Origin of the sequence: Allomuricauda sp. ANG21, assembly GCF_040705235.1 — a bacterium.
Lineage (GTDB): Bacteria > Bacteroidota > Bacteroidia > Flavobacteriales > Flavobacteriaceae > Flagellimonas > Flagellimonas marina.
Genome location: NZ_JBFCVT010000012.1, coordinates 2501 through 233186, shown reverse-complemented (window position 1 = coordinate 233186; position 230686 = coordinate 2501). Strand labels below are relative to the sequence as shown.

The 230686-nt window shown below is 41.7% G+C and carries 191 protein-coding genes, 4 tRNA genes, 2 rRNA genes and 1 riboswitch (2 of these 198 cut by a window edge); of the genes, 113 read left to right on the top strand and 84 right to left on the bottom strand.

Translation table 11 applies throughout. The features are described from left to right. The 9 genes from AB1A65_RS14730 to ftsY all read left to right on the top strand — a co-directional run. Window positions 1–1134, top strand: the 3' portion of a protein-coding gene (locus AB1A65_RS14730; RefSeq protein WP_366590645.1) for a dihydrolipoamide acetyltransferase family protein. The gene continues 234 nt to the left of window position 1, outside the view; only the last 1134 of its 1368 coding nucleotides appear in the window; its start codon lies off the left edge, out of view; it ends in the stop codon at window positions 1132–1134. 75 nt (window positions 1135–1209) lie between these two features. Further along, window positions 1210–1986 carry a 3'-5' exonuclease gene (locus AB1A65_RS14725; RefSeq protein WP_366590643.1) on the top strand — a complete coding sequence of 259 codons (777 nt, stop codon included), beginning with the start codon at window positions 1210–1212 and terminating at the stop codon, window positions 1984–1986. Window positions 1987–2001: 15 nt separating this feature from the next. After that, window positions 2002–2613 carry a fumarylacetoacetate hydrolase family protein gene (locus AB1A65_RS14720; RefSeq protein ID WP_366590641.1) on the top strand — a complete coding sequence of 204 codons (612 nt, stop codon included), beginning with the start codon at window positions 2002–2004 and terminating at the stop codon, window positions 2611–2613. Beyond that, window positions 2613–2951, top strand: a complete 339-nt coding sequence (locus AB1A65_RS14715; protein WP_366590639.1) for an Hpt domain-containing protein — start codon at window positions 2613–2615, stop codon at window positions 2949–2951. The genes AB1A65_RS14720 and AB1A65_RS14715 overlap by 1 nt, the downstream gene beginning before the upstream one ends. Next, window positions 2952–4199 carry a competence/damage-inducible protein A gene (locus AB1A65_RS14710; protein ID WP_366590637.1) on the top strand — a complete coding sequence of 416 codons (1248 nt, stop codon included), beginning with the start codon at window positions 2952–2954 and terminating at the stop codon, window positions 4197–4199. A gap of 74 nt (window positions 4200–4273) precedes the next feature. Continuing rightward, window positions 4274–4501 (top strand): 50S ribosomal protein L28, encoded by a 228-nt coding sequence (gene rpmB / locus AB1A65_RS14705; RefSeq protein WP_366590634.1) that lies wholly within the window; start codon window positions 4274–4276, stop codon window positions 4499–4501. Window positions 4502–4528: 27 nt separating this feature from the next. Then, window positions 4529–4711 (top strand): 50S ribosomal protein L33, encoded by a 183-nt coding sequence (rpmG, locus tag AB1A65_RS14700; protein ID WP_036383212.1) that lies wholly within the window; start codon window positions 4529–4531, stop codon window positions 4709–4711. A 34-nt stretch (window positions 4712–4745) separates the two neighbouring features. Beyond that, window positions 4746–4898 (top strand): DUF4295 domain-containing protein, encoded by a 153-nt coding sequence (locus AB1A65_RS14695; protein ID WP_072879696.1) that lies wholly within the window; start codon window positions 4746–4748, stop codon window positions 4896–4898. Window positions 4899–5042: 144 nt separating this feature from the next. Next, a complete protein-coding gene (gene ftsY, locus AB1A65_RS14690) occupies window positions 5043–5999 on the top strand; it encodes a signal recognition particle-docking protein FtsY (protein ID WP_366590632.1) in 957 nt (318 codons plus the stop codon). 65 nt (window positions 6000–6064) lie between these two features. Here the strand turns inward: ftsY and AB1A65_RS14685 are convergent, their stop codons facing one another. From AB1A65_RS14685 to AB1A65_RS14675, 3 genes are all read right to left on the bottom strand, one after another. After that, window positions 6065–6436, bottom strand: a complete 372-nt coding sequence (locus AB1A65_RS14685) for a nuclear transport factor 2 family protein (RefSeq protein ID WP_366590630.1) — start codon at window positions 6434–6436, stop codon at window positions 6065–6067. 210 nt (window positions 6437–6646) lie between these two features. After that, on the bottom strand, window positions 6647–7357 hold the full coding sequence (locus AB1A65_RS14680; RefSeq protein ID WP_366590628.1) for a DUF1028 domain-containing protein: 711 nt from the start codon (window positions 7355–7357) through the stop codon (window positions 6647–6649). Between the two features lie 308 nt (window positions 7358–7665). Then, entirely contained in the window at window positions 7666–8154 is a 489-nt protein-coding gene (locus tag AB1A65_RS14675) for a hypothetical protein (protein WP_366590625.1), read from the bottom strand. Between the two features lie 254 nt (window positions 8155–8408). Between AB1A65_RS14675 and rimO the strand changes: the two genes are divergently transcribed. Further along, the gene (rimO, locus tag AB1A65_RS14670; protein ID WP_366590623.1) at window positions 8409–9716 is read left to right on the top strand and encodes a 30S ribosomal protein S12 methylthiotransferase RimO; all 1308 of its coding nucleotides are present in this window, start codon (window positions 8409–8411) and stop codon (window positions 9714–9716) included. A 1-nt stretch (window position 9717) separates the two neighbouring features. Here the strand turns inward: rimO and AB1A65_RS14665 are convergent, their stop codons facing one another. From AB1A65_RS14665 to AB1A65_RS14650, 4 genes are read right to left on the bottom strand one after another with little or no spacing between them, the layout of a single operon-like run. Further along, on the bottom strand, window positions 9718–10227 hold the full coding sequence (locus AB1A65_RS14665) for an SRPBCC domain-containing protein (protein WP_366590622.1): 510 nt from the start codon (window positions 10225–10227) through the stop codon (window positions 9718–9720). Then, window positions 10224–11357: a serine hydrolase gene (locus AB1A65_RS14660; protein ID WP_366590619.1), complete on the bottom strand. Its 1134-nt coding sequence runs from the start codon at window positions 11355–11357 to the stop codon at window positions 10224–10226. Before AB1A65_RS14660 ends, AB1A65_RS14665 begins: the two co-directional genes overlap by 4 nt. 10 nt (window positions 11358–11367) lie before the next feature. Further along, entirely contained in the window at window positions 11368–11625 is a 258-nt protein-coding gene (locus AB1A65_RS14655) for a hypothetical protein (RefSeq protein ID WP_366590617.1), read from the bottom strand. A gap of 4 nt (window positions 11626–11629) precedes the next feature. Then, on the bottom strand, window positions 11630–12082 hold the full coding sequence (locus AB1A65_RS14650; RefSeq protein WP_366590614.1) for an SRPBCC family protein: 453 nt from the start codon (window positions 12080–12082) through the stop codon (window positions 11630–11632). Window positions 12083–12198: 116 nt separating this feature from the next. Between AB1A65_RS14650 and AB1A65_RS14645 the strand changes: the two genes are divergently transcribed. The 6 genes from AB1A65_RS14645 (at window position 12199) to AB1A65_RS14620 (ending at window position 18997) form a co-directional block, all read left to right on the top strand. Beyond that, window positions 12199–13074: a peptidyl-prolyl cis-trans isomerase gene (locus tag AB1A65_RS14645; RefSeq protein ID WP_366590612.1), complete on the top strand. Its 876-nt coding sequence runs from the start codon at window positions 12199–12201 to the stop codon at window positions 13072–13074. Beyond that, a complete protein-coding gene (locus tag AB1A65_RS14640; protein WP_366590610.1) occupies window positions 13064–14467 on the top strand; it encodes a peptidylprolyl isomerase in 1404 nt (467 codons plus the stop codon). The genes AB1A65_RS14645 and AB1A65_RS14640 overlap by 11 nt, the downstream gene beginning before the upstream one ends. 4 nt (window positions 14468–14471) lie before the next feature. Further along, window positions 14472–15425: a MoxR family ATPase gene (locus tag AB1A65_RS14635; RefSeq protein ID WP_366590605.1), complete on the top strand. Its 954-nt coding sequence runs from the start codon at window positions 14472–14474 to the stop codon at window positions 15423–15425. A gap of 99 nt (window positions 15426–15524) precedes the next feature. Further along, the gene (locus AB1A65_RS14630; RefSeq protein WP_366590603.1) at window positions 15525–17792 is read left to right on the top strand and encodes an aconitate hydratase; all 2268 of its coding nucleotides are present in this window, start codon (window positions 15525–15527) and stop codon (window positions 17790–17792) included. An 80-nt stretch (window positions 17793–17872) separates the two neighbouring features. After that, window positions 17873–18433 (top strand): TlpA disulfide reductase family protein, encoded by a 561-nt coding sequence (locus tag AB1A65_RS14625; protein ID WP_366590601.1) that lies wholly within the window; start codon window positions 17873–17875, stop codon window positions 18431–18433. 3 nt (window positions 18434–18436) lie between these two features. Next, complete coding sequence (locus AB1A65_RS14620; protein ID WP_366590600.1) at window positions 18437–18997, top strand: TlpA disulfide reductase family protein; 561 nt, start codon at window positions 18437–18439, stop codon at window positions 18995–18997. A gap of 3 nt (window positions 18998–19000) precedes the next feature. On the opposite strand, the gene AB1A65_RS14615 is transcribed toward AB1A65_RS14620, so the two are convergent. The 6 genes from AB1A65_RS14615 to AB1A65_RS14590 all read right to left on the bottom strand — a co-directional run bounded on the left by AB1A65_RS14615 (window position 19001) and on the right by AB1A65_RS14590 (window position 24093). Next, on the bottom strand, window positions 19001–19450 hold the full coding sequence (locus AB1A65_RS14615) for a beta-carotene hydroxylase (protein WP_366590599.1): 450 nt from the start codon (window positions 19448–19450) through the stop codon (window positions 19001–19003). Further along, window positions 19450–20289, bottom strand: coding sequence for a phytoene/squalene synthase family protein (locus tag AB1A65_RS14610; protein ID WP_366590596.1), 840 nt, complete (start codon window positions 20287–20289; stop codon window positions 19450–19452). Before AB1A65_RS14610 ends, AB1A65_RS14615 begins: the two co-directional genes overlap by 1 nt. Next, window positions 20286–21746, bottom strand: a complete 1461-nt coding sequence (gene crtI / locus AB1A65_RS14605; RefSeq protein ID WP_366590594.1) for a phytoene desaturase family protein — start codon at window positions 21744–21746, stop codon at window positions 20286–20288. The genes AB1A65_RS14610 and crtI overlap by 4 nt, the downstream gene beginning before the upstream one ends. A gap of 12 nt (window positions 21747–21758) precedes the next feature. After that, window positions 21759–22658, bottom strand: coding sequence for a MerR family transcriptional regulator (locus AB1A65_RS14600; RefSeq protein WP_366590592.1), 900 nt, complete (start codon window positions 22656–22658; stop codon window positions 21759–21761). Between the two features lie 172 nt (window positions 22659–22830). Next, a tRNA-Leu gene (locus AB1A65_RS14595) sits at window positions 22831–22914 on the bottom strand. 150 nt (window positions 22915–23064) lie between these two features. After that, window positions 23065–24093: an AI-2E family transporter gene (locus AB1A65_RS14590; protein WP_366590590.1), complete on the bottom strand. Its 1029-nt coding sequence runs from the start codon at window positions 24091–24093 to the stop codon at window positions 23065–23067. A 363-nt stretch (window positions 24094–24456) separates the two neighbouring features. On the opposite strand from AB1A65_RS14590, the gene AB1A65_RS14585 reads away from it, so the two are divergent. The 7 genes from AB1A65_RS14585 (at window position 24457) to AB1A65_RS14555 (ending at window position 36788) form a co-directional block, all read left to right on the top strand. After that, window positions 24457–26139 (top strand): M1 family metallopeptidase, encoded by a 1683-nt coding sequence (locus AB1A65_RS14585; protein WP_366590587.1) that lies wholly within the window; start codon window positions 24457–24459, stop codon window positions 26137–26139. A 618-nt stretch (window positions 26140–26757) separates the two neighbouring features. After that, window positions 26758–28014: a site-specific integrase gene (locus AB1A65_RS14580; RefSeq protein ID WP_366590585.1), complete on the top strand. Its 1257-nt coding sequence runs from the start codon at window positions 26758–26760 to the stop codon at window positions 28012–28014. A 468-nt stretch (window positions 28015–28482) separates the two neighbouring features. Then, complete coding sequence (locus AB1A65_RS14575) at window positions 28483–29028, top strand: BfmA/BtgA family mobilization protein (RefSeq protein WP_366590583.1); 546 nt, start codon at window positions 28483–28485, stop codon at window positions 29026–29028. A 252-nt stretch (window positions 29029–29280) separates the two neighbouring features. Then, window positions 29281–32094, top strand: coding sequence for an IPT/TIG domain-containing protein (locus tag AB1A65_RS14570; RefSeq protein WP_366590581.1), 2814 nt, complete (start codon window positions 29281–29283; stop codon window positions 32092–32094). A gap of 13 nt (window positions 32095–32107) precedes the next feature. Then, window positions 32108–33772, top strand: coding sequence for an IPT/TIG domain-containing protein (locus AB1A65_RS14565; RefSeq protein WP_366590579.1), 1665 nt, complete (start codon window positions 32108–32110; stop codon window positions 33770–33772). Then, entirely contained in the window at window positions 33759–35105 is a 1347-nt protein-coding gene (locus tag AB1A65_RS14560; RefSeq protein ID WP_366590577.1) for a hypothetical protein, read from the top strand. Before AB1A65_RS14565 ends, AB1A65_RS14560 begins: the two co-directional genes overlap by 14 nt. Before the next feature lie 438 nt (window positions 35106–35543). Further along, window positions 35544–36788: a site-specific integrase gene (locus tag AB1A65_RS14555; protein WP_366590575.1), complete on the top strand. Its 1245-nt coding sequence runs from the start codon at window positions 35544–35546 to the stop codon at window positions 36786–36788. A 379-nt stretch (window positions 36789–37167) separates the two neighbouring features. Here the strand turns inward: AB1A65_RS14555 and drt3b are convergent, their stop codons facing one another. From drt3b to AB1A65_RS14540, 3 genes are all read right to left on the bottom strand, one after another. Beyond that, a complete protein-coding gene (drt3b, locus tag AB1A65_RS14550; protein WP_366590688.1) occupies window positions 37168–39441 on the bottom strand; it encodes an antiviral reverse transcriptase Drt3b in 2274 nt (757 codons plus the stop codon). Then, complete coding sequence (gene drt3a / locus AB1A65_RS14545; protein ID WP_366590573.1) at window positions 39438–40877, bottom strand: antiviral reverse transcriptase Drt3a; 1440 nt, start codon at window positions 40875–40877, stop codon at window positions 39438–39440. The genes drt3b and drt3a overlap by 4 nt, the downstream gene beginning before the upstream one ends. A 131-nt stretch (window positions 40878–41008) precedes the next feature. Then, window positions 41009–41794, bottom strand: coding sequence for a hypothetical protein (locus AB1A65_RS14540; protein WP_366590571.1), 786 nt, complete (start codon window positions 41792–41794; stop codon window positions 41009–41011). Between the two features lie 420 nt (window positions 41795–42214). Here AB1A65_RS14540 and AB1A65_RS14535 point away from each other — a divergent pair, with 420 nt between their 5' ends. Both AB1A65_RS14535 and AB1A65_RS14530 read left to right on the top strand, forming a co-directional pair. Further along, a complete protein-coding gene (locus tag AB1A65_RS14535; protein WP_366590569.1) occupies window positions 42215–43333 on the top strand; it encodes an SWIM zinc finger family protein in 1119 nt (372 codons plus the stop codon). A gap of 1 nt (window position 43334) precedes the next feature. Further along, the gene (locus tag AB1A65_RS14530) at window positions 43335–46274 is read left to right on the top strand and encodes a DUF6493 family protein (RefSeq protein ID WP_366590567.1); all 2940 of its coding nucleotides are present in this window, start codon (window positions 43335–43337) and stop codon (window positions 46272–46274) included. A 7-nt stretch (window positions 46275–46281) separates the two neighbouring features. Here AB1A65_RS14530 and AB1A65_RS14525 read toward each other — a convergent pair whose 3' ends face one another. Further along, window positions 46282–47223: a hypothetical protein gene (locus tag AB1A65_RS14525; RefSeq protein WP_366590565.1), complete on the bottom strand. Its 942-nt coding sequence runs from the start codon at window positions 47221–47223 to the stop codon at window positions 46282–46284. A gap of 292 nt (window positions 47224–47515) precedes the next feature. On the opposite strand from AB1A65_RS14525, the gene AB1A65_RS14520 reads away from it, so the two are divergent. From AB1A65_RS14520 to AB1A65_RS14505, 4 genes are all read left to right on the top strand, one after another. After that, complete coding sequence (locus AB1A65_RS14520; RefSeq protein WP_366590563.1) at window positions 47516–48532, top strand: nucleoid-associated protein; 1017 nt, start codon at window positions 47516–47518, stop codon at window positions 48530–48532. After that, window positions 48532–49929 (top strand): hypothetical protein, encoded by a 1398-nt coding sequence (locus tag AB1A65_RS14515; protein WP_366590560.1) that lies wholly within the window; start codon window positions 48532–48534, stop codon window positions 49927–49929. The genes AB1A65_RS14520 and AB1A65_RS14515 overlap by 1 nt, the downstream gene beginning before the upstream one ends. Before the next feature lie 111 nt (window positions 49930–50040). Further along, window positions 50041–50274, top strand: coding sequence for an integrase core domain-containing protein (locus AB1A65_RS14510; RefSeq protein WP_366590558.1), 234 nt, complete (start codon window positions 50041–50043; stop codon window positions 50272–50274). 152 nt (window positions 50275–50426) lie between these two features. Next, window positions 50427–50624, top strand: a complete 198-nt coding sequence (locus AB1A65_RS14505; protein ID WP_366590556.1) for a hypothetical protein — start codon at window positions 50427–50429, stop codon at window positions 50622–50624. 231 nt (window positions 50625–50855) lie between these two features. Here the strand turns inward: AB1A65_RS14505 and AB1A65_RS14500 are convergent, their stop codons facing one another. Next, window positions 50856–51116 (bottom strand): helix-turn-helix transcriptional regulator, encoded by a 261-nt coding sequence (locus AB1A65_RS14500; RefSeq protein ID WP_366590554.1) that lies wholly within the window; start codon window positions 51114–51116, stop codon window positions 50856–50858. A gap of 781 nt (window positions 51117–51897) precedes the next feature. Between AB1A65_RS14500 and AB1A65_RS14495 the strand changes: the two genes are divergently transcribed. From AB1A65_RS14495 to AB1A65_RS14485, 3 genes are all read left to right on the top strand, one after another. After that, window positions 51898–54927 carry a SusC/RagA family TonB-linked outer membrane protein gene (locus AB1A65_RS14495; RefSeq protein ID WP_366590551.1) on the top strand — a complete coding sequence of 1010 codons (3030 nt, stop codon included), beginning with the start codon at window positions 51898–51900 and terminating at the stop codon, window positions 54925–54927. A gap of 17 nt (window positions 54928–54944) precedes the next feature. After that, the gene (locus AB1A65_RS14490) at window positions 54945–56375 is read left to right on the top strand and encodes a RagB/SusD family nutrient uptake outer membrane protein (protein WP_366590549.1); all 1431 of its coding nucleotides are present in this window, start codon (window positions 54945–54947) and stop codon (window positions 56373–56375) included. Window positions 56376–56446: 71 nt separating this feature from the next. Beyond that, entirely contained in the window at window positions 56447–58747 is a 2301-nt protein-coding gene (locus tag AB1A65_RS14485; protein WP_366590546.1) for a zinc-dependent metalloprotease, read from the top strand. Window positions 58748–58914: 167 nt separating this feature from the next. Here the strand turns inward: AB1A65_RS14485 and AB1A65_RS14480 are convergent, their stop codons facing one another. From AB1A65_RS14480 to AB1A65_RS14465, 4 genes are all read right to left on the bottom strand, one after another. Then, entirely contained in the window at window positions 58915–59157 is a 243-nt protein-coding gene (locus tag AB1A65_RS14480; protein ID WP_318310058.1) for a DUF6520 family protein, read from the bottom strand. A gap of 74 nt (window positions 59158–59231) precedes the next feature. Further along, window positions 59232–59675, bottom strand: a complete 444-nt coding sequence (locus AB1A65_RS14475) for a MauE/DoxX family redox-associated membrane protein (RefSeq protein WP_366590543.1) — start codon at window positions 59673–59675, stop codon at window positions 59232–59234. A gap of 56 nt (window positions 59676–59731) precedes the next feature. After that, entirely contained in the window at window positions 59732–60715 is a 984-nt protein-coding gene (locus AB1A65_RS14470; RefSeq protein ID WP_366590541.1) for an AraC family transcriptional regulator, read from the bottom strand. A gap of 51 nt (window positions 60716–60766) precedes the next feature. After that, complete coding sequence (locus tag AB1A65_RS14465; RefSeq protein ID WP_366590538.1) at window positions 60767–61138, bottom strand: hypothetical protein; 372 nt, start codon at window positions 61136–61138, stop codon at window positions 60767–60769. 374 nt (window positions 61139–61512) lie between these two features. Here AB1A65_RS14465 and AB1A65_RS14460 point away from each other — a divergent pair, with 374 nt between their 5' ends. Continuing rightward, window positions 61513–62352, top strand: a complete 840-nt coding sequence (locus tag AB1A65_RS14460) for an RteC domain-containing protein (RefSeq protein WP_366590536.1) — start codon at window positions 61513–61515, stop codon at window positions 62350–62352. Between the two features lie 321 nt (window positions 62353–62673). Here AB1A65_RS14460 and AB1A65_RS14455 read toward each other — a convergent pair whose 3' ends face one another. Genes AB1A65_RS14455 through thiM form a run of 5 tightly spaced genes read right to left on the bottom strand, consistent with a single transcriptional unit; the run spans window position 62674 to window position 66196 of the window. Continuing rightward, entirely contained in the window at window positions 62674–63306 is a 633-nt protein-coding gene (locus AB1A65_RS14455; protein ID WP_366590533.1) for an HAD-IA family hydrolase, read from the bottom strand. Beyond that, complete coding sequence (gene tenA, locus AB1A65_RS14450) at window positions 63297–63947, bottom strand: thiaminase II (protein ID WP_366590530.1); 651 nt, start codon at window positions 63945–63947, stop codon at window positions 63297–63299. The genes AB1A65_RS14455 and tenA overlap by 10 nt, the downstream gene beginning before the upstream one ends. Beyond that, complete coding sequence (gene thiD / locus AB1A65_RS14445; protein WP_366590527.1) at window positions 63910–64767, bottom strand: bifunctional hydroxymethylpyrimidine kinase/phosphomethylpyrimidine kinase; 858 nt, start codon at window positions 64765–64767, stop codon at window positions 63910–63912. Before thiD ends, tenA begins: the two co-directional genes overlap by 38 nt. Further along, window positions 64764–65402, bottom strand: coding sequence for a thiamine phosphate synthase (thiE, locus tag AB1A65_RS14440; protein ID WP_366590525.1), 639 nt, complete (start codon window positions 65400–65402; stop codon window positions 64764–64766). The genes thiD and thiE overlap by 4 nt, the downstream gene beginning before the upstream one ends. After that, window positions 65399–66196 carry a hydroxyethylthiazole kinase gene (thiM, locus tag AB1A65_RS14435; RefSeq protein WP_366590522.1) on the bottom strand — a complete coding sequence of 266 codons (798 nt, stop codon included), beginning with the start codon at window positions 66194–66196 and terminating at the stop codon, window positions 65399–65401. The genes thiE and thiM overlap by 4 nt, the downstream gene beginning before the upstream one ends. Before the next feature lie 72 nt (window positions 66197–66268). Continuing rightward, a riboswitch (TPP riboswitch) is annotated at window positions 66269–66361 on the bottom strand. 624 nt (window positions 66362–66985) lie between these two features. Here thiM and AB1A65_RS14430 point away from each other — a divergent pair. The 4 genes from AB1A65_RS14430 to AB1A65_RS14415 are packed head-to-tail and all read left to right on the top strand — an operon-like array spanning window position 66986 to window position 69742. Beyond that, complete coding sequence (locus tag AB1A65_RS14430) at window positions 66986–67273, top strand: helix-turn-helix domain-containing protein (protein ID WP_366590520.1); 288 nt, start codon at window positions 66986–66988, stop codon at window positions 67271–67273. Further along, the gene (locus AB1A65_RS14425) at window positions 67270–67944 is read left to right on the top strand and encodes a hypothetical protein (RefSeq protein WP_366590517.1); all 675 of its coding nucleotides are present in this window, start codon (window positions 67270–67272) and stop codon (window positions 67942–67944) included. Before AB1A65_RS14430 ends, AB1A65_RS14425 begins: the two co-directional genes overlap by 4 nt. Beyond that, on the top strand, window positions 67928–68605 hold the full coding sequence (locus tag AB1A65_RS14420) for an ATPase (protein WP_366590515.1): 678 nt from the start codon (window positions 67928–67930) through the stop codon (window positions 68603–68605). The genes AB1A65_RS14425 and AB1A65_RS14420 overlap by 17 nt, the downstream gene beginning before the upstream one ends. 18 nt (window positions 68606–68623) lie before the next feature. After that, window positions 68624–69742, top strand: coding sequence for a hypothetical protein (locus tag AB1A65_RS14415; RefSeq protein ID WP_366590511.1), 1119 nt, complete (start codon window positions 68624–68626; stop codon window positions 69740–69742). Between the two features lie 537 nt (window positions 69743–70279). Here the strand turns inward: AB1A65_RS14415 and AB1A65_RS14410 are convergent. Next, entirely contained in the window at window positions 70280–70495 is a 216-nt protein-coding gene (locus AB1A65_RS14410; protein ID WP_366590508.1) for a hypothetical protein, read from the bottom strand. Between the two features lie 10 nt (window positions 70496–70505). After that, entirely contained in the window at window positions 70506–70817 is a 312-nt protein-coding gene (locus AB1A65_RS14405) for a hypothetical protein (protein WP_366590504.1), read from the bottom strand. Window positions 70818–70971: 154 nt separating this feature from the next. Between AB1A65_RS14405 and AB1A65_RS14400 the strand changes: the two genes are divergently transcribed. Genes AB1A65_RS14400 through AB1A65_RS14390 form a run of 3 tightly spaced genes read left to right on the top strand, consistent with a single transcriptional unit; the run spans window position 70972 to window position 72333 of the window. After that, complete coding sequence (locus AB1A65_RS14400) at window positions 70972–71535, top strand: hypothetical protein (RefSeq protein WP_366590501.1); 564 nt, start codon at window positions 70972–70974, stop codon at window positions 71533–71535. Next, a complete protein-coding gene (locus AB1A65_RS14395; protein WP_366590498.1) occupies window positions 71532–72146 on the top strand; it encodes a hypothetical protein in 615 nt (204 codons plus the stop codon). Before AB1A65_RS14400 ends, AB1A65_RS14395 begins: the two co-directional genes overlap by 4 nt. Next, window positions 72124–72333, top strand: a complete 210-nt coding sequence (locus tag AB1A65_RS14390; RefSeq protein ID WP_366590495.1) for a hypothetical protein — start codon at window positions 72124–72126, stop codon at window positions 72331–72333. Before AB1A65_RS14395 ends, AB1A65_RS14390 begins: the two co-directional genes overlap by 23 nt. On the opposite strand, the gene AB1A65_RS14385 is transcribed toward AB1A65_RS14390, so the two are convergent. The 3 genes from AB1A65_RS14385 to AB1A65_RS14375 all read right to left on the bottom strand — a co-directional run bounded on the left by AB1A65_RS14385 (window position 72330) and on the right by AB1A65_RS14375 (window position 74598). Then, on the bottom strand, window positions 72330–72593 hold the full coding sequence (locus AB1A65_RS14385; protein WP_366590492.1) for a hypothetical protein: 264 nt from the start codon (window positions 72591–72593) through the stop codon (window positions 72330–72332). The genes AB1A65_RS14390 and AB1A65_RS14385 overlap by 4 nt on opposite strands. A gap of 448 nt (window positions 72594–73041) precedes the next feature. After that, window positions 73042–73764 (bottom strand): SOS response-associated peptidase, encoded by a 723-nt coding sequence (locus AB1A65_RS14380; RefSeq protein WP_366590489.1) that lies wholly within the window; start codon window positions 73762–73764, stop codon window positions 73042–73044. 213 nt (window positions 73765–73977) lie between these two features. After that, window positions 73978–74598 (bottom strand): N-acetylmuramoyl-L-alanine amidase, encoded by a 621-nt coding sequence (locus AB1A65_RS14375; protein WP_366590486.1) that lies wholly within the window; start codon window positions 74596–74598, stop codon window positions 73978–73980. 243 nt (window positions 74599–74841) lie between these two features. Here AB1A65_RS14375 and AB1A65_RS14370 point away from each other — a divergent pair, with 243 nt between their 5' ends. From AB1A65_RS14370 to AB1A65_RS14335, 8 genes are read left to right on the top strand one after another with little or no spacing between them, the layout of a single operon-like run. Further along, window positions 74842–75135: a hypothetical protein gene (locus tag AB1A65_RS14370; protein ID WP_338193699.1), complete on the top strand. Its 294-nt coding sequence runs from the start codon at window positions 74842–74844 to the stop codon at window positions 75133–75135. Window positions 75136–75168: 33 nt separating this feature from the next. Further along, window positions 75169–75459 (top strand): hypothetical protein, encoded by a 291-nt coding sequence (locus tag AB1A65_RS14365; protein ID WP_366590483.1) that lies wholly within the window; start codon window positions 75169–75171, stop codon window positions 75457–75459. Beyond that, window positions 75434–77860: a TraG family conjugative transposon ATPase gene (locus AB1A65_RS14360; RefSeq protein ID WP_366590481.1), complete on the top strand. Its 2427-nt coding sequence runs from the start codon at window positions 75434–75436 to the stop codon at window positions 77858–77860. The genes AB1A65_RS14365 and AB1A65_RS14360 overlap by 26 nt, the downstream gene beginning before the upstream one ends. Further along, a complete protein-coding gene (locus tag AB1A65_RS14355; RefSeq protein WP_366590478.1) occupies window positions 77847–78452 on the top strand; it encodes a conjugal transfer protein in 606 nt (201 codons plus the stop codon). The genes AB1A65_RS14360 and AB1A65_RS14355 overlap by 14 nt, the downstream gene beginning before the upstream one ends. Before the next feature lie 11 nt (window positions 78453–78463). Continuing rightward, window positions 78464–79288: a hypothetical protein gene (locus AB1A65_RS14350; RefSeq protein ID WP_366590475.1), complete on the top strand. Its 825-nt coding sequence runs from the start codon at window positions 78464–78466 to the stop codon at window positions 79286–79288. A gap of 28 nt (window positions 79289–79316) precedes the next feature. Continuing rightward, entirely contained in the window at window positions 79317–79934 is a 618-nt protein-coding gene (locus AB1A65_RS14345) for a conjugal transfer protein TraK (RefSeq protein ID WP_366590472.1), read from the top strand. A gap of 4 nt (window positions 79935–79938) precedes the next feature. Further along, window positions 79939–80856: a conjugative transposon protein TraM gene (traM, locus tag AB1A65_RS14340; protein WP_366590469.1), complete on the top strand. Its 918-nt coding sequence runs from the start codon at window positions 79939–79941 to the stop codon at window positions 80854–80856. Next, complete coding sequence (locus AB1A65_RS14335; RefSeq protein ID WP_366590466.1) at window positions 80853–81749, top strand: DUF4138 domain-containing protein; 897 nt, start codon at window positions 80853–80855, stop codon at window positions 81747–81749. The genes traM and AB1A65_RS14335 overlap by 4 nt, the downstream gene beginning before the upstream one ends. Before the next feature lie 199 nt (window positions 81750–81948). Here AB1A65_RS14335 and AB1A65_RS14330 read toward each other — a convergent pair whose 3' ends face one another. After that, on the bottom strand, window positions 81949–82713 hold the full coding sequence (locus AB1A65_RS14330) for an MBL fold metallo-hydrolase (RefSeq protein ID WP_366590463.1): 765 nt from the start codon (window positions 82711–82713) through the stop codon (window positions 81949–81951). A gap of 138 nt (window positions 82714–82851) precedes the next feature. Here AB1A65_RS14330 and AB1A65_RS14325 point away from each other — a divergent pair, with 138 nt between their 5' ends. Continuing rightward, window positions 82852–83175, top strand: coding sequence for a helix-turn-helix domain-containing protein (locus AB1A65_RS14325; RefSeq protein WP_366590460.1), 324 nt, complete (start codon window positions 82852–82854; stop codon window positions 83173–83175). A gap of 19 nt (window positions 83176–83194) precedes the next feature. Here AB1A65_RS14325 and AB1A65_RS14320 read toward each other — a convergent pair whose 3' ends face one another. Then, window positions 83195–83557, bottom strand: coding sequence for a cupin domain-containing protein (locus AB1A65_RS14320; RefSeq protein ID WP_366590458.1), 363 nt, complete (start codon window positions 83555–83557; stop codon window positions 83195–83197). A gap of 223 nt (window positions 83558–83780) precedes the next feature. Here AB1A65_RS14320 and AB1A65_RS14315 point away from each other — a divergent pair, with 223 nt between their 5' ends. Further along, on the top strand, window positions 83781–84230 hold the full coding sequence (locus tag AB1A65_RS14315) for a hypothetical protein (protein WP_349351667.1): 450 nt from the start codon (window positions 83781–83783) through the stop codon (window positions 84228–84230). Between the two features lie 168 nt (window positions 84231–84398). Here the strand turns inward: AB1A65_RS14315 and AB1A65_RS14310 are convergent, their stop codons facing one another. The 18 genes from AB1A65_RS14310 to AB1A65_RS14225 all read right to left on the bottom strand — a co-directional run bounded on the left by AB1A65_RS14310 (window position 84399) and on the right by AB1A65_RS14225 (window position 99110). Beyond that, complete coding sequence (locus AB1A65_RS14310) at window positions 84399–84710, bottom strand: hypothetical protein (RefSeq protein ID WP_366590456.1); 312 nt, start codon at window positions 84708–84710, stop codon at window positions 84399–84401. Window positions 84711–84797: 87 nt separating this feature from the next. After that, a complete protein-coding gene (locus AB1A65_RS14305; protein ID WP_349351666.1) occupies window positions 84798–85271 on the bottom strand; it encodes a hypothetical protein in 474 nt (157 codons plus the stop codon). 699 nt (window positions 85272–85970) lie between these two features. Next, window positions 85971–86216, bottom strand: coding sequence for a hypothetical protein (locus AB1A65_RS14300; protein WP_366590453.1), 246 nt, complete (start codon window positions 86214–86216; stop codon window positions 85971–85973). Window positions 86217–86282: 66 nt separating this feature from the next. After that, window positions 86283–86918 carry a hypothetical protein gene (locus AB1A65_RS14295; protein ID WP_366590450.1) on the bottom strand — a complete coding sequence of 212 codons (636 nt, stop codon included), beginning with the start codon at window positions 86916–86918 and terminating at the stop codon, window positions 86283–86285. Window positions 86919–86933: 15 nt separating this feature from the next. Beyond that, the gene (locus AB1A65_RS14290) at window positions 86934–87974 is read right to left on the bottom strand and encodes a serine hydrolase domain-containing protein (RefSeq protein ID WP_366590447.1); all 1041 of its coding nucleotides are present in this window, start codon (window positions 87972–87974) and stop codon (window positions 86934–86936) included. Window positions 87975–88197: 223 nt separating this feature from the next. Then, window positions 88198–89724, bottom strand: coding sequence for a dienelactone hydrolase family protein (locus AB1A65_RS14285; protein WP_366590444.1), 1527 nt, complete (start codon window positions 89722–89724; stop codon window positions 88198–88200). A 120-nt stretch (window positions 89725–89844) separates the two neighbouring features. Further along, window positions 89845–89997, bottom strand: coding sequence for a hypothetical protein (locus AB1A65_RS14280; protein WP_349351662.1), 153 nt, complete (start codon window positions 89995–89997; stop codon window positions 89845–89847). A gap of 258 nt (window positions 89998–90255) precedes the next feature. Continuing rightward, a complete protein-coding gene (locus tag AB1A65_RS14275) occupies window positions 90256–90759 on the bottom strand; it encodes a hypothetical protein (RefSeq protein ID WP_366590442.1) in 504 nt (167 codons plus the stop codon). Between the two features lie 176 nt (window positions 90760–90935). After that, window positions 90936–91568, bottom strand: coding sequence for a LysE family translocator (locus AB1A65_RS14270; RefSeq protein WP_366590439.1), 633 nt, complete (start codon window positions 91566–91568; stop codon window positions 90936–90938). Between the two features lie 147 nt (window positions 91569–91715). Next, the gene (locus tag AB1A65_RS14265) at window positions 91716–92285 is read right to left on the bottom strand and encodes a cupin domain-containing protein (RefSeq protein WP_366590437.1); all 570 of its coding nucleotides are present in this window, start codon (window positions 92283–92285) and stop codon (window positions 91716–91718) included. Between the two features lie 167 nt (window positions 92286–92452). Beyond that, entirely contained in the window at window positions 92453–93295 is an 843-nt protein-coding gene (locus tag AB1A65_RS14260) for a hypothetical protein (RefSeq protein ID WP_366590435.1), read from the bottom strand. Between the two features lie 466 nt (window positions 93296–93761). After that, window positions 93762–95378 (bottom strand): type IV secretion system DNA-binding domain-containing protein, encoded by a 1617-nt coding sequence (locus tag AB1A65_RS14255; protein ID WP_366590432.1) that lies wholly within the window; start codon window positions 95376–95378, stop codon window positions 93762–93764. A 5-nt stretch (window positions 95379–95383) separates the two neighbouring features. Then, a complete protein-coding gene (gene mobB / locus AB1A65_RS14250; RefSeq protein ID WP_366590430.1) occupies window positions 95384–96409 on the bottom strand; it encodes a MobB family relaxase in 1026 nt (341 codons plus the stop codon). A 2-nt stretch (window positions 96410–96411) separates the two neighbouring features. Beyond that, window positions 96412–96999 carry a BfmA/BtgA family mobilization protein gene (locus AB1A65_RS14245; RefSeq protein WP_366590428.1) on the bottom strand — a complete coding sequence of 196 codons (588 nt, stop codon included), beginning with the start codon at window positions 96997–96999 and terminating at the stop codon, window positions 96412–96414. 532 nt (window positions 97000–97531) lie between these two features. Beyond that, window positions 97532–97981, bottom strand: a complete 450-nt coding sequence (locus AB1A65_RS14240) for a JAB domain-containing protein (protein WP_366590426.1) — start codon at window positions 97979–97981, stop codon at window positions 97532–97534. A gap of 83 nt (window positions 97982–98064) precedes the next feature. Further along, entirely contained in the window at window positions 98065–98445 is a 381-nt protein-coding gene (locus tag AB1A65_RS14235) for a DUF6876 family protein (protein ID WP_366590422.1), read from the bottom strand. A 63-nt stretch (window positions 98446–98508) separates the two neighbouring features. Further along, entirely contained in the window at window positions 98509–98919 is a 411-nt protein-coding gene (ssb, locus tag AB1A65_RS14230) for a single-stranded DNA-binding protein (protein WP_366590419.1), read from the bottom strand. Continuing rightward, entirely contained in the window at window positions 98916–99110 is a 195-nt protein-coding gene (locus AB1A65_RS14225; RefSeq protein WP_366590416.1) for a hypothetical protein, read from the bottom strand. The genes ssb and AB1A65_RS14225 overlap by 4 nt, the downstream gene beginning before the upstream one ends. Window positions 99111–99955: 845 nt before the next feature. Between AB1A65_RS14225 and AB1A65_RS14220 the strand changes: the two genes are divergently transcribed. The 9 genes from AB1A65_RS14220 to AB1A65_RS14180 all read left to right on the top strand — a co-directional run bounded on the left by AB1A65_RS14220 (window position 99956) and on the right by AB1A65_RS14180 (window position 108837). Next, the gene (locus tag AB1A65_RS14220; protein ID WP_366590414.1) at window positions 99956–101041 is read left to right on the top strand and encodes a HAMP domain-containing sensor histidine kinase; all 1086 of its coding nucleotides are present in this window, start codon (window positions 99956–99958) and stop codon (window positions 101039–101041) included. A gap of 5 nt (window positions 101042–101046) precedes the next feature. Further along, a complete protein-coding gene (locus AB1A65_RS14215; RefSeq protein WP_366590412.1) occupies window positions 101047–102375 on the top strand; it encodes a sigma-54 dependent transcriptional regulator in 1329 nt (442 codons plus the stop codon). Between the two features lie 215 nt (window positions 102376–102590). Next, window positions 102591–103136 carry a GreA/GreB family elongation factor gene (locus AB1A65_RS14210; protein WP_366590410.1) on the top strand — a complete coding sequence of 182 codons (546 nt, stop codon included), beginning with the start codon at window positions 102591–102593 and terminating at the stop codon, window positions 103134–103136. A 15-nt stretch (window positions 103137–103151) separates the two neighbouring features. After that, window positions 103152–103763, top strand: coding sequence for a hypothetical protein (locus AB1A65_RS14205; protein ID WP_366590407.1), 612 nt, complete (start codon window positions 103152–103154; stop codon window positions 103761–103763). Between the two features lie 223 nt (window positions 103764–103986). After that, window positions 103987–105279 carry a Glu/Leu/Phe/Val dehydrogenase gene (locus AB1A65_RS14200; RefSeq protein WP_366590404.1) on the top strand — a complete coding sequence of 431 codons (1293 nt, stop codon included), beginning with the start codon at window positions 103987–103989 and terminating at the stop codon, window positions 105277–105279. Between the two features lie 68 nt (window positions 105280–105347). Next, a complete protein-coding gene (locus AB1A65_RS14195) occupies window positions 105348–105767 on the top strand; it encodes a GreA/GreB family elongation factor (RefSeq protein WP_179384622.1) in 420 nt (139 codons plus the stop codon). Next, window positions 105764–106156, top strand: coding sequence for a hypothetical protein (locus AB1A65_RS14190; RefSeq protein WP_366590402.1), 393 nt, complete (start codon window positions 105764–105766; stop codon window positions 106154–106156). Before AB1A65_RS14195 ends, AB1A65_RS14190 begins: the two co-directional genes overlap by 4 nt. A 220-nt stretch (window positions 106157–106376) precedes the next feature. Then, on the top strand, window positions 106377–108245 hold the full coding sequence (locus AB1A65_RS14185; RefSeq protein WP_366590400.1) for a SulP family inorganic anion transporter: 1869 nt from the start codon (window positions 106377–106379) through the stop codon (window positions 108243–108245). Window positions 108246–108672: 427 nt separating this feature from the next. After that, window positions 108673–108837, top strand: a complete 165-nt coding sequence (locus AB1A65_RS14180; RefSeq protein ID WP_366590398.1) for a hypothetical protein — start codon at window positions 108673–108675, stop codon at window positions 108835–108837. Between the two features lie 19 nt (window positions 108838–108856). On the opposite strand, the gene AB1A65_RS14175 is transcribed toward AB1A65_RS14180, so the two are convergent. Then, on the bottom strand, window positions 108857–110038 hold the full coding sequence (locus AB1A65_RS14175) for an MFS transporter (RefSeq protein WP_366590396.1): 1182 nt from the start codon (window positions 110036–110038) through the stop codon (window positions 108857–108859). A 491-nt stretch (window positions 110039–110529) separates the two neighbouring features. Between AB1A65_RS14175 and AB1A65_RS14170 the strand changes: the two genes are divergently transcribed. The 3 genes from AB1A65_RS14170 to AB1A65_RS14160 all read left to right on the top strand — a co-directional run bounded on the left by AB1A65_RS14170 (window position 110530) and on the right by AB1A65_RS14160 (window position 116365). After that, window positions 110530–111459, top strand: coding sequence for a dihydrodipicolinate synthase family protein (locus AB1A65_RS14170; protein ID WP_366590394.1), 930 nt, complete (start codon window positions 110530–110532; stop codon window positions 111457–111459). 84 nt (window positions 111460–111543) lie between these two features. Next, window positions 111544–114849, top strand: coding sequence for a TonB-dependent receptor (locus tag AB1A65_RS14165; RefSeq protein WP_366590392.1), 3306 nt, complete (start codon window positions 111544–111546; stop codon window positions 114847–114849). Between the two features lie 10 nt (window positions 114850–114859). Further along, on the top strand, window positions 114860–116365 hold the full coding sequence (locus AB1A65_RS14160; protein WP_366590390.1) for a RagB/SusD family nutrient uptake outer membrane protein: 1506 nt from the start codon (window positions 114860–114862) through the stop codon (window positions 116363–116365). Window positions 116366–116627: 262 nt separating this feature from the next. Here AB1A65_RS14160 and AB1A65_RS14155 read toward each other — a convergent pair whose 3' ends face one another. After that, window positions 116628–117356, bottom strand: coding sequence for an FCD domain-containing protein (locus tag AB1A65_RS14155; protein ID WP_366590387.1), 729 nt, complete (start codon window positions 117354–117356; stop codon window positions 116628–116630). A gap of 125 nt (window positions 117357–117481) precedes the next feature. On the opposite strand from AB1A65_RS14155, the gene AB1A65_RS14150 reads away from it, so the two are divergent. From AB1A65_RS14150 to AB1A65_RS14095, 12 genes are all read left to right on the top strand, one after another. Continuing rightward, window positions 117482–118651, top strand: a complete 1170-nt coding sequence (locus AB1A65_RS14150; protein WP_366590385.1) for an AGE family epimerase/isomerase — start codon at window positions 117482–117484, stop codon at window positions 118649–118651. After that, window positions 118648–120246, top strand: coding sequence for a sialidase family protein (locus AB1A65_RS14145; RefSeq protein WP_366590382.1), 1599 nt, complete (start codon window positions 118648–118650; stop codon window positions 120244–120246). The genes AB1A65_RS14150 and AB1A65_RS14145 overlap by 4 nt, the downstream gene beginning before the upstream one ends. Before the next feature lie 9 nt (window positions 120247–120255). Further along, complete coding sequence (locus tag AB1A65_RS14140; RefSeq protein ID WP_366590379.1) at window positions 120256–122346, top strand: beta-N-acetylhexosaminidase; 2091 nt, start codon at window positions 120256–120258, stop codon at window positions 122344–122346. A gap of 73 nt (window positions 122347–122419) precedes the next feature. After that, window positions 122420–124933, top strand: a complete 2514-nt coding sequence (locus AB1A65_RS14135) for a sodium/solute symporter (protein ID WP_366590377.1) — start codon at window positions 122420–122422, stop codon at window positions 124931–124933. Window positions 124934–125073: 140 nt separating this feature from the next. Beyond that, complete coding sequence (locus AB1A65_RS14130; RefSeq protein WP_366590374.1) at window positions 125074–126609, top strand: sialate O-acetylesterase; 1536 nt, start codon at window positions 125074–125076, stop codon at window positions 126607–126609. 70 nt (window positions 126610–126679) lie between these two features. Then, the gene (locus AB1A65_RS14125) at window positions 126680–127612 is read left to right on the top strand and encodes a TIM barrel protein (protein ID WP_366590686.1); all 933 of its coding nucleotides are present in this window, start codon (window positions 126680–126682) and stop codon (window positions 127610–127612) included. An 8-nt stretch (window positions 127613–127620) separates the two neighbouring features. Continuing rightward, window positions 127621–128589 carry a formylglycine-generating enzyme family protein gene (locus AB1A65_RS14120; protein ID WP_366590371.1) on the top strand — a complete coding sequence of 323 codons (969 nt, stop codon included), beginning with the start codon at window positions 127621–127623 and terminating at the stop codon, window positions 128587–128589. Between the two features lie 29 nt (window positions 128590–128618). Further along, window positions 128619–129941, top strand: a complete 1323-nt coding sequence (locus tag AB1A65_RS14115; protein ID WP_366590368.1) for a Gfo/Idh/MocA family oxidoreductase — start codon at window positions 128619–128621, stop codon at window positions 129939–129941. A 41-nt stretch (window positions 129942–129982) separates the two neighbouring features. After that, window positions 129983–131341, top strand: coding sequence for a Gfo/Idh/MocA family oxidoreductase (locus AB1A65_RS14110; RefSeq protein ID WP_366590366.1), 1359 nt, complete (start codon window positions 129983–129985; stop codon window positions 131339–131341). An 84-nt stretch (window positions 131342–131425) separates the two neighbouring features. Then, window positions 131426–132532: a galactokinase family protein gene (locus AB1A65_RS14105; protein ID WP_366590363.1), complete on the top strand. Its 1107-nt coding sequence runs from the start codon at window positions 131426–131428 to the stop codon at window positions 132530–132532. A gap of 18 nt (window positions 132533–132550) precedes the next feature. Beyond that, on the top strand, window positions 132551–133423 hold the full coding sequence (locus AB1A65_RS14100) for a sugar phosphate nucleotidyltransferase (RefSeq protein ID WP_366590361.1): 873 nt from the start codon (window positions 132551–132553) through the stop codon (window positions 133421–133423). A 237-nt stretch (window positions 133424–133660) separates the two neighbouring features. After that, window positions 133661–134356: a GDSL-type esterase/lipase family protein gene (locus AB1A65_RS14095; protein WP_366590359.1), complete on the top strand. Its 696-nt coding sequence runs from the start codon at window positions 133661–133663 to the stop codon at window positions 134354–134356. Between the two features lie 954 nt (window positions 134357–135310). Here AB1A65_RS14095 and AB1A65_RS14090 read toward each other — a convergent pair. From AB1A65_RS14090 to AB1A65_RS14045, 10 genes are all read right to left on the bottom strand, one after another. Next, complete coding sequence (locus AB1A65_RS14090) at window positions 135311–136720, bottom strand: hypothetical protein (protein WP_366590357.1); 1410 nt, start codon at window positions 136718–136720, stop codon at window positions 135311–135313. 40 nt (window positions 136721–136760) lie between these two features. Then, complete coding sequence (locus tag AB1A65_RS14085) at window positions 136761–137906, bottom strand: alpha-hydroxy acid oxidase (protein ID WP_366590354.1); 1146 nt, start codon at window positions 137904–137906, stop codon at window positions 136761–136763. Between the two features lies 1 nt (window position 137907). Continuing rightward, window positions 137908–139281, bottom strand: a complete 1374-nt coding sequence (locus AB1A65_RS14080) for an FGGY family carbohydrate kinase (protein ID WP_366590352.1) — start codon at window positions 139279–139281, stop codon at window positions 137908–137910. Window positions 139282–139291: 10 nt separating this feature from the next. Further along, entirely contained in the window at window positions 139292–140572 is a 1281-nt protein-coding gene (locus tag AB1A65_RS14075; protein WP_366590350.1) for a TIM barrel protein, read from the bottom strand. A gap of 171 nt (window positions 140573–140743) precedes the next feature. Then, window positions 140744–142837: a bifunctional aldolase/short-chain dehydrogenase gene (locus AB1A65_RS14070; RefSeq protein WP_366590348.1), complete on the bottom strand. Its 2094-nt coding sequence runs from the start codon at window positions 142835–142837 to the stop codon at window positions 140744–140746. A gap of 260 nt (window positions 142838–143097) precedes the next feature. Beyond that, window positions 143098–143481, bottom strand: a complete 384-nt coding sequence (gene rhaM / locus AB1A65_RS14065; RefSeq protein ID WP_366590346.1) for an L-rhamnose mutarotase — start codon at window positions 143479–143481, stop codon at window positions 143098–143100. A gap of 3 nt (window positions 143482–143484) precedes the next feature. Continuing rightward, window positions 143485–146787, bottom strand: a complete 3303-nt coding sequence (locus AB1A65_RS14060) for a glycosyl hydrolase (RefSeq protein WP_366590344.1) — start codon at window positions 146785–146787, stop codon at window positions 143485–143487. Beyond that, window positions 146784–147620, bottom strand: a complete 837-nt coding sequence (locus tag AB1A65_RS14055) for a sugar phosphate isomerase/epimerase (RefSeq protein ID WP_366590341.1) — start codon at window positions 147618–147620, stop codon at window positions 146784–146786. The genes AB1A65_RS14060 and AB1A65_RS14055 overlap by 4 nt, the downstream gene beginning before the upstream one ends. 1 nt (window position 147621) lies before the next feature. Then, window positions 147622–148443, bottom strand: a complete 822-nt coding sequence (locus tag AB1A65_RS14050) for a phytanoyl-CoA dioxygenase family protein (RefSeq protein WP_366590339.1) — start codon at window positions 148441–148443, stop codon at window positions 147622–147624. Window positions 148444–148595: 152 nt separating this feature from the next. Next, on the bottom strand, window positions 148596–149474 hold the full coding sequence (locus AB1A65_RS14045; protein ID WP_366590336.1) for an AraC family transcriptional regulator: 879 nt from the start codon (window positions 149472–149474) through the stop codon (window positions 148596–148598). Window positions 149475–149752: 278 nt separating this feature from the next. On the opposite strand from AB1A65_RS14045, the gene AB1A65_RS14040 reads away from it, so the two are divergent. After that, window positions 149753–150799 (top strand): GntR family transcriptional regulator, encoded by a 1047-nt coding sequence (locus tag AB1A65_RS14040; RefSeq protein WP_366590334.1) that lies wholly within the window; start codon window positions 149753–149755, stop codon window positions 150797–150799. Between the two features lie 147 nt (window positions 150800–150946). Here AB1A65_RS14040 and AB1A65_RS14035 read toward each other — a convergent pair whose 3' ends face one another. The 3 genes from AB1A65_RS14035 to AB1A65_RS14025 are packed head-to-tail and all read right to left on the bottom strand — an operon-like array spanning window position 150947 to window position 155358. Further along, window positions 150947–152884 carry a glycosyl hydrolase gene (locus AB1A65_RS14035; RefSeq protein ID WP_366590331.1) on the bottom strand — a complete coding sequence of 646 codons (1938 nt, stop codon included), beginning with the start codon at window positions 152882–152884 and terminating at the stop codon, window positions 150947–150949. A 2-nt stretch (window positions 152885–152886) separates the two neighbouring features. Continuing rightward, complete coding sequence (locus tag AB1A65_RS14030) at window positions 152887–153918, bottom strand: L-rhamnose/proton symporter RhaT (RefSeq protein WP_366590329.1); 1032 nt, start codon at window positions 153916–153918, stop codon at window positions 152887–152889. Window positions 153919–153927: 9 nt separating this feature from the next. After that, complete coding sequence (locus tag AB1A65_RS14025) at window positions 153928–155358, bottom strand: hypothetical protein (protein WP_366590327.1); 1431 nt, start codon at window positions 155356–155358, stop codon at window positions 153928–153930. A gap of 182 nt (window positions 155359–155540) precedes the next feature. Between AB1A65_RS14025 and AB1A65_RS14020 the strand changes: the two genes are divergently transcribed. The 4 genes from AB1A65_RS14020 (at window position 155541) to AB1A65_RS14005 (ending at window position 166047) form a co-directional block, all read left to right on the top strand. Continuing rightward, complete coding sequence (locus tag AB1A65_RS14020; RefSeq protein ID WP_366590325.1) at window positions 155541–158240, top strand: family 78 glycoside hydrolase catalytic domain; 2700 nt, start codon at window positions 155541–155543, stop codon at window positions 158238–158240. A 55-nt stretch (window positions 158241–158295) separates the two neighbouring features. Further along, window positions 158296–161268: a glycosyl hydrolase gene (locus tag AB1A65_RS14015; protein WP_366590323.1), complete on the top strand. Its 2973-nt coding sequence runs from the start codon at window positions 158296–158298 to the stop codon at window positions 161266–161268. A 163-nt stretch (window positions 161269–161431) separates the two neighbouring features. Then, on the top strand, window positions 161432–164515 hold the full coding sequence (locus AB1A65_RS14010) for a TonB-dependent receptor (protein WP_366590321.1): 3084 nt from the start codon (window positions 161432–161434) through the stop codon (window positions 164513–164515). Window positions 164516–164529: 14 nt separating this feature from the next. Then, the gene (locus tag AB1A65_RS14005) at window positions 164530–166047 is read left to right on the top strand and encodes a RagB/SusD family nutrient uptake outer membrane protein (protein ID WP_366590317.1); all 1518 of its coding nucleotides are present in this window, start codon (window positions 164530–164532) and stop codon (window positions 166045–166047) included. A gap of 568 nt (window positions 166048–166615) precedes the next feature. On the opposite strand, the gene AB1A65_RS14000 is transcribed toward AB1A65_RS14005, so the two are convergent. After that, the gene (locus AB1A65_RS14000) at window positions 166616–166810 is read right to left on the bottom strand and encodes a hypothetical protein (protein ID WP_366590315.1); all 195 of its coding nucleotides are present in this window, start codon (window positions 166808–166810) and stop codon (window positions 166616–166618) included. A 1451-nt stretch (window positions 166811–168261) separates the two neighbouring features. Between AB1A65_RS14000 and AB1A65_RS13995 the strand changes: the two genes are divergently transcribed. From AB1A65_RS13995 to AB1A65_RS13975, 5 genes are all read left to right on the top strand, one after another. Then, window positions 168262–169185: an alpha/beta hydrolase gene (locus AB1A65_RS13995; RefSeq protein WP_366590313.1), complete on the top strand. Its 924-nt coding sequence runs from the start codon at window positions 168262–168264 to the stop codon at window positions 169183–169185. A 462-nt stretch (window positions 169186–169647) separates the two neighbouring features. Beyond that, complete coding sequence (locus AB1A65_RS13990; protein ID WP_366590691.1) at window positions 169648–169881, top strand: hypothetical protein; 234 nt, start codon at window positions 169648–169650, stop codon at window positions 169879–169881. Continuing rightward, window positions 169836–169988 (top strand): hypothetical protein, encoded by a 153-nt coding sequence (locus AB1A65_RS13985; RefSeq protein WP_366590311.1) that lies wholly within the window; start codon window positions 169836–169838, stop codon window positions 169986–169988. Before AB1A65_RS13990 ends, AB1A65_RS13985 begins: the two co-directional genes overlap by 46 nt. Before the next feature lie 282 nt (window positions 169989–170270). Then, window positions 170271–171830 (top strand): sulfatase, encoded by a 1560-nt coding sequence (locus AB1A65_RS13980; protein WP_366590308.1) that lies wholly within the window; start codon window positions 170271–170273, stop codon window positions 171828–171830. 49 nt (window positions 171831–171879) lie between these two features. Then, window positions 171880–172857, top strand: a complete 978-nt coding sequence (locus AB1A65_RS13975; protein WP_366590306.1) for a glycoside hydrolase family 16 protein — start codon at window positions 171880–171882, stop codon at window positions 172855–172857. Window positions 172858–173036: 179 nt separating this feature from the next. Here AB1A65_RS13975 and AB1A65_RS13970 read toward each other — a convergent pair whose 3' ends face one another. Further along, entirely contained in the window at window positions 173037–173969 is a 933-nt protein-coding gene (locus tag AB1A65_RS13970) for a TIM barrel protein (protein ID WP_366590303.1), read from the bottom strand. Between the two features lie 276 nt (window positions 173970–174245). Next, the gene (locus AB1A65_RS13965) at window positions 174246–175244 is read right to left on the bottom strand and encodes a GntR family transcriptional regulator (protein ID WP_366590301.1); all 999 of its coding nucleotides are present in this window, start codon (window positions 175242–175244) and stop codon (window positions 174246–174248) included. 327 nt (window positions 175245–175571) lie between these two features. On the opposite strand from AB1A65_RS13965, the gene AB1A65_RS13960 reads away from it, so the two are divergent. The 17 genes from AB1A65_RS13960 to AB1A65_RS13880 all read left to right on the top strand — a co-directional run bounded on the left by AB1A65_RS13960 (window position 175572) and on the right by AB1A65_RS13880 (window position 206185). Next, window positions 175572–176660 carry an aldose epimerase family protein gene (locus AB1A65_RS13960; RefSeq protein WP_366590299.1) on the top strand — a complete coding sequence of 363 codons (1089 nt, stop codon included), beginning with the start codon at window positions 175572–175574 and terminating at the stop codon, window positions 176658–176660. An 85-nt stretch (window positions 176661–176745) separates the two neighbouring features. Beyond that, the gene (locus AB1A65_RS13955; protein WP_366590684.1) at window positions 176746–178227 is read left to right on the top strand and encodes an arylsulfatase; all 1482 of its coding nucleotides are present in this window, start codon (window positions 176746–176748) and stop codon (window positions 178225–178227) included. Between the two features lie 8 nt (window positions 178228–178235). Then, on the top strand, window positions 178236–179351 hold the full coding sequence (gene galK, locus AB1A65_RS13950) for a galactokinase (protein WP_366590297.1): 1116 nt from the start codon (window positions 178236–178238) through the stop codon (window positions 179349–179351). A 5-nt stretch (window positions 179352–179356) separates the two neighbouring features. Then, entirely contained in the window at window positions 179357–180403 is a 1047-nt protein-coding gene (locus tag AB1A65_RS13945; RefSeq protein WP_366590295.1) for a UDP-glucose--hexose-1-phosphate uridylyltransferase, read from the top strand. A 31-nt stretch (window positions 180404–180434) separates the two neighbouring features. Further along, entirely contained in the window at window positions 180435–181457 is a 1023-nt protein-coding gene (locus AB1A65_RS13940) for a LacI family DNA-binding transcriptional regulator (protein ID WP_366590293.1), read from the top strand. 3 nt (window positions 181458–181460) lie between these two features. Further along, window positions 181461–182594 (top strand): formylglycine-generating enzyme family protein, encoded by a 1134-nt coding sequence (locus tag AB1A65_RS13935; RefSeq protein WP_366590291.1) that lies wholly within the window; start codon window positions 181461–181463, stop codon window positions 182592–182594. 8 nt (window positions 182595–182602) lie between these two features. After that, window positions 182603–183616: a UDP-glucose 4-epimerase GalE gene (gene galE, locus AB1A65_RS13930; RefSeq protein ID WP_366590289.1), complete on the top strand. Its 1014-nt coding sequence runs from the start codon at window positions 182603–182605 to the stop codon at window positions 183614–183616. Between the two features lie 404 nt (window positions 183617–184020). Then, window positions 184021–185391: a sulfatase-like hydrolase/transferase gene (locus tag AB1A65_RS13925; RefSeq protein WP_366590287.1), complete on the top strand. Its 1371-nt coding sequence runs from the start codon at window positions 184021–184023 to the stop codon at window positions 185389–185391. 14 nt (window positions 185392–185405) lie between these two features. Then, window positions 185406–187034 carry a right-handed parallel beta-helix repeat-containing protein gene (locus AB1A65_RS13920; protein WP_366590284.1) on the top strand — a complete coding sequence of 543 codons (1629 nt, stop codon included), beginning with the start codon at window positions 185406–185408 and terminating at the stop codon, window positions 187032–187034. Window positions 187035–187047: 13 nt separating this feature from the next. After that, window positions 187048–190176, top strand: a complete 3129-nt coding sequence (locus tag AB1A65_RS13915) for a glycoside hydrolase family 2 TIM barrel-domain containing protein (protein WP_366590281.1) — start codon at window positions 187048–187050, stop codon at window positions 190174–190176. An 88-nt stretch (window positions 190177–190264) separates the two neighbouring features. Beyond that, complete coding sequence (locus AB1A65_RS13910) at window positions 190265–191767, top strand: arylsulfatase (RefSeq protein ID WP_366590279.1); 1503 nt, start codon at window positions 190265–190267, stop codon at window positions 191765–191767. Window positions 191768–192041: 274 nt separating this feature from the next. Further along, on the top strand, window positions 192042–196070 hold the full coding sequence (locus tag AB1A65_RS13905; protein ID WP_366590277.1) for a two-component regulator propeller domain-containing protein: 4029 nt from the start codon (window positions 192042–192044) through the stop codon (window positions 196068–196070). A 467-nt stretch (window positions 196071–196537) separates the two neighbouring features. After that, window positions 196538–199678 carry a TonB-dependent receptor gene (locus AB1A65_RS13900; RefSeq protein WP_366590275.1) on the top strand — a complete coding sequence of 1047 codons (3141 nt, stop codon included), beginning with the start codon at window positions 196538–196540 and terminating at the stop codon, window positions 199676–199678. 4 nt (window positions 199679–199682) lie between these two features. Then, on the top strand, window positions 199683–201233 hold the full coding sequence (locus tag AB1A65_RS13895) for a RagB/SusD family nutrient uptake outer membrane protein (protein WP_366590273.1): 1551 nt from the start codon (window positions 199683–199685) through the stop codon (window positions 201231–201233). Window positions 201234–201244: 11 nt separating this feature from the next. Next, window positions 201245–202585 carry a glycosyl hydrolase gene (locus tag AB1A65_RS13890; RefSeq protein WP_366590271.1) on the top strand — a complete coding sequence of 447 codons (1341 nt, stop codon included), beginning with the start codon at window positions 201245–201247 and terminating at the stop codon, window positions 202583–202585. 261 nt (window positions 202586–202846) lie between these two features. Then, the gene (locus tag AB1A65_RS13885; protein ID WP_366590269.1) at window positions 202847–204286 is read left to right on the top strand and encodes a sulfatase-like hydrolase/transferase; all 1440 of its coding nucleotides are present in this window, start codon (window positions 202847–202849) and stop codon (window positions 204284–204286) included. A gap of 135 nt (window positions 204287–204421) precedes the next feature. Further along, window positions 204422–206185: a sulfatase gene (locus AB1A65_RS13880; protein WP_366590267.1), complete on the top strand. Its 1764-nt coding sequence runs from the start codon at window positions 204422–204424 to the stop codon at window positions 206183–206185. A gap of 320 nt (window positions 206186–206505) precedes the next feature. Here AB1A65_RS13880 and AB1A65_RS13875 read toward each other — a convergent pair whose 3' ends face one another. The 3 genes from AB1A65_RS13875 to AB1A65_RS13865 form a co-directional block, all read right to left on the bottom strand. Continuing rightward, window positions 206506–208584: a sulfatase-like hydrolase/transferase gene (locus AB1A65_RS13875; RefSeq protein ID WP_366590264.1), complete on the bottom strand. Its 2079-nt coding sequence runs from the start codon at window positions 208582–208584 to the stop codon at window positions 206506–206508. Between the two features lie 331 nt (window positions 208585–208915). Next, a complete protein-coding gene (locus AB1A65_RS13870) occupies window positions 208916–210127 on the bottom strand; it encodes a site-specific integrase (RefSeq protein ID WP_366590261.1) in 1212 nt (403 codons plus the stop codon). Between the two features lie 226 nt (window positions 210128–210353). Further along, a tRNA-Lys gene (locus AB1A65_RS13865) sits at window positions 210354–210426 on the bottom strand. A gap of 117 nt (window positions 210427–210543) precedes the next feature. On the opposite strand from AB1A65_RS13865, the gene AB1A65_RS13860 reads away from it, so the two are divergent. After that, the gene (locus AB1A65_RS13860) at window positions 210544–211059 is read left to right on the top strand and encodes a shikimate kinase (protein WP_366590258.1); all 516 of its coding nucleotides are present in this window, start codon (window positions 210544–210546) and stop codon (window positions 211057–211059) included. Here AB1A65_RS13860 and AB1A65_RS13855 read toward each other — a convergent pair. Together AB1A65_RS13855 and AB1A65_RS13850 are read right to left on the bottom strand one after the other, a co-directional pair. Beyond that, window positions 211051–211548: a phosphoribosyltransferase family protein gene (locus AB1A65_RS13855; protein ID WP_366590256.1), complete on the bottom strand. Its 498-nt coding sequence runs from the start codon at window positions 211546–211548 to the stop codon at window positions 211051–211053. The two genes, AB1A65_RS13860 and AB1A65_RS13855, sit on opposite strands and share 9 nt — an antisense overlap. Window positions 211549–211582: 34 nt before the next feature. Beyond that, on the bottom strand, window positions 211583–211954 hold the full coding sequence (locus AB1A65_RS13850) for a S4 domain-containing protein (RefSeq protein ID WP_366590254.1): 372 nt from the start codon (window positions 211952–211954) through the stop codon (window positions 211583–211585). Window positions 211955–212032: 78 nt separating this feature from the next. Here AB1A65_RS13850 and AB1A65_RS13845 point away from each other — a divergent pair, with 78 nt between their 5' ends. Continuing rightward, window positions 212033–213037, top strand: a complete 1005-nt coding sequence (locus AB1A65_RS13845; RefSeq protein WP_366590251.1) for a hypothetical protein — start codon at window positions 212033–212035, stop codon at window positions 213035–213037. Window positions 213038–213108: 71 nt separating this feature from the next. Here AB1A65_RS13845 and AB1A65_RS13840 read toward each other — a convergent pair whose 3' ends face one another. From AB1A65_RS13840 to AB1A65_RS13830, 3 genes are read right to left on the bottom strand one after another with little or no spacing between them, the layout of a single operon-like run. Then, window positions 213109–213720 carry an outer membrane beta-barrel protein gene (locus AB1A65_RS13840; RefSeq protein WP_366590248.1) on the bottom strand — a complete coding sequence of 204 codons (612 nt, stop codon included), beginning with the start codon at window positions 213718–213720 and terminating at the stop codon, window positions 213109–213111. 53 nt (window positions 213721–213773) lie between these two features. Continuing rightward, window positions 213774–214727, bottom strand: coding sequence for a transketolase C-terminal domain-containing protein (locus AB1A65_RS13835; RefSeq protein WP_366590245.1), 954 nt, complete (start codon window positions 214725–214727; stop codon window positions 213774–213776). An 18-nt stretch (window positions 214728–214745) separates the two neighbouring features. Then, window positions 214746–215591: a transketolase gene (locus tag AB1A65_RS13830; RefSeq protein WP_366590243.1), complete on the bottom strand. Its 846-nt coding sequence runs from the start codon at window positions 215589–215591 to the stop codon at window positions 214746–214748. A 157-nt stretch (window positions 215592–215748) separates the two neighbouring features. On the opposite strand from AB1A65_RS13830, the gene tgt reads away from it, so the two are divergent. The 5 genes from tgt to AB1A65_RS13805 all read left to right on the top strand — a co-directional run bounded on the left by tgt (window position 215749) and on the right by AB1A65_RS13805 (window position 222037). Next, window positions 215749–216879 carry a tRNA guanosine(34) transglycosylase Tgt gene (gene tgt / locus AB1A65_RS13825; protein WP_366590241.1) on the top strand — a complete coding sequence of 377 codons (1131 nt, stop codon included), beginning with the start codon at window positions 215749–215751 and terminating at the stop codon, window positions 216877–216879. Beyond that, the gene (locus AB1A65_RS13820) at window positions 216879–217961 is read left to right on the top strand and encodes an LptF/LptG family permease (protein WP_366590238.1); all 1083 of its coding nucleotides are present in this window, start codon (window positions 216879–216881) and stop codon (window positions 217959–217961) included. The genes tgt and AB1A65_RS13820 overlap by 1 nt, the downstream gene beginning before the upstream one ends. A 113-nt stretch (window positions 217962–218074) precedes the next feature. Next, window positions 218075–219028 carry an acetyl-CoA carboxylase carboxyltransferase subunit alpha gene (locus AB1A65_RS13815; RefSeq protein WP_366590236.1) on the top strand — a complete coding sequence of 318 codons (954 nt, stop codon included), beginning with the start codon at window positions 218075–218077 and terminating at the stop codon, window positions 219026–219028. Window positions 219029–219195: 167 nt separating this feature from the next. After that, entirely contained in the window at window positions 219196–220746 is a 1551-nt protein-coding gene (gene dnaB / locus AB1A65_RS13810; RefSeq protein WP_366590234.1) for a replicative DNA helicase, read from the top strand. Window positions 220747–220849: 103 nt separating this feature from the next. After that, a complete protein-coding gene (locus tag AB1A65_RS13805; protein WP_366590682.1) occupies window positions 220850–222037 on the top strand; it encodes an asparagine synthetase B in 1188 nt (395 codons plus the stop codon). Here AB1A65_RS13805 and AB1A65_RS13800 read toward each other — a convergent pair. Further along, a complete protein-coding gene (locus AB1A65_RS13800) occupies window positions 222034–222921 on the bottom strand; it encodes a dienelactone hydrolase family protein (RefSeq protein ID WP_366590232.1) in 888 nt (295 codons plus the stop codon). The genes AB1A65_RS13805 and AB1A65_RS13800 overlap by 4 nt on opposite strands. A gap of 82 nt (window positions 222922–223003) precedes the next feature. Continuing rightward, window positions 223004–223795 (bottom strand): HAD family hydrolase, encoded by a 792-nt coding sequence (locus AB1A65_RS13795; protein WP_366590229.1) that lies wholly within the window; start codon window positions 223793–223795, stop codon window positions 223004–223006. A 102-nt stretch (window positions 223796–223897) separates the two neighbouring features. On the opposite strand from AB1A65_RS13795, the gene AB1A65_RS13790 reads away from it, so the two are divergent. Beyond that, window positions 223898–224320, top strand: a complete 423-nt coding sequence (locus tag AB1A65_RS13790; RefSeq protein ID WP_366590226.1) for a secondary thiamine-phosphate synthase enzyme YjbQ — start codon at window positions 223898–223900, stop codon at window positions 224318–224320. Between the two features lie 200 nt (window positions 224321–224520). Here the strand turns inward: AB1A65_RS13790 and rplT are convergent, their stop codons facing one another. The 4 genes from rplT to thrS all read right to left on the bottom strand — a co-directional run bounded on the left by rplT (window position 224521) and on the right by thrS (window position 227732). After that, window positions 224521–224865 carry a 50S ribosomal protein L20 gene (gene rplT, locus AB1A65_RS13785; RefSeq protein WP_036383285.1) on the bottom strand — a complete coding sequence of 115 codons (345 nt, stop codon included), beginning with the start codon at window positions 224863–224865 and terminating at the stop codon, window positions 224521–224523. A gap of 90 nt (window positions 224866–224955) precedes the next feature. After that, window positions 224956–225153, bottom strand: a complete 198-nt coding sequence (gene rpmI, locus AB1A65_RS13780) for a 50S ribosomal protein L35 (protein ID WP_015754448.1) — start codon at window positions 225151–225153, stop codon at window positions 224956–224958. A 50-nt stretch (window positions 225154–225203) separates the two neighbouring features. Then, complete coding sequence (gene infC / locus AB1A65_RS13775; RefSeq protein ID WP_366590681.1) at window positions 225204–225755, bottom strand: translation initiation factor IF-3; 552 nt, start codon at window positions 225753–225755, stop codon at window positions 225204–225206. Window positions 225756–225791: 36 nt separating this feature from the next. Then, on the bottom strand, window positions 225792–227732 hold the full coding sequence (gene thrS / locus AB1A65_RS13770) for a threonine--tRNA ligase (RefSeq protein WP_366590223.1): 1941 nt from the start codon (window positions 227730–227732) through the stop codon (window positions 225792–225794). Window positions 227733–228184: 452 nt separating this feature from the next. On the opposite strand from thrS, the gene AB1A65_RS13765 reads away from it, so the two are divergent. From AB1A65_RS13765 to AB1A65_RS13750, 4 genes are all read left to right on the top strand, one after another. After that, window positions 228185–229708: ribosomal RNA gene (locus AB1A65_RS13765) — 16S ribosomal RNA — on the top strand. A gap of 106 nt (window positions 229709–229814) precedes the next feature. Continuing rightward, window positions 229815–229888 (top strand) — tRNA-Ile (locus tag AB1A65_RS13760). Between the two features lie 127 nt (window positions 229889–230015). Beyond that, window positions 230016–230089: transfer RNA gene (locus AB1A65_RS13755), tRNA-Ala, on the top strand. Window positions 230090–230293: 204 nt separating this feature from the next. Further along, window positions 230294–230686, top strand: a 23S ribosomal RNA gene (locus AB1A65_RS13750) (it continues 2425 nt past the right edge of the window). Together the 16S and 23S rRNA genes with 2 tRNA genes alongside form the textbook arrangement of a ribosomal RNA operon.

Below are 230686 nucleotides of genomic sequence, written 5' to 3'. Positions count from 1 at the left end.
ATTGAAGGAGAAGCTGAAAATACCTCAAGCGGTATTGATTCGGAGGGGGAGAGCGAAGTAGAAGATGCTATGGAAGAACCTGTCATGGCCTTAGAAAACCAGATGACCCAAGTAAAGGAATCCGTTTCAGCCCCAGCACATGATTTTTCAAGCTCGGAGCGGTTTTATTCTCCACTGGTGAAAAATATAGCCAAGGAAGAAGGGGTTTCCATGGAGGAATTGGAAGCGATTGTGGGTACTGGTTTGGAAGGTCGTGTTACCAAAAACGACATTATGGCATTTTTGGAGCAACGCTCCACAAATGGCAGCAAACCAGCGGAAACCACTACAACTACCACCGTTGAAGAAAAAGTGACCACAACAGAACCCAAAGCACAAAAAGAAGCCGCGGAGAAACCCAAAACCGCCCCTGTTCAAGTTGGAAAGGATGATGAGGTAATCCCATTGACCCGAATGGGCAAGCTCATTGCCCATCACATGGTAGAAAGTGTGTCCACATCGGCCCATGTACAAAGTTTTGTGGAGGTCGATGTCACCAACGTGGTCAACTGGAGAAACAAGGTGAAAAAGGCTTTTGAGGAGCGTGAAGGCGAAAAACTCACCTTTACCCCAATTTTTATGGAAGCCGTGGCCATGGCCCTGAAAAAATATCCCATGATGAACATTTCATTGGATGGGGACAAGGTCATTAAAAAGAAGCATATCAATCTGGGAATGGCTGCGGCCCTTCCAGATGGCAATCTTATTGTTCCAGTTATTAAAAATGCAGACCAATTAAATTTGGTGGGCATGGCAAATACCGTGAACGATTTGGCCAGCAGGGCCAGAAACAACCAGTTAAAGCCCGATGAAGTCAAAGATGGCACCTACACCGTAACCAACGTTGGGTCGTTTGGCAGTGTTTTTGGTACTCCAATCATTAATCAGCCGCAAGTAGGTATTTTGGCTCTCGGTGCTATTCGTAAAATGCCATCGGTCATCGAAACAGACCAAGGGGAGTACATTGGTATACGTAGTAAAATGTTCCTTTCCCATAGCTATGACCATAGGGTAGTCAATGGCGCTTTGGGCGGAATGTTCGTAAAAGCCGTGGCCGATTATTTGGAAGCATGGGACATAAACCGGGAAATCTAGCAGAAAATAGCATATTCCTATTACAATCCTTAATTTAGACCGATGAAGCCTAGTTTCATCGTTTAAAAGCCCCACATGCAATTACAATTAACAAAACCGATCTGTTTTTTTGATTTGGAAACCACGGGAACCAATGTGGTAAAAGACAGAATCGTAGAGATTTCCATATTAAAGGTATATCCAAACGGGAACAAAGAAAGTCGTACTTGGTTGGTGAATCCAGAAATGCCCATTCCGCCAGAGTCGGAAGCTATTCATGGCATATCCGATGAAAAGGTTGCCAATGAGCCCACCTTCAAACAACTGTCCAAGGAAATTTATAAAATGATTAAGGACAGTGATTTAGCCGGTTTCAATTCCGATAGGTTTGATATTCCCCTTTTGGTAGAGGAAATGCTGCGGGCCGATGTAGATTTCGATATGAAGAACATGGTGTCTGTGGATGTGCAGACCATCTTCCATAAAATGGAAAAGCGCACCTTGGAAGCAGCGTATCAATTTTATTGTAAGAAGAGTTTGGAAGATGCCCACAGTGCAGAAGCTGACACTCTGGCCACCTATGAAGTGTTATTGGCGCAATTGGAGCGTTATCCAGAATTGGAAAATAATATAAAAAAGCTGTCTGAGTTCACCACCCGAAAACAATCGTTGGATTTTGCCGGATTTATTGGGATAGATGAAAACGATCAGCCTATTTTTGCCTTTGGAAAGCATAAAGGGAAGACGGTGGACGAAATCATGGAAACAGAACCCGGTTATTTTGGCTGGATTTTAAATGCGGATTTTCCATTGTACACCAAAAAAGTACTTACCCAAATCAAGTTGAGTAAACTCAACAACAAGTTGTCCTAAATAATTCAGAACCCCATGAAGTTGATATGTATTGGCAGAAACTATGCCGCCCATATTGATGAGTTGAGAAATGAAAGGCCCGAAGAGCCTGTGGTCTTCATCAAACCGGATTCGGCCGTTTTGCCCAAGGAGCAGGATTTTTATATTCCCGAATTTTCCAACGATGTGCACTACGAGGTGGAGGTTTTGGTAAAAATCAAAAAAGTAGGGAAGCATGTTGCCAAGCAATTTGCACATAAATATTATGATGAAATCGGTCTTGGAATAGATTTCACCGCTCGGGACCTTCAATCCAAACTAAAGGAAAAAGGATTGCCATGGGAAAAAGCAAAGGGTTTTGACGGCGCCGCTGTTGTTGGTAAATGGGTTTCCAAAAACAAATTTAAAAACGTTGATGATATAAGCTTTTCATTGCATAAAAATGGAGAAAAGGTGCAAGATGGAAACACATCCTTGATGTTGTGGAAGATAGATGAACTCATTGCGCATGTTTCCACCTATTTTATGCTTAAAAAAGGAGATATACTCTTCACGGGAACGCCAGCAGGTGTTGGTAAAGTAAGCCCAAATGACTACCTTTCAGGTATGCTTGAAGGAGAGCAGCTATTTGAAATTAATGTAAGATAATGATTTACAGCCTCGATAAGATAAATGAAATGGCGGAAGGGGACGAGGATTTCGTAACCTCTGTAGTTTCGGTCTTTCTGGAAGAAGTTCCTGCGGACTTGGATGGTTTGGAAAAAGCCATTGCAGAAAGAGATTATGAAAATGTGTATAAATTGGCACACAAAATAAAACCCAATGTGGATATATTGGGTATGGAACAGACCCGAGCCAGAGCCCTTGAAATTGAGACCATGGGAAAAAACACGGCTAGCATTGAAGAGATTGAGGAGAAATTCCCAATGCTAAAAAAAGATGTGCTGCAGGTGGTGGCCGAATTGAAAAAAGACTTCGATTTATAGATGCAAGCCGAGATCATCACCATTGGGGATGAAATTCTCATTGGGCAGATAGTGGACACCAACTCCGCTTTTATTGCCAAGGAACTGAACAAAATTGGTGTTTCTGTGTATCAAATCACCTCGGTGCAGGATGATAGAGACCATATTTTGCAATCGCTCAAAGAGGCCGGCGAGCGTTCATCGGTGGTCATCGTCACAGGTGGGCTGGGACCAACCAAAGACGATGTCACCAAACATACGCTTTGCGAGTTTTTTGACGATGAATTGGTTCAGGATAAAACGGTTCTGAATCATATTGAGGAGCTTTTCAAAAAATACATCAACACACCCATTTCAGATTTAAACCGGCAACAGGCTTTGGTGCCGACCAAGGCCACAGTATTGCACAATGCCTTTGGTACTGCCCCGGGACTTTGGATGAAAAAGGGCAATACGGCCTATGTTTCGCTTCCGGGGGTGCCGTATGAGATGAAAAATCTTATGACCCGTTTTGTTCTGCCCAAAATTGTGGAAGACTATGAGCGGCCCTACATTCTGCATAAAACCATAATGACCTATGGACTTGGGGAAAGTGCCATTGCCGATAAAATTGAGGATTGGGAAAACAACTTGCCCAGCTTTATCAAATTTGCATATTTGCCCAGTTTGGGAAGGGTGCGGCTTCGACTTTCAGCAAAAGGAACGGATAGAGATTATTTGATGGCCGCTATAACCGATGAGGTGAAGAAATTGTACCCCCTTATTGGAGACATCATTGTTGGGGAAGAGGAGGATGAATCCATAGAATACCAGATAGGCAAGTTGCTTACAGACAAACAGCTCACATTGTCCACTGCGGAGAGCTTTACCGGAGGTAAAATAGCCGAGCACATTACATCCATAGCCGGGGCGTCCAAGTATTTTAAAGGAAGTGTGGTCAGTTACGCCACTGAAATGAAGGTGAAACTGCTGAACGTTCCAGCTGAACTGATTCAAAAGCATTCCGTGGTCAGCGAAGAGGTAGTTATCGCCATGGCCAATAATGTGAAAAAGAGCATGCAAACCGACTTTGCCATTGCCACTACGGGCAATGCAGGGCCCACAAAAGGTGACTCGGATGCCGATGTGGGAACCGTTTTTATAGCCATTAGCACTCCAGAACGTACATTTGCACAGAAATTCAGTATGGGAAACTTACGGGAACGGGTGGTGGAGAAGTCGGTGAACAAGGCATTTGAGCTGCTCTTCAAAGAAATTTTAAAATTCTGAAAAAGAATTTTGTACGTCCCACTAAAATGGTATAAATTTGCAGCCTCAATAAAATCACTCAAATAGTTAGGGAGATGTCTAAAGTTTGTGAAGTTACAGGAAAAAAGGTGATGTTTGGAAACAACGTTTCCTTTTCCATCAATAAGACCAAAAGGAGATTTGATGTAAATGTTTCCAAAAAGAAATTTTACATTCCAGAAGAAGATCGTTGGGTGACCTTGAATGTTTCATCCAGAGGATTGAAGATCATCAACAAAAAAGGAATCTCTGCTGTATTGAAGGAAATCAATTCCAAAAAGTAAGTAGTCTAAGCGTTTAAGAACAATACAATGGCAAAGAAAGGAAATAGGATTCAGGTAATTTTGGAATGCACAGAGCATAAAGAGTCTGGTCAACCAGGTACTTCCAGATATGTTACCACCAAGAATAAAAAGAACACGCCAGATAGGATGGAAATCAAAAAATACAATCCTATCCTTAAGCGTATGACCGTTCATAAAGAAATTAAGTAATCAGGTTTTACAGAAACCGGTAAAAATATAAGCCATGGCAAAGAAAACAGTAGCAACACTTCAATCATCTTCAAAAAGATTGACCAAGGCCATCAAAATGGTAAAATCTCCAAAAACTGGAGCATACACTTTTGTGGAATCCGTTATGGCACCTGAAATGGTCAACGATTGGTTGAACAAGCAATAAGGGTTAATCCTTATCAAAAATATTGAAGGCCACTTTTTAAGTGGCTTTTTTATTTGTAGCTGTGGCAAGTCCTGTGCACCAGCTATTTTATGTTAAAAAACTCCCCTTACTTTCCTATCTTTGAAGATTCACTGACTGTACAAAATGAGTTTATTCAAGAATATATTTTCGAAGGACAAAAAAGAGACCTTGGACAAGGGCTTGGAAAAGTCCAAGACCAGTTTTTTTGGTAAGTTGGGAAAGGCTGTAGCCGGAAAATCCAAAGTTGATGATGAGGTATTGGATAATTTGGAAGAGGTTTTGGTTACTTCGGATGTGGGCGTAAACACCACCCTAAAAATCATAGATCGAATCGAGGAACGGGTCTCCCGTGATAAGTATATGGGAACCGATGAGCTCAACACTATTTTGCGCGAAGAGATTGCCGGGCTCCTTTCCGAAACCCATGTGGGCGAAGAAACCGAATTTACCGTCCCAAAGGATAAAAAGCCCTACGTGATCATGGTGGTCGGTGTAAATGGGGTGGGAAAAACCACGACCATAGGAAAGCTCGCGAGCCAATTCAAGAAAAAGGGATTAAAAGTGGTTTTGGGAGCTGCGGATACATTTCGCGCTGCTGCCATTGACCAATTACAGGTGTGGGCAGATCGGGTAGATGTTCCCATCGTGAAACAAAAAATGGGGAGCGACCCTGCTTCCGTGGCCTTTGATACCTTAAATTCAGCCGTGGCTGAAAATGCCGATGTGGTCTTGGTGGATACCGCAGGTCGATTGCACAATAAGGTCAATCTCATGAACGAACTTTCCAAAGTAAAGCGGGTGATGCAAAAGGTAGTGCCCGATGCACCCCACGACGTACTTTTGGTGTTGGATGGTTCCACCGGACAAAATGCCTTTGAACAAGCCAAACAATTTACCAAAGCCACCGAAGTTACCAGTTTGGCCGTCACCAAATTGGACGGAACTGCCAAAGGTGGGGTAGTGATTGGTATCTCGGACCAATTTCAGATTCCCGTTAAGTATATTGGTGTAGGCGAGGGCATTGACGATCTGCAGGTGTTTAACAAGTATGAGTTTGTGGATTCGTTTTTTAATATTTAAGAGTAGGGAATTTAGTTCAAGACAGGAACAAGCAATTACTTATAGCCATTGTTGGGCACTGTCATTTATTCGTTTCCTCTGCCTAAATACGCTCGGATTGATTTTATTTTTCCGTTAGAATTAATTGAGATAACATCAACTACATAAAGTTCCTCCGTAGAGTCAACGGTTATTTTCAGTTCAGATGCAACTGTATCTTTGTTTTCATAAGTAGAAAGCACTTCAATTTCTATAGAATCTGCATTTTCAAAATTTTTGCGCGTTTCATTTAATGCATTTTCCTTTCCTTCAACACGAATTTTCCAGTCTCGTAATACTATATCTTCGGAAAACATTTCTCCGATGCTATTTAAGTCCTTTTCTTCATACTTTTTTAGATATAAAAGACATATTTCTTTATTGGATTTTCCAGCGGAAGTTTTGTTTCTTTTATCCATTAGTTGAAATTCATTGGTCGTTAGAAATATTATTGAAATCAAAAGTGTTTTTATTTACATTCAATTTTTTTAATTGCGCCTAATCGACTATGAGTAGTTGCGGATTTCTACTCACAAACCTTTCAATTTTGCTCGGACCCCCCATTCTATATTTATACTTAAGTTTTAACATCTAAACTACTATTACTTATACACATAGTTGGTGGTAGGTTACTTTTTGTCTTTTTCCTCTTTCCGCCAAAATTCAAATTCTTCATTTAGTAAAGCTACAGCTGGTTTTCCACCCATTTCTATTCCTTGTATTGCTAGTTTCAAAATAGCACCATCTTCTGGTTTATAAACCATTATAAAGGCTGATCTTGCATACTGGGTTTGACATCTTTTATCTCCTCCTGCTTCTTCTCCTGCTTTTAAAGCCAACATCAAACGTTCAGATAGAGGTTTATCTCTATTTTCGTTATATGCTTTGTATGCATTTAAGACAACTTGTTTTCCAGGAAGAATATTACCCATTACAGCAAAGTCACCGCCCAACTGTTCCCCATTCCAATCCTTAATCTCAGAACCAGAATATACAAGAGGCTTTGTTTTAGAATCCAAAGTGATTAAGCCATATTGTTGTTTCTCAGGGTTGAATTTGTCATTTTTCAATTCCCTGAGTATGTCTTCTATATTAACGTCATTACCCATTAATTCAACGGCTTTCATTCTTGCAAAATAATTACTTCCAGCCTGTACCACGATAGCCCCTTTTCCAGGTACAATTGAAGCGATGCCTGATACATCGAAAGTACACGAAGCACCTACAATTCCAATTTCACCTGTTTTACGATCCACTGCAATTATAGACCACGTGGCATAGCAATGTGTTGAAAAAAGAATAAAGAATAGTATTAACAAAGAGGTAGTTTTCTTCTCCATATTTATTTTATTATAGATATTTATCTAAAGACCAAACGAACTTAATTCTGTTACACTATTATAACATTTTGAATGTGGAATTACTACCAACGGTCTCTTATAACCGTCAGTTACGGGTTAATATGCGTTAATTTTCGGTTTAGCACAGACTTTAGGAATTTCTAGTGGATTGGTTTACCCTGAGCGCAGTCGAATGGCGGTCGAATCCACCGACCCGAGCACGAAGTGCGAACTGGCGGAGCAAATTGCGGTTATATATTATTGTGCATAGTTTTTATTTATCAATTCTTTTGTTTTAATACAGCACATTATTGAATTGTCTTTATAATGAAAATCGAACCAATACATAGACCTAAAAATTCCATAAATCCGACCATGTAGTAGCCAAACCAACCAGTTTGAAATGCAATACCTTGTAATATGCCAACAATGATTAATGGAATTATCCATTCCTTTTTTCGTCGTATGATTACATCTATTAATACACCAATGTATACAGCTATTGATGCGAAATAGTTATGGAGTGAAATATATTCAGTAAAATAAGAGCTAAATGTTGCCAAACATATAAACCCTATTCCAACGAACCATTTGTTATATAGAAGCCAGCATCCTATTATTAGTAAAAAGAAGGTATAGAAATAAACCCTATCTGTATTCATTCCCATTATTGAAGAATAGGATGTTTTACTATGTAAAAGTAAATCAGCAAACCCTGTAATAATAAATCCAAATAATAATAATCCTGTAATCAATTTATTGATTGGATATTTTTTCAAAACCTTGTTATTCTTCATTGAATGGTAACGTTGTTAAATTCAAATGATTTTCAGTTAGTTTCCTTTTAATTTGTGTTTTGCAAATTATGCACAACTTGTTTATTTGAGCGTAAAATACATCTATATACCCCAAAATAGGAACAAAACCTATGTAAAGGATCATCTTTTATCCGTGGTAACCGTTTTATAGCGCTGCAATAGGATAAATATATTCCTATAACTCCATCGAATGCCCTGCCAAATTGTATTTTTGCAGATTATTTAGAACAACTATGCGGACAAAATCGCTAAAGAAGAATAAAATCAACGTGGTGACCTTGGGTTGTAGCAAAAATGTCTACGATTCTGAAGTGTTGATGGGGCAATTGCGTGCCAACAACAAAGAAGTGGTCCATGAGGAGGAGGGCAATGTAGTGGTGATTAACACCTGTGGTTTTATTGCCAATGCCAAGGAGGAGAGTGTCAATACCATTTTGGAATATGTTCAAAAGAAGGAAGCTGGGGAAGTGGACAAGGTTTTTGTGACCGGATGCCTCAGTGAGCGCTACAAACCTGATTTGCAACAAGAAATTCCCAATGTTGATGAATATTTTGGCACAAGCGATTTGCCGAATTTGTTGAAGGCCCTTGGCGCCGATTACAAACATGAATTGTTAGGGGAACGTTTAACGACCACGCCCAAAAACTATGCGTATTTAAAAATTGCCGAAGGTTGTGACCGTCCTTGCTCGTTTTGCGCCATTCCGTTGATGCGCGGCAAGCACAAGAGCAAACCCATTGAGGAATTAGTCTCAGAATCTGAAAAGTTGGCTGCCAAAGGCGTAAAGGAATTGATTTTGATTGCGCAGGACCTTACCTATTATGGTCTGGACCTCTACAAAAAACGAAACTTGGCCGAGTTGCTTCAGGAATTGGTAAAGGTGGAGGGGATAGAATGGATTCGTTTACACTATGCATTCCCTACGGGATTTCCCATGGATGTGTTGAAGGTGATGCGCAACGAACCCAAAGTCTGCAACTACATTGATATCCCGCTTCAACATATAGCTGACCCTATTCTAAAGAGTATGCGAAGAGGTACAACACAGGCCAAGACTACCAAATTATTGCAGGATTTTAGGGCAGTCGTTCCCGAGATGACCATCCGTACCACCTTGATTGTGGGCTATCCTGGTGAGACTGAGGAAGATTTCCAAACCTTAAAAGATTGGGTAAAAGAAATGCGATTTGAACGTTTGGGCTGTTTCACCTACAGTCATGAGGAAAATACCCATGCCTATTCTTTGGAAGATGATGTGCCTGAGGACGTAAAACAACAACGGGCCAATGAGATTATGGAGATTCAGTCGCAGATTTCGTGGGAGCTCAATCAGGAGAAAATAGGGAAGACATTCCGCTGCATCATCGATAGAAAAGAAGGGAATTATTTTGTGGGTCGAACCGAACACGATTCTCCGGATGTGGACAACGAAGTGCTTATCGACGCCTCCAAGCACTACGTGAAAATTGGGGATTTTACCGAAATAGAAATCACGGAAGCTTCCGATTTTGATTTGTACGGGGTTCCAACAACCAAGTAGGCTACATATTCACAAACTCAAACCCGGAGAGAGGAATGTTTCTTAGGTCGAACTCCGTTTCGTTGAGGAGTATCCCATGTTCCAAATATGCCTTTAGATTGGCCAACCAAAACGTCCATCCGTTGCTACAGCCATGGTGTATGTTCAATTTATTCTCCTCATCCGTTGGAATCTCATGTTGCTTTAAAATAAGGAGCACGGCTTTGTCATGGTCCTCCAGCGTTACTGAAACCTTGCTGCTGGTAAAAGTGACTTCCAAAAAATCCGTTCCATTGGCAGCAAGCACCTTTCCTGTTTCCTGTCCGTCCCAATTGTGCCACCTCCAGCTATATTCATCCCCTGCCTGAATTTTTTCATTGGCTTCCCGCGGCTTTCCATTGTTGGTATAAATGGCCTCGCTTAAAAACCAAGAGGTAATTCCTTCCGAAGTGCCCCAACACCAATACAGTTTTTCTTTAGGGGCCTTTATGAAAATTTTTTTGGTAAACTGGTCAAAAGTTAATTGGCTCATCGTTTTCGTTTTAATTCGTGTTCATACAACTCACGGCCTAATTGCGCCAAAAATGGAATGCCCACTTCGTCATAATCATAATCGTCGTCATTGAAAATTCCGTTGCTGTTCACCAAAATAGTGGCATTGATGATAAAATCGATGTTGTTTTTGGTGTCTTGGATATAGGCGCAATCGGTTAGGGTTCCATAGGCGTAGCCCACCTTATTGTAGATTTTGATATGCTCCGGCATGGGGTCATAATTGTCCCCAAACATGAAAAACTTTACATAGCTATCGTAATATTCCTCTGGGTCGTACCCTAATTTGGCGGGAAGAGTGTGCATGGTCTCCAACAAAAAGCTACGCTGCTCATTACTAAGATCAAACCGCTGTTCCCTTGGGAATGCCTCAGGAAAAATGACGCGTTTCAAAAGGGCATTTTGGGATTGGATGGGAAAGTAGTTTTTCAAGGAAAAATCAAAGGGCGCCTGCTGGAGCAAATCGTCTTCATAATACCCTTTTCCTTTTTTTGTTTTGCGTAATTTCAGTGGCTTAGCAGTAGTATTAATGATGGGTTTGCTAAGTACCGTGGTAGAATCGTTCAAATAAATGACCAAGGGTTTGGTGGTGACATCATCCCCATTTGGGGCGGATAATCTATGGGCAATCCGGATGGGTTCCACACCCCTATTGCGCATCCGTTGGTTGAGGTCGTCTTGCCCCAAAAACTCAACCAATCGATTATTAGCGGCATTGTCTGATACGGCAAAGATTTCTGAAATGGCTTTGGCAAAGGTAGTTTCAACCGAATCGCCCTCCACATAAAACAGGGTGTTGATGAAAAGTGAATCAAGTTCATTCAGTTTTTCAAGTGCCGCCACCGCCGCAGGAAATTTCGCCGTACTGGCCGGGTAAAAGTAGTTAGCGGCATCCACCTGAAAATCAAAATCGGTAAAAACGATGCTGTCGTTCCTTCGGTCTATCTGGGTGTATCGAACCTGGAGTTCATGTGCCTTTAGGTTGTCCATTACCCGTGTAATCAACGGATTTTTGGAACTGAGTGCGTTCTCCAAGGGGTCTTTATAATCGACGCTGCTGCAAGAAGCAGTGCTAACGATCAACCCCAATAGTAAAAATCTACCCCACATATTGGATTGTTTATTGCTCTCCCAAATAGATTTCGCCCCTATGCGGCTTTAATAGTTCTCTTACCTCTTTTAATTCAAACTCGGCAACGACCAAAAAAGCACTGCTGTGCGTTGGACTAAAATGTTCAAAACCGGTAATATCGAATTTTAACTCTTCGATTGTTACAAACTCTTCGAGGTGTTTTTGGTAATGTTCTGCAATCTTGGCAGCCCCAGGACCTCTAAAATCCCAGATGATCTTGATTTTCTTATCTAAAACTTTTTCCATAGGATCAGAGATGTTCAACAGAGGTTCCATTCTCGGCAAAAGCCTTAAAATCTTCCATATATTTTTTGGATTGCTTTTTGAACGCACCAGGCATTAAAAGTCCCATCACTTTCATCCCAAAACCTGAAAATTGAAATTCACTTTCAGAGATCCATCGGGTTTTTCCATCTTCTTCCTTAAAATAGTTCTTTTGAATGTTGTGCACCCCCTTGGTATCATAAGTGGTATGCATTTCTTCGGGAAGATTTCGTTTTATGATGGTTTCGATCATATCCATTTTACGGTTGCCCATTTTAAAGCTCAAGGCCATTTGGGCGCCTTCCTGACCTGGGTTTTTTGATAGCTGCTCGTAACCTACAAGTCCCCGCTGCCAGTGTTTCATATTATCTGGATCATCCAGTTTTTGTATGAATTCATCCCGCGGAAGGTCAACAACAATCTCTGTAGTATACTTCATTTTTTGATTGGTTTGGTACTAATGTAACAATTTCTGTGAAGGAATGCTCTACTAAAAATCTGTTAATGAGAATAGAACCTACTTGTAAGGGATTTTGTAATTGTTATTTTTGCGGAATGCTTAAGCTCCAAAAAAATAGTCTTTTCCTACTTGGCGCCCTTGGTGCTCTGTTGGTTTCATCATGTGAAGGCCTCTTTAATAAGGAAGAAGATCGGGAACCACTGGCCAGGGTTGGGGATACGTATTTGTACAAGGAAGATATTGCTTCTCTTATTCAAGATGATATGTCCGCAGCGGACAGCACTTTGTTTGTAACCAATTATATTAACAATTGGGCGTCCAAGCAACTGTTGTTGTCCAAATCAAAAATTAATTTACCTGAGGAAAAATTGGCCGAATTTGACCGTTTGGTCTCCAATTACCGATCCGACTTGTATACGAGAGCCTATATTGAGGCATTGGTGCTTCAAGCGCAAGACACATCTGTGTCCAATTCCCAACTCCAACAATACTATGAACGGGAGAAGGAAAACTTTAAGCTCAACGAAAAACTGGTGCAATTGCGTTTTGTGGGGATGTCCGAACAGTTTTTGGACAAGGATCAGGTCAAGGCAAAAATCAGGGATTGGAAAGAAAGTGACAAGAAATATTTGGACTCCATTGCCGTTCAGTTCAAGAAGATGCATTTTAATGATTCCATTTGGGTAAGTGCTTCCAGGGTTATTGAAGAAATTCCTCCGTTAACACCGGTAAATGAAGAGAAGCACTTAAAAAAATCACAATTTTTTGAGCTACAAGATTCGTTAGAGGTATATTTGGGAATGGTGACCAATGTGTTGGAAGTCAACGACACGGCACCTTTTGAATACATTTCTCCGGATATTCGACAATTGATCTTGAACCGGCGAAGGATGGATTATGTAAAAAAACTTGAAACCGAAATTATAGATGAAGCTATTAAGAAGAATGAATTTGAGGTTTATGATAAATAAAAGCGGAATAACATTGATGGTGGCATTTTTTGTTGCCATAGGCCTACTACAAGCGCAAGAAGCAGATGAATCCATGGCGGTAAATGATACCACCAGAACATCAAAAAAAGTAAAGTTGGATGGAATAGCAGCGGTTATTGGTGACTATGTGATTTTGGAATCTGATATCGATAAAACATTGATCGATTTAAAAACACAAGGTGCATCTACACAAGATATCACCCGTTGCAGTCTTTTGGGAAAATTAATGGAAGACCGTTTGTATGCGCACCAAGCCGTGCAAGACAGTTTGTTGGTTTCAGATGATCAGGTCAATGCCGCCAGTGATGGACAGATACAGCAACTTAGCCAGCAGATTGGAAGCGTTGAAAAAATGCTGAAATACTACAATAAGCCAGATATGGAAAGCTTTAGGCAAGAGCTTTTTGAAATCAATAAACTACGCATGCTTTCTGAAAAAATGCAGGGCAAGATTGTTGAGGAAATTGAAGTGACTCCCGAAGAAGTCCGCCAATTTTTCAATAATATTCCTGAGGATGAAAGACCTGTTTTTGGTGCTGAGTTGGAAATTGCACAGATTGTGAAGCAACCCGAAGCCACCGAAGAGGAAAAGCAGAAAGTCATCAATCAATTAAAGGAAATTAGACAGGATGTTCTGGAAAATGATGCAAGTTTTAATGTAAAAGCCATCTTGTATTCCCAAGACCCGGGGTCCAAGTCAAAGGGAGGGTTTTACAGCATGACCCGGGAAACTCCTTTTGTGAAAGAATTTAAGGATGTGGCTTTTAGTCTTCGCGAAGGTGAGATTTCAGAGCCATTTAAAACTGAGTTCGGATACCATATCATTTATATCGAAAAAATTAGGGGGCAAGAAGTGGACCTTCGCCATATTCTTTTGATTCCTGAGATTCCTAAAAGTGCCATTGAAAAAGCTACGCAGGAACTGGATACTATCCGCCAGCACATTTTGGACGGAAAATATACTTTTGCCGAAGCTGCCTTGAATTTTTCGGATGAGAAGGAAACCAAGTTTGACGGTGGGCTTTTACGGAATCCCATCAATTTTGATTCCCGTTTTGAACTGACCAATATGGATCCTACGCTGTATAATCAAGTAAGGAACATAAAGGATGGTGAAATTTCCAAGCCCATTCGTGAAGATGACCCAAGGGGAGGGGCGCCCAAGTTCAAAATCATGAAAATTTCCAATCGCTATGATGAGCATAAGGCGGATTTTGCCAAGGATTACATAAAAATCCAAGAATTGGCTCTCAGGAAAAAACAGTTGGAGGCCATTAAGGAATGGATGGATGAGCATATAGAGGACACCTATATCCACGTGGACACAGAAAGCAAGGACTGCGATTTTGCAAACAACTGGGTAAAGGAGTAAATACATGTCAGACGTTACAGCGGTTGAAAATCTTGTAAAAAAACATCAAGCTTTAAAAAAGGAAATTGCCAAGGTCATTGTGGGCCAAGAAAAGGTGATTGACCAGATTTTACTTTCCATTTATACCGGTGGACACTCCCTGCTGATCGGTGTTCCCGGATTGGCGAAGACCTTGATGGTCAATACCATTGCACAAACCTTGGGGCTCGATTTTAAAAGAATTCAATTTACTCCAGATTTAATGCCAAGCGATATTCTGGGGAGCGAGGTATTGGACCAAAACCGGAACTTTAAGTTTATCATGGGCCCTGTTTTTGGAAACATCATCCTAGCAGATGAGATCAATAGAACACCCCCAAAGACTCAAGCTGCCCTTTTGGAGGCTATGCAGGAACGCGCTGTGACCATTGCTGGAAAACAATACAAACTCAACAGACCCTATTTTGTATTGGCTACCCAAAACCCCATTGAACAAGAAGGAACCTATCCATTGCCTGAGGCGCAGTTGGACCGATTTATGTTCGCTATTGAGCTGACATACCCATCCATAGAAGAGGAAATACAGGTGGTAAAATCCACCACAACCGATGATGAGGTTAAATTGGACACCCTGTTCAATGCCGATGAGATTATTGAAGTACAGCATTTGGTACGAAGGATTCCGGTCCCAGACAATGTTGTGGATTATACCGTGAGATTGGTCAACAGTACACGGCCCGGTCTTGAGGGTGCATCTAATTTTGTCAACAATTATGTGGATTGGGGAGCAGGACCACGTGCATCACAAAATCTTGTGCTTGCCGCCAAGGCCCATGCTGCTGTTCACGGAAAATTTTCTCCAGACATTGAAGATGTAAAAGCGGTGTCTTTGGGCATACTTCGACATAGAATCCTAAAAAACTACAAAGCGGAGGCCGAAGGAATTTCAGAAGAAAGGATTATCTCCGAATTGTTGTAAATATCAAATCTTCTCTACTATTTAAGGCAATTCTAATTCAGAAATCGTAGGTATTTTAGTAAATTTACCAAATTACTAAATCTTAAACACGATTATAGAATGGCATTTGATATTGACATGATTAAGGGCGTCTACGCTTCCATGGGGGAACGTGTGGACAAGGCCCGGGAGTTGGTAGGAAAACCCCTTACCCTTTCTGAAAAAATATTGTATTCGCATTTATGGGATGGAATGCCCACCAAGGAATTTATTAGAGGAAAGGATTATGTTGATTTTGCCCCAGATAGAATAGCTTGTCAGGATGCAACGGCCCAGATGGCCTTGTTGCAGTTTATGCAAGCTGGTAAAGATAAAGTGGCCGTGCCCACAACTGTGCATTGCGACCACTTGATTCAGGCCAAGGATGGCGCTGCGTCAGATTTAAAACATGCCAACGAGACCAGTAAGGAAGTATTTGATTTCCTTGGGTCCGTATCCAATAAATATGGAATAGGGTTCTGGAAACCCGGAGCAGGTATCATTCACCAAGTGGTATTGGAAAACTATGCGTTCCCAGGCGGAATGATGATCGGTACCGATTCACACACCGTTAATGCTGGTGGATTGGGAATGGTGGCCATTGGTGTGGGTGGAGCCGATGCAGTTGATGTAATGGCCGGAATGGCGTGGGAATTGAAGTTTCCAAAATTGATTGGGGTTAAATTAACGGGTAAATTGTCCGGTTGGACAGCCCCCAAGGATGTAATCTTAAAAGTGGCTGAAATTCTTACCGTAAAAGGGGGAACAGGAGCCATTGTGGAATATTTTGGCCCAGGGGCCACCTCAATGTCCTGTACAGGCAAAGGAACCATCTGTAACATGGGTGCCGAAATTGGTGCGACTACTTCAACCTTTGGGTATGATGAATCCATGGAGCGCTACCTAAGAGCTACCGATAGGGAAGATGTGGCGGATGCAGCCAATAAAGTAAAAGAGCACTTAACGGCGGACCCAGAAGTTTATGCCAACCCAGAAGACTATTTTGACCAAGTTATTGAAATCAACTTGACAGAGTTGAAGCCGTTGTTGAATGGTCCTTTTACGCCAGACTTGGCAACAGAAGTGGGAACCATGACCGACAAGGCCAACGAAAATGGATGGCCATTGGCAGTAGAGTGGGGATTGATAGGATCTTGTACCAACTCTTCCTACGAAGATTTGTCGAGAGCATCTTCCATTGCCCAACAGGCTTTGGACAAAAAATTAAAGACAAAAGCTGAGTTTGGAATCAACCCAGGTTCGGAACAAGTACGATACACAACAGAGCGAGATGGTATCCTTGAGATATTCGAAAAACTGGATGCCACCATCTTTACCAATGCTTGTGGACCTTGCATAGGCCAATGGGCACGGTATAAAGATCCAAAGAATGCACCAAAAAACAGTATTGTGCATTCCTTTAACCGAAACTTCGCCAAACGTGCGGATGGAAATCCCAATACCCATGCGTTTGTTGCCTCCCCAGAAATGACAGCTGCCATTGCCATTGCGGGTCGTTTGGACTTTAATCCATTGACCGACAAATTGATCAATGAAGATGGTGAAGAAGTGATGTTGGATGAGCCAACAGGATGGGAATTGCCTCCAAAGGGATTTGAGGTCAAGGAAAATGGATATGTGGACCCCGTTGAAGATGGTAGCGGAGTGGAAGTAATTGTAGCTCCAGACTCTGAACGTCTACAATTGTTGGAGCCTTTTGAGCCCATGACCCCTGAGAGCCTTCAAGGCATGAAATTGTTGATTAAGGCCTTTGGAAAATGTACTACGGATCACATTTCCATGGCGGGACCTTGGTTGCGTTTTAGAGGACATTTGGACAATATCGCCAACAACACCTTGATTGGTGCGGTGAATGCATTCAACCAAAAGACCAACTTTGTGAAGAATCAGTTGACAGGCCAGTACGAAGGTGTTCCTGATGCGCAACGCGCATACAAAAAAGCAGGCATCAAAACCATTGTTGTGGGAGACCATAATTACGGTGAAGGATCTTCACGTGAGCATGCGGCCATGCAGCCCAGACATTTGGGTGTTGCGGCTGTGTTGGTGAAATCATTTGCAAGAATCCACGAGACCAACTTGAAAAAGCAGGGAATGCTGGCATTGACTTTTGCCAATGAAAACGATTATGACCTAATTCAAGAGGATGATACCTTTAATTTTGTGGATATCGATGCGTTTGCTCCAGACAAACCATTGACCATTGAGATTGTTCATGCCGATGGTAGTAAGGATACCATAAAAGCAAACCATTCGTATAATCTTGCGCAGATAAAATGGTTTAATGAAGGCTCTGCCTTGAATCTTATCAAAAAGGAGAATGCCTAAATTTTATTAAGATTATTCAATAAAACTCCTGATATTGGTAAAATATCAGGAGTTTTTAATTTTTAACCTACCGCCAATACATGAAAATCAGTAAAAAGACCGTACTCAATATTGTATTGATTCTTTTTGTGCTCTCTTTTTTTGTAACACCATTGGGCCATTATGGTAAGCTATTTTTAAATCGCTTGTTCGCTTTTCCACCACCAGTTATTGAGGAATCGCAACGGCAAACCATCACAGATTATGATTGGCGGTTAAAAGACGAAAATTGGGATTTTTTCAACTTTGAGAAATCCAAGGGAAACGTGGTTTTTATCAATTTATGGGCCTCTTGGCGATTACCTTCTGAAGCAGAATTGTCAAGTGTTCAGGACCTTTACGACAAATACAAGGGCAAAGTGGATTTCTATATCATTACCAATGAAGAAAGGCCACCTGTTGAAGCTTTTATGGAAGAGCATGGTTTTACGTTTCCCGTCACCTATCTGATAATTGGTGAAAAGATGCCCATCAACCCAGAAAAAGTACCTTCATCTTATCTTATAGATAAATCTGGGAATATTGTTATCCATAAAGAAGGTATTGCAGATTGGAGCAACCAAAAAATCTATGCGTTGTTGGATGAACTTATTGCCGAATAGAGTTTGAAACTTTCCAAGGAACAAATAAGTAATGGCGTTTGGATTTTGGCCATCATTTTGATTGTCTTTACGCCTGTGGGTTTTCACCTTCGGGTATTGGTGAACAAGCTTGTGGCTGCCAGTGCAGATGTGGTTGAGGTAAACGAACAAGATACTCTTAAGAATTATCATTGGAGTTTAGTGTCCACGGATGGAAAACCAATGAACTTTGAATCCAATAGGGGCAAAGTGGTATTGGTCAATTTTTGGGCCACCTGGTGTCCACCTTGCGTGGCAGAATTACCCAGTTTGGTGGAATTGCATGAAGATTATGGAGATAAGGTAGATTTTGCTTTCGTGGCCAGTGATGAGCGTGATAAAGTATCAGCTTTTCTTGAAAAGAAAGGATATCAACTCCCGGTATTTTTTGAAGCTTCACAAACCCCAGATGAAATGGTGTCCAAAAGTATTCCGGCCACTTATATTATTAGCAAGTCTGGAAAAATTGTAGTGGATGAGAAAGGTGCGGCCAACTGGAATTCAGAAAGTACCAGAGCTTTGCTGGACAGCCTTCTTTTAGAATAATCCTTATTTTTTGAAATATTTAAATGGGACAAAAAGCATCCCGAAGCATTCCCCATCTTCCTTGCCTAAATGCTTATGGTGCATTTTGTGCGCACGACGTACTCCTCGGGCATACCAGTTGTTGGCATTTCTGAACATCTTAAAGCGCTGGTGAATGAAAATATCATGTACCAAAAAATAGGCAATTCCATAAGCTAAAATGCCAAATCCCAAAGGCCACCCATACCAAAATGAGGTGTAATTCCCCAAAAAGAATAGAATCATGCTCACCACGGCATAGAACAGGAAAAAAGCATCGTTCCGTTCAAACCAGGAGTCATGGTCTTTTTTGTGATGATCTTTATGAAGGCTCCATAAAAATCCATGCATCACGTATTTATGGGTAAACCAGGCCATAAATTCCATGAAACAGAAAGTTGCCATAAAAATTACTATCCAAAGTGCTATCTTCATTATACCAGTTGTAGTTTATAATTTACATAGGATTGGGCCAAAAGTCCGAATTTTTGATAGTTGGGCACACGAATACGGGCGTTCTTAATTTCTAGCGGGGGTGTATTCTGAAGTTTGTAGAGCAATTTTTTATAGTAGCGATACGCTGTATAAACCCCAAATTTGGCTTGTTCGGGTAGTTTTATAATACCAGAATAGCCAACGGCGAAATCCGCTTTTATCTCATTTACAATACGTTTTTTTGAAACTTCGTCCAGTTCCATCAAATTGGTATTGGGGAAATAAGTACGGTTAAGGTCCTCATAGTCCGCTTTCAAATCCCTTAAAAAGTTTACTTTCTGAAAAGCAGAGCCCAAAGCCATGGCAGATTCCTTCAATTCCTCATATTTTTCTTTGTTTCCATTCACAAATACACAGAGACACATCAACCCAACCACATCCGCAGAACCATAAATATATTGCCGATACTCATCAAAGGTTTCATATTTCTTTTTGGTCAAATCCATTCGCATACTTTTCATGAAAGATTCTACCAAATGATGGGGAATATCATATCTGTGATAGGTGTGTTGAAACGAATTCAATATTGGGTTCAAGCTGATCTTATCGGCAATAGCCTGTTCCATGTCACTTTCAAAATCATTGAAAAGCTTTTCCTTGTTGTAGTCATGGAAGGTATCCACAATCTCATCCGCAAAACGAACGAATCCATAAATATTATAAATGTCTGCCCTGATGGATGGCGCCAACATTTTTGTGGCCAGGGCGAATGAGGTGCTGTAGGATTTTGTAACGATTTTGCTACAGTGGTACGATACGTCATCAAAAATAGTTTTCATCTTTTCGAGTTTTTGGTTATTAGATCAGAAACCAATTTCCCAGAGATTAGGGCTGGCGGCACCCCTGGGCCGGGAACGGTAAGCTGACCGGTAAAAAACAAGTTCTTTACCTTGCTACTTTTGAGGTTGGGTCGTAAAAAGGCGGTTTGTCGCAATGTATTGGCCAAACCATAGGCATTTCCTTTATAGGAATTGTACTGTTCAACAAAATCGTTTACACAGAAACTTTCTTTAAATATAATGGATTCTTTTACAAGTTGTTGGGTTCTTTTTTCAAACCGGTCCATCACAACATCAAAATATTGTTGGCGCAACTGTGGTGTGTCTTCCAATCCAGGGGCAATGGGAACCAAGAAAAAACCCGTTTCACATGCTTTTGGCGCCATCGAAGCATCGGTAACGGATGGAAAATTGGCATAGAACAAAGGTTCTGAAGGCCACTGAGGGTCATCATAGATTTCTCGGGCATGTTTTTCAAAATCCGTATCAAAAAAGAGGTTGTGGTGCTCTATATTCTCCAATTTCTTGTCAAAACCGACATAAAAAAGGAGAGAGGAGGGTGCATAGGTCTTTTTCTCCCAATATTCTTCTGAGTATTGTCTGTCTTTTTCGTCCAGCAGTGTCTCGGAATGATGGTAATCCGCCCCGCTTACCACATAATCGGCCAAATGGTTTTTGTCTTGGCTGCGAACGCCCAATACTTCTTTGTCTGATACAATAATCTTGGTTACCGGGCTGTCTACATGAATTTTAATCCCTAATTCCTCAGCCAAATTTTTCATGGCCTTGATGATTTCATACATGCCACCTTTGGGATGCCATGTGCCCAAACCAAAATCGGCAAAATTCATGAAGCTGTAGAATGATGGGGTGTTGCTCGGTTTTGCACCCAAAAAAAGTACTGGAAACTCCAACGTTGAAACCAATTTTGGATTTTTAAAACGCTTACGGACTTCCTGACTAATGGTTTTGAAAAATTGATCTACCCGAAGTACAGTTTCTTTGGTCACCAACTCTAAAGGAGATAGACCTGGGCGTAAGACCACTTTGTTGATGGCAATATCATAGTTTTCTTGCGCTTGTGCAATAAACCGTTTTAGATGTATGCCACTACCTTTTTCCAGTCGTTCAAACTCGTCGCAGATTTTATCCATGCAATCACCGACGGTCAGCACATCATCCTCAAAAAATATTTTGTAGGCGGGGTTCAACTTATCCAACTGGTAGTAGTCTGATGTTTTTTTACCAAAATCTGCAAAAAATTTGTCAAAAATATCGGGCATCCAATACCAACTGGGTCCAATATCAAAAGTGAACCCATTCTTGGTCAACTGTCGGGCTCTACCACCAACGGTACCGTTTTTTTCAAAGATTTCAACCTCATAGCCAGCCTTGGCCAAATAACAAGAGGCTGATAACGAAGAAAAACCGGAACCAATGACAATGACTTTTTCCATCGGTAGGGTCAATTAGAGGAATTCCAATAGTTGTTCAATGGAATTAAACGCATTTACAGACTCGGGGAACATATCTGGCGCAGCATGGCGTATTTGGTGGCCGAGAACATAGAGCTTGGAGTCTGGTGCAAGTTCCAAAAGATTGGAGAAACGCTCCAAATAGTCGTTTAGTTCATTGGGAGTAGGAGCCACTGTAAAATAAGAGACAAAATGGATATTGTTGTAGTATTTGAGCAAGTCAGCGAGATTTTCCATGGGCATGGTCTGTCCCAAATAAATGGACTTGTATCCCCGTAATGTAATTTCATAATTGATATACAGTAATCCTATATCGTGAATTTCATTCTCAGGTAAGAAAAGCGCAAAAACCTTATCATGTTTCGTGGGTTCTCCATTCTGTAGCTTTTCTGTTTGAATGTATATCTTTTGTTTGATGAGATTGGAAATAAAATGCTCATGGGCCGGACTAATGGTATCTGTCTGCCAAAGAAGCCCTAGCTCGTTGAGCAAAGGAATGAACACTTCATAAAAAACATCCCTGAACGATCTTTCCGCTAAAAGACTGCTGTATGTTCGCTGAAAAAGGGACTGATCAAAATTGAGCATGGCCAGTTTGAAAGCATTCAGCGCATGGCTCTTTTTACTGTTTTGGGCCACAATTTCCTTCACCATCACTGGAATTTGGGATTCATCCAACTTGGCAATTTTTGAAATTTTGTAGCCATTATTGTAGAGGAGCGTGATGTTCAGTAGTTTCTGCAAACTCCCAATGGAATAGGTTCTAATATTGGTACTCGTTCTTTCCGGGCTGAAGAGATCGTAGCGTTTTTCCCAAATCCGAATAGTATGGGCCTTTATTCCGGAAAGGTTTTCCATGTCTCGGATACTGAATGATTTTTTTACATTGTTCATCTTTTGTAGATAAAGATTAAACAAATTTACGATTTAAACCATACGAACCTATTTTTTTAGCATAAAATTTAGGACGTATTGTTGTAAAAATTAGTGTTTTTAACCGAAAAGATGAACAGTTTTTAAGAAAAAATGCAGAGAAACAAAAAAACCGCAAAAAATTGCGGTTTTGTGCCCACGACTGGATTCGAACCAGCACGTCCTTACGAACACTACCCCCTCAAGGTAGCGTGTCTACCAATTCCACCACGTGGGCCTAATGATTTTTTTGACCTACAGCAGCCAAAAATCTTTGGGGCGACAAATATAGGAGTTTTGTCCAAATATTGCATGGGTAAAATTAGTATTCAGAATGGGTTTCCACTTTGTAGATGTGGACTGGGTTTCCAAGATTTTCTAATTGCTATTACAGCGTACTATCAGATTTTAGTTTATTTCCGTATTCATTTTTATAGATTTTAACAATCAATAGAAAAAGACTTATCAGCAGTGGACCAAATATTAGCCCGATAAATCCAAACAGCGGTATACCTACTAAAATTCCGATAAGGGTGATGAGCGGATGTACGTTATCCAGACGCTGCAATATGTACATACGTATGAGGTTGTCCGTTGCCCCAACAAATACAAAACCATAGATTAAAACCCCCCAAGCGGCAAACGTGTTCCCTTGGGAGAGCATGATCAATAAAACGGGGACGGTACCCAAAGCACTCCCAACAAATGGTATCATGGAACCCACTGCCACGATAACGGCCCAAAAAACAGGGTTGTTCACCCCGAAGATGAAGAAACCAATAAGAGCAACCAAGCCTTGGGCCAAGGCAACCAAGGGTATTCCCAAAGCATTGGACAAAACCATTTCTTTGACCTCACGTCCAATCTGTTTAAGATTTTCATTGGCAATGGGAAGGTATTCATAAAGGGATTCTTTTATTTTATTGCGGTTGGTGAGCATGTAGTAGAGCAAGAAATACATGATTCCAATGGAAATGGCGGTTGCAAAAGTTCCTCCAGCAAAGCCTTCAAGGTTTTTGGAAGCCCATTCTGATACAGCTTGAAAGTCAAACCGTGACTTGAGGTCAAAACCGGTGTAGTTATTTATCTTTTGCAAGTATCCTTTTAGGACATCCATTATTTTGGGAGGACCTTCAATGGCCTTCTTAATTTTTGACCCCAACATGAGAATCACTGCGATTACTGGCAAAAGAATCATTATGAACGATGCGAGCATTAAAACACCTGCTGCCAGCGACGGCTGCCATTTACGGGATATGAGCCATGCCATTGGTTTTTTAAAAATAACATAGAATGTAAGAGCGCCAAGTACTCCGGGTAGATAGATCGCAATCTCTTTGAATATTAAGGCAAATAGCAATACAATGATACTAAGTACAAATACTTGTCTTATAATATTGGGATGTATGGATTTCACTACGGTTTGTTGTTTATTTTGTAGGCCGTTTGAGGGTATCTCAAAACTTCTTTGTGGCTATAATTATGAAAGGAAAGTACATAGTCAGGGCCTATTCCATTACCCCTATCCACATAAAAAAGGATTCATTTGCGAAATATTACTTGGGTTGACCAGTTTGGGAAATAAAAAGAAAAGATTACTTCCAAAAAAACTAAACTCATTAAGAAGAATCGAGGGCTCTGTGGGTTGTATAATGTCTTATCAGCTATAATATTAGCTTTATCTAATACTATTTTCCCTAGTATAATCCTTCTAGTTGTCTCTTACCAACTTTAGTTGGAAATTTGAGAATACTCCTATTTAAAAAAGATACATTTCAAAATGGAAAACCAAAAGAATCTCCTCTTTTTATTGGCAACCTTGTTCATGACGGTTGTCTTACAGGCTCAAAAATCAGATTTTAACCGTCAAGATTCATTGCGGGGAACAATAAATGAAGAAAGATCTTGGTGGGATGTTCTGCACTACGACATTACCGTAAAACCTGATTTCAATAAGAAGACCACAAAAGGAAAGAATATAATTACCTATAAAGTGGTTGAAGATTCGCATGGCGATTATATGCAGATAGATTTGCAAGAACCTCTGCACATTGATAGTATTGTTACGGATGATGCCAAAAAATTGAGGTTTTCAAGAGAGGGTAATGCATGGCATGTGCAGAACAAGATAAGTGCAGGGAAAAAGGAAGGAAAAATCACGGTTTACTTTAATGGAACCCCACGGGAAGCGGTTCGGGCACCATGGGATGGCGGTTGGAGCTTTTCCAAAGATTCTTTGGACCGCCCACTCATGACGGTTACCTGCCAAGGATTGGGAGCATCAATATGGTACCCAAATAAAGATCACCAGAGTGATGAACCAGATAATGGAGCAACATTGACAATGATTGTTCCCAATGAACTGACCGGGGTAGCCAATGGCCGATTGAAGGAAAAGAGGGAGCATAATGACGGCACAACATCATATACTTGGGAGGTTAAAAGCCCAATTAACAATTATAACCTTATTCCATACATAGGCCATTATGTCAATTTCAAAGAAACGTATGCTGGTTTAAAAGGTGATTTGGATCTTGATTATTGGGTGTTGGACTATAACTTGAAAAGGGCAAAATCCTACCTTCCCAATGAAGTACACAACATGCTGGACAGTTTTGAGTACTGGTTTGGACCCTATCCGTTTTATGAAGACGGTTTTAAATTGGTGGATGTGGATCATACCGGTATGGAGCATCAATCCGCGGTGGCCTATGGTAACCACTACAAACCTGGTTACCGAGGCAGAGATGGATCTGGAACAGGAATCGGTCTTTTGTGGGATTTTATAGTGATTCATGAAAGTGGTCATGAGTGGTTTGGAAATAACATCACCACCAAGGATTTGGCCGATATGTACATCCACGAAGGATTCACCAATTACAGTGAAACTTTATTTATTGAAAGCATGTATGGCGCTGATGCGGCCAACGATTACAACTGGGGTATTCGCCGTGGCATACGAAATGATCGGCCTATTATTCCCGAATACGGTGTAAATGCCCAAGGCAGTGGCGACATGTACACCAAGGGTAGTAATATGATTCACACGATTAGACACAGCATCAACAACGATCAGTTGTTCCGAAATATATTAACGGGGCTTAACCGTGTGTTCTATCATCAAACGGTCACTAGCAATCAGGTGCACGATTATATTTCAAAGAAAGCTGGGTTTGATTACAGTGCCGTTTTCCATCAATATTTGAAAACTACACAAATACCCGAAATAGTTCTGTTTGCTGATGCTAAGAACAACCGTATGTACTTTAAGTATGATAATTGTGAGGAGGGTTTTAATCTTCCACTTTCTTTAGTAGGTAAACATACCCATCTCAAGATTTTTCCAACAACGGAATGGCAAAGTGTGGAAGTGAGCAACGATCAATATGTGCTTTTCTCTGCGCCAAGAATCGAAAAGATGTACTATTTGACTCCAAAGGTGCTTAACTCCTTGAAAGAATAAACTTGATTGCCGCTTTATGATTGATTGTACTGAGGCCCATTAATTAGGGCCTCTATTTTTTACATCAAGTCGTCAAAAAGGGAATGGTAAAAAGAAAAACCCTGCAATTTTGCAGGGTTTTTGTGCTAAGAAATGTGACCTGGCTGGGGCTTAAACCTTAATCATAATCACTTGATATTCAAAAAGTTGAAATCATATTTTTTAACCTGTGCACCGAATCGTTCACCAATACACAAATGCCATATAAAATGAACTCAAATGCCATTGTTTGGCACCTAATCTTATTTAAGTTTTAAAGATATAGATTCTATGGTATTAGATGAACTAAAATTGTTAAAAATGTTATTGCAATCCAAGACGAGAGTGTCATTGGGATTAGTAGGGCAGTCATCCCGACCAAAATGATATCAATCGATATCAAAGAACAGCTAACTTAATGTATTTCAACATATTGATTTTTATTGAAATCATTCGGTTGGCTTTTTTTATGGAAAAAAAGTGACCTATTCGGTTACCTGGGGCTTTCCCGGTTTTTCATATCTTTAAGGAAAGCGACCTGCTTTTATTGTGATCTGACTTTCGTTGACAGGATTTTTAGTAACCCAAAACGAAAGCAAGATGAAGACTTTTAAGGTACTGCTCTGGCAGAACAGGGCAAAGACAAAAAATAGACTGGCACCCATCTATGCCAGGATCACCATAGGTGGAAAGAGAGCCGAGATCAGCACGGGGATCAGCTATCCAATCAACAACTGGGATAGCAAGGCCAGCCGGGTGACGGGAAGGTCCGCCGGGGCCAGGTCCCTGAACCACCGACTGGAAAAGATTCGCCAACGGCTCCATGAATGCCACGAGGAACTGGTCAGGGAAGGTGGGTACATCGATCCGCAGACCGTTAAGGCAAGATTCTTGGGCAACGATGACAGAGGAATGACCCTTATGGACGTTGTGTCCTACCATGGGGACAAGATGGAGGGCGTGCTAAAGGAAGGGACGCTCAAGAACTACCGAACCACAAGGACCTACCTTGGGAACTATCTGAAACATTCACTGAAGACGACCGACATCCATCTGGAACAGTTGAGGTATGGTTTCATCATCGATTTTGAGCGGTACCTGCGCAACCCCAAGAACGCCATAAGCAGCAAACCCATCACCAACAACGGGACAATGAAGCATTTGGAGCGGCTCAACAAACTGATGAACCTTGCCGTGAAGCTGGAATGGCTGGAGAAGAACCCGTTTTCCAAGTACTCCCTGAAGTTTACCAAATTCGACCGGAACTACCTGGTGGAAAGTGAGCTATCCGCTTTTGCCGCAATCAAATTAAGAAAACAATCCTTGTCCATCTGCAGGGACATGTTCGTCTTTGCCTGCTACACGGGGCTCTCCTATATTGACATGAAACAGTTGACAAGGGAGCAGATTGTCATGGGCATCGATGGGAAGAAATGGCTTTTCCTCAGAAGGGAGAAGAGCCAGCAGCCGGTAAGGGTGCCCCTGCTCTCAAAGGCACTTGAGATCTTGGAGAGGTACAATGACAAACTTCCATCAAGGAACTGCCTTCCCGTATACTCAAACCAAAAGATGAACAAGTACATCAGGGAAGTGGCCAGACTCTGCAAAATTGACAAGCACATCAGCTTCCATGTGGCACGGCACACCTTTGCCACAACGGTGACCCTGTCCAACGGTGTGCCCATCGAGACGGTCTCCAAGCTTTTGGGCCATACCAAACTTTCGACCACCCAGATCTATGCCAGGGTGTTGGAGAGCAAGATCAGCAATGACATGGGACTATTGGAGGACCGGCTTGTTTCCATTGAAAGGAATGCCGAACAAATGCCAAAAACATCAAGAATCCTTAAAAATTGAGATGCAGCCATGTTAAAGGCCCAATCGGATCTACAGACCTTTTAGAACAGCGATTAGCTTGACAGGGAAAGTCAGATCATAGGAAAGGCCCATTGATGGATTATTATATCCTTTGATGGGCTTTTTTGGATTTAAGGACCAAAAGAACTAGTCCCAACCTTACCCTTAAACTTTGCGCATGGATCCTGTTCCGATTTTATAGTGTTGGGGAACATAAGCGTGAAGTAAAATCGGGATAGGGCGCAAGCTGCTTTTTGAAGGGCCGAAGGTATTGAAATTGTGAAGTGAAGCTGAGCAATTTGAATAGCGAGAGGGTAGCACGGCAAGCCGATGCTACGAAGCCAATTTTGCTCCGCAAAGCCTTATAAACAAAGGGCTTAGGAGTAAAGGGGAAAAACAAGGATGTTGGAGGAGTTTGGCGCAAACCCTTCCAAAACATAGATAAACACTGGAAAAGTTTGATGTAAAATGATAGTAAAGGGAAAATATAGGTACAGCTACAGTACCATCAACCTCAAGACAACTGTGGTCAAAAGGTTCAGGGCCTTCTCCAAGAGAGTGGCACACTCACATTCGGAAACATTGCAAAAGATGATGGATTTTTTCCAATGGCACGGTATTGATCCATCAGATAGGTCCACAAAAGGAATTGTGGAAGAGATACAAAAGAACCGAAAACGAATGGAGGCCGCCATAGCCATCATTCGGGACATTGAGATCACTCAGACCAAGCCGACCAATGCCATCCTCCATGCCCTTCTCGAACAAAAGATCAAGGATGAGCCAGTAAGGAAGGAACAAAGACCATTAAAGAAAGAGCCAGAGATCGAGATAACGGTTCCCAGGATCCGCTATGAACGATTGATGGACAAAATGGGGATGCTCAAAAGGGAAAGCCAATATGTTATCGACCACATCGTTTTGATAAAACCTTCTTTCGGCAAGCCCTATCTGAGATTGGAGATTACGGGAGGGGAACTGGAAAACTATAAACGGACCCTTCAAAACTTATAGATGGTCATCGAACAGCATTTAGCATACTGCCTCACTCAGTAGTATTAGTTTGGCAAGAATTTGGGACGCTTGCAGCGCGAAACTTGGTTTCGCTTGCTCCTTATGATTATTTTCATTTGAATAGATAGTAAGTGAAAGTGTAGTAGTTTCATAACACCATCCCTAAATTTAACCGATATTTGGACTGTTGAGCCATAAATCATGGGAAGCAGAAAAAATAATTTCTATTTTTACATAAATAGCCTACTTTTTATGCGCAAAAAACCCCAGCTACTTTTTTATGTTGTTCTTCTTGTAGTGGCAGCATGCTCAAAGGAAGAGACGAATACAGAAGAGAACTCTAAACTTGATAAGATAGAAATAACCTCATTTAGAATACTTGAAAATTCTTCGGAGGGATTGACAACAGAAACCAAAATAATTTTTGAAAGCTCAACCACTGATGTAATCAATGATCACGGTCTTCATATTTTGAAGGGCAATTTACCCTACGATAAGGTCTCACTGGGTCAATTGAGCGATTTGAGCTTTGTTTCATCGGTAAGTTCGGGCTTGACTAAAGGAGAATCTTATTCAATCTTTCCCTATATCTATGCCAAGAATACCTTCTTCTATGGGGATACACTGGAGTTCATTAGTAATGTTGATATAGATGTTGAAGTTTTTGACTGGTACCCGAAACAAGGCTTTGTGAAGGATACCATAAATATAATAGGAAAGAACTTTTGCAAGTCTTCTGGGATTATAACAAACACATTTACTTTAAACAACATTGAGCAGGAGTTAATATATGAATCGGACAGTCTCATTCGCTCAGTCGTATTGCCTAATATGGATATATCGGTATTAACTGCAGCTTTGGGTACTTGCAATGAAACTTATTTGCTGGAACCTAATTTTGTTATTGACCCTCCTACTCTGGATTCAATTGTTCCCTATGAGGCCTATTTAGGAGAAACTTTTACCATATATGGAAAAAATTTTCATTCAGATATCAGTAAGGTCTGGATTGGTGATTTTGAGGTGGAATTGTTGCCCGACAGACAAAATGATAGTCTGCGTGCAGTAGTGACCAAAGATTTCCCCCCGGGCCTGTTGGACCTAAAAATTCAGGTTCTTGATCGAATCATCGAAAAAGAATCCGGCTTTCAGAGTACAGTCCCTGAAATTTATGAATTGGATAAGGTTCAGACAGGTTTTCTGGATACCTTGACAATTAAAGGGTCCTATTTGATCCAGCCCAATGAGGACTTAGAAGTCCTTGTGGGAGGGCGAAATCAAAAAATATTGGAATCTTCCGTTGAAGAGATTAAAATAGTCATTGATTCATATTTTGAAGAGGAAGATCCAAAACTTGTTGTCAATACGGGTTTTTTTTCCCTCACTGAGGATATTGATATGCTACCGCCCCAAATCATATCCTTTGATAAGGAGGAGTACCATTTGTACGATGACGAAATAACTATTAAGACTAAATATTTTTTAGGTTTTAAATCCAATGTTAGGATTGGGGAAGCGGAGTCCTCTGACTATGGATACGAATTTGACCCTGTTGATTCAGACGGAAACCTTACTATTTCATTGACTCGATGGTTGGAGGCTGTTGGCAATAGATATCCCGATTTTGTGTTCGATGACACCGGGGAATTAAAAGTTGCCCTGACCACTGCTTATGGTACAACGGAGAAGAATTTTAAAGTCTTTGCGCCCTTCATTGAATCTCTGTCCGATGACACTTATTTCCACAACAACTCCATACAATTGAATGGGCTGGATTTTGGATATGATGAAGTAAGCAAAGTATATATAGATGATGTGGAGGTTGTTTTTCTAGGACTATCCACATATGCACTTTACAACAAAACCATATATTTTCCAGTACCCGAAAATTTATTGCCCGGCACACATAATGTCAAAGTGGTTACGGGAGGGCAGGAATCCAATATTCTTCAATTTGAACTGGGCAATATTACGGTGTCGGGATTGACCCCAGACTCTGGGACCAGAAATACAGTATATACCATAACGGGTACCAATCTGGATAATGCTTTGTCTTATGAGTTTAAGCTTAATGGGTTTTTATGTACCGAGCTTAATGCCACTACAAACCAAGTTCAAATTACGCTTCCCTATTTTAATCCTTTGGAACCAAACAATGAGATTATATTCACTTACGGATCGCAAAGTATTTCAGCAGGTTTTATAAACGGAATTGAACCCTATGAAATAATAGAAGACTACCAAAAACCATCTGGTTTATCAAAGTACAGTGGTAGTTTTGAATATAACGGAAGGTTGTATGGACTAACATACGATGGTATTTATGAGTTCGACACTTCCAGTGGAAGCTGGAGTGTTTTCGAATCCAATATGCCTCAGATAACCAATTATTTCATTAACGATTACCCCATCTCAGTTGTCGGTGATGAAGTATACATGTATTACGAAAATGGTTTTTTGGTATATAACATGACAACAAAGGTTTGGAGCCAAATTGACTTGCAGATAGAGGAAGATCTTATTGTTCATAGGGCAGTGGTTTTTGGGAATGATGCCTATTTATTCATGAAAAGGCCTGAAAATGGGTATTACGTGATGATGTACAAGTATGATTTGACAAATGACACGTATGAACTAACCAGTCAACCTGCCTTGAAAAGTCCTTTTGGAACCTTGGGATCCAATAGGGTTTATGGGAAAAATGGTAAAATCTTTTTGGATGTGCTCGATGATTACATAATGATGTACGATATTGTAACCGATACTTGGGAGAATATAGGTTTTCCAAAAGGAGATTACACTTTCCATTACGACAATAGCATCTATTATTACGATAACGTTCTTTACTTCAGCGGGGGCAGGGGAAATGAACCTACTGAAAACACACTCTTTGGCTATGATTTCAGTACCAGGATTTGGTCCGAAAAAACATCCATGCCGCTAAAACTTTACGATCATACCATTTTTGGGGATAATGGATACCTGTATCTCTTACTTGGTGCAGGGGAGTACGGTTATGACAATCAGGAACTGATGCGATATAACATATCATTGGACCCAAACTAAACTTTTTTTGAGAATGAATCGATTTGGAATTTTTGCCCTGTTTCTAATTTCCATACTTGTATTTCAAGGATGCAGCAAAAGTGATTCGGATGAGGATCCATCTCCTTCATTTTCTTCCTTGCCAAGAGCACTTCTAGGGGAGGAGATTGAAATAGATGGGCAAGGATTTGAATTGGGAAAACTTCAGATATTTTTTGACAATGAAGAATCTACAATAAATTATGTCACTGATAAAAAAATAAAGGTGCGTGTGCCCAGAACCTTGGAAAGGTACAATCCAACAGTGCGCATCGTAGATTTGAACACAAACAAGAATATTCTTGAAGAAACCTTTTTTTTGAAAGAACCGGTAATAACCGGATTTGACAAGCCCGAAATTTCTTTTGACGAAGTTTTGGTCATTGAGGGCGAAAACTTTGATTCCAGTGAAAATTATGTAGAAGTAGAAGTCAATGGGGAGCGGGCACAAGTTCGAAATGCGAGCTACAACCAAATTGAAATCATTATTCCTACCAATATTTCAAAAAGCGAGCTCAATGTAATGGTTACCGCGCAATTACAGGAAGTAGGATCTAATGCCCCATTGAAATTGACAGAACCGGAAATCCTTGCCACAACAGATGTATTCTGGACTGGCAGTGAGCTCGTAATAAGTGGAACCAATTTCAATCCTGATAGAAACATTGGAAAAATCTTTGTTGATGGCAAAGAGACCAATATATCCAGTGCTTCAAAAGAAGAGTTGCGGGTATACACCCCGGTTGGGCCCTATCAAGATTTTGTGGCCACAAATGTGGTTTATGAAATGGGAGGATACGAGGTAATTTTTGAAAAAGAGTACGAAATATTGAACAACGCCATTATTGTTGATGACAACCCCAGGGTGAACATGACATTTCCGGCTGTACACAATGGCAAGGCCTATGCCTATTTTCAAGATGAAGAGTTGGGATTTGGATATAGCAATAATCTGTATGAGTTTTCAGTTGAATCACAACAATGGGATAAAATAGAAGGAACCGAGCTTGACGGATATTTGAATAATTTGACCTATAATGAAAATGGAAAGATGTATGTGTACCTGACTGATTCCGAAAATCACAGAATACTTGTTTCAGTAGAACTATCCAATTTTTCAAAGGAAGAAATTTTCTTGCCGTTCAATGATAACAGGTCGGGTGTGCTTGATTTTTATTTTCAAGGCTCCTATTATATGATCAACGGTACAACCTACGATGGTTTTTCCAATAACCTGGTAGAGCAAAGCTATCAATACGATGAGCTTGATGAAATTTGGACAGAACTGTCCTCTGGGCCGATATGGGATTATTTTAAATCTTATGATACCGATATAAGCGATGTCTTTTATTATGACGGGATAATGTATTATAACTACTCCCCGCAATCAGGTATTACAAACGGATATCGTTTAAAGCCTGATGCTACAGTGGAAGAAACATCCTCTAGATTTTATTTCGGATATCAGGACGCTGTCATCAATCAATACTTCTATTATGGAGGCTTTGGCAATTACTTCAATGATGAGCCCGGTATAGAACATTATTTGGGGTCTGCTTGGGAAATTGGCAATTTCTTTGTCCTGGAAGAAAACATTTATTTTCAAAAAGGATCCCAAACCTACAAACTCAAAAAAGAAATACTCGATGCAATTCTATAGAGCCTTTTTTTATATATTCCTGTTGGTTCTTTGCTTGGGTTGCTCGTCAGATGATGAAGATGGTAACATTGAGCCATCTATCACCATCACTTCTTTTGTTGCGGGTAAGAATGAGGTGGAAATTTCATGGGAATTGGCAAGGGACAATAATGTCATTATTGAAGATTTGTTGATTTACAGGGAGACGTTTTCTGATGGTTCAGAAAGACGGTATTTCGAGCTTATTGAAAGTATACCCTCATCCTCCAAAAGTTACATTGATACAAATGTCCCCTACCTTTCCAAAATAAGTTATTATGTCAAGGCAAATTACAGGTACGATGATGATGACCAATACGAAATATTAAGCCTACAAAGTGAAGAAAAGGTATTTGAAAGAGATTTTCCCCAATTTGACCAAGTGCCTTATCAGGTGATGAAAGATCCTGATAGCAATGATATTTACCATATTTTGACCAATTGGAATCCAGCAGAAATAAACCGGTATGACGCAAGGGTAAATGAAATGGTCCAAAGCCGAACATTTTCTGAAAGTCTATTTTATGGAACAAGATTTATTTTCTCTGGAAACGATTTGGTTTTAGGGGATTTAAAGGGGAATTTCTTTTTTGTCGATAAGGAATCTTATGAAATCAATAGGCTTTTTGATGCCGACTTGCAGGAAGATTTAGAGGGTTTTGGGATTATTGGCAATAGATTGTATTATGTGGAGGATTTTTCGTTTGACTACATAAATGTGGACACAGGAGCGATAAAAAAACATGGCACAGGCAAAGGGTTTAAATATTTTCAAGTGTTGAACGAAACCCAATTATTGAGCCTATATTCAGGTACTCATTCTTCAGCAGCATCGGTTTATGAATTTCAAGATGATTTGGACCCTGATATTGGATGGGATTTTTCACTTAGTGAAATAAGAAGGACCTCCCCGGAACTAAATTTGGATGGTAACGATGTCGATACGTTTATTTTTACATGGAGCAATGACAAAACTCAATTTTTAACAGGGATAGAAGGGCGTTTTTTTAATATTAATGATTTAACCCCAGGCATTGTACTGGGAGGTATCACAGGTAAAAGGTATTTACATTTCGCCATTGATTCCAAGGGAGATATTTATGGATCAGTGCAAGAAGAGAAAATAATCCATGTGTTTGATGGTGAAACTTTAGAATTAAAAGAGTCTATCCCTACGAAATTATATCCTGTTTTTCCCATTATAACCACAAATGGATTGGTATGTATTGGAGCATATGAACGAGTAGAATATTGGGGGTATAATTATGGGATTGATTATGGGTTTCATTCTGAAGCAGCCATTGAAACCTTTTAGAATTATTTAGAAAAACCAGCCGTTGGTCTCTAAATATACTAGTGTGAATTGATTTGGAATACTTTAATGGTTCTATCATGATTTTTACTACATTCACCATAATTTAACGCAAGTTAGATCAAATAAAAAGTTACCTGTTCGGTTACCTCCAAAGTAAGATTTCCATGGGGGAACCATAAATAAAGGGATTGGGAGGACAGGGCATCTACCAGTCATCCCGACGAACCACCATATAGGTCGAATCAAAGCACTGTTAATTGTATGATTATCAGTGCTTTTTGTTTTTTACACATTCATCTGATATCATTTAAATCCAAATTTTCGGTGTGCAATAAGGTGTGCACACCTATACACAGATTGTTGTAGTTTTAAGTATGGACAATTGAAGTTTGAGGGCAGTCCGACCACTAACATTTGTTCAACTTAAACGATTACAATATGCGGACAGACAGTACTTTAGGAATCAATTTCTTCGTAAGGAAAAAACGCAATGACCCTAACATGTACGACATCTACCTGCGCATTACGGTAAAAAAAGCGCGTGCAGAGGTCAGTTTAAAAAGGTGCATAAAGGTGTGCAATTGGGACAAAAAACGCGGAAAAGCCTTTCCAAAGAACAAAACCATGGAAGATTTGAACGCCTACCTTGACACGGTATATGGTGAAATCCTCAATGTTCACAGGGAATTGCATATGGAAAGGAAATTGATAACCGCTAAATCTATCAAGGCAAGGTACGTCGGGGAGGATGAAATGAACCATACCATTCTGGAGCTTTTTGATTACCACAACAGAAACATGGTCAACGCACTAAAACCCGGCACCATGAAGAATTACTATTCCACTGAAAAATATTTAAAGAGCTTTATAACGACCAGGCTTAAAACGAATGATGTGTTGCTCGGAGAATTAAAGCACAAGTTCATTCTTGACTTTGAAAGCTACATCAGGACCTTCAAGCCGAAAAAGAACAGAAAGACATGTTCCAACAATGGCACGATGAAACACTTGGAACGCTTGATGAAAGTTGCAAGGTTAGGTGTTCGGTTGGAATGGCTGGACAAGGACCCGTTTCGAAACTTTAAATTACGCTTTGATAAATTCGATAGAAAGTACCTGACCCAAAGGGAAATCGACCTGATTGAAGATACCACCTTTACAAGTCTTGGGCGGGAGCGGGTAAAGGATGTGTTTCTTTTTGGTTGTTACACAGGACTTACCTTTATGGATATCAAGCTATTGACCAGAGACAATATAAGTAGGGGAATTGATGGGAATTATTGGATATATACCAAAAGGATTAAGACCGATGAACCCTTAAAGATACCCATGTTACCGCGGGCAGTTGAAATCATGGAGAAATATAAGAATGCACCACAAGATGGGATTAGCTTGTTGCCCGTGTACAGCAACCAAAAGACCAATGCTTATTTAAAGGAAATAATCAAGGCCTGTGGTATACACAAGTCCATTTCCTTCCATACGGCCAGACATACTTTTGCAACAACAGTGACCTTATCCAATGGTGTTCCGATAGAGACAGTTTCCAAAATGCTAGGCCATACCAAATTATCAACTACACAAATTTATGCCCGGGTATTGGAAAATAAGATAGGGGAGGATATGCAGAGTCTTATTGATCAAATGAAAGGAGTAAAGAGAAACAAAGTAATAGCAGGATAGCAGGATGAAATCTTAATAATAGAACATCTGGGTCGTTAGAAATGGATTTTAAAAACGTTCAAAATTTCATTTTGTTTGGACTGAGAATAAAGTAATCTCAGGTTCGATTCCTGGAGGTACCACTTCAAAAATCCGCAACAATCTATTTATTGGTGAGTTGCGGATTTTTAGTTTTTAATCTTGTACGATTTCCGTATGGCGGCTAACATCAATCACCAAAGAAACATTTGAATTTAGATAAAAAAATAAAGACAGAGTCTCCACCTCTGTCTTTATAAAACTGTAAAAGTTTTAAAAGGGCTTGTGTGTGCTGGTTACCTAATTCAACCAGTAATTCAAGGCTTTTGGAGCTACAGTAAAACTGCTTGCCCTATGTATTTTAATAAACCAAATGCCCTCTTTTGGTATTAAGCTCTATTCCAAGATCATTATCCACCCATCTAAAAAACCAAGTTGGACAGTAATCATAAATATCTTCAATTGTCTGGTTTTTTGCAATTTCACTTTCACCTTGATTAAAGAATTTTATTTCCTCTAAAATCTTTCTTCTAAATTCTATAACCTTATCATCATCCTTATCCAAATATGGACAGGTTAGAACATCAATTAATAGAAAAGTATTTTCTGCACTATTATATTCATAACCAATAAAGTAATTGAAAATTATTTGTCTCAATTTCTCCCTAAGATAATCGTAATCTGAATCCCTTTTTATATAACTTAGAAGAGAAACAATGGTAAAATAATTCAGAGATAGGTTTGATTCTAGATTTTCATCAAGTATATTGAAATGTTCAATTAACAATGACTCTTTCAACTTGTAATATTTTCCTAGTTCACCACTAATTTGTAAAAGGTAAAGTGTTTCTACTTCAGCGTGCTGAGACGCATTGTTCTTTTTAAATATTGTTGAAATGTTATCATATATTGATTTGAAAAGGATGTGCTTTTTATCAAAATCAAAAGCAATATATTCCAACTCTGATTTAGCTTCACCTTCAAGTTTAGAAATATAAGCCTGTTTGGTGCTTTCCTGATTTTTAATAAAATCAATTATTCTGAATATGATATGGGACACCTTGATTGAAAATGTGACTTTGGGTAAAACAGAATAAACGAAAAAGGTCAATTCAATAATTTCCTTGAAATTCTTATATAACTGATTGTGAAGAACCTTTATTTCTTTAGACTTTTCATCTAAAACCTGCTTTAACTCGAACAATTTGGCCTTAGCCTCTTTTCCACCACCACCTTTAACTTCAATTTCTAAGCTATTTTTTTTAAAGATTTTATTTAATAAATTGCCTTGAACCCCTTCATACTTTTTAATTAAATCTTTAAGTTTATTAAAGATAATTGCTAAAAAATAGTTTTGTAAATCTTTATAACTGGTATTGGTTAAAGCAAGGGTTTTCTTGTAGTTTGTAATCAAGTCTTTTGCACTATAATACTTAACGCCAAGCTGTCCCTTTTCCTCAATATCATAAAATCTCAAAAACATTGTCTTTTCAACCAACTCTCTGATTTGCTCCTTAGCCATCGTAATATTTGTGATAATTGGCTTATTTATAACGTCTGTTTTTGAGTCATTGAAGGACATATTATATTCATGCAACTTAAGCTTGTAAAAGTTTAGAATTATATCCTTAACAGAGTCCTTAGAGTAAAAAACAAAATAATCATCTACATACCGATAAATATCAAAATCATGCTTATAACGCAAGCCTTTCTTCTCTAATTCACGTTCAACATTGACATCAATCTTTTGCAAAATTAATTCAGCGAATATTCTTGAAAATTCTGATCCAATTATGATTCCATTGGTTTCATTGTAGTTCATTTTCTGCATCAAGACATCAAATCTGTTACCAAAATTATTTTTGAATTCTTTAGACAAAACATTATCCTTGACAATTTTCTTATTCATTAATGCCCAAGGAAGAGTATGGCTATATATGCTATCAAAACATTTTGATATGTCAAATTTCATTAAATTATCAAATCTTTTTTCTGCTTTTTGATATTCATATGATTCATAAAACTGATTGATGTTACTGTATCTTTGATATGAAAAATAACTCTTTAAACTAGTGTATTCTTTATTACTTGTCTCAATTATTTCTATTTCTTGAGTTTTGGATCTCAATTTTTTGTTAGTAGTATCCTTAAAATATTTTAAAGAAGATATTTTCGTTGGGGTTCTTAAGGAGTACTTACTCTTAGTAGTGAAGTTTATAATGTTGTATTTATACTTGTCATAAAAATCAATTAAGGATAGTTGATTTAAAGGATGAATAACGGTTAACTTTCTAAAGTCGTTTTTTTTATGGGCGACTCTGAATGTAAAAGGGATTGTATGTAATGACTTAAAATTAAAATAGTGGTAGTCCCCATCAGTATTAAGAAGGACACCTTTTTTCACTCCAAACACAATCCTGACTATTTTTGCCAAAACCCCCGTACTTTCTTTAGCAAATCTTAGCTGCACCTTGCGATATGGGGCCTCCTTTTCAACTAAATGAATCTTGTTCTTTATTAGAAATTGATAAAAAGAGCTATTAGAAAAAAAAGGAGGAACCTCATACGGTAAAATATCCGCAAGCACTACTCGTTCCTTCTTATATCCAATATTTTTCTTTTTTAGTCTCCTCACTTTTTCCAAATAGAATTTATTTCCGTTAAGCCATATTGAACAACACCTTTGTTATCCGAATCTCTATCATTACAGTTTTTATATAGTTTTTTCCTAATTGGAAAAGGTTGAAATTTCCTAGAATGAAAATTCGCTACAAAATCAAAGTTTTTCAAATTGCTTAGTTCTTTATCCGTTAAGCCCGCCCTACCTATATACCAGTTCAGGTATTTTTGGAGTACAAGCAATGAATCATCACAATTCAGAAATGAGTTAGAATAATACACCCCGACAAAAACTTTGTCCTTATTGTTTCTTAGTTTGGTATTAGACGTTAAATAGTCGAGTCTTGCTTTGAGCAATTTGAATGACTCTTTTCTGTTATGCCTTTTCTTTTTCTTGAAATCCTCAAATGCAACCTTAATTTTATCCTTGTATTTTTTAGTCTTTTTATCTGACAACAAGGTTTTCAGTTTGTTATCCAAACTACCAATTTTATATCCTAAATAATCAATAATGTAAGGGGTATCATTACTCAAATTGATTGTCTCTAAGCCTTCAAGAAGATTATACTCCTTTGTCTTTTTGGTGTTTAGTTCAAGAAATCCATTTGACTCGTCCTTAACAACATCCATTACATTTGTCTTATATTGAGTTAAATATTGTTCAGAAACACCTTTAGATTTTGGAATAAAAATGATTATAATATCATCAACGTATCTGGCATAATAAACTACATCGGACAATTTTTTGAGCTTATTGTCAATTTTTCTCATGAAAAGTTCGGATAGATAAGAACTAAAACCCACCCCCCTTGGGACCCCCTTTGCTTGATTTAAATCATCTTGATTCGTTAAGTTATTATAGCTATCTAAAACAATATTTATAAATTGTTTAGTCTTTACGTTTAGGAGGTGATCTCCATTAATTTTATCTCTCAACATTTTTTGAGGAATTGACTCATAAAAGGCTCGTAAATCTGTACGAATTACAAATTTTGGGAACCCGTCCTCTAACAAGTTTATAAGCTCACTTAGTAAAGAATATCTATTGGATTGTTTTACGCTGTAACTTTTGAGAATATTCTGCTGAACCTTTTTGGATATAAAGAAGTTCTCAATATTATTTTCTAAACTGAAACTTTGTTTTCCATAAACTTTTCCTTTGATAAGTTTTATTGCTCTAACTTTTGCAACTTTCGTTGCAGTATCCTCTAAAGCCTTCCTAATTAACTTTTCTCTTTCGTTCTTTAATTCCTTTTTTTGCTCATATAAGTCAATCCTTTTTGTAAAATCATCTTCCAGTCTTAATTCGCGGTTGGTTTCTTTTAAAAACTTTAAAGCCTTTAAAGATTCTTCAAAATCAACTTTAAACCTATCTTCAATATTTTTACCTTTCCTATTTTCCTTATCGAAAATTTCCTGAAATGTTTCGGCTGTAAAGGATTGATTATACATTAAAGTCTAGAATTTGTGTATTCAATATGAGATTAGGTTAAATTTATAAATTGTTAAGAAAAGTCTTAATAAAACTGGATTGATTTTATCCCTTTATGTTTTTCACTGAAAATTATACTTCCTTGTTAGTGCTATTTTCTTGTTCTTACTATTTCTTGAAGTAATACATCCAGTTCGTTACTAAAATTGATTTGAGTTCGATTAGGTAAAGATTCATTTTTCCTAATTGGCGTATGTAGATAGGAATCTGCTATTTTTCGACTCATTTTTTCTAGACGTTCCATCTGCTCTTTAAAGGATTTTGTACCATAGCTCCCACAGAATTCTTTAAATGTGTTCTTCCCAAAAACTGGAGGTATATGATCGATTATAGCCCTCACCAATAAAGGTACAGTTAAAAACATATCATTCTCGAAGGCAATTCGCAACTCCCTTAAAAAGGCTATTAATTTAGTGTAGTCAAAATCTTTGTCAGTAATTCCTTCTAGCTCGATAATCCTTGATTCATCAACATACTCAATGCTCTTGGTTTTCACATTAACTTTTTTCTTTGAACCAAAAACTTCTTTAATAAAATTACCAGTTACTCTTTTTCCAACCTTTAATAGAGCTGCTTCTCTAACTATTGGATTAGATAATATTGGGGTAGTTAACCAACCATTTCTTTCAGCCAGTTTATATAACTCTTCCCCATTTATATTGTGTTTTGACTCAAATGTGTATATTTCGATTCCAATAAAATCATCGAATGAGTATGTATGTCCGTCAATGACATATTTTTCTTGCCCCCTTTCGTAGGCTTCGACAACCTTATTTAATTCTTCAAGGCTAATATCCAATAATTGATATGTTGAAATTACAGTTGTTACCGTAACATTATAGCTGCCTTTTATTTCTTTCAGATTTCCTCCAAACATAGCTTCAAATTGTAAATTATAAATTTACAATTATTGGCTTTCATTCAAATTAGGGTTCTTTCTGGTTTGATATAAGGATTAACTAGCAATCAAATCGATAATCATAGTATTGTAATGAATCTTAAAAAAATTACTTATCTAATTTGGCGCAAAAGGCTATATTAACGTACTCAAACCTTTCTGGCTAAAAGTATGTCTGTTGAAACATTGAACTATAAATACAGTTCACCATCTAGCATAATAAGTAAAAAAGGAAAGGAGAACTTACTCCTTTCCAAGTTTAATGAAGTTGAAAAGGGGAGTTCTCCTTGCTTCTTTTGGGGAAAGTTAAACAACCCATATGAATTATCGAGGTGTTTGATCACTTTGTCAAACACAGTCCAATCCAGTTTTAACCTTTCACCTTTTCAATTGGCTCTTTTGAAAGATCCAATAGTTACTGCGGGTAATGAACAAATAAGATTTGAAGGGTTTTCACACTGTGCAGGAGTATATGCAAGAGTCGATGTTCTTGAAGGTGGTCAAAATGGAGAATTCCTAGAGAATGGCACTACCAATGTCGATTTCAACACGTCCCTAATTTCTGAATTGGGGAAAATCAAAAAGAATGATTCCTTGGTTTTATCCGTTGGGCAAAAGGAAGTTGGTTTTCATAAAGATGGAAAAAGCACTATTGAACGCAAAGTGCCCTTACCTAATAAATGGATAAAAGGATTGACCACTGTACAACATTACTTTTCAGAATCCGAGTTTGCACATACCCTAAACAGAATTCAAGCATTACAACTATTCAAGACTATTCCAAATGGGAAAGTAAAGACGGATTACTTTCTAATCAAAAGAGGAAACAAATATCTGTTCAGTCCATTGCAATCAAGCAGTACAGTTTGCATCGGAGGGATACATCGGCTAAGGTTGTTGCAACCTTTAATTCCTATAATCAATGAACTCAAGATATTTCCACATAAGGATATGCAGTCCGTAACCTTTTTATTATGCTTTAATGAACTGAACTTTGTTTTTTCAATTTCTAGAGATTTTTGGCGAGGGTTTTCTGGAGAAGGAGCTGCACTTGAATCTTTGATAGAAGACTTGCCCGACTCGCTTATCCAGTCATTTGACAATTTCTCTTATGCCAATCAAGAATTCAATCCTGCATTAATGTCTTTTGAAGAGGGAATCGATATATCCAAGATTGAAAAATTATCCTCCAAATTGTCAGCAATGGGGCTATTGGGGTATGATTTGACAAAAAACGGATTCTTTTATCGAAGGCTGCCGTTTAAACTGGAAAGAATACTTTCATTGAACCCAAGATTAAAGGGAGCTGAAAAACTGTTAGAAGAAGACAAGGTAAATATTACTTTAAAAAAGGATGATGAAATCGAGGCAAAGGTTGAAGGCAGTGGAGTACAACATTATGTTATTCTGAAAGGGAAAAATGAAAAGTGTACTTGTACATGGTTCAGCAAAAATCAAGGAGAAAGAGGGTCCTGCAAACATATCCTGGCAGTAAAGAAAAAAATAAAGAACATCTAGCATGATGCTAAAGGAAGAACTCGAAGACATAGTTGTAAAGGAAAAGGACGTCATTCCCTTTTTAAAGAAATTGACGGCAACAGAAAAAAAAGAGCTTGTTCCTTTTTTAAAAAAACTCAAAGAAGAATACTATAAAACGAAAGAAGTTAGGAGCAAATCAGGCGGGTTCTTGTCCATGTCTTATGAGCACATAAAGTCTGAGAAGCAAAGAAAGTTGGTAGAAAAGGCTTGTTTTGTCTGTTGTAACAAAAAGGATATAAAAAGATTGTTCTGGGGTATCGGAAATATAGCTGCCAGTGACGAATATATTTCTGAAATAATACCTTGGTATGTGCCCAATTGGTATAGCTCCGTCATTAATGAAGAAATGCCTTGGGAGTTGACGTATGAAAAGATGATGCGGCTGTACAAGGATGGCCTTTTAGATCCCTCACACGAATTAATTTTAAATAAACTACCAAATGCTATTGTAGAGCATCAATGGAAGGATAAAAAGCGCATTAGTTTTTACAAACCTGAAATTCTAAACCTCCATAAAGAAACCTTAGACCAACACATTTGGCTTCTATTCGAAGAGGAATCCTCTATTAACAATTACTACAATTATTTAGGCCTTGAGAACTATTCCGCTGGGAATGATATTTGGATAAATACGATAATTAATCTCACCGAAGAAGACAAACTGGCTAGAAATAAGGTTTTGATAGCAACAATATATACTTCAACAAAAGGGTTCAATAAAACTTTAAGCGGCTGGTTCTTTGATTTACTGGTTAAGTTAAACCCGACAGAAGAAGAAGTATTGGATTTACAAGATGAGCTATTTGCTGCATTGAATTCACCCCATTCAAAAGTTATAAATACAGTTTTAAAATATTTTAAAGCTGTTGCCAATCACAAAAAATTCAAAACCAAAATATTTATTGACAACTCATCCATATTATTAAATTCTGAAACCAAATCAGTAGTAAACTCTACACTGATGATTTTAGATAAAATTGCCAAAAGTCATAAAAGCTCGAAAACTTCAATTTGTTGTAAAGCTGCGGAAACTTTGATCAATGTTGACGAAAAAATACAGTTACGAGCAGCAAAGATTATCGAGAAATATGGTGACCTTAAGAGTCAAGAGCTAAAGGAAGAAGTAAGCTTGTACGCGGATAATCTTTTCCATGGCACCAAAGAGATTCTCAAAGAATATATTACTGTTGAAGAGAACATTGACGACTTTCAAGAAGAAATTAAGCCTGTCTATTTTCTAACCGAAGGCAACAGGTTACCCTCATATGAGACCCTTGATGATTTAATCTTCTTTGTAAGCCAAGCTATTGACAATAACGAGGTATTTCATATTGATTTACTCTTAAGCCATTTACCAAAACTATATGCGCTCTTAAATAGCTCAAATGTTTCCAAACTTGAACCTATTTTCAAACGTTCCCTTGACCTGTCCATGAATTTTGAATGGAGTAGTCAAATCGGAAACCTAGAATCCGAAGCCGCGTTTTATCTCAACGATTTTGCGGAAATTCTAATGAAGAAATATGCAACTGAATTGGAAGGTTTCAGAAAGACCAAAAATCAAAAAATAGAGAAATTAAAACAAGATAGGTTTTATGGTTCGCACTATAAAGAGAATCTGAAAGAGATAGAATATCAAAGCATCCCGGATTACATCTATCAAATACATCATGCACTATTTATAAAATCCAAATCTCTAATCAAGAAAAATTTAACCTTGGAATTACTATCCACTCCAACACATAACCCATGTTGGATTGACCCAATGGTATTAATTGAAAGGATAATCGCATTTGAAAAGAGCGATGAAGAAATGGATCTATACGATTTCCAAATTGCAGTTGGCCGTTTGCCATTAAATCAAATTCCTCCGAATATTTCCAAAAAGATAGAGGGCATCAAAGAAAGAAATATTAGAGATGTTCTGAATTATCACTTAGGCTTTAATGATTTAAACAAAGTGAGCATTCAAAGACCAGAGCTTTGGATTCAAAGTGTTCTATCCAAAGGTATCAAATCAGAGATAACCTATTTTCAGGAGCATTTTTCAAATACGTTGCAAAAAGAAATAGGAGTTTATGATTGGGATTGTGGACTGCATAATCATTTCTACAAAGAGTATGATTACACCACTGGAAAACATGTGCAAAAGAAAATGGTCAGAAAACAACTGGAGTTTCAGAAGTTTAATCCTGAAAAAAAGGAACCGGATTCGTTAGTTAATAATTTAAAAGCTCTTTTCAATAAAAAACCTGTCAAGATTCAAAGTATCTATGAGTACATGTATTTTAAAAAGCAGCAATATTACACAACTATCCGACCAAACGATGAGGTCAAGTTTCTTTTGCTTTCACCCAATAACACAAGCTCGTTTTTAAGCCAAGTAATACATAACAATCTGAAGGAATCAACCTTTTCTGATGAGACGAGTAAAAAGAATATGGTCAACTTATTGAAAGGTCTGCATCAAATCTGGTATCGTCAGGACTATTCGGAAACTACGTATTTATTTTTAGCTACAGGCTTTTTATGTAGTCATAAAATTTCGAGAGAATTGGCGGCGGAAATATGGATTAAAGCAAATTCTGAAAACAACATGGACAATGCTTTTCTAGGAGAAATGCTTGGTAGATTGGAATCGGGCCAATATGCCCCCATGAAACGACTTACAGACTTATTAGTTTCCAACCTGTTGAATGTTTCCCAAAAGCACAACAATTATTTATTTAATTTAATCAATAGCGCTATTGGAAAAATGGACAACTCTCCTATTAGAGGGGTCAAAAAACTGCTTGAGATATTTTTGGAATTAAAACATTCTTTTCCTGATGAACAAATTGGCCAATTAACACAGGAAAAGCTCTCTAAATGGAAAGAGACTTCTTCTCTTAAACCTATAATTTCCATTTTGGTGAAGTAACCTAGCTTTAAAATGAAAATAAGTTATATCCCAAGCTAGCACCAATCCATGGCTTACCTTGGTAATCCCATTCTTTACTATCTTCAGCAAGACCAAAATCAAATCCGCCAGTTAAACCAATAGTGAATTTTTCGTAAGAAAAAAGTATTCCACTTCCCAATGAAAGGAATGCGGTTTTAATAGTTCTCGTAACATCTTCCCCATTTTCATCGACTCCCTCCGTAAAACTGAACTCTACCTTATCTGCACCAACAAAAATTCCAGAAGTAAATTTCGTGTTATATTCTTTGTTACCAATTTTTTTTCTATGGACAAAGTTTGTCTTCCCCCAAGTGTAGCCAAAAAAGCCTCCAAGATTTGCTCCAGTGGAAAACTCTGTATCATCACCAAATCGAATTTTTAAAGGAATTGTCAACACGTTAAAACTCCATTGCCTAAATGGAATTTTAACAGATCTTCTATTATCCAATTCATAAAAAAATACTTTATCCCTGTAAACATATTCTCCTCCAGTTTTTATCAACCATGGATTTATATAAATTTTATCTCCTTCAAATTTCAGATTTGACTTTAACCTGCCTTTTGATGGTTTCCATGTCCACACCCACCATTTATATTTTAAAGGTTCATTTAAAACACTATTGCCATTTGAATCCATCTTGACTAATTGGCTAAGCTTTAATTCCTCAAATAATAACTTACGTGGTATTGTGTCCAACTTTACCTCATTTTTACCATTTCTTGATGTCACATTTCTAACAACAACACTTTTTTCATCTTTCACCATTATGTGTAAAACGTCAGAGTCTTTCGAAGATGTATTTTGCTTTTCAGAAGAGTAGTGGATTTTTTGCCATACATAATACCTTTTTTTATAAGCATCCTGAGCGGATGAACTATAAAAAAAACAGAAGAAGAAAATAAAAACAAAAGTTGGTTTCTTACCCATGGCTTAACTCTTAAAACGAATTACATAATTACGTTCCTATTAAAATTAATAAAGAGTTATCTGATATGGTGGTCTTTCGATTACTTGCATAAATAATCGATATCGTAGTTAAAAACTTATTAAAGCCATTGATTTACTATGGTTTTTCAATCATCAAATTAGGGGTTTCCTCTAGTTTAGAGAGCCTGTATGTGAAATTTAGCCTTCTATCTATTTTCATCAAACATACCATGATAATCAATACGTTAGAAATTCACTATGTTTGATATTATTCACGTCACTAATCAATCAAATGGAAATTAAAAGTATCTTCCTTCACCATGTCGATGTACAAACAAAGAATGTAACTCCAATTGAAATCAACGAAGATTTCGAAAACCTCAACACTTACGTTGAAGGTCTAGTTCAAGACATTTTAGATAACCCCAATAGGCGGTTTTATAATTGGAAAGATGGTGAAACTCAGGTTAAGAACTCGTTGCCGCTGATAAAGGCAAACAGTCATGACATTGAGTCTTATGTTTTGAACAATGCAAAAAGACTGCTAGAGAAAGAGGTTAAAGCCCAAGAAAGTATGAATAGGATGGGGGTTGAGATTCAAAGAGGCAGCTTACTTCATCTTTCCATTGAAAGTGAGGGTACCCATAAAATAATCATTTGTAAAGTTGAACATGACGAAGTAGTAAGTGAGATAAATTTTGAATTAATACGGGGCTTAAATACTCGAAAAAAACTATTTAAGGCTCTATTGGTCTATTATGACCAAAATGGAGAAATAACTCATAATTATGTTCATGATAAAAAGCCTACAAAATACTGGTGGGATGATTTTTTAGAGTTGGATCCAATAACGACTGATGAGGACAATACCGAAAATGCATTAAATGAAATAGACAAGTGTCTTACTAGGTATAGAAAAAAATATTATGTAGACTACCTGATACTAAGAAATTCTTTTCTGGGTCATTTTAGAAATAAGGAAACATTGAATTTTACAGATTTAGTAGATGAAGTCTTTGAAGACTATACCCCGCTTAACAAGGATTTTCCCAAAAAAAAGCTATTAGAATCACTAAAAAAACTACCTGAAAAAAATAATTTCGACACTACTTTTAATATAATTAAAGAGAAAATCAATAAAAGGCAAAAGACAAATATTAGACTTGCCAGCAACCTTTATTTAAGCATAGATGATTTTGTTGAAAACCTCAAAAACATTATTGAGTTGGAACAGGAAGGCGGGAATAAATATGTCCGAATTATGTCGGAAGATGGTTATAATAAACTAGAAGATTTACTCAACAAATAATGATTAAAGAGTTTTGTAAGTTCTTTGAACTTAAAGATAGTGTTCGGGTAATTGACAATTTTACTTTGTATGAAAAAGAATTTTCATCATCAGTAAAACAAAGTTTAAACTCTCAATTTAATTCCGATCAATATGAGTCATTCAAATCAAAAATGAGTGAATACGAGTATGATTGGACATTTGAAATAGATGAATTAAATTATTCTGTTGACCAAAACAGTTTTAAAGAAATTGATTTTCTTGATATTAAAGATGGAGAAGAAATTACTATTTCTTTAAAAATTTTCAAAAAAGGAAAAAAAGTTGTCGTCTTTGATGATGCCAAATTCTATGAATACTTAGATTCTGAAAACTTGAATTCACTTCTTCTTCAATTTAAGGGTAAATCAGATGGAATAATCTTTTATCAACCCAATTGTGCATTCAAAAGTTCAAATCATTTTCTGGGATTCAACCAGGATTTAAAAAACGTAAAGGATGATGATACAATTATAAGTTCACAATGTACTTTCAACAATTTTTCAGATTTTAAATTTACACCAGATGAGTTTTATTTATTGGATAACCCTATCGATAATCCACTATTATTACTCTTTGAAAAGCTGCATTTTATATTCCTCATAATTTATATGTTTGATGGCACTGAGATTATAAAAAACCAGTTTAAAACCAAGTTAAATGGTTATATAACCTTAAAACATGAATTGAATTTCAAAGAGTTAGATATTTCTTCAGTAAAGGTATATCGCAATATATACAGATGGATTTACTCTGAAGCAAACAAAATTGAAGATAAAGTTGGGATAACTAGAAACATCCTATCAATGTATTTAAATCAACAAGATTTAAATATAGAAATGGATGCTTATAGCTCCATATTATCGGCAAATGAAACCTATATTAAAGGTAATATTAACAAGTACATTGAAATTAGAAACAAGGTTCATGGTCAACTAGAACAACTGTCAGATAGAGTTAATAAAACACTAGATGCGTTTTATAACAATTTTCAAAAAAGCATTTTTGTTTTTATCTCATTTTACCTTTCAATTTTCGTTATTCGCACCTATGCTAAAATAGATGTGACCGTCATATTTAGCAAGCAATTAACTTATATGGCCATTGCTTTATTGGGACTCTCCTTGGTGTTTATGATATTTTCTAACTGGATTTTAAATCTAGAAAAAAAAAGGATTGAATCTAAGTATGAAGATGTCAAAGAGCGGGCTAAAGACATATTGGTTAGTCAAGACATTGACAAATTGCTTAATGGAGACAAGGAATTTAATTCTGAAAAAAAATTCCTTAATAAGAGAAGGTGGCTCTATATCGTTTTATGGTTAATTACTATTGCCACATTTTTAACTGTCCTAATTTATACTTCGGAACATATTTAGTTTTCAAAAAATTCTTTTGGGGAAATCTCAAAGTACTTGCAGAGTTTTAATAAAGTTAAGTAGCTTATATCCCTTTTTCCCTGTTCAATTCGCCCAAAATGAACACCAGTCTTGGGTCAGGGAATACGCCTGAGCATGGACGGTAAGGGAAGGGCCACGGACAATGCCTTTATCGAAAGGCTCTGGAGGAATGTAAAGTATGAGAAAATCTATCTGAACCCTCCAAAGGACGGTATGGACCTTTATCTATTGTTGGAGGAATACTTTGATTATTACAACCATGAAAGAAGACATCAGTCCATTGAATACCAAAGACCAAAAGATGTTTATAGAAAAGCAGCTTGATAATTATATTAGCTTTGTAGAAAACCTGTCCTAAAGATCGGGGTATCTACAGCGGTAATGGATTTAAAAAATTAGGCTTTTCAGATGAGACAGCTTATACCAGGTATGAGGAACAACATTCTAAATACCATTTAAACTCCAACAAAATCCGTATGCTTCTAAATCCAAATGAAAAAAGTCATGCGAATTTGATTGAAATCATGGATGCCATTGATAAATTCTATCTTATTGAAAACGTCCAAGATATTAACCAGGAAAAAGTAGAGGCCAAACTTAAAGATATAGTTGAAATCTCTAGGGAGATCATGAAGACAGAATGGGACAAATCAAAGAAAATATTTTCAATTTAATCAAAATCCTTGAGCCTCGGACTGATTTAAAACGGACTCGACAATATATTTAGGTTGTCTTTTTTTATGTGTGGCAACTAGTTTATATACCCGACTTTATTAAGCATATACCGCCTATTTGGTTGGCTATGCATTTAATTGCAAAAATTAAATGCATAGCATAGTTCTCTTAAAATTCAATAAATCTATGGGGAAGTATGAGAAATAAATGTAAGAAATTTCTAAGAAAGATTATTTACGAATATCATCTTTATTCAATTCTATGCAGAAATCAAAGAGTTCTCCCGGTTGAACATTTAAGCCATAGAGTAAGTTGAGAATTGTTTCTAACGTTATATTTTCTGTTCCCTTTTCTATTTTACTTATAAAACTGGAGTCAAGATCACAGTTTTTTGCAATATTTCTAAAGGTTAACTTTTTATCATTCTTTATTTTACCTAGCTGCTTTCCAAATTTAGCTTTGAACTCATCTTTCTTTTTCTCATCAAGCATAATTCAATATTTAAGGGAAAAATGCCTAATTCGATTATAAAAAACGTGGTATTATATTACCACAATAATCTTTTTTTATTATATTGGTCTCGAATTACATATTTTAGCGATTCTTCGGTTAGAACATATTTGAAGCTTTCGCTTAGATTCTCTCATTAGAAAACTGGTAATTTTTGCAGAAGAGATGATAAGCAGATTGGCTCACGACCCGGGCGTGACCTCTCTTATCTCTGCAAGGTATACCAGTACCACTAATGGGTAAGTTGAGTTTTCACGCCCAACTTTTTCTTAGCGTTTGGTTTATTTACTCTTTTTCGATGCGTCGCTAACCTTTTTAGGTCATGGGAAACATTTGGCAACTTTTTTCTGTAGGGTTCACACCTTGTTTTTGTTCCATTTTTGGGGCCTGTCACTCGGTGTTCGATATCCTCTTCAAGAAAAAGCCCAAAAACCCCGTATAACCATCGACTATAGTTGTGGGTATTACGCTACTTAATTTTCGGTTTACGTTACTACTTCAGACCCATAACTGACGCATACATTTTTCGGGCAACCGACCCAATCACGAAATCATAGTCTTGTTCGATTAGGAATCCCATTTCCAAGAGTGCTAAATCCTTGGACAGGATGGCATATGCCCGAACCTAAATGCCCTGTGGTAAGTTACGACATTGTCTGGACTTCGGGGGCAGTGCAAACAAAAAACCTCCGGACAGGGTAGCAATTGTCCAGAGGCACGATTCAATTAACACTAACGGTTAAAATCAAACGACTCAAAATTATGAAGATAATATGGATAAATGCGAACAGATTTACCCTGTTCCTAACGATTAACATACTGTTGGCCCTTTGGCCATCACAAACCTTGGAGGCCGCAATGGCCCCTCCTCCCCAAGCTACCGTCACCGGTACCGTTACGGACACCAATGGAAACCCTCTCGTCGGGGTAAGCATCCAAGTGGAGGCCACCCAACGGGGCACCATCACCGATTTAGATGGCTCCTTTACCATTCAAGCCAATCCTGACGATACCTTGTACTTTTCAATCATTGGCTTCAAGCCCTTGACAGTTGGCATCAAGGGCAGAAGTGAGGTCAACGTCCAAATGGAGGAAGATGTCACCCAATTGGGGGAAGTAGTGCTCAATGCGGGCTATTACTCCGTATCCGAAAAGGAACGCACGGGCAACATTGCCACCATCAAGGCCGAGACCATGGAGAAACAGCCCGTGGGCAACCCCTTGGCCGCTATGCAGGGTCAGCTATCAGGGGTCAACATCGTCCAAAATACGGGTGTCCCCGGTGGAGGATTCGAGGTCGAGGTACGGGGTAGGAACTTCATCAATGGTGTCAGCGACCCGCTCTACATTATCGATGGGGTACCCTTTGGATCCCAGTCACTAGGTTCCGGCAATGTCTCGGGTGGTATTCTCGGTGGCAATATCAGCCCGCTCAATGCCATCGACCCTACGACTATCGAGAGTATCGAAGTATTGAAGGATGCCGATGCCACGGCCATCTATGGGTCGAGGGGCGCCAATGGGGTAGTATTGATTACCACCAAACGGGGAAAAGAGGGCAGGACAACCTTCAGTGCCAACCTCAGTACCACCTTGGGCCAGGTTTCCAATTTTTTGGAACTGATGAATACCCAGCAATACTTGGAAATCCGAAGGGAAGGGATTGTCAATGACGGTTTCGGGGACTTTTTGAACGATTCCAGTTTTGATCTGTTCTTTCCCGATCTCAAAAGCTGGGATAATTCTCGCTATACGGATTGGCAGAAGGTACTCATTGGCGGTACGTCCTATCGCAACAATGCCCAGCTTTCGGTATCAGGCGGCAATGAACGGACCAATTTTTTGATCAGTGGTGGCTACTTAATGGAAACCACGGTATTCCCTGGGGATAGTAACTATAAAAAGGCAACGGTGCAGAGCAAGGTAAACCATCGCTCGGAGAACAATCGTTTCCAGATTGACCTGTCCACCATCTATTCCAATGAACGAAACCAATTGCCGCAGCGTGATTTCACGGGACTGGCCTACACGCTGGAGCCCAATGCCCCCGAAATCTATGACGAGGAAGGACGGTTGAACTGGGAAAACAATACGTGGAACAATCCTTTTGCGGCTCTAGAGGAGGACTATGTCTCCAAGGTGAACACCCTTATCGCCAATGCCTTGGTCTCCTATAAGCTATTGCCCAATCTGGAACTAAGGACCAGTCTGGGGTACAACACCTATCGCTTGGATTCCTACCGGACCCTGCCCAGCAGTGCACGTAACCCGAGCTTGGGACTGACCCCAGAGAACTATTCCTCCATCACTACCAACGTTGCCCAACGGGACTCATGGATCGTGGAGCCCCAGCTCCAGTGGCAACAAAAGTGGGGCAGGACAGCCTTGGATGTATTGGTGGGCACCACCTTCCAACAACAGACCACTGAGGGTTTTGTGCAACGGGGCAGAGGTTTTCCCAATGAGGATCTGATCTTTAACCTATCCGCTGCCGAGACCTTGGAGGTGCTGACGGATACGGAAAGCGAGTACAACTATAATGCGGTCTTCGGTCGGGTGAACCTTAATGTGAAGGGCCGTTATATTCTCAATCTGACCGGCCGTAGGGACGGTTCCTCCCGTTTTGGTCCCGGCCGGCAGTTTGGGAACTTTGGGGCCGTTGGCCTGGCTTGGCTCTTTAGCGAGGAATCCCTTTTTGGGGACAATTCGATATTGAGCTTTGGCAAATTAAGAGGCAGTTATGGAACCACGGGCAGTGACAATATCGGTGATTACCGGTTCTTGGATACCTATAGCGTAACGGGGCTTGATTATGATGGGATTTCCATATTGGAACCCACGGGCATCTTTAATCCACTTTTTGGATGGGAATCCAACCGTAAGCTGGAAGCAGCCTTGGAGCTGGGCTTTTTCAATGACCGCATACTCCTCAACACCTCATGGTACCGCAATCGCAGCTCCGATCAGTTGGTCGGTATCCCCTTGGCGGCCACTACCGGCTTTTCCGAATTGACCGGCAACTTTGATGCGACCGTGGAGAATTCCGGGGTAGAGATGGACCTTCGCACCATCAATCTGAGAAATAGCAAATTAAAGTGGTCCACGAGGGTCAATCTTACGGTGCCAAGGAACAAATTGTTGCGCTTCGACGGCCTGGAATCCTCCCCCTTTGCCAATCGCTATGAAATCGGCAAGCCACTGACCATTGTCAAGCTCTACAATGCCCTTGGCGTGGACCCGGAGACGGGTCTCTACACCTTTGAGGACTACAATGGGGATGGGAACATCAGCAGTTTGGAGGACCGACAGTTCATCGAGGACAGGGCCCCGCGCTTCTATGGTGGGTTGGGCAATACCCTTACCTATGGCAAACTATCCTTGGATGTATTCTTTCAGTTCAAAAAGCAGAAAGCTTTTGACCAATTGGCCTTTGGGGCCACCCCGGGCTTTCGGGGGAACGCTCCGGTCGAACTTTTGGACCGTTGGCAAGAAGTGGGCGATATGGCCCCAATTCAAAGAGCTTCTGGGGGACTCGCCCCGGATGTGGACCTCGGGACCTTCCAGCAATTGAGCAATGCCGCCTTTTCCGATGCCTCCTTTATCCGTTTACGGAACATTTCCCTGAACTATGGGCTGGGCCGGTTGGATAATGGCATGCAGGTAAATGTATACCTACAGGGACAGAACCTATGGACTTGGACCAAGTATCGGGGACCTGACCCTGAACAACCTTCCAATAGTAGATTGCCACAATTGCGACAGATTACCCTTGGACTACAAGTAGACTTTTAACCATAAAAAAATTAGATATGATACAACGAATAAACAAAACCAGGAGCGTAGGGGACCGTGGTCTTCCAGCGCTCCTAAAACATCTCAACCTTCAAATCCTACCATTGCTCATGTGTCTGGGTATGGCAGGCTGCACGGACTTTGTGGAAGTGGAGCCGCCCAAGGACACCCTGGTCGCGGAGACGGTATTCGATGAAGCCTCCACGGTACGCTCCGCCATGGCAAACTTATTTTTCGGGATGCGGGAACAAGGTATGGTATCGGGCCGCTTTGGCCTGACCACGGCTTTGGGCATCTATGCGGACGAACTGGATTATTATGGATTCGAAGTGCAGAATACGGAATTCTACCAACACAACCTCTTGGCCGGTAATGAATTGGTGAGGCAATGGTGGGCCAACGGCTATGAACTGATCTACGGCGCCAACGATATCATTCGAGGTGTGGAAGAATCACAGGCCCTGAGCGAAGATGAAAAGGCCCTGTTTACCGGCCAGGCCCTATTCGTCCGTTCCTTTATCCACAGTCTTTTGGCGCAATTGTTCGGTGATGTCCCGTATATCACCACGGTGGACTATCAGGTGAACAATACCGTATCACGCACCCCGGAGGCCGAAGTTTTTCAAGCCATCATTACCGATTTGGAACGGTCCGTGGCCCTTTTGGAAGGTATGGAAAATCCATCGTCGGAACGCACTCTCCCCGACCAGTATGCAGCCAAGGCCTTATTGGCCCGGATGTACCTGTATGTAGAGGATTGGGCGAATGCTGACGATATGGCCTCCGAACTGATAGGAGTCTTTGATCTGGAAGGCGATTTGGAAAGGGTCTTTCTAAAGGATTCAGGCGAGACCATTTGGCAATTGAAACCGGGCGAGGCCCCTAGGAATACCCAAGAGGCAAACCGATTGATCATACAGGCGGTTCCTGGCCAGACCTATGCACTGACCGAATCATTCATGGACAGTTTTGAGGAGGGCGATCTACGGGAAGCTTCTTGGACAGAAAGCATATCCAATGCCGACAATACACAGACCCTGTTCTACGCCCATAAATACAAGGCCAATTTTTCCGAAACGGAGTCCGTGGAATATTCGATAGTTCTGCGTTTGGCGGAACAGTACCTGATCCGGGCCGAGGCCAGGGCACAATTGGGAAATCTCTCCGATGCAGCAAGTAATTTGAATACCCTCCGCAATCGGGCAGGCCTACCGGATATCCCCATAGGAACACAAGGGGAACTATTGGAAGCGGTATTGCAGGAACGGCGGATGGAACTGTTCACAGAGCGGGGGCATCGTTGGTTCGACCTGAAACGCTTTGGAGAGGCCAGTGTCGTATTGGAAGGTATCAAGCCAGGATGGCAGGATACCGACCTGTTGTTGCCCGTTCCGGAGACCGAAATCGAGATCAACCCCAATCTATTGCCGCAGAACGCTGGCTACTGATAATTATGAACAATATGGGATGTCAGGGCATTTAATTGGAAGCCTTGGTATCCTCAATAAAAATGAAATCAATGAAAAAAATCGTATCGATACTATGGCTGTTTATGGCCGTTGGGGTATTTTCCCAAACACTGAAAACCAACCCTATATATGAGGATGAAGCGGCAGCTTCCTCAATGGGGTCAACGTTTCTGACCTCCTTCATGCAGGAGGGGGAGCTCTATCTCAATATTCCGCGGGAGGTGCTGGAGCGTCCTATGCTCTTTATCCGCTATGACTACAGAAAAGTATATAAATATATGCAGGTGCTTTGGTCACTGGAGGGGGACAAGGTGCTATTAAAACACCCTAGGGTAAGGTCCACGGCAGGAATAATTTTACCTGTAAGGCACCACAAGGCCTTAAAGGATAATGTCTTGGCCATGTTTCCCTTGGAAAAGGATATGGGCGAACAAGGGGAACTGTGCATCAATGTCACTTCCTTGGTAATGGACAATGTCATCGAATGGACCAAGGGCTTTACGGAAACCTTGGTGCCACAGTTGAGCCTCTTACAGGGCTCGAAGGATTTTCACAACGAGGTGGTCATCAAGACCCGACGTGGCTTGATGTTCGAGGGCTCGAAAGTTTCTTTTCCGGTATTCTTTGGATTGGCGGCCCTTCCCGAGAAACTGATGAAAGGTAGGGACTATGATTACCGCATGGGATTCGTTAACGAGGACCGATATGGAATCGATCACGGTGAACCGAAGAACAGTATAGCTAATATTGCCCGCTGGCGATTGGAGAAAAAGGACAAGGACCGAAAACTGAGCGTGCCCGTTAAACCGATCACTTTTGTCATTCCCCCAGATGTTCCCGAACAGTGGAGACCTTATGTGAAGGCAGGTATCGAAGAGTGGCTGCCTGCCTTTGAGGCTGCAGGGTTCAAGAATGCCATAGTGGTAAAGGAAACGGATAGCCTGTCGGAATGGGAGGCCCATAGCATCCATACCTCTTACGTGGACTGGGGCGATTCCAAATACTTGCGCGGCTTTGAAGAGTCTGGAGGGACCGCTCCAGAAATAATCGATGAAAGGACCGGTGAAATCCTCAAATGCGACATTTATCTGGGAGCTTCGGTCGAAAATGTTACGGACCGTTATTTTATCCGTTGCGCCCCCTTGGATAAACGGGCCCAGTCGTTGCCTTTTCCCCAAGAACTCACGGGAAGGCTTTTTCAACGGATTGCCGCCCATGAAGCGGGACATGCCTTTGGGCTGATGGACAGTAATTATGGGGAGTTCGCCTATCCCGTCGAAAAGATGTCCGATATTCAATGGCTGAAGACCATGGGCCACACCCCAAGTATGATGAGCTATTCCCGGGAAAATAATATTGCCCAGCCAGAGGACAGTGTGCCCCCTGAACTGTTAATGCAAAAAGTGGGCCCGATGGACCGTCACCAGATTGAGTGGGGCTACACCGAATTTCCGGAGGAAATGTCAGAGCAGCAGGAGGAGGAAGCTCTAGAGCGTATTATAGGGGTGCAGGATTCCATTCCCTGGTTTAGGTTCAACCAAAGCCAAGTGGAGGTTTTCGGGCCCGCAACGGCAGATGAAGTGGTGGATACCAATGATCCGGTCGAAAGCACCAAGTTGGCACTGAAGAACTTGGAACGTGTTATTCAACTGATGCCGGCCGCCGTTAAGGACCAAAAGGATACTAGAAGATTGGAAAATCTATATGGAAGAGTACTGGAACAATGGAAAGACCATATGCTCCATGTGACCTCTTTGCTAGGTGGGTACGATATTCGGTACAAGCCGATCAACACCCCTGGCAAGATGTTCACGCCAATCCCCTTGGCCATGCAGGAGGAGGCCATGGACTTTTTGCATGCCAATGCCCTGAACCCACCAGAGTGGTTGGTTGCCCCCGAGTTCCTTCCCCAACTGGAATACTCCACCTTTCCGGACAAAATGGTCGAATTCCAACAGCGGTCGGTGGACGAACTATTGCGCCCCCGACGCTTGAAGCGCTTTGAATATATGGAAACGCTGAAAGGCTTTGAAGGTACATTTGAATGGTATCTATCGGAATTGCAAGAGGGATTGTTCAGGGAACTGTACGGAGGTTCCCCCAAAGTAGGACGGATACGGCAAGAAATCCAATCCTATTATATCGACAGGGCCATTATGGCGGTACAACAAAAAGCCCAATATAACTATGCAGAAATGAAAGCTTATGATTATACCGCTTATTCCAAAGGGTTGTTGATGGAGCAGTTGGTAAAATTACGGGAGGATATCAAAAGCAAGTTGAAAAAGGAAAAGGACAGTGATGCCAAAGGGCATTGGGAGCACTGCTTAAGCCGATTGGATTCGTTGTAACTATATCATTGGACAAGTAAGCAAAGGAAATAATAGAAGCGATAACCACAAAAAGGGGATGGTTGTTTTCACCATCTAAAAAGTAATTTTTTGTTTTCATGTATTTTTTGAATTAGTCAAAAAGGTGCCCTGTGAGGGGCACCTTTTCTACTACGAGTGACAAGGAACTATGGGTTCCTGCCCAATGGTGTGGACAGGGAAGGTTCGGCATATAATTGATTGCCGAAGTAGGTACAACTGATATCACCGTTAGGTTCGCAGTCGTCCCCGATGGTCACTTCCATGACCCCGCTTGACGTTTGATAGTACGCCACCTGACTGACCGTATTGCTCTCCGTGGCAAAGGCCAGTCCGACCGCCAATAGAATGGCAAAGGCCGGTAAAACAAGCTTTAAAAATCTAGTTTTCATAGTATTAAGAATTAGATATGAATGCCTACTCTTTCACTAAGGTTTTCGGCTTCCCCTTTCACTGCACAGTGTTTTTATATGTTGATTTTTTTGAGGTTTTCCAATAGTACGATACCGATCAATGCCAAGACGACCCAAAAGGCATTGAACACGAGGTGGGTCTCCCAGCCCATGGAGGATATGACACCCCCGCAGGAGCAGGGTATATGGTCACTAAAACGGAGCATCCAAGCGATATAGCTCGTAAAAAGTGTCATTAGGATAAGGGACCCGTAGAGGGCAACCAGCCGATATACTTTGGTCAGTAGCAGGATGGCCAGTACAATTTCAAGCAGGGGCACCATCCAGGCAATCCACTCCGCGAAAGGACCCAAGATCTCCGAGCGGTCCAATTGGAGCTTAAAGTCAGATAGTCCCATGAGTTTACTGCTTGCGGTATACAGGAAAAGTATGCTATAGAGATAACAAATGGTTTCCACTATGGCTTGACGCTTTTTTATGAATGTGCCCGTATGCATTGTAAGAGTTTGATTTACAATGATAAAATTAATGGGGTCTAGTGATCTCTAAGGGATTATTTAGGCTCCGGGAAGGATTTTTTGGAGCGTTTCCGCAGTTGGGAGGGCGTATAACCATACCTTTTTTTGAATTCCCGGGTAAAGTGGTTCCCCTTTTTGAAACCCACGGTCCTGGCTATGGCAAGGATGGTCTTGTTAGAGTGCTCTATCAGGATATGGGCCTTTCGGAGCCGTTCATGTTTTTGATATTGAAAGGCTGTCATGCCGAAAAGCTCCTTGAATCCCTTTTTGAACTTGTACTCGTTGGTATTGCAAATATGGGCCAGCTCTCGGATTGAAGGCAGTGGCATATCCAGATTGTCCATGATATACCGTTCGGCCTTCCTCAGGTTCTCCATATCCATGGCGTGGAGGATATGGGTCTCCGTTTTTTCCGGACGGGGCAATAGCCCATGGGCCTGTAATTGTTTCTTCAGTTTCTTCTGAAGGAAACCTTGATCCGTTCCATCGTATTTGACCAGTTCAAAACAGGTCACCATAAAAGTTCCATTTTTCTCCCGGTGTTCCGGGAAATAAATCACATGACAATGGGCAGGGAGGAGGAGTCCTGATCGTTCGGAAAATGACAACTCTAGGGTCAGTTCCCATATTTTGTCTTTGGGGGCTGCTTTCAACAATTTTTTCCAACCCCTTTGGGATCTCTTCTCCAAAAATTGTGCAAATGGGCAACCGTTCAAGGTCCCTTCTTTGAAGTTCAACAGCGCCTCTACCTTTGGGTTGGTCCTCAGTATCTGGCCTTTGTTATCCAGTTCAAAGTACAATTGAACAACCATTTCATAGGAATTGTGGAGTTTGATAAAGCCTTGGTGCAGAAAGGCGTCCCTGAGTTCCTCGGTAGTGGAGTTGACCAAAAAGGTCAGGGCCTCCAGTGCATCGTTTTGATCTGTTCGTTCGATTTGGTAAGAGAAGTTCCCATTGGCGATATGCACCAATTGGTTGTAGATATGCTCCAATCGCTTCTTGTTTTCCAGATTGTCCATAATTGTCCCCGTGTTTTAGATTCATAATCCATTGGAAACGGGATACAACACCTATCTTGGGCGCGATAGGTACAAGCGGGCCGTTTCCATGTTGGGGAACATTTTGATGGGCGCCGAACGCATTCGGTTCGAAATGTATTTGAAGAAGACCCGCTCCAAGGGCGTGGCAGCAACCAGTACTAGTTCCTCGACCAGTTCGGCACCTTCTCCAGATAAAAAGTGCCAGGCTTCGTTCTCGATATGCCTGACCCCATTGATGTTGCAAAGGATGCGATAGGGTTTTCCCTGTTGCAGGACCATGCGACGGGCCACCGTCTTTTTGGCTCCCGAAAGGTCAATGGAAATTCCCTCTTTCCAAATAAAAAAGAGGATTTCATCTTCCAACCACATGGTGGCCAATTCGGTTTCCACAATTCTTTTCATCCGTTGTTATTTCAAAAAGGGCGGTTAAAATAAAAAATTTCTGAAAATATTTTTAACAAGAAAAATCTGCTTTTTTAACAAAATGGGCTCTAAAACGTAAAAAAACTTATCTGTAAGGGATTTTTTTGGCTCCAGCATGTCCTTGATGCACAAAACATTATGGATTTTATTTAGTTTGAAATCGTGCGATTTGATAACAATTCGTTCAGCAATTCAAATTTGTACAATTGATTTGGTACAAAAAGGACGGATTCGAAGGAAATCCAGCAGAGAAGTTCCCTGAATACGAATTTGATGTAAAGTGCCTCCCCTTGCTGAGATGGTAGAGGAAGGGTACAGAATACGTTTTTGGAGACTACTAAAGATTACCTATAATGAAATATCAAAAACTGCTATCTGAATTTGAGGGCCAATTGGAAGCCTTGGAGAGTGGGGACGGAGATATCCTTTACAAAGCTGAGAGGGGCATAGCCTTGGTGGAGAAGTGCATACGAAAACTGCAAAAGCAGATCGTAGGCCAGGATTTTGAGACGCAGGCCGACGAAATCTATTTTTTTAAGCACGTAAAGCCCCAAATTTTCAGCAAGCTCATCTATTACATCAGGCTTTTTAGCATTGAGAGCAAACGGCCAAGGGGTAAGGATGTATCCCAGATTAAATACTTACAGCAGCAAATCGATAAACTGCAGACCTTCTTTAACGAAAACCTTGAGTTTTATAATTATTACCGACGTGGGGCGATGTCCATGGACGAGCAGTATTTTGTCAGGGGTAACCGGGACCTGAGGATGCCCTTGGAATCCTTTCACTTTCTTATCGATGACCAGTTCTCCACCTGTCAGGACGGTACGGTGGCCACCATCATGGCCTATGACATGCTCATCGTATACTTGAGAAAGGAAGTGGATGATTTGAACAACAATATGGAACCTACAAAGAACACACCAATGGAAAAACCATCAAAACTTTTTTGGACGGGGAGCAAGACCGATCTCATCGAGCTCCTTTATGCCCTGCATACCAGTAAATCTATCAACGGTGGTACCGTGGACATCAAGGAAATGGCCTCCCATTTCGAATACTTCTACAATGTCGACCTAGGGAATTACTACCACACTTTTATCGATATCCGTTCCCGGAAGAGCAGCAGGACCCGATTCTTGGACCGGCTCATTGAGATGCTCAATCAGCGTATGGAATCCCTTGAAGAATAGACTATACGTTTACAAGTTAGTGGGAACTTTAAAAAATTCCATTTGGGCGAATAGAACTATTTTAATGCAAATATTATGACTTTTTGACATCGATAATCCTTGTGGCAACCTTGTTTCTTGAGAATATAATCAAGTTTGCAAGAGATGGAATAAGGACGCTATTGTGTGTATATCTGTTCAACAAATCACGGCACATGCGTTGTTAACCACGTTAATGAAATTGCCGATATCAACTATCTCAAAAAGCCTTGTGCTTTATGCACTCTGTGCTTCTCTTCATCGTACTATTATCACCATTCACCGTGCATCTATAGGCACAACCTAAAACCCCTCAATTTGGTAATCGGCCCATTGCAGTGAAATAGAATTGTTTCCATTGGTATAGGCAATCACGCTCATGCCAGCCTTCTTTGCAGCTTCCATACCAGTTTCACTATCTTCAATTACGGCACACTCTTTGGGCATGACCTTTAGCTTTTTAGCGGTATTAAGGTAAATGGCAGGATGCGGCTTTCCTTTTTCCTCATAATCGGCGGACGAAACACTATCGAACAGACTTTCGGTACCGGTCTTTTTTAAAACCACAGGAATAATCTTTTCCGGGGCATTGGTTGCAAGGCCGATTTTAAAATTCCGTTCTTTCAGGTTTTTGATGAAAGCGCTTATGCCCAAGGTAGCACAGTCTTTCAATAAGATCAGTTCCATGACCCTGCGTACGACCATTTCCTCCACCTCCGAAAGTGGTGTTTCCTTCCAAGGAAACTTTTGGTGCCAGAACGCGGTTACTTCTTTGGTGGTCATTGATTGGGTATAGCTGCTATTTTCTTCGGTGACCGAGACCCCAAGCGAGGAAAAAACCTCATATTCCGCTTGTTTCCAAATGGCCTCGCTATCCACTAATACCCCATCCATATCAAAGATGACCGCTTTTTTGTCCTTCAAGATCAACTCCATGTCCTTCTGTTGTATGCCGCTTCCCAAAAATGGTATTCCAATAGGGATGCCTGGATAAAGACCTCGCTCATTCTCTCCCGTATTTCCGGTGTGGTATGTATTGCAGCATGGTCACAAATGTCCTTTGCCCGTTGTACACTTTCCGCAAACTCATCACCACCATAGGTATCGATCCAACGTTGGTAGGGGTTGTTGGCGATAGGTTCACTATTGTAAATGTGGTCCCCCACTTTTTTATAGATCCAAAAACAGGGCAATGTAGCTGCCATAGCCACTTCCACGGGCTCCAAGGCGGCAACACTCTTTAGAAAGTGCGTATAGTGGTGGCATGCAGGCTGTATGGTTCCCTTGTCCGTTATGCCAAAATCCTCAAAGTAGGATTCATGCAGGGCGTTTTCCACTACAATGGCCCCTTCCGCAAAACGGATATAGGCAAGGGAATGCTCTACTTGATGGGCTTTGGCAGCTATTTGGGCAAGGGCTTTGCCGAAATGCTCCAGATAAAGGGAGTCCTGTGCCATGTAAAATTGGAATTTGGCCTTGGGTAGGGTTCCATTTGCCAATTCTTTTACGAAGGGCATTTCAAGGATGGCCTTATAATTCTTATCGATTTTTTTCCAGGTCCGTTCGGTCCATTTCATATTTGATCATTTTTTTTGGGTTGAAAAAGTGGTTCAAGGGACCGTTGCCTTTCCCGGTCCGTACATTTTTTCCGTGGTCAATGGCATCATGCACATAGCTTTGACCAAATGCAACGGCATTTATTAGTGTTTCGCCCTGTGCCAGATAGGTAGCAATTGCCGACGAAAGGGAACATCCGGACCCATGGGTGTTATTGGTTCTAATCTTGGTAGATTCGAAAGGAAAACATCCTTCGTTCAGGTCAAAAAATAAGGAGGTAATTCTATCTGTTTCCTGATGCCCACCTTTCATGAGGACGCTGTTACATCCCATACCCAAGATGGATTCCCCCGCAATTCGCATATCCTCCAAGGTCTTTACCTCCATGTTCGCCAATAGGGCAGCTTCATCCATATTGGGGGTAATGATTGTAGCGATGGGCAACAATTGTTTGGACAATGCCGCAATGGTGGCCTCCTCTATCAGCGTGTGACCGCTGGTGGCGACCATGACTGGGTCGAATACCATGGGAATCTTCGGGTATTTTCCCAAGGTCTTGGCAATAGTTGACACCAATTCTGGGGTATGTACCATTCCGATTTTAATAGCTGCTGGCATGATATCGTCCAGAATGGCTTCGATCTGCTCCCCAACTGCCTCTACCGGTATAGGATAAATGTTACGTACCCCCTGTGTGTTTTGTACGGGGAGTGCCGTGAGTACCGTTGTGGCATAGCACCCCAATGCGGATATGGTCTTGATATCGGCCTGTATTCCAGCGCCACCACTTCCATCAAAACCGGCAATGGCCAAAACGGATGGATATGTATATGTTTTCATCTTAGGATTACATTTTTTAGTTCATAAGCTGCTTTCTCAGGGTCTTCCGCACCGCATATGGCGGATACCACGGCAATACAGTCAGCTCCCGCCCGAATAACGGAACCCGCATTTTGTTGATCCAGATTGCCAATGCCGACCAATGGCTTTGTGGTCAATTGCCGGATTTTGGACACGCCCTCCAGTCCCCATTCGGTTACGGTATCCTTTTTTGTATCCGTCCTAAAGACAGGGCTTATTCCAAGGTAATCGGAGGTGGCCGTTTGCTCGTTATCCAGCTGTGACGGATACTCTATGGAGTAACCAATAATTCTTTCTTTGAAATAAGGTTTCTTTCTTAGGACCGTGGGTCGGCTATCCCTATTGCCTACATGAATTCCGGCAGCGTTTACTTGCGACGCCACGTTCGGGTTGTCATTGATGATCAAGGGAACATTATGTTTCTCCGTGAGCTCTCTTAGCTGCTTGGCCCTTTGGAGAAACAATTTTTCAGAAGCCTTCTTTTCACGTAATTGAATGATATCGACTCCTCCCCGAATGGCCTGCAGGGCAACCTTTATCATATCCTTTCCTTTGCAGGCTTCCTGGGAGATGACCAGATATAGGGCATAGGGGAATTGGGGATGGAGTTTCATAATCGGGATAACTTTAGGTAATGGTAATATTCCTTTTCCGAGAGGGTATACAACTTATCGATAAGATGTAATTGTAAGCTCGCAGGGCCTTCAGACTGTTTTTCGGCCAGTTCACCGGCGATGCCCAATAGGGTCATGGCCGCTGCCGCCGCTTCGACTTTATCTTCCACAATTCCTATAAAAGCACCGATCAGCGCAGATGCTGTACATCCCATTCCCGTCACCTTGGTCATCAGCGGTACTCCATTGGCGATATGGACAGTACGGGTAGTATCTGTAACAATATCCTCAGCGCCCGAAATACATATCAAGGCACCATGTGTTTTAGCGAGCGCAATAGCAGCATCAATGGCCTCATTGCTTTCAGCCGTACTGTCCACTCCTTTGGTGGTTTTCTGGTTTGCTTGGGCCAGTGCCATGATCTCTGAGGCATTTCCCTTAATTACAGTTGGATTAAAGTCCAGCAACTTGTGCAGTATTTTGTCCCGGAAAGGGCTGGCCCCTGCGCCGACTGGATCTAATACCCATGGTTTGCCCAATTTTTGGGCCGTTTTCGCTGCCAATAGCATGGCCTCACTCCAATATTCGTCCAAGGTTCCAATATTGATGACCGAGGCATCTGCCAAGCCGACCATATCGCTGACCTCTGATTTTGCATGGGCCATTATGGGAGATGCCCCAACCGCCAAAAGCGCATTGGCGGTATTGTTCATGACCACATAATTGGTGATGTTATGGACCAGTGGTCCCTTTGATTTTACATGTTGAATGTGTTTCCAGAGATGTTCTTCCATTGCCTTTAAAGTTTTAATTGAAAGGCTTTAGGAATACTTTGGAAAACAAAAGGAAAGTCACATCACTTGGTGATGTCAAATTTCGCTTTTCCCTACGTCGGTGTGAGCCGTATCAGGTTCCAAGGGACTCTCTCAATTCTTTTCAGAATACCCCTAAAGCTTTTACGAATATACATAATTATTATACAAAGGCTTTTTGAACTTCCCCGAATAATTCAATCCATAGAATTTTTCCATGCCCATGTAATGTTTTTAAGATAATGGACCATTCCCAAATTGAATGGTTCATCTTTTTCCTTTTAATAGGCCAGGCTGTTGGGGGTCAAAAAGGCATAGCTGCATTCTAGTGAGAACGTTCAGCTATCAATTCCAGCTCTTAGTTGTAGTAACACGCTTTTAGTATTAAGGTCTATGTTAAGTAATACTATTGAAGAGAGTTTATATTTCAGCAAGTAAATTAGAGCAATCATTTTGCAGCTCTGTTTCTAAAGTAAAAACGACGAATTGGTTGTTCCTATTAATCAGCTTTTTTTCCCAAGTTGGTACCAACTTGGGAATTTTGGTTTTCAGGGGTTTTGGAACCCCTTTTTTCGCGATTTTGAAGCTTTTTTGGACCTCCCAAAAATCCAAATAGCTCTAAATCGATATAAATTTTAGGATAAAAAATCTTTCCCAAGTTGGTACCAACTTGGGAATTTTTTCCAAAAAGCTTTTTCAGTTTTGTGATTGAACCCGGATAAAGGCGTATGGCTGAACAGGTCCATTGTCTATCCCTAAAACCACAAGATTATGGCGGCAACGATCATTACCACGGAAGATCTCATGGAATTCAAAGAGGAACTTTTGGAGGAGTTCAAGAAATTGATGGTGGAACACACCCATCCACAACCCAAAAACTGGCTTCGATCAAGCGACATCCGAAGGCGATTTGAAATAAGTCCCAGTACCCTGCACAGTCTGCGCAGCAGGAATATCATTCCCAGCTACAAAGTAGGGGGACTTGTTTTTTACGACGCCGAGGAGATTGACCAGATCATCCTGGACAACAAGGTGGAACCCATGGACGGTACGGTATGAACTACATCAAGCACCTTAATGCCGCTTTGGTGGAAATTTACGGGGACGAGCGTTTGTGTCCCGGGCATATCAGTTTGTACCTGGCCCTGTTCTTCTATTGGAATATGTACCGGTTTCCGGGAGAATTTCCGGTCAATCGTAGGGAACTGATGAAGATGGCCAAGATCGGTTCCAAGTCCACTTATCATCGCCTTTTGAAACAGTTGGATACGATGGGCTATATCGACTATTCCCCTTCGAACAGCCCGGCCCGTTCCAGTAGGGTCGGACTGTCCCAAAATTGGGACAACAGCGGTACGATCATGGAACGGAGCCGTTCCATTTTTGGGACCTATTGTCCCACCAGTGTACCGGATACCTTTTATAAGAAAACAAAACAAACGAACAAACGCTCTTTGGGAGCACAGCCCAGAAGCCAATTGGAAGTCCTCAATTTTTTTAGGGAGAGCGGATATGACAAAGAAGAGGCCCAACGGTTCTTCAACCATTACCAGGCCATTGGATGGAAGGTAGGGGGCAAGATCTCTATTGTGGATTGGAAGGCAGCGGCCCAAAATTGGATGCTCAAGGCCGATGAAATAAAAAAAGCAAATCACTCATCAATGGTACAGTCAAGAAACCGGGACCATTTGATGGTCGAAACACAAAAGGACTATGGGCAACCCCTCTAAGATAACGGAAAGCGGCGTGGTCTATTCCCTGGGAGAATTCGATGGGAAGCAGGTCGAATATGATTTTTCCAAGGTGCTGACCTATATGGATGCCAAGGGAAAACTCCTGTTCGGAAGAAATTTTAGGCTCTATCCCGAGGACCATGAAGTCCTGTTGAAGCTGTGCAATTATATGGTCCGTGATCATACCAGTTGTCAAGAACTGGGCATTGATCCCGATAAGGGGATTTTGCTCTCCGGGCCCGTAGGCTGTGGCAAGACCACATTGATGAAACTGATCAGGCATATCACGCCGCACTATCGCCCCTATGAGGTCATTCCGGCCAGGAACATTGTGTTCGGGTTCAACCATGTCGGCCATCGCATCATCGAAGACTATGGCAACGGCCGGTATTTCTGTTTTGATGACATCGGGGTGGAACAAATGGGGCGACATTTTGGGAAGGATTGCAATGTCATCGGGGAAATCTTGCTTTCCCGCCATGAGCTGTTCTTGGAATCGGGCCTTCGAACCCACGCCACAACAAATCTTAACGCCGAGGAGCTGGAGGAACGCTATGGCAAGCGGGTACGGAGCCGTATGCGGGAACTGTTCAACTTGGTGGCCTTTGATCAAAATGCCCAGGACAAACGGGGAACAAAAAACACAGACAAAAACTAAAATCAAAACTCGACAATCATGAGAATAGCAACGATGAACATCCAGAACCTTTTTCACAGGGACCTTTCCTTTTTACAGCAAAATGCTTCCAAGAACCTTCAAAATTGGATGGAGGAATTTCAGTCCCTTTTGAAAAACCCCAACAAGCAGCACCAAGAATTGGGGCGGATGCGGGAATTGGCCTTTTTGATGGGCTTCAGTCCACAGGCCACCGAACCCTTTTTGACCCTGCGAAGGAAAGGGGGACATCTTTATGTAAAGCCCTTGGGCGGGGAACGTCAGACCAGGGCCACGGAGCGGATCGGTTGGAACGGCTGGGTGGAGCTCAGAAGTTATCCCTTGGATGAGAAACACCGAACTGCCAAAGTGGAGTGCATTGCCAAGGCCGATCCGGATATCTTGGTCTTGCAGGAAGTGGAGGACAGAGCATCTTTGTCAGATTTCAATAGGGATTATTTGGGACCAAAATTGGGCAGCGCCTTTGAGCAGTGGTTGTTCACGGAGGGTAACGACAATAGGGGACTGGGCCATGCCATCTTGACCAGGAACGGCTACCGAATCGTTGGGTTTCAACCACATGCCCATGAACGGGACCAAGAAGATAGGGACCTTTTTGAAATGGACTGCCCGGAATATACCGTAGTGACCCCGACCGGGGATGAGCTGACCATCATTAGTACACGATGCTCGGAGGATAGCAAAGGTGTGGATTACAGTGCGAAACGGAAGGAACAGGCCAAACGGATAAAGTCTTACTGTAATCGATTATTCAATCAGGGTAAGGATAGGATTGTGATATGCGGAACCTTAGGTGAGGTTTCGTATGGAAATAGCTTAAGGCCGTTATTGTCGGACAGAAAGGTCAGGGACATTACAGAGCATTCAGCCTTTGAAGTAACCGGTGATAAGAACTCACATAGAATGTCCAACTATGACCCAAACTCGGGCTGGTTGGCCAAACATGACTATCTACTGAGCTCTGCATTGTTGTATGACAGCTTAAAAAGCTGTGGGGTTCACTTTCCAAGGGTAGCACAGAAGGCCCCTATTTCTATGTTGGCCCCTTTCAAAATCAATGTTATGGATAAACCCATATCAATACCTCCGCTATTATGGGGTGACTATGAAGTGGAATGAACTAAACAGAAATATTTGAAGAGTCAACTTTTTCGCTATGTTTACAATCTTCCTTTAGAATTTAAGCGGGCCACTTAGATATTATAAATGTGTACATGTGTACACGTCATCCCTGAATTGTGAAAGGGTCATATGGCACTATTTTCCATACTAAGGCGAACAATTGATAAATTTGAACGAGGTTTATATGTCCAGTTTTTTAAGTAAAAAACTGGACAAAGACTATCGAAACTTATGTTGTTTTAGATAGTCATAATAGACACCATGTTCTTAAGTTCCCGGCATATGCAATAAAAAGGGTCTAATATCTATCTCCAGAAAATAATATTCACAAATACCCTACCACGTTAAAGGAAATCATAATGATCAAAATGATTAGCATAAGGTGTGGATTCCTTTTGCATTTTAGAATGACTTGTGGCCTATTGTTGTTGAAGATATCAGCTTTCCTTTGCCAATTGTACCATTGTTAAATCTTTATACTGTTCATGGAACAACTTCCTTCTTTTGACCTCATGAGGAAATTTTCTGTTTTGCTCATTTCGCCACTACTTCAATACGCTTTATAATATCTTGGTTTTTTTCATCGCCGATGGTTTTCTCAAACGGTCGATATGGCCATTCTTGATACCTACCATCGGAATAGACCTCATAATACAGTAAAATTTTTTCAAGTTCTTTTAAAACTCCAATCTTAAGGTCTGCAATATTTTTGTCCATGTACTGCTCAAGGTCAATCTCAATTTTTGTCATTATTAATAAATCAATTGATGAATCTTTTCTTAGAAATAATCAAATAGTATCCCAGCTGTGACACATTTATAAAGGTAGCGGAAATATACAGCCATATCATGCTGTTATCCCTTTTAGGGACAAATTGGTGCAGCATGGAGAAGGTCCAATAACCAAGTATTACCTGTACCGCCAAGGTTGCTAGGATGTATATAAGCCATAGTTTGTCCAGCCCAGACCTCACATTGAGGTATAGCAGGAAAACGAACAGGTTTTCCATAAATATGAAGAGGAAAAATTCAGCATAAGCCATTATTATAAGCTGGGCGAAGGTGATTGCCATATAGCCCATTGATTGTAAAAACCGCAGTACCATTGCCTTAAATAAACTGGGGTTTTCCTCCAAATGTTGATAATTCCGTTAAGAACCCCCGCCTGATCGGTCGAATGACAACCAAAATACGGTTTATCTTGTTGGTAGAAAACAGTTTATAGGTATGGATGGACTTGAAAAAGCGAAATTGAAGGATAGGATTTTACAATTTTTGCAGGACAATCCAGATGGGTTTTTTGATGCTGAGGAATTTTATCTAAAATTGGACAAGCCCCTCAATTCAGTCAATCACATGTTAGAAATTGTCAATGAGATTAGGGATGAAGCCCCTAAGTTTGTCACTACCGTACAAACAGATGTATTTGATGTTATCGCCAGCAATGATTTTACAATGGAATTCCTGGATAATGGCGGTTTTGAAGGTGAGTACAACAGGCAGGTAGAGGCAGCTAAAAAGTTGAACGAATCCATTAGACGCGAAGAAACCTTTAAAGAACTACAGGAGATTGAATTGAAGCAAAAGATTAGGTACAATACACCTTCCATAGTGATTTCAGCATTAAGTTTTGCCGTTGCCGTTGCGTCATTTTTATATACAATCCTACAACCCAAACCGGAATCAAACGATAATCGGCTAGAAGTAATAGAGGCACGTTTGGATTCCTTGGAGACATCTACCACCAGGAAGGTTAATTCTGTTACAATTAAGAAGGACACGGTAAAATGAAACAGAACATTTATATAAAGGCCATGGAGATTGGTTTTTCTAAGATTGGGGGAATCAGTTACTTAGATTTAAAAAAGCAGATAGAAATTGAAATGGGAAGTTCCATGGGCAGAAACACCGAGGCAGCCTTTGTTAAATGGATTGTGGACGCTTTTGAACCAGTTGTGGGTTTTCCTAGAGGACTGCCCAATTTTATATTAGGCGTTGCGAATTATGTAATGCATGGTAAATCGGATTCCGCTTCAAGGACTCATTATGATAGATTTTCAAATACAATCTGGGTTATAAAGGGGGCAACAGTAAAACAGTACCTAGATTATCAGGAGCTTGTTGAATCTCGCGAAGCAGCAATAAAGGCCAAAAAGCAGTCCAATGTTTCAATCGGTATAGCCCTATTTGCACTGATTGTAAGCTCTATGTTGGGATTAGCTTCATTATATAGTACACAAGATGTCAATTTAATCGAGGACAAAACCAAAGTGGAACGGTTGGAAAAAGAGAACCAGCAGTTAAATGAAGAACTTTACAAAGCCGAAATGATGCTGAAGGCTCTTGGCTCGGACACAACAACAAATAAAAACAATTTCAATGAAAACAAAGGCACAAATTAATTTTGAGGAGAGAAGAAAAGATTACACTGATGGGGAACTTATGATGGAGCTCCTATATTCCAATTGGAAGGTTCAAAACGCTACTGAAAGAACGAGAGGTAATACATCCACATTAGTTTGGTTCGTAGTCATTGGAATCATACTATCCTTAATTTCAGGCTTGGTAGGTGCTGCGGCCGTGCTTTAAGATTTTATCAATTCCCACCCATTCTTAGGCAACATTTCGAACTGTTCCACTTTCATCAGCTTCAAGATGTAGCCGGATGGATAGCGATGGCACAAAAATATACAGTCCTCGTTGGCCTCAAGGTAGAAACCTTCCATGCTAATGGGCCGCTGTTCCACCTTCATTTGTTCCAAGGCGATTTCATATCGGTACGCCCCGATTTCACGCATCAATATTTTGATGGCCTTTTTGTCCGAATTCCTGTATTTGATATGTTTCATTGGATATAATCCCAAAATTAGGAATAATTCCAATAAATAATCGTTTATTTAAAATCAGTTAATGTGAAAAAACTGTGAGAAAATATTTGGGACAGCCGTAAATTGATGATTTTTCTTTGGAGCCCTTGATTCACGTGTCCTCTGACTGTTTTAATTAGGCCAAAAAATCAAATGTTGATAAAAGTGTTAAGAAGCTAATCGGGTCAAAGAATAGCGATGTAAAAATTGAGATTATCTTTACAATGCAAAACGCCCAATATTACTTGGGCGTGTTATAAAGGGAGAATAACAGCCTGAGACTATCGAAGCGGGAAGATGTAAAATAGCCCGCTTTTTGAAAGGTCTAAGGAACTTGGGTTCTCTCTTTTTTTATTTAAAGCAAATATACGGTTATATCAATATATTTTGATGATTGGGTATGTTTGATATGAACAATTCAATGTTAATATCAAAAAAGGCTTCCCTGCTCATTTAGTTCTGGATAGTCCACCCTGTCAACGGCCATATTGTTATTGGTATCGACTCCCTTTTTGTAAAGGTCACGGCTGACAGGATAAGCCTCGATTTCTTTGGTAGTAAATGCAGATTTCATAAGCTCCTTGATACCTGGTTCGTGAAGGTCTGGTAGGAGCCAATCCTCTTCCCAGTGTTCGTCCAGGATCAAAGGCTGCCTTTTCTTTTCATTGTGGATATGCTCGAACTGTTCATTGGCCGGCATGGTAATGATGGTACAGCTATAGAGGTCGTCATCCAGCTCGGAGTAGAGACCAGCAAAGGCGAAAAGGGAATCATCCTTGTAGTGGCAGAAGTAAGGATAGGATACTTTGTTGACGTGATGCGGTTCATGGAACCCATCGGCTACGATAAGACAACGCTTGTCGTGTATGGAGTGCTTGTAGGCATTGCTGGAAAAAACCGTTTCACTTTTGGCGTTAAGGGTATTGTACCTTTTATGGAATGCGTCGGGGTCATCCATCCCAAAAGGAGGGACATAGCCCCACATCGCAGGAAGCAGTTCATCAGGATATTCCATGGGCACTATATACAGGTTGCCATGGGTAAAACCGTTCATATGATAGTAAGGGGTATACTCCAGTTCAATTTGCAGTCTCGCCCTGAACCTTTCTTCGACTTCTTCCTTGGTCTTCCGTAATGTGGTGGAGTAACACATGACATAAAGATAAATTATTTGGGGTCATGTAGTTTTTTAAGGGCGGCGAAATTTAAACTGAAAAGAGACCTTGCTAAAAATCGGCTCATCCCAAAGCATGTAGTATCCTTTGGATTTTATCCTTTGTTTCGAAATTTGTTCACTTCATTTATAATGAAGTTTATCCATGCGGACAAAAGCAGTCTCAATATTTTGGTCATGGCCAATAATAGTTCAGTCATAATAGAAGGATTTAATAAGCGATTGTAATAGAGCCAGAGCAATAGCGGACTGACTTTCCGTTCGTTTTGTATAATTAGCTTCCACATTATTTGAGATAAATCCGGTTTCCAAGAGGAGGGAGGGGCAGTGCCCATGGGTGTCCCGTAGCACTTGGAAGTTGGCATATTTGATACCCCTGTCATAAATTCCCAATCGCTGCTGTAACTGGTCGGCCAGATTACAGGCAATAGCGTTGGATTCTTTATCGACTTCTCCATGGAACAAAAAGATTTCAAAGCCTTGGGCTTTCTTATTTGGAGCTTGGTTACAATGGAGGGACATAAAGGCATCCGCGGCAAGTGCCTTGGCCAATCGTGTCCGATCACTCAGAGAGACCAAGGTGTCTGTATATCGGGTGAGGTATATTTCCAAGCTGTCCTGGAACAGGCTACGGTTCAATTGCAGACATTGCTTGGCTATGTCCAAGACCACATCCTTTTCCAAAACACCGTTGGTCCCCACCGCCCCGGAATCGGGACCACCATGACCAGGGTCTATTACCACAATGGGCTTTTGGGCCATTGCCAGTGAATAGCAAACGAACATTGTTAGGGAGCACAGGTACAATTTCATATCAGAGCATTATTGTTTGAACAATTTCCAGCGATACGATGATTTTGGTGCCAATACTTCAATAATTAACACCTTCAAGTGTTAAAAAATGTGATTTTTAAAGCCTTTTCTTCATATCACTGGAAATTTCACATCGGAAATCCCATTGGGCGATAGAACCAGCTCTAGGGTCATTTAAATCAATCATCACAAACAGGTTCCATTCCCATAGTGGGGGTGGGGCCCATCAAAAAGCGAACAGTCATGAAAAACTTTAAAAAATCAGTAGCCCTTGTTATTGGACTCCTTGTCTCTCAGGCCAGCTATCCCCAAATCGGGGGAATCGAGGATTCCGTTGCGGACATCTCGGATACCATCCGGGCCATTTTCCCCATCATCCTGGGGGTCATCTTTCTCATAGGCTTTCTTTTCAATGCGGGCCATTTCTTTGGAGAGAACGCCGACCTCAAAAAGGGGATTACCCGTGTTCTCGTCTTTGTGCTCATTGCAGGGGCGGTCGTTGGAATCTTCACCTATCTCATCGGTATTGTCGTCTAAACCGCAAGCGGCTTTTTTATCCAACAATAAGATATGAAACAGTATAACGTATACCGAAACATCCGTGTCCGCGCCTTGATCTTTGGTTTGCCCGTGGCTTTTTTTGCTCTCCAGATGATGGCCGTTGTGGGCTCCCTCATAGCGGTCATCTTCTCCTTTAGTTTAATCCTCCTCATTGTGATGGGAATTTGCAATATGGTACTCTATGGCGTACTCCTCAAATTGGTCCAAGAACCAAGACTGCTACAAATAGGGGTTTCATTTCCCCAGCTTATCTCCAACAAAAAAATAACCTCCTATGAATACTACGATGAACTTTCATAAGAACTATCCCATAGTGGATGTCGAGCAGAACAGGATATTGGCCAACAACGGGAACATCGCCTACGCCTATCGGGTGGAACTGCCCGAGATCTACTCCCTGTCGGAGTCGGATTTCGAGGAGCTGCACGGCCATTGGTTCCAAGCCTTGAAATCCCTCCCCATTGGTACGTTGGTACACAAACAGGATATCTATCGAAAAACATCCTATGATGCCGGCCGATTGCCCAGTGACACCTATTTGGCCAAAGCCACAAGAGGCCATTTTATGGGCAGGGAACATCTTTCCCATGAGTCCCTGATCTTTTTTATCTGGCCCAAGAACAGGGCCATCAATAGCTCCGCGCTGATCAATCCTTTTGCCAAGGTATCCAAAAAGTTACCGGAAAAGCTAGGCGAAGGGGCGGAGGAGTTCGGCAAATCGGTCAGGGATACCGTTGGATTTCTCAATAATTCCCCAAAACTAAAACTGTTGCCGTTCAACCAGGCCGCTATGGTCCAATATACCGATGCCTATTTCAATGGATTCAATGAAGGATTCGATACGGACATGGTATTGGGCAAGGACGGGATTCAGGTCGGGGACCATTGGTTCGGTGCTATGGCCGTGAACAATGAAGCTTGTTTTGAGGATACCGTACAGACCAGCCGGCCCAACGAACAATATACCGCTGATGGGTTCTTGTTCCACCAAGGTTTTATCGATGGGTTCGGGCTTACCTTTCCCGGGAATCATATCGTCAACCAGATCATCCATTTGGATGATCGGCACAAATGGCGCAAATTGCTTGAAAAGCGATTGGAGGAACTCTCCAAGAGCAGCAATTTCGGTTCCCGGAACAAACTGCTGTTCGATAGGGTATCGGATACCCTTAACAAGCTTAACCAAGATGATTCATCATTGATCATCAGGGGCCAATTGAACGTGCTTTGTTGGGCAATGAGTGAAAAGAATTTGGATCGATCCTTATCAGAGCTCACCGCAAGGTTCAAGGAACTGGACATTAAACCGTACTGTCCCGTGGGCAGGTCGCGCATCCATTATGTGCTCAACAGCTATCCCTTGTTTTCCAGTAATTTTGGCGATACCGACCTTTATGTCACCGACCTAAAACATGCACTCTGCCTATGGATCAATTCCACGAATTATCGTTCGGATAAAAAGGGAATCATTTTCAATGACCGTCTGGAAAACATACCAGTGGTCAAGGATGTATGGGACGAGAGAAAACATCGTATCAAGGCCCGGAACTTTGCCATATTCGCTCCAACGGGAGAGGGCAAGTCCTTTTTGGCCAACAACATCCTACGGCAGTATTTTGAGCAGGACGTACGCCTAGTGATCATCGACCTAGGGGGTAGTTACGCCAAGTTTGCTCAATTATATCCGGAAGAACACATCATCCTGAAATACGAACCCGGTAAAAACCTTGGTATCAACCCCTTCTATAAAACCCCAGGCGACGGTGTCGCCGCAGAGTGGTTAGAGGACCTGACCAACTTCTTGATAGAACTATATGCTACAGACGATACTATAGGCAAGGCACACCAGGTCGCCCTGAAGAAAATCCTTCGTTCCTATTATGAAACAATCAAGGAAGGGCACTCGCTCGAAGGACTGTATGCCTTCATCCAAGAACACCAAAATACGTTATTGGAAACCTTGGGTATTGACCCCGGCTATTTCAACCTGACCAATTTTTTGCACATCCTCTCCGAGTATGTGGGCGATGGTATTTACAGTTTTCTTTTTAAGGTCGGGGAGGACCAATCCCATCGGTTGGAGGACAAGCGACTGATCATATTCGAGCTGGACGAGGTCAGGGACAACCGTGAGGTCCTGTCCGTGATGCTCAAACTCATCAAGTCTGCCATCCAACGGACCATATGGAAAAACCGAAGCGAGCGGGGCATCATCCTCTTCGATGAATTTGCCAAACAGCTCAAGTTTCCCAATGTTCTGGAGAGCGTGGAGTTTTACTATCAGGCCATCAGAAAGCAGAACGGGGCCATTGGCATTGTATTGCAGTCCATCAACCAATTGCCAGAGAACCATACCTCTGCCACCATTTTGGAAAACACCCAGGTCATCTATAGCCTGCGGAACGAAAAGGGGTATGATGCGCTAGGTCAACGCCTCAATTTAAGCGCCCATGACTTGAACCAGCTCCGGTCCATCAAGAACGATTTGAAGGGCGAACGCAAGTACACGGAAATCTTTATCAAGATAGGGTCCGAAAGCAATATCTACCGTTTGGAAGTGCCCCCAGAGGCCTATGCCGCCTACCTCACCGACGGTACCGAAAATCAGGCCATTATGGCGCTTTATGAAAAGGCCCATAATATGGAGCTGGCCATCCAAGCATTCATCCATCAGAAAACACTACAACATGAAAACAACTAGAAACCAATCCTTCCGGAATAGGTACAGCTCGTTGGTATTAGCGCTCGCCTTTATCTTATTTCTGCCTGCCGGCGCTGCCTGCCAGGGGATGCCGGTGTATGACAATACTAACTTTATTTCCTTGGCCAAACAGCTGGTCGAATCCGCAAAGCAGACAGCGGAATTATTAAAGATGGTAGAGCAGCTCAATGCGGTGCGGGAAAAGATAGAAAAGGTAAACAATGCGGTGAGGCAGTACCAAGCGGTCCGGGACATCACCCGCAACAATGAAAAACTCTTAGAAATGGTCCGGGACGATTTGAGGGAAGTGTTGAACTCCCCTTATATCCATGGCGATGAAGTGGAGGTCATATCCAATGCCTTTAACGGTATCATGGAACATTCCCTGGACCAATTAGATTTTATGGGGCAGGTGCTCAGCAATGACTTTTTGAACATGACAGATGCGGAACGGCTGGACATATTGGAGGCCCAACGGGAGGAATCCCAAAGAATGTTGGCCGATATCAAGCATCGGAAGAAGCGGTACGATATGGTTATTTCCTTTCGGAAGATGCAGGCCTTGATCAAGGATAGGAAGCCCAACTATTAAACTAGAGCGACATGGGACTTGAATATGTGGATGCGGTCTTTCAGACCATCAAGGGCAGCAGTTTTGCCACCTATACCATTGGAGGGATGAAGGCCTTGGCGGTACTCTTCTTTTTGGTCAATATCATCAAAAAGTATTACGAGGGCGGAGCAATGCGCACAGGACTTACTTGGGGACTGACGCCGAGCGATCTGATTCGGAATTTTGCGGTGGTATTGGTGGTATTGTTCTCAACAGAAGTGTTGGGAGCATTTGACAGCATCCTGGTGGCCATTGAGACCCAGTACCGGGATACGGCACCTGAACTATTGCCACTTGCCCTTCAGGAAGTGGAAGTCGAGGAGGAGACCGGTCTCTTGGATGCGGCCACCAAGGCCATGGGCCTATTGTACGAATGGCTGGCCACACCCTTGATAGGTTTAAGGACCCTGGCTTGGGCCGGGAGTTTGGTCCTTTGGGTACTGGACCTGTTCATCTACCCGCTCTTTTTGGCCGAACGCTATTTTATCCTTGGGGTAATGCAGGCTTTTTTCCCCTTGGTCATTAGTATGGCGGTCTTTGAGAAGTTCAGGGAAATAGGCTATCGCTTCTTCCGCTTGTATGCAGCGGTATATATGATCGTCCCGGCCTTCTTTTTGGTCAATGTCTTTGTCAATGCCCTCTATCAAGAAATCACGGATAATTTTTGGCCCAATCTCTTTGGAACGGACTTTGGCAGCGAGCTGTTCGCCCCCTTGATCGAGCTTGCGGGGATAGGGTTTATCGTACTGCTGAAGTTCAAGCTCTATAAGCGGGCGACGACTTTTACGTTTCGGCTTTTTGCAGGGGGGGCTTAAACCATATTCACTTTGAAAACAAACCGTTATGAAAAAAGTATATAAAAACATCACTGATGTCCTTCGTTTGAACCGTTTTATTGTTCTGGCGGTGGTCGTTCTCTGTCTATTAACAAGCGGCCTTTCGATGGGAATGCTGTACCACTATCAGGAGAAATTATTGAACGCTGCCTTTGCCATAGGTGCCGATGGCACGATAGTGCCATTGGAACTGGTAGGCCAAGAAAAGAAACGGGAGGTGGAGGCTTTGGCCCATATTGATCTGTTCCACCGGCTTTTTTATGGTATTGATGATAGCAATTACCACGACCATTTGGATAAGGCCTTGTGGCTAGGGGATGCTTCGGTGGATGCCATTTACCGTCAAAAAAAATCGGATGGGGTCTACAACCGACTGTTACAGTTTTCGTTGCGGCAACAGGTTGTACAGGTGGACATTGAACTGGACTTGGACAAGGAGCCTTATCGTTTTAGGGCGAGGACCATATTTGAGGTCCATCGGGGAGCGGTCATGGACCGCTACCAATTGGTTACCTCAGGCGAACTCATTGTAGTGGAACGTAATTTTCCAAACAATCCGCATGGATTGTTGATTACCGACTTTTTTGAAGATTCCCTCCGTCAACTTGAACCAGAAAACAATTAATGTCATGATGAAACTGGATAGAAACAAATTGTTGTTTATAGGTCTGCTTGTTAGCATTTGTGGGTTTATTATGCTCTATGCATTGCAGCTGGAGGAACCTTCAAAAGATGACGAGATAAGACAAACAAAGGTGCCGGAACTGGTAGAGGAACCAGAAGAGTTCAGCTCAAAGCTAGAGGCCGTTGACGCCATCAAGGACGAACGCGAACGGACAAAGCCCAGTCTGTACGGGGAAGAGTATATCGATTCCACCGGGGCATATGACCCGGAATTACAGGAGAAACAGCGCCAGCGTATCGTGGACAGTATCTACAGGGAGGGACGTATTGATTATGGGGCGGGTACTTACCGTAAGCCTAAATCAAGGACCCAACCAATAGTGGATATCCAAACGGAAAACTCCGACCCAAAGCCAGAACCAAAACCCATCGACTTTTCCAAGGCCCATACCGCTTTTTTTGGCTCCAGACCAATACAAAAAGATAGTGTTCATCCTCCCGTTGCTATTAGGGCCATAGTTAACGGTGAGCAACGGGTACGGGCCAAAAACCGTCTGGAACTGCGGCTTAATGAGGACATGGATATCAATGGCAGATATTTTACACGAAACACCCTGCTCTATGGATTTGTTTCGTTTGGGGCTAATCGGGTCTTTCTGTCCATTGACCATATTGGCCAGCATCCTGTCCGTTTAAAGGCCTACGATACCATGGACGGGGGAGAGGGCATCTATGTGGAGAACAGTTATCGCGAAGAAGCAACACGAGAGGTGCTGGACGATGCCGTTCAGGATATCAGCCTTCCTGGTATGCCTCAATTGGGAGGCATCAAACAGGTATTCCGACGCTCCAATCGTACCGTGCGCGTGACAGTTCATGATGGTTATCAACTCATACTCAAATCAGAAAATCAAACCCTATGAAATTAGTTCAATATCTACCGGTACTTTTTTTGTCCACTGCTGCGGCTAATGCCCAAGCGGACACTTTATATGTGAATGACACCCATGTGTTGTCCCTGATATTCCCAAAGCCAATAAAGAGGGCGGTTACCGGGCATGCCAATTATACACTGGGATATAATCAAGAAACCCTGGAAAGGGTAGGGCTTTTGCAAGGGAATCCAGGTGATGACAGCAATCTGCTAGTGGTGACAGAAGATGGTCTGGCGTATTCCTATTATCTGGTCTATCGTAAACAGCTAGAGCAGAGCCATAAGTTCCTAACTATAAATAAGGCTATTGGCAATGTCCTGCCAGAAAAGTGTAAGGATGACATGTCCCAAAAGAAAAGAAGAAGATTCCAAACAGTTACACTAGCGGACAGTCTTCAGTATCGCAATGCCAGCCGCTATTTTATGGAACGAAATACCACCGTGTTCAAGGCCAAACGTAAAGATGGCATGGTTCTTCGACTTCGTGATGTGGCCTATTTTGGCAGGGAAACCTATATCGTCCTTGAGATAGAAAATAAGTCCGATATCGATTTTGAGGTGGATTTTGTCCAGCTGTTTAAGGTGCATGGGAATCCAAGAAAGAAATCCTCCTATCAGAAACTTTCCCTGGAACCACTTTACGGTTATAAAAAGCCTTCCATCGTCAAGGTAGGCCATGTGGAGCGTTTTGTATATGTGGTACCCAAGTTTACTTTGATTGGTAGGGAGCGTCTAATGATAGAGCTACAGGAAAAAAGTGGCAGTCGCAAACTGCTGCTAAAGGGTAAAAGGTACCATGGGCGTGCTAAGGGCTCTAATATTAAATGGCAAAGCAAGGGACCAAATAGGATATTTGAACCGAAGGTTTTTACTCGCCATTAAACCCTTGGATATGGGTTTTCCAAAGCACTTTTTGGGGGTTGTGATTCGATTTTTTACATTATTAAACTCCCGTACTGCTTAAGTTAGCGCCTTATGTGATAGGGTTGTTTCCGATAAAATAGGTCTACAACCCTAGGAGGGGCCAGGTTGAAAAAGGTATGGCCTTTTCACTGAGACTTTTTCAAGTAGAAAACTCTGTTTAATTTAGCGCTACTTTCTCCCCATCGGCCAATACCTTGCACTGATTCAAAAGCCCATGGTACTTTAGATATTCGGTAAGCATGGCCCTATTCTCCCTGCATGGACTTACCGCCTCCATATGGGTTATCCAAATGGATGCCTTAGAAGCATGTTCACAAAGAGCCTTGATATCTTTTCCGGTCATGGTAACGGGGTCTCCTATGGCGAAGGTAGCCGCACCCCCTGCCACAATGATGTACTGGGGGCGGTGTTCGGTTATAGCTTTCTTAACCTCAGGGCACCATATGGTATCCCCTGCGATATAGAGTTTAAGATTATGGTGTTCAAGTATGATTCCATTCACTTGGCCCATATGTTTCCCTATGTCACCAGTACCATGCTGTCCGTTGGTCAGGTGGAGTTGGATATCATCCAGGACCATTTGATCATTGAGCGTAATAATCTTTTGAAAGCCATAAGAAGCTATGGTTTTTGCCAAAGGTTCAGGGCATATGATTGTGGTTGTCTTCTCGATTAAACGAATGGCTGCCTCATCCCAGTGGTCCGGATGCAGATGCGAAACAAAGACGGCATCAATGCATTTCAGTTTTTTTCTAAGTTTCTCTTCAGAGAAGGGCAAGGGGACCAATGGATTTTCACGTTGATCATTGGTAAAGGGAAAAGGACCGACCGCTCCTTTTTCTCCCAGCATAGGGTCGATCAGTATGTTGGTTTTTCCGACTGCAATCTGGATGGTGGCATTGCGCCATAACTGTATGTGCATAGGATAGGGTTTAAACATTTTATTCATTAAAGTCCGCCTCAGCTCCATTAGTATCTAAGGGACGTCATCTTTATTTTGGTAAACCTAGCTGAGTCTTTATAAATGAGCAAGAAGGTTACTTTTAGGTAACTTTGTTTTATGGATAAACCAGCGATGGACTACAAGGATTTTGAGAATTGTGGATTAAAGAAGGCATTGACCATGCTTTCGGGAAAATGGAAACCCATGATCTTGCATTATTTGTTCCACTATGGGGAATTCAGGTTCAACGACCTCTGGCGATCGATGCCTAGAGTTTCTAAAATAGTACTTGCAGACCATTTACGGCAAATGGAGTCCAAGGGCATCATCAAGAGACGTGAAACAAACGGCTTTCCACCCGAGGTGAATTATGCCCTCACGGAAAAGGGTAAGTCTTTGGGGCCTATCCTCGCCGCGTTGGAGAAGTTCGGGAATAACTGACCTTTTTTGCTTAGGATTGTTATTTGGTTTTGGTCTGTTCTATGATTACCCGATCACCTTTAGATGTGGGCTCTGAGATTACAATAAATTCCAAATTTGTGCTGCCCTCGTTTCGAATTTGGTGGATAACTTGGCTTCCGATATGTATCCCTTCCCGTTCGCCAATATGCAGAGTTGTATTGTCCAACTCAAAAACTGCACTACCCCTTAGAATATAAAAGAATTGCTGAGCTTTGTTATGGTAATGCTTCACCTCAGAAGTATTGGGAGGCATGGACTCTTCTATGATACTCAATCGGTCATTTTTCAATAGATGCCAACCATGGCAATTTCCTCCCCAAATGTAGTGTTCCGAGTTTGCACGTTTTTTTTTCATGGTCATTCCTATATCAAGGTTGGTTTCGATGATTGGTTACGGCCAATTTTATCATTTGATTTAATAAAACATACTGCACTTTACCGATTCCTCAAAATATTGTTTGATCATTATTCCAAATGGTTTAGAAATAAAATTCAGGCCACTCAAACATAAGGAATTAAAAATTGTGATGATTTAACGAAGGGATGTCTATGTTAAAATTGTATATTACTATAAATTTATTGTTATGTCAGTCAGGTATTTAGCTATTCTTCTGATGCTTTTTTTCTGTTTAGGATGCAGTGATGATGATGTGGTGACCAATGTAACGCTAATAGGTTCTTGGGAGTTGGTTTCGTACTTCAATGAAAGTACGGGAGAAAATATAAATACCCCTAACAGGGGAGATGTTATCCGAATCACGTTTAAGGAAGATGAATTTGATGGTTCAACGGCACGGAACACTTTTTTCGGGGAGTATGCTTCGGGTACAGGTAGTTTGACATTTCTTTCGCTGAATGGAACCGAAGTAGCCGAAAGTGAGTGGGGGATGCGTTTTTATCAGACCATCGCTTCGACCTATGACTCGAGTCGGGAAGCATTTATAATGAATTATGCAATAGATGGGAATATATTAAACATAGGATATGAAACATCAAAAGTCATGAAGTTCAAGGCTATAAGATTGAGCAGGTAGTTTACAGAAGTTTTTCAGCACCAACACATAAGGTTAATTTCACCTTCCTTTACTATTTTTAGGGGCTCTAATCAACAAAAAGACATCTTCTTTTTTAGGTATCATAAAAATGAGATTCACGAGTAAGATGTTCATCTTCAAACCGTTTTACTGGTCAAGTATATAAGGTTATTTTTGATTGGTATGTCTTATTCTATCCGCAATGGCTTCAATACCTTCACGTTCACCAGTTTCTATATATCTTGCTGCGATGGTATTACAAGAACTACACCAGCCCTTTAGAATGACATCGTTTAAGTCGTTGATATAGCTTTTGTAATTAACCAGACGTTTGTCTTTTGACCCACAGTTACAAAAAATGCTGTTTACGCATAGTTCAATCGCTTTTTTGTACGAGGACCCGAGCATCAATTGCAATTGGAGTGGACCTATTTCGACTTCATCTGCATGAATTATGTGCTCAGTTCGCTTTTTTACCATCTCTGAATATATTTTGGGGTGTTTCTAACATCGCCACCACAAACGAGTCGCAATTTAAATGGACCGATTGTTCCATGTACATGATTTTTAAATTGTAATTTCTGCTATAAATTCCAAGGTGAAAACTTCCTCTATTTGAAGTTCTTTGTTATTCTGCAATATCCCTGTTGGAATATAATAAAAAAGATCGCAGGGGATATTTTTTCGTTGAGCAGAAATATCCAAGGTAACAACATCAGTTTCGTTCAGTTTAATGATATATTGAAAAGTAGACTCATTCGGGATATACAGCTTGATTGTATTGTCGAACTTCCTGATATCGGAATCTTGAACTGCAAATTCATTGGGCGGATTGTATCTGTAGCCCAATCCTTTTAGGAGTATTATTTCGTTCGGGTCAATGGTTCCGTTCCCAATTAGATTATCTCCATTTTGATCGATCAGTCTGACATACAACGAAGGGAAGCCAGGATCAAAAAGCGCGCAGTCTATACCGCCATCATTTTCGGAGCAATTAGACAACATAAAAGCCATTATAATCAAAGGCACAATTTTTTTCATTGATCATTTGGATTGGGTTCGTGCTCGATTCAATGAATCAAAACTAATTCAAGTAAAAATAGGCTAACTAAGGCAATCCATACAAATTACTTGGCACACAGCTATTTAAAAAAAAGACTTCGCTTCGCTTACTATACGGTCAAAAAACCTAGTTGCATGAGCCCATTGTATAGTCCTTGATGCCATTACACTCGGCTGTTGATGGGTTTTCGTAAGTAACACCATTGCACCCACAAACGGGGTTGATTTCAAAAGTTACTGCACAATTTTCTTTTTTCTCTTCACGGCACTCATCCTTGCTGCAGCTTAAAATGGATAGGCATATCCATAAAAGAACCAGCAAGTATAGTATTATTTTCCAGTGATATGTTTTCAATATGTTTTCGTCTATTATCACATTAGTTTTTTTTGCCCACTTGTTTAAAGTTATCAATTATCCTTCATCGAAATGACTGTAATCCTTTCTTTTCGACCAGATAATAGATGGTAATGTTTTTGTGTATTACAGCGCGTCGTAAGGATTTAAGTTTATGTGATTTTGGATAAAGCGTTGGGAAATGAAACACGGTTTTCTCAAATTGCTTTAAAAGTTTCTCAAACCAGACTGGGTCATCCTTTTTGCCGAACTTGCGATTAAGGTGTGTTTTGATTTCCAATGCGTTGGAAACGGACTTTTTTGTCCAGGTGACTTCACAAATATTACCCATTGGCAATCTCCTTCCAAAACTCTTTTGAGTTCATTGTCTGTCCTTGTTCAAGGTCTCTTATGCCAGAGAGAATGTTTACCCGATCACTTTCTGTAATTTCATCCCACCAGTCACCAGACTTTCCTTCACTGGAAAGTTTTATAGAATGTAATAGCGCAATAATTGAATCATCGTTGAGGGATTCTATCCAAATTACCAGTTCTTTTTTTGTGGATTTTGAAGCTGACCTATTCATCAAAGAGTCATATTTAAAATGAAATTACAAAAATCGAAATAGTTAGGATACGGAAACCTATTTTGGATATTATTTCAAGTTTTCTTTTAGAATTTTCCATAATTCATCATGGGTGTCTGGAGAGATATGAGCAGAGCTATGGGGGACTGAGCCAAAGGTGTATTTATCAAAAAGGGTTCCCAATCGAACAAAAGACCTTCTTTCTGATCCTAGAGGCAGATATGCAATTTTTCTGTAGTCTTTAAGTTCGTCGTTATTTAGGTGTCTAGGTCTTCCCAACATAATCAAGTATGGAGGGTTTATATACTGAACATATTCCCTAAACAGGGCTATTGAGTCCCTCCAATCTTGGTAACTTAAAAATTTCTCGTTTGTGGTTCTAAAAAAGCATTGATTACTGTAATTGACTTCATCAAAAGAGTATCCAAAATATTTGATCAAATAGGTGTTCACATGGGATTTAAACTTCCACGTATTTTGATCAATATTTTCTGGATATGTTTTCTGTGCCTTGTGCCCTTCATAATTCGGGTCATTGCTAACGCCCCAATTCAATCCAAAAATGATTGGTTTATGCCTCAAAATAGGCCCGTTACAGATGGAATAAAACCATTTTTTATCTTTATTTTTCCTGTAGATTTCGCTTTGATAAAATATCGTTTCCGTCTTTTCTTGTAGATTTTTGAAAAATTCTTGTTCGGTCATTGTTTATTTTGAACTTTAGTATTGTTTATTGGCCAAAACATGCTTAATGTAATTTGAAATTTTGTTCATTCCCTCACCTTCAGCAGTATCGACGTTTGAGAGTATTATGGCGGTAATCTCATCTTTCTCGAAATGCATCAGCTCACAGTGAACACCATACCAACCACCGGTGTGGCCAACAATGGTTTGTTCCCATCTTTTATCCACTGAAATACCAAACCCATAATTGGTGTAATATCCCTTTACCAGTGGTGACATCATTTTCTTGGTCAATTCCTCAGAAATCAATTGATAGTCTTTTAGGGCATTAAAAAAACTCAAAAGGTCCTCGGCTGTTGAATAGTAAAAACCAGCAGGATTGGCATACCCAAAATAGGAATCGTTCTTGCTCAAATGGGAGGATTCTCCAAAATAACTGGTATATCCACTTGCCTTGTTTTCGACCATTGAATCTATTGGTATGGCAATTGTTCTTTCCATCCCTGCTCTCTCATAGACATGACTTTCCATGTATCCATGGTAGCTTTCACCACTCAGCTTTTCAATCAACAGCCCAAGAACAACGTACCCCGCAGCACTGTATGAATATTTAGATCCGGGGGTAAACAAAAGCGGTTTGGATGCAAATAATGGCAAATAGTCCTTAGTATCCTTTAGGTTTAATTTCCCCATATCTTTAAAATCATCCACTAAAAAATTGTTCAGCCCTGATGTATGGGTCAACAGTTGATAGGTTGTAACCGAATCTCTAACTCTATGATTAGGATAATCTGGTAAATACTCACCTACTGGAGTATCTAAATCCAATAGACCTTTATCGACCAATTGAAGGGCCGCCACGGCTGTCATTGTTTTTGTTATTGAGGCAATATTGAATAATGTATTGACAGTATTTTTTTCTTCATACTCTATACTTGAATACCCATAAGCCTTTTTAAATAGAACGTTATCCCCCTTTGCAAGTAAGACCACGCCAGAAAACTCAGGATAGGATAACTCTCTAAGATAATCGATGATATCAGCAAGTTTTTCCTCTTCATTCTGCGCAAAAAACATGTTGATTGAAAGAAATAGTGATATAATGGTCAGGATAAGACGCCTCGAATCATCATTTTTTACACTTATGCCATATTCAATCATACTTCCAATATACGCAGTATTAAACAATTGAGTTAAAACAAGAATTAAGAAATCAGTTATTATGAATTTTGGCAATCTGTGTGGTGATTTTGGGCAGTCGTGTTTTCCAATAAGTTATTTGCCCTTCAATCAATTAGCTTTATTTCTTTAACTGCTCCAATCGGTTGATGGCATTCTGATTTTGTGGATTCAACTCCAAAGACCTTTCAAAGCTTTCAATTGCCTTTTTGTCATTTCCCATAAATAGATAGCCCTCAGCCAAACTATCATAAAGATTGGCGGAATTGGGATAGAGTTTTGTCCCCAAAAGAAAAACCTTTATGCCTTGATCGGATGTTTTTGGATTGAAAACAAGTTGTAGGCCGAGCGTGTTCAAATTGCCTTCGGGAATTTTGAATGAAGTATGTTTTTTTAGGATAGAGTCGTGGAGTTGAACCAAGTTTTTGTAATTCTTTTTTAAGGCCAGCTCATGGAAATCCTGAAAGGTGTACGCCTCTTTTTCTGGCCGCTTGATTTGTAGCGTTATCAAGCCATCCGCAGCTCCATTGTACTGCGGATCGTTATCGATGTACTGTAAGGCATTCTTATCCCCTTTTAAAGTAGCTTCCAAGAATTGCAGTGTGTACCTAGCGACCCATTTGTAAGATTTCATTATTTCTGGATCTCTTTTATCCTGCCTCTTGTCCCTCTCGGCAAAAAGAACGCCCAGCGTACTAAAATGGGTATGGCTCAGGTTGTGGAACTTTAACCGATACACTTTGCTTTTTGTTATGCTATCGTACAATTTGAATTCGGTGTTCAGCGCAGCGTCAATCTTGTCTTCTTTCAGGACAATTTCAGGAATGTCCTTTTGAGCCATGTGCATATAGGGGACATCCATTTTAAAGGCATCGAAAAACGGTGACTGGGTAAGTAGTCCATACTGGTATCTTTCAGTACCGTCCAAACTGACAACGGCCTTTACCTTGTCATTACGTGTCTGCACCAGGATATTGGACAGGCCGCCAAAGCTAAAACCCATAATAGCAATATCATCATCCGCAACAGGATACTTACTTATCTCCTTGATCAAATACTCCACATCTCTGGCTTGGGTCTCCATTTCTTTAGCATTGTTATTACTGAACCAACGGGTTTCAGTTCCCCTGCTTGGACTGGATATCACCACAAAACCATGGCTTGCCAAGTATTCGCAAAGCGCAAAGTTTTCAATGGAGGAAGCTTGGAAACTGGGTGCATAAATGATTACCGGAAATTTTCCCTTTGCAGATCTCGCACCACCGTATGCTGTCGTGGTTTCCAAAAGGTGTTTTTGGTTGGCGGGGGTATTGGCATAATAGAACCAATTAAGTATTTGATCATTGGGCAGGTGTTCCCACTCCTCTTCTTCTTTTAGAACTTCAAAGTAATCTAAAACTGTCAGTGGCTCTCTGTTAACCATTTCCTGTTCAGAAGGATACCATATGCTTACGGGAATTGGTCTTGAGAACTTTTTGTTGGTATAGTCAAAGATTCTGCTATAAGTTCGTGTGCTGTCAGTGGCTGTATAGTGTCGAAATCCAACCTTGTATGCTCCATTTTCAAGGTTAATTTCCTTGAGCGAAGTTTGTGCGGCAATTAGGTTACCTGAGAAAAATATTAAAATCTGAAGAATTGTCAATCTCATGATGTTCAATTTGTGCTAACCGCCTATGATTGGTATGCTTTTAACGTTTTTCTTTAGTTTGCACTTAATTGCGTAAATAAGGGTTATACTTATCTGTTCTTTTGGTTGCCTCAGGTCCTCTTAATCTACTAAATATTTAATGAATCCATTTCCTAGGGCCGTACAATGGTAATAGGCAAGGTCACCCGTATCACTTACCCTGCCCTCGGAAGGGTTATACACCAAGTCCATGCTGAGTGGTTGTCCGGGATTTCCGGACAACCATTTTTTCATCCAGTTCACCTTCTTTAAAAATGTTTCTTATTTGCTCCGAAATTGTACGTTTGTTTTTTTTAAATAGTTAACCCATTTGCGCCTGTGTCAACCAAACGGTATCTTGCTCAAATTGAACGTTTATTTGAGTGGAACCATCATTAGCTTGGTAAATCTCTATTTGCTTATCCGTATTCATATAGTTAAGAACTGATATCTTCGGTTTGAAATTATTTTTGTTTATACACTTTCAGTCGCAAGTTATCGTTTTATTGAACTTTAAAATTTTTTAATATGTGCTTTCAATATTCTCTTTAATTCATTGATGGATTTTTCTTTCTCGGAATTAAAGCCAAAATAAACCAATGCAATTCCAAAAGCGAGCATTATTAGCGGGATTATTGCCACGGCAGGATTTGCCTCATGTGATATTATTGCATAAATAGAACCTAACAAAGCCAACGAAACCCCACCTAGCCAAACAACCATAAAGGCTATCACGAAGCCATGCAGTTGAAACTTGGCCCTAACTATTGTTCCGCTCATACTTTCACTCACGGTTCCTTTAATTTGTGGAAGAAATGAATTTTTATAGTTGATGGCCCTTTGTATCTCAAATTGTCCATTTGCAAAATATCCTTCAAATGGCTTTTCAATCTTTGTTTTTGAAAATCTGAGTTCTATTCCTCTTTTTGATCCGATATTATTCATTAGGATACTTTCAACTTCTTCCTTTGAAAATGAAGTTAATAGTTCAATGTCTACGGAAGGGATTAATTTCATAACATATTCAATTGCCTGGTGGTTATCCTTTAATTGAACTTTAACGGTATCCACTTCAAGTAGTAGCGTGGTATAACACTTAACTATAAAAGTTCACAGCTAACTAAAAGTCTGCAAGGATTTTGAGAAGTAGGCGAGGACAAGCAATTACTTATAGTTATACTTGTTGGCAACAGTTATTTTTTCATTAAGGCTAGTTTTACACCCAGAGCGACAAAAATTCCGCCGGTAATTTTGTCCAACCACATTTTTATTTTATAATTTTTTCTAATTCTGTCAGACAATTTAGAGGCAAATAAAGCTAAAATCAAGCACCAAATTGTTCCGGTTAGTAAGAAAGTTATTCCTAGTATCAAAAACGGAAGTGAACTTTGCACATAATTTGGGTCAATAAATTGTGGTAAAAACGCAAGAAAAAACAATGCTACTTTCGGATTCAAAATATTTGTCATAATACCCGAGAAGTATATTTTTGTGTAATTCACAGTTTCATTTTGTTCATTCAATTCAAATTTTCCGTCTGCTTTATTAAAGATTGTTTTAAGGCCTAAAAAAATTAAGTAGCCAGCACCCAAATACTTAACAATTTCAAAAGCCATTGCAGATTTGGCAAGTATAATTGATAATCCTAATGTTGCAAAAATGATATGAAAGATTGCTCCTGTGGATATGCCTAAAGCTGATAGAATCCCTGCTTTTTTTCCTTGACCAATACTGCGCCCGAGGATATACAAAGTGTCAGCTCCTGGTGTCAAATTCAAAATCAACCCAGCTATCAAAAAAGCCTCAAAGTTTATAATTCCGAACATAGTTTTCTTGGTTTGTTTTATTTTTTTTAACTTTTTAAATTAACATGAAATACAAATATATACAACCAAAAATGGAATAAAATCGAAGTGTTTGATCATCCTATATTTGAACTTTAATATAATTTATATGCTCATATACTATTTTGGCTAATTTCTGTAAACTACTCCATATTTATTATTTGTACGAATCCAATCATCTGTGGTAAACCCTAGGTTCTGACCAATACTTTTTGTTCCGATGGCTCGAAAATAATCTTCAAATCCAGAAGGGGAATAGCCAAATAGAATTATAGCCTCTTCATTACTTTTATTCTCAAATCCATGCCAAGAATTACGTGGAACATAAATTAGGTCTCCTGGCTCTGCATCCTGTATTTCACTTCCTATTGTAACTTCCAACCTGCCTTTTTGGATGAAGATAAATTCTTCTTCATTTAGATGTTTATGGACCGGTATTCCATCTCCAAAAGTTATTTTTTCTGTAAGCAATGATATTTCGGGCGAATGTTCTGAAGTTTTTGAAATCTTTATATTAACCTCCGCCTTACGCTCATTACCTATGAACCAAATTTCCCCTTCACTTGCTTTAAGTATTGAACCTTCCATGTTTATTACATCCTTCATTGTAGCTAGTATATCATTATTCCCAACGAACAACAAACCAGTAAAAAGCCCTATTTTTCTAATAAAATTCCTTCTTACATTGTCTTCAATCATTTTTTGAATGTTTAAGTGATAGGGAATCGTTTTTTTGTTCTTTCCTTTAAAGGTAAGAATTCTGGTTTATCAATGGTTTGAAAACAGGAAGCTAACAAATGCGAAGCCTCATGGGTTGATTTTTATTACTACCGGTAACTGAACAAATGTGTTCCAAAGATTACATGTTAGCCACCCATTTCATTTTTCATATATTCAGTCAATACAAGATTTGTTTTACTTCCATCAATATTGGTGTAATTCAATTTAACGAAACCATATTTTGGATGGAAATAGGCGACAAGTTCCGTTGTGCCAATTTCGCTTGCCCCTGTTGATTCAATTACAAGACATTCCAAGTCTCCAAGTGGAGTTTTAATTACTATCTTATCGGTTATTTTGTAGTTATATGTGTTATCAATATTACCATCCCAGGTTTTCCATCGCTGGTCACCCCATTTACTTCCTATCTTTAAATTCCAAGTCCATTCCGTTCCTACCGCATAGGGGGCTTTTATGTATGGAAACGGATTTAACTCCAGGATTTTAAAATAGTGATCGCGGGGTGGGTGAACCCAGACATTGGCTTCATTCTCGATAACCCCTGACATTGAGAATGGCTCATTTTCCAAAAGAATGTACGCAATTGTGGTCTGATTATAATCTGGTACATATTGTGCCATGGGGTTGCCGGACATAACCTGGATAACCACAGATTTGATGGTTTTGGAATCGGCTTTATCTACCGTGACAAAATCCCAACTTTTTTGATCCGAATTGACTTTAAAATATAGTTTCTCTCCAGCTGCTGTGAGATGCTCAAAGGAATAATTAAATGAGGTTCCTGGCTTAAAAACACTATTATTTGCATTGTATTTGTTTTCATCCACGATGATTGAATCAAATTTTTCGACCAGGATTCCATCGTTATCCGGTACTAATTCATAGTCATTTTTGGAATTATTCACAATCGACTGACTACACACCGCTATTGGAAATAGGAGAATAAGTAAAATTCGGATTGATTTCATAAATGCAATTAATGGTGGCTAACATTGGAATATTGATCAAAAGATTTACATTCCTTTAATGTTTGGAACTAAGTTAAGATAAATTTCAAGTGCAATTAGCGGATACTTGGAATGAAATCGGTAAAATTGGTCAAACAACAACCAACTGTTCAAGTTTCCAGACCACAATAGTATCACCGTAGCTAAAATATTTTAAATGTTTGCTCAAACCCTTTCTTTCATCCTTAGCACTTGATACCTTGTCCCAAGGTACTGATGTATGCATTTCCGAAAACCATAACCTAAAAGTTTAAATAAATGGTAGAATGTAAACTATTTGTTTAGTACAGGGAAATGAACTTTAACAAAACAGTGGACTCGTTTTACTATAAAAGTTCAATAAAACGGTGGCTTAAGAAAACATAGATAGTTTCAAGATTATCGTAAGCTTACTTTTACAAGAAGTAAAGCTTATTGGGGTTTATTGCTATTGAAACAAACCCTTTACCTCCAAATGTATGCGTTGAAAATTGGCGGCAATTTCAGGGCTGTTTGAAGGATAAGTGGACTTGGGCAAATTCCGCTCGACCTTGGGCACCGGAAACCGTATCTTTCTGTCCTTCCCATCCGAAAAGGCGATGAATTCCCCTTGTCGCAATCGAAAGAACTCCTCGGACCGCACCTTGCCTACTTCCCGTTCAATGTTGGTGATCCGGGTGTCTGACGCCATAAAATCCGCTTTCTTGCTCACGCTTCGTATGGGCTTTTTGACCAGTTCAAAAAAACGTTCATAATAGTAGGCGGTATCCGGGTCATTAGCCTTCCCAAAAAACTGATAGGAGAGGTTGGAGAGGATGGCCCTACTGGCCTTATCGCCGTACATCATATCGTTCTGGGCCTTGTCCTGCATCACGTAGACTGTGGTGATATCGTAGCTACGAAGGGTGGCCGGGATCCGGTGCATGTTGAGCAGGCGAATGGTCGGGGCCTCTTCCATCAATACGAAGGACGAATGTTGCCCCCGAAGGCTCATCTGTTTGATAACGGTATGGAGAATGGTGGCAATGATGGGGGAGTAGGCCGTTTCAAATTTGGGATGGTTGACTATGGATAGGACAGCAGGGTTTTTGGGGTTATTGATATCCAGGTCCACTTCATCGGCGCAGAGGGCCATGAATATCCGTTGGGTCGATATTTTTTTTAGGGCATTGGCAAGTGTGGAAAGTACCCCGGCAGTCTGGCGTTCGGAGTCCCTGCCTGCGATAAAGGCATCGGCCATCGCCTTGGCCACCAAATCTTGGCTCAGCCATTGGATCAGATGTTCAGGCTCCAACAACTGGTATACAGCAATGAGGTGGGGGAGGCTGCAGTATTTGGGATGATGCGTGCGAAGCATCCAGATCAATCCGCCCAGCAGTCCCTCGACGGCATCGTTAAAAAACTTCGATGAACCTTGGGCCATGGCTTCCCGTTGTTCAAGCAGGTTTTCCAGTAGGACCCGGGAGACCTCGTTCACGCTTTCCTCGTCAGGCAGGTAACGGGGCGCAATGGGATTCACCCGTTTATGGATGGTATCAAAGGACACGATATGAAAAGGAATGCCTTGGTCTTTGAACAACGGATAGGCCAGCTCGGTAATCTCAAAATGTTTGTAATCGTGGATGACCCCACAGAAACCATGCTTCTGAAAATGCTGCAATAAGGCATAGACCACGGATTCGGTTTTCCCACTTCCCGCTGAACCTATAATGGAAATCCCCCGTCGAATGTTTTTGAGGGTCAGAGAACCACTACGGAGTGTTAGCCGAGCATGATATTTCGGGGATATGGTGGCTTCGTCTTCACGTATATAAAACATCAATCCGATAAGCATATTCAGGAAGAGGGAAGGGATCAAGGCATACAATAGTAAGGATACTATGATTCCCCAACCCAAGAAGTAAACAAACAGGCAACTATTCAACAGGAACAGCCCCAGTACTATCAAAACACCCCACCGTTGGACATACTGGAACAGCAGCATGCCCAATCCCAAAGGAAGGTACAGCAACCACCAATTATTGGTGAGAAAGACATTAACAATATCAAGGTACTCCAAGGACATAATGGCTAGATTTCAATGGAACTGGCCTTTCGGGCAAGGGCTGCGGCCTTTTGCAGGCGGGCGATGGTCTTTCGGGCCATGGCCACCTTACTGGTTGGAATGTTGGGCAGAGGTACTTTTGCTCCGGTCTTGGACAATAGTTTGAGGGCCATGGCCCTTTTGGAGGCCGGGAGTCTCATCAATTTGGAGAAATAGGCCTTTGGGTCCTTGTCGAGTGTCTTCCGGGCATTGTAGGATTCCACATAGTTGCGGTTGTATTTGAACATCCGGTCAAAGGTCTTTTCCGCCTTTTCAAAAAACTCATCCCTACGAAACCCCCGTTTGACGGTCTGCCCATGGAGTTTGGCCTCGGATTCCCGATAACTGCTCCCTGGGGACAGACTGTAGTTATTGGTGACATCCTTCCGGCTCATCACGATATGCACATGGGTTTGGGAACCCGGTTTTTGCATTCCCTCTTCGATGGGTTTACCATCCAATTTATGGGGCATCTGTTTGTAGAGGCGGTCAATATCCCGTTGGATGTGTTTCGGATTCCCTTGGAGCGCCCCACGGTTGACCTTGGCCAGGTCGTTCTGGAGTTTGGCGATCTGTGCGCGATAGGGGCGGTTTTCCCGAATCTCTCGGTCCCTTCCGGAATAGGCCCGTTCCTTTTCGATCTTGGCAAAATATTTTAGCTGTTCCACTTTGACCGGTTCTTTACGATAGAAGGAAGCCGCATAATCTTTCATGACTTCCCGGACATAAGCTTTTAGCTTTTCGGGGTCGTTTTGGATGGCGGCCAGTTCGCGCTGGCTGGGATTGATGGTCAGGGAGTAGAACTTGGGCTCGCTTTGTTTGAGGCGATCGGTATTGGCATCGATTTCCTGGACCACTGTTTTAGGGTCGATATGGTCTTGTTGCTGGTTAAAAAAGGGTTCCTGCTGTTCGGGAGAGAGTTCCTTGTTTTCCTTTTCCAGGTAGTCCACAAAATCTGCAGCACTTTGGGAAAAGGTCTCGCCGAGATGTTGTCGTGTAATAGTGATGTACATGGCTATGGTATTTTAAAATGATCTTGAAAGTCTTTCCATTCGGAAAGGGTCATCTCCAATTGAAGACGGGGAGCCCCGAGAGGAGGTCTAATGACCTTGACCCGATTAAGGAGCTGCTCGTTGATCAATGTTTTAAGCTGGGCCAGTTCCTGTTCCAGCAGTTGGCGTTGTTTACGTTCTTCCAGCAGGGCAAACTCGGTATCAAGGTCCATCCCTTGGATTTCAGGGATGACCAATTCGGCCTTGGGGATATCGCCAGACTTTTGAGTTGAGGAGGTAGGTCCCCCTTCAAAGAGCAGTTCCATCATCGCCTTGGTAGGCATGATACCATGCTTTTCGAGGTCCTTGATGATGGCGATGGTGGCATTGTTGCGTTTGGCGGTAAAGTCGCGGAACTTTTGGAGGAAATCCATAATAAGGCCCATGCGCTTGCCCAAGTTTTCGTGAGGGGAGATTTCATTGTACTTGAAAAAATCGAGCATCCCAGATAGGGCCAGTGTATGCGTTTTATAGTACATCCGTGAGAAGGACTGGAACCGTCTGGCGGTGTCTTTCTTGAAGCGTATGTTGCTAAAACTTTCAGTTCCCATGGTAGTTTTTTATTTGGATTTGCCGCAAATCCGTGCCTGTTTATAGGGGTTTCAGGGGCATTTGCCGCAAATCGGGGCCTCCGAAGGCCTTCGTTTAATCAACTTTTCAACAATAATCTGCTGTAAAACATCGGTTTATTGAAAAATCAATGTATGCAACACCGGCTCGCCGTGTTGCCCTCTTGCTCTTCCTTATTGTGCGCAGCACAAAATTCATCGCCTGGTTCAAGGTATTTGGTGTGGGCCATTGAACGAAAAAGAGATAAAATTTTAAGAAGGTACAGCAGGTGGAATTATGGAGTTTGCAGCAAATGGTAAAAAAGGGTGGATATCTTTTAAAGAGAAAAGTAATGAATTAGGACGCTATCCCATATCGCCAAACCATTAGTACCATTGGAATAATTGACGCAAATGATGATAGAAAATGAATTGCATTTAAACGCCATGAGCTTCAATTCAAGGGCGCGAAAAAAGCCACCCCGATGGAATGGCTCACAAGTTTAAACAATGAAGGCTGTCTTGATTGAACAACTCACAGCATACCATTATCCGCAAAACTGAAGTAGTCCCCATTGGGTACGATGATCAGGTGATCAAGGACTTTGATATCGAATAGTGCAGCAGCCTTTTTGATCTTTTGGGTCAGCTGTTTGTCGGGCTGGCTGGGTTTGAGGTTCCCCGAGGGGTGGTTGTGGGCAAGGATAATGGCCACGCTCAAGGTCTTGAGCACCACGGCAAACAGGATGCGCAGGTCCACCACGGTACCCGTGATGCCCCCATCGGATACCTGATAGGTGCCCTTGACCCGATTGGAGTTGTTGAGCAAAAGGATCTTAAAGGATTCTTTGAGGGCCAGGGTATCGGCATCCCAGTTGGCGTGCAATAGCGCGGCCACATCCCGGGAAGAGGTCAATTGTGGAGCTTCAGATATTCGGGTATGCTCCCGGTAACTGATTTTTATTTCGTTAACTTTAGCGGTCATTTTTCTTGAAATTGGATTAAAGAGTTAAGAGAAATGATAGAGGGGATGTTCCAAAGGGTTGTTTGGGCATCCCCTCGACCATTTTAATATTCGGAGGGCAATAGGAGGGTATTGTCCACAAAAAAGAGGCGGATCTGTTCCAAGGGAAAATCCGTGAAATGGTACTGCTGAAATGTAAGTACGGTACCATTGCCATCGGTATAGGTGATTACGGCATCATAGCCGTGGGTCTCCACTTCGGATGGGGAATAGCGTTTAAAGTCGATGGTAATAAATCGGCTTTTGTCCCTGAGGCTCTTGCCCATCACGGAGGCGTCCGTCAGCAGCCAAAAGGCATTGGCGGACTGTGCGAGGAATTGGATACCCTCGGTGTACCGTGTTCGGCAGAGGGGAAGGGTGAAAATTTGCTGCGAGCCGCAAAACTGGCTCAGCTGTTCTTTGAGGTGTTGGATGTTTGTTTCCATGGGAATTGATTTGAATTGAACAAAAAAGAAAAGGAGGGATGCCTTAGGGGCACCCCTTGGCTGCTAGGCATCCTTTTTGGAGGATGTCTTTTTAGCGTTCTTGGACCTAGGGGTCTTTGGTTCGCTGGCATCTTGGGCAGCTTTGGAGCCCAATAGCAGCACTTCATCGGCGACGATTTCCGTCACATAGCGCTGATTGCCGTCCTCTGTGGTATAGGAACGGGTCTTGATCTTCCCTTGCACACCTATTTCGCTGCCCTTGGCGGTATACTTTTCGAGGATATCGGCGGTCTTTCCCCAGGCCACGACCTGGTGCCAGTCCGTGTTCTGGATCTTTTCCCCTTGGCTGTTGGTGTAGTACTCATTGGTAGCCATGGGAAAACGGGCCACTTTGCGTCCTCCATCGAGGAGGGTGATCTTGGGGTCTTCCCCCACATTTCCGATTAACTGTACATGATTTCTGAAATTGCTCATGATTGAAAGGATTTATGCCCAAAGCGGGCGGTTAGAAAATAATTGAACTCTTGTTTCCAAAGCCGAACCACATCCCCAGCAGCATTAAAAGAAAGGCCGAAGGCAGATGATTTACTTATGGTATCTAGAGCGTCTTCCTTTTTTTGATGGTTTTGTGCTGCTTCCGATAGATGGGGTTTGTACGATTTCATGTTTTGTGGTATTTGATTTACTTCCAGTAGCGCCATCGCTGTCACCTTTTTTTTGATGCTAAATGGGGTACAATATCCCTTTCTGTGGGAGCCGTATAAAAAAGAAGCCCCTCCGAGGGGAGGGGTCTGGCTTTATGCCGGCTACAGGAAGGGATGTTGTTGTTTTGCCACCCAAAAAAGGAGGGACGGCGGGCTTAGTAAGGAATATCAATTACGAAACTGGAGAAGTTCATAGCTCCATGGAAGTAGTACAGAACAAATGATTGAGAAGAAGCATTGTCTTATAAGATATCCTCTTAGAAAGATATAGGGGAAAGGGCCATAAGACTGGAATACCTAAAACGAAAAATTAGAGGCGCCCAATAATTGGTTTACTATAGCGAAATTCAAGTTTTGCACTACATTCGAAGGCGCTGAATTATATCAGAACGGTATGGTATACTGTAATCGGCATTTCCACATAGGGGAATTTGCACTTTGGTTCTAGTTGGATAAAAATGCACAATTCGGGTTACATATAATCAAATAAAAACTTCAAATTTCTAAGTAAGAATTTTAAATTGTTATTTCGATTGATTCCAGATTAACGTTCTCTAGGTTAATATTAGAAATCAAATATGTGAGCAGATCATTTTTTGATAATATCCATTTATATTCAAATCTAATGGCACTGCAAACAAGGATACTGAAATTGTTAAAATAACAATTTCTGGATATGGTTTGACGATGTCACAGTTTCCAATAAACCATGTTTTGAAATGAAGCCATTTTTATTCGGTATTATTTGGTGTCTGGTCAAGCTTGCCAAGGAACCTAATACCTTTATAATTTTATAATAAAACGTTATGAAAAACACCGATCACAAACTCAAGGAACGCGTTAAGGAATTGACCTGTCTTTACGAGGTTACCTCCATCATTGTGAATTCAGGATATGATGAACTGAACACTTCTTTGGAAGCCATAGCCTATTGTTTAAAAAGAGGTTGGCAGCACGAAGAAGCTGCAGCGTGTAAAATTTCCATCGGAAAATATAGGGTTCAAACCATTGGATTTTATGAGCAAATGGTACAATTATCCAGTGATGTTATGGTTTTCAATAATAAAGCTGGAGCCATTTCAGTTGGGTATCCCGCATCAGCTTATGGTCCTGAAGATTTCTTGCCAGAAGAAAGGACTTTGCTAAAAAATGTCTGCCTGGCGGTAGGGAATCTTTTGGAACGTAAACAAATCCATGATAGTGAACAGGAAACCAGAAGACAAATGGAACGTAATGATCGTTTGCATATCATGGGCGAGATAACGGCCGGTATTGCCCATGAATTGAATACCCCCTTGGCCAATATTCTGGGGTTTGCCGAATTGTTATTGGATGAGACCACGGATCCAGGAACAAGAAGCGATTTGCAAACCATATTGGACAACGCCATCTTCTCTCGGGAAATTGTAAAAAAGTTGATGTTCTTCACCTGCGAAATGCCCCAACAAATGGAGTTGGTCGAACTTAAAAGGGTTGTCGATAGTGTTATACGCCTTATGGGGCCGTCACTTAGGGAAAAGAAGTTGACCGTAGTAAGGTCCTGTGCCGAAGAAGACCTTAGCATTCGAGCCAATGCGGTACAATTGACTCAGGTAATGTTCAACCTTATCATGAACGCAGCCTATTATTCACCGGAGGGCGGTGAAATTAAATTGGAGTTATTAAACGGTGAGGAAAAGGTGATTGTTCATATTATCGATTTTGGGGAGGGTATTGCAAAGGGTCAGGAAAGTAGGGTTTTTGAACCATTTTATACCACCAAACCCGTTGGAGAAGGTACCGGACTCGGTCTGAGTGTGGTCCATGGTATCATAAAAAGCTATAAGGGAAGTATTGCCCATCGGCCCAATCGGCCAAAAGGTACTATTTTTACACTGGAGTTCCCAAAATGACGTGTATGCCCTTAAAGAGAGAGAACATTCTTGTTGTAGATGATGACACCAAGATTTTGGAGTTGTTGGCTAGACGGCTCAAGACACTTGATTATCATGTTTTTAAGGCCATTTCGGTTAAGGAAGCCCTTTTTATTTTAAAAGATGCCTCCATAGACCTATTGATTACGGACATCCAAATGCCCGAAGTGGACGGTATACAATTGTTAAAGTACGCCAATGAACATTACCCCAATATGCCAAAACTTGTGCTCACGGGCTACCCTTCCGTTGATGGAGCTTTAGAGGTACTTAAATCGGGCGCCATGGACTATATCACCAAACCGTTTACGAAAGAAGAGCTCGAAACAGCGGTTAAAAAGGCTTTGTCGCAAGGCGACCATCGCCATGCCCCAGCTGTAAAGAACCCGCTCAGGGAACATCACGAAGGGTTCAACGGTATGGTGGGCAATTCACAAGCCTTTCAGCCTGTACTTTCGATCATTGGCCGGGTAAAGGACAATCAGGCCACCGTTTTGATACAGGGAGAAAGCGGTACGGGCAAGGAATTGGTGGCACGGGCCATTCATTACTCGGGTAAATATAGAAAAGGACCTTTTATTGCTGTAAACTGTGGGGCTATCCCCGATAACTTACAGGAAGCCGAATTATTTGGTTATGTCAAAGGTGCTTTTACCGGCGCAGAACAAAACCGCAACGGTTTTTTTCAGGCAGCAGATGGAGGGACCCTCTTTCTGGATGAAATAGGTGAGGCCGGTTGGGATGTGCAGACAAAATTGTTAAGGGCATTGCAGGAAAAGGAGATTTCCAAGGTCGGTTCCAGAACGGTGGAAAAAATAAATCTGCGCGTTGTGGCAGCCACCAATTTGGACCTCAAGGAGGAAATCAATAAGAAAAACTTTAGGGAAGATCTTTATTATCGTTTGACTGTTGTGGAAATCATGGTGCCACCGCTAAGAAAACGAAAATCGGACATTCCTATGTTAGTGAATAGGTTTCTTCAAAAATACGGGATAGAATACAGGGACCGATTCCTGCCCATTGATCCGAATGCTCTCAAGGTATTGGAACGCTATACTTGGCCCGGTAATATTAGGGAACTTGAGAACGTGATCCAGCGAGCAGTCATCATGGCGGATGGCCCAGTAGGAATGAAGGATTTGCCTGATTTTTTAAAATATGAAATCACCTTTCCCAAGGAAGAGCTCCTTCCTTTAAGGGAAATGGAAAGGCAATATATTCAGCGTGTCTTGGCTCATACCAAGGGGAACAAGAGCAAGGCGGCAGAAATATTACAGATCAATCGTAAAACACTTCGCGACAAAATTGATTGATCTGGTCAAATACTGACCAATTGGTTAAAAACTACCCAAACCTAAATCTTAGGTTATTTTTTATTTAAAAATCAAATCGCTGTTTATCAGTACTTTGATGGTGTTACATTTCTTTTTCACAAGTAGGGCATATGATTTGCCATTGGTATGGCACAATCAATCAATCAGATCGGAAAATGATGGATTTTCCGGTTCCGTGTCAAAAGAAATGAGTAATGATGGTAATGTACCCATTGAGATTTGGAAGCCTTCTACTGGAGAGCAACGAGTTATTGACGATCAAAAAGTATCTGCAGCAATCGTTGGGCTTAGAAGATTACTTTCATGTTGAACTATTGGGATTATTGATCGAGAATGTACAACGTGCCATTATTGTGGATGAGATAAGTATGCCCTGCGATGTTGTACGATTAAATAGCCGTGTGACCCTTGAAAGTTCGACAGGATGGACGAAAAGCTTTCAGTTGGTACCTCCAGATGATGCTGATACGGAAAAGGGGAAGTATTCAGTGGTGAGCGCTTTGGGCTGTTCCGTTATTGGGTTGTCAAAAGGGGATAGCATTAGGTATGGCATGCCTGGCCAAGCGGCCTCATTTCGTATCGTAGGGGTAGATCAATTTGGTGTGATGGCCAATGTGGAAGCTTTTGGCAAAAACCTAATGGATGCCTTACCGCCCAATCCAGGTGTTGCGCTTTCCTTTAGTAAAAAAGAAGAGCGCAACAGTTCTGATGCACTATGGGTCAATTTAACACAAATATAAAAAGGGATAAGGGGTATGAACGCAAAACTTTCAATTAAACAACGCATATTGGTTGGTCTTGTACTTGCCACAGCATTTTTATTGGTACTTGCAGCTAATCTTGTGGATAGGCGGCATTTTTCCACGATACAGCACGCAATTGTTTCTATTCATGATGATAGGGTAGTGGTTCAGGATTTTATCTATCAATTGCGAAACCATCTTCACGATAGTGAGTTGGAGGTGGTTGATACCGGTAGGTTAACAACAAATAGGGCGGAAAAAATCAGCATCCTTCTCGATGACTTTGCCCGTACCGATCTCACTAGGCAAGAAGCACTTTTTTTAGAACGGCTGCGACAAGAATTCACGGATTTGGCGTCACAGACCTCAATGGCATCTTTGAACATCAAGGACGATAATGCAAAAACAAAGGCCATTAAACGTATTGGTGGTATCAAAAAGACCTTGGATTCCCTGGAGGAAATTCAATTGGAAGAAAGTAGCCAGTTGACGAAACTATCGGAAAAATCACTGAAAGTAAATCGGCTATTATCCAATTTGGAAGTCGGTTTTTTGATTGTCCTCGGTGTGTCCATCTTGATGCTGATTTTTCAACCCATCACAACCTTATATCCCATTCGTTAATTGAAATTAATTTTAAAAAAAATGCCATGAGTGAATTTGTGCGTAGTATATGCTCAACCTGTATTCATAGAACATACTGTTCTTTGAGTGAACAAAGAGCGTATACCAATTTGTGTAATGAATACCAACACTATTTGGAAGATACGGATCTCCCTACCATAGTGATTTCGGATGAAATGAATTAAAAACAAAAGGTATAAGGCATACCATTAACTATTTTAATATGACAACAGTATTAACAACAAAGAAAAGACCGTCCAAACAAGGAATGTTGGACAATGTCATGCGTCAATTCAACAACGCAGCTGATATCGTTGGGCTTAACCCGAACATTAGAAAAATCTTGGAAGTCACCAACAATGAATTGGTGGTCCACTTTCCGGTACGAATGGACGATGGGGAAGTTGAGATTTTTACCGGCTACCGGGTACAACACAATAATGCCTTGGGTCCCTACAAGGGTGGGCTGCGGTACCACCCGACAGTGGATATTGATGCGGCGAGAGCCTTGGCAATGTGGATGACTTGGAAAACCTCTTTGGCAGGATTGCCCTATGGCGGTGCAAAGGGCGGTATACAGTTGGACCCCACTAAGTATTCCCAAGATGAGCTGCAACGTATTACAAGAAGGTTTACGTATGCTCTTGGGGACAATATTGGGCCAGAGTTGGATATACCCGCACCTGATGTAAATACCAATTCCCAGACCATGGCTTGGATCTTGGATACCTATATGTCAACCAAGTCCCCCAATGAACGTTCAAAGAATCTTCATGTTGTCACCGGAAAACCCATAGGCGCTGGTGGTTCCGAAGGTAGAGATCGTGCAACGGGCTATGGTGTTTTCCTTACTATCAAATTCTGGGCTGAACACAAAAAACTGGAGTTGAAAAACAAGAAGTTCATTGTTCAAGGATTCGGTAATGTTGGGTATTGGGCGGCCCATTTCCTGAGTAAGGAAGGTGCGATTCTTACTGCGGTACAAGATGCCTATGGAAGCCTCTACAATGAGAAAGGGATATGTCCAGAGCACCTTCTGGATTATACCAAGGCCAATAAAGGAAGTATTATAGGGTATTCAAGAGCAGGCAATATTGAGAATTCGGAATTTTTTGGATTGGAATGTGATATCTGTATTCCGGCGGCATTGGGCAATCAGATTACAGTTGACAATGCCCCTGTGATAAAAGCCAGTTTGATTGCCGAAGGGGCGAATGGACCTACCGATGTAAAGGCGGAAGAAATCCTTTTGGATCGTGGTATCGATATCATACCAGATATTCTATGTAATGCAGGAGGGGTAATCGGAAGCTATTTCGAATGGTTGCAAAACCGGAACGGTGAAATTTGGGACCTTAAAGAGGTGTTGGAACGACTTGAGAGAAAAATGAAAGAATCGTTTAACAAGGTTGCACACAAAACCAAGACCCAAAAAATTGATATGCGGACTGCCGCATTTGTAATTGCCATTGAGCGATTGGAAGAGACTTATGTTCAGAGGGGGATTTTTCCATAATGGGAGAAAGTGATTAAAAAAGGCTTGAAAAAGAGCCTGCATGGTATAATGATTTAAAATATAGTGAAATGAAATACGGGAGCTTGTTGATAGAAAAAAGGGAATATGTCGTTTTAAAACGATTGTTGAACCTTTCGGGGTACCATAAGGACAGTGCTTGGAGAAAATCGGTTAAGAAGTTGACGGATGAATTGGAGAGTGCCAAAATCCTGGATGAGGATAAAATGCCAAATGATGTGATACGGTTCAATTCCAATGTCACAATTGTTTCCGAAAATGGTTGGCATAAGAAGTTCAAATTGGTACTACCTGCCAAAAGCGATATCAAAAACAATTGCATATCGATCTTGACCCCTATGGGGGCCGCGGTCATGGGGTACGCCAATGGTGATTCCATTATTTGGGAATTCCCATCCGGTAGCCAAAAGCTGACCATCGAGGATATAGAGCAGGAAAATGAGACGTTGAACTTAAATATGGTATTATGAATACTGTTGGCAGACCCTACTTTCACGATTCCTTGAGCCGTATCATCAGTAAGAAGGATAAGTTGGAAATCACCAACTGGACCGAAACCATGGAATGGATCAATGAGGAATTACAATATTTGATATCATTGGAAAAACGACTATCGGGAAATCCTGCATTCCAGCAAAGACTTTTGGAGGTTCAACGGGAGAACCAGCTGCGTTTGGCAAACTTATACCGTTATGAAAGGAATTTGGCGAACGCCATCGAATGCGATACCATGGAATGTGATGCCTATTACCTCAATACCCATGAGAAAAATAGGGATGGTTATATGAACCATTTAAAAAACTACAACCAATTAAAGTTTCTGCTGCTCTCCAAGATGTCGGAGCGCTTCGGTAAATAAGAATTCCAAAGAGGGCCATAATACGGGCCCTTTTGGCTTTCTACGCCAAGTGTTGATTCTTTCGAGTCTAGCCATAACAAAATGTAACATGTAACGTAGGGATAACGGGCAGGTTAGGGGGTGAGTGAGCCGTAATCAAGTATAAATCAGGACCATTTATTTAAAGGTATGGAAGCCATTGTCCCAAAAGGGACAGTTTCAATTAAGTATAAAATTTACAATGAAGAATTTTTTTTCCAATTTTAGAGGAGATGTTTTTGGAGGTATAACGGCAGGTATTGTGGCTCTGCCATTGGCATTGGCCTTTGGAGTCAGTTCGGGTTTAGGACCTAGTGCAGGACTTTATGGCGCCATTTTTATTAGCTTTTTTGCTGCGTTTTTTGGCGGTACAAATACGCAAATTTCAGGCCCGACCGCACCAATGACCGCTGTCACGATGGTGGTTGTTGCCAGTATAGTCGCCATGAACGATGGTGATATGGAGAGGGCACTTCCTGCTATTTTGATGGTATTCCTTTTGGCCGGACTTATGCAGATTCTGTTGGGCGTTGCCGGGCTGGGTAAATACATCCGATACATCCCTTATCCGGTTGTTTCGGGCTTTATGACGGCTATTGGAGTGATTATCCTGGTAACTCAGCTACTGCCTTCCATCGGCTATTATCCAAACGAAGATGCTATGTTTGTGAATCAATATAGGGCACAGGCCGAAGAGATAATCCTCAAGAACATTCTCCAGGAAGAATCAAAGGAGGGAATTCTTGTTCTTGAAGATTTTGAAGAAACCATTGCCAGGGCTGGGGAGGTAACCGAAGAAAATATTTTAAAGGAGGCAAAGACCTTGGCGAATAAGGACGCTTCCGGGGTCATCGGCACTATCAGGGTTTTGCCACGGGCCTTGCAACAAATAGATTGGCTAGAACTTGCCTTGGCCTTGGCTACTATTGGTATAATTTATGGGTTCAAAAGGGTTACGACCCTGATTCCAAGTGCATTGGTGGCATTGCTGATGGTTTCAGGGGTAGCTTATGGATTCGGGTGGGAGTATCGACCAATCCAAGAAATCCCAAGTGGATTTCCGATGCCAAACTTGGATGTGTTCGGCTCGTTTCAATTAAGTTCTGTAACGCCCTATATTTTCACTGCCTTTACCCTGGCCCTTTTGGGAGCTATTGACTCCCTATTGACTTCTGTGGTTGCGGACAATATGACAAAGACCCAGCATAAACCCAATAAGGAATTGATTGGTCAGGGCATAGGTAACAGTATTGCTGCAGTTTTTGGGGGAATTCCGGGTGCAGGTGCCACAATCCGTACCGTGGTCAACATCAATGCTGGAGGTAAAACCAGGCTATCAGGGATGGTAGCAGGTATTTTGCTATTGGTGGTCTTATTGGCATTGGGCCCCGTAGCATCCAATATACCCGCAGCGGTCCTAGCTGGCATCTTGGTTACGGTTGGAATAGGGGTGATTGATTATAAGGGTCTAAGAGCTATGCCCCATCTGCCTAGGGACGTAACGTTCGGTCCATTTAAAGTAAGCTCTGAAGTGATGATCATGTTGGTCGTAATGGTGTTGTCTTCCATTTGGAACTTGGTATATGCCGTGGGTATAGGTCTTGTAATCGCCTCACTTATGTTCATGAAAAAGATGGGGGATTTGGCCGCACAACGTTCCGATGTTAAGACTCTAAAGGAAGAAAAAGGTTGGGCAGATGAAGCTGATTTTCCTGACGCACTAAAGAAGACAGTACTCATAAAACATCTTAAAGGACCATTGTTTTTTGGTTCTACCAACGATTTTCAGCAATTGGCCAAGCAAATCCCCATTACTGCCTCCACAGTGGTCATCCGAATGGACCGCATGCAGTATCTTGACCAATCTGGTCTGTATAGCCTTGAAGATGTATTGATCGAGCTTAAAAAGTCTGGTACCCAGGTCTTATTGGTTCATGTGCTCGAACAGCCCAGATATATGATGGAACGGGTCAATTTGATTCCATCGCTCATTCCAGAGACACAAATTTTTGAGACCTTCGGGCAGTGCACTTCATATATCAAAAGACAGGCAGAGACCTTAAGGGATTAATGGGAAAGGTCAATATAAATAAACCTGTTTGTTGATGTAAAAGAGAGGTGCCAACCATACGGGTACCTACAATACCTTATTGTATGCTAAGTGGAAGGATTTGTCCCAAGTACCAAAAGTTCACTTTATTTATAAACAATACCAAGAGAGTACTGCCTAAAAAACTAAAAGGTCTTGTCGGTGGACCCCCAAAATACATATATTGGGTGTGTTGCCTTCGGTATTTCCGACATACATTACAATCTGGTAGTTCGCTTGCTCAACGATAGGTTTGGGATACAGGTACTTGGCGGCTGGTCTTGCGAGAGCAGTTGCACATCATTTGTTTTCAATTGACAAGGTCGCTTCAAAGTAGTTGATAAATGAAATCAGCAATCGGGATTTATCCAAAAAACCTGATTGGATACGCTTATCGCTTCATCCGACAATGAAGGTAACTGAGGTGGAATATATTTGCGAAGCCATCCATTCAACAGCTTTAAACACCAATCAATGGAAAAAGACCTACCGCAACAACAAAAGGACAAATGAGTTTGGGGATGTATCAAACGACCAGGAGATCAAAGCGAATGTGATGACATGGTTGGAATAATTTGATGGGTAAGAAAAAACTAGACTTTGCCCGGTTTTGCGGCTCCCATGCCCATAAAAAATTTCAGTATTGCTATCACAAATAGGACCGTCAAGGCGGGGGTCCAGCTACCAATAACGTCTATGATGGCCCCAAATAGGGATGGGCCTGTGGCTGCAATAATATACCCAATGGATTGTGCCATTCCGGAAAGGGAGGTGGCTTCATCTGAATCCCGTGAGCGAAGTACCAAAAAGAGTAAGGACAGTCCGAAGGTACCGCCTAGCACAAATCCGATCAATGACACCCATAGCCAAACCAATCCCAGCGAGGGAACAATAAGTCCTACCAAGCCGATTACTTCTATGCCGGCCAAGAAAAGCACGATTGATCGTTGGTCCCTCCGACGACCGGCCAGTACAGGAATCAATAGAGAACCCAATATGCCCGTAGCTTGCGATAGCGAAAGCATCCATCCAGCATAGTTGGCACCGTGACCCCTATCTTGAATGATGGATGGTAGCCAAGCCAGGATTACATAAAAGGTTAGTGATTGCAGCCCCATAAACAAGGCTACTTGCCAGGCCAACTTTGATTTTACCAGCGACTTTAGCCCCATCGAGCTATTGTTGCTGGGTGGAGTTCGCTTAAGTCGAGTAACTTGCGGGAGCCAAAGTAAAGCCGCAAGGAAAGCACAAACTGCCCATACAGCCAGAGAGCCTTGCCACTCCAAATTATGCTGCGTGGCCAACGGGACGCTTAACCCTGCTGCCAAGGCGGCACCGATGGCCATAACACTCGAATAAAGACTGGTGATCAATCCCGAGTTTTCTGAGAAATTTCGTTTGGTAAGACTTGGTAGCATTACATTCCCAAATGCAATGGCTACTCCGATGAGCAAGGTGCCCAAGTAGAGCGTAAAAATAGGTCCGAGTGATCTTATGACGATACCCAAGGCCAATAGGGCCATTGCCGAAAACAGGGTCCATCCCATACCTAGTCTTCTGGTAACCAAGGGAGTCAAAGTCGAAATAATACCAAAAGCAATCAAAGGAAGGGTGGTCAAAAGGCCTAAAAGTCCGTTGGAAAGACCTGTGGACGCTTGAATATCGGATACCAGCGGACCTACACTGGCCAGCGCAGGCCGTAGATTCAAAGCAATCAACAGTATGCCTGCGAGCAGTAGCATATTCCCTGGTTTCCATAAATGGGTCTTTTTCATGCTTTCGGATATGCCCTATTGTAATTTGAATTGTTGGATGCGATGTTAGTAGCTATCAGTGTGCAAATAGAATAGCTTTCCGGCAAAGTACCGTTAATTTTGGCAGTTTACCTACAAAATGTCCATTTAAATATGTCATACATATAAGCAAAAACTGTTTGCGGTGTGATGCCTTTCTTGGGAAGGCGGCTGTTGACCATGTGGTATGGATTGAAATTGGGGCAGTTCCAAAATGGGTTGGGATTTTTCAAAGAGAATAGGTATATCTTGGTGGTTGCCCAATCTGCTTGTTTTTATTGGAGATTCCATGGCTACCGTTCATATAGGTGCCTTGACCTTACAGGAATGGTATGTCTGCAAACCATTTGTTTAACCAATACAAGAAACGGATATATGAAGCCTTTTGACGATATGGAGACACATATTTTGTTCAAATATTTGAATAATTGAAAAAAAAACAATTACTTTGATATGTAATACATAATACAATTATGAAAGGAATCATTGCAGCAACTTATGCACCGATGCATACAAACGGGTTGCTTAATACGGATATTATTTTGGAATATGGTCGTTATTTAATGTCCAATGGAGTGTCGGGAGCATTTGTCAATGGTTCAACCGGGGATTTTGTTTCTTTAAGTACTTCGGAACGAATGAAATTGATCGAGGCATGGTCGGATTTAAGAGAGGATGGGTTTTATGTCATAAACCATGTCGGTCATACCAACCTGAGGGAGGCCCAAGAATTGGCCGGGCACAGTGCTGATATGGTGGATGCAACCGCAGCCTTGCCCCCTTTTTATTTTCGCCCGAAGACGTTGAATCAACTTGTGAACTATTGTGCGGAAATTGCCAGTGCTGCCCCGGACAAACCTTTTTATTACTATCATATTCCCGTACTTACAGGGGTTAACCTACCTATGTTGGCATTCGTCGATTCCGCCAAGAAGCGTATCCCCAATTTCGCAGGGATAAAATATACCGAGGATAATCTGGACGATTTTAAACAATGCATGGAGAAAGGTGATGATACTATGGATATGTTTTTTGGTATTGATGAAAAGTATATTGACAGTGTATTGGTTGGGTCCAAGAGCTGGGTAGGCAGTACCTATAACCATTTGGCGCCACTTTATCATGGTGTGGCCAAATACGCTTCCCAAGGAAATTTTGATGCTGCTAGGAAGCTTCAGGATAAGGCTATTCGATTTGTGCAGATTTTGGAAGCCATGGGAGGATATCACGGTGGGGGAAAAAGCTTTATGAGACATCTGGGATTGAATATGGGTCCTAGCCGCTTTCCGCATAGAACATTTAATGATGGCCAATTGCTAAAAGCTTTGGAACTGTTCAGAAAGGAAGGGATTTCCGAACATTTTCCGGAGCCATGTCAAAGGGATTCAGACGAATGCATTTAAAAAATTTGAATTATTATGTAATACATAATACAAATAATTATATATATTTGCTCATAACACTTAATTAATCAAACTATTACATCTATGAAACTCTCAAAGAATGCTGAAAAGAATAAGGCATCCGGTCCGATAAGGGCCTTGGGCGTAAATAGGACTTCAATCCTGTTCGTTTGCGCTCTGTTGCTGAATGTATTTGCGGTTTCGGTTTACGCGCAGTCAAGCCAAATTACCGGTACTGTCACAGATCAAGAAGGGATACCACTTCCAGGTGCCACCGTATTGGTAAAAGGCACCACCAATGGTGCACAAACGGACTTTGATGGAAATTATTCCATTGAAGCTGCCACTGGGGACGTTTTGGTATTCAGTTATATCGGATTTACCGCTCAAGAAGTGGAGGTATCCGCCCAAACGGTTATTGATGTTATGCTGTCCCAAAGTACGGCGGTATTGGATGAGGTTGTTGTAACGGGTTATGGTAGTCAATCACGTTCCACCCTTACCTCTTCTGTGGCCAAATTGGATACCAAAGTGCTGGAAAGTGCTACCCGATCGAACCCAGCTACAGCTTTGCAAGGTACAGTGGCGGGTCTTAGAGTGACCAACACTACAGGGCAGCCAGGCTCTACCCCGCAGGTCGTACTTCGAGGTGGTACCAATTTCGATGGCAATGATTCACCATTGATTCTGGTGGATGGTGTGCCAAGTTCCTTTTTTGCCCTCAATTCGGATGATATTGAATCGATGGAAGTTCTTAAAGATGCTGCGGCTACGGCCATTTATGGGGCAAGGTCGGCCAATGGTGTAATCTTAATAACCACCAAAAAGGGTAAAGCTGGCAGGTCTTCCATTAATTATAAATACCGTTACAGTATCAATGAAGAGCGTAACGACCAACAGTATCTGGGAGCTGCGGACCACATCAATTACAATAGACAGTCCATAGCCTGGTTCAGGGAGGCAACAAATAACCCAGGTGCTTTCGGCGCGTTTTTGGATGCCAACCAAAGTGCGGGAACGGGTAACAATACGACCAACGACCCCTTTACGACCCAATTGTTGACGGCGGACAATCAATATTTGTTAGATCAACCAGGGTGGCGGGCGATACCGGATATATTGAATCCGGCACAACAAATACTGTTTTTTGATAACAAGGGTGTTGGTGACCGCATCTATCAAAACAGTGAATCCAAAGACCATTATCTTTCTTTTGATGGTGGGAACGAGAAAGGAACTTATTATATGGGATTGGGACTTCTTGATAACCAAGGACTTATATTAGGATCTGGTTTTAAGAGGTATTCTGGTAAATTTAGCGGATCTTACAAGGTAACGGACAGGGTCGAGGTCAACTCCAACATCCTGTACTCGCACTCTAATTTAAATTTAAGCCCTTTGGGTAGCGAGGACACTGTATTCAGAAGATTTCAAGGGCAGGCTCCCACCGCACGGACTTTTGATAGCAATCCTGATGGTACCTTTTCTGATCAGTTTGCTGTAGGGCAAAATCAAGGATTTGGTAATCCATTGTATTACCAGGACAAGTTTGTTCGTAAAAACCTAGAGCAGCGTTTGCAGCTTTCCGTTGGTGTGGAATGGGACATCATTGACGATTTGACCTTGTCTTTGACAGGTAGTCATTTTGCAATCAATAACCACAACGAAAGCTTTAATCGGGCCTTTAGGACCGGAAGTACAGATGGCCCATTGCGCACGGCGCGAGAGGCTTCGGTGAGTTTGGATAGGACGCTGAGGAATCAGTATACTGGTACGCTGAACTACACCAAAAGATTTGGGCGGCACAATGTGAATGCCTTGATTGGGGCTGAATATTTTAAGGATAACTTCTTTCAAACAGCTGCAGGGACACGGAATTCCCCAACCGATTTGATCGAGACCCTCAATGCAGGGGCCGAGGCCAATGGTATACCATTTAGCTTTGAAACCGAATATGTAATCACTTCCACTTTTGGTAGATTGCTGTACGATTATGATAATAGGTATTTATTTGGTTTTACCTTCAGAAACGATGGTTCTTCTAGACTTGGCAATAATAAGTACGGATTCTTCCCTGGGGTTTCCTTTGGTTGGAACGCCCATAATGAATCGTTTTTCCAAGATTGGGGATTGGAAAAGGTGTTAACTACGTTTAAGCCAAGACTTAGTTATGGTGTGAATGGTAACCAAGATGTATTGAGCAACTATGGAGTCTATGGTTCCTATGGTTCCCAAGGTGTGTATAACGGACAGACGGGATACGCCAATACCAGTTTGGCCACACTTGACCTTAAATGGGAAAAGGCCACCACCTTCAACGTTGGTTTGGATGTCTCCCTATTTGATAGCAGATTGTCCCTTATTGCAGATGTATATACTAGGGATATCAAGGATAAATTGGCCAGTCTGACATTGCCTTACTATACCGGATTCAGTGGTATATTGACCAATAACGGTACCTATAGGAACAGAGGTTTTGAACTTCAGGTCAATGGTGATATCATTCGAAAGGAAGACTTTACTTGGAATATGGGGGCAACGTTCACCAGAAATAGAAACTATGTGGTTGCCTTGCCCGAAAACGATAATGAGCGAAACCGACAGGGGGGCAGCTTGATTTGGAATCCGTCAACCGGCCAAGAAGAATGGGTCGGCGGTTTGCAGGAAGGCCAACGTTTTGGTGGCGACCTTATCGTTGCTTTCGAACAAGAGCGTATCTATGCCAATCAAGCTGAAGCGGATGCAGACAATGCCATTACGGACGAGTTTGCTCCCGCCGCAAGTCGAAACCAGCGATGGGCTGGTGATGTCAAGTGGGTCGATCAAAATGGAGATGGGATTATCAACAACCTGGATAGAAAGGTAATCGGTCGTACAACCCCCGATTTTGTTGGTGGCTTTAACACCAGCGTGACCTACAAAAACTTCAGTCTATTTGTGCAAACAGATTTTGCGACCGGACATTTGGTTTGGAACCACATACGTAACAAAGGATATGGGCAGACACAAGGTAACTTGGCACAACCGGTGGAAGTGCTTGATTCATGGACACCGAACAACACCGATACGGACTGGCCCCGATTTGTTTTTGTGAACGGAACCAAGAACGTATGGAGGGGGAATGAAAGTGTTGCCAGCCTGCAGACCGAAGCCAATGAACAGTTTTGGGAGAAAGGGGATTACCTGGCCTTGAGGGAGGTGACACTCCGCTATGATTTTCCATCAGCCTATTTTGGTGATGTGATCAAAAGATTGAGCCTTAACCTCACGGGAACCAACCTGCATTATTTTAAGAGCATGAGTGGTGATACACCAGAGGTTGGAGGGGTGCAGTACGGAGAATTTCCGGTGCCAAAGACGATAACTATCGGACTTAATGTAACATTTTAAAATTAGAGTGATGAAAAAGTATATATATATTCTAACAGCAATAGTAAGCTTCTATTCCTGTGAAAGCGAATTGGAGTTGGACGCACCAAGTGAACTTACTACCGCAGGGTTTTGGGATACAGAGGAAGGTGCAAGAACCGCCCATACCGGCCTATTTGCAAGCTTGCGCGGAGAAGCTGCTGACCTGTGGCTGCTCGGTGAAATACGAAGTGATGTATGGGGCGGACGAACGTATGAGTCCCCCTCAAACCTAGCCTTGATCGAATCCAGTTTTACCCAGGCAACTGCTCCGTTTGGAGGATGGGCTGGGTTTTACACCCAGATACATCGGGTAAATGACTTCTTGGCCAACGTACCCAACGTGGAGTTCATCAACGAATCGGATAAAGACCATTTATTGGGTCAGGCCTATGGCTTGAGGGCATTTTATTACTATACTTTATTAAAGACCTGGGGCGATGTGCCAATTATCTTGGAACCTTTGTCTACAGTGGACCCCAACGGGTTGAGTAGGGAAAGATCCACTCAGGCTGAGGTAATGGACCAGATAAAATCGGACATTGAGGCCTCATTGTCCGCATTTGGCTCAGATACTACTTTTTGGGAAGGCAATAGAAACTTTTGGAGCAAGGCCGCGACCTTGGCTCTTAAGGGGGATGTATATATATGGTCCGGAAATTTGATGGGAGGTGGTAGCGCCGACTTTACCACAGCCAAGGATGCGTTGGAGCAGATAGCACCCATTGGTATTGGACTGGCCCCAAGTATTGATGAGTTATGGGGTGTGGCCAATGAAGGAAATAATGAATTTATATTTGCTTTGCAATATCAAAGGGACGAAGCTTCCAATATTTACAACAGTTTTACGGGAAGGACAACGGAAATCAATCCGCAGTTCAATGCTGATGGCGAATCGATGAGCGATTTTATCATTGCAGGTGCCAATAGGTATGGACCATCCGAAAAGACCATCCTACTATTGGATGACAATGCGGACGATAGAAAGAAGGCGACATTTATCCAGTTGTACACCGATGACAATGGTGGTGTAGGATATGCCATGTATAACGAGCCTACTTACTTTGGCTCCATATTGAACAAATTTTTGGGAAGGGTAGACGCTACCGAGCGAATATTTGAGAATGATGTACCCTTATATAGATATGCCGATGTACTGTTACTGATGGCAGAGGCCAAAAATTACTTAGGGGAAGATCCTTCAGGAGAAATCAATCAAATTCGCCAAAGGGCCTATGGTGAAGATTACGATCCAAATATTCATGCTTATTCAAATGGTACCCAAGTTGCCAATGCCAACGCGATCTTGACCGAACGTTACAAGGAGTTTGTAGCCGAAGGAAAGCGCTGGTGGGACCTTAGGCGTGCGGGCGACGATTTTGTCATTGACAATATCAGTTTCCTTAACCCTGGAGATGAGTACAAGTTGTTATTACCTATTTCTGACGACATGATTGGGCGTAATCCGTTATTGGACCAAACCCCTGGTTGGGAATAACAAAGGGTATGTGAATTGATTTGAGTTAGTTAGTTTAGTTATATTTGATTCAAGAGAGGAAGGTCCGATAGTATCGGGCCTTTTTTCATGGTGAGATAGAGCGCATAAAAAGTGGTAGAATAGGATGATTTCGCTCAAACCTGCACGGATGGGAAAGTAACTATCACCAATAAAAGTTAGTGCTGCGGGGCAATCACTTGGTAAACTGCATGTCAAATCCGGTAATGACCGAGTATTTAGATAACTGAACGAGGAAGAAGGTTTACTTTTTTTCGTACTTAAAAATATGGTCAAAATGAGGTTCTAGATGGCGCCTCATAGCATTTCGAAAGGTTTCGGGTGATCCTATTTTTAAATTGTCCAGAAGCATTCGATGGGTTACAAAGGTACCCTTGGTGTAATGGTATTCATCCAAATCACGGTTTTCGGTATCCCTTAGGTAAACGTATTCAAAAACAGGTAACAATAAACCTTGGAACCGTTGTAGGGTGTCATTTTTTGAAATTTGATAGAGTTTGCCATGGAAAGCAACTTCTTTGTCCAAAGAAAATCGAACCTTGCCTGTATCAGTAGCCTCTTCCTCTTCAACTATGGCCTCCAGTTCATCAATGTCTTTGTCCGTCTTGTGCTCGAAGAGAAAATCCGCCATGCCCATTTCCAAGATCAAACGCAGCTCGAATAGGTTTTTTAAGGTTTCCGTGCCCAAAAGGGTCGGGTCCATGATGCGTTCGAAATTATTGATAATGTCGGGCTGCTTCAATATCATTCCCCGATGTTTTTTGGATTCGATGAGTCCAAGTGTCCTTAACCGCAACAGCGCTTCCCGAACAACAGTTCTACTGACACCTAGGCTCTTGGCAAAATCCAATTCCTTGGGGATGGGATCGCCTGGACCCATCTCGTTCACTTTAAAAAACTCCAGTAAGCTCAATTCAACTTTGTCTACAAGTGAAAGGGTATCGACCGGCTTTAATTTCTTTAACTGCTTCATAGATTAACGAATTGCTGCCTTAGCGCATCTTGGATGCCAATGCTGGCAAATAAACATAATTCCTTTTAAGGAGTAGTACAAATATATTGAAAATTTATGTATATTTGTATTATGTCATACATAATATGAAATATTCTTCGATTTATAAAACAGCTCTGTTGACGGATGTACTCCCATTTTGGGAAAAGTATTCCATTGACCCTGCCCATGGGGGGTACTTTACGTGTCTTGATCGCACTGGTAAGGTGTATGATACTGATAAATTCGTTTGGCTACAGGGAAGACAGGCTTGGTTATTTGCCATGCTTTACAATACTGTGGAGCAAAATGAAAAATGGCTCGACATTTCCAAAGCTGGTATCAACTTCCTTAAAAGGTTTGGGAAGGATCCACAGGGTAATTTCTATTTTTCATTGACTTCTGATGGGCAGCCCTTGATACAGCCCTATAATATATTCTCTGATTGTTTTGCAGCCATGGCTTTTGCCCAATACGCCAAAGCAGCGGGGGATGGCGAAGCTGGGAAAATTGCTGAGAAAACATACCAGAATATTCTGGAAAGAAGGGATGACCCCAAAGGAAAATATGAAAAGGGTACCGGGACAAGAGCGCTTAAAAATTTTGCCCTGCCCATGATCCTATCCAACCTCGTCCTCGAATTGGAACACGTACTGCCGTCCGAACAGGTAGAGCGCACCTTGGATACCTGTGTGGATGAGGTAATGGGAACGTTCTTAAAAAAAGAGACAGGCCTCATTTATGAAAATGTCAATCTTGATGGATCGTTGAACGATTCGTTTGAGGGGAGGTTGATCAATCCAGGCCACGGTTTGGAGGCCATGTGGTTCATAGCGGATATAGCGTCCCGAAGAAAGGATATGGAATTGCTTGATAGTGCTAAGGCCACTGTACTTCGACTCTTGGAATATGGTTGGGACGACCAATGCGGTGGAATTTTTTACTTTATGGATGCCAAGGGGCATCCACCGCAACAGTTGGAACACGATCAAAAATTATGGTGGGTGCATCTAGAGGCTTTGGTGGCATTGGCCAAAATGTACCAACTCACGGAATGTCCCAAAATATGTGCATGGTATGAACAGGTCCATCAGTACACTTGGAGCCGTTTTCCCGACCCTGAACATGGGGAATGGTTCGGTTACTTAAATCGTCAGGGTCACCCACATTTAACATTAAAGGGAGGTAAGTGGAAAGGCTGTTTTCATGTTCCACGTGCCCTTTATCAATGCTGGAAAACATTTGAAACAATCGAAAATAAAAATACATTACAATGAATCTGATTCGTCTTATGTCCAAATTGTCGCTGAGTGTCCTTCTTATCCTATTGGCACTTTCATGCAGTAGCAAAAAAAACAACACCATTGAGGTCAAGGCACACCAACCGGTCTTGCCCGTTTTGGTGGGAAAAGATAATAATCAAGTCCTAAAGGTCGAAATCAATGCCCCTGAACTTCCTAGTGATATAAATGTCGATGAATTCGAATTCTCCTTGGAGGGGACCACGAACATCAGAGACTTGGTGGAAGCAACACTCTTTTATAATCGTGAGGACGATTTTGAAAAGGCTTCGGTTGTCCAAAAAACGAAAGATCTGTCGGAGTCATTTTCTATTCGTGGAACTCAGCCCTTAAACGAAGGCAAGCAATACTTCTGGCTTGCAGTTGGTGTAAAGGAACAACCCAATTTATTGGGAAAAATCGATGTGCAATTATTGAACGTATTATTTTCCAATGATTCCCAGGTTGCAACACAAATGGAGGCGGCTTCCCAACCACAGCGTTTGGGTATTGCGCTGAGACAACAGGGTCAGGATGGTGTCGATACCTATCGCATACCTGGAATGGCGACCACAAATAACGGGACTTTGATCGCTGTTTACGATAATCGATATAATGATCCCGTAGATCTGCAAGAAAATATCGATGTAGGAATGAGCCGTAGTACGGATGGCGGAGTAACTTGGGAACCGATGAAGGTAATCATGGATATGGGGGAATTCAATGGACTGCCTGAGGATCAAAACGGAATTGGAGACCCTGCCGTGTTGGTAGACCGCTCTACCAATACCATTTGGGTGGCAGCCCTTTGGCTTCATGGTTATCCAGGGGAGCGAGCATGGAATGCTTCCCAGCCCGGATTGTCCGAGGAAAAAACCGGTCAGTTTATGCTGGTAAAAAGTGAGGACGATGGTTTAACGTGGTCATCCCCGATCAATATTACCGAGACGACAAAAGATCCCGAATGGCAACTGTTCTTTAACGGTCCTGGGACTGGTATTACCATGGACAACGGTACCTTGGTATTTCCTGCGCAGTTTAAGAATAAGGACCGGATTCCACATTCAACAATTATTTATAGTGAGGATGGGGGCGAATCCTGGGAAGTGGGTACCGGTGCCAAATCAGAGACCACCGAAGCACAAGTGGTGCAAATATCCAAAGGAACGCTTATGCTCAATATGCGTGATGACCGTAATAGGGCCAATAGAAAGGAAAGTTTGAACGGTCGATCTGTGGCTATAAGCCGAGACATGGGTAAAACTTGGGTGGAACATCCAACCTCCCGAAAGGCTTTGATTGAACCCAATTGTATGGCGAGTATTATTTCGTATGATCATCCAGAACGAGGAAAGATTTTGTTTTTTTCGAATCCAGATTCCAAGTCACGTCGTAACCATATCACTATAAAAACAAGTTTTGATTTGGGAATGTCTTGGCCAGAGAGCAACCAAATAGAACTATATGCCGATGATACCTATGGATATTCATGTCTTTCCATAATCGATGACAATTATTTGGGGATTCTTTATGAAGGAAAAAAGGAGCTATATTTTCAAAAAATCCCTTTGAACGAGTTGATTGGGTCCTAATTTACTTTAATGAAGACACGTATAGTTCACACCATTCCTCTTTGTACCAATATACAATACGTGATGGGTGTGGTAGGCTTCCTTTTTTTTGTAATCATAGGTGAAGGTTATTCACAGTCCATGGAAATGGAACTGGAAAGCGCATATCCTATTATACCCACTCCAAAGGACATCAAATACGGGGACGGAACGGTGAGTTTTAATGGGTTCTCCATACAATCCAATGATTTTACCAAGGATACGGGAAGGTTCCTTCAGGACTTTTTAGAGGAAAAGGGGGTTCCCTATCACACAGCGGGTTTAGCCATTACACTGCAAAGAAACAGTTCCCTTGGTCCAAACGATGAGGCCTATAATTTAAGAATAGATAGTGTGGTGACGATTTCCGCACCATCGAGGAAAGGTGCTTATTATGCTATCGCAACCCTTAAACAATTGTTTCGAAAATTGGATGGTAAGGGACATTTTCCCACGGTTGATATCATAGATTGGCCCTCCTTTGGCATTAGGGGCTTTATGCACGATACAGGAAGAAATTTTCAATCTGTAGACCAATTGAAAGAACAGATTGAGATACTGGCCAATTACAAATACAACATTTTTCATTGGCATTTAACCGATAATCCCGGATGGAGATTGGAGAGTCGCAAATATCCCCAATTACAATCTGATGAGGCCTTTTCCAGAGATGTTGGCCACTATTATTCGCAAGCGGATTTCAAGGAGATTTTGGTTTTTTGTAAAGCGCGGAACATTACTGTAATTCCGGAATTTGATATTCCCGGTCATACGGAGGCGTTCCGCAGGGCCTTTGGTTTCCAAAAAATGAATAACCCAGAAGTGTTGGCCATTCTTTTGGATTTATTCGATGAGCTTATGTCGCTTGCTGATGCCAATGAGATGCCCTATATACACATGGGCACTGATGAGGTAAGAAATAGGGCCGAGGAGGTTCCGCAAGCGTTTATAGAGACCATTGCCCTTTTTATCAAGAAAAACAATCGAAAGGTTATCACATGGAAAGAAGGAATTGAACTGGACAATGATATTGTCACCATACAGCAATTATGGGCACGGCATTCACCCACGGCAGGCAGACAGTTTATTGACTCTAGAGCCAACTATATCAACCATTTAGATCCTTTCGCTGGAATGGTGAGGTTGTTTTTTCAACAGCCTGGCCGCCAAAAAGATGGTGATGCAATGGCCTTGGGCGGTATCTTGTGTGCATGGCCCGACAATGCTGTGTCCAAAGAGCGTGATATTTTACGTCAGAACCCTATCTACCCTTCCATTGTTTTTTATTCTGATGCTATTTGGAACGGAAGGCCAGACTATGACCAACTGTATTGGACCATCCTTCCAGAAGTCGGTTCGGATGGGTTCAAGGCCTTTCAAAGCTTGGAGGAAAAAGTGATCAGGCACCGTGACCTGTTCTTTTCGGGCAAAGAATTTCCTTATGTTTCCCAAACCCGTGTACCATGGCAGATCATAGGGCCTTTTGATCATAATGGTGATGTTTCTACATCTTTTCCAATCGAAACGGAAATCAAGGAAAGCTACGTGGTCGATGGTCACCCATATAGTTGGAAGGGCCCTTATATGGGAGGAACTATTCATTTGAAGCACTTTTTTGGATTTCCTTCGATAACGGATGCAGAGCGTGGAACTTTTTACGCCACGACCCAAATATATTCACCCGATGTGCGCAAACAGGATTTTTGGATTGGATTTCATGGATGGTCGCGTTCCGGAGGACGTCGAGGAGGCCCTTTTCCCAAACAGGGGTCATGGCATCATACCCAACCAAAAATATGGGTGAACGGAAATAGTATAGCCCCTCCAAAATGGAGGCAACCAGACTTTCCGGTGAAATCGGACGAGGTTCCCTTTATTGATGAAGATTACTTTTATCGTGAACCGACCAAAATTCCGTTGCAGAAAGGATGGAACACCATACTGCTGAAGGTGCCTTTTGATGAGCCTTCGTGGAAATGGATGTTTACCTGTGTACCTATTTTGCAAACACAGCAAGGTGTTAAAGAGGCTAAGGAATTAGAATTTAGATTAACTACCAAAGCAGAGCGAAATGACAATTAAACGGTTTATATTATGTATTGTCCTATGTTGTGTCACGTGTATTTCTACCGGGCAAAATCAACAAAAATTGGTTTTGGATTCGCTGCCCCCCATAATAGGTTCAGATCTTGATGTCGGCAATGGCTTTGCAGGAATGATGGGTGGTGAACAGGAAGGTGTCCTGATTGCTGCCGGTGGGGCCAATTTTCCCAATGGACTTCCTTGGGATGGAGGTTCCAAGGTATGGAGTGATGCCATTTACTATTTAGATGGTGGGCAATGGAACAGGGCGACAACCAGATTACCTAAGCCACTAGCTTATGGTGCAAGTGTTGCTTTGCCTGAAGGTATTTTGTTAGTTGGCGGTGAGAATGCACAGGGAAGCACGGATCAAGTACTACTATTGCAGATAGATACTGAAAGTAAATCTGTAACCCTAACTGAGTATCCCGACCTGCCCGAACCATTGGCCTATTCCTCCGCAGTGCTGGAAAATGGATATGTGTATGTGGTCGGGGGGAAAAATACCAATGCCACCACGAATTCCTTTTACAGGTTGTCCCTTGACACAAAATCTTGGGAACGGTTATCGGATTTTCCGGGGGAACCAAGGGCCCTGCATACGGTAGCGATACAGGATACCCAGCACTCCAGAAAATTATTCGTCATTGGCGGCAGAAATCAAGAAACTGGTAAAAAATCAGTTCCCCTCACCGCATTTTTGGCATATGACCTACAGCATGGAAGCTGGAGCAAAGCAGGGGAGGTGAAAATAAACAACATTCCGTTGGTCTTGATGGGCGCTTATGCAAGGGCTATGGGGTCTATGCACATTTTGGTTTATGGTGGTTCCGATGAGGTACTTTTCAATCGGCTCGAAAATATTGCATTGGAGATGCAAATGGAGCAGAACGACTTCCTATTAAAAAAAATGGTGCAGGAACGGGATGATATTTTAAATAATCATCCCGGGTTTTCAAATAAGGTCTTATCATACAACACCATTACTGGAAAGTGGTTCGTTTACGATTCCCTGTCCAGGCCCTTGCCTGTCACCGCACTTGCTTTTGAGCAAGAAGAGGATGTGGTCGTCATTTCCGGTGAAGTCTCACCGGGGATCCGAACTAATGTCGTTCAAAAAATTACGGAAGGAGAGGCGGTGAAACCCTTTGGTACGATAAACTATGTGGTGTTGTTCGGATACCTCATGCTATCATTGCTCATAGGAGTTTATTTTTCATATAAACAAAAGTCGACCAACGATTATTTTGTAGGTGGAGGGCGTATCCCATGGTGGGCCAGTGGGCTAAGTGTTTTTGGCACTTTGCTCAGCGCGATTACCTTCATGGCCATTCCAGCAAAGGCATTTGTTACCGATTGGTCCTTTTTTATGCTGAATATGGCGGCCATAGCCATTACACCTTTGATTTCCTTGGTTTTCATACCTTTTTTTAATCGACTGAAAATCACAACGGCCTACGAATTTTTGGAGGACCGTTTTAATTATGCGGCTCGAGCCTTCGGTAGTCTGTCCTTTATCTTATTTCAATTGGGGCGTATCGGTATTGTGCTTTTGTTGCCCTCTTTGGCCATATCCATAGTAACAGGTATTCCAGTGGAGATCAGTATATTGATTATGAGCGTGCTTTGTATCGCATATACGGCATTTGGCGGAATCGAGGCGGTTATCTGGACGGATGTGTTACAGGTGGTCGTACTATTGGGGGGAAGCGTGCTGGCGGTAGTATGGATCATGTTGCACACCGAAAGTTCATTTGGGGATATGATCAGTTATGCTTCGGAAAAACACAAGTTCAATGTTGCCAATATGGATTTCGATTTCACCAAATCCACCTTTTGGGTCGTGACCATTGGCGGACTTGCCTCGGCAATGGTGACACAAGGAACGGACCAGACCATAGTCCAAAGGTACCTGACCAGTACAGATGTAAAGAACTCCCAAAAAACTTTGTATACCAATGCTGTTTTAACGTTACCGGCCAGTATCATTTTCTTTGGCCTAGGAACATTACTGTTTATCTTTTACTCAGAATTTCCGGAACGTTTGTCTCCAACCATTTCCAATAACGATGCTATTTTTCCCATGTATATTGTAAAGGAATTGCCGGTTGGGGTATCGGGTCTTTTGGTAGCAGGTATTTTTTCTGCGGCCATGAGTAGCATTAGCAGTAGTCTAAACTCGGTTTCCACAGCCTTTTGCAACGATTTTTACAAACGGTTCAATCAAGAGGTGGCCGATAAACGATTATTGCGTATAGCTAGAATAGTTACGGTACTTACGGGGCTTATCGGGATGCTGTTCGCACTATGGATGGCCAACTCCAACATAAAATCGCTATGGGATGAATTTTATAGGTATCTCGGACTATTTACAGGAGGTTTGGGTGGCATGTTCTTGTTGGGCATGCTTACAAAAAAGGCCAATGCCAAAGGTACATTATTGGGGTTGTTTGCCAGTGCCGTCCTTATTTGGTACATCAGCGTTTATACCGAGATAAGCTTTTTGATGTATGCCTTCTTTGGGGTTGTCTCCTGTTATGGGTTTGGGTACATTTTTAGCCTTCTGTTCAAAAAAACTAATGGATAAATTGGCATATCTCTGCCATGAAGCTTTGCCATGTGTTGAACCTGATGTAATGAGAATAAGGTCGGTATCCTACGATGGGTTTTGTGCTATTGTTACAATGATGTGTATGCTTTTGAAATGCTTGATTTTTCTAAATAAGAATGAAAGTAAAAACTAAATTAAAAATTGCCTTATTTGTTATTGGACTTTTCATTCAATGCGGAATCCCGGTTGCAAGCGCACAATTAAAACTTCCTTCCATATTTACGGATAACATGGTTTTACAGCGCAACAAACCCATTCATATCTGGGGTTGGGGAAAGCCGAAGGAGACCGTTGAGGTTACATTTAATGGAGAAACCAAATCCGATGTGGTCAAATATGATACATCGTGGCGTATAACCTTTGACCCTCGGGAAGCGGATACTAGAGGGCGGTCGTTAATGATACGACATGCAGGCGAACAATATTCATTGAAAAATGTACTGATTGGGGATATTTGGCTTTGTCTCGGGCAATCCAATATGGAATGGCCACTAGAAAAGGAATTGCACTACGCTGAGGAAGTGAAAAAGACTGACCAAAGATCGTTTCGTTTTTACAATCCCACCTATGCAGGAAAAAATGTGTACAACGAAATTTTTCGAGATTCAATCGTAAGAAGGTTGAACACCCAAAGTTTTTATCAGGGTCACTGGGAAGCGAGCAATCCAAAAACGGCAAAGGATATGAGTGCCGTCGGCTACTATTTCAGTCAAGCAATCCTGCATACCACAGGGGTGCCCATTGGTTTGATCAATTTAGCTATAGGAGGGGCACCATTGGAAACTTTCATCAGTACGGTTTCCTTGTCGGAATCCCAAAAATATAAGGCCAAGGTAACCGGCAATTGGCTTTACAATGACCATTTGCCAATATGGGTCCGTGAAAGGGGCAAGCAGAACCTCGAAGAGGCGAAATCTGTACCTGAGGATACGTTAGGCCCTAATCATGGCTATAAACCAGGGTTTGCTTATGAAGCTGGGGTGAAGCCCTTATTCCAACTACCCATAAAAGGCATTATTTGGTATCAAGGGGAAAGCAACGCGCAAGAAGAAGAAAGGGTAATGGAATATGCTGATCTTCAAGCATTGATGGTTAATGATTATAGGATTGGATGGAAGGATGCACAATTACCATTTTACTGGGCACAATTGTCTTCCATAGATACTGTAAATTATAATGCACACCTATGGCCCCAATTCCGCAACGAGCAAAGAAAACTCTTATCCATGATCACCAATGGGGGAATGGCCGTTACATCGGATATTGGGGCAAAAAATGATGTACATCCCAGAAATAAAAAAGCGGTGGGCGAACGCTTGGCTCGATGGGCCTTGTTCAAAACGTACAAGCGGGACATTGTGCCATCGGGGCCATTGGTCCAAAAAGTGGAGTTCAATAAGGGTCGATTAATGGTAACGTTTGCATATGGTGAAGGACTTGCCAGCAAGGATGAATTGGAAGTACATGGATTCTCCGTGGATGGCCTAAATCCTGTTCATGCAGAAATACAACATGGAAAGGTGGTGATTCCGGTCCAAGACAGTCCCAAATATTTATACTATGGGTGGCAGGCATGGAGCCGTGGCAATTTGGTGAATGCTGCACAATTACCAGCATCTACCTTTCGCATGCCCGTAACCATGAAGCAATGAGCCAAATGAGGGATTATTTGGCAAAATCAAAAACAATTGTACCAAAAAAAACATAAATCAATATTGAATGATGAACCGTAGAAATTTTGTAAAGGACAATGTGATGCTTTCGGGAGCATTAGGACTCGGGATACCAGGACTTTTTGCCCAGCGCAATGCGACAGATAGCAAATTGTCCAACACACCTGCCCAATTTAAGCTGAATTACGCACCGCATTTGGGAATGTTCGAAGCCTCAGCAGGAAAAGACCCTATCGATCAATTGCATTTCATGGCCGATATGGGCTTTACGGCATTCGAGGATAACGGGATGAAGGGTCGCTCCGTGACATTACAGGAGAAAATGGCAAGTACCATGGAAAAGCGTGGTTTGAAAATGGGGGTATTCGTGGCCCATGAAATTTCCTGGAACAAACCTAACCTTACCAATGGAGATTTGGCGCTTCGGGAAAAGTTCTTGGAAGAAATCAAGGAATCCATTGAGATTGCCAAACGGGTCAATGCCGAATGGATGACGGTAGTGCCCGGACATGTGGACCTACGCTTGAGTAAAGGATATCAAACGGCCCATGTGGTGGAATCCCTCAAACAGGCCAGTGCACTGTTGGAGCCCCATGGACTGACCATGGTGTTGGAGCCACTGAATTTTAGGGACCATCCTGGACTGTTTCTTACCGAAAGCCCCCAAGCCTATGAAATATGCAGGGCTGTGGACAGTCCGTCCTGTAAGATCCTTTTTGATATTTATCACCAACAAATACAGGAAGGGAACTTGATTCCAAACATAGATGCATCATGGAATGAGATTGCCTATTTTCAGGTTGGTGACAATCCAGGAAGGAAGGAACCTACTACCGGAGAAATCAATTATCTAAATGTGTTCAAGCATATACATGGTAAAGGATTCAAGGGCATCGTCGGAATGGAGCACGGGAATTCCAGACCAGGGGTCGAAGGCGAGCAAGCCGTAATCGAAGCGTATCTAAAAAGTGACTCTTTTTAATAAAATTTATGGAAATACATAGGAATATTATTGGAATAGTTTGTTTTCTATGGACAGGCATGGTCGTAGGAGTTGGGCAAGAAACTTACGTAGAAACCCTCCCAGGCACCACAACTGACTTGGAAATGGTCTCGATCCCATCGGGAAGCTTTGTGATGGGGAGCCCGACAGATGAAATGGGCAGGAGCTCAGACGAGGGCCCTTTACGTGAAATTGAAGTGGATGGGTTCTGGATGTCAAAATTTGAAGTTACCTGGGAGCTATACAATCTCTTTGTGGAAAGGGCGATCGACCATCTTGACCACGAAAACAAAGGCGAAGAGGTTCAACTGGACATTGATGCTATATCCGGGGCAACTACCCCATATGTCGATATGAGCTTGGGCATGGGCAGGGAAAAGGATTATCCAGCAGTGAATGTCACACAAAGGGCCGCGTCTGCATTTTGTCAATGGCTGTCTGCGATTACTGGAAGATACTATCGATTGCCCACTGAAGCTGAATGGGAGTATGCGGCAAGAGCGGGAAGCGTTGATCCCTATCATTTTGGGACGGATATCTCAAAATTGGGGGGCTTTGCATGGTTCCAAAACAACAGTAATGACACATATCACCCTGTAGGCGAAAAGAAGCCCAATCCATGGGGGCTTTATGATATGTATGGTAATGTGGCCGAATGGACCTTGGATCAATACAAAGCGGATGGCTATCAAAATACAACACTGCCTTTTGAACCAGTGGTCACTGAGTATCCCGTGGTGGTCAGGGGAGGTTCGTTCAAAGATGGTCCGGAGCAATTGCGAAGTGCCTCTCGATTGGATTCAAAACCTATATGGAAAGAAAGAGACCCACAGTTTCCACGCAGTAAATGGTGGTTTACGGATGCAGCGTTTGTTGGTTTTAGGGTAGTTCGCCCAAAAGAGGTTCCACCTAAGGAGGAGATGAACGAATATTGGAGCGACAACGGATTGGATTAAAAATTAGAACACACCAAAAGAATATACATATGGACAGAACAAAAAACAAATCTAGAAGAACATTCATCAAGAACGCATCCATGGCCTCAGGCGCAATACTATTGCCATCGATACACGGACACGGGATGGTCAATGTGTTTAACGAGAAAAAGTTGAAAATTGCCCTTGTGGGTTGTGGCGGACGTGGGACAGGTGCTGCAAATCAGGCTTTGGAGGCCGATGATCATGTACAATTGGTGGCTATGGCCGATCTCTTTGAAGATCAGTTGAATTCAAGCTATGGCCATTTATATGAAAAATATAAGGATACTGGAAAAATAAAGGTCAAGGACAAACATAAATTTGTTGGCTTTGATGGGTATAAAAAGGCTATTGAGCTCGCCGATGTAGTAATCTTGGCCACCCCTCCTGGATTTAGACCCTATCAGTTCGCCTATGCCATTGAAAACGACAAACATGTGTTCATGGAAAAGCCTGTTGCCACGGACGCACCAGGTATCCGTAAGGTATTGGAAATGGCCAAATTGGCAGAATCCAAGAGACTGAATGTCGTTGTGGGCCTACAACGTCACTATCAGGAAAACTACATCAAAGTGAACTCATTGATTAAAAGTGGTGAATTGGGAAAAATTATGTCCGGGCAGGTCTATTGGAACAGTTCAGGCGTTTGGGTGCGCCCTAGACAACCTGGGCAGTCGGAGATGGAGTACCAAATGAGAAATTGGTATTACTTCAACTGGGTCTGTGGCGACCATATTCTGGAACAACATATTCATAATATTGACATTGCCAATTGGTTTATCGGGGAATATCCTGTTTCAGCGCAAGGAATGGGTGGTCGAATGGTCAGAAAAGGACCGGACCATGGTGAGATTTACGACCACCACTTCGTGGAGTTCACCTATCAAAGCGGAGCGGTGATTTCAAGTCAATGTAGGCACCAGCCCAACACCATGTATCGTGTGGGTGAAATATTCCAACTGACCAATGGGAAGGTCGATACACGAGACGCCGGTGCGGCCAAAATTTACGATATGAACGGCAAAGAAGTACGATCCATAGAAAACTCAAAAGGTCATAATCCATATCAGGAGGAACATAATAAACTATTTGCCTCCATCCGGAACAAGGGTGTAATAAATGATGCCTTCAATGGGGCCAAAAGCACGATGACGGCTATTATGGGGCGAATGGCCACTTATAGTGGTAAGGTCATTGGCTGGGAAGAGGCTTTGGCTTCGGAACTTCAGCTTATGCCTGAGCAGTTGAGTTGGGATTCACCAACCCCAACGAAACCTGATGCAAATGGCAATTATCCTGTTCCAGTACCTGGCCAGGCCAAAGTTCTTTAATGCCAGAATACTGATAATAAGTTACAACAAGATTTACTGATATGAGTTCAAGAAGAAGATTTGTCCAAAATACCTCCATACTGGGCGCTGCCTTGGCATTGGCGCCCAGCTTCGCCCATGGCGCGATAAATAAAATACCCAAAAGCACGATTAATATTGGATTGATTGGTGTGGGGCTTAGAGGAACGACCCACCTCTCCAATCTGTTGAAGCGCGATGATGTCCATATTTCCGCTATTTGTGACATTGATGCAAGCCGAATTGCTATTGCCGAGGATTTGATAGCCAAGGCGAGTAAAAAAAAGCCCAAATCCTTTGGAAGCAACCCCTATGATTATAGAAATCTACTGGACATAAAAGAATTGGATGCCGTTGTCATATCAACACCTTGGCTATGGCATACCCGCATGACAGTCGATGCAATGGAGGCTGGCAAATATGCGGGAGTAGAAGTCTCAGCGGCGAATACACTCGAAGAGTGCTGGGATCTAGTAAATACCCATGAACGAACTGGCACGCATATGATGATTCTTGAAAATGTGAACTATCGGCGTGATGTAATGGCAGTGCTTCATATGGTAAAACAGCAGATTTTTGGTGAACTGGTTCATTTTCGTTGTGGATACCAGCATGATTTAAGACATGTGAAGTTCAACGACGGTAAAACTGCTTATGGAAAGGGAGCTGAGTTTGGTGAAAAAGGAGTTTCAGAGTCCAAATGGCGTACCATACATTCGGTCAAAAGAAATGCAGATGTTTATCCTACCCATGGGCTTGGTCCAATAGCTGTAATGGCTGACGTTAATCGGGGAAACAGATTGGTTTCCATGACCTCTCATGCCACCAAAGGGATAGGGTTGCACAATTATGTTGTTGAGGTCGGTGGGGAGGAGCATCCCAATGCCAAGGTAAAGTTTAAACAGGGCGATGTTATCACATCCACTTTGGAAACTGCCAATGGCGAGACGATAATCATTACCCATGATTGTAATCTACCAAGACCATATTCTTTGGGCTTTAGGGTACAGGGTGCCAAGGGCCTTTGGGAAGTGGATGGCAATAGAATCTATGTGGAGGGTCAATCGGACCCACACCAATGGGACCAGGCGGATTCATGGTTGAAGGATTATGATCATCCCTTGTGGAAAGCATTTGGGGATATGGCCCAGGATGCCGGACATGGAGGGATGGATTTTTTTGTGATGAATGCCTTTATAGAAAGTGTTAAGGCGAACATTGCACCTCCCTTGGATGTTTATGATGCAGCAGCTTGGAGTGCCGTCACCCCCCTCTCTGAGGCATCCATTGCCAATAATGGTGAATCACAAGACTTTCCTGATTTTACTCGGGGCCAATGGATTAAAAGAAAATCATTTGATTGGATGAATGGGAAGTATTGAAATGGGCGGTCTTAAGATTTGGTACAGATTCATTTGGCAGTCACTTGACATCATTCCTATCGCTATGGAACATAAGAAGCAGTAATGGAGGGAACTATTAGTACAAAGGATAAAGAGACGATTATCGTAAAGGCTCCTGGACGGACTTGTCTATTTGGTGACCATCAGGATTATTTGGAACTACCTGTGATAGCCTGTGCCATAAGCAGACATATCACATTAAAGGCCAAAAAAAATGCAAACTGTCTTTTAAACATTGATCAACCCGACATTGGAGAGAAAAGAAGCATAGATTTGAATAAGGGCATCATTCCCGTGGGAAAAGATGATTTTTTTATGGCTGCCATAGACTTGCTAGCAGATTATGGTTGTTATCCTGACCAAGGATATGATATTGTTATTACGGGTAACATTCCTATCAATGCCGGAACTTCAAGCTCAAGTGCACTCGTGGTAGCATGGGTGGAATTTTTGATCACTTCCTTTGGTTGTGATGTGCCCGTTACGCCCAAATTTGTAGCTGAGATGGCCTATCAGGCAGAAGTGGTTTATCATGGCATGCCAGGCGGTAAAATGGACCAATACAGTATTGGTCTGGGACATGTGATTTATCTGGAAACCGGCACCCCCTTGTATTACGAGACTTTTGAGAAGTTTATTCCGGGCCTTATTGTCGGAGTATCGGGCATTCCAAAAGATACTTCAGGAGTTCTTCGTGAATTGAGGGATAAGGCACAATTGTCTGTTTTGACCATTAAAAAATACCTTAAGGAATTTGACTTGAGTAAGGTGAGTATTGAAAATATTGGGAGTTACCTTGCTTATGTGCCCGAAGACTTACAGGTCTTCTTTGTGGCCGCAGTCCGCAATCATAGCATTACAAGGGAGGCATTGTTGGAATTCAGGAGACCTACACTTGATTTGAAAAAAATAGGTGCTCTGATGTTGGAGCATCATGGGATACTACGGGATTATTTGAACATAACTGTTCCCTTAATAGATAATATGGTGGATGCTGCCCTTGAAGCAGGCGCTTATGGGGCGAAAATCGTTGGCTCAGGTAGGGGAGGGTGTATTGTGGTTCTTTCTCCTAAGGACAAAGAAGATACTGTTATTGCATCCATAAGGGCGGTAGGTGCCAAGGACGCCTTTACGGTTCAAGTGGATCCAGGTGCTAGAGTAAAAAAATAAACAATTAAACAGAGTAACATGAAATCGCTAAATAGTCTGGTTATACTGGCCGGAGGGGCTTCTTCAAGGATGAAGAAAAATGCACAGAACCAATCCATATTGAGCCCAGAAGAACTACAACAGGCTAACGAACGGAGTAAAGGCTTGATTGGTTTAGGTGCAGATGGACGTCCTATGTTGGATTATGTGCTGTATAATGCCAAAAAAGCTGGATATCAAAAAGTGTATATCGTCATTGGCGAAAAAGGGGAGTTGTTCCAAGAGTTTTATGGGGGAAAAGATGGGTTTCACGGACTCGAAGTAGTCTTCGCTATCCAAGCTATCCCATCTGGTAGAGAAAAGCCATTCGGGACCGCTGATGCCCTTTACCAAGCTATGGAGCAGTACCCTGAATTGAAGAAGTTGCGTTTTAGCGTATGCAATAGCGATAATCTATATTCCATAAAAGCGTTTGATAGGGTACGCCATACGAAATCCTCACAAGCCTTAATTGCATATGATCGTGATGCGCTTGAATTTGATTCGGAACGTATTTCACGCTTTGCGCTGGTCAAAATGGATGATGATTCTAATTTGATCGATATTATCGAAAAACCAAAAAGTGATGAGGTAGATAAATACAAAGACAACCTTGGTAAACTTAGGGTGAGTATGAACATTTTTACATTTGACGGTGAAAAGCTTTTTCCTTTTCTGAAGCACTGTCCTGTCCATCCGATACGCAACGAAAAGGAATTGCCAACAGCATTGCTGAACATGCTTGTGAAATTTCCAGGGGAAATGAAAGCTATTCCCTTGTCCGAGCATGTTCCCGACTTAACTGCCAAAAGTGACATAGTGGAGGTGAAAAAATACCTAAAGAAACATTATTCAAAAATGGATTGGTATTAAGGCCCATTAAAGCGCTCACATTAATAAATAAAATCATGGTTTCATTTATTGGAGCATGGTCACGATATCCGGGAATACTCATGCATCTAGATTTACTTGGGTTAACTTCGAAATTAACCAAATAGATACGTGGCATCATCGGGTTTATGAAAAGCCACGGAATTTAGTAAGTCCATTCTATCATGGTAATGCTTAATAACATGTGTAGTCTAAATACAAAAACAAATTTATGGTCAAATGGTAAGAGTAAGAGATAATTTTAAACCCAACATCATATGTATGATGTGTTTTGTTGGCTTCAACTTCGGTATCCATGCACAGCAAAATACCAAAGTGGATAGTCTCCGTAGACCAAGTAATTTCGAAGACAAGGTCGCCCAATTCAGAATGTTCCCGAATGACACCCTTGATGTTATTTTTTTAGGTAACAGCATAACGGCAGGAACGCAATGGAACGAATTGCTGGATATGGACAATGCTGTGAATCGTGGGATTTCAGGTGACACAACTTTTGGTGTACTAGAACGCTTGGATGAAATTACCGAGGGCAGACCGGCAAAAATATTCATCTTGTTAGGGATTAATGATTTGGCCAGAAACATTTCTAATGATATTATCCTAAGAAACTACAGTATCATAATCGATCGGATTCAAAAGGAATCCCCGTCTACCCAGATATATGTTCAGACCTTGCTACCAGTGAATGGAACTTTTAAACGATTTGTAAACCATTATAGTAAGGCTCCCCTTATTTTAAAGATCAATAGGCGTCTGCGAAAAATGACTGAACAAAAAAAAGTAAACCTTATAGATCTGTACCCGCATTTTTTGGATGAAAATGGAAGATTGGATATTCAGTATACCAATGACGGATTGCATCTAACGGCGAAAGGATATCACCTATGGGCAATATTATTAAAGCCGTATCTATAAGATGAATTTGTTTAAACAGTATGTGGACCATATCAAAACATTTAAAAATAAGTAGTCAATGTTTATTTAGTTTGTGGTTTGAAAAGGTGACTGTAAAAGGTCACCTTCTCTATTTAGCGTAATTAAATGCCCACATTTCCGATTAACTGTACATGATTTCTGAAATTGCTCATGATTGATAGGATTTATGCCCAAAGCGGGCGGTTAAAAAATAATTGAACTCTTGTTTAAAAAACCAAACTACAACCCCAATAGCTATAAAACAAAAGCCGCAGGCAACTGATTTACTTACGGTATCTGGAGCGTCTTCCTTTTTTTGATGGTTTTGTGCTGCTTTTGATAGATGGGATGTGTACGATTTCATGTTTTGTGGTATTTGATTTACTTCCAGTAGGGCCATCGCTGTCACCTTTTTTTGATGCTAAATGGGGTACAGCATCCCTTGCTGTACGAGCCGTATAAAAAAGAAACCCCTCTGATGGGAGGGGTCTGGCTTTATGCCGGCTACAGAAAGGGATGTTGTTGTTTTGCCACCCAAAAAAGGAGGGACGGCGGGCTTAGCAAGGAATATCAATTACGAAACTGGAGAAATTCATATATCCATGGAAGCAGCACAGAACAAAAGATTAAGAAGAAGCATTGTCTTATAAGATATCCTATTAGGAAGATATAGTGGGAACAAAGTAATTATTAAGGCTTTTGAATTGGTTAAGGACGACAATATACTACCAGATATTAGCTTGGTATGTTAGCATTATAATTATTTTCAAGCATGCTAAAAATGGATTTGAATAACCTTAAGTATAATACCAAAGCATAGAATCTGAAACCCTTCAATGGTTCTGATAGCTCAACACTACAATCTAAATGAATTGAACGTTATATAAGTTGTAAAGATAGTTTTGTACGGACTAGTCTGAATATACACTACAATGGTGCGTTCTTTTAGAGCTTTTAAACGGTGGCCACTTTCTTTTTGGACATCAACAAAAACAGTACACCACAAAGTAACCAAGCGGGCAAGGTCATAAAGGATAAAAAGACATCAAAGTAAACAGAAATACCATAGCAAAGTCCAAAGCTGATGGCCCATGCCCAAAACACCGCACGATTGAATTTCATGTTCATTTTTTCCGCATAATCCAGTATGATATTCGCTTTCTTCCCATAAAAGTGTTCGAACACGATGATAGCTCCCATAGGTGCCAAAATAAAGCCATAGAGTGCCACGAAGTCCAATAATTTCATCGCAAATGCAGGAAAGAGTCCAGCTAAGGTCGCTACGCTGCCTGCTATGATGGTAACCCAAAATGTTGAGGTTTTAGGGATGATCGCTTGAAATGCCAAACCTGCCCTATAAATGGTAGGGTTGGCCGTTGTCCACCCTGCCAGCACCACGGCGATGGCACCAAAGATTCCCAGTGCATTGTAGGCTAGGGGACCGGGAGCTACATTGGGAGCGTTTCCACCGGCCAATGCAGCTTGTGCTTCTGGTGATTCCAAGTAAACGGCATAAAGTAGTGCCGCAGCGATCCATGCCATATAATGGCCTACATACATCCCTGCCGCAGTGGTCCATCCAGAACTTGCCTTTTTGGCAAACCGGAATACGGAGAGGTCGGACATGCCCACGTGCATGGCCGCATTCGCGAACCAAGACCAAATGGCAACATGCCAGAAGGTATATTTGATTTGCCCTGGAAAAGGTTCACTGCCTTCTCCCCAAATATTCCAGAAATCAGAGAAACTGTTCACATCAAGATCGCGCAAAGCCACAATGCCGCTCGCCAAAAACGCCAGCACTATGATGGGGGACATATAGTTGGCCGCTTTGGAAACGGTTTCATAACCCTTGGCCGCAATAATGGAGATTACGGCCCCAATGGCCAAAACGATGATGATCCAGGTAATTCCGTTGGGCATGGTATCGGTCAACTTGGGCATTTCCATATCAAAAGGAATACCAACGGCGGTGGCCGAGACCGTAATCATGGCTCCCGCCAGAAAACAGAAAAGGATGCCATTGGCAAGATTGTAAACCGTCACTAAATTTTTCCCCACGATCTTTTCCAATTGATAGTAGAGCGTGAGCCGATATTTAACGGCTATTTCGGCGGTAAGGAAACGCCAACTGAGCACGGCCAGTAGGTTCCCCAAAAGAAGTCCGATAATTAAATCAAAAGCGCTGACCCCTGTGGTCAAAAAGAGTGGCCCGATTACAAACTCGGTACCGGCTGCATGCTCACCGGCATACATTCCCAAAAAGCTTTTCCAGCTTTTAAGTTTTGATTGGGGCACTGGTTCCCTTTCGAATTCGCCACCTGCGATTTCCTCGATTTCTTCATCAATATTGTATTGGCTCATGCGGTTTGGTTTGTATCGTTATTTCTTAGGTGAATGCTGGTTAGATCAGATGCTTATGGAGGTCACCAATATCCTCACAACACAATTGATCCATGATTTGCTGTAATTGCACTTTTAATATGGTCATGGTATGGTCGCCCCCCTTTGTGCCCAAGGCTGCGGCTCCGTACATAAAGGAGCGTCCCATAAATGTAAATTCGGCCCCTCTGGCCAGTGCCCTTGCCATATCCGGACCGGAGCGCATGCCACTGTCCATCATTATGGTAATCTGGTCCTTGTATTTCGCGGCAATACGTGTCAGTGGGGCAATGGTAGATTCCCCCGCATCCAATTGTCGTCCGCCATGGTTGGAAACAATAATACCGTCAAATCCCAACCGAATGGCCTGTTCGGTATCTTCCTCGGATGCCACACCTTTCAATACCAACTTGCCTTTCCATTTGTCCCGAATGGGCTTGATGCGTTCCTCATTTAGCCTTCCAGAGAAGGTTTTGTCCATAAACTTGCCCAATTGCTTTAGATTGAGTCCTTCAGGGGTGTAGGGCCGCAAGGTCTCAAATGTGGGTATGCCATATTTAAGTGTTTGCATGGCCCAAGTTGGCTTGCCCAATACTTGAAGTATATTGGCCATTGTCATCTTCGGGGGCAGGGCCAATCCGTTTTTAAAATCGCGGGGTCGGTAACCAAAGGTGGGTACGTCGCAAAGCAGCACCAAAACAGGGCATCCCGCAGCTGCTGCCCTATCCAAAATATCATTTCTGACCGCGTCCTCCGCTGGATTGTACAATTGGAACCAAGCCTTACCTTCGGTAAGTTCGCTGGCCCGTTCAATATCCATGGTCGTCACGGTGCTTAGGATAAAGGGCACATTGTGTTTGTTGGCCGCTTTGGCCAGTATTTCGGGGGAATTGGGCCACATCAAACCTTGTAGACCTACGGGTGCGACACCAAAGGGGGCATCGTATTCTTCCCCGAAAAGTGTGGTCTTTATAGAGGCACCTTTAAATTCCTTGATGTAGGTGGGCTTTAGGGTAATGTCCCGTATTTCCGAGGTATTTCTGCGGATGTTCACATCCTCGTTGCAGCCACCGTCCAAGTATTCAAAGGCAAAGCGTGGGATTCTTTTTTTGGCTTTTTCCCTCAGATCGTCAACGGAAGGATATCGGGTATCGAAACTTTGGGCCATATCAATTGGTAATTAAGGGTCTGTGTTTTTTTAAAGCGTAATTTTCTTTTAAGAACTTTTGGTCCAATTGGATATTGGAAATGGCAATGGCGGCCCCCAAGGCCGAACCTAACGATGCGTCGGTTGTTTTGATCTTCATGTCCTCCAGGCCACGGGCCAATAGTTCCACAAAAATTTGATTATTGGCAAAACCTCCGTCAATGTACAACTGTTTGATATGGTCCTTTCCAATGGCACGTTTTATACAATCTATCTGTAATTCCACCAATTCCATCATTAATTGGTGATATGCTTCTTCATAGGAATTGAATTGTACAGGCGTTGTAATGTTTGAGGGTGCCACATCCAGACTTATCCATTTAAATTTATGGGTAAAACTGTCCTTTAGCTTGCGATAGATCTCGGCATCAAAGTTCATGGTCTTGTGATAATCTTCCGAAACTCCGAAAAGAACTGCCAGTTTCTTGATCTGTTCGTTGTATTCATTCCCCAGAAACAAGCGTGCCGCTTTTACCGGAGCTCCATTGATACGCATGTAGTTGATACAATTGGAATCCGTATCATCGTCCGTAAGGAGTTGTTTTGAAAATGGATTGAGGGCAATGCTCCAGGTTCCTGTGGAAAGCAGCAGGAATTTTTTGTCAATACTGCGGATATAGGGCAACAGGGCAGCTGAACTGTCGTGGATGCCCACACCTATCTTGATTTGGTGACCAAAGAGTTTGGAGTTGATACTGGTACCCGTATCCACTATCGATGGCAATATCTTATGGATTCCCTCTTGATAGACCCAGTCGTGATAATCCTGCTTTTCATAGTTCCAAAGCGCAGTATGGCAACCGATACTGGTATATTCACTGACCGGAATTCCCGTAAACAAATAGCTTAGATATTGTGGTAAATGAAGTGAATGTTTGATTTTTGAAAATACGTCTGGTTTTTCGTGTTTTAACCAATACAATTGGATGCCCGAGTTGAGCATACCGTCTCGGGTGGTGCCTGTTTCCCTACAAAACTGTATCTCGGGTCCATACTGCGCATAGAACTTGTCAATGATGGTTGCATTGATAGGCTTTGTATAATTGTAGAGAGGTGCAACCACCTTTCCCATATCATCCAAATGGACAAAGCTTGCGCCATAGGATGAAAAATTGACCGCCTTTATTTTGTACTCCTTTGCTTTGAGTATGTCTTGAAAAGTACGTTGTACCCAACTCTCAAGTGCTTTCAGGTTCTCGGTGGGGTGTCCATCCTCATCTTCAATGGTTTCCAAATAGGTGTAATCGCGATGGACTTCCCTAAAGTCCATATCAAAAAGGAAAAACTTTTTATTGGTCTTACCAATGTCAAAAACCGCAATTACTTCTTGTGCCATTTGCTTCGGATTATAGGCCTGTTGCCATGGTATGTTTGCCTCTTTCGTCCACCAATTTTTTACGGACTTCCAAATGCCTGTAAGTGTCCAATGGGTTTAGCGCTCCTCCGTTGGATATCCTGGCCCGCTCCAATAGTGGGCGTACATCCGTAAGATAGGCTTCCTGTAAAATTTCCTGGCACAAGGTCACATCATGGTTCTGTTGTGCATCACGAAGGGCCTTTTGGTCTACCAATAATGCTTTTGCGTAGGACGAGCGTATGGCCTCCAATGACTGCATCAGATCTTCCAAAGGGTCTTTTAGATTGTGACTGGCATCGATCATCCAAGCAGGGTAGGGATTCTGTGGATTGTTTTCCATGCCGTACACCAATTCGTTGAATATCAAAAATAGGGAATACGGTTTGATGCTCCCTACGGTGAGGTCGTCGTCCCCATATTTGCTGTCGTTAAAATGAAATCCTCCCAACTTGCCCTTCATCATTAAAGTGGCCACTATCTGTTCAATATTGGTATTGGGCAAATGGTGACCCAAATCGACCAAGGTATAGGCTTTTGGACCACATTCGTTGGCCAACATAAAGGAGGTGCCCCAATCCTGGATTACCGTGCTATAGAAATTAGGCTCGTAAGGTTTGTATTCAATAAAGAGTTTCCAATCCTCGGGTAAGGTCCTGTAGATTTGCTGCAAACTGTCCTGCGTATTTTTGAGTACGGTCTGGAAGTTGTTCTGTCCGGGAAAACTGGAACCATCGGCCAGCCATACGGTCAAACTTTTGGACCCCAATTTTTCGCCCAGTCGGATGACATCGATATTGTGTTGTATGGCCTGTTGCCTCGCATTATCGTCCGTACTGCAGAGGGACCCGAACTTATAGGAATGCTTTTGGTCGGGTTGGTCTTGAAAGGTATTGGAGTTCATGGCATCAAAAGTGAGCCCCAACGATTTGGTCAATGTCTTTATCTTTTCGGTATCTTCCGGCACGTCCCAAGGGATGTGCAGGGAAATGGCGCCTGCTGACCTGGTAAGCGCATGAATGAGTCCGACGTCCTCAATTTTTTGCTCCAAAGTGCCCGGTTCACCATGGTATGAGAAACGACCAAAACGTGTTCCTCCTGCACCCAAGGCCCAACTGGGAATGGCTACTTGAAAATCGCTTATTTTCTTTAGGATATGTTCAACATCAAAACCTTTTTTGGTTAGGGTATTGGCCAAAAAATCAAAACTTCGGCTGTGTTTTTCAATACTCTCTTGGTTATGGGCTGCGACTCGATCTTTGCTTATAATCATAGGGAAATGCTTTTTTGAAAAAAATCCGCTGGTTTATGCCACACCAACCAGCGGATACAAATAACTAAACTAACCAACTCAAAAAATAATTTAACAAAGGCGCTGGTCATACCTTATAGGGTAATATCTGTAGCCATTGTTTGTAATGAAAACAGATTGAAATCTAAAGTGCTACCTTGTAAATGCGTTGGCCATGCCACCATCTACATTGATAATGTTCCCAGTACTTTTATCCAATAGCCCTACAAAAGCGAATACACCGTTGGCTATATCTTCTGGATATATAATTTCATTGAGCAGGTTTCGTTTGGCGTAGTGGGCCGGCAGGTCTTCCACTTCAATGCCATAGGCCTTGGCACGGCCTTCGGCCCATTCACCTTCCCAGATTTTGCTTCCTACGATAACGCCATCGGGATTTACCGTATTCACACGTATCCCTTTACCGCCCAATTCTGCTGCCAATAAACGGACCATGTGTTGCTGTGCCGCTTTAGCGGTTCCGTAGCCCACGTTGTTGGGTCCGGACACCAAACCATTTTTGCTGGCGATGCTGATAATATCTCCGCCCAAATCTTGCTTGTTCATAATTTCAACTCCTTGTTTAAAGAGCTCGAACTGGCCTTTTACCAGTACGTTTTGAAGTAAGTCCCAGTCTTGTTCGGTGGTCTCTGCCAAGGGTTTTGAAATGGCCAAACCTGCACTGTGTACGACCAGGTCCACGCCCCCGAATTCCAAACAAGCGGACTTATAAGCTTCTTCTATGGATACTGAGCTGGTCACATCACACATGGCATAGCTTGCTGTATCACTTGGGTAGGTTTCCACGGCTTCTTTTAATCGGTCTTCGGCTATATCAGTCAAAACCACATTGGCCCCTTGTTCGGCAAGTTTATCGGCGATGGCCTTACCGATTCCGCCTCCAGCACCAGTGACCAAGGCCACTTTTCTGGACAAAGGCTTTTCTTTGGGCATCCGTTGCAATTTCGCCTCTTCCAATAACCAATACTCAATATCAAAGGCCTCTTGCCTTGGTAAAGAGGTATAGGCCGAAATGGCTTCTGCACCGCGCATTACGTTAATGGCATTGATATAGAATTCACTCGCCACACGGGTGGTCTGCTTGTTTTTGGCAAAGCTGAACATCCCAATTCCCGGATAGATAATGATGACCGGGTTGGGGTCTCGCATGGCCGGACTATTGTCATGCTTGCAACTTTCGTAGTAAGCTGCATATTCTTTTCGGTACTGTTCAAAGGCCGGCTCCAGCTTTTTGAGGATGTCATCCGCGTTGGATAAATCTTCCTCGGGGTCCAGTTTAAGTACCAAGGGTTGGATTTTAGTGCGCAAAAAGTGGTCGGGACATGAGGTTCCCATAGGCGCCAACCTTTCCAGATCGTTGCTGTTGATGTATTCCATGACCACATCCGCATCGGTAAAATGCCCTATCATACGGTTTTCTGAAGAACAGAGACCGCGTAACAATGGCATTAACTGAGCAGCTTTTTCCTTTCGTTCATTTTCTGGCAAGGATGCTACTTTTTGTCCACCGAAGACGCTGCCTTGCTGCTTGATTTTTTTCTCAATATATTCAGAAGCCATTTCTATGACTTCCAGACTGTTGATGTAGCATTCATATGAAGTGTCCCCCCAAGTGAACAGACCATGGCTCCCCAATACGATACCGCGTATTCCGGGGTTATCGTTCAAGCATTTTTCCAATTGAAGTCCAAGGTCGAAGCCTGGTCGTTGCCATGGCACCCAGCCCATGGTGTCTCCCCAAATTTCCTTGGTCACTTTTTCACTGTCCTTTGCGGCGGCAACGGCAATCAAAGCATCGGGGTGTAAGTGATCAATGTGCTTAAAGGGCAACAGGCCATGCAAAGGGGTGTCGATAGATGGGGCACGGCTGTCCAAGTCATAGATGCAATGGTTAAATAGTCCCACCATCCTATCCTCATCGTGGAGACCCTTATAAACTTTCTTTAAGTTTCTCAAGCGCTCGGTATAAAGTCCTGCGATTCCCGATCGGGTCAGGGTACCAATATCCCCTCCAGATCCTTTAATCCACATCACTTCGACATCTTCGTTGGTCAAAGGGTCCTTTTCTATGGTCTTACAGCTCGTATTCCCACCTCCATAGTTGGTAATCCTAAGGTCGGAACCCAAAATATTGGATCTATAGAGGAATAATTCTACTTGATTATCTCCCAATTGCTTTGCCTTGGCAGCATCCCAGAGGTTATCTACGTGTTTAAATTGTTTCATTCTTTGTTATAGTGACTTAATTAACTGCAAGGTAGCTGTTGTAATTTTTCAAACAATCCTGCAGTATGCTGATTGGATAAAAAAAGGTGGTTGTCTTAGGTCGCAGCCATCCTTTTTCACCTATTGGTTTGTGCAATAACATATATGTCATTTGGGGCCAACGCATCCATCTCAGGATTAAAATGCAATCCAGTCATTATTCTTTGACAAAGAGTTACTAATTAATCACCAATTGATCGATGGGTCAGGCCATAATCAATCTATTGGAGGGCGTTCAAGGGTTTTGCTTCATCATTGGAACTTTCGAAGTGGAACACTTCTTCAAGGGCAAAGGAAATCGGACTGTTATCGGAACCCGTAGGCATCAATCGCTTCATTTCCTTCCACCAATCCTGACAGACTTTGGTTGTTGCAATAGCCTTCCAGTCTTGGATATTGGAAACAAGCACATAGGCAAACAAACTGTTTGTTTGTCGGTCTAGGAAAATGGAATACGAAATGACACCATGTTTACGGAAAACAGCTTTTAGCGCTGTCCAAATGGGGTTATGGATTTTGATATAGTCTTCTATCATCTCGGGGAAGACCTCCATTTTAATGCCCAATCGGATGGGTTTGGTACTGGATTGTGAAATGTTTGCCATAATTCAATAGGATAAGATTTGTATGGGTCCCTTTAACCCAGATGGGCTTAGGGAGTCTGTTTCCTTTACAACGTCCTTTACAAACGACCATGTTTTTCTCTGTTTTCTCGGAAGTTTGGATTGATAAATTAATTGGTTTTTCCATAGATTGGACACCTCGATCTCCAAAAGGTTGGTACCTTCCTTTAAAAAGCCTGTGATATCCAATGTCCAAGGCGGTGTCCACAGCCCACCAACGTGATGGCCATTTAGTTTTACGTTGGCAATTACATCAGCTTTTCCAATTTTTAGATAATACTCCTTCAGGTTCAAAATCTGGTTTACTTCAAAGTGGGTAGTATACTGTGCGGTGCCGGAAAAATACTTGATGGTTTCATCTGTATATTCGGTCCAATCCTTTAATTGCTCTTCTGCTATCGATAAGGTGTCCCCGGTTAATACATTCGGAAAGGAAATATTCCAATTGCCGTTGATATTTATGCTTGTTTCGAGACTTGGATTAGTGGTGATAATAGCTTTGTCAGGGAAGGAAGGTTTTTCTTTTGTAAATACCACGAAACCACTTTGTTGGGGTGATAAGTGGATAGGGACCTGCGTATACCCAATGTTTTGGGTGAATTTGGGCAATGAACGTACATCACCTGAAACAGGATCCCAAAATGAGGGAAATAGGTTGGAAACCCTAAAGGAAGGTTCTAGTTTTATGGTATTATCACTTTGATTTGTAATAAAATATATATGTCGGTTTCCATCGGAGCGATGCGTCCATAGCATGGGTGTTTCTTGGTCAACAATGATATCAGGTGGAGTATCTAGTTTAGAAAGGATGTCTTCCATATCAGTATAAGGAAATAGATATCCAGCACCATACTTTATTGGTAGTTTTGAATGGTTCGTGCTAGGGTCGTTGGTTTTCCATAGCGTTTGGGCCATTTGTTGGATGGTCGTATCCGCATTCGGATAATCCTTCTTGCTGGGCGAATATGAAGGAGGTATCCCCATGATAACCCCTCCTTGGGCAACAAGGCTCTCGATTTTACTCAATACTTTGGGTCGCATTGTTGTGTCGCCTGGTAAGACCAGTATTTTGTAGGACATGCCATCTGGTAGTGTAAATCTTCCGTTTTTGATTGTGATATCATTTAGGAGCACATCGGAATTGATATAATCAAATGAGTAACCATTTGGTAATTGAGGGTAGGCTGACCCTGTCATTTTTGGAGTATCTTCTCCGATATAATAGGCAATATCGGCTACATAGAGACCTTGTTGCAACAAAAACTGGCACCTTCTCAGGTAATCCACCCATGGCTTTGATTGATCGAACCAAGTATTGTTCCGATTGAATTCTGTTCCAAACCATGCATTCACCCCTGGATAACGGTCGGGATAAGGCTGGTGGATGTAAACATGCAGGACCACATGGTTGATTCCCTGGGTAAAACTCCAGTCCCCGCGCTTCTTTAGCGCACTTGGGTGTCTTTCGTAATGTTTGAATGCAGCGGTGTAGGATTCGGCGGAAACTATTTTCTTACCATAAGTGTGCGCTGCAGATGAAGCTGCTTTGCACTCGATGCTGCCCAAGTCCCCTTCGGCCCAGAACTCACCGCCAACTCTATCTGCCTGTCCACCGTATAGTAAGAATTCGGACGGATACCCCCAGTGACCGTAGTTTTCGAGCCAGAGTTCCAGATTGTTTTCGTTACATAGTTCCCGTAGGCCACCTACATACTCGTAGGCAATTTGATCGGCAACGAGCCTTCTGAGGTCCCACAGAAATCGATTGGATTCATCTACAGAATTGATAATGTTTCCGGTAAGTACAGGTAACCAAGGAATGGGATCGTATCCCATTTTGTCCTTAAAGAGGGAATGAAAATCGTTAGTCCAGTTTTGTGCACCGGTCTCATAACTGTCTGCAATTACATACTTTAGAGCCTTCCTATCCTCGGGAGCCATGGATTGCAAAATACGCCCCACATAGGCATCGAAATGATGTTGCAACTGCTTTCGGTTGAGTTTGTCAACCTCCAGCCCCTTGGCATTATGGGCCGCTGGATTATTGGTTATTCCTGTCGAGGTCATCCCAATCTGAAGGATGTTCCAATTACCTTTCGGTATTTCCCATTGGAGTATTTGATTGGTGTCAACTTTGTCAGTGAGATCTATAATTTCGTTTTTGTCAATAAGGAAACTACTATCCTTAGGTTCCTTTTGGGGTGGCCAGGTATAGGCATCTTCCAGTGGAAGAGGGGTTTGATGCATTTTGGCCAATGACTTTTCGGGGTAGTATTCCAGTACTGGTCGGGAGAGGACTTTAATTTCAGAGAGGCCGGGTTGCCGGTCCCCTATGACTTCGATGTTTTCAAACAATAGCTTAACTTTTGTGGTTTTGATGCCAGGGAGGGAGACTGCCACTGGAGGATAATCATCAAAGCCCAACATATCCATGTCATTGCTACGGTCAATGACAACCTCTTTTACCAGTTTCCATGCACTTTCGATTTGAAAGTAAATTTTGCAGTTGGCTTTAAAGGTGGATTGATTGGGATAAAATTCAAAACCATGGACATCAACGTTTTCTTTGTAATCAAACGAAATTGTACTTGTTCCATTTCCATGAAATTCCGCTACGGTTGTATTATTGTTATCAAATAAATGTTCAGGTGAAGTCAAGTTTTTGATAGCTCCCAAATCAACGGGGCTTGGCATTTCTCGGGGAATCTTTTCCGGAATAGCCAAAACGGCAATGGTTTCAAAATAGCCATCAGGTTGTTTTAATCGTACTTCCTTTTTGCCTTCTCCTGAAACGGAGTTATTAATTGTCTTGAGGAACCGCATTGAGTTTTCGGGTCGATTCCACGGTCCACCGGATTGACTCCAACCAGGGGAGTTGAAGAGACCGATGTCAACCCCCAATCTTCCCCCTTCCATAATTGCGTGTTTGGTCAGTTCAAGCCAATCATCGCCAAGCATGTCAACTGTTTTGATTTGCATGTCCCTGATTTCGCTGCTGTCTCGTTCCAATTCATCGAGGTAGATATTTCCAATCAATGCAGTACCGATGCCTAATTTTGACATGGACTCTAAATCCTTTGTTATCCCTTCCTTTGAAATTTGATTATTAATCCAATACCAATACGTCCATGGTTTATTGTCTTCGCTAGGATTCGTGAAGAACTGTTTCATGGCCTCTATGGATAATTCCTCATCATCAGCTTCTGGTTCAATTGTGAAGCAATTAAGGTTCAATAACATAATTCCGGCGGCAAGTACCGCTGAAATGGATTTAGATAAGAATTTCATAGGGATAGTTCTAGTTTCCACTGTTGTTCACATTCTTTAAGGTGGTCCATTACTATGAGGTTCTGTTCAAAAAAGTTGATATAGGCCGTTGTACCCGTATCGTTGATTGGGGCATAGGGTAGGGGACCAAACTCAGGGGTAATGGTAATGGATGGGTTACCGTCCCTTTTTCTTGCCAGATACACTTCTTTCCACCAATTAGTGAATACCTGGATTTCGTTGTCCCAATATGGATTTTTGATATCGGTGATCTGTGGGCCTTGGGCGTGTCCCACCCGTGCATGGATATGGTGTGCCCTAGCTATGGCCAAATGGACGGCTTCCGTTTGGTCCTCCAAAAGGGATTCTGAGACGCAGCACCAATGGGATAGATCAAAGTTGATTTTGAGATTGGGTCTCTTGTTAAAATATGCAGATGCAACGGAGGGCGCATACAAAAACCTGCCTCGGTGGGTTTCGTGCAGGATGGGGATCCCATAGGTTTTTTCTATGGGATCACACAGGTCTATAAATTGTAGATTGGATTCCATGGGCCAAAAATCCTTTCCTGTGTGGGAATTGATCGAAATTGGTTTGAAAGCAGCAGCGATATCCATAAAATATTTTAAGGAGTCCGCGTATTCAGCGGGATTTGTACCCGTTGCCTCATATTGGTGAGCAATAATTTCCAAATCAAAGTCTTCCAAGAGTCTTTGGAGTTCGTACCGAAGTTTTTCGTCTTTTGGAATACCAATTTCAATACCATCGTATCCAGCAGATTTAACTTTCTTGACCATTCCTTTCAGTCCCAGATGGTCCAGTCCCCACCAAGCTCCAAAGAATTTGATTTCCATGCTATTTTTTTCTGCTAAATACTATTGGATTCTGAGTGTCGTCCTCCAATACATCTCCGATTTCAAGTGATGCAATTTGCGTGTCGGATAGAATATTTTGCTTGCCGTTGAACAAGCTCCCTTCGGGCATAAAAGCACAGGTCATGGCCCTTCTATACCCAGCGGTCATATTGGCATTTGCCCCATGTACCGTAAGTCCATTGTGAAAGGAACAACTACCGGCTTTCATAGGTGCAGCAACTGAATCAATACTTTTGAATTCTGGATAAAACTCGAAAATGGCATTCATATTTTTGGTGATTCCCGGATCCTCCAATCGTGTCTTGGTGTGTGTTTCGGGCAAAAAAAACAAACAGCCATTTTGTAATGTCGCATCGTCAAGTGCTATCCATATGGAAAGTGCGTCCCGTGAATCAAAAGACCAGTAAGGGGTGTCCAGATGCCATGCTGTTGGGTTAGCCCATGGTTTTTTAATAAGAGCTTGGTCATGCCAGACCCTTACCCCGTTGACCCCAGCAAGCGTAGCGGCCATTTCCCCGATTCTTGGGTCTAAGATGAGTTTTTTCATCTCGTCATCAGTTTTCCAGAGATTAATCAGCTGCTCGAAAACATTTCCGAAATAATCCGCTTCACTATTGATATTGTCCGCTTCCCCTGATTTGATGTTTTGATTGGGAAATTTTTTTCCCGACCTATTGCCAATAGCTTTCGTGAATACTGTTCTCCAATGTTCCAATTCAGCACTGTCCAAAAAGTCTTCAATAACCACAAAGCCATTCGTTTGAAAGGAAGCAATCTGTTGTTCCGTCAAAGTTGTTCTCATAGTAAGATTACATTTAGTGCTTTGAAAATACAGTAAGAAAAGGAAGTCACTGTCCTGTACTGTAGGGTATCGATGTCTTATAGGTAGAATTCTAAAGTGAGCTGCCCAGGTCTTTTTTTGGATGGTTCGCATTCCCCTATTGAGAAGTTGGCTTACGTACCCTTTTTTCGGATATCGGACGGATTACAGTGCATTTTTTGCTTGAACAATCTCGAAAAATAGAATTCTGAATTAAAACCACATTCGTATGCAATTTCAGAAATAGATAAGTTGGTTTCCTTGATTAATTTAACCGCATTTCGCAGCCGTAACATCAGTAGGTACTGGCCCGGCGAAGTATTGAAAGTTTCCTTAAAGGATTTTCTGAAAGAATTGTAGTTAACATCACAGTGCTTGCATAACTCATGGATGTCCACGGACTGGTTCCATCGTGCATGGATTTCGTTTTGAACCCTACGAACTGCTTCTTCTTTCTCTCTTCGGTCACTGTTACTTCTAAGCACGGATGCATATACGATTCCCAAAAGGTTGATTACATGGAACGAGGCCAATTTTTCAAAGGAAGTACTTTCTTCCTCTAAGGTGGAGATCAAATTGGAAAAAGTATCCAAAAACTCAGGAATCAGTCCAACAGAAATCACTGGATTTTCTGGACTAAAACACTTTTGCTCAAGTAAATACCGGGCATATCCACCTTGAAACCCCACCCAATATTCTTCCCAACCTGTTTTCTGGTTCGGTTTGAACCGGTGCCATATTCCTGGGAACAGCAAAAAAACGGTGCCAGGTCCCACCAATTGTGGCGGTAGTCCATTGACTTCAAATATACCTTCTCCATTGGAAATGTATACGATTTGATATTCTTCAAGGAAACGTCCTTCTTCCCAATTGAACAGGTAGCTTTCAGGATGGTCGATGTCGGGATAGGATTGCTGTGGGGCATAAATTTTATGACCGATATTTAATATCTCAATCCCTAGGCCCTGATGGTCATCCTGACTTGAAACAAGGTATTTTTTGTAGGACTTCATATCAAAAAATACAAATAATATTCATTTTGTATATGGATTTTACAAATATATGAACTTATTATTGTTGATAATACATTTGAAGGTAGCAATGTAGGAGCGTAGGACGCAAAAATGTAAGGGTTGCTCACATCAAAAATTAACATTTTGATATATTCAAAAGATGAGCCATTGGAATTGGGAACATATTTAATACGAGCGTAAACCCATAACATTCCTCTCCAGAAAAGCTTGTAATAGACGTAGCCACATAAAATTAACAAACAAAACCTCATTAAGTTATGGAATGTACTTTAGGTATTTCGGTCGATCATTCTTCCAATGTTCCCAAGTATTTGCAGTTGGTAGAATCCATTATCGATTCGATACGAATGGAAGAACTTCGGAAAGGGGATAGGATACCTTCTATCAATGAATTGAGTGAAACGCATTACCTGTCAAGGGATACGGTCGAAAAAGCATATAAAGTTCTCAAAGAACGAAAGATTGTGATTGCCACCAAAGGAAAGGGATATTTTATCAATAGGACTTCGTTGATTGGCAAGACCAATGTATGTTTTCTTATCAATAAATTAAGTTCCTACAAAATGCAGATTTACCAAGCCATGGTAGATCAGTTGGGGTTGGGTGCCCATGTTAATCTTTGTATTTATCATTGTGATTCACAATTGTTCTTGAATTTATTGGACAGGCACCTTGGTGCTTATGATTACTACGTTGTCATGCCGCACTTCAAGGATGCCCACCAGCAACATGTAAGCTCTTCGGAGGAAATAGATAATGCACTTTCCCGAATACCACCGGAGAAACTGATCGTATTGGACAATGACAAGCCAAGGATATCGAATTGCCTAGCTCGAATTACGCAAGATTTTGAGAACGATATTTTTGAAGCCCTATCAAGTGCCTCCGAAAAGATCAAGAAGTATAAGAAAGTTGTTTTGGTTTTTCCAACAAAGGTCATTTACCCTTATCCTAGAAGAATACTTAGGGGGTTCATGAAATTTTGCGGAATATTTGATATTGATTTTGAGGTGATAGATGCATTCACCAGTGAGACTGTCCTCGGCAGGCATTCAGCTTACATAACTATCGAGGAAAATGATCTGGTACATTTAATAAAGCAGGCCAAGCAACAAAATTTGAAATGCGGTATCGATTTAGGAGTTATCAGTTATAATGATACCGCCTTAAAAGAGCTTCTGGAGATTTCAGTAATTACTACGGATTTTAGAAAAATGGGGGAGTATGCCGCCCAAGCGATATCCGGAAACATGGAGCTTTGTATCAGGAACCCTTTTAATTTTATAGATAGGGATTCGTTATAGTGTCCAGATTAGTTTGGATATGATCTTTGGCGTTATGAAGGATTCCCCAAAAAGAATGTCTCCGTTTCCTTTTTGGGGATGTTTTTCAAATCGTTTTTTAGGAACAAAGTAGAATCCACACTTTTGGGGAGGTGGTCCAATTGAAACCTAAGGTTGGTTAAAATAGCTGATGTCCAATGTACTTAGGACTCCGTTGTCATCAACCTTAAGGAGTAGGGATTCACCATCCGAGAATGTAAGGTTGGTAGTAATCGACTTGCCATTGATATTTATCGTTATGGGATAGTCATATTTTTCAAGAGCCAGGCCCATATCATAATCCAATGGATACTTTAATTCTTTAGTTTTCGGGTTCGCAAAGAATATGTGATAAGTGTCCATTTCTTTTTTGATCCAAAACTCAGGAATTGATTCACCCTCGATAATAGGTTTGGGAATGTTCAATTCCTTAAAATTATCGACAACATTCGGCAGAGATAGCATTTGTTGAAGCATTTCAGTAAATGCAACATCTTTGACCATTCCAGCTTGTTTTGGTTGATGCTTGATAAAAATTGGCAGTCCTTTTACAGCTTTGTCGAAAATGATTTTCAGGTTGTCGATATCCAAAAAGTCAGCATCAATGACCAAAGCATTGAATAGGTTGTTTCCCAATGCCAACTTGTTTTCAACTAATCTGGCCTTTTCCATAAATCCGCCATTGATCCATAATGGATGATACCCCTTTAATTCTTCAGGGTATTTCAGATAACGTTGTTCGTATTGGCCCCAAGACCATGGCATTTGAAGGGAATCCGGGTAAAAACCCGCCATCCAACTATCTTCTTTTGGCAGATATACTGCGATATCGGTATAGGTGTTGCCTTTTCGCATCAATCGGCTAATTTTTCCCATGTAATCATTAAAAGGGGCCAAGTGTTTGGAGAGCGCCCCTTTTTTACCCACATGGCTTGTGGCGTAGAAGGATATGCTGTCACTTCCTACAGGGTTGTAATTGTAACCGTGCCAAAATATTTGGTTGACACCATTGGCAAAAAGTGCGTCTGCAACTAGTTTGAGGTGTTCGATTTTCTCTTCGAACATATGGTAATCCGGCCAACCGTATATGCACGTGAAGGTCTCCGAAGTGATAGTTTTTTTATCGGCAAGTGCAGCGGCAGAGGCTACGATTTTTGAGTAGTTGGGCTCATACAACATGGCTTCGGTTTCTGGCACGTCGACCAATGCGTAGGCTTCAATCAGATCGGTAGGTGCCCCGGCCACCTGAACGCGGGAAAAACCTCCAAGTTCATGGGTTTTTTGGTGGAAAGGAATATAAAATCCCTCCATTGTTTTTTGGGAAACCAGTTTCATGTAATCATAAAGTGCATGCTTGTTCTTTTCATTGTAGATGTCCTCCATATAGGGCACAATATCATACCCGAACAACTCCTTAAAATCTTTTTCAAAATCGTTGCTCCATATATGCTGGGTATCCACTTCCCAGGAATCACAAAAAAAGGCGGTTTTTTTTCCGGAACCTGCCACATTTTCAAACATGGGGTCTAATCTGCTAGCGTAATAGGCAAAGGCCTCCTTGTCCAAATGATCGATAATGAACAAGGTGTCGGGCAGCACCCACCCCCTGGTTTCCGTTTGTTTAAAATCCGGATTACCAAACTTTTTGACATTATACTTATCCGGAGTTTGGGTGTCCCCAAAAGGCCAAAGTGTTCCGTAGGTAAAATCACAGCCCATTCCCAATTCATCGGCATATTGCTTTGTGAACTCAACCATGTTGGCCATTTCACTGCTTAGCCATTCGGTTCTTTCTGTGGAGGGGTCTTTATCTACTGGATAGATAAATGCAACCTCTACACCGCCAAAACCATTCGCATCAAGCCAATGTAATTGCTCTTTTATATCCGTGGTATCCAAGACGCGCGCGTTCCACCACCAGCGTGTATAAGGCTTTCCGCTTGGATAATAATCGGTATCCGAGGTTTCTGTGATTTTTTCGTTTATTTTTTGGTCTGAGCTACAGGATACCGAAACCAATAAACCCGTAATGGCCCCTGTCAAAATAAAAAAATATCTAATGGTCATAATCAACTAATGAAATTACTGTTTCCGAATCCGATAAAAACTGTGCTAATGATTAACACAACCAAGCCTGTGCTCAACAGCAGGAGTACTTTGGAGCTTGTTCGGCTCCATTCCTTTAAGATAATTCCCCAAATGGTGCTAAAGAAAATGATAAAGCACATATGTAAGGTCCAACTGGCAAATTCTAGCTCTTGGAGAAAGGTGGTGCCCATTCCGTAGAATAAAAATTGGGTATACCAAATGGTTCCTCCCGAAGCACACTTTAGTGAATTTTTTGTAATAACTGATGTTGAAGTTTGTTGAACAGCCAGCCATGATTTGTTTTTCACAATTTTTATGGAACAAAAAAGTGCATTGGTAATAAACCCACCCAACATAATGAAAACAAACAAAAAGCTATTGACAAAAAGGTCATTGCGCACGTTAGGTTCCGTTAGATCGACAATATTCTTTCCTGCTGCGATACCAAACGCAAAGCAGGCCGAGAGTAAACCTGATATCAAGGCATAGAGAACACCTCTTTTTAGGCTCCGTTGGTCTGAGTCTACCATTTTTTTTTCTCGATCTCTCAAAATACCTGCCTTACCTATAAAATAGGTACCTAGAAGACTCAATAGGATGCCAGCGAGGACAATCATTCCTCCTGTAGTTGTGAACAAAGTGGAAATACTTCCGTCAAAAATCGGGGGGATAAGTGTACCGAATACGGCCGTCAGTCCAAGGGCAAGCGAGATACCCAATGACACCCCAAGGTCTCGAATGGCCAAACCAAAGGTCAATCCACCAATCCCCCAAAGGAGCCCGAATACAAAGGGCCAAAAGGCATATGCCCAGTCCAATTGTTGCCAAAGCGTACCCATATCTGAAATACTGAGATAGCTGACCACAATGGGAACAATGATCCATGAAAAAACACCTCCGATCAACCAGTAGACTTCCCAAGGCCATCCTTTAACGGATTTGTAGGGGACATAAAAACTAGCCGCGGAAATACCTCCTATAGCATGAAAAAGTACACCAAATAATGAACCCATGACAGTAACTTATACGACTTGATTTGATTGAATACCCATGAGGTGGGCCAATTTTTTAAGTTTATGTGCAATATGTCCCACACCAATGGCACAATGATGGGCGGGACCGTGTGCATTCCATTTCTTCACGAAATCACGGGCAGGAATTTTAAATCTGTAGCGACTGTTGGTATTTCCTATTTCCAAGATCGGGCCTGGAACCGACTCCCCTTCTGCAATCAGTAATTCAAAATCATTATTGCTGCCTTCGATAATGGATAGCAAGGTTACCGGTCCGTTCTTGACAGACATCTCAATGGACAGCCCGTCGCCCACTTTTCCGTGGTAGACTTGTAAAGGTTTTACCTTTGCCTTGCCCTCGGCAATTCTAGTATGCCCTGGTCCATCATGTCCCATCAGGACAACATCGTCATCAAAATCCATGGCGTAGTACTCGGTGAAGGAGCCTCCGGAACCAAATAGGTCCATTATTTTCATGGCCAAACAGTTTTTTATCTCATATTCTCCTGCTACCGGTATTCCTTTGATGGTCAGTAAAGAGTTCCCAAGAATGATGGAACTCATGGCATTGGCATTCTGAAAATTTCCAGTTCCCTTATAATAGTAGGCCATCGAACCCAAATTGTATTTATTCACGATTTTATCCAGGGCGACCGATGTCTTCGCTGCCCTTCGTATTTCATGTTCGCTACAATCGTCCATTATCTCAAATTCATTTTCGAACTCCGTGATTTTCTGTTTGATTTCCTCATTTTCCACAGTGTCCACTAGTGCAGACAATTCATCGACCTCAATAATTTGAATGTGTCCTCCAAAATATCGGTAGACTTTTGTCAAATCAGTATAAATATCCAACATCCCATTGTAATAATGTCCCATCACGCCCATATTGTTATAAAATAAGCTATTGACGACCTTGGCGGCATCGATATATCCTACTATCTCCTTCCAACAACTATCTGTGCGATCATTGAGCACACCATTGATTTCATGGAAATGGATTCCCAATCGCTTAAAAACATTGGCTATTTCTGGAACCGGACAGGCCGAACAGTGCATGAGCCATTCCCCGGTCATTTTTGTCCTATCCTGCAATTTGTTAAAGGCATCGTAGTCAATGGCCCTTTCCGGACTGAGATTAAGGATGATCACGGGAACATTGGCAATTTTAACCAATGGAATCACCGTTGCCGAAAGGGCGTAGGTGGTTACATATAAAAAAAGGATGTCGACATTCTCTTTTTTAAATTGAAGACCTGCTTTTCTGGATTTGTCAATGGAATCTATGAGTCCCAGGTTTAAAATATCCGGGTGCATCTTGGTCATCTCCGATTCAAGATGGGCAAGGTTGTTTTCCAGTTTCATTTTTAACCCGGTAAATTGCTCCCAATAATTTTCTAGTCCAATTCCAAAAAGCCCGACCTTTAAGTCTTCTTTCATGTATTTTTAGCATTATAAGATTACATCCCAGCAATATTGGTGTAAATATGACATGATTCATCCTGTGCCTACCTGTTCAGGTATAGGTATTTTTTGGATACATTGTTTTGGTGTTTACAGTATTGTACAGGATGCGAGGGGTCTCGATAACCCTTAATTTTAAGGTTTAAACATTTGCAATAATGAATTTCAAAATCTTCTTAACAGCACTATTTTGCTGTATTTCACATGCTCTTTTTAGCTCGGAGGGGCTGCACCGTTTGCGCGTGGATGGCAAACAAGTCCCTCAAGGCCTCCATAATACCGAACCTAAGTTTTCTTGGCAGATCGAGTCCGATGCATTTAATGTGATGCAGATGGCCTATAGGGTTATCGTTAGTAAGGATAGTGTTTTTAGCAAAAATGCTATTGTTTGGGATTCCAATAAAGTGCCCTCTTCCCATACCGATGTTCAATATAAGGGAGATTCACTGGTATCCAATCAAACCTACTATTGGAAGGTAATGGTGTGGACCACTGAAGCCGCAATTGCTCCCCTTGAAGGCCAGTCCAATTGGACCACGGGATTATTCGGACATGAGCAATGGAAAGCAAAATGGATTACGCAACAAAAGGAAGATAATATAGCTCGTAAAATTCCTTACTTCAGACATGTATTTGATATCAGGAAAAAAGTTAAGGATGCGCGTCTTTATATCACTTCAAAAGGGATGTATGAACCTTATCTTAATGGCACCCGCATAGGAAACGATTATTTTACCCCAGGCTGGACGGTTTATGACAAGCGTATTCAATATCAGGTCTATGATATTAAGGAATTAGTAAACGACTCCAATGTACTGAGCGTTACGGTTGGTCATGGTTGGTTCAGAAGCGATTTGGTATGGAAAGAGGCGAATGATCATTATGGCCATCAACTGGCCTTAAAAGCACAGGTCATGTTGACCTACGAAGATGGTACCACCGACATCATCCCTACAGGTCCAGATTGGGAATATGGTTTTGGACCCATCATTGACTCTGAGATCTACCATGGTGAAATCTATGACGCCAATAGAGAAAGGGATGATTGGTATGGCCCCAGTGGTCGTCCTGAAGGTTTAAAAAAGGTGCTGTTGGACACTACGGATAATATCCCTTTGGTCGGCACGGAAAATAACCCGGTTCGAAAGCAAGAACGGTTTCAGCCTAAGATCATTAAAACTTCGGATGGTAAACAGGTGCTTGATTTCGGTCAGAACCTGGTAGGTTGGATCGAATGCAAGTTGAAGGGAAACAAAGGGGATACGGTCAAAATTAAGCATGCTGAGATTTTGGATAAGAACGGTCGGTTTTATACCGAAAATTTACGGGCGGCCAAACAGACAAATACCTACATACTCAATGGGTCTCAGGACAAAATATACCACCCACATTTTACCTTTCAAGGTTTTCGATATGCCTTGGTAGAGGGACTGGAAGAAATAAATGTGAATGATTTTGAGGCAGTTGCCTTATACTCGGATATGGAGCAAACGGGATATTTTGAGACATCCAATCCACTGGTCAATCAACTTCAACACAATATCGTATGGGGGCAAAAGGGAAATTTCATTGATGTTCCAACGGATTGTCCGCAAAGGGATGAGCGACTGGGATGGACAGGCGATGCCCAAGTGTTTTTTAATACTGCTTCCTATAATATGGATGTAAAGTCATTTTTTGAAAAGTGGTTAAAAGACTTGGCCTTGGAACAACGTGCCGATGGGGCTGTACCCTATATTGTCCCGAACCTTTTGGATGAAAATGCCTTTGCTTCGGCAGGATGGGCAGATGCGGCCACCATTATACCTTGGAATCACTATGTGACCTATGGTGACAAGGATATCCTTTCCACACAATACCCAAGTATGAAAAAATGGGTGGATTATATCAGAAATAGAGCACAGGATCATTTATGGAAGGACGGTTTTCATTTTGGTGATTGGCTGTTTTATAGACCTGACGATGACAATGATGGCATGGCGGCAGTTACAAACAAATATTTGATTGCACAGTGCTTCTATGCACGTTCCGTAGAAATTTTGGCAAAGTCTGCAGAAATATTGGGCTACCGAGAGGATGCCATAGCATATGGTGAATTGTTGGAAGAGGTAAAAGAAGCATTTCAAAAGGAATATTTGACCAACAATGGTATGTTGGTATCGGATACGCAGACCGCATATGTTTTGGCGCTACAGTTTGAAATGCTCCCAGAGGATAAGATATCTGTAACGATGGATCGATTGGTGGCGAATATCGAAAAATACGATATGCACTTGACCACCGGTTTTTTGGGAACCCCTTATTTAAACCCGGTATTGTCGCGTTATGGTAGAACTGATATCGCTATAAAACTACTACTTCAGGATACGTATCCATCTTGGCTGTATCCCGTAAAAATGGGTGCCACCACAATTTGGGAACGGTGGGACGGGATAAAACCAGATGGGTCCACCCAAACACCCAATATGAATTCATATAACCATTATGCCTATGGCGCCATAGGGGAGTGGATGTACAGCACGATACTGGGGCTAAAGGCCAACGAAGACCATCCAGGTTATACCAATTTTACCGTAAAACCCTTGTTTTCAGATGAGTTTACACGAGCCAAAGGAAGTTATATGTCCCCCCAAGGAAATATCGTTGTCGACTGGAAAAGGGAATCCAATGGATTGCAAATGGAACTCAAGGTTCCGGTCAATTCAAAGGCCGAACTGGTACTTCCTTATATCCAAAATCATAGGTATATCATCAATGGAAAGGAAGCAACCCCCAAAACAGGACAAAAAGATGAAACTGATCTAGTGTTCCTTGAACTAGGGTCTGGAACATATAATATTGAATCACAAAAATTATAATCAAACAATGCAAATAAATTTCAAACGCAGTACAGGGTATTTAATCGGTTGTCTCATGCTCTGTTCAGTTGTGGCTTGCGGCACTAAGGAGGGTGTTGAAAACGACACCATTAATACACTGGTCGATAAATTTCATAATCCCCCATTTGAAGCACATCCCGGAGTTTACTGGTATTTTATGGATGGGAATATGAACATGGAAGAGATGACCAAGGATCTGGAATCCATGAAAGAAGTTGGGATTAGTCATTTGGTGTTTCTGGAGGTCAATGTCGGAGTGCCAAGGGGAACTGTAGACTTTATGAGTGACAAATGGTTGGAACTGTTTGCCCATGCTGAAAGGGAAGCGAGGCGACTGGATATTGCTATTACCCTTGGTGTGGGGCCGGGCTGGACCGGTAGTGGTGGTCCATGGGTGCCCGGTAAGGAATCCATGAGGCATATGGTGGCAAGTGCCACCAAAATCGAAGGTGGAAAAACCATCAATGTCACACTTCCAATACCTGAACCCAACAGACCGTTTTTTGGACTGGAATCTTTTCCTGAGTCTTTGGCGGATCACTGGAAAACCTATTACGATGATATTGCCGTTTTGGCTTTTCCCAAAATCGGTACAGATACAAAAGTTACTAATCTGGAGCGGAAGTCGTTGGTTTACAGATATCCGTTTACATCGGACCCAAGATCGATTCCCTTTATCCCTGAGACTAGGGATGGATTAGATGATTTAGGGGTGGACACCACTCAAATATTGGACCTGAGCGATAAGATGGACGATTCAGGTAATCTTCAGTGGGATGCACCTGCAGGGGAATGGACTGTTTTGCGTTTCGTTGCCCGTAACAATGGAGCCATTACGAGACCAGCTCCTTTGCCAGGAGTTGGTTTTGAATCCGATAAATTCGATACTATAGGCATTAAAAATCATTTGGACCAGTTCCTAGGTAGAATTTTGGATCGAATCGGCCCTTTGAACAAAGAAGGAAAGGGCGGTCTAAAAATGTTGCATATGGATAGTTGGGAAATGGGGGCTCAAAATTGGACTGACAACTTTAGGGCCGAATTTAAAGCTAGAAGAGGTTATGATCCATTGCCTTTTTATCCCGCGTATGCTGGATACCTCGTTCAAAACCGCGATGTTACCGAGAGGTTTTTATGGGATTTGAGGATTACTTCCCAAGAATTGATATTGGAAAATCATGCAGGCTTTCTGAAACAATATGCCAACGAACTGGGCCTTGGTCTTTCTATAGAGCCCTATGATATGAACCCTACTAACGATATGATGCTTGGTTCTGTTGCTGATGTACCCATGGCCGAGTTCTGGACCGATACTTTTGATGCGCACTATGCCGTGATAGAAGCATCTTCCATTGCCCATGTCAATGGGAAAAAGATTGTTCCCTCAGAAGCTTTTACGTCCGATAAATTGGAAAAATTGAATCACCACCCTGCTTCGCTTAAAAATATTGGGGATTGGGCATTTGCGGGTGGAGTGAACCGAATTGTATTTCACACTTTTGCACACAAGCCTTTGGGCGACAGTTTGCGCCCTGGAATGACCATGGGGCAGTATGGTGTGCATTGGGACCGTGGTCAAACGTGGTGGCCCTTTGTTGGGGAATACCATGATTATTTGGCCAAATGTTCTACCTTACTTCAACAAGGTGACGCTGTTTCAGATATTTTATTCCTAACGCCGGAAGGAGTGCCCCATGTTTTTCAACCCCCTGCTTCGGCCCTTGGCGGAGAAGGGTGGCTTAAAGACAAAAAAGGATACAGTTTTGATGGAGTGGCTCCCCAAACCTTAATGGACAAGGCGAAAGTGGAAAATGGAAAGATTGCCTTCCCAGACGCTACAAGTTATGAGCTAATGGTACTTCCCAATATGGACGCCATTACACCAGAATTGCTAAGCTTTATAAAAAAGCTGTTGAATGATGGCGCAATGATAATAGGTAACCCCTATGTTAAATCGCCCAGTCTAACCAATTATCCAGAAAATGACGAACAGGTTCTGGCATTATCACGGGAAATTTGGGGCGGTACAGAGGTCTCTCCTACTTTGGAAACCAAAAAGATAGGTAGAGGAACACTTTATTTCGGCGGAAATTTGGCCCAAAATGAGGGAGATCGCCTTTACCCATCCTATAAGTCCATTACGGAAGTTTTGGAGGGCATGGGAGTGGTTCCAGACGTTACTGGTGAAGAGCTTCGATATATCCACAGAAAAAAGAAAGGTATCGATATCTATTTTTTATCAAACACCCTTGATGAAAAGGTTACTCGAAAAGTAACCTTCAGGGTTGCTCAAAAGGAACCGATGCTTTGGCACCCGGTTAGTGGTGAAATACGCTCGCTGCCTCAATTTGACACTAGTTCGGATATTACCACAATTGCGTTGGAATTTGCGCCCTACGAGTCTTACTTTGTCATTTTTGCTGAAGATGTACATATGAAGGGCAATCTGACAAACTTTTCTGAGCTGAAAGAAATCAAGAAATTAACAGGTCCCTGGACTGTTCAATTCGATCCCAATTGGGGAGGTCCCTCCGAAACTGTTTTTGAAACTCTTACCGATTGGTCACAAAGTACTAACGATAGTATCAAATTCTATTCTGGTACCGCTTCCTACACATCGACATTTGAGCTTGCTGCAGCAGAAGTTGAAGAGACTTCCGTGCTGGATTTGGGCGAGGTAAAGGTAATAGCTGATGTAGTTGTCAATGGCAAAGAGCAAGGGACTGTATGGTGTGCTCCTTGGCAAATAGACATAGGAAGCGCCCTTAAGCCAGGAGAGAACGTAATCAAAATTACTGTGGCAAACCAATGGGCCAATCGTTTGATCGGGGATGAACAGTATATGGATGACGGTATCAAAAATGGCAAATGGCCAGATTGGATAACCAATGGAACACAAAGGCCATCCGACCGTTACACATTTATAACATACCCGTTTTTTAAGGAGAAGGATTCCTTACAACCTTCTGGGTTACTCGGCCCTGTACGTATTCTAAGAAAGGAATAAAGAGAATGTAGATTGATTGTAATAATTAGCAAAAAGCCCGAAAGGGCTTTTTGTATTTGTTAAAATTGACAATTATATCCATGGAGCAGGATAGTACTGGATACAATAGTCTGAACAAAAGGATATCATTGTTATCATAAATTAACTAAAGAACTTAATAACTATGATCAAAAAATGTAAACCCAGCAGCTTTAGATTATATCTACTCCTGCTATTTGTTCTTGTTTTCTCCATGGGGGCACAGGGACAAACCGTAAGCGGGGTTGTCACTTCTGCCGATGACAATCAACCCATAATAGGAGCTTCAGTGGTTGCCAAGAACGGAGGAAATGGTACGACGACTGATTTTGACGGCAATTTTGAAATCGATGCAGATTCAGACGATGTTTTGGTTTTCAGCTATGTTGGTTTTAAAACTGTGGAGGTTCCCGTTAATGGCAGGTCCACATTAAATGTAAGCATGGAAGTAGACGTAGCTGCTTTGGATGAAGTAGTCGTTGTGGGCTATGGAACGCAAAGAAAAGCAGATGTCACAGCCGCTGTTTCCGAGGTTGACTTAAGTACCTTGGAAAATGTGCCGGTAGCCAATGCTTCCCGATTAATTCAGGGACAGGCCGCGGGTGTGCAGGTAAATCAACTTAATGGGTCACCAGGACAGGAATTGCAGATTAGGGTAAGGGGTAATGGTTCCTTAGGAGCTTCAAATGACCCGCTCTACGTAATCGATGGTTTCCCCATTGGAAATTCCATTGGTCAGACATTGAACCCCAATGATATAGAGAGTATAACGATATTGAAGGATGCCGCTTCTACCTCCATATACGGGGCTAGAGGTTCCAACGGGGTTGTGCTTATCACGACCAAGGGGGCCAAAGAGGGAGTGTCCCGTATGTCAATCTCCATGACCCAAGGGTTACAGACGGTTCCTGACTCAAGGAAAATTGATGTGCTTAATGCGCAGCAATTTGTTCAATTTCAGAATGAAAGAATTAGCGAGAACTTTAGAAGGGCCAATGGTGTCGCCCCTTCGCCGGACGACATACCCCTGGCTTGGAGATTTCCAAATCAAGCGATTCCATCCACTAACTGGTTCAATGAAATCTTGAACAACAGTGCTTTCATTCAAGACATCAACTTCAATATATCGAATGGAACAAAAAAGGTGAAGACCTCATTGTCTTTGGGATACTTTAATCAAGAAGGGACCATTATAGGTACAGATTTTGATCGGATAACCACGAGGTTAAACTTATCTAGCGAGCTCAATGATTATATCAGTGTTAATTGGAACATTTCCGGAACGTTGACAGAGAATAACAATCCAGGGGCGCTCAATACAGGTAACTTTACTACCTCAGTCATCAATACAGCTTATTTGGCCGATCCAAGGGACCCGGTATACAACGAGGACGGTAGTTTCAACCAATATATTGGAGGAAGGGATGGTGTTTTTGGATACCCCAACCCGGTACAGCGACTATCCGAGGAAATTAATAGAACCAATCAATCCATATTGTTGACCAATGGTTCCATTTCCATCAAACCAGCCAAAGGATTCAAGTTTGAGAGTATAGTAAATGCGTCTTTGACCAATACTAGAAACAGACAATATTCTCCATCGACCATACCTAATTGGAACGTACCGCCACCAAAGGTTGCCAATGGTTCTGAAAGTTCAGCAACGATATTAAATTATGGTTGGGATAACTTATTGTCCTATGAGACCATGCTCGACAAGCACAAAATAGACGCCACTATTGGCTATGTGGTACAGAAGGAAACCGTTAACCAACTATCGGGTTCAGGAACCCAATTTCCTAACGATTTGATTCCTTATATCTCAGGCGCTCCGGAAACCCTGGCCTCTTCCAATGTGGATGATTGGGGCTTAGTGGCTTTTTTCGGAAGGTTAAACTATAATTATGATGACAGGTATCTGTTGTCTGCCAGCTATAGAAGAGAAGGAAGCTCACGTTTTGGAGCGAATAATAAATGGGGAGATTTCCCTGCTTTTTCCGCAGGTTGGAGAATATCCAATGAAGAATTTTTTCCAGAGAACAATTTCTTGACCGATTTAAAGCTCAGGACGAGCTGGGGTGTCACCGGAAACAATAACATCGGTAACTATACCCATTTGGCACGTCTTTCAGCCACCAATTATGTCCTTGGAGGACAGCTGGTCGGTGGCCAGACCCTTTTGAACTTTGGAAATCCTGACCTAACATGGGAAACGTCAAGGCAATTGGATATAGGTCTGGACTTTAAGATGTTCAATAATAAATTTGGGGTAGTGGCCGAATATTACCGAAGAACAACCGAGGATATGTTGCTTCCTGTGCAGGTGCCTGCAATATCTGGATTTAATACGGCCTTGACCAATATTGGTAAGGTGGAAAACAAAGGTGTTGAAATAGCCCTAAACTATAAAGATCGTTTTGGTGATTTTGGACTTAGCACAAACTTCAACATTGCCTTTAACAGAAATGAGATTTTAGAAATCAACAATGATGTTGATGAAATCTTCACCAGCAATAACTATTATGGTGCCAACAACATCTACAGGGTAGGAGAACCTATAGGAATGTTATATGGTTTTGTGGTTGATGGAATTTTTGAGACTGAGGAGGAGATAGCTGCAGGTCCATCGCATCCAGGAAACACTATCGGAACCTATCGATATAGAGATGTAAATGGAGACGGTGAAATTACCTATGATACACAGGATTGGGATATCATTGGGGATCCAAACCCGGACTTCACGTGGGGTCTTAACATTAATATGGACTATAAGAACTTTGATTTGAGTCTTGGTTTCTTGGGCGCCCAGGGATACGACGTCTATAGGAATGTGGAACATTTCATAATGAACGTTGATGGTGTTTTCAACACCTCGACCAAAATGATCGATCGATGGAGATCTCCGGAGAATCCTGGTGTTGGAGGCTGGGCTGGTACGGGTAATTTCCAGTTTACCAGGGAGGCAAGCTCCAGATTTGTTTTCGATGGAAGCCATATTTGGTTCAGAAACATTACCCTTGGGTATAATCTGCCAAAATTCAGTGATAAGTTCAGTGTACGCTTATACGGCACAGTTGAAAATGTAGCCTTGATTACGGACTATCCTGGTAACAACCCGGAGGCGAACAGTGGAGATCCACTCAACCCACAAATTGTTACCATCGGTGTGGACAATGATACTTATCCCGTACCTAGGATTTTTTCTGTAGGGTTGAATCTAAACTTCTAAAAAAATTGAATATCATGAAAAAAATAATATACAATAGCATATTGACATTAGGCCTTGGCTTTTTGCTCATGACAAGTTGTACTGATGAGTTCCTCGAACTTACTGACCCAAACAGTATCATTTCCGATAACTTTTACAAGAATGAGGACCAGGTAAAACAGGCTGTAAATGGGGTTTATGGTCAATTGCAAGATATAGTAACGAATCAATATATCTTCACTGAATTAGTGACGGATAATACAACGGTGCAGATTAACCCCCAAGATAGAGGGCAGGCCGATCGTGTGGAATCCATCGATTTCTGGACGTACGAACCCAGCAATTTTAATTTAGATCAGGCCTACAAACAAATCTATAACAGTATCCATAACATCAATAGTATATTGCAACGTATGGAAGGGGCCGATTTACCGGAAGGAAAGCGGAATCAGTTTACTGGCGAAATGTTATTTCTTAGAGCATACCACTACTTTCATTTAACACAGTATTTTGGGGATGTTGTATTGTTGACAGAACCCATTGAAAGTGTGGACGATTCTTATGAACAAACGCGCACTCCTTCCGCAGAAGTTTATTCGCAGATTATTGCCGACCTTCAGGAGGCTGCCAATTTACTTCCATTAAAATCGGAGTATACGTCTACTGAAGTTGGTCGAGCTCCCAAAGGAGCAGCATTAGCCTTATTGGGCAAGGTATATCTTACGATAGGACAGAGCGCACAGGCAATTGATCCTTTGCGCGAGGTAACCGGTTTAGGTTATGATTTGTTACCGGACTATGCCAGTATTTTTGATCCAGCCAACAAAAATCATGCAGAATCTATTTTTGAAGTACAGTATCAAGGAGGAAACAATTTGGGTGAAAACAGTGTTTTTGCCTACATCTTTGCACCAATTAACTCAAATGGGGTCATTACAGGATACGCTACAGAAGCTACCAATGGTTGGAATATGCCGACCAATAGCATCATAGACGCATTTGAACCAGGAGATTTAAGAAAGGATGTTTCCTTACAGGAAAGTTATGTGGATGTGGATGATTCGGTGGTTGAAGTACCTTATATCAACAAATATATCAATGAGCATAGTGTTCCAGGAAGAACGGACGACAACTGGCCTGTGATACGATATTCAGAGGTGTTATTGTTGTTAGCCGAAGCCATCAATGAAGAGACCGGAGGAAGCCAAGAGGCCATTGATTTGGTAAATCAGGTGCGTGCCAGAGCTGGTCTTGCTGGATTAAGCGGTTTGGATCAGTCAGCATTAAGGGAAGCAATCTTTCAGGAAAGAAGGGTAGAACTCGCGTTTGAAAACCATAGGTGGTTCGACCTAAAGCGACTCTACTCCAATCAGGAATTGCTCGCCCTTCTAAATGCTCACGGTCAAGAGGAATTGCAAAACCCAACCATAGATAGGTCTGGAGTTCCATATCGAGGCAACGACTATGACATTCAAGAATATGAACTTTTGTTCCCAATACCTGAAACCCAAATGATTCTTCATACAAGTTTTAGTCAAAACCCAGGTTATTAGTCCCTGACTACAGAGCTTGTTATTTGTTTAGTTAGAAGGCACCGGGATACCATCTCGGTGCTTTTTAATTATAGGCTAATCTCAAAAGGCTTAGTACAGTAAACCGGACAAAACTTCATTTAGGCAAAATCAAAGAACCGCTGAACGTATTGATATTAGCAACTTTTGTTTTATGTATTCATCTGATATTATTTAAATCTAAGTTTTCGGTATGTAATTGGGTTTAACAGTACAAATACTGTTGTTGTTTTAAGTGCGGCCACGTGAAGTTTTAGGGCAGTCTGACCAAAACATTGGCTGCATTAAAAGGAATTCAAAAATCTGACAAATGATGTTTTAGGAGTTGATTTCTTTGTTGGAAAAAAACGTAATGACCCGAACATCTACGACATCTACCAGTGCATTACATTAAAGGAAAGCGAGTGCATATCAGTATAAAAAAGTGAGTTGGTGTAATACTAATTAGTGGCCATAGGGAAGCTGGCCGCTTTGCGTCCTCCATCGAGGAGGGTGATCTTGGGGTCTTCCCCCACATTTCCGATTAACTGTACATGATTTCTGAAATTGCTCATGATTGAAAGGATTTATGCCCAAAAAGGGCGGTTAGAAAATAATTGAACTCGTTATTGAAAAACCGAACCACATCCCCAGCAGCAGGGGAAGAAGGGCCGAAGGCATTGGATTTACTTATGGTATCTGGAGCGTCTTCCTTTTTTTGATGGTTTTGTGCTGCTTCCGATAAATGGGATGTGTACGATTTCATGGTTTGTGGTATTTGATTTACTTCCAGTAGCGCCATCGCTGTCACCTTTTTTTGATGCTAAATGGGGTACAGCATCCCTTGCTGTGGGAGCCGTATAAAAAAGAAACCCTCAAGGGAGGGGTCTGGCTTTATGCCGTCTACAGGAAGGGATGTTGTTGTTTTGCCACCCAAAAAAGGAGGGACGGCGGGCTTAACCGTGAATATCAATGACGAAACTAGAGAAGTTCATATGCCTTGGAAGGAGCACAGAACAAAGGACGGATGATAAAAAATGTATTTTATGAAATCTGCTCATGAAGAAATTGCCTCATGGTGAATATGAAGTAGGTTTTATTGACTATTAATCCTTTAGGAAATCTTCTATAGAGCAGTTCTAGTGTCTACCATCGCAATACGAACAAGAAAAAACGGGAACAAATGAAAATTTTTAGCATTTACGGGATTTTCCCATACCAATTGGATGATATATCCCCTTGAATGAAACATTTACCCCTCCATTAGCAGTTCTTTTTATTCAATTTTGTAAAAAAGTTCAATCTGATTTCTAGAAAATATCGATGGAGTGAAAATACGTTATGAACCTAAACGAACTTCGGTTATACAGATTTGTTCAGCAGAAAATGCTGGAGTGTACCGTTTTGTTCTTTTGATTGTTTTCAATGGTGGGAGTTTTGCAGAGTTCCCCATTATGTAGCATCAGGTTATGAAAGTAATTATAAATTAAAACCTCCAGCGGTACCATATCTTTAAAATATATGTCATTGAGCTATTAACCCAAACAGGGTCGGTATCAGGAGGAAACGTCAAAATAAGGAACATCGCTAGAAATATTGCTGATATTTCATTTTCATGAATGCTTGTTAAAATTATTTATTAGTAAAACGGAAAAGCTTGAATTAGTTAAGGCCCAGTAAATTCTTCTAATACGATGTAAAGAGTTAAAAGATGTGTAAACCATTCATAATGGTTCTTTCAATTTAGGACGATTGGAAATCCTATTTGGTATGAGCATAAAATCAATTATTGAATTGGGTGGTATTCCTAATGAGCTCTCCTTGTATTAAGATCTTCCACTCTTTGGGAACCAAGGAGGCTATATTTCGTGAGGAATTATGTAGGATGACTGAAGATTAATCCCTTATTGTGAGGACGGTACTTATAAATTATATGGTATGAGAGACGATGCGTATGAGCGACATGAGGTTGCTGGTGAATTTCCTGAACTCACCAGCAAACTACATCAAAAACCACAGACTTAGTTGCTTAGTATGCGTGCAAAATACTTAATAATAGATAATCAATTCCCGAATCAAAAAAGGAAAGGCATATGATGCTTAAATAGTAAACAAAGTATTATCGAAATTGGAAAAAGAACGGAAACAAATATTGACCAATAGTTTTCGCCTAACCAAATACGATTGGGGCTAAACAAACAAAAGACTAGCGTTACAATGATACATAGACTTGGTAAAATCGGCTTAGTCACTTTTGTCATATTCACTATGACCGAATATACTAATGCTCAAAATGTTGAAATTAAATTATGGGATACAGAGATTCCAGGGGCTAGAACTTCCAAAGCCTATATAGAGCAGCATGATTTTGGTTTAGACCAGGTAAGAAATGTTAAAACCCCAACACTCAGAATCTTTGTGCCAGAAAAACCAAATGGTACCGCAATTATTATTTGTCCAGGTGGAGGCTATACTTATTTAGCGATAAGAAGGTCAGGTATCGACGTTGCCAAATGGTTAAACACATTGGGAATAACCGCATTTGTGCTAAAATATAGATTACCAAGCGATGATATAATGGAAAATAAATCTGTTGCCCCTCTTCAGGATGCTCAAAAAGCTATGCGATATGTGAGAGGCAGTGCCGAACAATGGAACCTTGATAAGGAAAAAATAGGAATCATGGGCTTTTCTGCGGGAGGACATTTGGCTTCGACCTTGGCAACGAGATACGATGAAAGCGTATATAAGCGAAAGGACACTATCAGTGCGAAACCAAATTTTTCACTTCTAATTTATCCTGTCATTTCTATGATAGATGCTTTATGCCATAAGGGTTCTAGAAATAGGTTGTTGGGTACTAAACCAAACGAGGAAGCGATACATAAATTTTCAAATGAAAAACATGTCGATTCGCTCACTGCTTTAACTTTTATAGCACATGCTTCTGATGATACCACTGTTTCTGTTAAGAATAGCCTAGCCTATTATTCGGCATTGAGCAACCATGGAGTTCCAGCTGAGCTTCATTTATATCAAAATGGAAAGCATGGCTTTTTTTTAGGTAAAAAGGGAACAACAAGTCAGACTTGGCCAGAACAATGTGAAGCTTGGCTTCGACATAATGATTTTATAGAATAAAGATACCTATTTAGGTATGAGAATTCTTAAACCGGTGTGGCTCCAATTTAGATTAAGTGATTTTTCATTTAAAACGAACTAGTGAAAAAACGAGGTTACATTGCAGCAAAATGGGAAAGTTCCGAATTTTTCGAAATTAATATAAAACAGTCGGCAGCTTCATTTTATAACTATCCTGATGCAGGCGATGCCCCAAACAATGAAAGTTGGTAAAAACTCTACATTTTAGAAATCCTTTTATAGTATTACTAAAACTAGTATTAAAATTGAATTCAACACTAAAACGGAGAAACGCAAATCCTAGATAACGGTGAAGGACCTATTAGAAAAAGGATTACCACAAATTTAAGCGGACCACGACAGGTATTGATTTTGGGCTTGAAATGGTTCAAAAACTAGGAAAATTCAAGAAAGTGATAACTTATCAAGATTTGATTGCATTTAAAGAAAACAATCATAAAAATGGAATTACAAAAAAAATCGATTTATAATGTATCAGCTGTAAATAATACAAAAGTTGTTATGACTTACAATATCAGTTTAGATGGTACGATACAAGTAAAAACAGCACTTATCAATACAGATTCGAATCTTTCCATTTTACCAAGGTTTGGAACAAATTTGATTATAAATATGTTGCATGACTGGGTATGGGGGCACATGAAAACTATCAAGATAGAAATACGTTTGAGTTAGTTGGTACATCCGAAGCTGAGGTTTCCGATTTGCATTATCCATATATCCGCCCGCACAAAAATGAGTGCAAAACAGACAGACATTGGATAAAATTTACGAATTTTTGAGCAAAGGGTGTTCAAATTACCACGGAGGATTATATTGGTTTTAGTGCACACCATCAATGAAACAGTGATTTTGATGCAGGAGAAACAAAGCAACAACGTAATACAACAGCTTTTCAAAAAAAGTGATTTGATCCATATTAAAAAATAAGAGGCGCAAATGGAGCTCGTGGTGATATCGGTTAGGGTGGACATCTTCATGAACAATATGGTATTCCACCATCAATAAGGAATTTTATCACATGATTCAGCCATAGAATAATTGAAGTCAAAATAATAAGAATAATGAAAAATAAGAATTTAATACTTGTATTGTTAGTGTGTTTATGTTGTCTGAGTTTATTTTCTCAGAACGATAACTCTAAGCCTAATGTCCTTTTTATAATATGTGACGATTTAAATGACTATGCAGGGGTTTTTGGTGGCCATCCACAAGCCAAAACCCCTAATATTGATAAACTTGCTTCCTTAGGAGTTCAGTTTACGAATGCACAATCAAATATTCCTGTTTGTTCTCCTTCAAGAAATAGTCTTATTACGGGTGTTTATCCTCATACTTCAAAGGATTATGGTTGGACCGACTTAAAGGAGCAACCTGTTTTAAGAAATAATAAAACATTGATGCGCTTCTTTAAAGAAAATGGCTATGTGACCTTGGGGACCGGGAAGATAACTCATGGTAATATGGAAAAAGAGTGGGATGAGTGGGGTATGTCTCTAAAAAATAATTATGGACCTTTTTATTATGATGGTGAAAAGAAATTAGCATTGCCCACAGTCCCATCGCCTTATAAAGAAATCGGTCATGTAGATGGTTCTTATGGACGGTTATCAGATGCTGGAATTTCATCGGGAAAAAGCGGAGAGAAAGGATGGGTCTATGGTTGGAGCAATGAACCGATGCGATTCTTAAGTGACGACGACAGAGATTTGATGCAAGATGAACTACATGCAAAATGGATTGTTGATAAAATTAATGAATTAGAAAAAAACAGTCAACGAAAACCATTTTTTATGGGTGTTGGTTTTGTTAGACCACATACACCACTTCATGCACCTGATAAGTACTTTGACATGTTTCCCATAGAAGATTTGAAAATAGAGCATTGGGAAGCCAAAGATATTAACGACACATATTGGAATAATAATTTTGATAGTGATTTAAAAGGACCTCGATATTTCCGTACGCTGGTAGAATCCTATAATGGCGATAGAGAATTAGCATTAAAACATTTTTTGCAGGCATATTTGGCGTGTGTGGCATTTGTTGATGAACAGGTTGGTAAGGTAATTGAAGCTCTGGATAAAAGTGCGTTTAAGGACAATACCATTGTAGTTTTTACAAGCGATCATGGTTGGCAAATGGGTGAAAAAAACTATTTATTTAAAAACTCACCTTGGGAAGAAAGTGCCAGAATTCCTATGATAATCAAAACACCAGGTACAAAACCCGGTCTAAGAATTGAACAACCTGTTTCATTAATCGATTTGTTTCCAACTTTTATTGATTTGTGTGATCTAGAAGGAACTAACAAAATTAATCCAAAAGGTGGTGATTTGGGAGGATATAGCCTTAAACCACTGTTAGAGAACAAACAAAAAAACTGGAAAGGACCAAATGGTGCATTAACCGTTGTTGGAAATTACGGGATTAAAATACCCACAGAAAACCAAAATTTTTCTTATCGAACTAAAAACTGGAGATATATCAAATATAGTAATGGTCAAGAGGAGCTGTACAATCATCAAATGGATCCTTATGAGTGGAACAATTTAGCATCCGATTCGAAGTACACCAATGTTATAGTGAAATTAAGAAAAGAAGTGAACGGAATCATCAATTAAAAGTCCTGTGAAACCCTAACGAATAAACGTAAAGAAGATGATAAAAAAAATGAAATCAGTCAAATATAGTTCCATTATTTTTTTAGGTATTGCGGTAGTGCTAACACTTCTAGGAAGCAAGACTTTTTCTGGTATTAAAGAGGTAAATCCTTTTGAGCCAGATAATCGTCCTCCAAAGAAAAACCTTAATGGATATCATTTAGTATTTAATGATGAATTCAATCATGAAGGCCCTATGAAAGAGGAGTTTTGGGACGCTGAAACTGGGTTTAGAAGAAATGAAGAGCATCAATGGTATCAAAGTGAAAATGGATTTTGTAAAGATGGAAGATTGGTTATTTCCGCAAGAAGAGAAAAAGTAAAGAATCCTAACTTTGAAGAAAGTAGTGCCAATTGGAAACAGAATAGAGCCTATGCAGAATATACGTCAGCCAGTTTTATTACAAAAAGCGAGTATCATCAAAAATACGATTCTATCATGATGATCATGAGAGCTAAACTACCCTTAAAATCAGGAGGAGAAGAAGATTATGGTATATGGCCTGCATTTTGGACGACTGGTGCAGGCAAATGGCCTCATGGAGGTGAAATTGATATCATGGAATATTATAATGGACGCATGATGGCCAATTTTGCCTATAAAGGTCAGGGAGGCGTAGCGTGGTCTGGTAATAAAGAAGAAAATGCCATGAATTCATACTTGAAAAATATCATGGAAGGAAAGGCTATAGGCTTTAAAGCCGATGATAAATGGCTAAAGAAATATCATGTTTGGAAACTAGTTGGCAATGGTAAATATTTGTCAGTATACCTAGATGATGTGTTTATGACTAGAATAGCTCTAGACACTAAAAATAAGGATACCTCGGAACGTGAATATCCTTACAAGGGAAATACGTGTAATTTTTGGGTCAATTTGGCTGTAGGGGGTAATCCCCATCCTGACTTAGAAAAACTAGAGAAAACAACTTTTCCTCGTCAATATGAAATTGACTATGCACGAATTTATGTAAAGAAAAATGAATAAACGAGTGGCTTTTCCTAAAGTGTGGGATTTGTAATAATTACATCGGTTGCCTTATGTTAAATAGCTAGGCCATACTAAAATCGTTTGAAATAATCATTTTACAAATCCCATCCAGATTTGGTAATTCTATTAGAGGTTAATATTCCCTAAGATGAAAACAGCTAGCATCTGATTAACACCTAAAAAGAGTCACTTTTTAGATATGCGTCGATAACGGCCTGCTCACCATCGACCCCGGGTCTTGAATTTCCATGCTCCATTCCCACGATACCCTTAAATCCCTTATCATATATATGCTTAAACACGTTCCGATAATTGATTTCTCCTGTAGTAGGTTCCTTCCTTCCTGGATTGTCACCGACCTGGAAATAGGCAATCTCATCCCATGAAGCATCTATATTTGGAATCAGGTTCCCTTCCTGTATTTGTTGGTGGTAAATATCAAAAAGGATCTTACAGGACGGACTGTCCACAGCCTTGCATATTTCATAGGCTTGGGGGCTTTCGGTTAGAAACAGTCCGGGATGGTCCCTAAAATTCAATGGCTCCAAGACCATGATCAGTCCATGGGGCTCCAACAGTGCACTGGCCTGTTTGAGGGATTCCACTACATGGGCCGTTTGATATCCTTTGCTCAAGCGCAGGTCCACATGTCCGGGTACTACCGTCATCCATTGGGCATTGACCCGTTTGGCGACCTCAATTGATCCCTTGATTTCTTCCAAGAACTTTTTCCGAAGCGCCAAATCCCCATTGGTAAGGTTGGGTTGGTTCCATGAAATTTCATGGGCCACGAACACCCCCATGGAAAGTCCACGTTTCTCCATGGTATTTGCCATTTTTTGTTGCAATGCCACGGAGCGTCCCTTCATCTGGTTATCCTCGAATGCTGTAAAGCCCATATCGGCCATAAAATTCAATTGATTAATAGGATCTTTCCCCGCAGAGGCTTCGAACATACCCAAATGAGGTGCGTATTTTAGCTTGAATTGGCCAGGTAGTTTGGGCGAATTGCTCTCAATCGCATTGCTTTGGGCAAGGAGTCCAGGTATCCCAAATCCTAAGGCTCCCGAAAGCATCACATTGTCCTTTACAAAATTTCTTCGTTTCATATTAATATTTTTGTGTTTCTATTATTTTTTAATGTGCTCAGTCTTTGGAACTATATCCCATTAATCAGCGATGCGCTTTAGATGATGGTATTGCTCTTTGGATTCATCTGTTTGTATTTTACTTTAAGTTCTTAAAGCTATATAAGTTGATTATTGGTTCAGTTTTTACAAGCGTTTTGATTACAAGGGTTATGGACTTGACATCAAAACTTTCAAATATCTGTGCGCGGTATGATTTCTGAAATCCAAAATTATTTCAAATCAATCCGGTGTATTTTAAATGGAATTTCTGATAATCAGTTTGTTTTCGTTTTCAATTTGTTGGAAGTCATTGGACAGCATTATTTCGGCAAGCTTTTTTCCCATCTCATAGAAATCAGCAGATATAGTGGTTATTCCACCCTCTACAATCTCTTTGAGCAGGGTTTCGTTGTAAGAGATGATTCCATAATCTTTTCCAAGTTTAAGATTTACATTTTTTGCCTTTTTAATCACCTGGACCAAATTGATATCATCGAGGACAAAGAATAGTTCTTTTGAACTGGGAATCCTGTCTCCAAGCTCCTCCACCACTTCATGTGGTATATTGAGAGTTGTGCAAAACAGCTTAAATCCCTTTAAGATACCCACGGGTTGCTTAGTTCTGTTAAACAGAAGTACAATTTTATCATACTTTTTAAGTGCAGGTTCGATTTTGTTCAATCCCTCATAAATATTTCTTTCAAAATTTTGATGTACCGAAGGATATTTTGCTAGCTCTGGGTTGGTCTGGTCCAAAATGTAAACTTTGTCTTGTGGCAAAACTGAAATGGCTGTTGCGACATTGGGTAAATTTGCAGGCATTATAACATAATACGTGTAGTCCCCCAGGTTTTGCTCTAAAAGGTTACTAAAGACTTTTGGATTAAAATGGTGAAAGAAGATATCGACTTGAACACTTTCGCCAAGTGATGCTGTGATAGAGCGATACAAATCTTCTTTAAAGGCATTGAGTTCATCAAAAAGAAGAAACACCTTTTTACGGACCTTAATATTTTCATTTTGTACATAATAGCCCTTTCCTACTACGGACTTAATGATACCTCGGCTTCTCAGGTCTTTAAATGCCATTAAAACAGTGTCCCTTGATAAGGAAAAGTCATCACGGATTTTGTTTAGTGATGGGAGTTGGTCTCCTTTTCTTAGTTCCCCCGAGCCAATCGCATTTTCAATCGAGGATACGATTTGGCGATACTTAGGTTCGTTGGAAGAAGTGTCAATCTGGACTATGTTCATAGGCCAAAGATACAAAAAAATCAAATACTATACTGGTAGGTACTAGTAGATGTTAAATAATTTTGTGTACATTTGAATTGTTTCCGAGAGGAGTGGCTCAATTGTTTCCATGAGCTGACCGTTAGGATTCGGAACTAAGAAAATCGACAAGAATAGATTACAGGTCAATTATGGATGGAAAATCCTCATGTGAAATAAAACTAAGTAAGGATGAATGGAAGAAATACCAGGTGGAATCGAGGGGGTTACTTGAGTTGTCTCTTATGCATCGTATTCACCATTAATTGTAAAGAGATAGCTCAAAAAGAGGACGGCAGGAACATTGTGATGAAAACAAACTTGAAACGAGAAAACTTCGAGAGCAATTTAGACGGCCATGCTGCCCAATTTTACGTACTTCATAATAAGAATGGGTTCGAGGCCACTTTTTCCAATTATGGGCAACGGTTACTTTCATTAATGGTACCTGACCGTGAGGGAAGGTTCAAGGATATTGTACTTGGTTTCGAGACGCTACAACGGTACCAAGAAGCAAGGGAGCGTTATTTTGGGGCATTTGTCGGGCGCTATGCCAATAGGATATCCCAGGGAACATTTTCAGTTGCGGGAAAAAAGTACACTTTGGCAACCAATAATGGGGTCAACCACTTGCACGGGGGTAATGTGGGGTTTGGCGATATGTTTTGGGAAGGCCGTCAGTTGGCAAACAACGAGCTTGAGTTTACCGGGACATCGCCGCATATGGACCAGGGGTATCCAGGGAATTTAGAGGTGAGGGTCAACTATCTGCTCACCGACCAAAATGAACTGGTCATCAGTTACCAGGCTAACACAGATAGGCCTACGATAGTGAACTTGACACACCATTCCTTCTTTAATTTAGCAGGGGAGGGAAGCGGCAGTATCGAAGGCCATTTGCTCAAAATCAATGCAGATAGGTATACGCCCATTGACGGAACAATGATTCCTACGGGCGAACTGAGGCCGGTGGAAGGCACTCCTTTTGACTTTCGTACGGCACAACCAATCGGACGGGACTTGGGTGCCGACCACCATCAGCTTCAAATCGGAAAGGGATACGACCATAATTTTGTTCTAAATAAGGAAATCAGTGCAGGGGATGGGCTTACCTTGGCGGCACGGGTATTGGAACCCACCAGCGGTAGGATCATGGAAGTCCTTACGGACGAACCGGGACTGCAATTTTACAGTGGCAACTTTTTGGACGGTGGCACCATCGGAAAATCCGGTAAGCCCTATGGGCACCGAGGTGCCTTTTGCCTGGAAACACAACATTTTCCCGACTCCCCGAACCAGGAGGGTTTTCCAACCACGTTGCTGGAACCCGGGCAGGAGTACCGGTCCACTTGTGTCTACAGGTTCACGACAGATCAAGGGGATTTACAAACCAACTAATCGCAATACCATGATGAAAAACATATTGTTTATGGCGGCCGTACTCTTTTTAGGGGCCTGCAACAACGGAGGAAAAAAGGATGGGATGCCGGAGGGCGATAAAAAGGAAGAGCTTCCCAATATCGTAATCATTTATCTCGATGATCTGGGCTACGGTGATGTGGGTGCATATGGTGCAACCGAACTGTCAACGCCCCATATGGATAAGTTGGCACAGGGCGGCGTACGCTTTACCAATGGCTATGCGACATCGGCCACCTGCACACCAAGTAGGTATGGATTGTTGACAGGTGTCTATCCATGGAAAAATGAGGAAGCCAAGATTTTGCCCGGTACGGCCCCTTTGATCATCGACACCGCACAGGTCACGATTCCAAAGATGTTACAACAAAAAGGCTATTACACCGGTATTGTGGGCAAATGGCACCTTGGGCTGGGCAGGGGCGATGTGGACTGGAACAAGGAAATAAAGCCGGGCCCTAATGAGGTGGGCTTTGATTATTCCTTTATAATGGCGGCGACCCAGGACAGGGTGCCCACGGTCTATATAGAGGATGGCAAGGTGGTAAACCTGGATGCTGAAGACCCCATCGAGGTGGATTATGAGAGGAATTTCGATGGGGAACCCACGGGAAAGGACAATCCGAAACTGTTGCGGATGGACTGGCACCATGGCCACAACAACAGTATTGTCAACGGGATTCCGCGCATCGGTTTTATGAAGGGAGGCGAATCAGCAAAATGGATTGATGAGGAAATGACGGACACCTTTTTGGAGCAGGCGAAGGGCTTTGTCTCTGACCATAAAGAAGAGCCGTTTTTTCTATACTATGCCATGCAGCAGCCCCATGTACCCAGAACACCGCACTCTAGGTTTGCAGGGTCATCCGGATTGGGCCCCAGGGGAGATGTTATCGTGGAGGCCGACTGGGCTATCGGGCAGTTTGTGGAAACCCTGAGGAGTGAGGGCTTACTGGATAACACCTTGATCATTCTTTCGAGTGACAATGGACCTGTCCTGAACGATGGTTACTATGATCGGGCCGTTGAACAATTAAACGGCCACGACCCCAATGGCGGGCTTAGAGGGGGCAAGTACAGCCTGTTCGAGGCAGGTACGCGTGTCCCGTTGATCACCTATTGGGAGGGCAAGGTGGAACCAGGCGAGTCGGATGCCCTGGTCTCACAATTGGATGTTCTCAAGTCTTTGGCAAGCCTTACAGGTATTGAGGTCGAAGGAACGGATAGTAAGAACCTGTTGGAAACCTTTCTTGGGAGCTCCAATAAGGGCCGCGATAATGTCGTTTTGGAGGCCACGACAAGGACCGCTTACAGGGAGGGGAATTGGGTAATGATACCTCCTTATGAGGGTCCTTCCGTTGAGGAAAAGGTCAATATAGAACTGGGGAATTCCGATGGGTACTTGCTCTTTAATTTGGAAACAGACCCTGGCCAACAAACCAATCTGGCGCAAAGAGAGGCTGAGAAGTTACGGGAGATGATCGAGAATTTCGAATCCATTAGGGGAAAGGAATATAAAAATATCCAATCCTTGGAATTAAAATAAAGGTTACTATGACTATGACATGGGATGTATTGATTGGTTCACCAGGCAGAATCAATTTGATCGGCGAGCATACGGATTACAATGATGGTTTTGTCCTACCGGCGGCCATTGACAGACATATTTTTTTGAAACTTAGGAGAAATGGTTCAAAGAGTAGGTGCACTATAAAGAGCGAGGGGTTCGAAAACACCTTTGTGGCCGATCTGTATGATTTGAAGTACGGGACGGAAGGTTGGCATGACTATGTGCTGGGAGTTCTTAGGGAGCTGCAACTGCTGACCCAGGGAGTGAAGGGCTTTGACTGTTCAATCACCACGAATGTACCGGTAGGTTCAGGCATGAGCTCCTCTGCGGCCCTGGAGTGCGGTCTTGCCTACGGACTGAACGAACTTTTTGATTTGGGATTGGATAAACGGCGGCTCATCCACTTGTGTCAAAGAGCGGAGCATAACTTTGTGGGCACCCAATGTGGAATTATGGACCAGTTTGCCTCCATGATGGGAAAGGAGGGGCATTCGATACTTTTGGATTGTAAAAGTCTGGACCATGAATATATCCCCACACACCTAGATCCCTATGTCATTTTAATGTTGAACACCAATGTGTCACACAACTTGGCTACAAGTGCCTATAATACCCGGAGGGAAGAAAGTGCTTCGGCGCTGAGAGTGGTGGCAGAACATTTTCGGGTGGAGCCTTCGTATCGGTCCATTACCAGGGGAATGGTGGATGCATGCGCCGGAAAGCTTGGCGAAGTATTGTACAATAGGTGTTCCTATATCCTGGAGGAGAACCAACGCGTCTTGGATGCGGCCGACGCCTTAAGAAGGGGTGAGATTGTCGGTTTGGGCGAGTTGTTATATAAATCGCACCTTGGACAACGGACTAAATACGAGGTCAGTTGTCCAGAACTGGATTTTTTGGTCGATATGTCCAAGGAGGAGCAGGGCATCCTTGGGGCTCGAATGGTTGGTGGTGGCTTTGGTGGCTGTACCCTCAACATCATCCATGAAGATGAGGTCGAGGGATATCTTAAAAAAGTCTCTGGAGCCTATTATGCAAAGTTTGGAATAGCGCTCTCACATTTTATCACCCGTCCCAGTCAAGGAACACGATTAATTTAAAAAGGATGGCACTAAATTTAAACGAACACGCGCACAGGAGGTACAATATATTGACCGGTGAATGGATATTAGTATCGCCCCATCGGACCCAAAGGCCTTGGCAGGGAAAACGGGAAGCCAAGGTGACGGAGGAAAGGAGTGCCTACGACTCAGACTGTTACCTATGCCCGGGGAACACTCGGGCCAGTGGGGCGACCAACCCAAATTACGAGGCGGTGTATTCCTTTACCAATGATTATTCCGCCTTGTTGGAAGATACCCCTATCGAAACGGTGGAAGAAGGACTTTTCAGGTCGAAGGGGGAAAGTGGTATTTGCAAGGTGATATGCTTTTCACCGGACCATTCCTTGACCCTTCCCTTAATGGAAACGGTGGACATCGAAAAGGTGGTCCAACTATGGCAAAGGGAATATCTGGACTTGAGCGGACAGGAAGGTATCAACCATGTTCAAATATTTGAGAACAAGGGTGCCATTATGGGATGTAGCAACCCACATCCCCATGGACAGATATGGGCACAAAACTCAATACCTTTGGAAGTAGAAAAAAAGATGGCACAACAGTTAAATTATTGGATGGAAAACGGTGGCAGTCTCCTACAGGACTATCTGATACAAGAATTAAATACCAATGAACGTATCATTGCGCAGAATGAAGATTTTGTCGCCTTGATCCCTTTTTGGGCGGTATGGCCCTTTGAGGTGATGATCGCACCCAAAAAACATTTACAGCACATTGCTCAGCTTACCAATACCGAAAGGACAAGCTTTGCCAAGATTATCAAAACTGTTACCATCAAGTACGATAATTTATTTGGGACATCATTTCCTTATTCTTCGGGAATCCATCAAGCGCCAACGGATGGAAAGAAGCACGAGGAATGGCATTTTCATATGTCCTTTTATCCTCCCTTGTTGCGATCGGCAACGGTCAAGAAATTCATGGTCGGTTATGAGATGTTCGCCAATCCCCAGCGGGATATTACGGCGGAACAGGCAGCTCGAATGCTGAAGGTGCTTTCCGAAACCCATTACAGCAAGCAAAGTAGTTGATTTCATGGCAGGTCTGACCAATATAAAAGATATGGCAGCAATCCTTAAGGTCTCCCCTTCCACGGTGTCCAAGGCGCTATCGGACAGTCCCGAGATTAGCATGGAAACTAAAAGGCGGGTCAGGGAAATGGCAGATTGTCTTGGGTATGTGCCCAACCACTATGCCAGGAGCCTAAAATCAAAATATACGAAGACCATAGGGGTTGTCGTTCCCAATGTTGTCGACGACTTCTTTGGGAAGGTTTTACATGGTATTGAAAAAGAAGCCTCAAAGCATGGCTTTACGGTACTGATTACATTTTCGAACGACAGAAAAAAACAAGAGGTAAAGAATCTGGCAAGTTTGGTCAACCATTGTGTGGATGGAATACTCATTTCTTTTTCGAAGGAGACACAAAAAACAGATGATTATTTGGCAATAAAGCAAATTATGAACCATAACTTGCCCATTGTAATGTTCGATCGGGTGTATAATGATCTTACATTGGACTCGGTAAGTATGGATGATTTTCAAGGTGCCTCCATGGCAACCGAGTATTTATTGGCCACTGGCTGTAAAAAGATAGGGTTTCTATCGTCCATTTCAGGTACCAGCGTTGGTCGATCCAGAAGGCAGGGTTATTTAAAAGTATGGAAGGAGAAATGGGGTTCTACCAATAAGCCCACTTTCATCGAGTTCAGTAATTATAATAATTTCAAACAGGTACTGTCTACCGCTCTGAACGAGCATGGATTGGATGGGGTTTTAGCCGCAGACGAGCTGTCCGCCATATACACCTTGAATACCGCCCGAGAATTGGGCTGCCAGGTGCCAAGTGACCTGTCCATAATAGGGTTTACCGATGGCCCCATGGCACAGTCTGCTTTTCCGGCCTTGAGCGTAGTGTCACAACAAGCGGAAAAAATGGGCTCAAGGGCTTTTGCATTATTGAGAAATCGGATGACCAGTTCCAATGGAAAAAAGAAAAATGCGATTATAACCCCTGAACTATTGCTAAGGGGAACTACAAAGTCATTGATTGTAAAGCAAGTTGAACGAGAAATAAAACATTAATTCATGATACAAAAAAAAAATACCATGGAGTTTCTTCATTTCGCATTCTGTACTCTGCTATTGCTGGTAGGATGCGATGGTAAAAAGAGAAATGACCAAGGAGAAAGTAAGGGACTTGCAGATGAGGGTGTTGAAGTCATCAAAAGACAACCGGAAAATGTGAAAGCGCCTGATGGAATGGTCTGGGTGCCCGGAGGAAAATTTTATCAGGGGGCGGTTTCGACGGACAAGATGGCCATGGCTCATGAAAAACCGAGACATGCGGTCGAGTTGGACGGTTTTTTTATGGATATCCATGAGGTGACCAATGCACAATTTGCTCGATTTGTGTCTGAAACGGGCTATGTTACGGTGGCAGAACGGGAAATCAAATGGGAGGAAATGAAAAAGCAGCTGCCTCAAGGAACACCTAGGCCACCTGATTCAATTTTGCAGCCCGGTTCATTGGTATTTAAGAAAACCAAGTCCAGTGTTCCGAACCTTTACGATTATTCGCAATGGTGGGAATGGAAGATTGGTGCCAACTGGAAAGAACCCTATGGGCCGGGAAGTACTATTCAAGGGAAAGATGAACATCCCGTAGTCCATATCGCTTATGAGGATGCGTTGGCCTATTGCAATTGGGCGGGACGCAGATTGCCCACGGAAGCGGAGTGGGAATATGCCGCCCGTGCAGGAAAAGACAATGGTGTTTTCTTTTGGGGTGATGATATCTCCAAGCTGGCCTCGCATGCCAATACTTGGGAAGGCGAGTTTCCCGTAAAAAATACCCAAAAGGACGGCTTTGAACGAAGTGCTCCAGTGATGTCTTATCCGAAAAATGATTTTGGCCTTTATGATATGGCGGGTAATGTTTGGGAATGGACCAGTGATTGGTACAACACCAGTTATTATCAAGAAATGTTATCCAATACAACAATACCCAAAAACCCCAGGGGAGCAGAAGTACCTTTCAATAGGAACAACCCCTATGCAAGGGAACGTGTGATAAAGGGAGGTTCATTTCTTTGCAGTGCCTCTTACTGTGCCAGTTATAGGATTTCGGCACGGATGGCCACCAGTCCCGATTCTGGTATGGAGCATCTGGGCTTTCGAACTGTACTAGGGGCAAGCGAAGCAATGGAGCATAATAAATAACACATAATATGATACTGGTAACTGGTGGATTGGGATATATTGGGTCGCATACGGTGGTCGAGCTTTGTGTTAAGGGACATCAAGTGATTATTGTCGATGATTTATCAAATTCGCAGCTTAGCGTGTTGGATGGTATCGAGGAGTTATGTGGTCATAGGCCAATATTTGAGCGGTTGGATTTGAGGCATAAAAATGGGGTCGAAAGTCTTTTTGAAAGGTATGATATAACAGGAGTAATTCATTTCGCTGCCTCAAAGGCTGTTGGTGAGAGTGTCCATAGGCCATTACAGTATTATGAAAACAATTTGGGTGCGTTGGTGAACCTGCTTCAAGGGATAAAGAAAAAAGGAGGGACCAACTTCATCTTTAGTAGTTCCTGCACTGTATATGGGGAGGCAGACGAATTGCCCATTACCGAGGCAGCTCCAGTTAAGCCTGCAACATCGCCATATGGCAATACCAAACAGGTGGGAGAGGAGATTATTAGGGATACCTGCAAGGTTCATCCAAAGCTCAAAGCCATAGCACTACGCTATTTTAACCCTATCGGTGCGCATCCATCGGGAAAAATTGGGGAACTGCCTCTTGGCGTTCCTCAAAACTTAGTGCCTTATATCACACAGACGGGTATAGGTTTGAGAAAGGAACTTTCCGTTTTTGGCAATGATTACCCAACTGAAGACGGTACTTGCATACGTGATTATATACATGTAATGGATCTGGCCAGAGCCCATGTTGTCGCCTTGCATCGGCTAAAGGAACAGCGGAATGAGGATAATTATGAGGTATTCAATCTGGGAACCGGGAATGGAAGTTCCGTTCTGGAAGTTATCCAGAGCTTCGAACGTGTATCCGGACAGCCGCTGAACTACAAAATTGTGGATAGAAGGCCAGGGGATGTAACGGAAGCCTACGCCGATACGGAAAAAGCCAATAAAATTTTAGGGTGGACTGCAAGATTTACCCTTGATGAAGCCATTGCATCGGCATGGTTATGGGAGAAGAAGAATAGGTTAGGTTAAGTAGGTATCGACTTCAAGAAACAGTATTTTTTTACTTACGTATCAACTGCAGTATTGATCATTTCCAAGTTGAAGGTTGGCATACGGGTGTCAAGAAATAGTTCAAAAGTTACATACAAAAGTTTGAAGTAGTAGCCTTTCCCTTTTAATGTACATCTACAAGTCGCACATCTGACCAAGGAGGTCTATATGGAAATCCATTGGTCTTTTTTGGGTGTACCATACTCGTTAACAACGGAATTTTGAAAGGTATTGAGTGGTTCGGTCTGTATTCGTATCACATGTCTACATTCTATTTAAATAAGATTTTGACCTTATTATACCCCCTAGATGAACTTTCTGACTCACCCTTAACAATGAAATTGATAGAACTTTGAATTGTTGTTTAAGACAAGTTCCAATACATGAAATACATTCCATATCTAGTTTGTTTTTTACTGTTGACAAATGTCTTCGCTCAAAGAACAAATAGTGCGGACAGACCTAATATCATCATCATTCTCGCAGATGATGCCGGATATGCGGATTTTGGCTTTATGGGTAGTGCAGATATATTGACCCCCCATATCGATCAACTTGCATCGGATGGAGTTGTTTTTACCGATGCGCATGTATCCGCCTCCGTCTGCAGTCCCTCCAGGGCAGGGTTGCTTACTGGTAAGTATCAACAAAGGTTCGGACATGAGTGCAACCTTGAACCCCATCAAGATGGGGCGTTCGATTCAAGCGAAGTTACCATTGCGGAGGCTTTACAGGAACAAGGTTACAGAACCGGTATCATTGGAAAATGGCATTTGGGTACTGCGGTTCATCAACATCCACTAAATAACGGATTTGATTATTTCTGGGGGTTCCTATCGGGTTCAAGAAGTTATTTTAATAAGGACGATGATTTGGATTCCCCAACCCATTCCACCATAATGCAAAATTGGGAGCACACTGGTTTTAAGGGTTACCTCACCGATGAATTTGGAAAACATTCGGTTGAGTTTGTGGGTTCTGAAACGAGTAAAGACCGACCTTTTTTCCTCTACTTGAGCTTCAATGCACCACATACGCCCATGGAGGCAAAAAAAGATATTTTACAACGATTTGATGGCCATCCCCGCCAGACGTTGGCAGCAATGATGTGGTCAATGGATGAGGCAGTGGGCATGTTGGTCAATAAGTTGAAGAAAACGGGCCTTTATGAGAATACACTGATTTTTTTCTTGAGCGATAATGGAGGTGCACATAACAATGATTCTTCGGTACTGCCGCTCAAGGGTTGGAAGGGCAACCAATTTGAGGGAGGAATCAGGGTGCCCTTTGTCATGACATGGAAGCGTGACATTGACCGGTCGGGAACCAGCCAGAGATTGGTTTCTTCGTTGGATATATACAAAACCTCTGCAGTAGCTGCAGGTGTAGCCAACCATAAACTCAAGGGGTTGGATGGAATTGATTTATTGGATAAGCAAGCAAAACATCAATGGCTTTTCTGGAGGAAAGATCAGATGGCGTCCTTGCGTTTTGGGCAATTCAAACTGATTTCTCTGAAGGGTGAAAGGTCGGTCTTATATGATTTGGAGGATAGTTTATCGGAGAACATCGATATAGGAATGGATAATACATTACTGAAACGAAGACTTGAAAGACAATTAAAAAAATGGGAAGAGGGGCTTATCCAACCGTTATGGGTTGAACCAAAGGATTGGAACTTGGTCACTGAAAGTATTTATAAGGATTTGATGAACAATAGAGTAGTGAAGGTTAAATCACCTTCTGATTTATAAAGCAGTTTCAAAACATGATAAAAAAAACAACGCTCATTTCATTGCATTTATTTTTGGCGGTTAAGGTATTAAGTGCAAGCACCTATTACATTCACCCTGAACAAGGTAATGATAACAATGATGGCTCTTCTGTGACAAGTCCATGGCAAACCTTTAAGAATATTCCAAGGTTAAGTCTCAAGGCTGGGGATACCATTGCTTTGGCCTCCGGAACAATTACTAAAGGTGGCTTGGTGCTTAAGGATATCAGGGGTAGCCAAAACCATCCACTGGTTGTCACTGCGTACCATTCTTCCTCAAATGTGAAGGGTCGTATGGCTATCATAGATGCCGGAGGGTTTGACCATGGTATTTATTTGGAAAACAGCAGTGGTGTTTTAATAAAAGGTATTCAAATTACAGCAGCAGGAGGGACACCCCCCAAAGGGGACGCAAAAATGCGATGCGGTATTTTGGTTCAGGTAAATAGTCCAGGAGAATATGACAATATTGTATTGGATGATATTCGGATTGAGGATATTTTTTTTGAGGAAGAAGGGTTTAAGCGACCAAAAAAGGAGGTAAAGTCCGCCAACGGAACCCAGAGTTATGGATGGGGCATTCGATTCATAAGTGAAAAGGACAGCGCCAGCATTACTGGGGTAACTATAAAAAATTCCACCATTAAAAATGTGGGACATACCGGTATAAAGTTTACCGGACGGAAAAACATACATGAAATCGTGGTGTGTAATAACAAGGTGTTGGATACCGGCGGGCCTGGCATTCAGTTCTCGGGCGTATCCAAAGTACGTGTGCATGACAACCTTGTCAACGGTTCTGGAAGTAGCGATGACTCCCGCAAATGGGGAAGGGGCAGTGGTCTATGGACTTGGAACAGTAGTGATGTGCTCATCGAAAAGAATAAGTTTATGAATGCCAATGGACCTGGGGATTCCGCAGGGGTGCATATCGATTTTTATTGCTCCGATGTTATTGTACAATATAATCTAAGCCTCAACAACGCGGGAGGCTTCTGTGAAATACTGGGCGATAACTTTAATTGTTCCTATCGCTATAATCTAAGTATAAATGACGGTTATCGAATTAAAGGGGTTAATGGAGCTTTTCAAGAGGGCAAGACTTTTTGGCTTAGTGGTTATCGTGGCAATCAGGAGCGTCGAGGCCCGTTCAACAGTTACTTTTACAATAACACCATATATGTTAAGAAAGAAATAGTCGCAAAGATAGCCATCGATAGTAAGTCGAAGGGTATACTGATTGCCAATAATATTTTTTATATAGAAGGTGATATAAAAACGGTTAAGGGGGATCAGTATAAACCGGAGGATCTATTGGAGAACCCAATTGACGATGTGGTTTTTACCAATAATCTTTTTCTAAAACCTAATAGTTGGCCAACCAATAGTGTCGTACAACCCACTAATTCCATCATAGGGGAGCCGGGTTTTCGGAACAAAAGAGGTGAAACGTTTCAGGATTTTGTTCCGACCCGTTCAGTAATACGTGATAAGGGAATGGTCATTAGGAGAATTCCTGGCGATTCCGTGGGTATAAAAATCGGGCTGGAGGTGACAAGGGATGTCTTGGGGAATCCCATTGTAGGTCTTCCCGATATTGGTGCCATCGAAATGCAACAATAACTCTATTGAAATTATGCTCAAAACACATAGTATCCTAGTCATTGCACTTTATGTCCTCATGTCGATTCCGCTTTATGGTCAGGAAAGAAAGGCTTGGGAAGATTTAAGTGTTTTTAAAATAAATACGGAGATACCCAGGTCCAGTTTTGTTCCCTGTACAAGCGAGAATGACGCCATGGAGAATGGCTGGGAAGGGTCTGATTTGGTGCAATCTCTGAACGGACCTTGGAAATTTCAACTGGCCCACAGCCCCAGTGGTACCATTGATCGATTTTATACTGATGAGGTGGCCAAGGATGAATGGAATTCAATTCCAGTTCCATCTAATTGGCAGTTTCATACGGACGATTTCCCTTTATATACCAATATTATTTATCCTTTTGAAATTGACCCGCCCAATATCCCAAAAGACTACAATCCGGTTGGGTCTTATTTTAGGACTTTTGAAATTGATTCGAAATGGGAAAACAAGGAAATCTTTCTTCATTTTGGCGGTGTTAATTCGGCCTTTTATGTTTGGATCAACGGAAAACTTGTTGGGTATAGTGAGGGGAGTAAAACACCTGCCGAATTCAATATAAGCTCATTTTTAAATGGGTCGATCAATTCAATTGCAGTACAGGTGATTCGATGGTCAGATGGGTCTTATTTGGAGGATCAAGACTTTTGGCGTTTGAGTGGAATCGAGCGGGATGTATATCTTTTTGCGCTTCCAAAAGTGGCGACTAGGGATATAAGGGTTATAGCTGATTTGGATGACAGTTTCAAAAATGGGCAGTTAACAATTGAAACACAGCTTAAGAATTATTCTAAGGAGAATCGTAAGGGCTTTATTTCCTATGGGGTCTATCATAAAGGAGTACAGATTTTTAAGGAACAAGAACCATTCGAGATAAGTGAAAATGATGAAATTATTACAACCTTCAGTGAAGAACTCCCTAACTGCTTGCCATGGAGTGCGGAAACCCCCAATCTTTACGAATTGTTAGTGACCATTAAAGACCAAAGCCAGGTAGTAACGCACAGCATAAGTCAAGATGTTGGTTTTAGACATGTGGAAGTTTCAGGGGGACAGCTATTGTTGAATGGGCAGCCCATTTTACTAAAGGGAGTAAACCGTCATGAACACGACCCGGATGCCGGTCACGTTATTTCTAAGGAATCCATGCTCAAGGATATTGAGCTGATGAAGAAGAACAACATCAATGCCGTTCGCACCTCACATTACCCAAACGACCCCTATTGGTATAAGCTATGCGATACTTATGGTATTTATGTAGTGGATGAGGCCAATATAGAGACACATGGGTTTGGCTACGAAATTGAGGACACCCCGGCCAATAAGCCAGAATTCCGAGGAATGCATTTGGATAGGATCGAGCGTATGGTACGAAGGGACAAAAACCATCCTTCGATAATACTTTGGTCATTGGGCAATGAGGCGGGAGACGGACCAACTTTCGTGGAAGCTTACAATTGGGTTAAGGACTATGACCCAACTCGGCCTGTATTATACGAGAGAGCAGAGCAGATGACCACTACGACCCAAAAGCATACCGATGTGATACCATGGATGTATGCGACCAAAGAGCGTATTGCAAACAAGTATTTAGGAAAATATCCAGAACGCCCCTTTATTTGGGCAGAATACTCCCATGCTATGGGCAATAGCAATGGAAATTTGGCCGATTTATGGGAGCTGGTGCATTTGGAGCCACAAATGCAAGGGGGCTTCATTTGGGATTTTGTGGATCAAGGCCTGACAAAAATTGATAGTGCGGGAACAAAGTATTGGGCATATGGAGGAGATTTCGCACCGCCCCGTTATCACAATGACAAGAATTTTGTGCTCAATGGTATTGTGAATGCAGATAGAACCCCACATCCCGCTCTGGAGGAGGTCAAATACGTTTATCAGAATGCTGGTTTTGCTTGGAAAAATACCGACTCATTTGTGGTAGAGGTTTCCAACCGCTACTTTTTCACCAATTTAAACCAATTTGACTTTGGCTATCAACTTCTTGAGAACGGGGTTCCCCTTCTGGAAGGACGTTTGGATATCTCATGTGCTCCTCAAGAATCTGTTGATGTTCAACTTCCCTTGCAGTCCTTTCAATTCAAAGCGGATAAGGAATATTTTATCAACATATTTGGACGCACCAAAGCAGATTCACCCTTAATCCCCGAGAACCATATTCTGCTTAAAGGACAGCTATCTATAATTGAAAAACATTGGCGGCCGGAATTGGGGATGTCAAGGTCATCCCTTAAACTGAGGGAGCAGGGAAATTTGCTTACCATTCTGGCCAAGAATGTGGGATTTGTTTTTGACAAAACTACTGGTGAGCTCAAATCCTATCTCTTAAAGGACACGGAGGTACTGCATTCACCCCCTCATGTGAATTTTTGGAGGGCTCCAACGGACAATGATTACGGAAATAAATTGCCCATTCGTTCAAAAGCTTGGAAAAAGGCATCTAAGGAACGCAAGTTGATTCACTTTGACGTACAAAGAGTTTCCAAAAGTACCATGATAATCAAGTCAATCTATACGCTTGCTAATATCAATTCGAAGACAAGGGTTACTTACACTATAAATGGGCAAGGGGAAATGCAGGTCGATACCCAATTGGATTATGGAGGGTCATTGCGAGATGCAGAAATGCCTAGGTTCGGCACCAATTTCATGATAAGTAAAAACTTAGAGAATGTGTCTTGGTATGGTCGTGGGCCACACGAAAACTATGTGGATAGGAAATCCTCGGCATTCATCGGAATTTATAGGAAAAAGGTAGCCGATATGGATTTTGAATACGGAAGACCACAGGAAAATGGCTACAGGACGGAAAACAGATGGGTGCAGTTTACTGACAACCAGGGAAAGGGAATTGAAATACTCGGTATGCCTAAAATTTCCTTTAGCGCACATTTTAATCCCATAGAAGACTTTGATGATGGAGAAGCTAAAGGACAACGGCATATCAATGATATTACACCAAGGGATTTTATCAGTTTACATATCGATTATAAGCAAATGGGTGTGGGTGGTGATAATAGTTGGGGAGCTAGAACATGGAATAAATACCAGCTGGAGCCCAAGGATTACAAGTACTCCTTTATTGTAAAGCCAATATTTAATTAAACAAAATCACGACGATTATAAACAGATTATGAAAATATCGAAAATACTTCTTTCTGTACTGTTGATCTTATGCTCATCATGTAAAAAAGTGGACGAAAGCAAGCCCAATCCAGAAACGGCCGGTAAAGACAAAAGGCCTAATATCGTTATATTTTACGTGGATGATTTAGGGTATGGTGATGTGGGTGCATACGGTGCCAAGGGGGTCCAAACACCCAATGTGGACCGTTTAGCTTCGCAAGGAATACAATTTTTTGACGCACATAGTAGTGCGGCTACTTGCACCCCTTCCAGATATGCACTGTTAACCGGGCAGTATGCGTTTAGAAACAAAGCTTCAATTTTGCCAGGAGATGCCCCACTTATTATAGACGAAAATGATGCGACCGTTCCTAAAATGCTCAAATCAGCTGGATATCGTACAGGAGTAGTTGGTAAATGGCATTTGGGTCTTGGGAAAGGAAATCTCGATTGGAACGGCCCTATTGAGCCGGGACCTCTAGAGATTGGATTCGATTATAGCTTTTTGATTCCAGCAACAGGGGATAGGGTACCAGCAGTTTATGTGGAGAACCATAAAGTGGTCAATTTGAAAGCCAAGGATGACCCGATAATTGTGGATTATACAAAAAAGGTGGGAAATATGCCCGATGGTCTCAACAATAAGGATTTGTTACGTCAGCAGGCCGATATCCAACATAGTAACACTATCATCAATGGGGTTAGCAGAATTGGGTATATGGATGGTGGGGAAAGTGCCATTTGGGTTGATGAGGAATTTCCAGACGTGCTGACGGATAAAGCCATTGACTTTATTGAAGAACCATCTGATGATCCTTTCTTTCTCTTTTATTCATTTCACGATATCCACGTGCCAAGAATACCGAATGAAAGGTTTGTGGGCAAAAGCGCGATGGGCCCTCGTGGTGACGCTATTGTTCAAATGGATTGGACTACGGGACGTATTATGCAAGTACTTGAGGAAAAAGGTCTGTTGGAAAATACCTTAGTGTTATTCACCAGTGATAATGGTCCCGTTTTAAATGACGGTTATGAAGACATGGCTGTTGAACTTTTGGGAGAACATAGGCCTTCGGGTCCTTTTAGAGGTGGTAAGTACAGCGCTTTTGAAGGAGGTACAAGGGTACCGACCATCACGTATTGGAAAAACCACATAGAGCCTGGCGAGAGCAAAGCCCTGTGGAGTCAGGTTGATCTGTATGCATCACTGGCTGCCATAGTTGGTATCAAGGGACAATCGGATGAGGCCATTGATAGCCAAGATGTATCATCGGCATTGCTGAATTCTTCTGTAAAAGCACGTGATATTATGGTGGAAGAATCTTTTACACTCTCCCTTAGAATGAATAATTGGAAATACATTCAAGCTGTTCCACCTGAGCAGAAAATGCCTGATTTTATAAGAACGAAGGGTATTGAAGGGGGACATGACAGGAATCCACAACTTTATGATTTGACGGTCGATTCGGCAGAGACCGTGAACCTAGCCAACAAGTATCCGGATATTCTCTCTGAAATGCAGGGGCATTTGGATTCAATAAAAAAGGTAAAGGTCAATGGCCATAACTGAAGGAAATCAGTTCCTCGGAATTAGCGTGGATTAACGTATTTGACCTCCCTATTGCATAATATGACCCTTTGTATAATGAGGTAAATCATGAATTTTACATCCAGTATATAAGCATACACAAATAGTTAGTTTGAGTTAGTTTGGTTTACGACATGGTTTGAGCAAAAACCATGGCTTTAGTTCGTAGATAAAAGTTCCCTTGTTATTTCAAATAACGGGGGAATTTTATTTAAAATAGTTATTTTAAGAGAAAATTCAATCTTTTGGTTACATCATGAAGCGACTTTTGTTTTTACTGATGATTCTGACCGCGTATCATGGCAAGGCCCAGGATTTCCATAGGGAGTATGTGTTTGAGCATATAACCACCAAAGAAGGATTGTCGCACAACTATGTGACGGGAATTATCAGTGACAGTCTCAATGTAAAATGGGTTGGAACAGAGAATGGTATCACTAAATATAATGGCTACGACTTTAAGTACCTCAAACCTGGGGCAGAATATCCCGAACTTCAAAATGAGAATATTGAAAGGCTATTCGAAGACAGCTATAACAATATTTGGATAGGAACAAAAAGTGGAGGTATATCCAAATTGGATATCCGCAAAAATGAGATAAAATCCTACAATCATCTCATAGACTTGGAAAATCAAGGAGATATAAGAATTAAATCGATAGCAGAGGATAGTAAGGGGAACATATGGATAGGAACTTGGGACCAAGGACTTTTTGTTATCAATAGCAAGGAGGATACACTCGTTAGGCAGTTTGAAAGCAATAATCCCATTTATGCCATACTCAAGGATAGTTATGGAAATATGTGGTTTTCACATAATACCAGAATAATTAAATACGACCCTTCTGAAAATAGAACACTGGAGTTCAATGTAGGGAGTTATGTGACCGATCTTTTGGAAGATGTACAAAGGGACAAAATATGGATTTCAACCTCAGAGAAAGGGAACAGTAGCATTTATAGTTACAATAGGGAGACCCAAAAAATAGAGGTTTTGGACACCGGTGTTTTCAGTGATTTCTCAAAAGTACTATCCTTGGACTCCTATAACAGACTTTGGATTGGCACATGGGGCTATGGTCTTTACATGAGCGATTTATCCCTCTCCAGCTTTCATAAAGTGGACTTGGTCGGACAGGATTTGAACAAGAAGCCCATTAATTATGATATAATACTGGATATACACCACGATTTAAACAATATTAGTTGGATCGCCACGGCTCACGGAGGAGTGGTCAAGATGGTAGAGAATAAAGGCTTCAGAAGCTTTAAAAGCACAGCTTCCAAAGAGTTAAAGGATCAATTGAACGTCACTGCGGTATTCAGGGATAGCAGCACTACATGGATAGGCACCTTGGACGGAGGGCTTTATACAGTGGAGGATAATGGCCGACCCGAGCAGCTGACTGGAATCAATTTGATTAAAATCAATGTGATAAAAAAAATTAAAGGTGCTATTTTCGTTGGGACGGGAAATGGCTTTTACATCATTGATCCGAAAACAAAGAAAACTCTTCTATGGCAATCAAGAGGCTTAAAAGTGACAGCATTTTGTTTGGACAGCAGTAACAATTTGTTGATAGGAACCCAGCAAAACGGTTTGGTTAAGGTAAATTTTGGGGCGCTCGATGACCAGAACGCTTTTCAATACTTCAGGGAAAATCATGATAACCCTGGGCAATTGGAAAGTAATCGCATTACTTCTATCGTTGAGGACCAAAAAGGTAATTTATGGGTGGGTACTTATAACGGCCTACATCTTTTCGACCAAGTAGAGGAACGCTTCATACACCACGCAGACTTGCTACAGGGAAATCTGCCCAGTGTAATCATCAATACCATACTCTTGGAAGGAGATATAATGTGGTTGGCCACTCCAAGTGGTCTATTAAAGCTTACTTATCTAGATGGGGAACTCGAACTGAAGGAAGCGTACGACAAGTCATCAGGTCTCAACAATGACTTCATTTGTGCGGTCAGTATGGGTCACGGAAACGATCTATGGTTCTCAAATAATACTGAAATCGTTAAGTTGGACAAAAGTAACGGGTCTTTTATAAATTATGGTGAGATTGATGGGGTGGATGTAACTTCTTTTAATTTACGTTCGGCTTATAATGACAATACGGATAGAATTTATTTTGGGGGAGTTGACGACCTAGTTTATTTCAATCCATCACAGATAGCATCAACAGAGCGCCAGCCTAATTTGATTTATACCTCACTTCGAATCAATAATAACCTAATTACCCCCAATGACCGTATTGATGATAGAGTTGTAATTGAGGAAGATATAGGTTACATCGACCACTTGGTATTGACCCATAAGGACAAGTTGTTTTCCATAGGATTTGCGGCCAATGATTATCTAGGGAAACTCAATACAAAATATCGATACAAACTAGATGGCTTTCAATCGGAATGGGTCGATGTAAAAACCAACAATGAGATCAGTTTTACCGGACTAGACCCAGGGGAATATCAACTCAGCGTAATAGTTTCAAGGGACAACCAACAATGGAGTCAACCAAAGACATTGGACATAAAAATATTGCCAGCACCTTGGGTAAGTCCTGTGGCTATAGTTATTTATGTGCTATTGGTAGTCGGGGCCCTAAGTTTGGTTTTCATCTTTCTGAATAAACAGACGCAGCTAAAAAATAACCTGAGAATAGCAAAAATAGAACGAGAAAAGGAGCATGACCTCAATGAAGCCAAGATTTCCTTTTTCACCAATATTTCGCATGAGTTCAGGACACCTTTGACTTTGATATTGAGCCCGCTTACTGAATTATTGCAACGGGACGATCTTTCTTCGAAGGCCTCATATCAATTGGGAGCAATCGAAAGAAATGCCAAAAGGTTGTTGAATCTTATCAACCAATTATTGGATTTTAGAAAAGCGGACCATGGTTTGTTAAGGTTAAGTGTAGCCGAAGGTAATTTTGTACGCTTTTCGAGCGAGGTGTTTCTATATTTTAAGGAGCTGGCCAAATCCAAAGGAATACGATATAAGTTCAAGGCCAAGTACGATGTCCTTGAATTTCCATTTGATCGGAATAAAATGGAGATTGTTCTGTGTAATTTATTGTCCAATGCCATAAAGTATTGTGAACAAGGAGACTCCATTGAGCTCAGTATCACGAAGGATGACAACTACTGTGTGGTTAAAGTAAAGGATACCGGTGTTGGAATGGCTGCTGAAAATTTGGAAAAAATCTTTGATCGATTCTATCAGATTCAATCAGCACAAACAGCTAGTGTTATTGGTAGTGGGCTAGGTCTTTCCTTTTCTAAAAAAATCATTGAGTTACATCATGGAACGATAGCTGTTGAGAGCAGGAGAAGCCAAGGGACAACTTTTACAGTAAAATTATCCATGGATAGCAAGCCCTTTCACAATACCTTGGATACCTCCTATGTCAAAACTGATAATATTGCGGCATATGAAACACAGCCAACCATCCAGCATGTTGATAATCTTCAAGTAGGGACTCATGAGCATACCCTTTTGTTGATTGAGGATAATGATGATATTCGAAGTTATTTACGGTCTTGTCTGGAGGTGCATTATAACATTATTGAAGCCAAGGACGGCGTTGAGGGGTATCAAAAAGCGACTAACGAAATGCCTGACCTCATTGTTAGTGACGTCATGATGCCCGGCAAGGATGGGATATCCCTTTGCAAGGAATTAAAAAATGAGATTACTACTTCCCATATTCCAATCATACTGCTCACGGCTAGAACGTCGACCGTTTTTGAAATAAACGGGTTGCAAACCGGGGCAGATGATTATGTGACCAAACCTTTTGACCCTAACGTGATTATGGCAAGGATAAAAAGTTTGTTGGAGAATCGAAGGAAATTAAGGGAGCACTTATTGAATCAAGTTCGATTTGAGCCTACTATAGAGTCTTCGCAAAAAGACGAGGGTATTGATGATGTATTCATTAAAAAGGCCATACAATTGGTAGAGGATAATATCCAGAACCCCGAATTTGGTATAGACACCATGGTCGATGAGCTTTTCATGAGTCAATCCACACTCTATCGAAAAATAAAATCCTTGACCGGCCTATCCTTAACAGGGTTTATACGGTCCATTCGATTGAAAAAGGGGGCTCAACTTATTTTGGGTACAGATTTAAAAATGAGTCATGTTGCCTATGAAGTGGGCTTCAATGATTATAAGTACTTCAAGAAATCCTTTAAGGAGCAATTTAATTGTTTGCCCTCAGAGTATCGGTCTCAAATGGCATCAAAAACACAGTCGTATAAATAATACTGGTCGCATTGTCTCTTTCAAGAAATCTCATATGGATATTCCAATCAAAATAGTAGGTATTGCAAAATTGTGAGTGAAATCCTGATAGTTTCTGAATTATAGTAATGGCAAGGTCCAGATACTTAAGGTTATTGTACGTTTGAGTGGTTAGCTCACTTCTATGCCATGTAAGCTATTACCTTCAGTGGTCCATCTTTGTTCTTCTCCGGCTTTATGTTGATCAATCAGCTGTGTCCTAAATCAGCTTAATGCGATACTATCAAGTTCCTAAGATAATTGTGATTATTTTTCCAAGGCCTTGTTATGGAATAGTGCATTGCATCAGGTTTTTTTAGAATAATATGACCAATTTGCCCTCCTTAATGAATCATTTGCCCCTTATCGAACAGATTAAAAAATGAACTTTTGTATCAATGGTTCCAGCAGTCATGCTGGGTTATGTAAGAATTAACTAAACAAAAATTATGAAATCAAAAAAAACCGAGATTAATGGAAGTGCTTGGTATCAGGTTCTTCTTCTATTAGTAGTAACGGGTTTGTTTCTTCCGATGGGGTTAAAGGCAAGTCCACCGTTGCAGCAAAAAATAACAGGTAAGGTAGTGGCCTCGTCAGATGGAATGCCTCTACCAGGGGTCACCGTGATAGACCTTTCCAGCTCCTCCAATGGGGTGGTCACGGATTTCGACGGAAATTTTGAAATCATGGTGTCCGACCCAGATGCTACCTTGCAGTTTAGCTTTATTGGCTTTAAAACCCAAGAGATAAACATTTCTGGGCGTTCGACAATCGATGTGAGTATGGAGGAGGATATCTCCGAATTGGATGAGGTGGTCATCGTAGGGTATGGGGAGCAAAAGAAAATTAATTTGACTGGCTCGGTTGAGACGGTCAAGTTTCCCGAGGAGGTGAATCAACCGGTGACCAATAGTGCACAATTATTATATGGAAGGTTTTCTGGGGTACAATTGACCCAATCCTCCGGAGTGCCGGGTGGAGATGGCTCCTCTGTAGTCATTAGGGGTGTAGGTACGTTTGGGAACAGCACCCCTCTACTTGTTATAGACAATATCCAATATGATAATTTGGGACCATTTAATAACTTGGCGCCATCGGATATTGAAAGTATAACAGTATTGAAGGATGCTTCAGCAAGTGCCATTTATGGTGCCAGAGGGGCTAACGGGGTGATTGTGGTCACTACTAAAAAAGGTGGAGAGGAAAGTTTCCAGGTCAATTACAACTCCTATTATGGCTATCAATCGGCGACCGTAGTCCCTAAATTCCTAAACTCGTATGATTATGCAGTTTTGATCAATGAGAAGTTCAGAAATCAAAACGGTGAAAATTTTGAGCCGCGATATACGGATGCCCAATTGGAGGCCATTCAAACAGGTAGTAACCCTGATCAATTTGCCAATACCAATTGGGCAAAGGAGGTGCTTACAGATGCACCGATCTTAAATCATAACCTATCCTTCTCGGGAGGGAACAAAAAAACCACCTATCGACTTTCCTTGGGATATCTTAACCAAAAGGCTATTGTTAAGAGTAAATTTGAGACGGAACGGTATAACTTGAGTTTTAATCTAAATTCCAAAATAAAGGACTGGTTAACCATCAGCAATGTGCTAAATGGTTTTTGGTCCAAGGATACAGGTCCCGACGGAGGAAGGGGTGCGTTCGATGGTGATAATGGAATTATTTATTCATTTCAGCGCACGGCACCTACGATACCTGTTTTTTACAGTAATGGAGAGTATGGAATTGTGGACGGCGCCTATGAAAACAATAACTTTTCATTTTTGACCCAGAACCCATTGCGCTCAGGATTTTTCGGTAATAATGTTAACGACAATATCAATATCAGTGAACGTCTTGGGTTAACCTTTAAGTTTAGCGATAAATTCACTTTTGAAACTAGCGGAAGTGCCAATTTGATATATGGGAACTCTTCCAATTACAGACCGAGGGCTACGCTTCGCGATTACAATGGGGAAATTGTTACGGAAAACCTGGTCAATGCACTGAACAATTCGACTAATTTCAGTTATAGATTGCTGAATGAGAATATCTTACGATTTAATGATTCCTTCAATGCCAAGCACAATGTAGGTGTTCTTCTGGGCCACTCGGTTATATATGATCGTACAGATGGTTTTGCAGGTTCTTTAAGGGGTTTCCCTACTGATATTATCGAAGAATTCAACGGGGGTGGTGTTTTGGATCCAGCTGTTTCGGGTGGGGCCAATGAGGAATCCTATCAATCGTTTTTTGGAAGGATCAACTATAACTATGATGGGAAGTATTTGGTTGAATTCAACATACGAAGAGATGGTTCGTCGAAATTCGGTCCTGGAAACCGGTACGCCAATTTCCCGTCTGCCTCTGTGGGGTGGAACTTGGCCAAAGAAAACTTTTTAAGTGATTCACGTCAGATCAATAGTTTTAAACTGAGGGCTAGTTGGGGTATCACGGGTAATGATCGAATTGGTAATTATATTTTTGAGCAGACTTACAATTCAAATCTGGATTATGTCTTGGGCAATGATGTTAATGTTGGTGGGGTTGCCTTGACGGGACTATCCAATCCAACCATTAAATGGGAGGAAGTGGAGCAATACAATATAGGTTTGGATGCATCCTTCTTTGGTAACAGGTTGGAGTTTGTTGGTGATTATTACCAGCGAAAGAGTTCAGATATTCTATATGGTAATTTCCCAATCCCCAATACCCTTGGTGTAACCAACTTAGCAGCTCAAAATGCAGCTTCCATGGTTAACAGAGGACTAGAGCTTTCTTTGAACCATAGAAATAACCTAGGTAAGTTTAGGTATAACTTGGGGGTTAATGTAACGAAGTTGATTTTGAATGAGGTGACCGGATTGGGTGATGGTGGTGAAGAGACCATTGGAGGAAATAACATTATTAGAATAGGAGAGCCATTGCGGGCATATTATGGCTATAGGGCCATCGGAATTTTTCAAAGTTTTGAGGAAGTAGCCCTTTCTCCTGAGCAATTCGGAAATACCAATACGGCTCCTGGCGATATTAAATATGCCGATATCTCTGGTCCAGATGGTATTCCAGACGGTGTTGTAAATGCAGATGACCGAACTGTAATCGGGAATCCATATCCAGAATTATTGTACAACATCAATGGGGGTTTTGAGTTTGCAGGAATTGACATGAACTTCCTTTTTCAGGGCGTTCATAATATAGATCGCCTATTGGAAGGAAATGGACAGTATCCGATGGCAGATGACCGAAGTAATGTACTGGAATATTGGATCAATAGATGGACCCCTGAAAATCCTAGTGAGTTTCTTCCAAGGCTGGGTGGTCAAAATAATACCGTAACCTCTACCTTTTATATGAGGGATGCTTCTTATTTGAGGTTAAAGAACATAGAGTTGGGGTACACCATCCCAAAAGAGGTGACACGCAAGATGAAAATAGACAGACTTAGGGTTTTTGCAGGAGGTCAAAACATCTTGACCTTCACGCGTCTGGATGATTTTGATCCTGAAAGGGCCGCTGGGGCACAAAGTAACAGGCTCACACCACTATACAAAACGATAACACTTGGTATCAACGCAAAATTTTAAGACCATGAAAAGAATAGTATACATATTGATTATTGCTTTAGGTTTTTATAGCTGTAGCGAGGATTTCCTCGACCGTACTTCATTGACCTCAATTGCCGAAAACAATTTTTGGAACAACGAACAAGATGCCCAATTGGCTATCAATGGGATTTATGCCCAATATCAAGGAAATAATCTCTACGGGGGAAATCTTAATTCTACCACGGCATTTCCTTTGTTCGACACTATGAGCGACAATGCTTACAATCAATTTGAATTTGAGGGAGGGGCACGATATATGGAAGGAGTTTTGAATCCGACCGATGGCTTTTTCAACGGTAAATGGACAGGATTGTACTCTGGAATAGGACGTGCCAATGTGGCCATAGAAGAAATCGGTGAAATGACCGAGGAACAGATACCAGAAACCAAGAAAAATGAGTTGATAGCCCAAGCAAGACTGCTGCGTGCGCTGGCCTATTTCAATTTGGCCGTTTATTACGAAGATGTACCGTTGATTACCGAATACCAGACCTTGGCAGAAGCTTATGTACCCAAAAACACCTATGAAGAGGTAACGGCCCAAATTGTGGAGGATTTGCAATTCGCCATTGCGAATTTGCCCGATTCGTACTCCGATGATCTATATGGATATGCGACCAAGGGCGCAGCGTTAGGATTATTGGCAAGGGTACAATTATACAATAAAGTTTACGACGGCGAATTCGGGGTGTTGGAATTAACCAATCAAATGTTATCGTTAGGATACAGTTTGCATCCTGATTATGGCGAATTATTTACCGAAACGGGAGAGCAATCTGCTGAGATTGTTTTTTCGATACGTTTTTTAAGAGGTCCTGAAGCCAATAATGGAGAAACTTTTTCAGCTACTTTTTTGGGAACTCCGAAGGTAAGTTCAAGGCCCATGCCCAACATGGTTAATGATTATTACTGTATAGATGGTTTGCCCATAGCTGAATCACCTTTGTACGACCCCAACGACAAGGGAGCAAATAGGGACCCTAGGGCCAATGCTTCGGTCTATTTCGCAGGAGATATTTTTTTAACCGATTTGAACAGGGTTTTTCCGGGTAACGGACCAACCGGATTCGGACAGCGTAAGTACGTCAGAAGATCGGCGGATGCGGAAGGGAATGCGGTATTTGCCGAAGGTTCACAGGATTTTTATGTGATAAGATATGCCGATGTTCTTTTGATGAGAGCTGAGGCACTTGTGGAAACGGGTGATGTCAATGGTGCTGCTCAATTGGTGAATCAGGTGCGTGCCAGGGTTGGCATGCCTTCCATTGAGGAGGTGGAAGGAAATACCTTAAGTCAAGATCAGATGCGAACGATTGTTAGGCATGAAAGAAGAGTTGAATTGGCCTTTGAAGGCTTACGGTTCATGGACCTTAAGAGGTGGGGCATTATGGAGGAGGCTTTTTCAAGGGCTGCCGCTGACCCGGTTGGCCCTTATACTCCGATTTATCAGGGCCGCCGTTCAGAGACCTTTCCCATACCTCAAAATGAATTGGACGTAAATAAAAACCTGGTTCAAAACCCAGCATGGAATTAAAAAAAAATAAAATGAAAAGATTAGTATTACTTGTATTAAGTGTAGTTACAGTATCCAGCTGTACCAAAGACACCTATAAAGATTTTTTGGGAGCTCAGGCGCCAAGTGAAGAAATAGCCTATGATACGGCTGTAGATAAAAAGGGAGCAGCTTTTACGTATCGAATACCAACGTGGTCAACACGTTTGGCCAGATTGAATGTTCACTGGCATTATTCGTGGTCTTTCCAATTGCAGGATACCAAGCCGGAAAATGTAGCATATGCCCCTATGTTTTGGGGGAAATGGGCACCAACAAATCAAGATAACATTGATTATGTTTCAGAACTGGTATCCCAGGGCAAGGTTAATTATGTGCTTGGCTTTAATGAGCCAGACGGAAGCGACCAGGCTAATATGACGGTTCAAGAGGCCATTGACCGCTGGCCGGCACTGGAATCATTGGGTGTTCCATTGGTAAGCCCTGCTACTGTCAATCCAGAGAATGACTGGATGAAAAATTTCATGAGACGTGCAGAGGAGGAGAACCTGCGGATTGACTATGTTGCCATGCACTGGTATGGTGGTGCCAATGCATCAGCATTTATAAATAAGGTCAAGCAAGTTTACGAGCTATACCAAAAACCCATTTGGATTACAGAATTTGCAGTAGCGGATTGGCAGGCCACCTCATTGGAAAACAATCGTTTTTCAAAAGAGCAGGTACTACAATTTATGAAAGATGTTCTTCCCGCCTTGGACAAATTACCCTATGTGTATAAGTATGCATGGTTCAATGGGCAGCCAGGAGGAAGAGTATTGGGGAATTCCGTTCTTTTTGATGAGAATGATACTTTAACGGAGTTGGGGGAATTTTACGCAAACCATTCGCCCAACACAGAAATAGGACCTGGTGATGATTCATTTTTCATAGCTGATGAACCAGAGGAAATAATCAATTTGTTATTGAATCCTGGATTTGAAGATGGAGTGAAAGCTCCTTGGGGGGGATTCAAAAGCGGATTGGTCGCAGAGGCGAAAACAGGAAATTTTGGTGCCCGTATTGAAAACAATGATGGTTCCTTGTTTCAAAGGGTATTGGTTGAGGCAGGTAAAACCTATGAGCTTAGTTTCTCCAGCAAATGGTCGGAATCCGTGAATGCCGGTTTTAATGGGGTGGTGCGTAATGAAAGTGATAATTCACAGGTACTGACTACCATTGACTTACCATTGAGTACAAATTGGGAGGAAACCAAAGTGGAGTTTACGGTCCCTGATGGAGTGTCTGAAATTAGGGTATTGTTTTTCAAGCCTAAAAAAGACCCTGTGCTGCCCCCAATTTTCTTTGATGACTTTGTATTGTCAGAGAAATAAGGTGTAGATCTTTGTTTTTCTTCTACATTGTGGTTTTGTAAGGGTCTTTTAACAAATATCCATGCATCAATTTTTGACAAAGCAATTAGAGTCTGCCTTTAAGACCTTTTCTTGGAGGCAGGCATTTTGTAACAAAAGTATTCTTTTGGGGAGCAGCTAAAATTAATTTTGGATCTTTTCTAAATACTTGTGAAGGGATGTTTTTAGCCATGGCCATCAAACTCTTTCAGCTAAAGAATACTTCAAAAAAATATATCGAACGTGAAAAGGAATTTTATACACTATACAGGGATTATTCTTCTATTGGCATCATGTTTAAGCTCACCATCACAAGACCATAAAGCCACAGCGAGTGAAGATTCAGCCATAGATTCTCCTAATTTTATAATTATTTTGGTAGATGATATGGGATATGCGGATGTTGGATTCAACGGATGCAAGGACATTCCAACGCCCAACATTGACCGAATTGCAAAAAACGGTGTTGTCTTCACGGAGGGCTACGTGACCTATGCGGTCTGCGGACCAAGTAGAGCTGGACTTATTACTGGTAGGTATCAAGATAGATTTGGCTTTGGCAGAAATCCATTATTGGCTCCCAAAGATGCTTCCATGGGACTGCCCCTTTCCGAAAAAACTATTGCAGATGCAGTAAAACCTATAGGATACACATCAAAAATTATAGGCAAGTGGCATCTTGGTGCGCACGAGTCCCTTCACCCCTTAAAAAGGGGGTTTGATGAATTTTATGGATTCCTAAGTGGTGGGCATCGTTACTTTCCTGAGGAATGGACACTACAGGATCTTAGTGAAGCAAGGAGTCAATGGGATGGCTACAGAACAAAATTAATGGACAATTACACGCGGGTGGATGAAAAGGAGTACTTAACGGATGCTTTGTCCAGGGAGGCAGTAGATTTTATTGAGCGCAAAGCCAACACTCCTTTTTTCTTGTATCTCGCCTATAATGCGCCCCATGCTCCGTTGCAGGCAACCGAAACGTACTTGGAAAGATTTCCTAATATCACCAATCCTAAAAGGAAAACCTATGCCGCAATGGTAAGTGCTGTTGATGATGGTGTAGGGAGAGTTTTGGATGCACTGGAGCAAAGTAACATTACAGAAAATACTATGGTTGTTTTTTTATCTGACAATGGCGGGCCAGAGCAGAACAACGGCTCGGATAATGGAATTTTGAGAGGTGGCAAAGGGGATTATTATGAAGGTGGTATCAGGGTGCCCTTTGCTATGCAATGGCCGGGAAAAATACCTGCTGGAACTACTTTTGAGCATCCGGTGATATCTTTGGATATTTTTGCCACTATAGCGGATATAGTCGGTTATGTGGCTAGCAAAGAACATGCTTTGGATGGGGTGAACTTACTTCCTTACCTAGGTGGAGAAAATCATGGAATACCACATGAATATCTTTTCTGGAGAAATTTTGATGCGCAAAAGTTTGCCGCCAGGAGTATTGATTACAAACTCTGGAAATCTAAGAAATCGAATGAGCTTTATCATATTAAGAGTGATATTGGTGAACAGGACAATGTATTGAAGGCTAACCAGAACATCTATGAATCCATGGAAAAGGCAACCAAGGAATGGGAGGGCCAAATGATGGATCCTGTGTTTTTAGGTCTGTTGCAAGGACAGGAATATGAAGCTGAAAATCCAAGCAGATGGGTCGATCGGGAGTAGCCGCAACCCGAAACAATGTCTTAAATAGCTTTTTACAATTAAATGTCTTATATGAAAACCGTTTTTAGAAGGAAGGCAGTGCTAGGTTTATCTACTATTCTCATCTTGATCGGGATAAGCTCCTGTTTATCAAACATGAACGAAAATCAGAAATTTTTGGAATTGACTCAATCCAAAAATCCATTTTCGGATATAGATGAAGTCTTTTTCGGGAATTCAATCGGGATAGCCAAGAAAGAAGAAATACGAGAAACTAAATCGCATAATGATAAAGCTATAGAGGTACCTCAGATTACAAAACTTGGATTTTTAAAAAAACAACAACACTTAACCACTACGGGTAATGATTGTTCTGTTTTTTTCAATGAATTGGAAAGGGAGTCCAATATTCACGAGGGTAGTAAGCCAAGCGAACATTTAATACCATTATTTTCCAAAAATTCAGGTAATCCTAACAAAGAAAATATAGATGACTTTGTTAAGGTGGAAAATACAAGGGTTACCCAAAAGAATAAGACTGAGCATAAACCATATAATATTCTTTGGATCGTTGCGGATGATTTGGGTAAAGATTTAGGTTGCTATGGAAACAAATTGGTGCAAACGCCCAATCTGGATAAATTGGCGTCGGAATCAGTTTTATTTGAGAACTTACACACTACAACCGCGGTATGTTCACCAAGCAGATCGGGTCTTATAACTGGTATGTATCCTGTCACATTGAGAGTACATCAGCATCGAACCCAGTTTAAGAGAAAACTTCCCGATACCATAAGTCCTATTACCGAGAATTTTAAGGAAGCTGGTTATTTTGTCACCAATGGAGGTGCTGACAACAAAGGAATTGGGAAAATGGATTATAATTTTGAAGCCACGTTTCAGGAAATGTATGATGGGACCCACTGGGACGAACGTGCTGATGGGCAACCATTTTTTTCTCAGATGCAAATTTTTTTCCCCCATCGTCCTTTTCATCGGGATTCTGTGAACCCTATTAATCCTAAAGAGGTGAAATTACCACCCTACTATCCTGACCATCCAATTTCAAGGAAGGATTGGGCGCTCTATCTAGAGACTGTTCAGTATGTTGATAAACAAGTTGGTCTCATTATAGATGGGTTGGAGGCAGATGGGTTGTTAAAAAACACCATCATATTTTTCTTTGGCGACCAGGGAAGACCACATGTACGCGCCAAACAGTTTTTATATGATTCCGGAACAAATACACCTTTAATGGTAAGGTTTCCAAAAGGATATAAAGCGGGAACAGTTTCCAATGAATTGATCAGCAATATTGATATTCCAGCTGCTACATTGGCTTTGGCTAATATTGAACTTCCATTGCATATGCAGGGGCGCAATTTTATATCCGAAAATAATAATCGAAAATATCTATATACAATGCGGGATAGGAGGGACGAGACGGTAGATAGGATAAGGGCTGTGCGTTCTAAAAAGTTTAAGTATATCAAAAACTATTATACGGAAAGGCCCTATACCCAATTCAATACCTATAAGGAAACAAAATATCCAACGCTAATACTAATGAAGGTGATGTATGATGAAAGAACTTTGGATCCAATTCAAAGTCGTTTTATGGATGATTTTCGCCCCGCTGAGGAATTATATGATTTGGATAACGATCCATTCGAGATTAACAATCTTGCCGATAACCCGTACTACAGAAATGAATTGTTAACGCATCGTAAAATACTGGATGAATGGGTGGCAAATAATGATTTTGGTAAATATCCAGAGGATTCAAATGAATTACGATTTGCCCAAAACAAAGCCTTGGATAGATACAAGAAGATTATGCGGCAAAGAAACTTACCTTTGAATGCCACATATGAGGAGCAATTACAATGGTGGATGAAAGAGCTTTTGGGCGTAAAGTGAAAACGATTGGATGACTTCTATTCCATCAAAAAAGCACAAACATGAAGAAGACTATGTTTTAATATTTTAATGTTTAAAAGTAAAGTAGTCACTTATTTTGGTAGTTTTCCCCTGCTTTTTCAATTCACTATTTTTGGTTTCCATATGTAATACGCACCACATTTTTCTCAAAAAAGAACATAGGATTTTATAAATATGGGGCTATGTGCATTAGTGAATTTCATTGGAATTTGTCTACATCTACAATGGCTATGTAAATTTTTCTGTTAGTAAACAGATAATTTTTGCATTCTTCTTTGTGTAATTCCATCTGCTAATTGTTAGATGTATCGGATTGTACCTTTAATTTTTTGAATTAAAAATGTCCAATCAAGCTGGTTGAAGCCACTATTACCTTGAATTTTTTGATACAGCTTTACGGGATGATAACCTTTTTGAAGGATTATACCTTTAGTATATATCTTTTTTTCGTCAAAGTTATAATCTGCATCGATTAGGTTGATTCCGTGTATTTTCAGAAAAAACGGGAATTTACCAGTTATTTTAAATGTATATTTTCCAGTGTTTTCGATATAAATATATTTGGTGATTTTTAAAATTCCTTCCGGAAATATTTTGTCCAAAACAAAGGAATTGGATACGCCTCTTAAAGTAGGTTTTAACCCATCGGTCTTGGGAATCCAGGGATATGATCCTTTAAAAAAAGACCAGTTATACAAGGTGTCAACAGCTGATTTATAACCAGGAACAGGAACTTGATCATAGGGTCTATTGGCGGTTGAGTCAGGCAACCGAAAACGTAAGATTTGATTTTGAAGTTTGGTCTGAAACTCGCTGGAAACCGACTCTTGAAGATTTCGCTTTTGAAAAGGATCATGTTTTAAATTATAAATTTCAAAAGAATCGTCAAATTTTGAAATATTGTACCGGACTGCAAGGGTATCCCCAAACCGGTACATTTGCATCTCGTTTCTTTTCCGTTTTCTATGTTGAGGATTTATAGAAGGGTAGTCGGGCGTTTGACCAGGATGGAAATACTCGATATAGACTGAACTGGTCTTATTTTTTTTAGTGCCCTTTAGTAAATCGAAAAACGAGTTCCCGTCAGAGTTTACTGGAGCTGGATTACCTAGAACATCGGCAAAAGTTGGCAACCAATCATAAAATGAAGTCGGTTCATCTATCTGGATATTTCCAAGGATTTCGTTGGGCCAGGAAACTATGGTCGGTACACGAACCCCTCCTTCCCAAAGATCTCGCTTCATACCATCGAATTCTCCAGCACTCCTAAAAAATTCAGGAGTGAATTTTTTGTAGTCTTTGGGCAGATAAGACTCATCTGATGGTCCGTTATCCGAAGTAAAGACAATAATAGTATTCTTGAATACTTGTAAATCTTTTAAGGTGGCAACAATATCGGCGACCTGGTGGTCTATTCTAGTGATAATTGTTGCGTATCTTTTAAATGTATCTGGCCATGGTTGCAAGGGGGTCGAAGGGTTTCCATCATGGTCATATTTTTTGTTTATATAAATTGGGTCAATCCATGAGTCGGGTACTCCCGTTGCTGAAGTTATCATGGAGCCTTGATTTCCGGTCCATAGTATGCCTTGATTTTCACCTATTTCCTTGGGATAAGCCATTGTAGGTAATTCAAGGACTGCATGGGGCGTATCGTAAGCTAAAAGCAGGAAAAATGGATTTTTCTTGTTTTTCTTGATCCATCTTTTGGCACCCGCCGTCCAAAGGTCCCCCGAATAGCATTTATCCAGCAAGGGTGAAATATTGGTAAAATTTTCCCAAACCTCTTTGGCACCTCTATAAATTCCTTCCTTAGGGTAATGTTCGTGACCATCCCTATGACGAATATACCCTAGAAAATAGTCAAACCCTCGATTTAGAGGATGAGCTTCCCAGTAGGGTGCTTCTCCAGTCCCCTGTAATCCCCACTTACCTATCAGTGCAGTATGATATCCGTTCCCTTGAAAAATGCTACCTAGCGTATGGTTATCGGCCAGTTGCTTGTCAAATTGATTGTTCCTGACATTGGCATGGCCTTGGCTCAATCCAGATAAGAGTGAGGCTCTGGATGGCGCACAAACCGGCGCCCCTGAATAATGATGCATAAGTACTGCACTTGACTTAGCCAGCAAATCTAAATTTGGTGTCTTGATAGTTGGAAAGTCGGGGTTTTCGAGAGAAAAATGCTGGTTTTTAAAATATTCGATATCTCCAAATCCAAGGTCGTCCATAAGAATGAATATAACATTGGGTTTTCTTTGACGATTCTTTGCTGAGCTTTGGTGGATGTTTGTTTGTGGTAAAACTGATGAAAAGGGGAAAATGATAAACACCAATAAAATTATGAGATGATATTTGGCGATGGGTCGGGTTTCCATTCTTTTAAATTTTCTAAACCAAAATTAAAGGATAAAAAGGTTTTGGAGGGTTAGATATCGTTCATCTTAGGTTACAGAAACAACAGATTCAGTGAACCACTAAAAGGGGGTAGAGAACTATTCCAAGTTTTGATTTTAAATGGATGAGGCAGATAGTAACGAACACCAATAAACGGAACATTATAGCCATGTAAAAATTGGGCTTGGTATTTTGTAATGCAGGTTATTGTATTAGTTTCTAGTGAGTTCAATTTTATCCGTCGAATGTGGTATGCTATGCCTGGCATTTCTAGGTAAGTCCTAATGCACTGTAAATAACGTTTATGTTACACTAATACTTTTCTCTAAGTATGCTCATATCATCATATAGTTTCTTGTCAATGACCTTGGCATAGATCTGAGTGGTCTTTAGTGATTGGTGCCCGAGCATCTTACTGACGGATTCAATGGAAATACCATTGGATAAGGTCACGGTGGTCGCAAAGGTGTGACGTGCCAAATGAAAGGTAAGTTTCTTTTTGATTCCACAAGCGGTAGCTATTTCCTTGAGATATTTGTTTGTTTTTTGGTTGCTAATCACCGGTAGTAGTGTTGCTGTAAGCAAACTTTGCGAATGGTCTTTGTACTTGCACAATATTTTTTCAGCAATGGGCAATAAAGGCACGCTGCTCATTGAGTCTGTTTTGGCCCTTTTGATTTTGATCAATCTTTTACCTTCAATGCCATTTACTATGTGATTATTTGAAAGTTTTTTGACGTCTACATAGGCCAATCCGGTAAAGCAACAAAAAACAAAAATGTCCCTTACCTGCTCCAAACTTTTTGATTCGAGTTGTAGATTGATCAGGGACCTAAGTTCTGCTTCGGTAAGGACATCCCTTTCCACTTTTTTCCATTCGGCCTTCCAGGAATAGAAAGGATCTTTTTTCACCCAATTATTGGCAAAGGCCATTCTCATGATTTTTTTGAAGTTGACCACATATTTGGTAACCGTATTCTGATTGCCGATTTTCTGGGTCTTTAAATAATGGTGGAATCCATTGACGAAGTTTAAATCTACCTCCATAACATATAGGTCAGACACTTTATATTGTTTTTGGATAAAGCCGGCAAGATGGTTCATGGTACGTACATGCCTGCGGTAAGCACCATAGGAATAGCCAGATCCGATCAACTCTTTTATCTTGGAATTGTGTTCTTCATAGATGGCAAGGAGGGTTTTGTGGGCAGTTCCTTTGCCCAGTAGTTTGTTTTTGATGGTCTCGGCATTGAAAGGCTTCTTTTTGACCACCAACTTTGAATGGATTTCATAAGCTTTGGATTCCAGCTTGTCCATATAGTGGTTCAACTCTTTGGCCCAAATGCTCGAGCCCTTTATCCTTCCTTTGGCCGAGCACCATTTTTCGGGGTTTGTTTTTCGTTTGATACTGAGTTCTGCCCTTTGACCGTTCACGGTAATTCTTAGATAGATACCGGCTTTTCCATTTTTGTCCAATCTGGAATTTCTTAAATAGAAGATTGAAGAGAATGTTTTTGTTTCCATTTGTCATCGATTTACTGATTCAATTTTGTTCCGGAACATTTGGAAAAAAATGTTCGCAGCGTTTTTAACATTGATCAGGTGCCATTTTTGCGGATTCAAAAAGTGCGCACCGAATTGCGCACCGCGATATATGGTACAATTTGATATCAAATGAAATCAATAAAAACAAAAAAGTCTGTAAATCAACTATTTACAGACTTTTTGAATTTCCATAAAATGGAAAAAGTGACCTGGCTGGGGCTCGAACCCAGGACCCTCTCCTTAAAAGGGAGATGCTCTACCAGCTGAGCTACCAGGTCTTTTTCAATGCCGGCGCGTTGCGCTAAGCGGGTGCAAATATAACATCAATAATCTATTTTACAAGGTGAATTAATGATAAATTTGACTTTTTTTAAATTCGCTTTTAAAATCAATATATGAGAGTAGTTTTGGTAGGATATATGGCAAGTGGAAAGTCGTCTGTGGGGAAGTTGTTGGCCAGGGAGTTAGGATTTCATTTTCTAGATTTGGATGAATATATTGAGCAGCAACAAAAAAAATCCATAAAAACCATTTTTTCGGAAAAAGGGGAAATCTTTTTCCGAAAGTTGGAACATGAAATGTTATCCGAAGTTTTGGATAAATACCAAGATTTGGTGCTTTCCACAGGAGGGGGCACGCCCTGCTACGGGAACAATATGGAGACCATTTTGCAAAAATCCGACCACTCCATCTATTTGCAATTGTCCATCCCTGCCTTGGTGGAACGGATTAAGGGTGAAAAAGAGAATCGTCCCTTGGTGAAAAACATCAAGAATGAAGACCTGCCCGAGTTTATTGGTAAACATCTTTTTGAGAGAAGCCAGTACTACGCGGAGGCAAAACATGTGTTGGAATGTGACGGTAAGGATTTAGAAACAGTGGTGTCCGAGGTAAAGCAATTTCTATTCTAAATAAACTGCATCATTTTTGGGCTGAAACTCCACTTTTATATGCTCATTTAGCGAGGTGGAAAGAGAAATCCCTTTAAAGTCAGCTTTAACCGGAAATTTTTTGTGGTTCCTGTTGACCAATACTGCCGTTTTCAACTGCTTTATAGGAGTCTTTAAAAAGTGGTGTACCCCATAGATCAACGTAGTGCCCGAGTTGAGCACATCGTCTACCAGTACTACCGACTTGTCCATATATTCCTCTTCAGGGATAGAGGTGCTGACCCCACTTTTCAAGGGGTTCTTTTTGTCCATTTCCACTTTACAAAGCACAATGTCTGCATCTGTAATGTCTTTTAAGACATTCGCTATTTTTTTGGCGAAGTTCATTCCGCCCCCATTTATACCCGCTACAATGATTTCTTTTCCGTCAACATTGCTCTCATAGATCTGATAGGCTATTCGTCTAACAATATGTTGAATTTGGCTGTGGGTCAATATACGGTTCATCATGGAATGGATAATTGAATCAAAGATATAAAACAGATCATTCAGATTCGTCCAAATAATCATCAATGTCCCTTCGGTCTTTTTTGGTGGGACGCCCCAATCCTTTCTTTCTATAATGGGTTTTGGCAAAGTTGAGTAGCTCGTTGTGCTCAAAGGCTTCTTTTGGTGTGGTGTCCTTTCGGTAGATATCAACCAATTTTGCACCGACCCTACTTTCTGGAAGGTCCAAAACCGTTAGCTCATAATCAATCTGGTTTTTCCGAAGTACCACCTTATCCATAGGATAAACCTCCCGAGAAGGCTTTACAACACTTCCATTGACCTTCACCTGTCCTTTTTTTACGGCTGTGGAAGCAACGTTTCGGGTTTTGTAATATCTAATACACCAAAGGTACTTGTCTATCCGCATAGGCTCTGCAAATCTTTGTTAATGCACCGAGCAAAAATAACGGAAAATTGTATCTTGCGCAGCTAAAAGACACACTTGATGAGGTACGGGATTATTGTTTCTTTGTTTTTAACATTGATATTCTTTTCATGCAGTAATGATGACAACGGCGGGGTGGACAGTACACCGCCAAGGGCATTATCAGAAGTAAGTCCGGAAGATGATGCTGAAATAAAAGAATTTTTGCAGACCCATTTCTATAATTACGAAGAGTTTCAATCGCCACCAGCCGATTTTGACTACAAAATTAAAATAGATACCATAGCGGGCGACAATGCTGGAAAAACACCACTCATTGATATGGTAAGGAGTGTGACCATTCCCGTGTCTACCAGTGAACATGGACTAAATATAGATAGAGAGGAAGATGTACCCCATGTGTTATATTACCTTTCTGCACGGCCCACTTTTGCTGAGTTGGATGAAATGGGAGCAAATCCTCCAATTGGAGCCTACCCTACGGTAGCCGATTCCGTTTATGTTAGGTATGAAGGGCGATTGTTGGATGGCACCACATTTGATGGGTCCTTTTTTAACCCTGTTTGGTTTGATTTAGCTCGATTACAGGATTTATCACAAGGAGCTAGAGGCTTTGCCGAAGGAATCCCTTTCTTGAAAACAGGTGGTGAGCCCATTGAAAATGGTGATGGCACTGTTAGCGTTGATGAATATGGCGTGGGTATGATACTATTTCCTTCTGGTTTGGGATATTTTAATTCTGTTCAGGGTCAGATTCCTTCCTATAGTCCGTTGTTATTCAATATTGATTTATTTACCTTGAACCGTACTGATCATGATAATGATGGCATTCCATCCATTGAAGAAGATGTCAATGGGAATGGATATTTGTATGATGATAATACCGATCAAGATGAGGAGGATAGGTTAAGGACAACACGTTTTGCTAACTTTCAGGATGGTGATGATGATGGTGATGGTATTTCTACCCGTAGCGAGATTACCGATGAATTTGGTGAAATTATTTTCCCATATCCCGATTCGGATGGTGATGGTATTCCTAACTATCTAGACCCAGATAATTAAAATAGGTAGTCTTAAAATATAAAAAAGGCCCGCTCATCCAAGCGGGCCTTTTTATTATACTATATTTCTGATTATAGCTTTAACGACAATGAAAAGATGACCTGGGAAGGTCTGGAATCAACCCTACCTGAAACATCGGTAATATTGTTTCCAATGAAGTTGGCTTCGTTTTCTGAGAATCCACGCTCATAGCGAATGTCAAAACCAAGTCTACCGATGTTTACTCCCGCACCAGCGTTCAATCCTACCGTAAAGTCATTTTCAACGTCCTCTATTTCCACATTTTCAAGGTCGTTCTTTAAGGTGTATTGAAAAGCAGGACCAGCAAACAAATGTAGAGGCCCCACGATTTTTACACCCAACAAGACCGGTAGGTCCAACTTGGATACATCATAATCTTGGGAGTCTCCATCCACATCATAGGAACTCTTGGTCTTGGTGTAGACCAATTCAGGTCTTAAGTAAATTTTTGGAAAATCCAATTTTCCCCAAAAACCAACATGGTATCCAGTTTTGCCATCGGCGCCTTCAACGATGTCTTGGCCCGAGTCTCCAACAGAACCAATAAGGTCTCCGTTCTTATTGTAATTTAAACCTGCTTTAATCCCAAAACCAGAACCGCTTTGGGCCATAGCAGCAGACCCTATTAGGGCCAACACTGCAACTAGAAGTGTTTTTTTCATAAGTGTTCATTTTAAAAGGTTGATGAAGAATATCACAAAAGTGATACCGAAAATTATTTTCGTTTCAACACTTTTAAAACGGCGGCTTCTATGGCTTTATTGTTCAGTCCGTATTTCTCCATCAACTGTTCTGGAGTACCACTTTCACCAAAAGTATCTTGTGTTGCCACAAATTCTTGAGGTGTAGGATGATGGGTTGCCAATACCCGGGCAACACTCTCACCAAGACCTCCCAAATAATTGTGCTCTTCGGCAGTAACCACGCATCCTGTTTTCTTCACGGAATCCAAAATCGCTTTATCATCCAAAGGTTTAATGGTGTGGATATTGATGACTTCCGCTGAAATTCCTTGGTTCTCCAAGCTTTCAGCAGCCAACAGTGCTTGCCATACCAAATGTCCGGTGGCAAGAATGGTTACGTCAGTTCCTTCATTGAGCATTAAGGCCTTTCCAATCTCAAATTCTTGGTCAACAGGAGTGAAGTTGGCCACTTTTGGTCGACCAAAACGCAAATAAACTGGACCATGGTGTTCAGCAATGGCAATGGTGGCAGCCTTGGTCTGGTTGTAGTCACATGGATTGATTACGGTCATGCCCGGAAGCATTTTCATTAAACCGATATCTTCCAAAATCTGATGGGTGGCCCCATCTTCACCCAAAGTAAGACCAGCGTGCGAAGCACAGATTTTTACATTTTTATCTGAATAGGCGATGGACTGACGAATTTGGTCATATACCCTTCCCGTAGCAAAGTTGGCGAAGGTAGAGGCAAAAGGAATCTTTCCGCCAATCGTTAAACCTGCAGCTATACCCATCATGTTGGCCTCTGCAATCCCAGTTTGAAAGAATCGCTCAGGATTTTCTTCAATAAACGTTTCAATTTTTAAAGAGCCTACCAAATCGGCACAAAGTGCTACCACGTTGGGGTTGGTTCTTCCCAATTCCGTCATTCCGGCCCCGTAACCGCTTCGGGTATCATTTTTTCCTTGATCAGTATATTTTGTCATTTTGTTTTGCTTCTAGAATTAATAATCACCTAAGGTCTCTGGGTTTTGGCCCAATGCGTTGGCCAACTGCTCGTCGTTGGGTGCTTTACCGTGCCATGCATGGGTGTGCATCATAAAGTCAACACCATTCCCCATCATAGTGGTCATAACAATGCAGACCGGCTTTCCTTTTCCAGTTCTGCTTTTGGCTTCCTTAAGGCCGGCAATGACCTGTTCCAGATCATTTCCATCTTCAATTTCCATAACATCCCATCCGAATGCCTTGAATTTTTCCGCTACATCCCCCAAAGGAAGTACGTCTTCTGTTGCACCATCAATTTGCTGTCCGTTGCGGTCCACTGTGGCAATCAAATTGTCCACTTTGTTTCCAGCGGCGTACATAATGGCCTCCCAGTTCTGACCTTCCTGAAGTTCACCATCACCATGAAGACTGAACACCAAGTGATCATCCCCATTCAATTTTTTGGCCAGAGCAGCCCCAATGGCAACCGACATTCCTTGTCCTAAAGACCCAGAGGCCACGCGCACTCCGGGCAAACCTTCATGGGTGGTAGGGTGTCCTTGTAAACGGGAGTCAATCAACCTAAAGGTGTTGAGCTCCTCAATAGGGAAATATCCTCTTCGCGCCAAAACACTATAAAATACGGGTGAGATATGTCCATTGGACAAGAAAAAGAGGTCTTCTCCTTTTCCATCCATGTCAAATCCTTCCTTAAGATCCATGATTTCATTGTATAGGGCGACAAAAAACTCGGTACATCCCAAAGAGCCTCCGGGGTGTCCTGAATTTACCTTGTGGACCATTCGTAAAATGTCCCTTCTCACCTGAACGACCAGGTCTTGTAATTCTTTTGTGTTTGGCATTAGTATTTAATTTTGAGGTACCAAAAATACAGGCATTAGGTCGGGTAAACAAGGAAGAAATGTATTTTTCACAAAATACTTCCCCGTTTAAACTTTATTTTTTTGTTAAGGGAAAGCGGGGATGAGTTGGCTATATTTGCGGTTTTAAATAGAAGCATTGAAGTTTAGCTTACTACAAAAGGATAATAAGAGCAAGGCCAGGGCAGGGGAAATCACTACAGACCATGGTATAATTCAAACCCCAATTTTTATGCCCGTGGGGACTGTGGCCTCTGTAAAAGGGGTGCATCAGCGCGAATTGAAGGATGAAATTGACCCAGATATTATTTTGGGAAATACCTACCATTTGTACTTGCGGCCCAAAACCTCCATTTTGGAAGAAGCCGGAGGTCTGCACAAGTTTATGGGTTGGGATCGCAATATATTGACAGATAGTGGGGGGTATCAAGTGTATTCGCTTTCCAACAATAGAAAAATCAAAGAGGAGGGGGTCAAGTTTAAGTCGCATATTGATGGTTCGCATCATTTTTTTACGCCAGAGAACGTTATGGAGATTCAGCGTACCATTGGCGCGGATATTATCATGGCCTTTGATGAATGCACACCCTATCCCTGTGATTACAACTATGCCAAACGTTCCATGCACTTAACGCATAGATGGTTGGATAGGTGTATTTCGCATTTGGAGAACCTCCCTTTTAAATATGGGTATTCCCAAACCTTTTTCCCAATAGTTCAAGGCTCCACGTATAAAGATTTACGGAAACAATCCGCGGAGTATATTGCTTCCGTTGGTGCGGAAGGCAATGCCATTGGCGGTCTCTCCGTAGGAGAACCTGCCGAAGAAATGTATGAAATGGCCGAATTGGTCTGTGATATTCTGCCAGAGGACAAGCCCCGTTACCTCATGGGTGTGGGTACACCTATTAATATATTGGAGAACATTGCATTGGGGGTGGATATGTTCGATTGCGTAATGCCCACTCGAAACGCCCGAAACGGGATGTTGTTCACCGCCCACGGCACCATCAATATAAAGAACAAAAAATGGGAAGATGATTTTTCGCCCATTGATGAAATGGGAATCACTTTTGTGGATACCGAATATTCCAAGGCTTATCTGAGGCATTTGTTCGCTGCCAACGAATATTTGGGCAAACAAATTGCCACCATTCACAATCTCGGTTTTTACCTCTGGTTGGTTCGGACGGCAAGAGAGCGTATTTTAGCTGGGGATTTCTTGGAATGGAAAACCCAAATGGTGCAACAAATGGATAAACGATTGTAATGCTGACCATACTTGATAAGTACATCTTAAAACGCTATCTGGTCACCTTTTTGGGGATGCTCATGCTCTTTGTACCTATTGGGATTATGGCCAATTTGGCTGAAAAGATTGGGAAAATCATAGACAATGAGGCCCCATTGGCCGAAGTAATCGTGTTCTACGGTAATTTTACCTTGGTCATTGGAAATTTACTGCTTCCCGTTTTCCTGTTTTTATCCATCATATTTTTTACCTCCAAATTGGCAAGTAATACCGAGATTGTGGCCATTTTGAGCTCTGGGGTGTCCTATGGACGATTTTTAAGGCCCTATTTAATAGGTGCAACCCTAGTGGCCATTCTTATTTTTATGATGGGAATGTTCATCGTGCCCCATGCCAGTATCGGCTTTAATGAATTTGAATACAAATATTTTAAGCGGGGAAAACAAGATCGGGTCACGGACAACATCTTCAATCAATTGAATGAAAATGACTATCTCTATGTAAGTAGTTTTGACCCAAATAGAAAGATAGGATACAACTTTACCTATGAGCATTTTGATTCCATAAAGCAGTTGGATTATAAAATTTCAGCGAGTAATATTCGATGGATTGATAAGGATAGCATATACCGATTGACCAATTACTCCAAACGGAAACTTCAAAATAATGTGGAGGTAATTGAGACCCAGCGCAGGCTGGATACGCTGTTCACCTTTAAGTTGGAAGACCTCACCCCGGTTTCCTATGTGGCGGAGACCAAAAACCTGTTCGAACTGAACGATTTTATTGAGGATCAAAAACGAAAAGGGGCCTCCAACATCAATGCCTATATTTTAGTAAAATACAAAAGATGGGCCCTACCGATTGCCGCCTTTATTCTTACCATAATTGCGGTAGCGGTTTCCTCGGTAAAACGAAGGGGAGGTATGGGACTCAACTTGGCGTTTGGTATTGGCGTTGCATTTGTATATATCTTTTTTGATAAGGTTTTTGGAACCTTGGCGGAGCAATCTGGATTTTCACCTTTGTTGGCCGTGATAATTCCCAATCTTATTTTCGGGGTATTTGCCGTCTACATGTTGATGAAAGCCAAACGTTAACCCGCCTAAAACTGTTATCTTGTTGATGTTAAATGGCTTGTGCATTTTCTGTGAATAATACATAATGTCATATATTTGTCCCCATTGTATTTCTTGAAAACAACAATTTTCCAATGGAATATTTAGAATTTGAACTTCCCATTAAAGAACTTGAAGACCAACTTCAAAAATGTATGGTAATTGGGGAAGAAAGTGATGTTGATGTCACTGAAACCTGTTCCCAGATTGAAAAAAAGCTGGAAGAAACCCGAAAGGATATCTATAAAAATTTGACCGCTTGGCAGCGGGTGCAACTATCAAGGCACCCCAATAGGCCGTATACCATGGACTATATTAAGGCCATTTGCGGAGATACATTTTTGGAGCTTCACGGGGACCGAAATGTAAAAGATGACAAGGCCATGGTGGGTGGCTTGGGCAAAATTGGTGACCAGAGCTATATGTTCATCGGTCAGCAAAAAGGCTACAACACCAAAACCCGTCAGTACCGTAATTTTGGTATGGCCAACCCTGAGGGATATCGGAAAGCCCTTCGCTTGATGAAGTCTGCAGAGAAATTCGGAATTCCCGTTGTATGTTTCATCGACACGCCCGGAGCATATCCTGGGATTGAAGCCGAAGAAAGAGGCCAAGGTGAGGCCATTGCTAGGAATATTATGGAAATGACCCGCTTAAAAGTACCAATCATTGTTGTGATTATTGGAGAAGGTGCATCAGGCGGTGCTTTAGGCATAGGTGTTGGAGATAAAGTATTGATGTTGGAAAATACATGGTATTCCGTTATTTCACCCGAATCCTGTTCATCCATCCTTTGGAGAAGTTGGGAATATAAAGAGCAAGCAGCTGAAGCCCTTAAACTGACTGCGGCCGATATGAAAAAGCAAAAGTTGGTGGACGAGATTGTTAAGGAGCCTCTTGGAGGAGCGCATTCCAACCGAGAAAAAACGTTCGAGACCGTCAAGAATAAAATTTCATCACATTACGAAGAGCTCAAAAAGTTATCACCAAAAGAACTCGTTAAAACCCGCATGGATAAATACTCCGATATGGGTGTTTTCAACGGATAGTTCTTGTTTTTCAGAGGTTAACTTTTTTTATTAGGTTTTATCCTCACTTTTTTTTATGTTATTAACAGGTATTTGAAGTTGTCAACATTTTAATTGTTGAAGACCTGTGGAAATCGCATCTTTTATTATTCAAGTTAACTAAAGGTTAATTAGCTACTTTCGTACTCATGGACAAACCTAGCCCAGTCATCGGTCATAGAGTGGAGAAATCTACCCTCATTAGCCTTGAGAAAGGAAAAATACCACCTCAATCAGTTGATTTAGAGGAGGTTGTGCTGGGCGCGATGATGATTGATAAGAAAGGTGTGGATGAAGTAATAGATATCCTACATCCTGATGTTTTTTACAAAGATGCGCATCGATATATTTATGAAGCCATCTTTAAATTGTTTGAATCCTCCGAGCCGGTGGATTTATTAACCGTTTCCTCACAATTAAAGAAAGATGGAAGGCTAGAAGCCGTAGGAGGGGACTTTTACCTTATAAAACTTACTCAAAAAGTGGCTTCTTCGGCCCACATTGAGTTCCATGCGCGTATCATCCTCCAGAAATACATTCAGCGGAGCCTGATCAAGATTTCAAATGAGATCATTGAGGATGCTTACAGCGATTCCACCGATGTGTTTGACCTTTTGGATAATGCCGAAGCGAAATTGTATGAGGTTACCCAAGGCAATTTAAAACGTTCTGCAGAAACCGCCCAAAATTTGGTGATTCAAGCTAAGAAGAAGATTGAAGAAATTTCAAATAAAGAAGGGTTGAGTGGAATCCCATCTGGTTTTGACAAGTTGGATAAATTGACCTCCGGCTGGCAGCCTAGTGATTTGGTCATCGTGGCAGCCCGTCCCGGTATGGGTAAAACGGCCCTTACCCTTTCCATGGCACGGAATATTGCGGTAAATTCAGATATTCCGGTGGCATTCTTCTCTTTGGAGATGTCCTCCGTACAGTTAATTACGCGTTTGATTTCTTCGGAAACAGGCCTTTCCTCTGAAAAATTACGGACCGGAAAACTTGAAAAACATGAATGGGAGCAGTTGAACGTCAAGGTAAAGGCATTGGAAAAGGCACCTTTGTTCATTGACGATACACCTTCACTTTCCATTTTTGACCTTAGGGCCAAGGCAAGGAGATTGGCTTCACAGCATAAAATTCGGTTGATTATAATTGACTATTTACAGTTGATGACCGCTGGCGGAAGTCAAAAAGGCGGAAACCGTGAACAAGAGATATCCACCATATCCCGAAACTTAAAAGCACTTGCAAAGGAGTTGAATGTTCCCGTAATTGCACTGTCGCAGTTATCAAGGGCCGTGGAGACCCGTGGAGGCAGTAAACGCCCCATTCTTTCTGATTTGCGGGAATCTGGGGCTATTGAGCAAGATGCCGATATTGTTTCCTTTATTTACAGGCCGGAATACTACAAAATTGACGAGTGGGATGATGAAGAGCGCACCCCCACCCAAGGTCAGGCAGAGTTTATTGTGGCCAAGCACCGTAATGGTGGTTTGGATAATATTAGGTTAAAATTTGTTGGCGCTCTGGGTAAATTTGATAACTTGGATGACTTTGACTCCCCATTCGAATTCCAATCGAAGATGAATGCGGACGAAGAAAATCCCTTTGCAACCCCAAATCTTCCCAATGCGGATGAAGCTTTTGGGAGCGCAATGAACAGTGATGACGATGACCCAGATGATAGCGACGTACCTTTTTAAAAAAGCAAAACCAAGGTCATTTCGAGCAAATGCGAGAAATCTCACCTTTTTATTTTTCTTCCTTCTGTTTTTGAAATCTTCTGCCTCTGTCATCCTAATTCCCATGGATGCCGAAAGTCAGGAAAACCATTTAAAAGCGTATGGAATCACCTATTGGGTGCTCACTAAACAACAAAAAGTACAATGGCTGTTGAACTATCGCGGAGGTTCCTTTTTATTGCCCGATGGTGAAGCTATCCGAAAAGAATGCCAAATTCGTGGCGTTTCTTTTGAAGTACTATCGGATAGTAAAGCCGAGCAGATTTTGGATGAAATCAGCAGTCCATCCCAAAACCAAGATGCCGTTATTTTGGAAAAGGCACCAAAGATTGCGGTGTATTCCCCTAAGGACAATCCACCTTGGGATGATGCGGTGACCATGGTACTGACTTATGCTGAGATTCCCTATACCACCGTTTATGATGAAGAGGTGTTGGGCGATAAATTGGCGTTATATGATTGGTTGCATTTGCACCATGAAGATTTCACAGGTCAGTTTGGTCGATTTTATGGTGCTTACCGTGCAGCGCCTTGGTACATTGAAGCCAAAGAACAGGCAGAAACTCTGGCCCAAGAATTAGGTTATGCCAAAGTTTCTGATGAAAAACTGGCCGTTGCCTTAAAAATCCGAAATTATGTGGTGGGAGGAGGTTTTATGTTTGCTATGTGCTCGGCCACCGATAGTTTTGATATTGCTTTGGCAGCTGAGAATGTAGATATCTGTGAGCCTATGTTCGATGGTAATCCCTCCGACGCCAATTATCAAGGTAAACTGAACTATGGAAATACGTTTGCATTTACCAACTTCGTCTTGGAGCGGAATCCCCTTCGCTACGAGTTTTCATCCATCGATATGACCAACAAACGCGGTAATGTGCCTAAGGAATCCGATTATTTTTCTTTGATGGAATTTTCGGCCAAATGGGACCCTGTACCTACCATGTTGACCCAAAACCATACCTCTTTGGTAAAAGGCTTTATGGGACAGACCACAGCTTTTACACGAAACGAGGTGAAGCCTACAGTAATGGTCTTGGGGGAAAATAAAATCAATGGAGAAGCACGATATATTCACGGAATCAAAGGAAAAGGCTTTTTTACCTTTTACGGGGGCCATGACCCTGAAGACTATCAGCATAGGGTAGGGGATCCCAAAACCGAGTTGGAGTTGCATCCAACTTCACCGGGATACCGTTTAATTTTGAACAATGTTTTGTTTCCTGCTGCAAGAAAGAAAAAGCAGAAAACCTAACTCAAATGCTTCTTGAAAAACTCAATCGTGCGCTCCCAGGCTAAATTGGCAGCAGCTTCATCAAAACGCGGGGTGGTGTTGTTGTGGAATCCATGATTTACATCGGGATAAAAATGAGCTTCGTACTCTTTGTCCAACTCTTTCAATTTTGATTCATAATCTTCCCATCCTGCATTCACTCTTTCATCCAATCCGGCATAATGAATCAATAAGGGAGCATTGATTTGTGCCACTTCATCATCATCGGGTTGGCCACCGTAAAAAGGAACGGCTGCGGCCAAATCCGGAACTTTTACGGCCATCATATTGGAAATCCATCCCCCGAAACAAAACCCGACCACACCCACTTTTCCATTGCAATCCTCATGGTTTTTGAGATAATTGTATGCGGCGATAAAGTCTTCAAGCATTTCGTTTCGATCTCGTTGACGTTGTAGGGTTCTGCCCTCATCGTCGTTGCCAGGATATCCTCCAAGTGGTGTCAATGCATCTGGTGCTAAGGAAATAAAACCTGCAAGAGCGGCCCTTCGGCCCACATCCTCTATATACGGATTGAGTCCACGATTTTCATGTACCACTACAATACCACCCAATTTGTCATCATGGCCTTTGGGTTTAGACAATAATCCTTTGATTTCACCGCCACCTTTTGGGGAATCGTAAGTAATGAATTCAGAATCCAGACGAGGGTCATTGGGTGGAACCAAGAGGGTATCCACGTAATTGGGCATGATAAAACTCATGAGTGAGGCCATAGTGATGCCTCCAACGGCATAGACGGAGAGTTTTTCCATAAACTCTCTTCGATTCAATTGATTGTGCGCATAAGCATCATACAGGTCAAAGACTTCCTGTTTTATATCTTCTTTTTTCAAGGGTGCCATGGTGCTGCCTTTAGCGGGTTGACCTTGAAGATACAAATTTTACCAAAGCAACTTATTGCAAACTAGTTAAATAGAATGATGTTTATAAAAGTTTCTCTAATACCCGTTCCACACCAAACTCATTATTGCTGACGGTTTCGTATTTGGCCACTTTTTTCACGTTTGGGTGCGCATTGGCCATGGCAAAGCTATAATTGGAGAGCTGCATCATCTCCAGATCATTGTTGTAGTCGCCAAAGACCATAACTTCGTTGGCCGCAATTTGATATTGGTCCATGACCTTTTGCAAGGCATACCCTTTATGGGCGTCTTGGTGTGAAACATCGACCCAATTGGCCCCAGAGACCTTTACTTTTAAGGTGTCTTCCAAATGCCTGACAGAAGGATAGATGTACTTTTCTGAATCTTCAAAATGGTATATGGCTATTTTGAGAACATCGGTCTCCACGGTAGTTTGATCCTTTACAATATCAAATTCTGAATAATATTCAGCAAGCATGGTCAAGAACGCATCCGATGCATCATTGGCATAGGCATTATATTGTCCGCAGAGTACAGGATGCACATCTTTAAGGGGCTTTACCACATCTAAAATGCGGATGACTTCCTGTTGGGTAATGGGCGTGGTCAACAGAACATCTTCTTGTTTTTTGATCAATGCGCCGTTTTCTGCAATCACGATAATGTCATTTTTGATGGCTTCCAACTTATCCACCATGCTATTATATTGCCTACCACTGGCGGCCACAAAGATGATCTCCTTTTTCTTGAGTTCTTCAAAAATTTCAAAAAAGCGAGGGCTTACTTCATGTCTGGAGTTCAACAATGTACCGTCCATGTCGGTCACCACCATTTTAATCTGCGATAAATCCATTTTCAAGAAAATTAAGCTGCAAAGGTATTTGTTATTCAGGGAATGGAAGAATCCCTTTTGGTAAAGTTTATATTAATTTAGTGCGACGATTTATTTCGATTTATGGATTTTTATCAAGCTGAACTGCAATTACGGGCCTACCCAAGAGGATTTCATTTAATTACGGATACAATTTTGGATGCACTTCCTGAAATCCGAAAAATAAATACCGGGATGCTGCAGGTGTTTATCAAACATACTTCGGCCAGTTTGACCATTAATGAGAACGCTGACCCAACGGTGCGTACCGATTTTGAAAGTCATATTAACAAAATGGTACCCGAAAATGCACCGTATTATATTCATAATTACGAAGGTCCGGATGATATGCCAGCCCATATTAAGGCATCATTAATGGGAGCTTCGGTCCAGATTCCCATCACCAATGGAAGATTGAACTTGGGCATTTGGCAGGGCATTTATCTTTGTGAGCACAGAAACCACGCCTCGGGGAGAAAGCTGGTCGTTACCGCCTTTGGTCAATGATGTTTTAATCTGTCAGTTCGAGCGCAGTCGAGAACACGAAAGAGTTAAGGATTGAGATTTTTCGCTTCGCTCAAAATGATAAAGCAGTCAATTTGGGATTATTAGAGAAATTCGTGTCAGAGTTTGGTTGGCTCATTTTTAAAATAAAAGATCCCGCACAAGGCGGGATCCAAATAAGCGGGGTAAGTTTATATTGATTCTTATTTTACTTTCTCAACGATGGCCTTAAAGGCATCTGGATGGTTCATGGCCAAATCCGCAAGAACTTTTCTATTAAGCTCTATTCCATTGGATTTTACTTTCCCCATAAATTGAGAGTAAGACATTCCGTGCATCCTGGCACCGGCATTAATACGGGTAATCCAAAGTGAGCGGAACGTACGTTTTTTGTTTCTTCTGTCGCGGTAAGCATAAAGCATTGCTTTTTCCACCGCATTTTTGGCTACTGTCCAAACGTTTTTACGTCTTCCAAAGTAACCTTTGGCTTGCTTCATCACTTTTTTTCTTCTAGCGCGTGAAGCAACTGAATTTACTGATCTTGGCATAATGTCATTTTTTTGTAGCAGGCGTCTCAATTATTGAGAACTTTTTTGGGCCCGACTCCATGGTTAATAATTAATGTACCGGTTGAACAATTATTTTAAACGTAATTGTTCTTTGATGTTGTCCTCATCCGCTGGATGAACCAAAGTGGAATGGGTCAACTTAAGCTTACGCTTTTTAGATTTCTTGGTCAAAATGTGACTCTTAAAAGCGTGCTTTCTCTTGATTTTACCAGTTCCTGTAAGCTTAAAACGCTTTTTGGCACTGGATTTTGTTTTCATCTTAGGCATTTTCCTAGTATTTATCTCCGCTTATTATGCTGAACAACGTTCAGTATCTTTTATTTCTTACTCGTTTTGGGTGCAATGAACATGGTCATTCGTTTCCCTTCCAATTTTGGCATTTGCTCAACTTTCCCGAGCTCTTCCAATTCTTGGGCCAATCGCAGCAACAAAATTTCACCTTGGTCTTTATAGACGATAGATCGTCCTTTAAAGAATACATAGGCTTTGAGTTTGGCACCATCCTTCAAGAATTTTTCCGCATGGCGCTTTTTAAACTCATAATCGTGGTCGTCGGTCTGTGGTCCAAACCGTATTTCCTTTACCACAACCTTGGTTGCTTTGGCCTTTAATGCCTTGTCCCGTTTCTTTTGTTCATAGAGAAACTTCTTGTAATCTATGATTTTACAAACAGGTGGACTTGCATTTGGTGAAATTTCAACCAAATCCAGTTCCAGTTCGTTGGCTTTTTCCCGGGCTTTGGAAATTGGATAAACTCCCATTTCCACATTGTCCCCTACCAGCCTTACCTCAGGGGCTTTAATATTCTCATTGATATTGTGAGGGTTTTTATTTTCCCTCCTTGGTTGGGGCTTAAATCTTCTTCGTATTGCTATGACGTATACTTTTTAATTAAACTTAATTTTTTAGAACGACTTTAAGGTACTATTTATTTCAGTAGATACCAAGTCGGAAAAAGCTTCTGTGCGTAAACTGCCCAAATCCTCGCCACCATGTCGTCTTACTGAAATGGTTTCCGATGCTTCTTCTTGCTCTCCAACAATGAGCATGAATGGGATTTTTTTAAGTTCAGCCTCACGGATTTTTTTCCCAACCGTTTCATTCCTATTATCAATGAGCGCGCGAATTTCGTGATTTTCCAGTGAATTCAAAACTTTTTCCGCATATTTTTCATGTTTCTCACTGACGGGCAGTACAATAGCCTGTGTTGGAATCAACCATAAAGGGAAGTTCCCCCCTGTATGCTCCAGCAATAAAGCCACAAAGCGCTCCATACTTCCAAAAGGGGCACGGTGAATCATTACGGGTCGGTGAAGCTCGTTATCACTTCCTTTATAAGTAAGGTCAAAACGTTTTGGTAGGTTATAATCCACCTGAATGGTTCCCAATTGCCAGTTACGGCCAAGGGCATCCTTAACCATAAAGTCCAATTTAGGACCATAAAAAGCTGCCTCACCAGTTTCAATCACATAATTCAACCCTTTTTCATCTGCTGCATTAATGATGGCCTGCTCCGCTTTTTCCCAATCATCCGTGTTGCCGATGTATTTTTCAGGATTTTCAAGATCTCGAACAGAGACTTGAGCTGTAAAATTGTTGAAGCCCAGAGAATTGAGTACATATAAGGTAAGGTCAATTACATTTTTAAACTCATCGTTCAACTGCTCTGTAGTGCAGAAAATGTGGGCATCATCTTGGGTAAAACCACGAACTCTAGTCAAACCATGTAGCTCTCCACTCTGTTCATATCGATAGACGGTACCAAATTCAGCATACCTTTTCGGTAGATCTTTATAGCTGAACGGTTGGCTATTATAAATTTCGCAGTGGTGCGGACAGTTCATTGGTTTCAACAAAAACTCCTCATCCTCTTTTGGGGTATGTATTGGTTGAAAGCTATCCTCTCCATATTTGGCATAATGCCCGGAAGTTACATAGAGTTCTTTCTGGCCGATATGAGGTGTAACCACCATTTCATAACCAGCCTTCTTTTGGGCTTTCTTTAAAAATTGCTCCAATCGTTCACGCAACGCGGCTCCATTAGGTAGCCATAAGGGTAAACCCTGACCCACTTTTTGTGAAAAAGTGAATAGTTCCAGTTCTTTGCCCAATTTTCTGTGGTCACGTTTCTTGGCCTCTTCCAAAAGTTCAAGATACTCGGTAAGCTCTTTCTGTTTAGGAAAAGAAATGCCATAGACACGGGTCAATTGTTTGTTGTTTTCATCGCCTCTCCAATAGGCTCCGGCCACACTGAGAATTTTAATGGCCTTTATGATACCTGTATTTGGAATATGCCCACCACGACACAAGTCAGTAAAAGTACTGTGGTCACAAAAGGTAATGGTACCGTCTTCGAGATTTTCAATAAGCTCTACCTTATATGGATTATGTTGTTCCTTATAATATTGAAGAGCATCCGCTTTGGAAACACTTCGCATTTTATAGTCGTGCTTGCCACGGGCAATTTCCAATGCTTTTTTCTCAATCGTAGGAAAATCTTTTTCCGATACCGTGTGCTCGCCAAAATCCACATCATAATAAAATCCGTTTTCAATGGCGGGCCCTATGGTAAGCTTAATTCCAGGATACAATTCCTCCAAGGCTTGAGCCACTACGTGCGATGTGGAGTGCCAAAATGCCTTTTTGCCCTCATTATCATTCCATGTATATAAGGTAAGTGTACCATTTTCGGTCAGGGGTGTTACAGTTTCCACAGTGGTATCATTGAATTTGGCCGAAATTACATTTCGGGCCAATCCTTCACTTATACTTTTTGCAATCTCAATTGGTGTAGTTCCCTCAGAAACTTTCTTTACCGCGCCGTCTGGCAATGTGATATCAATCATGTACACTCCTTAATTTTGAATGGTGCGCAAAGATAGTATCTTGAATTGATGCTTACAATATATATAGGATTCAATTGGATAAGAAAGCTTTAATCAACGGTTTACAAATAGTAGGAATTAATTGTTGGATTGGATTTTGATAAAATGATAGTATTCATTATATTTAAAGCATTGATTATCAGTAAAATGTATTTTTTTTGAATTTTTTTTCAAAATTGTTTTGCGGTATCATTTAAACCTCTCTATATTTGCACCCGCTTAGCTGATAAGGCTGGGTGTTTTTCCGGGAGTGATTTTGGTCTTAGGGCCAATTTTTTTTCTGGGGGATTTAAGGAAAGAAGTTCATATACATATTGCAATAGACAGCGTAATTATTAGAGAGAAGAACCATTTTGATCCGTGGATTCTGGGAATTGTGCATTGGTATCGCTTATAGAGATATTTAACGATGTACAATGAAGAGTTTGATCCTGGCTCAGGATGAACGCTAGCGGCAGGCCTAACACATGCAAGTCGAGGGGTAACATAGTTTGCTTGCAAACTGATGACGACCGGCGCACGGGTGCGGAACGCGTATGGAACCTGCCCCTGTCAGGGGAATAGCCCAGGGAAACTTGGATTAATGCCCCATGGTACCAAAGTATCGCATGATATTTTGGTTAAAGATTTATCGGACAGGGATGGCCATGCGTACCATTAGTTAGTTGGCGGGGTAACGGCCCACCAAGGCAGCGATGGTTAGGGGCCCTGAGAGGGGGATCCCCCACACTGGTACTGAGACACGGACCAGACTCCTACGGGAGGCAGCAGTGAGGAATATTGGACAATGGTGGGAACACTGATCCAGCCATGCCGCGTGCAGGATGACGGCCCTATGGGTTGTAAACTGCTTTTATACGGGAAGAAACCTCCCCTTGCGAGGGGAGCTGACGGTACCGTGAGAATAAGGACCGGCTAACTCCGTGCCAGCAGCCGCGGTAATACGGAGGGTCCGAGCGTTATCCGGAATCATTGGGTTTAAAGGGTCCGTAGGCGGGCCTGTAAGTCAGGGGTGAAAGTCTGTGGCTCAACCATAGAATTGCCTTTGATACTGCAGGTCTTGAGTCATGGTGGGGTTGCCGGAACATGTGGTGTAGCGGTGAAATGCATAGATATCACATAGAACACCGATCGCGAAGGCAGGTGACCAACCATGTACTGACGCTGATGGACGAAAGCGTGGGTAGCGAACGGGATTAGATACCCCGGTAGTCCACGCCGTAAACGATGGATACTAGCTGTGGGGCATTCGTGCTCCGTGGCCAAGCGAAAGTGATAAGTATCCCACCTGGGGAGTACGTTCGCAAGAATGAAACTCAAAGGAATTGACGGGGGCCCGCACAAGCGGTGGAGCATGTGGTTTAATTCGATGATACGCGAGGAACCTTACCAGGGCTTAAATGCAGGCTGCATGGGGTGGAGACACCCCTTTCTTCGGACCGCCTGCAAGGTGCTGCATGGTTGTCGTCAGCTCGTGCCGTGAGGTGTCAGGTTAAGTCCTATAACGAGCGCAACCCCTACCGTTAGTTGCCAGCGAGTGAAGTCGGGGACTCTAGCGGGACTGCCGGTGCAAACCGTGAGGAAGGTGGGGACGACGTCAAATCATCACGGCCCTTACGTCCTGGGCCACACACGTGCTACAATGGCCGGTACAGAGGGAAGCCACCCCGCAAGGGGGCGCGGATCTACAAAACCGGTCACAGTTCGGATCGGGGTCTGCAACTCGACCCCGTGAAGCTGGAATCGCTAGTAATCGGATATCAGCCATGATCCGGTGAATACGTTCCCGGGCCTTGTACACACCGCCCGTCAAGCCATGGAAGCCGGGAGTGCCTGAAGTCCGTCACCGAGAGGAGCGGCCTAGGGCAAAATCGGTAACTAGGGCTAAGTCGTAACAAGGTAGCCGTACCGGAAGGTGCGGCTGGAACACCTCCTTTCTAGAGAAGGCGTTCCGGTGCCTTTTCCCGGTCCCGATCGGGTGGTTTTTTTCTTTTTCGCTGTCTGCGATATGTTATAGATATATTGGTGGTTTTAGGCCAAGACAGTCTCATAGCTCAGCTGGTTAGAGCGCTACACTGATAATGTAGAGGTCGGCAGTTCGAGTCTGCCTGAGACTACGAAAAGTGCGAAGTATGGAAGTACGGAGTGCGAAGTTCATTGAGTATTGAAAGGAAATTCTAGAAGTTGAGAAGGTAGTTGAGTGTTTTCTAACTACTAACTACTATGTACCAACTACTGGTATATGGGGAATTAGCTCAGCTGGCTAGAGCGCCTGCCTTGCACGCAGGAGGTCATCGGTTCGACTCCGATATTCTCCACAACCGAGTTAAGAGTTCGGAGTTAAGAAGTTAAGAGTGTTCACTCGTAACTCTAGACTCATAACTCATGACTTGATAAAGTTCATTGACATATTGGGACGGAGCAGCAACGACTTAGGTCGTTGACATGCGAAGTCAAAGAAGAAACACGAAGTAGAATAGAATAACAAGGATTACGAGGGCGTCCCATCGCCAAGGTGGGATGCGACAAGCAAAAGAAGGGCGTATGGGGGATGCCTGGGCTCTCAGAGGCGACGAAGGACGTGATAAGCTGCGAAAATCCACGGGGAGCTGCACATGAGCGTTGATCCGTGGGTGTCCGAATGGGGCAACCCACTTGGTTGAAGGCCAAGTACCCAGCAATGGGGGCGAACCCGCTGAACTGAAACATCTAAGTAGGCGGAGGAAGAGAAAACAAGAGTGATTCCGGTAGTAGCGGCGAGCGAAACCGGAGCAGCCCAAACCCATTTTGTTTCGGCAAGATGGGGGTTGTAGGACCACGACATTTCTCGCGTGACGAACCGGAAGCAGTTGGAAAGCTGCACGATATGGGTGACAGTCCCGTACGGGCAAGGAGCGTTGAGGATAGTGGTATCC

Coding starts and splice junctions, on each gene's coding strand:
- AB1A65_RS14725 (WP_366590643.1), top strand. CDS start 1,210: ATGCAATTACAATTAACAAAACCGATCTGTTTTTTTGATTTGGAAACC.
- AB1A65_RS14720 (WP_366590641.1), top strand. CDS start 2,002: ATGAAGTTGATATGTATTGGCAGAAACTATGCCGCCCATATTGATGAG.
- AB1A65_RS14715 (WP_366590639.1), top strand. CDS start 2,613: ATGATTTACAGCCTCGATAAGATAAATGAAATGGCGGAAGGGGACGAG.
- AB1A65_RS14710 (WP_366590637.1), top strand. CDS start 2,952: ATGCAAGCCGAGATCATCACCATTGGGGATGAAATTCTCATTGGGCAG.
- rpmB (WP_366590634.1), top strand. CDS start 4,274: ATGTCTAAAGTTTGTGAAGTTACAGGAAAAAAGGTGATGTTTGGAAAC.
- rpmG (WP_036383212.1), top strand. CDS start 4,529: ATGGCAAAGAAAGGAAATAGGATTCAGGTAATTTTGGAATGCACAGAG.
- AB1A65_RS14695 (WP_072879696.1), top strand. CDS start 4,746: ATGGCAAAGAAAACAGTAGCAACACTTCAATCATCTTCAAAAAGATTG.
- ftsY (WP_366590632.1), top strand. CDS start 5,043: ATGAGTTTATTCAAGAATATATTTTCGAAGGACAAAAAAGAGACCTTG.
- AB1A65_RS14685 (WP_366590630.1), bottom strand. CDS start 6,436: ATGGATAAAAGAAACAAAACTTCCGCTGGAAAATCCAATAAAGAAATA.
- AB1A65_RS14680 (WP_366590628.1), bottom strand. CDS start 7,357: ATGGAGAAGAAAACTACCTCTTTGTTAATACTATTCTTTATTCTTTTT.
- AB1A65_RS14675 (WP_366590625.1), bottom strand. CDS start 8,154: ATGAAGAATAACAAGGTTTTGAAAAAATATCCAATCAATAAATTGATT.
- rimO (WP_366590623.1), top strand. CDS start 8,409: ATGCGGACAAAATCGCTAAAGAAGAATAAAATCAACGTGGTGACCTTG.
- AB1A65_RS14665 (WP_366590622.1), bottom strand. CDS start 10,227: ATGAGCCAATTAACTTTTGACCAGTTTACCAAAAAAATTTTCATAAAG.
- AB1A65_RS14660 (WP_366590619.1), bottom strand. CDS start 11,357: ATGTGGGGTAGATTTTTACTATTGGGGTTGATCGTTAGCACTGCTTCT.
- AB1A65_RS14655 (WP_366590617.1), bottom strand. CDS start 11,625: ATGGAAAAAGTTTTAGATAAGAAAATCAAGATCATCTGGGATTTTAGA.
- AB1A65_RS14650 (WP_366590614.1), bottom strand. CDS start 12,082: ATGAAGTATACTACAGAGATTGTTGTTGACCTTCCGCGGGATGAATTC.
- AB1A65_RS14645 (WP_366590612.1), top strand. CDS start 12,199: ATGCTTAAGCTCCAAAAAAATAGTCTTTTCCTACTTGGCGCCCTTGGT.
- AB1A65_RS14640 (WP_366590610.1), top strand. CDS start 13,064: ATGATAAATAAAAGCGGAATAACATTGATGGTGGCATTTTTTGTTGCC.
- AB1A65_RS14635 (WP_366590605.1), top strand. CDS start 14,472: ATGTCAGACGTTACAGCGGTTGAAAATCTTGTAAAAAAACATCAAGCT.
- AB1A65_RS14630 (WP_366590603.1), top strand. CDS start 15,525: ATGGCATTTGATATTGACATGATTAAGGGCGTCTACGCTTCCATGGGG.
- AB1A65_RS14625 (WP_366590601.1), top strand. CDS start 17,873: ATGAAAATCAGTAAAAAGACCGTACTCAATATTGTATTGATTCTTTTT.
- AB1A65_RS14615 (WP_366590599.1), bottom strand. CDS start 19,450: ATGAAGATAGCACTTTGGATAGTAATTTTTATGGCAACTTTCTGTTTC.
- AB1A65_RS14610 (WP_366590596.1), bottom strand. CDS start 20,289: ATGAAAACTATTTTTGATGACGTATCGTACCACTGTAGCAAAATCGTT.
- crtI (WP_366590594.1), bottom strand. CDS start 21,746: ATGGAAAAAGTCATTGTCATTGGTTCCGGTTTTTCTTCGTTATCAGCC.
- AB1A65_RS14600 (WP_366590592.1), bottom strand. CDS start 22,658: ATGAACAATGTAAAAAAATCATTCAGTATCCGAGACATGGAAAACCTT.
- AB1A65_RS14585 (WP_366590587.1), top strand. CDS start 24,457: ATGGAAAACCAAAAGAATCTCCTCTTTTTATTGGCAACCTTGTTCATG.
- AB1A65_RS14580 (WP_366590585.1), top strand. CDS start 26,758: ATGAAGACTTTTAAGGTACTGCTCTGGCAGAACAGGGCAAAGACAAAA.
- AB1A65_RS14575 (WP_366590583.1), top strand. CDS start 28,483: ATGATAGTAAAGGGAAAATATAGGTACAGCTACAGTACCATCAACCTC.
- AB1A65_RS14570 (WP_366590581.1), top strand. CDS start 29,281: ATGCGCAAAAAACCCCAGCTACTTTTTTATGTTGTTCTTCTTGTAGTG.
- AB1A65_RS14565 (WP_366590579.1), top strand. CDS start 32,108: ATGAATCGATTTGGAATTTTTGCCCTGTTTCTAATTTCCATACTTGTA.
- AB1A65_RS14560 (WP_366590577.1), top strand. CDS start 33,759: ATGCAATTCTATAGAGCCTTTTTTTATATATTCCTGTTGGTTCTTTGC.
- AB1A65_RS14555 (WP_366590575.1), top strand. CDS start 35,544: ATGCGGACAGACAGTACTTTAGGAATCAATTTCTTCGTAAGGAAAAAA.
- drt3a (WP_366590573.1), bottom strand. CDS start 40,877: ATGTATAATCAATCCTTTACAGCCGAAACATTTCAGGAAATTTTCGAT.
- AB1A65_RS14540 (WP_366590571.1), bottom strand. CDS start 41,794: ATGTTTGGAGGAAATCTGAAAGAAATAAAAGGCAGCTATAATGTTACG.
- AB1A65_RS14530 (WP_366590567.1), top strand. CDS start 43,335: ATGATGCTAAAGGAAGAACTCGAAGACATAGTTGTAAAGGAAAAGGAC.
- AB1A65_RS14525 (WP_366590565.1), bottom strand. CDS start 47,223: ATGGGTAAGAAACCAACTTTTGTTTTTATTTTCTTCTTCTGTTTTTTT.
- AB1A65_RS14520 (WP_366590563.1), top strand. CDS start 47,516: ATGGAAATTAAAAGTATCTTCCTTCACCATGTCGATGTACAAACAAAG.
- AB1A65_RS14515 (WP_366590560.1), top strand. CDS start 48,532: ATGATTAAAGAGTTTTGTAAGTTCTTTGAACTTAAAGATAGTGTTCGG.
- AB1A65_RS14505 (WP_366590556.1), top strand. CDS start 50,427: ATGCTTCTAAATCCAAATGAAAAAAGTCATGCGAATTTGATTGAAATC.
- AB1A65_RS14500 (WP_366590554.1), bottom strand. CDS start 51,116: ATGCTTGATGAGAAAAAGAAAGATGAGTTCAAAGCTAAATTTGGAAAG.
- AB1A65_RS14495 (WP_366590551.1), top strand. CDS start 51,898: ATGAAGATAATATGGATAAATGCGAACAGATTTACCCTGTTCCTAACG.
- AB1A65_RS14490 (WP_366590549.1), top strand. CDS start 54,945: ATGATACAACGAATAAACAAAACCAGGAGCGTAGGGGACCGTGGTCTT.
- AB1A65_RS14485 (WP_366590546.1), top strand. CDS start 56,447: ATGAAAAAAATCGTATCGATACTATGGCTGTTTATGGCCGTTGGGGTA.
- AB1A65_RS14480 (WP_318310058.1), bottom strand. CDS start 59,157: ATGAAAACTAGATTTTTAAAGCTTGTTTTACCGGCCTTTGCCATTCTA.
- AB1A65_RS14475 (WP_366590543.1), bottom strand. CDS start 59,675: ATGCATACGGGCACATTCATAAAAAAGCGTCAAGCCATAGTGGAAACC.
- AB1A65_RS14470 (WP_366590541.1), bottom strand. CDS start 60,715: ATGGACAATCTGGAAAACAAGAAGCGATTGGAGCATATCTACAACCAA.
- AB1A65_RS14465 (WP_366590538.1), bottom strand. CDS start 61,138: ATGAAAAGAATTGTGGAAACCGAATTGGCCACCATGTGGTTGGAAGAT.
- AB1A65_RS14460 (WP_366590536.1), top strand. CDS start 61,513: ATGAAATATCAAAAACTGCTATCTGAATTTGAGGGCCAATTGGAAGCC.
- AB1A65_RS14455 (WP_366590533.1), bottom strand. CDS start 63,306: ATGGAGTTGATCTTGAAGGACAAAAAAGCGGTCATCTTTGATATGGAT.
- tenA (WP_366590530.1), bottom strand. CDS start 63,947: ATGAAATGGACCGAACGGACCTGGAAAAAAATCGATAAGAATTATAAG.
- thiD (WP_366590527.1), bottom strand. CDS start 64,767: ATGAAAACATATACATATCCATCCGTTTTGGCCATTGCCGGTTTTGAT.
- thiE (WP_366590525.1), bottom strand. CDS start 65,402: ATGAAACTCCATCCCCAATTCCCCTATGCCCTATATCTGGTCATCTCC.
- thiM (WP_366590522.1), bottom strand. CDS start 66,196: ATGGAAGAACATCTCTGGAAACACATTCAACATGTAAAATCAAAGGGA.
- AB1A65_RS14430 (WP_366590520.1), top strand. CDS start 66,986: ATGGCGGCAACGATCATTACCACGGAAGATCTCATGGAATTCAAAGAG.
- AB1A65_RS14425 (WP_366590517.1), top strand. CDS start 67,270: ATGAACTACATCAAGCACCTTAATGCCGCTTTGGTGGAAATTTACGGG.
- AB1A65_RS14420 (WP_366590515.1), top strand. CDS start 67,928: ATGGGCAACCCCTCTAAGATAACGGAAAGCGGCGTGGTCTATTCCCTG.
- AB1A65_RS14415 (WP_366590511.1), top strand. CDS start 68,624: ATGAGAATAGCAACGATGAACATCCAGAACCTTTTTCACAGGGACCTT.
- AB1A65_RS14410 (WP_366590508.1), bottom strand. CDS start 70,495: ATGACAAAAATTGAGATTGACCTTGAGCAGTACATGGACAAAAATATT.
- AB1A65_RS14405 (WP_366590504.1), bottom strand. CDS start 70,817: ATGGCAATCACCTTCGCCCAGCTTATAATAATGGCTTATGCTGAATTT.
- AB1A65_RS14400 (WP_366590501.1), top strand. CDS start 70,972: ATGGATGGACTTGAAAAAGCGAAATTGAAGGATAGGATTTTACAATTT.
- AB1A65_RS14395 (WP_366590498.1), top strand. CDS start 71,532: ATGAAACAGAACATTTATATAAAGGCCATGGAGATTGGTTTTTCTAAG.
- AB1A65_RS14390 (WP_366590495.1), top strand. CDS start 72,124: ATGAAAACAAAGGCACAAATTAATTTTGAGGAGAGAAGAAAAGATTAC.
- AB1A65_RS14385 (WP_366590492.1), bottom strand. CDS start 72,593: ATGAAACATATCAAATACAGGAATTCGGACAAAAAGGCCATCAAAATA.
- AB1A65_RS14380 (WP_366590489.1), bottom strand. CDS start 73,764: ATGTGTTACTCCACCACATTACGGAAGACCAAGGAAGAAGTCGAAGAA.
- AB1A65_RS14375 (WP_366590486.1), bottom strand. CDS start 74,598: ATGAAATTGTACCTGTGCTCCCTAACAATGTTCGTTTGCTATTCACTG.
- AB1A65_RS14370 (WP_338193699.1), top strand. CDS start 74,842: ATGAAAAACTTTAAAAAATCAGTAGCCCTTGTTATTGGACTCCTTGTC.
- AB1A65_RS14365 (WP_366590483.1), top strand. CDS start 75,169: ATGAAACAGTATAACGTATACCGAAACATCCGTGTCCGCGCCTTGATC.
- AB1A65_RS14360 (WP_366590481.1), top strand. CDS start 75,434: ATGAATACTACGATGAACTTTCATAAGAACTATCCCATAGTGGATGTC.
- AB1A65_RS14355 (WP_366590478.1), top strand. CDS start 77,847: ATGAAAACAACTAGAAACCAATCCTTCCGGAATAGGTACAGCTCGTTG.
- AB1A65_RS14350 (WP_366590475.1), top strand. CDS start 78,464: ATGGGACTTGAATATGTGGATGCGGTCTTTCAGACCATCAAGGGCAGC.
- AB1A65_RS14345 (WP_366590472.1), top strand. CDS start 79,317: ATGAAAAAAGTATATAAAAACATCACTGATGTCCTTCGTTTGAACCGT.
- traM (WP_366590469.1), top strand. CDS start 79,939: ATGATGAAACTGGATAGAAACAAATTGTTGTTTATAGGTCTGCTTGTT.
- AB1A65_RS14335 (WP_366590466.1), top strand. CDS start 80,853: ATGAAATTAGTTCAATATCTACCGGTACTTTTTTTGTCCACTGCTGCG.
- AB1A65_RS14330 (WP_366590463.1), bottom strand. CDS start 82,713: ATGCACATACAGTTATGGCGCAATGCCACCATCCAGATTGCAGTCGGA.
- AB1A65_RS14325 (WP_366590460.1), top strand. CDS start 82,852: ATGGATAAACCAGCGATGGACTACAAGGATTTTGAGAATTGTGGATTA.
- AB1A65_RS14320 (WP_366590458.1), bottom strand. CDS start 83,557: ATGACCATGAAAAAAAAACGTGCAAACTCGGAACACTACATTTGGGGA.
- AB1A65_RS14315 (WP_349351667.1), top strand. CDS start 83,781: ATGTCAGTCAGGTATTTAGCTATTCTTCTGATGCTTTTTTTCTGTTTA.
- AB1A65_RS14310 (WP_366590456.1), bottom strand. CDS start 84,710: ATGGTAAAAAAGCGAACTGAGCACATAATTCATGCAGATGAAGTCGAA.
- AB1A65_RS14305 (WP_349351666.1), bottom strand. CDS start 85,271: ATGAAAAAAATTGTGCCTTTGATTATAATGGCTTTTATGTTGTCTAAT.
- AB1A65_RS14295 (WP_366590450.1), bottom strand. CDS start 86,918: ATGACCGAACAAGAATTTTTCAAAAATCTACAAGAAAAGACGGAAACG.
- AB1A65_RS14290 (WP_366590447.1), bottom strand. CDS start 87,974: ATGTTTTTTGCGCAGAATGAAGAGGAAAAACTTGCTGATATCATCGAT.
- AB1A65_RS14285 (WP_366590444.1), bottom strand. CDS start 89,724: ATGAGATTGACAATTCTTCAGATTTTAATATTTTTCTCAGGTAACCTA.
- AB1A65_RS14280 (WP_349351662.1), bottom strand. CDS start 89,997: ATGAAAAAATGGTTGTCCGGAAATCCCGGACAACCACTCAGCATGGAC.
- AB1A65_RS14275 (WP_366590442.1), bottom strand. CDS start 90,759: ATGAAATTAATCCCTTCCGTAGACATTGAACTATTAACTTCATTTTCA.
- AB1A65_RS14270 (WP_366590439.1), bottom strand. CDS start 91,568: ATGTTCGGAATTATAAACTTTGAGGCTTTTTTGATAGCTGGGTTGATT.
- AB1A65_RS14265 (WP_366590437.1), bottom strand. CDS start 92,285: ATGATTGAAGACAATGTAAGAAGGAATTTTATTAGAAAAATAGGGCTT.
- AB1A65_RS14260 (WP_366590435.1), bottom strand. CDS start 93,295: ATGAAATCAATCCGAATTTTACTTATTCTCCTATTTCCAATAGCGGTG.
- AB1A65_RS14255 (WP_366590432.1), bottom strand. CDS start 95,378: ATGTCCTTGGAGTACCTTGATATTGTTAATGTCTTTCTCACCAATAAT.
- mobB (WP_366590430.1), bottom strand. CDS start 96,409: ATGTACATCACTATTACACGACAACATCTCGGCGAGACCTTTTCCCAA.
- AB1A65_RS14245 (WP_366590428.1), bottom strand. CDS start 96,999: ATGGGAACTGAAAGTTTTAGCAACATACGCTTCAAGAAAGACACCGCC.
- AB1A65_RS14240 (WP_366590426.1), bottom strand. CDS start 97,981: ATGACCGCTAAAGTTAACGAAATAAAAATCAGTTACCGGGAGCATACC.
- AB1A65_RS14235 (WP_366590422.1), bottom strand. CDS start 98,445: ATGGAAACAAACATCCAACACCTCAAAGAACAGCTGAGCCAGTTTTGC.
- ssb (WP_366590419.1), bottom strand. CDS start 98,919: ATGAGCAATTTCAGAAATCATGTACAGTTAATCGGAAATGTGGGGGAA.
- AB1A65_RS14225 (WP_366590416.1), bottom strand. CDS start 99,110: ATGAAATCGTACAAACCCCATCTATCGGAAGCAGCACAAAACCATCAA.
- AB1A65_RS14220 (WP_366590414.1), top strand. CDS start 99,956: ATGAAAAACACCGATCACAAACTCAAGGAACGCGTTAAGGAATTGACC.
- AB1A65_RS14215 (WP_366590412.1), top strand. CDS start 101,047: ATGCCCTTAAAGAGAGAGAACATTCTTGTTGTAGATGATGACACCAAG.
- AB1A65_RS14210 (WP_366590410.1), top strand. CDS start 102,591: ATGATGGTAATGTACCCATTGAGATTTGGAAGCCTTCTACTGGAGAGC.
- AB1A65_RS14205 (WP_366590407.1), top strand. CDS start 103,152: ATGAACGCAAAACTTTCAATTAAACAACGCATATTGGTTGGTCTTGTA.
- AB1A65_RS14200 (WP_366590404.1), top strand. CDS start 103,987: ATGACAACAGTATTAACAACAAAGAAAAGACCGTCCAAACAAGGAATG.
- AB1A65_RS14195 (WP_179384622.1), top strand. CDS start 105,348: ATGAAATACGGGAGCTTGTTGATAGAAAAAAGGGAATATGTCGTTTTA.
- AB1A65_RS14190 (WP_366590402.1), top strand. CDS start 105,764: ATGAATACTGTTGGCAGACCCTACTTTCACGATTCCTTGAGCCGTATC.
- AB1A65_RS14185 (WP_366590400.1), top strand. CDS start 106,377: ATGAAGAATTTTTTTTCCAATTTTAGAGGAGATGTTTTTGGAGGTATA.
- AB1A65_RS14180 (WP_366590398.1), top strand. CDS start 108,673: ATGAAGGTAACTGAGGTGGAATATATTTGCGAAGCCATCCATTCAACA.
- AB1A65_RS14175 (WP_366590396.1), bottom strand. CDS start 110,038: ATGAAAAAGACCCATTTATGGAAACCAGGGAATATGCTACTGCTCGCA.
- AB1A65_RS14170 (WP_366590394.1), top strand. CDS start 110,530: ATGAAAGGAATCATTGCAGCAACTTATGCACCGATGCATACAAACGGG.
- AB1A65_RS14165 (WP_366590392.1), top strand. CDS start 111,544: ATGAAACTCTCAAAGAATGCTGAAAAGAATAAGGCATCCGGTCCGATA.
- AB1A65_RS14160 (WP_366590390.1), top strand. CDS start 114,860: ATGAAAAAGTATATATATATTCTAACAGCAATAGTAAGCTTCTATTCC.
- AB1A65_RS14155 (WP_366590387.1), bottom strand. CDS start 117,356: ATGAAGCAGTTAAAGAAATTAAAGCCGGTCGATACCCTTTCACTTGTA.
- AB1A65_RS14150 (WP_366590385.1), top strand. CDS start 117,482: ATGAAATATTCTTCGATTTATAAAACAGCTCTGTTGACGGATGTACTC.
- AB1A65_RS14145 (WP_366590382.1), top strand. CDS start 118,648: ATGAATCTGATTCGTCTTATGTCCAAATTGTCGCTGAGTGTCCTTCTT.
- AB1A65_RS14140 (WP_366590379.1), top strand. CDS start 120,256: ATGAAGACACGTATAGTTCACACCATTCCTCTTTGTACCAATATACAA.
- AB1A65_RS14130 (WP_366590374.1), top strand. CDS start 125,074: ATGAAAGTAAAAACTAAATTAAAAATTGCCTTATTTGTTATTGGACTT.
- AB1A65_RS14125 (WP_366590686.1), top strand. CDS start 126,680: ATGAACCGTAGAAATTTTGTAAAGGACAATGTGATGCTTTCGGGAGCA.
- AB1A65_RS14120 (WP_366590371.1), top strand. CDS start 127,621: ATGGAAATACATAGGAATATTATTGGAATAGTTTGTTTTCTATGGACA.
- AB1A65_RS14115 (WP_366590368.1), top strand. CDS start 128,619: ATGGACAGAACAAAAAACAAATCTAGAAGAACATTCATCAAGAACGCA.
- AB1A65_RS14110 (WP_366590366.1), top strand. CDS start 129,983: ATGAGTTCAAGAAGAAGATTTGTCCAAAATACCTCCATACTGGGCGCT.
- AB1A65_RS14105 (WP_366590363.1), top strand. CDS start 131,426: ATGGAGGGAACTATTAGTACAAAGGATAAAGAGACGATTATCGTAAAG.
- AB1A65_RS14100 (WP_366590361.1), top strand. CDS start 132,551: ATGAAATCGCTAAATAGTCTGGTTATACTGGCCGGAGGGGCTTCTTCA.
- AB1A65_RS14095 (WP_366590359.1), top strand. CDS start 133,661: ATGGTAAGAGTAAGAGATAATTTTAAACCCAACATCATATGTATGATG.
- AB1A65_RS14090 (WP_366590357.1), bottom strand. CDS start 136,720: ATGAGCCAATACAATATTGATGAAGAAATCGAGGAAATCGCAGGTGGC.
- AB1A65_RS14085 (WP_366590354.1), bottom strand. CDS start 137,906: ATGGCCCAAAGTTTCGATACCCGATATCCTTCCGTTGACGATCTGAGG.
- AB1A65_RS14080 (WP_366590352.1), bottom strand. CDS start 139,281: ATGGCACAAGAAGTAATTGCGGTTTTTGACATTGGTAAGACCAATAAA.
- AB1A65_RS14075 (WP_366590350.1), bottom strand. CDS start 140,572: ATGATTATAAGCAAAGATCGAGTCGCAGCCCATAACCAAGAGAGTATT.
- AB1A65_RS14070 (WP_366590348.1), bottom strand. CDS start 142,837: ATGAAACAATTTAAACACGTAGATAACCTCTGGGATGCTGCCAAGGCA.
- rhaM (WP_366590346.1), bottom strand. CDS start 143,481: ATGGCAAACATTTCACAATCCAGTACCAAACCCATCCGATTGGGCATT.
- AB1A65_RS14060 (WP_366590344.1), bottom strand. CDS start 146,787: ATGAAATTCTTATCTAAATCCATTTCAGCGGTACTTGCCGCCGGAATT.
- AB1A65_RS14055 (WP_366590341.1), bottom strand. CDS start 147,620: ATGGAAATCAAATTCTTTGGAGCTTGGTGGGGACTGGACCATCTGGGA.
- AB1A65_RS14050 (WP_366590339.1), bottom strand. CDS start 148,443: ATGAGAACAACTTTGACGGAACAACAGATTGCTTCCTTTCAAACGAAT.
- AB1A65_RS14045 (WP_366590336.1), bottom strand. CDS start 149,474: ATGAAGTCCTACAAAAAATACCTTGTTTCAAGTCAGGATGACCATCAG.
- AB1A65_RS14040 (WP_366590334.1), top strand. CDS start 149,753: ATGGAATGTACTTTAGGTATTTCGGTCGATCATTCTTCCAATGTTCCC.
- AB1A65_RS14035 (WP_366590331.1), bottom strand. CDS start 152,884: ATGACCATTAGATATTTTTTTATTTTGACAGGGGCCATTACGGGTTTA.
- AB1A65_RS14030 (WP_366590329.1), bottom strand. CDS start 153,918: ATGGGTTCATTATTTGGTGTACTTTTTCATGCTATAGGAGGTATTTCC.
- AB1A65_RS14025 (WP_366590327.1), bottom strand. CDS start 155,358: ATGAAAGAAGACTTAAAGGTCGGGCTTTTTGGAATTGGACTAGAAAAT.
- AB1A65_RS14020 (WP_366590325.1), top strand. CDS start 155,541: ATGAATTTCAAAATCTTCTTAACAGCACTATTTTGCTGTATTTCACAT.
- AB1A65_RS14015 (WP_366590323.1), top strand. CDS start 158,296: ATGCTCTGTTCAGTTGTGGCTTGCGGCACTAAGGAGGGTGTTGAAAAC.
- AB1A65_RS14010 (WP_366590321.1), top strand. CDS start 161,432: ATGATCAAAAAATGTAAACCCAGCAGCTTTAGATTATATCTACTCCTG.
- AB1A65_RS14005 (WP_366590317.1), top strand. CDS start 164,530: ATGAAAAAAATAATATACAATAGCATATTGACATTAGGCCTTGGCTTT.
- AB1A65_RS14000 (WP_366590315.1), bottom strand. CDS start 166,810: ATGAAATCGTACACATCCCATTTATCGGAAGCAGCACAAAACCATCAA.
- AB1A65_RS13995 (WP_366590313.1), top strand. CDS start 168,262: ATGATACATAGACTTGGTAAAATCGGCTTAGTCACTTTTGTCATATTC.
- AB1A65_RS13990 (WP_366590691.1), top strand. CDS start 169,648: ATGGAATTACAAAAAAAATCGATTTATAATGTATCAGCTGTAAATAAT.
- AB1A65_RS13985 (WP_366590311.1), top strand. CDS start 169,836: ATGGGGGCACATGAAAACTATCAAGATAGAAATACGTTTGAGTTAGTT.
- AB1A65_RS13980 (WP_366590308.1), top strand. CDS start 170,271: ATGAAAAATAAGAATTTAATACTTGTATTGTTAGTGTGTTTATGTTGT.
- AB1A65_RS13975 (WP_366590306.1), top strand. CDS start 171,880: ATGAAATCAGTCAAATATAGTTCCATTATTTTTTTAGGTATTGCGGTA.
- AB1A65_RS13970 (WP_366590303.1), bottom strand. CDS start 173,969: ATGAAACGAAGAAATTTTGTAAAGGACAATGTGATGCTTTCGGGAGCC.
- AB1A65_RS13965 (WP_366590301.1), bottom strand. CDS start 175,244: ATGAACATAGTCCAGATTGACACTTCTTCCAACGAACCTAAGTATCGC.
- AB1A65_RS13960 (WP_366590299.1), top strand. CDS start 175,572: ATGAAAACAAACTTGAAACGAGAAAACTTCGAGAGCAATTTAGACGGC.
- AB1A65_RS13955 (WP_366590684.1), top strand. CDS start 176,746: ATGCCGGAGGGCGATAAAAAGGAAGAGCTTCCCAATATCGTAATCATT.
- galK (WP_366590297.1), top strand. CDS start 178,236: ATGACTATGACATGGGATGTATTGATTGGTTCACCAGGCAGAATCAAT.
- AB1A65_RS13945 (WP_366590295.1), top strand. CDS start 179,357: ATGGCACTAAATTTAAACGAACACGCGCACAGGAGGTACAATATATTG.
- AB1A65_RS13940 (WP_366590293.1), top strand. CDS start 180,435: ATGGCAGCAATCCTTAAGGTCTCCCCTTCCACGGTGTCCAAGGCGCTA.
- AB1A65_RS13935 (WP_366590291.1), top strand. CDS start 181,461: ATGATACAAAAAAAAAATACCATGGAGTTTCTTCATTTCGCATTCTGT.
- galE (WP_366590289.1), top strand. CDS start 182,603: ATGATACTGGTAACTGGTGGATTGGGATATATTGGGTCGCATACGGTG.
- AB1A65_RS13925 (WP_366590287.1), top strand. CDS start 184,021: ATGAAATACATTCCATATCTAGTTTGTTTTTTACTGTTGACAAATGTC.
- AB1A65_RS13920 (WP_366590284.1), top strand. CDS start 185,406: ATGATAAAAAAAACAACGCTCATTTCATTGCATTTATTTTTGGCGGTT.
- AB1A65_RS13915 (WP_366590281.1), top strand. CDS start 187,048: ATGCTCAAAACACATAGTATCCTAGTCATTGCACTTTATGTCCTCATG.
- AB1A65_RS13905 (WP_366590277.1), top strand. CDS start 192,042: ATGAAGCGACTTTTGTTTTTACTGATGATTCTGACCGCGTATCATGGC.
- AB1A65_RS13900 (WP_366590275.1), top strand. CDS start 196,538: ATGAAATCAAAAAAAACCGAGATTAATGGAAGTGCTTGGTATCAGGTT.
- AB1A65_RS13895 (WP_366590273.1), top strand. CDS start 199,683: ATGAAAAGAATAGTATACATATTGATTATTGCTTTAGGTTTTTATAGC.
- AB1A65_RS13890 (WP_366590271.1), top strand. CDS start 201,245: ATGAAAAGATTAGTATTACTTGTATTAAGTGTAGTTACAGTATCCAGC.
- AB1A65_RS13880 (WP_366590267.1), top strand. CDS start 204,422: ATGAACGAAAATCAGAAATTTTTGGAATTGACTCAATCCAAAAATCCA.
- AB1A65_RS13875 (WP_366590264.1), bottom strand. CDS start 208,584: ATGGAAACCCGACCCATCGCCAAATATCATCTCATAATTTTATTGGTG.
- AB1A65_RS13870 (WP_366590261.1), bottom strand. CDS start 210,127: ATGGAAACAAAAACATTCTCTTCAATCTTCTATTTAAGAAATTCCAGA.
- AB1A65_RS13860 (WP_366590258.1), top strand. CDS start 210,544: ATGAGAGTAGTTTTGGTAGGATATATGGCAAGTGGAAAGTCGTCTGTG.
- AB1A65_RS13855 (WP_366590256.1), bottom strand. CDS start 211,548: ATGATGAACCGTATATTGACCCACAGCCAAATTCAACATATTGTTAGA.
- AB1A65_RS13850 (WP_366590254.1), bottom strand. CDS start 211,954: ATGCGGATAGACAAGTACCTTTGGTGTATTAGATATTACAAAACCCGA.
- AB1A65_RS13845 (WP_366590251.1), top strand. CDS start 212,033: ATGAGGTACGGGATTATTGTTTCTTTGTTTTTAACATTGATATTCTTT.
- AB1A65_RS13840 (WP_366590248.1), bottom strand. CDS start 213,720: ATGAAAAAAACACTTCTAGTTGCAGTGTTGGCCCTAATAGGGTCTGCT.
- AB1A65_RS13835 (WP_366590245.1), bottom strand. CDS start 214,727: ATGACAAAATATACTGATCAAGGAAAAAATGATACCCGAAGCGGTTAC.
- AB1A65_RS13830 (WP_366590243.1), bottom strand. CDS start 215,591: ATGCCAAACACAAAAGAATTACAAGACCTGGTCGTTCAGGTGAGAAGG.
- AB1A65_RS13820 (WP_366590238.1), top strand. CDS start 216,879: ATGCTGACCATACTTGATAAGTACATCTTAAAACGCTATCTGGTCACC.
- AB1A65_RS13815 (WP_366590236.1), top strand. CDS start 218,075: ATGGAATATTTAGAATTTGAACTTCCCATTAAAGAACTTGAAGACCAA.
- dnaB (WP_366590234.1), top strand. CDS start 219,196: ATGGACAAACCTAGCCCAGTCATCGGTCATAGAGTGGAGAAATCTACC.
- AB1A65_RS13805 (WP_366590682.1), top strand. CDS start 220,850: ATGGATGCCGAAAGTCAGGAAAACCATTTAAAAGCGTATGGAATCACC.
- AB1A65_RS13800 (WP_366590232.1), bottom strand. CDS start 222,921: ATGGCACCCTTGAAAAAAGAAGATATAAAACAGGAAGTCTTTGACCTG.
- AB1A65_RS13795 (WP_366590229.1), bottom strand. CDS start 223,795: ATGGATTTATCGCAGATTAAAATGGTGGTGACCGACATGGACGGTACA.
- AB1A65_RS13790 (WP_366590226.1), top strand. CDS start 223,898: ATGGATTTTTATCAAGCTGAACTGCAATTACGGGCCTACCCAAGAGGA.
- rplT (WP_036383285.1), bottom strand. CDS start 224,865: ATGCCAAGATCAGTAAATTCAGTTGCTTCACGCGCTAGAAGAAAAAAA.
- rpmI (WP_015754448.1), bottom strand. CDS start 225,153: ATGCCTAAGATGAAAACAAAATCCAGTGCCAAAAAGCGTTTTAAGCTT.
- thrS (WP_366590223.1), bottom strand. CDS start 227,732: ATGATTGATATCACATTGCCAGACGGCGCGGTAAAGAAAGTTTCTGAG.